This window comes from Hylemonella sp. W303a (genome assembly GCF_046452315.1).
Lineage (GTDB): Bacteria > Pseudomonadota > Gammaproteobacteria > Burkholderiales > Burkholderiaceae_C > Hylemonella.
In genome coordinates, this window is the sequence record NZ_JBKFDG010000004.1 from 1 (window position 1) to 227,028 (window position 227,028).

Genomic DNA, 227,028 nt, shown 5'->3' on the forward strand with positions numbered 1-227,028 from the left:
CTTTCAATTCTCCAGAAAAGGAAAAGCAACGCGACTCAAAACACCAAGACGCGACGGATGGCACAGCCAGCACCAACCGCGCACCTGTAGATGGTGCCCATGGCGGGAATCGGACCCGCGACCTCTCCCTTACCAAGGGAGTGCTCTACCACTGAGCCACATGGGCGAAATTCAGCCTCAACACCGACCGGGTTGCATACCCAGCGCACACGCATTCACCAATGAACCGCTGGAGCGGGAGACGGGAATCGAACCCGCGTCATCAGCTTGGAAGGCTGGGGTTCTACCATTGAACTACTCCCGCCTCGCGCCACCAGTCCAGCGCATGACACGCCCGAACCAGCAACGACTCTGCCGTTCATCGCAAACACTTGGTGGAGAGGGCTGGATTCGAACCAGCGTACTCGTAAGAGGGCAGATTTACAGTCTGCTGCCATTAACCACTCGGCCACCTCTCCACGGTGAGCCAGCGATTATGCCATGATTTCTTGACACTGAAAGCCCTGATGCGAGGCCCGGGCCCGTCAGCCCCGCGCAACCGACACCGGTCGGCGCGATCGAAGCGCTATCAGGACATGGGTCACCAGGCCACCGCGCCTTGTCCGTGCGCGAGAAGGAAATCATTGGCCAGGCTGAAATGGCCACAACCCAGAAAAGGCTGAGGCCCGCGCAGGGCTGACAGCGGCGAGGGGTGGTTGGCCGTCAACACCAGATGGCGGCCGCCGACTCCGACGCGCCCCTCCTGCAAACCCTGCCCGCCGCAGGCCTGTGCCAGCACTTTTTGAGCGTGGGCGCCCCACAACATGAAAACCATCGGAGATTCTTGCTCAATCACCGCATGGATGATCTGCTGGGTAAGCACCTCCCATCCCCACCCCGCATGGCAGGCCGGCGCACCGTCTTCCACGGTCAGGCAGGTGTTGAGCAGGAGCACACCTTGATCAGCCCAGCCCTGCAGCGAACCGTCCGTCGGGGTGGAGCGGGGCGCCAGTTGCGGGTCTCGCACCAGTTCCTTGTAGATGTTGCGCAAGGAAGGCGGTGGCTTGACGCCAGGCGCAACGGAAAACGCCAGCCCTTCGGCCTGCCCTGGGCCATGGTACGGGTCCTGCCCCAAGATGAGTGCGCGCACCGCGGTCAGGGGGGTGAGCTCCAGCGCGCGCAAGGGGCGCGGCGGGTAGATCACCGCGCCAGCATCCAGCCGCGACTGGATTTGCTGCCCCAGCGTCCGCCCGACCTCGCTGTCGAAAAAAGTCTGCGCCAGAGCCCTCCAATCTGGCGCCAATGGCGCCAGCCAATCCGCAGGCACCCAGGTTCGCAGGCGCTCCACCGCGAACAGGCCCTCCGGCTGTGCCAAGTCCCCGCGATCACCCATGTCGCTCGCGCCCGGACACGGTCAGGCAAACAGCTCAGCCAAGGCCAGCCCTGGTTCGGGCGCGCGCATGAAGGCCTCGCCGACCAGGAAGGCGTGCACACCCGCGTCGCGCATGCGCGCAACGTCGGCGCGCTGCAGGATGCCAGACTCGGTGACCAGCAACCGCTCGGCAGGCACCCGCCCCTGCAAGGCCAGGGTCGTGTCGAGGGAGACCTCGAAGGTACGCAGATTGCGGTTATTGACGCCTATCAGCGGAGTACTGAGCTTGAGCGCGCGGTCTAGCTCGGCGCCGTCGTGCACTTCCACCAGCACGGCCATGCCCAACCCCATGGCGATGGCCTCGAAGTCACGCATTTGCGCATCGTCCAGGCAGGCCGCGATCAGCAGCACGCAGTCCGCCCCCATCGCTCGGGATTCGTAGACCTGGTAAGGATCGATCAAGAAGTCCTTGCGCAACACGGGCAGATCGCAGGAAGCCCGGGCTTGCTTCAGATAGTCAGGCTGGCCCTGAAAGAATTGCCGGTCGGTCAACACCGACAAGCAAGCGGCACAGACCTTGCCCCCGCTGCCCGTGTTGCCTTCGGCGTAACTCTGCGCGATGTCCGCGGGAATGAAATCAGCGCGCAGCACCCCCTTGCTCGGACTGGCTTTTTTGACTTCGGCGATCACTGCAGCCTGACCTGCCGCGATCTTGCCGCGCAATGCGCCCACGAAGTCGCGCGTGAGCACACGGCTCTCGGCGTCGGCGCGCATGGCCGCCAAGGAGACTTTCCTGGCCGCAGCGGCAACTTCCTCGCGTTTGACGGCAACGATTTTTTCCAGGATATCGCTCATGCAGGTTCGCTCCCTTCTTTCATGCCAGCCGGCTGGCCACGGCCACCAGTTGGGTCAGCTTGGCCTTGGCCGCACCACTGGCGATGGCGCCCTGTGCCTTCAACACGCCCTGGGCCATCGAGGGCACCACGTTGGCGGCGTACAGCGCCGCGCCCGCGTTCAAAGCCACCAGATCACTCGCCACACCGGGCTGACCGTCCAGCACGCCCAGCAGCATCGCCCGAGAAGCTTCGGGGGTTTCGACCCGCACCTGTCGCATGCTGGCCATGGCAAACCCGAAATCCTCGGGGTGAATTTCATACTCGCGAATCTCCCCGTCTTTCAGCTCGCCCACCAAGGTGGCCGCACCCAGGCTGATTTCGTCGAGGCCGTCCTTGCCATGCACCACCACGGCGTGCGTTGCCCCCAGTCGCTGCAAGGCGCGCACCTGGATGCCCACCAAATCGGGGTGGAATACGCCCATCAGGATATTGGGCGCGCTCGCCGGGTTGGTCAGCGGACCCAGAATATTGAAGATGGTTTTGACACCCAATTCCTTGCGCACCGGCGCGACATTCTTCATGGCCGGGTGGTGGTTGGGAGCAAACATGAAGCCCACGCCGGTCTCGGCAATGCAGCGCGCGATGGCCTCGGGCTTGAGTTGGATGTTGACGCCCAGCGCCTCCATCACGTCGGCGCTTCCGCTCTTGCTCGACACGCTGCGTCCGCCATGCTTGCTGACCTTGGCGCCGGCTGCCGCGGCCACGAACATGGCGCAGGTGGAAATGTTGAAGGTGTGGGCTCCGTCGCCACCCGTGCCCACGATGTCCACGAGGTGCGTGGCATCGGCCACCTCGACCTTGGTCGAGAACTCGCGCATCACCTGCGCGGCGGCGGTGATTTCGCCGATGGTTTCCTTCTTCACTCGCAGGCCGGTGATCAACGCAGCCATCATCACCGGCGACATTTCGCCGCTCATGATGAGCCGCATGATGTGCAGCATCTCATCGTGAAAAATCTCGCGGTGCTCGATGACTCGCTGCAAAGCTTGTTGGGGAGTAATGGGCATGACGTTGTCTCCTGAGAGCGGCGTTCAATCCGACGGTTGTTCAGTAAAAGCCAGCTTGAGCCCAAAGGCGATGAACATGGTGCCCGCCGCGCGGTCGAGCCAATGCATGCCACGGCGGATGACCGTCGCACGACGTGCCAACCATGACGCGGCCAGCGCCCAACCCACGTTGACGGGGATCGCGTTCACATTGAACAGCACGCCCAGCAACACAAAGGCCAGCGCCTTGTTGTCGGTGCCCGGTGCAATGAACTGCGGCACAAAGGCCAGAAAGAAAATGGCGACCTTGGGATTGAGCACGTTGGTCCAAAAGCCGCCCAAGAACACTGTGCGCAGCGGTGTGTGCGACTCCGGGACCGCTCGCGCGACCGACAACGCCACAGTGTCGCTACCCTCGGCACCCGGCTTGGACAGCAGCATGCGCACACCCATCCACATCAAGTAAGCAGCACCGATCCACTTGAGCAAGGTGAAGGCCGTGGAAGATGCAGCCAACAGCGCGCCGACGCCCACCGCGGCCGCGAAGATGTGCACGAAACAACCGGTCGTGATCCCCAGCCCCGCCACGATGCCAGCCCGCGTGCCTGAGCGCAGCGAGTGGGTCACCACATAAAGCACGTCCGGACCAGGGGTCAGGTTGAGCAGCCAGCCTGCGGCGATGAACAAGAGGAGTTGATGACTGTCGATGATCATGCGCGCTGCTCCAGAAAGTTCTTCAGCATCGCGTGCCCATGCTCCGTGAGGATGGACTCGGGATGGAACTGCACGCCCTCCACAGCCAAGGTCTTGTGCCGCAGCCCCATGATTTCACCGTCGTCGGTCCAGGCGGTCACCTCCAGATCAGGCGGGCAGCTGGCGCGCTCGACGGCCAAAGAGTGGTAGCGATTGACCGTGAATTTTTCCGGCAGGCCCGCAAACACACCATGGCGGGTCGTGGTGATTTCGCTCGTCTTGCCATGCATCAACTCGCGCGCGCGGACCACCTTGCCGCCGAAGGCCGCGCCGATGCTCTGGTGCCCGAGACACACCCCGAGAATCGGCAGCTTGCCCGCGAAGTGCTGGATGGCCGCGATCGAGATGCCCGCCTCCGCCGGCGAACACGGTCCGGGCGAGACAACCAGCCGATCGGGCTGGCGCTGCGCCAAGCCTTCTACCGTGATCTCGTCGTTGCGGAACACCTCGACCTCGGCGCCCAGCTCGCCGAAATACTGGACCAGGTTGTAGGTGAAGCTGTCGTAGTTGTCGATGATCAAGAGTTTCATGGTGCAGCTCCTTTCACTCCAGACCTTCTTCAACCAGCTCGGCGGCACGCAGCAGGGCCCTGGCCTTGGCCTCGGTTTCCTTCCACTCGAGCTCGGGCACGGAGTCGGCCACCACGCCTGCGGCGGCCTGGACATAGAGCCGCCCGCCCTTGACCACGCCGGTGCGGATGGCGATGGCCAAGTCCATGTCGCCCGCGTAGCTCAGGTAGCCGCAAGCACCGCCGTAGAGACCGCGCTTGCTCGGCTCCAGTTGATCGATGAGTTCCATCGCGTGCACCTTCGGCGCACCGGTCAGGGTGCCAGCGGGGAAAGTGGCCTTCAACACGTCCATGCTGCCCATGCCGTCCTTGAGCAGGCCCTCGACGTTGCTGACGATGTGCATGACGTGGCTGTAGCGCTCCACCGCGAAGGCCTCGGTCACCTTGACGCTGCCGATGCGCGCAATGCGGCCGATGTCGTTGCGCGCCAGGTCAATCAGCATGACGTGCTCCGCGCGCTCCTTGGGGTCGCTGACCAACTCCCGCTCGGCCGCCAGGTCGGCCTCGGGCGTGGCGCCACGCGGACGCGTGCCCGCCAATGGACGGATCGTGATTTTCTGGCCTCCGTCCACCTTTTCCTGCCGCACCAGGATTTCGGGCGAAGCGCCCACGACCTGGCTATCGCCGAAGTCGTAGTAGTACATATAAGGGGAGGGATTGAGCGTGCGCAACGCGCGGTAAAGCGACAGCGGGTGCGACTCGAATTTCTTGCTGATGCGCTGGCCGACCTGCACCTGCATGAAGTCGCCTGCGGCGATCAACTCCTTGGCGCGCTCCACGGCCTTCAGGTAGTCCGCCTTCGCGAATTCGCGCTCGGCCGGATGGTGAGCGCTGGGCGCGAGCGCCGTGATGGGCGGTGCACTGGCGGGCTCGCGCAAACGATCGCGCAGCTCGCGCAGGCGGCGCTTGGCCGCCGTGTACGCCTCAGGCTGGGCCGGATCCACGTACACGATGAGGTAGAGCTTGCCTGACAGGTTGTCGATGACGGCCAGTTCCTCGCACTGCAACAACAGGATATCGGGCATGCCCAGCGTGTCGGGTGGGCAGGTATCCTTGAGCTTCTTCTCGATGTGGCGCACGGCGTCGTAAGCAAAGTAGCCCGCAAGACCACCGCAGAAACGAGGCAGGCCTGGCGTCAGCGCGACCTTGAAACGCTGCTGGTACGCCGTGACGAAGTCCAGTGGATTGCCGTGATCGGTTTCGATCACGTTCCCATCGCGCAAGACCTCGGTGCGCGCTTGCGCCCCAAAGCCGCTGCTGCGCAACCAGACCCGCGCGGGCAAACCAATGAAGCTGTAGCGGCCAAAGCGCTCACCGCCAACGACGGACTCCAGCAAAAAGCTGTTGCGGCCCCCATCCTGCACGTGGGCCAGCTTGAGGTAGAGCGAGAGCGGTGTTTCGAGATCGGCAAACGCCTCGGCGATGAGGGGGATGCGGTTGTAGCCAGCCTGAACCAGGCTTTTGAATTCAAGTTCGGTGATCAAGGGAGAGCCTCCGGCTCGTGCGGACCGCCCCGCCAAAGGGCGGTCACGCGTTCATTCGGGCAGGCCTTGCGCTGCAAGACCCAGGGGCGCGCGGCGCGCGCCGCGCATCAGCTGAACGAGCAAGCAGGCCGACGCCAGGGCCAGGCTCCCCGGTCGCTGCAACCTTTGCTGATGAGGCGATGAATGAACATAGGCTGCTTTATAGCACCTTCGGCAAACGCCAGGCATTGGACTTGGCCGGATGACTCGACGCGGTCAGCCCGCATGCGCGGCCTGCTTTCCCGCCCATGCCTCCAGCTCTGCCGCGTTCAGCGGATGGCTATAGAGGTAGCCCTGACCTTTGTTGATGCCCAAGTACTGCATCAGCGCGGCCTGCTCCAGGGTCTCGATGCCTTCGGCGACGGTCTGCAGGTGCAAGGCCTTGGCCATGCGGATGGTGGCCTCGATCATCACGCGGTGGTAATTGCTGTCCAACGCCTCGCTCACGAAGGAACGATCCACCTTCACCTGGTTCACCGGCAGCGCGTGCAGGCAGGACAAGGACGAATACCCCGTGCCGAAATCGTCCAGCGACAGCGCCACGCCCAGCGCGCTCACCTCGCGCAACACGCTCTGCACACCCTCGTCCTGCGCGGCCAGGCTCTCGGTCACCTCCAACATCAGGGCCTCGGGGCCGATGCCCGTGCTGCTGAGCAAGTCGGACAAGCGCGCGACGAAGTCCGTCTGCCGCAATTGCGCGCGCGACACATTCACCGACACGGTCTGCGGCGCGCGGTCACCCAGCATTTGGCGCAGGCGCACCAGCTCATGGCAAGCCGTGCGCAACACGCGCTCGCCCAGAGGACCAATCAGACCCGACCCCTCGGCCACTGGGATGAAGGCCAGGGGCGAGATCAAACCACGCTTGGGGTGATGCCAGCGCGCCAGCGCCTCCACGCTCGCGAGCCGCCCCGTGGCAAGGTCGATCAAGGGCTGGTAGACCACGCGGATCTCGTCCCGGGCCAGGGCTTGGCGCAGGTCGTTCTCCAGTTCCGCGTCGTCATGCACGCGCTTGCGCAGCGAGGGCTCGAACAGCTCGTAACGCCCGCGACCCTGGCGCTTGGCTTCATACATCGCAATGTCGGCGTCACGCAGCACGCTGTCCGGATCGTCGGCCATGTGCGTGGGCGTGACGATGCCAATGCTGGCCGTGGAACTGACGCGGTGCCCGCCGATCTCGTACGGCTCGGCCAAAGTCTGCAGCAAGCGCGTGGCGACGACCTGCGCATCCTGGTCACTGCGGATGTTGTCGAGCAGCACCACGAATTCGTCTCCGCCAATGCGTGCCGCCAATTGCTGCGCGGGTTGCCCGGTCAGCACGTCGATGTCACTGGCCTTTACAAACGCATCTCCCGCGCGCAAGCTGTCCTGCAGCCGTCCCGCGATTTGGCGCAACAACTCGTCACCCGCCGAATGGCCCAGCGTGTCATTGACCTGCTTGAAGCGGTCGAAGTCCATGAACAGCACGGCGAAGCCATAGCCCGGTTCGCGACGGGCGCGATCCAAAGCAGCGCGAATCCGACGCAGTAGCTCAGCGCGGTTGGGCAAGTGGGTCAGGCTGTCGATGCGCGCGCTCTGACGCAACTGCTCTTCCAGCTCCTTCTGCGCGCTGACGTCGTAGCAAACGCCCGCCATGCGCGCCGCGCGACCTCGGCCATCACGGGACACCACCGTGCCGGAAAACAGCATCCAGCGCCATCGGCCATCCTCGTGACGCAAGCGCATTTGCACGTGCACGGGTCGTCGTGAATCGCGCAGGTTCGCGCGCAGGGCCCGCGACATCGCATCGAGATCTTCGGGATGGATCAGGTCGACCAGGGTGCGCGCCGTCAACTCCAAGGAGCCACTGGCGTAACCCAGCAAGGCGTAGAAGCGCTCGTTCACCTCCAGGCGGCCGCTGGCGAAATCCCACTGCCAGACTCCGAGCGCGGCGCTCTCCACCGCGATCGACAGCAACTGCTGCTGATCACGCTGTTCGGTCACGTCGATGACGCTGGACGCCACGCCCGTCATGTGTCCCGCCGCATCGCGCAACGGCTGGGTGTTCGTCAGCAGCCATCGCACCGGCGCGCCAGGCAGCACGATACCGATGGATTCCGCGCGCAACGGCAGGCCGGTGCGCAGCGTGCGTTGCGTCGGACGCTCGTCCTCCGGATATGGCGTCAAGTCGGCACGCACGGTGGTGACTCCTGGCGCCGACAACCCCAAGCGCCCCACCAGGGCGTCCACGGGCAAGCCCAGCATCTGGGCGGCCAGCACATTGCAATCGAGCACCCGACCTTCCAAGTCCTGAAGCACCACGCCCACCGGGACGGCATCGATCAATGCGCGCAATCGCAGACGCTGGCTTTTGGCCTCGGTGATGTCGGTGGCGACCAAGGTGCACCCTTGATGCTCCCCTTGCGCCCCGCGGATCGGTTGGTAGTCCACGTCCAGCCAAACCTCGCGACCGTCGGCGGTTCGATGCAACACCTCGGCGCGCACGGGCCGACCTTGGCGCAACGCTTCCAGCAAGGCCTGCTCGCTGGCTTCGTCGTCATCCGCTGGCCCCAGCAGCGCGCCCTGAGCCCCCATGACCTGTTCGCGAGACAAGGCCTTGCCGCGCAGGAACGCGTCGTTGCACCAAAGCACCCGACCGACGTCATCCAGCATGGCCACCCAGTTGGCCGTGCGCTCGGCGACCAGCGCCAACTGACGGCGCTGCTGCGTCTGCTGGCGCAGATTGGCGTTCTGCTCACGCACGAAACGCACCAACGGTTCCGCCACGCCCAGCATCAGCAGGAACAGAAGCACCAGGGTGACGAGGAAAGAAACCCGGATGCCTCGCAGCGTCTCGGAAGCGCGCCACTGCGCGGCCTCCTGCAAGTCACGCCCCAGGCGCTGGAGAGTGGCCGTGAAAGCATCCAGCTCGGCATGCACGCGCGCGATCGCGCGTTCACGCGCAGCAGGATCGGCCCCCTCCACTTGCCAGAGCAAGGATTGCGTGTGGTACCAAATCCGTTCACGCTGTTCTTGCCAGCGGGTGATGGTCTGCTTCAGATCGCCGGTCGGCTCAGACTCGGCCGCGGGGAGCTCGCTCTGCCCACCGAGCAGCGTGTCCAGCGCCTCGGCCTGGGTCTGCATGAGATGCACGGTCTCGTTCAACGCATCAATGCTGCGTTCCCCTGAGTCCATGCTGGCCTGCAAGCGTGTGAGCTGAAGCCGCAGGCGCTGCGCGAGCGTCTCCTGCAGCGCGGCAACCCGGATGACCTCGGCATCCGCTTGTCGCACCGCCTCGAGACGCATTTGCTGACGGCTCTGGAGCCACGCCACCACACCGACCGCCACGAGCACGAAGTAGAGCGCCAGTCTCACTCGGTGATGGGTCCGCGCGCCACGCAACGCCTTGGACGACGCGATCTGTGGCGCGGCATCCGTTTGGGGCGGGGCGGATTCCGAGGCTGAAGCAGTTGATGCAACGGCCACCGGCTCGGCCTCGGTCATGGCAGACCCGCCACGCGCACTCCCGCTATCAGGCGCCGCGTGCAACGGCGCAGCGGCCCAGGCGCCAGCGTTCGGGACCGCCCGCTCACCTGCCTCTTGTCGGGCGCCCCGTCTTATCCACCACCTTTGCGCCATGTCCGCATACCCCTATGGTTTTCCTAGAGTAGCAGGACACAGCGCGGGATAAAGCCCATGGATGATGGGCTTCGGCCTCGCTTTTCGGGCTAAGCCAGCGCCCGGCGCATGGCATCCACCACGGCCTTGTAGTCCGGTTTGCCGAAGATGGCGCTGCCCGCCACGAAGGTGTCCGCCCCGGCGTCCGCCACGCGGCGGATGTTGTCGACCTTGATGCCACCGTCCACTTCCAGCCGGATGTCCTTGCCGCTGGCTTCGATGCGCTTGCGCGCGGCCTCGATCTTGCGCAATGCCGAGTCAATGAAGCTCTGCCCCCCGAACCCCGGGTTAACGCTCATGATGAGGATCAGATCGATGTCTTCAATCACCCAATCCAGCACGTCCAGGGGAGCCGCCGGGTTGAAGGTCAGGCCCGCCTTGACGCCCTTGGCCTTGATGGCCTGGATGCTGCGGTGCACGTGCGGCGAAGCGTCGGGATGGAAACTGATCAAGTCCGCGCCAGCCTCGGCGAAAGCCGCCGCCAGCGCGTCGACCGGCTGCACCATCATGTGCACGTCCAAGGGCACGGGCGTGCCGTCGGCGCGTTTGGCGTGGGGCTTGAGCGCCTGACAAATCATGGGACCGAAGGTCAGGTTGGGCACGTAGTGGTTGTCCATCACGTCGAAATGGATCCAGTCCGCGCCGGCGGCGATGACGTTCTTCAGCTCTTCACCCAGGCGGGCGAAGTCGGCGGACAGGATGGACGGGGCAATGCGGTGGTGAGTGGGGGCGGAATGGCTCATGGCGGGGGCCCGATGGCGGGCCAAAGTCAGGGGAAGTCAAAAGGTATTTTCGCAGGTAGGATCACAGCTTGCCGGCCTTCCTCGTTCACGTGTTCCAGCCTTTGCGCCAACCGCCATGTCCGACCCCACCGACATCCTGATCGAAACCCAGCCGCGCCACCTGCCCGAGCAGTCCGATCCGGCGCGCGGTATCTATGCCTTCGCTTACACGATCACCATCACCAACCGGGGCGACGTGGCGGCGCAGCTCATTTCGCGCAGTTGGAATGTGAACGACGCCAATGGCCACACCGAGAAGGTGCGCGGCCTGGGCGTGGTGGGCCAGCAGCCCCTGCTCAAGCCTGGCATGCGTTTCGAGTACACCAGCGGCGCTCGCTTGCGCACGCCCACCGGCACCATGCACGGTAGCTATTTTTTCGTGACGGAAGAAGGCGAACGCTTCGACGTGGACATCCCCCTGTTCGTGCTCGACGCCTTGAGCACCGGCGGCGGCCAGCGGACCCTGCACTGAGCGGTCGCCCAGCAGCATGGCTCTCGGTGAGTTCGAGCTGATCGCGCGCTACTTTCAGCGCAACGCCGTGCCGCGCAACCCAGCCGTGGCCCTGGGCATCGGCGACGATTGCGCCTTGTTGCAGCCCACCCCTGGCCTGCCGACCGCGCTGCCTTCGGACGCCCAGTTGGCCATCAGCACCGACATGCTGGTCGAGGGCCAACACTTCTTCCCTGACGTCGCCCCAGAGGCTCTCGGCCACAAGGCCTTGGCCGTGAACCTCAGTGATCTGGCCGCTTGCGGCGCCCAGCCCCTGGCCTTCACGCTCGCGCTGGCCTTGCCCGACAGCAATGCCGCGCGCGAAACCTGGATCGACGCCTTCACGCGCGGGCTGTTCTCCCTGGCCGACGCCCATGGCTGCACGCTGATGGGCGGTGACACCACGCGCGGCCCACTCACAATTTGCATCACGGTCTTCGGTGCGGTGCCGACCGCGCAGGGCCACAGCCAGGCATTGCTGCGCTCGGGCGCGCGGCCGGGCGATGACATCTGGGTCAGCGGCACCTTGGGCGATGCGCGACTCGCGCTGCTGGCGCTCAAGGCGCAACGGGGTGAGCGCAGTCCGAATGCGCCGCGCTGGCTTCAGTTGCCACCCGAGGTGCTGAAGCTGGCACGCGCCCGACTGGAGCGTCCGACCCCGCGCGTGGCCCTGGGCCTCGCGCTACGCGGCATCGCCAACGCCTGCATGGACTTGAGCGACGGCTTGGTCGGCGACCTTCAGCACATCTTGGAAGCCTCGCGTTGCGGCGCGCGACTGCTCGGACCGGTGTTGAGCGAACTGCTGGCTTCTCACCGCCTCGACAGCACCGCGCTCACTTCACCCGAGCGCCTGAGCCTGGTCCTGTCAGGGGGCGATGACTACGAGCTGCTGTTCACCGCCCCGGCCAACCGCCGCGAGGCCGTGGCGACCGCGGCCACGGTGGCGAACACCCCGGTCACCCGCATCGGCCAGATCGAGGCACAGGAAGGACTGCGCGTGGTGGATGCCCAGGGCCAGCGACTGGCGGGCCGGTTCGCGTCCTTCGACCATTTCGCCTGAGCCCCCGAAAACCGGGAGAAGCGCGAAACCGCCGGTCCTGGTGGACTGCGTCAGTGGGCGGTGACTGCTGCTTCCAGGGCGTCGACGAAGCGCTTTGCCACGTCATACCCGCTCTGGTCGCTGATCTCCTGGAAGCACGTTGGGCTGGTGACGTTGATCTCGGTGAGCTGCTCACCGATCACATCCAACCCCACGAGCAGGAGTCCCCGCGCCGCGAGCAAGGGCCCCAGGCTTTCGGCGATTTCACGGTCTCGCGCGGTCAGCGGCTGGGCCACACCCTTGCCGCCAGCGGCCAGGTTGCCCCGCACTTCGCCGCCCTGCGGAATGCGCGCCAATGCGTAAGGCACGGGTTGACCGCCAATGACGAGGATGCGCTTGTCGCCCTGGGCGATGGCGGGGATGAACTTCTGCACCATCAAGGTTTGCGCGCCGTCCTGATTCAAGGTTTCGATGATGCTGCCCAGATTCAGGCCGTCGTCCTTGACACGGAAGATGCCCATGCCGCCCATGCCATCGAGCGGCTTGAGAATGATGTCTCGGTGTTCAGCGTGGAAGGCCCGCACCGCTTGCGCTTCGCGCGTGACCAGGGTGGGCGCGATGAAATGCGGAAATTCCAGGATGGCGAGCTTTTCCGGGTGGTCACGCAGCGCACGCGCCTTGTTGTAGACCCGCGCGCCCTCGCGCTCGGCTTGCTCCAGCAAATGGGTGGCGTAGAAATACTCGCTGTCGAAAGGCGGGTCCTTGCGCATCAGGACGGCGTCAAAGTCACGCAAGACGGCGTCGCGCAGGGCCGACTCGCGAAACCACGCATCGGCCTGCCCGGTGAGCACGATGTCTCGCACCTGCGCCCGCACCGGGCCACCCGCCCGCCCGTCCGACGCCCAGCGCAATTGACTGGGTTCGCAAGCCGCCAGCTCGTGACCTCGACGCGCTGCCTCACGCATCATGGCGTAGGTACTGTCTTTGGTGATCTTGAAGGATTCCAGCGGGTCGGCGATGAACAGAAACTTCATGCGCGGAAGTCTCGCACGAATTGCGAATCACAAGGACCGCTGCCCGGCAAAGGCCGCAAACACCGGGTGCCCAAGGGACCTGACCCGGGCTTACTGCAGTCAGGGACAAGCAAAACCCGAGCCAGTTTTCCGTGGTGTTTAAAATGGCCCTCCCTTTCCGCTTGCCCCTTCGGCTGGCCCCACCCGCACCGCCCCCAGCGGTTCTGTCCAGGTTTTAAAACGGCACACCGCCCATCCGTCCCGCGATGCCTTCCCGCTGCCCTCCGCTCCGCCCGTTTCTGTCTCGCTGGGGTCTCGCCTGGGGCGGCTTCATGCTCTTTCTGATGGCGGCCTGCCTGCCGGCGGGCGCCCAGACCAAGGCCGCGGGCGCATCCCCCAGCGCTGCGGCGACGCCTGCAGCGGCGGCACCGGTGACGCAGGCCATGCACATCGAGGCCGACGCGCTGCGCTACGACGACCAGCGCCAGATCAGTGTGTTCAGTGGCAATGTCGTGCTCACGCGTGGCGGCATCCGGATTGAAGGGCAGCGCATCGAAGTTCGGCAGGACGCGCTGGGCTATCAGTACGGCAATATCACCGCTGCCTTGGGCCAGCGAGCCCGGTTCACGCAATTGCGCGAGGGCATGGATGAAACCGTGGTCGCGGAAAGCAACACCATCGAATACGACGGCCGCACCGATGTGTTCAAGCTGCTGGGCGATGCCGTGTTGCGCCGCCTGCGCAGCGGCGCCGAAGCCGACATCATGACCGGCCAGGTGGTCGTCTACGACAACTTGAAGGACATCTTCACCATCGACGGCGCGCGCGCCACGGGCGGCGTGCCCCCCCGAACGGGGTCCGACACCCGGGTGCGCGCCACCCTGTCCCCGCGCGCCGCCACGCCTGCGACGCCGCCGGGGACTGCGGGAACGCCAGCGGCCGCGGGCAAGGCGCCGACCACGAACGGGGTGAAACAAGACTTGAATCTGCGCGACGACGCGCGCCTTGCCCCGACGCCCGCGCGCGGCGCTCGTTAACGCGCCCGCGCCCAAACCGGCCATCGACACACGCATGAGCGAACAGCACACGACCCCGGCGCCCGCCAGCGCCCCCGCCTCCACGAACCCAGCCACCCCCGCCGAGTTCGACCCCGCGCAAGCCAGCCGCCTGGAGGCGCTCAACCTCAAGAAGTTCTATGGCAGCCGCGAAGCCGTGAAGGACGTGTCACTCGCCGTGCGACGCGGGGAGGTGGTGGGTTTGCTCGGCCCGAATGGCGCGGGCAAGACCACCAGCTTCTACATGATCGTGGGCTTGGTGCGCGCCAGCGCGGGCGCCATTGAAATCGATGGCCAGCGCGTGGAACACATGCCCATCCACCAGCGCGCGCGCATGGGCCTGTCTTATCTGCCCCAGGAAGCCTCGATCTTTCGCAAGCTCAATGTCGAGGACAACGTGCGCGCCGTGCTGGAACTGCAGCACGACGAGCAGGGCAAGCGATTGAAGCGCGCCGAGATCGAACACCGCCTCACCAGCCTGCTGCAGGACCTGCGCGTGGAAAAGCTGCGCCTGTCGCCCTCGCTGGCGCTTTCGGGTGGTGAACGGCGCCGCGTGGAAATCGCGCGCGCTTTGGCCACGCAGCCGCGCTTCATCCTGCTGGACGAGCCCTTCGCGGGCATCGACCCCATCGCGGTGATCGAGATCCAGCGCATCATCAGCTTCCTGAAGTCGCGCGGACTGGGCGTGCTGATCACCGACCACAACGTGCGCGAGACACTGGGCATCTGCGACCACGCCTACATCATCAGCGAGGGCCGCGTGCTGGCCGAAGGCACGCCCGCCGACATCGTCAACAACGCCGACGTACGCCGCGTGTACCTTGGCGAGAACTTCAAGATGTGAGTATGTGGGCCCCCATGCTTGTCACTCCCTGCACTGCGCTGCCCCCTGGGGGGCCTTCGCGCCTTGGGGCGGCCCGGCGGCGCGCGCGGGCGCACGCTTGAGAACGGTTTAGCGCATGAAGCAAAGCCTCTCGCTGCGCATCTCCCAGCATCTGGCGCTCACGCCCCAGCTACAGCAGTCCATCCGCCTGCTGCAGCTGTCCACGCTGGAGCTGAACCAGGAGGTGGAGCAACTGCTGGACGAAAACCCGTTCCTGGAACGCGCCGACGAGAGCGCCGAGCGTGAGGCATTTGGTCTGGAGCAAGCTGACACACCGCCGGTGAACGACGACGATCACGGCGACACGGTCAGCAACGGCCCCCTGGAAGGCCCCTCCGAGCACATCCATGAGACGAGCGTCGAAGCCGCCAGCGACGAGGCGACGACCGTGGATCTGGCCAGCGACGGCGACTGGGAAGGGGACGGCAGCGTCGATCTGGCCCCGGACGACAGCGAGTGGGGCGGCGACGCTCCCCCGCGCAACGGCAAGCAGGACGACGACGACGCAGCCGACGCCACCGAACTGGCACGCGCGCACGAAACCCTGCAAGACCACCTGCGTCAGCAAGCCTTGGCCTTGCGGTTGACGCCTGCCGACCGCGCCGCGCTGCTCTTCCTGATCGAGTCGCTCAACGACGACGGCTACTTGGAGGACTCGCTGGAGACGTTGGCGGCCAGTCTGGCGGGCGACGACGCCGAGCAACTGGAAGGTCTGCTGGAACACTTTCAGATCGCGCTGCGCCTGCTGCACCAAATGGAACCTTCGGGTGTCGGCGCGCGCTCGTTGAGCGAATGCCTGCGCCTGCAGTTGCAGCAGCAGATGCAGCACCTCGCGCCGCCCCCCCTTTCGACCTCGAGCGCACAACAGGCGAAACAAGACGCCAGCGGCACGCTACGGCAAACGCTGACTCAGGCGCTGCGCTTGATTGAACAAGCTCCCGAATTGCTGGCGCGGCGCGATCTGCGTCGACTGACCCAGCTGACCGGGGGCTCGGGTGCGGCGGGCGAGGCGCTGACGCGCGAGGCTCTGGCCTTGATTGCGCGGCTGGAGCCCAAGCCGGGTCGCCGTTTCGTGGACGTCGAGCGCCACATCATCACGCCCGATGTGCTGGTGCAGCGCGTGGGGGGCACGGCCAGCAACGCGCGCTTTCGCGTCATGCTCAACCCCGACGTGATGCCCCGCCTGCGCGTGCACGACATCTACGCCAACGCGCTCAAGGGGCAGCGCGGGTCGGGCGGCGGCACGCGCGACGCCAGCAGCCATGCCGCGCTGCAGCAGCGCCTGCAGGAAGCGCGCTGGTTCATCAAGAACATCCAACAGCGCTTTGACACCATCCTGCGCGTGGCCAATGCCATCGTGGACCGGCAAAAGAATTTCTTCGTTCATGGTGAATTGGCGATGCGCCCGCTGGTGCTGCGCGAAATCGCCGACGAGCTGGGTCTGCACGAATCCACCATCAGCCGGGTGACCACGGCCAAGTACATGTCCACGCCTTTCGGCACCTACGAACTCAAGTACTTCTTCGGCTCGGGCCTCGGCACTGAATCGGGCAGCAGCGCCTCCAGCACCGCCGTGCGCGCGCTGATCAAGCAGTTCGTCGGCGCGGAGAACGCCAAGAAGCCGCTGTCCGACAGCCAGCTGTCGGAGATGCTCAAGGAACAAGGCATCGAATGCGCGCGCCGCACCGTGGCCAAGTACCGCGAGACGCTGAAGATCGCCCCGGCGAATTTACGCAAGACGCTCTGAGCGCCCTGCCTCCCCTCTCATGAATGATCTACAGCTTTTCCTGCCCTGCGCTGCTGGCGTGGAGGATTTCCTCGCAACCGAGGTCCAGGCCATCACGGGCGCGCCCAGCGAGGCCCTGCGCAAGGGCCGTGGCGGTGTCGGGGTGCGGGCCAGCTGGCATGACGCGCTCAAGCTCAACCTGCACAGCCGCTTGAGCCAGCGGGTACTGGTCCAACTGGCTCACCGCCCCTACCGCGACGAACAAGACATCTACGAAGCGGCCAGCAGCGTCGCTTGGGAGCTGTGGTTCACCGCCCAGCAGAGTTTCAAGATCGAGCTGACCGCGCAGCACAGCCCGCTCAAGAGCCTGAACTTCGCCACGCTTCGCATCAAGGACGCCGTGGCCGACCGCTTCCGCGCCAAGGGCGGTGCGCGCCCGGACGTGGACACGCAATGGCCGGACGCGCGCATCCATGCCCACCTGACGCGCGAGCAAGTGACGCTCTACATCGACACCTCGGGGGAACCGCTGTTCAAGCGTGGCTGGCGCGAAGACAAGGGCGAAGCACCGCTGAAAGAAACGCTGGCTGCGGCAATGCTGGCGGCCTCCGGCTGGGGTGGCGTTTGGAACCCCGGCGCCGGGCCACTGCCGCTGTACGACCCCTGCTGCGGCAGCGGCACCATCGCCATCGAGGCCGCGCAGATCGCCTGTCGCATGGCCCCTGGGCGACAGCGCCGCTTTGGCTTCGAGCGGCTGCTGCCCTTCCAGGCCGCGGCCTGGCAGCGCATCAAGGCCGAGGCGGAAGCGGCCATCACGCCCTTGCGCGAGCCGCTGGTGTTCGGCAGCGACGTGGCCCACCGCATGGTGGACTTCGCCCAGCGCAACGCCGAGCGCGCGGGCGTGGCCAGCGCCATCGAGTTCCGGGGTGGTGACGCGCTGCAGCGCATGCCCCCCAGCACCCAGCCGGGTGTGCTGCTGCTCAATCCGCCCTACAACGAGCGCATCGCCGTGGCCGGCATTGCACGCGGTGGCCGCGCTGGCGGGCCGATGCGAGGCGGCGCGGACCACGGCGCGCGCGCGGTGCGTGAAACGGCGCAGACCGAGGACGGCGGTGAATTTTTCTCTCGCCTGGCCACGCACTGGAAGAAGAACTACGCGGGCTGGACGGCCTGGGTGCTCACGCCCGACCTCAAGCTGCCAGGCCGGATGCGCTTGAAGGAAACCCGGCGCGTGCCGCTGTGGAACGGGCCCATCGAATGCCGGCTGTTCCGCTTCGACCTCGTGGCGGGAAAAATGGAGGCGAGCACCCATGTCACCGAACGTTGAAACACGCACCCAGCGGCTGGCCACGCTGCTGGGCACCGAACTGCCCATCATTCAGGCCCCCATGGCGGGCTCCCAAGGCAGCGCCTTGGCGCTGGCCGTGTGCGCGGCCGGTGGCCTGGGCTCTCTGCCCGCCGCCGCGCTCATGCCCGAGGCCCTGCGCGCCGAGCTGACCGTGCTGCGCGCACAGAGTGAAGGCCGCCCTTGGAACCTGAACTTCTTCGCCCACCAGCCCCCCGCGCCGGACGTCGCGCGCGAAGCCGCCTGGCGCCAGAGCCTCGCGCCCTACTACGCCGCATACGGCATCGATCCAACCCAGGTTCCCGCAGGCGCGGGCCGCAGCCCCTTCAGCGCGGCGCTGGCCGACTTGGTGGAGGAATTCCGCCCCCCCGTGGTGAGTTTCCACTTCGGTTTGCCCGCGCCCGAACTGCTGGCGCGCGTGCGTGGCTGGGGTTCGAAGGTCCTGTCCAGCGCGACCTCGGTGGAAGAAGCGTTGTGGCTGGAACGGCAGGGCGTGGATGCCGTCATCGCCCAGGGCTTGGAAGCGGGCGGACACCGAGGCCATTTCCTGTGGCGCGATGTCAGCACGCAAATGGGGACCTTCGCCCTGCTGCCCCAGATCGCAGGTGCGGTGCGCATCCCCGTGATCGCGGCCGGCGGGATTGTTGACGCGCAAGGCGTGGCGGCAGCTCTCGCTTTGGGTGCGTCTGGGGTGCAAGCAGGCACGGCTTACCTCCTCTGCTCGGAGGCGAGCCCCAGTCCCGTGCACCGCGCCGCGCTGATCGCCGAAGCGACACGGATCAGGACGGGTCAACCCGCCAGCGGCACCACCTTGACCACGCTCTTCACGGGTGGCGCGGCACGGGGCCTGGTGAACCGCGCCATGCGCGAACTCGGTCCGCTCGACAACGCAGCGCCCGCCTTCCCCCTGGCGACAGCCGCCATCGCCCCCCTGCGTGCCGCAGCCGAGAAGGTGGGCTTGGGCGATTTTTCGCCGCTCTGGTGCGGCCAGAACCTCAGCGCCTTGCCAGTGAACGGCAGTATCAGCGCGGCGGAGGTGACGCGCGCCCTCGCCCAAGGCCTGGCCGCCGGGTGATCGACCTCCTGTCATGAATGCGCCCGGCCTGCACGCCCTGGTCCTCGACACCAACGTCGTGCTCGATTTGCTGCTCTTCGCGGACCCGGCGACGCCCGCCCTGCGCGAGGCCCTGGACGCGCAACGGCTGCACTGGGTGACCACCCCCGTTATGCGCGAGGAACTGGCCCGCGTGCTGGCCTACCCCCACATCGTTGAACGCATGCGGTTTTACCAGCGCAGCGCGGCCGATCTGCTGGTCGACTACGACGCGCGAGCGCGGCTGGTCGATGTGGCGCCCAAGGCACCTTACGTTTGCAAGGACCCCGACGACCAGAAGTTCATCGACCTGGCCTTTCATCTGATGCGCGATCCAGGGCAGCTCCAGGGCGCCATCCTGCTCAGCAAGGACAAGGCCGTCCTCAAACTGAAGAAGCGGCTGGCTGCCCACGGCGTGCTCGTGTCCCCGCGCCTGGATTCCCCTGCGTCAGCACCGGCCTGAATCGATGTGTCTGGGCCGCAGCGGGTGCCGCGCGGTGCATGCAGGTCGACATTTCAAACGCAAGGTTTAACGCAGTCACTCGACCAGCCGCTGGGCTATGCTGCGCCGACGTTCTTATTCCGCATTACACCTTGCACCATGAGCCAAGACACCCCGCCCTCCACCCCTCACGCCGTCCTGCGCCAACGCCAGGACTTCCAGTTCGAGATCGATTTCGGCGCGCCCCGCCCCACGCTGTTGGCCGATGAAAATCCGCCGCTGGGCCAGGGCGCGGGCCCCTCGCCGGTTCAACTGCTCTGCGCGGCCGTGGGCAACTGCATGGCCGACTCGCTGCTGTTCGCGCTGCGCAAGTTCAAGCAGCAACCCGAACCCATCACCTGCGAGGTGCGCGCCGAGGTCGGCCGCAACGCGCAAAACCGCCTGCGCGTGCTGAGCCTGGACGTGGCGCTGACGCTGGGCGTGCCTGCAGCCCAGCTGGAACACCTGGACCGTGTGCTCGCCCAGTTCGAGGACTTCTGCACCGTGGGCATGAGCGTTGCGCAGGGCATTCCGCTTCGCCTCAGCGTGAAGGATGCGACGGGCGCTCAACTCAAGTGAAAGGAGTGGCTGTGCCGGCGCGCGTCATCACCGCAGGTCAAATCAGCAGCGGCAGTTCGGCAGCAAGAAAATCGTAGACCGCTCGTATCCGTGGGCTGCTGCGGATCTCCCGGTGCACGACCAGCCACATGGGCAGGGGCGGGACCTTGAGCACACCGCCCAGCACCTGCACCACCTCGGGCGTTGAGCGAGCCACATAACCAGGCGCGAACCCGATGCCCACGCCGGCGGCGACTGCCCGCCACTGAACGATCATGTCGTCGCAGCGCAGCACGAAAGCCTCGGGGCCGACCGGATAGCCCAGACGATTGAAGCCCTGCAGGACCGTGGTGTCTGTATCGCCAGCAATCAGGTCGTGACGCAGCAGATCGGCTATTTGGCGCGGTGTGCCACGCCGCGCCAAATAGCTGCGATGCGCATACGCCCCGATACGCAGCTCGCCCAGCTTGCGAGCGATCAGCGTGTTCTGTTGCGGCCGCACCATGCGGACCGCAATGTCGGCCTCGCGCCGCAGGAGATTGCTGACGGCATTGCTGGCGACGAGTTCGATCCGGATGTCGGGCAAACTCACACGCATGCGCGCCAGTAGGGTAGGCATCAGATAGATTGCCACGGGCGTGCTGGCCGTCAGGCGCACGGTGCCGGTCTCGCGCGCCAACTCGCCCTGCAACACCCGAGCCAACTGCAGGGCGCCACTTTCCATGGTGCGCGCCGCGTCAGCCAGCAGCAGGGCTGTCGCCGTGGGCGCGAGGCCTCGACCGGTACGCTCGAACAGCAAGGCCCCCAATTGTCGCTCCAGCTCCGCCACCTGACGACTCACCGTGGGTTGGCTCAGCCGCAGCACGCGCGCGGCACCCAGCAGGCTCCCCTGTTCCAGCGTGACAAGCAGGGTACGGATCAGGTTCCAGTCAAAGCTATTCATTGATGCAAGTGATCTATAGAAACTCATGCAATTGTGTTGGTGGTAGAGCGATTCCACAATCGTGCCATTGATCGCTTTTCTGGAGACTTGTCATGCAACGCCGTTCCTTTCTTCGCGTCGCCAGCGGCGGTTTCATCGCCGCAGCCGTCGCCACACCCCTGACCCTGAGCGGCTGCTCGAGCGAGTTACCTCCCGAGGCCCTGCAGGCCTGGCAGGGACCTGGGGAGGAGCCCGATGTGCGCCGCTGGATCCTGGCCCATGCCATCTTGGCGCCGCATTCGCACAACTTGCAGTCTTGGTTGGTGGATCTGCGCACACCGGATGAGATCACGCTTTACCTGGACCGTGGCCCCGGTCGCCTGCTGCCCGAGACCGACCCCTGGCATCGACAGATGATGCTCAGTCAGGGAACTTTTCTGGAACTGCTGGACTTGGCTGCGCGACAGCGCGGCTTGCGCGCGGACGTCATACTGTTCCCGCAAGGCGAGTTCGAAACCCGCACGGTGGACTCGCGGCCCACGGCACACATCCGGCTGGTCGCGGACTCCACGGTGAAGCCCGATCCCCTCTTCGCGCAGGTCTTCCGGCGGCGCACCAACCGCGAAGCTTACGAAGTACGCGAGCCCGCACCCAACGCCTTGCAGGCCATCGCGGCGGCGGTGCACGACCCCTTGCTGCGCGCTGGCTTCGTTGGGGGCGCGGAACCGCAACGACTCCAGGAACACCGCGACATCGCCATGGAAGCTTGGCGCATCGAGCTGCAGACCCCGCGCACGATCTTGGAGTCCTATCGCGTGCTGCGGGTGGGGCCCCAGGAGATCGCCGCGCACCGCGACGGCCTATCGCTCAATACGCCGCTGATGCGCGCCCTGGTGACGCTGGGTCTGTTCGACCGTGGCCATCCGCCCGAGCCGGGAGACCTGGGCATTGCGAGTCAGATCGAGGACTTCAACGCCAAGGTCGGCACGACCCCGGCCTTCTTCTGGCTGGTCAGTGAAGGCCAGGGACGGACAGTGCAAATCAAGGCCGGTCGGGCCTATCTGCGCGCCCAGCTGGCAGCCACAGCCCAGGGCTTGTCCATGCATCCGGTCTCGCAAGCTCTGCAGGAATACCCGGAGCAAGCCGAACCCTATGCCCGCATCCACCGACTGCTGGACGCGCCACCGACCCGGCAGACGGTGCAAATGTGGACCCGTCTGGGCTACGCCCCGGCCATCCCCCCTTCGCCGCGGCGCGGACTGGACGCCCATATCTTGCGAGTCTGAAATACTGCCTGAGTACCTAACTACAGAGAGCAGAGAGCCGTCAGTCATCCCCCTGCGGACCGCGCCCAGGCGCCATTGACGGCCACCCGCTCCACCACCCGCTCGTCGCCCAGCACGATGAGCGCGAACAGCAACTCCTCGAGATTGCGCGCCTGCGCGGTCTTGCGAGCCAGCAGGGGCGTGGCAGCGGGGTTGAGGACGAGGAAGTCGGCCTCGTGGCCGGGCTGCAGATTGCCGATCACGCCTTCCAGACCCAGGGCTTTGGCGGCGCCAGCGGTGTGCAACCACCAGAGTCGCTGCGGGCTCAAGGAAAGACCCGGCTTGGCTGCGCCCTCGCGCCCCACGTAATAGGCCGCCAGCATGGTGCGGAAGGGACTGAAGCTGGTGCCACCGCCCACGTCGCTGGCCAGGCCGTATGCATGACCCACGCGGTCCGCGGCGGCGTAGTCGAAGAAGCCACTGCCCAAGAACAGGTTGCTCGTCGGACAGACCGCGGCCACCGCGCCGCGATCGCGCAGGAGGGCGCGGTCATCGTCGTCGAGATGGATGCAGTGGGCGTAGACGGCGCGCTCGCGCAACAAGCCAAAGTCTTCATAAACGGACAGGTAGCTGCGTGACTGGGGGAACAGCTCACGCACCCAGGCGATCTCGTCACGGTTCTCGGCCACGTGAGACTGAATCCACACGGCCTTGTACTTCGAAGCCAACTCACCCGCGCCACGCAACTGGCTTGCGCTCGACGTCGGCGCGAAACGCGGGGTGATCGCATAGCCCAGACGGTCCACGTCGTGCCACTTGCGGATCAAGGTTTCGGTGTCGATCAGGCTCTGCTCCGTTTCATCGCGCACGCCGTCCGGCGAATGGCGGTCCTGCAAGACCTTGCCCGCGATCAAGCGCAGGCCTCGCATCCGAGCCTCGGCCATCAAGGCATCCACAGACTGGGGATGGGACGTCGCGAAGGTCAGCGCCGTCGTGACACCATGGCGCTGCAACTCATCGAGAAAGAAGCGCGCCACGTCAGTGGCGTAAGCCAGATCGCCAAAGCGGCTCTCGTGCGGGAAGGTGTAGTTTTCCAGCCAAGGCAGTAGCCCCTCGGCGGGCGAGCCGATCACATCGGTCTGCGGGTAATGGATGTGCAGATCGATGAATCCCGGCGCCAGGATGCGGCCTGGCCAATGCGTGACCGCGAGCCCAGGAAAGTCTCTGGCCAACTCGGATGTCAGGGCGCGGAAATCCCCCGCAAGCTGCACCACCTGACGCCCCGTCGCATCCGGGCCAACGACAAGCAAGCCGTCCTCATCGTAAAGAACTTGGCCTTGTTGATTGAAACGCAACAGCGCGGCTCGATAGGCATGCATCATGCCGACGAGCTTACCCTTTTCGGACCGTTTCGGCCCGAAACCCATTAGCATCTTGGCTCATGCACGCCAAGCCCACCGCCGCCGCCCGCACGTCGAGGAACGTCGCGCTGGAGCTTGGTTTCAGGCGCTGCGCCCAGGATCTGCGCATGCTGCTCCTGACCACGCCCTTGGGTTGGCTGCTGGTGGCCTGGATCTGCTGGGACCGCGTGCCCATGGAACATCTGGGCTGGTGGCTGGGCGGATTTGCGGTCAGTTGGATCATCGCGCTGCTCCTGCTCACCCTGCTACTGCGCCTGCCATCCCCACAACGTCGCCGCCACGGCTGGCTGCTCCATGCAGCGGCGGCGTTGGATGGCATGGCCTGGGCAGCCATGGTGCCCCTGCTGATGCCCGACACGGGCGCCAAGGCACTCCTGCCCTGGCTGATCGTGCTGTTGTGCGGCGGCGCGGCCGTGACGGCACCGATCTACGCGTCTTATGTCCGAGCCCATTTTTCCTACCTCGCGGGTTTGTTTGGCGTCTTGCTCGGACATACCCTGTGGCGGTTCCCGGACGTAGAGCATCTGAGCATCACCCTGGGACTGACCGTCTTCCTCGTGCTGCTGACCTGGCACATCCGCCGCATCGGCCATTCGGCGGAGGAAGCCGTGCGCCAGCAGCTGAAAAACACCGCCAAGAGCGAGCGCCTGGCGGGTCTGCTGCGCGTGGCGCGGCGCGATGCCGAGACCGACGCGCTGACCGGACTGGCCAACCGACGCCTGCTCGACAGCACGCTGTCGAGCCGCTGGCAAGCCGGTGGACTCAATGATCGACGAGAACGTCCCCTCTCGGTGCTGATGCTGGACCTGGACCATTTCAAGCGCGTGAACGACACGCACGGACATGACGTGGGCGACCAGATCCTCAAGGCGTTTGCGGTCCGCACCAGCAAGCAGCTGCGCAAACCCGATTTGTTCGCGCGCTACGGCGGCGAAGAGTTCACCGTGCTGCTGCCTGGCACGGACGCCGCGAAGGCCATGCTGATCGCGGAGCGCGTGCGCGCCTCGATCGCGGGCATGCCCTTGATCGCCGAGCCGCCGGTGCCGATCACGGTGTCGATTGGCGTCGCGCAGCGCAAGCCGAACGAAAGCACGGAGTCCCTGCTAGCGCGCGCGGACGCCGCGCTCTACGCCGCCAAGCAGGGCGGGCGCAACCGCGTGATGCTGGCGGAGTAAGAGACGGGACGGCATCACCGCGCAGCCTCAATCCGAGTTCAGCGGCCCGTCACGGGGAGGGCGCGTGTCCTGCCCCACAGCACGAAAGCAATCAACACGATCAGCACCGCATTCATCGGCAGCACCATCGTCTCGCCCCGCACGGCGTGAAAGCCCAACGCGAGCACCTGAAGCACCAGCAAGCCGATGGCGGCCAGCGCAGTCAGTCGAGGCCGGATGCGGGTGAGGGAGGGCAGAAGAATGCCCAAGCCGCCGAGCAGATCGGCGATGGCCGTCACCGGCACCAGGAACGGCAACTGCGCCGTCCACGGCATCATCTTGGCGAGCTCCTCGGCTGGCGTCGCGAGCTTGGTGACGCCCGCGTAAATGAAGAAGAGGGCCAGCAAGCCCTGAGTCAGCCACAGGGCGATGCTGAGGACAGTTCTGGGTCGGCCGTTGGCCTTGGCGTTGGACATCATGAAAAACTCCTTGGTGGGTTGGTGGCCCCCGACTGCCAGGGGCGCTGCCACGAAGTTAAGGCCGCTGAAGCATTTACGGAAGCGATAAAAAATCGATCAAAATCATCTCCAAAGGAGATGGATCATGATCGGCACGCTCACCTTGGACCAGCTGCGCGTGCTGGTGGCGATTGAAGAGACCGGCAGCTTCTCCGCGGCGGGCCGGCGGCTGCGACGGGTGCAGTCCGCCATCAGCCACACCGTGCAAGCGCTCGAAACGGCGCAGGGCATCGCGTTGTTCGATCGCAGCGGCCGGGTGCCGCGCTTCACCGAAGCGGGCAGGGTCCTGGCGGCACAAGCGCGCCAAGTGCTGCGCCAAGCCGAGGCGTTCGAGCGCACGGCCCAATCGATGGCGGCCGGGTTGGAGCCGGAGCTGAGCCTGGCGGTGGACAGCTTCGTGCCGACGCCACCTTTGATCCGCAGCTTGGCTGGGCTGCGGACGCAGCACCCCGAACTCGCCGTGACGCTGTTCACCGAAGGCATGGGCGCGGCCGAACGCAGGGTGCATGAGGGTTCCGCCACCCTCGGGCTGTGCGCGCTGCTGCCCTCCATGCATCAAGACCTGCAGGCCAGCGCGTTGACCGAGGTCACCCTGGTGCCCGTGGTGGCAACGACCCACGCCTTGGCGCGCGAAACCAGGGTGCTGACGCGCGACATCCTGGCGGAACATGTGCAGCTGATCCTGACCGATCCACTGCAACGACCGGGACCGAGCTTCAGCGTGGTGAGCCCCCGGGTCTGGCGCTTCGTCGAGATCGCCCGCCGATTGGAATTCCTGCTCGCCGGTTTCGGCTGGGGCACGATGCCGCTGCACTTGGTGCAGCCGCATCTGGAGGCAGGACGGCTGGCGCGGCTGCCCATCGACGACCCCGGGCTGCTGCCCCGATCCGTCGGCCTGTTTGCCATCCACCACCGCCAGCGGCCTCTGGGCTTGGGCGCGCGCTGGCTGCTGGCCGAATTGCAGCGGCAAAGCTGGTTCGATTAGCGTCTGCCAGAGGACGGCAGCGAGGGTATGAACCGGCTCATTTCGGCAAGCGGGTCACCACCCCTTCAACCAGCCAGTTCATGCTCAGAATCTGCGCATCGCTCAAGGTTTGGCCACGCGCGATGACCACCTGGCCTTCGTTGTCGCGCACCTCGGCCATGGCATGGAAGGGATGGAGACGGCCTGCGGCAACGTCACGCTGACGGGCGAGCACTTCCTCGCGCACCGCAGCGGGCACCTTGGGCCCAAAGCCCTCGACACGGATCATGCCCTCCTTCACACCACCCCAGACACTGCCGCTCTTCCAGCTGCCATCCAACACGGCACGCACGCGGCGGGTGTAGTAGTCACCCCATTGGTGGGTCACGGCGACGATCTGCGCATCGGGCGCGATCTTGCGCATGTCGGAGTGGTAGGCCACGGCCAAGGCGCCGCGCTCTTGGGCGGCGGTCATCACCGCCGGACTGCCCGTGTGGAAGGCCAACACCTGCGCGCCCTGGTTGAGCAGGCTCAGCGCCGCCTCGCGCTCCTTGGGCGGGTTGAACCATTCGCTGATGAAGAGCACACGCACCGTGGCCTGCGGATTGACCGAGCGCATGCCCAGGGTGAAGGCGTTGATGCCCTGTAGCACCTCGGGGATGGGAAAGCCCGCCACGTAACCGGCCTGGGTGGCCAGGCGACCGGCGGCCACGCCCGCGAGGTAACGGCCTTCGTAATAACGCGCGTTGGCGGCAGCCACGTTGGGGGCGGTTTTGTAGCCCGTGATCGACTCGAACCTCACGTCTGGGAATTCCGCCGCCACACGCAGCGTCGGCTCCATGTAGCCGAAGCTCGGCGTGAAGATGATCTTGTTGCCTTGCAGCGCCAGATCGCGGATCACGCGCTCGGCATCCGCGCCTTCGGGCACGTTCTCCACATAGCGGGTGCTGACCTTGCCGCTGGCCTTGAAGGCCGCCTCGACGGCCAAGCGACCTTCCTCATGCTGCCGCACCCAACCCGCGTCGGTGAGCGGGGCGACATACACAAAGGCCGCCTTGAGCGGCCCCGGGGTGGCCGCCGGTGCCGACGCAAGGTCGGGCGCTGGCCCCGAAGGTCGGGCGGACTGTGAAAAAACGGGGGGGCAAAACAAGGCAGCCGCAAGCGCCAGGCATGGCGCGGCCACGAGGTTTTTGTACATGGTGTTCCTCTACATGGTCCCGAAATGAAAAATGCGCGCGGCCTGGGACTCAGCCGTGCGCGGACCGATTTTCCCACGAAGTTCCAGGGTGCCATGACGCGATGCTCGAGCCCGCCCTCATCCAACTTCGTTTTGTTGCAAGTGCTTATCAATTGCAGGCGAAGCAAGCCAGGGTAAGAACCCTGGAAAAATGAAAAAGTCCTCCTAGAATCCGCCCCACGCTTGAGGCAATGCCGTCGCCAGGCTGGTGCGCCGCCTCTTCCTTTCAACGCGAAAAGAAGGTGCCCCCATGGTGCAGCTCTCCAGACGCCAGTTCATGAAAGTGACTGGCACCACACTGGCGGGTTCGAGCCTGGCGCTGATGGGCTTCTCGCCCGCCACCGCCCTGGCCGACGTCCGACAGTACAAACTCTCCGCCGCCACGGTGACCCGCCAGACCTGCACCTACTGCTCGGTCGGTTGCGGCATCCTGATGTACTCGCACGGCGACGGCGCGAAGAACGTGCGTTCCACCGTGTTCCACGTCGAGGGTGACCCGGACCACCCGGTCAACCGCGGCACGCTCTGCCCCAAGGGCGCGGGCCTGCTGGACATCATCAACAGCCCCAGCCGCCTGACGTATCCCGAGTACCGCGCGCCGGGCTCCAACGAGTGGAAGCGCCTGTCCTGGGACGAGGCGCTGGACCGCATCGCCAAGCTGCTCAAGGCCGACCGCGACGCCAACTTCGTCGAGAAGACGGCGGATGGCCTGACGGTCAACCGCTGGCTCACCACCGGCATGCTGGCGGCCTCGGCCTCCAGCAACGAGGCCGGCTACATCACCCACAAGGTCGCCCGTTCCTGGGGCCTGCTCGCATTCGACAACCAAGCCCGTGTCTGACACGGCCCGACGGTGGCAGGTCTTGCCCCGACGTTTGGCCGTGGAGCGATGACGAACCATTGGGTCGACATCAAGAACGCGGATGTGATTCTGATCATGGGCGGCAATGCCGCCGAGGCGCACCCCTGCGGATTCAAGTGGGTGACGGAAGCGAAGGCGCACAACAAGGCGCACTTCATGGTGGTGGACCCGCGCTTCAACCGCTCGGCGTCCGTGGCCGACTTCTACGCGCCGATCCGTTCCGGCAGTGACATCGCCTTCCTGGGCGGCATCATCAATTACCTGCTGACGAACGACAAGATCCACCACGAGTACGTGAAGGCCTACACGGACTTCACCTTCATCGTGCGCGAGGACTTCAAGTTCGACGAGGGCATTTTCTCGGGCTACAACCCCGAGAAACGCACCTACGACAAGTCCAGCTGGGACTACGAGCTGGGTGCGGACGGCTACGTCAAGACGGACCCCACGCTCAAGCACCCGCGCAGCGTCTACCAGCTGATGAAGCAGCACTACGCGCGCTACACGCCCGAGATGGTCGAGCGCGTCTGCGGCACGCCCAAGGAGAAGTTCCTGCACGTGTGCGAGCAGTTCGCGTCCACGGCCGTGCCGGGCCGCGCGGCCACCATCATGTACGCGCTGGGCTGGACGCAGCACAGCACGGGCGCGCAGATGCTGCGCACCGGCGCCATGGTGCAACTGCTGTGCGGCAACATCGGCGTGGCGGGCGGTGGCATGAACGCGCTGCGCGGCCACAGCAACATCCAGGGCCTGACGGACCTGGGCCTGCTGTCGGGCAGTTTGCCGGGCTACCTCACCCTGCCGGGACAAGCCGAACAGGACTACGCCAAGTACATCGAAGCGCGCGCGCAGAAACCCCTGCGCGCCAACCAGATGAGCTATTGGCAGAACTACGGCAAGTTCCACGTCAGCCTGATGAAGGCCTGGTACGGCCCCGCCGCGACCAAGGAGAACAACTGGGCCTTCAACTACCTGCCCAAGCTCGACAAGCAGTACGACATGCTGCAGGTCTTCGAGCTGATGCACCAGGGCAAGGTCAACGGCTACATCGCCCAGGGCTTCAACCCCATCGCCTCGCTGTCCAACAAGGACCGCGTGCGCGATGGGCTGTCCAAGCTCAAGTTCCTGGTCGTGATGGACCCCCTGGCGACGGAAACGGCTGAGTTCTGGAAAAACCACGGCGAGTACAACGACGTGGACACGGCCTCGATCCAGACCGAGGTGTTCCGCCTGCCGACCACCTGCTTCGCCGAGGAAGATGGCGCGGTCGTCAGTTCCTCGCGCGTGCTGCAGTGGCACTGGAAGGCGGCCCAGCCCCCGGGCGAGGCGCGCACGGACATCCACATCATGTCCTCGCTGCACCAGCGCATGAAGACGCTGTACGCCAAGGAAGGCGGCAAGTTCCCCGACCCCATCCAGAACCTCTGGTGGCCATACGCGAAGGCCGAGGAACCGACCCCCGAGGAAGTGGCCAAGGAGTACAACGGTCGCGCCCTGGTCGATTTGATCGACCCCAAGGACAAGACCACGGTGCTGCGCAAGGCGGGCGAACAGGTCTCCGGCTTTGGTGAACTGCGCGACGACGGCACGACGATCGGCGGCTGCTGGATCTACGCGGGCGCCTGGACCACCGCGGGCAACCAAATGGCGCGGCGCGACAACAGCGACCCCACGGGCATCGGCAACACGCTGAACTGGGCCTGGGCTTGGCCGGCCAACCGCCGCGTGCTCTACAACCGCGCGTCCTGCGACCCGAGCGGCAAGCCCTTCAACCCCAAGCGCAAGCTGGTGGCCTGGAACCCCGCCGCCAACGGTGGCGCGGGCGGCTGGGGCGGCGCGGATGTGCCGGACTTCGGCGGCACCCTCGCGCCCGAGACCGGTGCCGGCCCCTTCATCATGAACCCTGAAGGCGTGGCCCGCTTCTTCTCGCGCAAGGGCTTGAACGAAGGCCCCTTCCCCGAGCACTACGAACCCTTCGACACGCCGCTGGGCTACAACCCGCTGAACCCGAAGAACGCCAAGGCGACCAGCAACCCGGCCGCGCGCGTGTTCCCGGAGATCTGGAAGACCTTCGGCGAAGCCAAGGAGTTCCCACACGTGGGCACTACCTACCGGCTGACCGAGCACTTCCACTACTGGACCAAGCACGCGGTGCTGAATGCCATCACCCAGCCCGAGCAGTTCGTCGAGATCGGCGAGGCCCTGGCCAAGGAAGTGGGCGTGAAGACCGGCGAGCGCATCCGCGTCTCGTCCAAGCGAGGTCACATCGTGGCGGTCGCGCTGGTCACCAAGCGCATCAAGCCCATGCAGGTGGATGGCAAGCCGCTGCACCACGTGGGCATCCCAATCCACTGGGGCTTCACCGGCGTGACCAAGAAGGGCTATCTGGCGAACACGCTGACGCCTTTCGTCGGCGATGGCAACACCAACACGCCCGAGTTCAAGACCTTCCTGGTCAAGGTTGAGAAAGCGTAAGGAAATGAACATGACCCCCAAGCTCATTTCATTCGCGGCCCCCCAAGGGGGCGCAGCCTCCTTCGGGGCGGCCCGTCAGGAGGCATGACCATGTCATCACTGCAATCTCTCGACATCGTGCGGCGTTCCGCCACCACCACGCCCTCGCCGAGCATCCGCGAGGCGCATTCCGGCGAGGTCGCCAAGCTCATCGACGTGTCCAAGTGCATCGGCTGCAAGGCCTGCCAGACCGCCTGCATGGAGTGGAACGACCTGCGCGAGGACGTCGGCTCCAACCACGGCGTCTATGACAACCCGATGGACCTGACCGAACACTCGTGGACCGTCATGCGGTTCACCGAGTACGACAACACGGCCACGGGCAACCTGGAATGGCTGATCCGCAAGGACGGCTGCATGCACTGCGCGGACCCTGGCTGCCTCAAGGCCTGCCCCTCGCCCGGCGCGATCGTGCAGTACGCGAACGGCATCGTGGACTTTCAGGAAGAGCACTGCGTCGGCTGCGGCTACTGCGTCACCGGCTGTCCCTTCGACGTGCCCCGCATCTCGAAGAAGGACAAGAAAGCCTACAAGTGCACGCTGTGCTCCGACCGCGTGGCCGTGGGCCAGGAGCCGGCCTGCGTCAAGACCTGCCCCACTGGCGCCATCATGTTCGGCACCAAGGACGCGATGAAGGACCAGGCGGCCGAGCGCATCGCCGACCTGAAGGAACGCGGCTTCGAGAAGGCCGGCTTGTACGACCCGGCTGGCGTGGGCGGCACGCACGTCATGTACGTGCTGCACCACGCGGACCAGCCCTCGCTGTACGCGGGCCTGCCCAACGAGCCGAAGATCAGCCCCATGGTCAGTCTCTGGAAGGGCGTGGCCAAACCGCTGGCGATGTTCGCGCTGGGCGCAGCCGCGCTGGGGGGCTTGTTCCACTTCATCACCAAGGGTCCCAACGAAGTCTCCAAGGAACTGGAAGACGAGATGGAACGCGAAGACAAGAAAGCCAAGGAGGCCTGACCATGCAACGCAACCCCCGCGATTTGCAACGCTACACGGCGTCCGAGCGCGCCAACCACTGGGCCGTGGGCATCTGCTTCATCCTGCTGGCGCTGTCGGGTCTGGCCTTCTTCCACCCCGCCTTCTTCCCGCTCACCCAACTCTTCGGTGGCGGGCCCTGGACGCGCATCCTGCACCCCTACATTGGCCTGGTGATGGCCGCGGGCTTCGTGATGATGTTCCTGCGCTTCTGGCGCCTCAACGTCATCGAAGCGCGCGACAAGGAATGGCTGAGGAACGTGCGCAAGATGGTGGACGGCAACGACCACGACATGCCTGAGCAGGGCAAGTACAACGGTGGCCAGAAGGTGCTGTTCTGGGGTCTGGTGGTCTGCATGGCCCTGCTGCTGGTGAGCGGCGTGCTGATGTGGCGGGCCTGGTTCAACCTGCCGGTGACGCTGGTGCGCCTGGCCTCGGTGCTGCATGCCGTCGCGGCGGTGGGCATGATCGGCCTGATCATCCTGCACGTCTACGCGGCGATCTGGACCCGTGGCACCATCCGCGCCATGCTCTACGGCACGGTCACCCGCGCCTGGGCCAAGCAGCATCACCGCGGCTGGTACCGCGAGCAGACCGGCGACAATCGCTGACAACACGCCACCGCGGTTGCCGCGCCACGCCGCCGGAGGACCCGGCGGCGTTTTCATTTTTCAGGACCTCCATGCAACGCATCCTTCAGCCCGGCGACATCGAAGCGCTTGACCACACCGCCTTCACCCGCGTGCGCCTGCCCGAGCCCGGTAGCCTCTACACCGACCGTGCCGCGCGCCTGGCGCAACTGGCCGAAGGCAACCCCATCGCCGACTACCTGCGCTTCGCCGCGCGCCTGGTGCGTGCGCAAGCCCGAGTCGCGGCCCAGTTGGCGCCCTTGTCCTTCAGCGAGGCCGAGGTGCAGCAAGTGGCGCGCGCGCAAGAACATTCCATGCCGCTGTTCCCCGCCGCCGAACACATCGCCCCGGACTGGCGCGCGGTGTTGACTCAGGTGCTGGACGCGCTGGAACATGGCGAGCAGTCCTCCACGAAACCCGTCGAACCGCTGCCCACGGCCATCGCGGGCCTGATCACGCGCCTGCGTGGCATGAAGGGCGAAGACCTCGACGCGCTGGCCCACCGCATGGTGACGCGCCTGGCCCTGCTGCAGACGCCCGGCAAGTCGACCGAGGCCGATGAACTGGCCCTGCAACCCCTGGTGCTGGCCGCGCTGCAAGTCACCTACACCCACCGCGCCAGCCACCTGCGCGTCGCCGACGTCCCCTACACCGACCCCGCCAGCATCTGCCCCGTCTGCGCCGCCCCACCCGTGGTCAGCGTGTTGCGCATCGGTGGCCAATCTGCCGGTCACCGCTACTTGCATTGCGGCCTGTGCAGCACGGAGTGGCACATGGTGCGCGTCAAATGCAGCCACTGCGAATCCACGGAGGGCATCCGCTACCAGGGCGTCGAAAGCCAGGTGCAGGACGGTGAAACGCAGACCGAGACCGCGGACAAGAGCGCAGGGGGCAAGAAAGACCAGCAGGTCGTGCTGGCCGAGACTTGCGATCACTGCCACGGCTACCGCAAGATCGTGAACCAGGAAAAAGACCCGCTGGCCGAGCCGCTGGCCGACGACCTGGCCACGCTGACGCTCGACTTGCTGATGAGCGAAACCCCCTACGCCCGCGCCGGTGCCAACCCGCTGCTGGCCTTCGCCGCTGAATGAGCTGTTCGAGTGCAGACCAACGTGATAGCCTGAGGCTCCGCCACCTTCTTTCGCGAGTGATGAGTTCATCCTCCCTAGAACCCGCCCGTCGCGGCCCCGGCCTGCTGGCCAAACTGCCCTCCGTCGATCGCGTGCTCGTCCAACCGGCGCTACGCGCCCTGGCCGCGCAGTACGGCCACGGTCAAGTCACGGACGCACTGCGCGACGCGCTCGACCGCTTGCGCGCGCAGGCTCAGTCCGGCGCCCTCACGGCCGAGCAACTGGACGCCCAAGCCACGACCGAAGCCTTGGCTGGCACCGTCACGCAGCGCCTGGAGGCCAAGTTCGCCCCGCGCCTGCGCGCCGTGTTCAACCTCAGCGGCACGGTGTTGCACACCAACCTCGGCCGCGCCCTGCTGCCTGACGAGGCCGTTCAGGCCGTGGTGCGTGCGCTGACCACGCCCGCGAATCTGGAGTTCGATCTGGCGACCGGCGGACGCGGCGACCGCGACGACCTGGTGGACGAACTGCTGCGCGAACTCACCGGCGCCGAAGCCGCGACGGTGGTCAACAACAACGCCGCCGCCGTGCTGCTCACGCTGAGTGCACTGGCCGCGAAGAAGGAAGTCATCGTCTCGCGCGGTGAACTGGTGGAGATCGGCGGCGCCTTCCGCATCCCGGACATCATGAAGCGCGCGGGCGCGACGCTGGTCGAGGTCGGCACCACCAACCGCACCCACGCCAAGGACTATGCCGAAGCCATCACGCCGCGCACCGCCTTGCTGATGAAGGTTCACACCAGCAACTACGCGGTCACCGGCTTCACCAAGAGCGTGCCCGAAAGCGAGGTCGCGCAGATCGCGCACGCGGCCAGCGCGGCGCACCCGCATGGCGTGCCGTTGGTGGTGGACTTGGGCAGCGGCACCTTGGTGGATCTGTCACGCTGGGGCCTGCCGCACGAACCCACGGTGCGCGAGACCATCGCCGCGGGCGCCGACCTCGTCACCTTCAGCGGCGACAAGCTGCTGGGCGGCCCGCAAGCGGGGTTGATCGTGGGCCGCAAGGACCTGATCGCCAAGATCAAGAAGAACCCGCTCAAGCGCGCGCTGCGCGTCGGCAAGCTGACCCTGGCCGCGCTCGAGCCCGTGCTGCGCCTCTACCTCACGCCCGAACGCCTGGCCGAGCGGCTCACCACGCTGCGCCTCTTCACCCGCCCGCAGGCGCAGATGCACGCGCAGGCCGAAGCCTTGAAACCTCTGTTGCAGGGGGCGTTGGGCTCAGCGTACACGGTAGAGACTGCACCCATGTTCAGCCAGATCGGCAGCGGCGCCCTGCCCTCGGACACTTTGCCCAGCCATGGTCTGCGCGTGCGGCCGGTGGACGCCAAACGCGCGGGTCGTGCGATCACCCGACTCGAAACCAGTCTGCGCCAGTTGCCGCGCCCGGTAATTGGCCGCGTTGCCGACGACAGCCTCTGGTTCGACCTGCGCTGCCTGGAAGCCCAGGACGCGGCGGACTTCGTCGCGCAACTCGCCTTGCTGCAAACAGCATTGGAAGCATGAAATTGCAAACCTCCAGTGGCCGCGGAGCAGGCCAAACGCGGGCTCCCGCGGAACCGGCTTTGCCGGGCCGCTGGGAGCGCCCCCGTGAGGGGCTGAGAGGCCGCGGCTCCAAGCCTGCCTGCGCAGGCTTGGACGGCCCGAAGAGCCCCGGCCTCTGGCCGTGGCACAGATGCCGACCCACACGAAGTGGGGGAGCAACGGGGGAGGGCCTGTTTTGATCATCGGCACCGCCGGTCACATCGACCACGGCAAAACCACGCTGGTGCGCGCGCTCACCGGCGTGGACACCGACCGCCTCAAGGAAGAGAAGGCGCGGGGCATCTCCATCGAGTTGGGGTATGCCTACACGCCCTTGCCGCAGACCTCGGGCGAGGACGCCCGCCAGGTGCTGGGCTTCATCGACGTGCCGGGCCACGAGAAATTTGTCCACACCATGGCAGCGGGCGTGGCCGGCATCGACCATGCCCTGCTGGTGGTCGCAGCCGACGACGGCGTGATGCCACAGACACGGGAGCACCTCGCCATCGCCCTGCTGCTGGGCGTGCGCGAGGGCAGCATTGCGCTGACCAAGACCGACCGCGTCGACACCCAGCGCATCCATGCCGTGCGCGAGGAGTTGCGTGCCCTGCTGGTCGGCACGCCGCTGGCGGATGCGGTGCTGTTCGAGACCACGGCCACGCGCGACGACGATCCCGGCGTGGCCGCGCTGCGCACCCACCTCTTTGAGCGCGCGCGTGCGCATGCGACGCGACCCGACAGCGGCCTGTTCCGCCTCGCCGTGGATCGGGTCTTCACGCTCGCGGGCCAGGGCACGGTGGTCACGGGCACGGTGTTCGGTGGCACGGCTCGGATCGGCGACAACCTGCGCCATTCGGCCAGCGGTCAGATGGTGAGGGTGCGCAGCATCCACGCACAGAACCGCGCCAGCGCGAGCGGCCATGCCGGTCAACGGGTTGCACTGGCCCTCGTGGGCATCGAGAAAGAGGCCATTCAACGCGGCGATTGGATCGCCGACGCACGCGCGCTGCGGGCCAGTCGCCGCATGGACGTGCGCCTGCACCTGCTGCCCGATGCGGAGATTCGCGCCTGGACGCCGGTGCATGTGCACCTGGGCGCGGCCCACCATCTGGCGCACGCGGTACCGCTGGAAGGCGACACGGTTCGCCATGGGGACCCCCAACGCCCCCACTCGGGGTCCACTGACCCCGAGGACGGCGCGGATCGGGGAGCGCGTGTTCAACTGGTCTTCGACACCGATGTGCACGCCACGGCAGGCGATCGCTACATCCTGCGCAACGCGCAGGCCAGCCGCACCCTCGGTGGAGGGCAAGTGCTCGACCCCTACGCCCCCGAACGCAAGCGCCGCAGTCCCGAACGCTTGGCCTGGCTGGATGCGTTGCAACAGGTCTTAGCCGAGGGGACACTCGCACCTTTGCTGAACCACGCGCCGCAAGGGCTCACGCGGGCGCACCTGGCCCTGCTGCTGGGGCGTCCCCCCGAGTCGCTGTCCCTGCCCGCCGACACGCGGGCATTGACGCTCGCCGAGGACGACGCCCTGCTCATCACCCCCGCGCACTGGCAAGCCCTGCGCGCCCAGGTGCTGGACGCCCTGACCCGCGTGCACACGCAATCGCCCGACGAGCCCGGCGTCAACGCCGCGCGCCTGCGCCGCATGGCCTTGCCCACCCTGAACTCGGCCACGCTGTCACAGGGCGATGCGCTCTGGCAAGGATTGCTCACGGCCTTGTTGGCCGAGGGCGCGCTCGCCCAGAGCGGAGCGTGGCTGCACCTGCCCACTCACCGCGTGGAGCTGAGCGCCAGCGAGGAGGCCTTGGCCGAGCGGCTCCTGCCCGCGCTGCGGGGCATGACGCCCGCCGAAGGTTACGACCCACCCTGGGTGCGCGATCTGGCGAAAGACTTCCACGTGGGGGAAGAGGTGGTGCGTCAGCTGCTGCGCAAGCTGGCCCGCCAAGGGGCGCTGCACCAGGTGGTCAAGGATTTGTTCTACAGCGCCGAGCGCATGGACGAACTCGCTGCGCTGATCGCGCGCCTGGCGGCCGAGGCGGCGCCTCCGGCGGCCCATGACGGCGCGCGTGCCGCGCCCGTCCTGAGCGGCGCCGTCGAAGCCGCGCACTTTCGCGACGCGACGGGCCTGGGCCGCAAGCGTGCCATCCAGGTGCTGGAGTACTTCGACCGCGTGGGCTACACGCGCCGCGTGCGCGACGCGCACCTGCTGCGGCCGGGCGTGAGCTGGCAAGGCGCAAGCTAGGGCCTGTTCACACTCATTTCCCGAGTGCGAACAGGCCCTAAGCTCTTCTAGAATCATCCACCGCTCACGGGCCGCTGTTCGTGACCGAAGGAAGGCATACGCACCCGGTGGTGCGCCCGGGCTTCAAACCCGGTAGGGGGCGTCAGTCGCTTCCTGGTAGGTTCGACTCCTGCTGCTTTCCGCCCTGGCCACTATGAAGGTCGGCGTGAAGGACTCACTGGAACGCCGCGAAGTAGGCATCCAGCCGCGCAATCTCACGCTGCTTGTCGGCCTCGTCCATGAAGCTGGCCTCGAAGCTGTTGCGCGCCAGGGTGTAGGCATGACCCGCGTTGAGTGCGGGCAAGGCCGCGAAGGTCTGCAGGTAGTTCTCGTTGACGTAGCCGCCGAAATAGGCTGGGTCGTCGGAATTGACCGTCGCGCACAGGCCCGCGTCCAGCAGAGCGCCGAGGTTGTGCTGCGCCAGCGTGGGGAAGACGCAGAGCTTGAGGTTGGACAGCGGACACACGGTGAGCGGCACGCGCTCTTGGGCCAGACGGGCCATCAGCGCCGGGTCCTTGACCGATTGCACGCCATGGTCGATGCGCTCGGCGCCCAGCAGATCGAGCGCGCCCCAGACATAGGCTGGCGGGCCTTCCTCGCCCGCGTGGGCCACGATGCGCAGGCCCAGCTCACGGCAACGCGTGAACAGGCGGGTGAATTTCTCGGGCGGATGACCGACTTCGCTGCTGTCCAGCCCCACGCCGATGAACTTGTCGCGGTAAGGCAGGGCGGCCTCCAGCGTGGCCAGGCCGTCTTCCTCGCTGAGGTGGCGCAGGAAGCAAAGGATCAGCGCTGCGCTGATGCCCAGCTTGTGTTGCGCGTCCATGCAGGCGCGGTGCAGGCCGTTGACGACGGTGGCCATGGCCACGCCGCGCGCGGTGTGGGTCTGCGGGTCAAAGAACAATTCGGCGCGGCTCACATGGTCGGCCGCGGCGCGCTCGAAGTAGGCCCAGGCCATGTCGTAGAAGTCCTGCTCCTGCAGCAGTACGCTGGCGCCCGCGTAATAGATGTCGAGGAAACTCTGCAAGTCAGTGAAGGCGTAAGCGCGACGCAGTTCCTCCACGCTGGCATAGGGAATCGACACGCCGTTGCGTTGGGCCAGCTGGAAGATCAGCTCGGGCTCCAGCGAACCTTCAATGTGCATGTGGAGCTCGGCCTTGGGCATGCCACGCAGCAAATCAGGCAGGCGCGCGGAGGTCACGGCGGGGAAATGGGGGGTCTTCATCATCGGGTCCCGATCGTTTGTGGGGTCATGGACGGGCAGTAGCCGGTGTCGCGGGCGCTTTCAGCAGGTCCCGAAGCGCACCCCCAGTTCGCGCAGATAGCGGCGGTAATGGGATGAGGCCAAGTCCGCCGCGCTGTGCGCTTCCTTGACGGGCGCTTGGTCGGTGATGGGCAGCAGCTTGGGGCGCTGAGATTCCAGCACCGGCTGGTCTTGCCCGAAGATGGTGTTCTGAAAGTCGATCAGCGTTTGGTCTGGGTCTTCGCTGTGGTTCATCGCCATGCGGATCCACACGCGACTGCGCTCGGGATCGACCGGGCACACAAAGAGCGCGATGGATTCGCGGAAGTTGGCGAGCTTCACCGAACCGGCCTCGGGGGCCTTGGTCAGCACGCAGTGGTAAGGCCCCGCGACTTCGTAGGTGTACTCGACCATGGCGCCACCTTGGGCATGGATGCTCGATTGCGGCTGCCAAGCGAAGCACTCCGACACGAAGATGCCCGTGGGCGTCTTGTCCACCTTGTAAGGCGGCTGCGTCACATGATCGCGGGACCCCAGCCAACCCGTGTGCACGAAACCGAAGTGCGACATGTCCAGGAAGTTTTCGACAATGCGCGGCGCGCTGGTCTGCACCTCGTAGGGACCGGATGTCACCTTGCGCAGGTTCACGTCCTCCTCCGCGGCGAAGGCCGGCAGCGGCACCGACACTTGGGCCTGGGTGGCCGCGTCCGCCGGGCTCAGGCAGACCCAGACCAGGCCGTAAGCCTCGCGCACCTGGTGCGCGCAGGCCCGGTGGCCTTCGGGCGGCGTGAACCCCGGCACTGCGGGAATCGCGACGCAGCGCCCTTGCGGTTCGAAACGCCAACCGTGGTAGGGGCATTCAAGCTCGCCCTCCACCACCCGCCCCATGGACAACGCCGCGCCACGGTGCGGACAGCGATCGGTGAAGGCGCGAGCCTGCCCGGCCGCGTCACGCCAGAGCACCAGGTCCTCGCCCAGCACGCGCACGGGCACCGGCTGCTCACGCACGTCACGGCACAAAGCGACGGGATGGAAAAAAGCGCGTTCGATCATGTTCAAAGAAAAACGGGCAACCAGACTCACTGGCTGCCCGAGAGAAGTTCAAAGAAAACGGAAGGTCGAGACGGACCGCCCGGTTATTTGCCCGAGGGGATCTTGCCTTCAACGCCCTTGACGTAGAAGTTCACGCTGTCCTTCCAAGCCTGGTCGGCACTCTTGCCCTTGGCCAACACTTCCTTGCCTTCGTTGGTCACGATGGGGCCGGTGAAGACTTCGAACTTGCCAGCCTTCATCGCGCTCTTGATCTTGTCCACCTGGGCCTTGGTGGCGGCAGGCACTTCGGGCGAAATCTTGATCAGGTCGTTCACGCCATCGGGCACGCCGAGGATGGTACGACCCGTCTTCCAGGTGCCTTTCAGCACCTCGTCAATGGCGCGCTCGTAGTAGGGACCCCAGTTCGCGATGGCCGAACCCAGGTGGGCCTTCTTGGCGAAAGCGCTCATGTCGCTGTCCCAGCCGAAGGCGTACTTGCCATTCTTCTCGGCGGTTTGCAGCACGGCAGAGGAGTCGGTGTTTTGCAGCAGCACGTCGGCGCCGCCGTTGATCAGGCTTTGTGCGGCTTCGCTTTCCTTCGGCGGATCGAACCAGGTGTTGATCCAGACCACCTTGACTTTGATGTTGGGGTTGACCGACTGCGCGCCCAGCGTGAAGCCGTTGATGTTGCGCAGCACTTCAGGAATCGGGAAGGAGCCGACGAAACCCAGCGTGCCGGTCTTGCTCATCTTGCCCGCGATGATGCCGGCCAGGTACGTGTCTTGGTAGAAGGACGCGTCGTAGATGCGCATGTTGGCGGCAGTCTTGTAGCCCGTGGCGTGCTCGAACTTCACGTCCGGGAATTCCTGAGCGACGCGCAGCATGGGCTCCATGAAGCCGAAGGACGTCGCGAAGATGATCTTGTTGCCCTGGGCGGCCAGGTCACGGATCACACGCTCGGCATCGGCGCCTTCGGGCACGTTCTCGACGTAAGTGGTCTTGACCTTGGCGCCGAATTTCTTCTCGACCGCCTTGCGGCCGAGGTCGTGCGCGTAGGTCCAGCCGGCATCGCCCACCGGGCCCACATAGACCCAGGCCGCCTTGAGCGGCTCGGCGGCGAAGGCCGACAGGCTGGATGCGGCCAGCACGGCCGCGGCCAGACCCGCCTTGAAGAGAGAACGTTTGTTCATGGTGCTTCCTTCTGAGGAGAAAAAAATGATGAGGGAATCAAGCAAAAACCACGCCGGGATTATGGCGCGACTGGCCACCAAACAGAAGTGCCCAGAAGGATCGTCACCAAGGGCGGTTCGCGCGCAAACCTCAAGGACTGTCAGAGGGACGGTCTTCGCGGCACCGCTCGGGTACCGCGAGACTACCCGCCTGGATGGAACGGTTTGCCCAGCGAGGCGGGCATGTTGACGCGGATCCAGACCGGATTGCGCGAGATCAGCACCAGCACCACGATGGTGGCCAGATAGGGCAGCATGGCCAGCAACTGGCTGGGAATCTGCACGCCCGCGCTCTGCAGCGCGAACTGCAACATGGTCACGCCACCGAACAGGTAGGCGCCCAGCAGCACGCGGGCGGGTCGCCAGGTGGCGAAGGCCGTCAGGGCCAAGGCAATCCAGCCCCGCCCGGCCACCAGGCCCTGCACCCAGAGGGGCGCATAAACGACCGACAGAAAGGCACCAGCCACACCGCACAAAGCGCCTCCGACCAGCACCGCCATGAAACGGATGCGCCGGACCGGGTACCCCAGGGCGTGCGCGGCCGCAGGCGATTCACCCACCGCGCGCAACACCAGCCCAGCGCGGCTGCGGTAGAGGAACCAAGCCATCAGCGCCGCCACCGCCATGGCCGCATAGACCATGGGGTGCAACTGGAAGAGCGCCGGGCCGACGAAGGGGATGTCGGCCAGCAGTGGCACGGCGTTCGGGGTTTGGTCCTCCAACTTCTTGCCAACCATGGCCACCCCGACGAAGGCGGAAAAGCCGGTGCCAAAGAGACTGAGCGCCAAGCCCGTGGCGTACTGGTTGGTGTTGAGCCAGATCACCAGCAGACCAAAAACGGCCGCCATGCCCGCACCGGCCGCCGCGCCCGCGACGAAACCCACGGCGGTCTCGCCCGTGTGAAAGGCGGCGGCGAAACCGGCAATGGCAGCCACCAGCATCATGCCCTCGGCCCCCAGGTTGAGTACGCCCGCCTTTTCGTTGAGCAGCAAGCCCAGACCGGCCAGCACGAGGGGCGTGCCCGAGGCCAGGGCGGCTGCGATCAGCAATGCGACTTCGTTCATGCCTGTGCTCCGCGCGTTTCGTGAGCCGTCTCTTTTTTCTGTGTCCCCAGGCGTGCGGACCAGCGCACGCGGTAGTGGATCAAGGTGTCACAGGCCAGCAGCAGGAAGAGCAGCGCGCCCTGGAACACGCTGGTCAGCGCATTGGGCAGCCCCAGGCGCGACTGCGACAGCTCGCCGCCAATCAGCAGCATGGACAGCAGCAGGCTGGAGAACACGATGCCCACGGGGTGCAGACGCCCCACGAAGCAGCCGATGATGGCCGCGAAACCGTAGCCCGTGGACAGGTGCGGCGTCAGTTGCCGCACCGGCCCCGCCACCTCCATGGCGCCCGCCAACCCCGCCATGGCCCCCGACAGCAACAAGGCCGTCCACAGGGTGCCCCGGCTGGAGAAGCCCGCGTAGCGCGCCGCGGCCGGCGCCAAGCCGCCGACCTGCAGTTGGTAACCACGCCAGGACTTGGAGAGGAACAGCCAGAAGGCGATCACCGCGACCAAGGCCACGACAAATCCCCAATGCAAGCGCGTGGGCGGCAGCAGCACGGGCAACCAAGTCGAGACGTCGAAGGTTTTGGTCTGCGGGAAGTTGTACCCCTGCGGGTCCTTCCAGGGTCCAAAGACGAGGAAATTCAGCAACTGCTGCGCCACGTAGACCAGCATCAGGCTGACCAGGATTTCATTGGCGTTGAACTGGTCGCGCAACCACGCAACGATGGCCGCCCACAAGGCTCCACCAAGAGCCCCCGCCAGCAGCACCACCGGCGTGTAGAGGCCACGCGGCCCCAGGGGCTCGGGCGACTGGAAGGGCATCAGGGTCTGGCTGTCCAGGTTGACCATGGTCAGCCACAGCGCCACGCCGCCGCCCGTGATGGCGCCGAGCAAGAACTGTCCCTCGGCCCCAATGTTCCAGATGTTGGCCCGGTAGCAGGCCGCCAAACCCAGGGCGCAGAGCATCAGCGGCGTGGCCTTGAGCAGCAACTCAGAAATCGGCCGCAAGCCGCGCAGCGGTTCAACGAAGAACACGGCCAGGCCCGCGAGCGGGTCCTTGTCGAGCGCGACGAACAACAGGCTGGCCAACAGCACCGTCAGCACCAAGGCCAACAAGGGCGAAATCCAGGCCATCCACTGGGAAGGCTGGGGACGGGGTTCGAGCCTCAGCATGCGCCGACCTCGCGATAGGTTTCAAGTTGCAGCATGCGGTCCGTCCTCCAGCGCGGTCGCCGTCTTGAGCGTCGCCGGGCCGTTCCCAGGCGCGAACGTCCCCTCCGGGGGCAGCACACCTCGCGCGGGGGATGGTGTGGGCGCTCTGTTCTCAGGCCAGAGCCCCGACATCCACTCACCAATTTGCTCTGGCGTGGCCTGCGCGGTCGGCAGGCTGGGGCTCAGACGGCCTTGCGCGATGACGATCAGGCGGTCGCAGATCTCGAACAGCTCGTCCAATTCCTCGCTGACCACCAGCACCGCGCAGCCCGCGTCGCGCAAGGCCAGCAGCTCGGCACGGATCTGGGCCGCCGCGCCCACGTCCACGCCCCAGGTCGGTTGCGAGACGATGAGCAGCTTCGGGGCCGCGTCGATCTCGCGCCCGACGATGAATTTCTGCAAATTGCCGCCCGACAACGACTTGGCGGCCGCCCCTGCGCCGCCATGAGGCCCCCCCGCCTTCACCTTGAAGCGCGCAATCACCGAGGCGGCCTGGGCGCGCAGCGCGCCGTGACGCAACCAGCCGCCTCTGACGTGCTCGCGGCGGGTCAGCGGCAGGTTGTCCGCGAGGCTGAGCACGGGCACTGCGCCGCGCCCCAAGCGTTCTTCGGGCACGAAATGCAGGCCCAGCCCCCGCCGCTTGTCTGGCCCCAAGGCCCCGGCGGCGCGGCCGAAGATTTGAATGGCATCCGGCACGGCGCGGCGGTCTTCGCCTGACAGCGCGTACAGCAGCTCCTTCTGGCCATTGCCCGACACCCCCGCGATGCCCAGCACTTCGCCCGCGCGCAGCTCGAAGCCCACGCCGTCCAGGTCCACGCCGAACTGGTCCTCGCGCGGCAGGCTCAGGCCCTGCACACGCAGCACCACATCGCCCGCGGCACGCGCTGTGTGTTCGAGCGCGGGCGGTTCGGCGCCGATCATCAAACGGCTCAGGGAGGCATTGCTTTCCTGGCGCGGGTCGCATACCCCCGTGACCTTGCCGCCGCGCAGCACCGTGCAGGCGGTGCACAGGGCGCGGATTTCATGCAGCTTGTGGCTGATGTAGAGGATGCTGCAGCCCTGCGCCGACAGCTGGCGCAGCACGACGAAGAGGCGCTCCACGGCCTGGGGGGTGAGCACCGAGGTCGGCTCGTCCAGGATCAGCAGCTGCGGTTCGCCCAGCAGCGCGCGGATGATTTCCACCCGCTGCATCTCGCCCACCGAGAGCGTGTGCACCGGGCGCTGAGGGTCGATCTCGAGCCCATATTCGGCTGCCTTCTCGCGGATGCGCGCCGTCACCTCGGCCAAGGTCTGGTGCTTGTCCAAGCCGATCCACACGTTTTCAGCCACGCTCAGCGTGTCGAACAAGCTGAAATGCTGGAACACCATGCTGATGCCCAGGGCGCGCGCCTCCTGAGGATTGCGGATGCGCGCTGGCTGGCCGTTGTAGCGAACCTCGCCCTCGTCGGCCTGCACCGCGCCGTAGACGATCTTCATCAGCGTGGACTTGCCCGCGCCGTTCTCGCCCAGCAAGGCGTGGATTTCGCCGGGCTGCACGGTGAGAGAAACACCGTCGTTGGCCACCACGGCCGGGTAGCGCTTGGTGATGCCTAGGAGTTCAAGGCGGGGGGGCGGAGGCAGCGGCATGGCGTCGTTGAGAAGAGGCCTTAGCTTAAGCGATATCTGTGCCAATTCAGGCATGGGCGCAGGGTCACAGACGGGCTGCGCCAGGCCCGGGAAGGCTGGTATGGTACGAGGCTTGCATCCTGCTCATGCCATGAAACATCCCGTCCTGCAGTTCGTCCATCGTGGCGACATCGTCCACCTCAGCGACGTGCCTCCGAGCCGCACCTTGCTGGAAGTCCTGCGCGAAGACCTGCAGTGCACGGCTGTCAAGGAGGGCTGCGGCGAGGGTGATTGCGGCGCCTGCACGGTGGTGCTGGGTGAAGCCGAGGCAGGCCAGCTGCGCTACCGCGCCATCAACAGTTGCATCCGCCTGGCGCATTCGGTGCAGGGTCAGGCGATCTGGACCGCCGACGATTTGACGACCGGCATGGTGCCGGTGGCGCCCCCGAACCCATCCCATGTCGCAAAGGCTCCGGCAACTGGACAGGAACGCTCCAACTTGCACCCTTGCCAGCAGGCCATGGTGGACTGTCACGGCAGCCAGTGCGGTTTTTGCACGCCGGGTTTCGTGATGAGCCTGTTCGGCATGTACCAAGGCAAGGTGCTTCAGGGCGAGGCGATGGATCGGGCGACCGCCCAAGCCGATCTGTCGGGCAACCTCTGCCGCTGCACCGGCTACCGCCCCATCCTCGACGCGGCCGAGCACATGGCCGACTTGCCGCGCGTGCAGGTGGACGAAGCGGCGGTGTTGCGGCAGTTGCGCGCGATCCCGTCAGGCCACACAGAACCGGCGTCGAGCCCGAGCTACCTGGCCCCGACGACGATGGCCGAACTGCTGGCCGCGCGCGCCGCGTACCCCCAGGCGCAGATCGTCGCGGGCACGACGGACGTGGGCCTCTGGGTGACCAAGCAACACCGGCAGTTCGACCGGGTTCTGGACGTGACCCGCGCCGCCGAGCTGCGCCGCGTCGAACGCTATCCCCACCACATCGCCATCGGCGCGGCCGTGCCGCTGCAAGATGCCTACGCCGCGCTGGTGGCTGACCGGCCTCAACTGCGCAAGTTCGCCGAGCGCTTCGCGGGCCTGCCCGTGCGCAACTCGGGCACCCTGGGCGGCAACGTCGCCAACGGCTCGCCCATCGGCGACTCCATGCCCCTGCTGATCGCGCTCGGCGCCAGCCTCGTGTTGATGAGCGCGCGCAAGGGCCGCATCGTGTCGCGCGAACTGCCGCTGGAAAGTTTCTATACCGGCTACCGCAAGAACCAACTCGCAGCGGACGAGCTGCTGGCTTGGATCAAAGTGCCTTTGCCCCTCAGCACCGAGAAGCTCAGTGTCTACAAAGTTTCTAAGCGCCAGGACGACGACATTTCCGCCGTCTGCCTGGCCCTGAACCTGCAAGTGCAAGACGGCCTCATCACGCAAGCCCGCATCGGCGCGGGCGGCGTGGCGGCCACCCCCGCGCGCGCTTTCCGCACGGAGGCCGCTCTCGCAGGCCAGCCCTGGGCCCGCGCCAGCCTGGAACAGGCCGCCACCGTGCTGGCCCAGGAGTTCGCCCCCATCACCGACATGCGCGCCAGCGCCGAGTACCGGCGCGGCCTGCTGGCGCAACTGCCCCTGCGCTACTGGGCAGAGTTCGAGGGCAAGGAGCCCGTGCGCCTGGAGGACCTGTCATGAGCGCCAACGACACCGCGAAACTTCCACTCAGGGCCAAGGCCAGCGGCCAATCGCTGGCCCACGAGAGCGCGCGCCTGCAAGTGCAGGGCCTGGCACCCTACATTGACGACCTGCCCGAGCTGCGCGGCACGCTGCACGCAGCGCCCATCCTCTCCCCCATCGCGCACGGGCGTCTGCGCGGCATCGACGCCCAAGCCGCGCTGACCATGCCCGGCGTGGTCGACGTGGTGCTGGCGGCGGACATCCCTGGCGACCGGTACCTGGCAACCCCCGCGCATGACGAGCCCATCTTCGCCATCGACACCGTGCAGCATGTCGGCCAGGTCGTGGGCCTGGTGGTCGCCCGCACCGTGATGCAGGCGCGCCGCGCGGCGCGCGCCCTGCAGCAGCAGCTGAGCACGCGCATCGACGCACTGCCCGCCGTGCTGGACGCGCGCGCGGCGCATGCCGCACAAAGTTATGTGCTGCCCCCGGTGACCGTGCAGCGCGGCGCACCCGACGAAGCCCTGCCCCAGGCCGAACACCGCCTCAGCGGCAGCTTCGAAGTCGGTGGGCAAGAACATTTCTACCTCGAAGGCCAGATCGCCTACGCCCAGCCGCAAGAAGGCGAGCGCGGCCACCGGCAATGGCTGATCCACAGCAGCAGCCAGCACCCGGGCGAGGTGCAGCATTGGGTGGCGCATGCGCTCGGCCTGGACGGGCACGATGTGCAGGTGGTCTGCCGTCGCATGGGGGGTGGGTTCGGCGGCAAGGAAACCCAAGCCGGGCATCTCGCGGTCTGGGCCGCGCTGGCGGCTCGCAAGACGGGCGCACCCGTCAAGCTGCGCCTGGATCGCGACGACGACTTCATGGTCACCGGCAAGCGCCATCCCTTCGCCTACGACTACGAAGCGGGCTTCGACGGCACGGGCCGCTTGACGGCGCTCAAACTCACCATGCTGGTGAACTGCGGCTTCTCTGCCGACCTGTCCGGCCCCGTGGCCGACCGCGCCATCTTCCACAGCGACAACGCTTATTACCTGAGCGATGTGTGCATCCGCAGCTACCGCTGCAAGACGAACACGCAGAGCCACACGGCCTTCCGCGGTTTCGGCGGGCCGCAAGGCGTGATCGCCATCGAAACCATCCTGGGCGACATTGCGCGCCATTTGGGGCTGGACGCGCTGGACGTGCGGCTGCGCAATCTGTACAGCGACGAAGTCATCCCGCCGCGCAACGCGGCTGCGCCCGTGCAGCGCCGCGACACCACGCACTACCAAATGCGCGTGGAAGACAACATCTTGCAGCCTCTGATGGGTGAGCTGGAAAAGACCGCCCGCTACCGCGAGCGCCGCGCTGAAGTCGCCGCGTGGAACCGAACGCATGCGGTGATCAAGAAAGGGCTGGCCCTCACGCCGGTCAAGTTCGGCATCAGCTTCACCGCCACGCTCTTCAACCAAGCGGGCGCGCTGGTGCATGTCTACGCCGATGGCAGCGTGCTGGTCAACCACGGTGGCACCGAGATGGGCCAAGGCCTGCACACCAAGGTCGGGCAGATCGTGGCCGATGAACTGGGCGTGCCGAGCGACTGGGTTCGACTTTCCGCCAGCGACACAGCGCGCGTTCCCAACGCCAGCGCCACGGCGGCGTCCAGCGGCACCGACCTCAACGGCCGCGCCGCGCAGTTCGCGGCGCGCAGCGTGCGTGACAACCTGGCGGCCTTCGTCGCTGGCCTGGACCACTGCGGCGCGGGCGAGATCCGCTTCGCCCACGGTCAAGTCTTCGGGCCGGGACGGGACGGCCAACCCTCCACGCGCGATTTCCGCGACGTGGTCAAGGCCGCTTACGCCAACCGCATCCAGCTCTGGAGCGATGGTTTCTACCGCACGCCCAAGATCCATTACGACAAGACCACGCTGACGGGGCGCCCCTTTTATTACTTCGCCTACGGCGCGGCGTGCTGCGAGGTCGCCATCGACACGCACACCGGAGAGACGCGGGTGATGGCCGTGGACATCCTGCACGACGTGGGCCGCAGCATCAACCCGGCCATTGATCTGGGACAGGTGGAAGGGGGCTTCATCCAGGGCATGGGCTGGCTGACCAGCGAAGAGCTGGTATGGGACGGCCAAGGAAAACTCGCCACCCATGCCCCCAGCACCTACAAGATTCCGGCCACGGGTGACCTGCCGCCGCGCTGGCGGGTGGACTTCTGGCCCGAGGCCAACCGCGAGGACAACGTGCATGGCAGCAAGGCCGTGGGCGAACCACCCTTCATGCTGGCCATCAGCGTGTGGGAAGCGATCCGCGATGCGATCGCGGCGGCGCGGAATGCGTCAGATGGCGCCCCCATGGCCCAGTCGAACAGCGGCGCGATGCCTGCAAGCACAAACGCGCAAGTGCCCATCGACGCCCCCGCGACGCCCGAGCGCGTGTTCAGGGCACTGCGTGCCTGAGCGGCCTTTCTCGTCCCACCTCATCCCAGGGCTAACGCGAACGGGCACGAGGCGGACCTGGGACAAACACCCGATGGCACTCGTCAACTGCGCGACATCCAACGGTCAAATGCGGCGCGTACCATCGCGGACCCGCCTCGTTACCAGGAGCGTCCCATGCTATTCACACGCCATGCCGCGACCGCCGCGGCCCTCATGCTGGCCACGGCCCTGAGCCTGCTGGCTGGCTGCGCCATGCCGAGCGCCTCCTCTTCCATGACCGATTCCTCCGCGACCTACCCACCCATCGTCTTCGTGCCAGGCAACGGCGACAGCGCCGCGCTGTGGCTGACCACGCTCTGGCGCTTTGAATCCAATGGCTGGCCGCGCGAGCGCCTGCATGTCATCGAACTGCCCTACCCCCAGGCACGCGACAACGACGGCAAGGCGCAGCCAGGCCGCAGCGGCACCGCGGAACACATGGCCTACCTGAAGGGCGAGGTCGAACGGGTGCTGCGCGCCACGGGCGCCTCGCAGGTGGTGCTGATGGGCAATTCACGCGGCGGCTACGCGATCCGCAACTACATTCAGAACGGCGGCGGCGCGTCCACCGTCTCGCACGCCATCCTGGGCGGCACGCCCAACCACGGCGTGTGGGCCATCAAAGGTTACAACGAAGGCAGCGAGTTCTCGGGCACGGGCCCCTTTCTGAGCGGACTGAACACACCCAAGAACGCCAACGGTGACGAGGTCACGGGCCCGGTGCGCTGGATGACCGTGCGCAGCGACAACAACGACAAGTACGCGCAACCGGACGGGCTATGGATCGGCGCCAAGGGCACGCCGACGAACGTGGGCTACGACGGCCCCGAGCTCAAGGGCGCGCGCAACGTGGTCATCGCGGGCCTGGACCATCGCGAAACCTCGTTCGCGCCCACGGCGTTCGCGGCCGCCTTCCAGTTCTTGACCGGCAGGGCCCCCTCCGTGGACATCGTGCCCGAGGCGCGGGTGGTATTGGGCGGTACCGTCTCCGGTCTGGGCCTGAACCCCAACGATCCCGCCAGTGGTGACTTTGTGAACAACCTGCCGCTCGCGGGCGCCGAGCTCACCATCTACGAAACCGATGCAACCACGGGCCATCGTCTGGGCGCGCCGGTGTACTCGCGCAAGACCGGAGTCGACGGACGCTGGGGGCCATTCAGCCCCCGCGCAGGCGTGGCCCATGAGTTCGAACTCAAGGCCACGGGATACGCCACCACCCACTTCTACCGCAGCCCCTTCCCGCGCTCCAGCGGCATCGTCAACCTGCGCCCCGAACGCGTGACAGCCGCCGCCGACAAAGAGGCCCAGGCCCTGGTGATCTTCACGCGGCCGCGGGGTTACTTCGATGCCAAGCGCGACAGCGTGCGCTTCGATGGGCGGACGCCGCCGCCAGGCGTGCCGCCCGCGGGCGCGGGCGTGTCGAGCTCCCGCTTGCGCCTGGACAGCGCGGCCGACCGCGCGATCACGGCCGAGTTCAACGGTGAACGGCTGGCAGGCCGCGTCTGGCCCGCGGCAGCGGGCCATGTTTCGGTGCTGGAACTGACGTACTGAGACAGGGGCGTGCGCGGGTCAGGTCTCCAGGGTGGCGGGGACACCCGCTCACATGGCCTTGAACAAATGCGCGTAGAGCCGACTGACGGGCAGTTTTTCCGGCCGTGTCTTCAAAGCCAGGTACAGCTTGCCGGCCTCGTCACGCAGCACGCTCTCGATCGCGGTGGCGCGCACCACGGTGCCTCGGTGCACTTGCCAGAAAACAGCGGGGTCTAGCTGGGCAAGCAACTCCTTGAGCGGCGTGCGGATCAGCACCTCATTCGCCTCGGTCACGACGCGCAGGTACTTGTCGGCAGCCTCGAAATAGACCACGTCCTCCACCGGGACCAGGCGCAGGGTGTTGCCCACGCTGGCCTGGATCACCTTCAGCGGTGGCGGGGCCATGGAAGCCACCTCAGACGCGGCAACGTTCAGGGCAAGCAGGCTGCGCAGCTGCGCCAGCGTGCTGTCCATCGCGGGGGCGGCGCGGCGCGTCAGTAGCTCGCGCAGCTTCTCCACGGTTTTTTGCAGGCGCTCGGTCTGCACTGGCTTGAGGATGTAATCCACGGCCTGCGCCTCGAAGGCCTGCACGGCGTACTGGTCATACGCGGTGACGAACACCAGAGCGGGAAATGGCCGCTCGCGCGGCCAGGCGTCCGCCAAGTCGGCCGCGGCCTCCAAGCCGCTCAGTCCCGGCATGCGGATGTCGAAGAACAGCACATCGGGACGGTGCAACAGCGCCGCCTGAACAGCCGCCGCGCCATCCCCCACGGTGCTCACAATGGACAGCTCGGGCCAGGCTCGCGCCAGTTCGGCTTGGAGTGCTTGGGCCAGCAGGGGCTCGTCTTCGGCGATCAAGGCGGTCGGCGTGCTCATGGGTTCTCGTGCGGGTTCATGCACTCAGCGGCAAGGTGATGCGGGTGCGCGCGCCCGCGCCGGGTTCGCTCTCAAATTGATAGCTGGCTGCGTCACCGTACAGGGTGGCCAAGCGCTGGCGCACTTGCACGAGGCCAAAACCACCCGCGCCAGGGACGACGCCACCCGACCCAGTCACCGCCTGACCCACGCCACTGTCCGTGACTTCCAGCACCAGCAGGGCCCCCTCGTGACGCGCACGCACATCGATTCGGCCACCCTGCACCTGCGGCTCCAAGCCATGACGGATGCTGTTTTCCACGATGGGCTGCAGCAACAAGGGCGGCACGGGCTGCGTTGCAAGCTCAGGGGGCAGGACCAATTCGTAGGCCAGGCGCGGCCCCATGCGGATCGCCATCAGCGCCAGGTAGTCGCGCAGCCGGTCAAATTCGGTTTGCAGTGGGTGCGTGGTGGCACGTGATGCGTCCAGCGTCGCGCGCAGGTAGGCGATCATGTGGTCCAGCATCTGCTGCGCGCGAGGCGGGTCCAGCGCGATCAACGCGCGCAGATTGGCCAGGGTATTGAACAGCATGTGCGGCTCGAGTTGCGTTTCCAGCAGCTTCAAGCGCGCCTCGTCAGCGTGGCGCTGCGCCTCGTTCATCTTGCGCTCGAGGTGGCTGCGCCGCGCCGCGCTCAGGAAATAGTAGCTGCCGGCGATGCCCGCCAGCGCAGTGATCAGCACCGATTGACGCGCCTGCGCCACCGGGTCCGGCCGCGGTCCGACATGCAGCCCCAGCGTCCTGCAGAGCGTGTCACCCAGCGCCGTGCCGACGAAATAACCGATCGCGATGCCTGCCCCCATCAGCATCACGCCCTCCAGCCCCCGAGGCCAGCCTGTCTCCGCCGCCGAGGGCATCAGATGGCGCGGGAAATCGATGCAGGCCCAGGTGATGAGCCCGATGCACAAAGAGTAGACCAGCTGCACGCCATAGCCACGCTCGGGCAAAAAAGCGTATTGGATGGTCGCGATCGCCAGGCAGAAAGCCAGCACCTGCAACAGGTGCCGCAGTTTCGCGACAGGATCGATCCTCCTCATCGACCGGTACGCCGCAAGCGTTCGCGCTCACGCTCGATCAAACGCTCGCGCACTCCGCTGCCACCGCCCAGGACAAAAACCGCAATGCCATGCAGCACCACGCCCAGGCCCCACCCCAGCACCGGGTAGAGGCTCCAAGACCGGTGGCCCAGGCCCAAGGCTGAGAAGACAAAAAGAGCTCCGTTGAACAGCAGGTACACGCCCGCATGGACATACCAGCCCAGCTTGGCGCCCGCGCGGCGGCGGGCGAGTCGTTCGATTTGTTCGGGACTGAGAGGGGTGGACATCGGGGAGATTCTAGGTTTGAGGCACCAGGTTCTAGGGGAGCAGGTGCTGAGTCATGTAGTGAATGATGCGTTCATGCGCCAGGGGCACTTGGGCGCGGTCGAAGCCGGGCGGGTCAGCGAGCAGTCGCGCCACCTGTCCACTCAGGTCTGGGACTTGCGGGGAAATGAGGGAGCCATGCCCGGCCGTTGGCAAGTCCAGCACCAGGGTGCAAGAGGTGCAGGCTTGGCGTACCGGGTCCACGTGGTAGGCCGGCTTGAGCCAGGCGTCCTGGCCATTGCGCACCAGCCCCAGCGGCACGACGGGACGGGCCAGCGACGCCATGTCAAAGTCCGCGGCGAAGGGCACTTCGGCCACGATGGCCGCGATGCGCGGGTCGGTGTGCCCGTACCACTGTGTGTCGTCCAGCAAGAAGCCGATGAAGAAGCGCGCCACCGATTTCTTCATGCCGTCGGCCCAGTTGCCTTTCAACTCCAGTGTGAGTCCCACGCAGGCGGTGAAGTCATCGTCGATGTGGGCCTCGCAGTGCGCGCGCAATGCGGAAGGCGACCAACGCCCGCCTGCCAGCGCCAGCGCGGTGTGCCCGCCCGCGGACATGCCCCACATGCCGACACGATCCAGCCGCAGCTGTGGTGCGAGCTGCGGGTCGGCTCCCACCACGTCGATGGCGCGGGACACTTCGTGCGGACGCCGTTTCCAGGACGGGGGGCCAATCATGTGGTGGTCATGCCAGTTGTCGCCTTTGTGCTCGGGCAGCGCGACGACAAAACCCGCCCGGACCAGTCGGATCGCGAAGTCGCTGTAGATCCAGGGCGAACCGCCCGAGCCATGCGAGAGCACCACCAGCCGACCGTTGCCGCGCACCGGCGCAGCATCGGGAGCGACTTGCAAGGTGAATGACCCGCGCACTGTGGGCTGGGCCAGTGCATCGCTCGGGTAGAAGATCGTCACCGGACCATCGCCGGACAGACCGGGCAACTCACGCAGGCCCACTTGGGCTTGCGCCGCGATGGCCGTGAAGACGGCCAGGCAGGGCAGGAGACCTCGCACTCGGCGCCAGGATGAAAAACTCATGACGGTGTGCCTCCGCTTTGCTCCTGCAGCCGGCGGCGCTCGCGCTGCACCAGGCGCTCATGCACGCCGCTGGTGAGCACGAACACCACCAGGCCGTGGATCACGAGGCCCATGCCCCAGCCCACCGCCGGATAGATGGCCCATCCGCGCGGGCTCTGCGCCGACAAGATCATCAGCAGCAGGTTGACGGCGACATACACCGTGGCGTGGATGATCCAGCCCAGCTTGGCGCCAGCGCGGCGGCGGGCGCGGCGCTCAAGGTCGTTCGTTTCGGTGTCATGGGTTCGCATGGTGCGGCTCCTGGATGCGGGGAACTGTGGGGGTAGACGGTCGAATTCAGACGGTCATACGGCCAGACGTCATACGGCGAACGCACGACGGTTCGGCAGAGCGAGCTTCCAGAGCCGGGCGGCGCGGCCAAGGAAAAGACCGGTGAAAGCGCCGTACACGCCTGCGACGGTAAATGCGTAGGAGGATTCGTGCATCAATTGCGGGGCCATGACGAGGTCCACGCCAACGACATACTTCACCAGGAAAATCCCCAGCATGAGCAGCAAGGGAACCACGCTGCCAGGAATGGCGTAACTGCGGGTGGTCGCGTCGTAACGGGCCCGCGTTGGCAAACGCGCGACCCCGGCGAAAACGGCCAGAGTCACCACCATCCAGACAGCGAGGGCCTGGGTCAGCCAGCTTGAGGCGCGGAAGGCGGATACCGTGCCCCAGATGGAAAACGCCGTCATGGCCAAAGGCGTCAAGGAGACGCGGGTCAGGCTGGCCTGGCGGTCCTTCAGTTGGCTGACGCCCAGCACGGTCAGACCAGCGGCGACGCCCCAGACCCACGCTGGCGTGCCGTGGACAACGGATGGCAGGGCTTCGGGATGTTGAGCGATCAGTTGAATCAGCATGGTGTACTCCTGGGGTCGATGGCCGCACTGTGCAGCGCCCGTCCGAGGATGACCAGCGGTGTGTGACGAAACGCGGATTGCCCGGCGTGAAATGCCGTCCGCGCGGCGCGAAATGCTGCGCCTTTGATATTGCACAATGGTGCACATGCAAGAAAAAAGCATTCAGGGATGTGATTCAGGTTCAGGGGGGGAGACACCGGCCACTCGCCGGCACCGGTTGGTCCTTCCCGTCGTGCTACTGGCCACGTTGCTGGCCGGCTGCGCGGGCAGTTCCGTCTTCATCCCCTACCCCGCCACGGCCCAAACCTACCGGCAGGCCCTGGATACGGGTAAACCCGATAGCGCCGTCAAAGCCATCGGCAGCAAGACCCAAAGTGCCGACGGCATGCTCTATCTGCTGGAGCGTGCGCGCATTCAACAGCTTGAAGGCCGCACCGACGGCAGCAAGGCCGATTTCGACGCCGCGATCACGCGTTTCCAAGCCCAGGACGAGCGGGCCACCATTTCTGCCTCGGCCTTGGCCGCTTCTGGCCTGAGCCTCTACAGCAACGACAACGCAAGGCCTTACCAGGGCCGCACCTATGAGCGGGTGTTTGTCCACCAGTACCAAGCCCTGAATTACTTGGCCAAGGGCGATGTGCAAGGTGCGTTGGTGGAAGTGCGTCGGGCCAACCTGGTGCAGGTGGAAGCGCTGTCCAAGAAGGCAGATGCAGTGGACGAAGCGCGGGAAAAATCCGAACGCGACGCCCGGTCCAAGGGGCTGAACCCCGACAGCTACGACAAGTTCTTCAACGAGATGGACCTCGCGGCGGGCCGCGTCAAGTCCGGTTTCCAAAACGCGGCCACCTTCTACCTGTCAGCCCTGATCTACGAGGCCACGGGCCAAAACAACGACGCCTACATCGACTACCGCAAGGCCCTTGAGATCGCGCCCGACAACACCTACCTGCAAAAGGACGTGGTGCGCACGGGCCTGCGGTCCGGCATGGACGATGCGAAGAAGCTGGCTCAGCAACTGAAGCTGCCGACCACCTTGTCGGCGATCGCTCCGGCCGAGGGCGAAGGGGAATTGGTGGTTTACCTGGAAGAAGGGCTCGCGCCCGTCAAGCAGGCCATCAACATCCCGGTCTACACCATGACCACGACCAATTACGTGAGCTTTCCGGTGTACCGCTCGGTCCCCGCGCCGCAAGCCTACTCGTTGGCCGTGAACGGCGTCACGCATCCAACCACGCTGTTGACCGACACGCGTGCGCTGGCCGTGCGCACGCTCAAGGATGAGGTCTGGGATCTGCTGGTGCACTCTTTCCTGCGCCTGATCGCCAAGCAGGAATTGCAGCGCAACGTGACGCGCAACAGCCAGAAAAGCGACGAAGCGCTGCTGCTGGGCCTCGCCACGATGATCTTCACCGTCGCGACGGACCAAGCTGACCTGCGCTCTTGGCTCACCCTGCCCGGTAGCGCGCAGGTCATGCGTTTATCCCTCGCCGAGGGCGAGCACCAAATTGCCCTGCCTAACCGGCCGGGGCAGCCGCCGATCACGGTACAGATCCGCAAGGGCAAGCCCACCTTGCTGCACCTGACCGTTTTGCCGGGTAGTATCTACAGCCGGGTTTATCCTCTGTGATGGAGTTCCTCATGAAACAAGTACTGTCCTATCTGACCCCCAAGGGCGCGGCGCGCCTTGGCCTGCCCGTGCTGCTGAGCCTGGTGCTCGCTGCCTGCAGCTCGTCCTCCCTGATTGACTTCCGCGGTGGCGCGTTCGAGGACGACATCGAAGTCGAAAAGACCTCGCTCTCGCTGGTGGAAGGCGGTTTGCCGCAAGCCCGTGCCGTTCTCAAGAACGACACCAGCAAGGAACTCAAGTTCGAATACAAGTTTGTCTGGCTGGACACCGAAGGCGTGCCGCTGGACGAGACCGACCGTCCCTGGCGCCCCGCCAAGCTGGCTGGCAAGGACCGCATGACGGTCACCGGCACAGCCCCCTTTGACCGCGCCCGCCGTTTCCAGATCCAGATCCGTGAATCGCAGGAAATCAAGAAGTGAGACTTCCCATGAAACACAGCTTTAGCAACAGCTTCAAAACCTCGGCGTCCACGGCCCTGCTGGCCGCTGCCGCGCTGGGACTGCTCGGCCTGTCCGGCTGCGCCTCCAAGGTTCAGTACGGCGACGCCACCGGCGTGGAAACCGTGAACACCGAATTCGGCTCCAGCGATCTGCAAATGATCGCCGAGAAGATGGTGGACGATCTGCTCTCCTCGCCCGCGATGCGCGACATCGCGCCCAACGGTGAGCGTCCCATCCTCTTCATCGAGAGCATCAAGAACAAGACCGTCGAGCACATCGACACCGAGTCGATCACCGACACCATCTCGACCAAGCTGCTCAATTCCCGCCGCTTCCGCTTCGTGGACATGACACGCATGGACGCGGTGCAAAAGCAACTGGACTACCAGAAGAACAGTGGCTTGGTGGACGAGACCAAGGCCGCGCAGATGGGCCGCCAGCTGGGCGCGAAGTTCATGCTCTACGGCAACCTCGCTTCGATCACGAAGTCGGCCGGTTCGACCAAGGACGTCTACTACAAGTTCACGCTCAAGCTGTCCAACATCGAGAGCGGCATCGTGGAGTTCCAGAGCGAGAAGGAAATCCGCAAGACCCGCACGAAGAGCCTGTTCGGCGGTTGATCCGCTCCTGAGCGCGCGCCCGATCGCGGGGCGCGCTCAGCGCCTCCCTGGTCCTGGCAGCTGCAACAGCTGCGCGGCGACCGCGACCGCGATCACCTGAGGCTGCTTGCGGAATTCTCCCGCGATGCCGGGCACCCCAATCGGGCAAGTGACACGCGCGAAATCCTCCTCATCAAAGCCCCTGCCCGCCAGCCGGTGGCGAAAGGTGGCCCATTTGGTCTTGCTGCCAATCAACCCGATGTAGGGCAAATCGTCGTGCTGCCGAGCGCGCGTCAGGCAAGCAGCGAGGATGTCCAGGTCTTCCGCGTGGCTGAAGCTCATGATCAGCACGGCACTGCCTGGCGTCAGGTCTCGCACGGCGGCATGCACCGGTTCCGAATGCTCACAACGCAGGCGCTCGGCACGCGAGGTGATGTCGGCGGGAAAAATACCTTCCCGGCTGTCGATCCAGTGCAGGGCGAAAGGCAAGTCCGCGAGCAATCGGGCCAAAGCCTGGCCCACATGCCCCCCACCGAACAGCGCCACGGGCAAGGCGGACACGGCATCGGTGCGCGGCTCAGCGGCCAGCGCCTGCGCTGCGCTGGTGTCGAGCACCTCGTAGCGTAGCCAGACCACGCCACCACAGCACTGGCCCAGGCTGGGGCCCAGCGCCTTGCGCTGGTCCAGTTCGGAAGGCGGAACCTGGCCGTGCAGCAAGGCCTGGGCGTGGGCGATGGCCTCGAACTCCAGGTGCCCCCCGCCGATGGTGCCTGTCACTTGGGTGTTCATCGGCAAACCGTTTGCCACAGCCGCCGCGGACTCGCGCGCAGAGGCCACGACAGAGACAGGGACAGGCTCAACCAGCATCCAGGCGCCCACTTCGCGCGGCGCCGAACCCTCGGTGCGCACGATGCGCACCCGCACCGCGGCGCCCTTCAGAACGGCATCCATGGGTGGTGCCCGGTAGTCAGAGGCTTGGGCCTGCCTGAAGGACTGCAGCGCCCGTGGTCAAGCAGCAGGGACGGCATGACGATGGCATCCAGGCGCCCCGCCCAGGGCTCAGGGCGCGTCAGCGGCCCTTCTTGACTTCGCCCACCAGGTAATCGACCACCTGGAGCGAGCGTTCCATGCTGCGGGTCAGCGAGGCATCGGTGTAATAACGGCCGGCAACGCCCAGCGCGGGCACGCCATCCACCTGGTAGGCCGTGACCAGTTGATTGGCCCGCCCGACCTTGGCCGCGACACTGAAAGAGTTGTAGGCGTCGGTGAATTGCTTCTTGTCCACGCCTTGCGTCGCAAGCCAGTCGGCCATGCCGGCGGGGTCTTCCAGACGCTGGCGGTCGACATGCACGGCGCGGAACACCTTGGCATGCAGCTGGTTCAACTGGCCCAGGGCCTCCAGGGCGTAAAACAGCCGCTGACGGGTTTCCGGACGCGGGCCCACGAAGGCGACGGGCACGCGGCGCAGCACCACATCCTTGGGCAGGCGACGGCTCCACGCCTCCAGCGTGGGCTCGAAGGCATTGCAATGCGGGCAGTAATACGAGAAGAACTCAACCACCTCCACCTGACCCGCAGGCGTTTCCACCGGGGCGGGCTGCTTGAGCGGCAGGTAGTCACGGCCACTCTCGAAACCCGGGCCCTGGGCCGCGGCATTCAGTGGGAAAGCAGCGGGCAAGAGGGCGGCACTGCCCAGGCCGGCGGCGGTCAAGGCACGGTTGAATTCACGGCGTTGCATGGTGATCGGGACTCCTGGTCGCAGGGGGGTTGGCGGGATTGGGGCGCGTGGGCTGAGCGCGTGGATTGAGCGCGAGCCGGGCTCAGCGCTGGCCGCGCACCTGGGCGGTCTGCTGACCCGCCGCCTTGAGCTGGCTTTCGGCGCGGTCGGCATCTTCCTTGCGCTCGTAGGGACCGACACGCACGCGGTAAATCAGTCGACCCGAGGCATCCTCGGCGCGCAGGACACGCGCCTGCACACCCGACAAGGAGAGGCGTGCGCGCTGAGCTTCCGCGTCCTCGGGCTTGTAATAGGCGCCGACCTGAATGAAATAGGCCAGCGTGTTGGGGTTGGCCGCCTTGTTGTCTTCGCTGATCTTGGCTCGGGCCAAATCACCCAGCGGATCGGCCGACTTGGCGGGAGCCGTCACCGGCGCAGGCACGGGAGCCTCGGGTTCGGCGGGCGGCGGCGCGGGCCGGGTCTTGGTCGCCAGGGGCGCGTTGGGCTTCCAATCCTTGTTGCGCTCTTGCTCAGCCGCGTCTTGTTCCGGCGTGCGGTTCTGCCCCTTGTTCATGAAGGGCACGGGCGTCTTGGTCACGTAGAGCGCCACCAGCAGCGCCACGGCGAGGCCGACGACGACGCCGATGATGAAACCGAGGAGCGTGCTGCCGCGTTGCTTGTTCATATCGCAGGAATGGTTCGCAGAAAATTCAAAGAGGCATCGGAAGTGATGGGGGTGGGCCCTCCCATCGGGCCGCGCCGGCACTCACATCTTTTCGGGGGCACTCACGCCCAGCACGGCCAAGCCGTTGCGCAGCACTTGCGCGGTGGCGGCCACCAGGGCCAGGCGGGCGCGCTTGACGGCCTCGTCCTCCACCAGAATGCGCTCGGCATCATAGTAGCTGTGGTAACTGGCGGCGAGATCACGCAGGTAAAAAGCCACATCGTGCGGGGCGAAATCCTTGGCCGCCCCAGTCAGCATCTCCGGGTACTGAGCCAGCTTGAGCATCAGCGTGTGCGCGGCCGGCGTGTCCAGCGCGGCCAAATCGGCGTCGCGCAGGGTCACCGGATCGCCCCCGTCCTTCTCGCGCCAGGTCGCCAGCACGGAGCAGATGCGCGCGTGCGCGTACTGCACGTAATAGACGGGGTTGTCGTTGTTCTTCTGCACGGCGAGGTCGACATCGAAGGTGTACTCGGTGTCGGGCTTGCGACTGAGCAGGAAGAAGCGCACCGCATCCTTGCTGGTCCATTCGATCAGGTCGCGCAGCGTCACGTAGCTGCCCGCGCGCTTGCTGATCTTCACCTCTTCGCCACCACGCACCACGCGCACCATGGTGTGCAACACGTAGTCGGGGTAGCCCTGAGGAATGCCGACACCCGCCGCTTGCAAGCCCGCGCGCACGCGCGCGATGGTGCCGTGATGGTCCGTGCCCTGGATGTTGACGACCTTCTGGAAGCCTCGCTCCCACTTGCTGATGTGGTAGGCCACGTCCGGCACGAAGTAGGTGTAGCTGCCGTCGCCCTTGCGCATGACGCGGTCCTTGTCGTCGCCGTAGTCGGTGCTGCGCAGCCAGAGCGCGCCGTCTTGCTCGTAGGTCTTGCCCGCGGCGCGCAACTTCTCGACCGCCGCGTCGACGCGGCCACTGGTGTAGAGGCTGGACTCCAGGTAGTAGTTGTCGAAACGCAGGTTGAAGGCCTGCAAATCCAAGTCCTGCTCGTGGCGCAGGTAGGCCACCGCGAAGAGGCGCATGCCGTCCAGGTCGTCCACCTTGCCGCTCGCGGTGTAGCTGCGGTCATCGGCCTGCACGGTCTTGCCCGCCATGAAATCGGCCGCGATGTCGGCGATGTAGTCGCCGTTGTAGGCACTCTCGGGCCAACCCGCGTCGCCCGGCTTGAGGCCACGCGCGCGCGCCTGCACGCTCACCGCCAGAGTCTGGATCTGTACCCCCGCGTCGTTGTAATAGAACTCGCGGTAGACCTCCCAGCCCTGGGTGGCGTAGAGGTTGGAGATGGCGTCGCCCAGCGCGGCCTGGCGCCCGTGGCCCACGTGCAGCGGGCCCGTCGGGTTGGCGGAGACGAACTCCACCATCATGCGTTGGCCCTTTTCCAGGTGCGGCGTCTGGTAGCCGTAGCGCTCCCCCGCGCCCAGCACCTCGCGCACGATTTCCTGCTTGGCGGCGGGCTTGAGGCGGATGTTGATGAAACCCGGCCCGGCGATTTCCAAGGCCTCGACCCAGATCGAGAAGGCGGGCATGGCCAGCAGCGCGCGGCGCAGCTCCTCGGCGACCTGGCGCGGGGGCTGCTTGAGCGGCTTGGCGATCTGCATGGCCGCGGTGGTGGCGAGATCGCCGTGCTCGGCCAGCTTGGGGGATTCGAACGCGGCGCGGGCACCCGCGCCGGGCAGCAGCTGTTCCAGCACGATGGACAGGGTCTGGAGCAGCTCGTTTTTGACGGACAACATAGGGGGGTGATTCTACTGACCGGGCCCCACGCGACCAGGCCGCGCGCCACGCCTGTGCCCAACGCACACCCAACTTACGCTTTGACGCACAAGGGCACCAGGATCACGAAAGGGCACAAAATCAAAATCCGCCAACTCTTACGCCCAGGCACCAATTGCCTATGCTGCACAGCGGTTCTGAGCCCGTTCCCTCCCTGAGCGAGGTTCGAACCGCTTCTGTCCTTGACCTCCCCGCCGCGGCACTCCTCCCATTCCTCCTCCGGCCCGGCGGGGATTTTTTTGGGAGGCTTTTCCCGCTCAAACCAGCTTGCGCGCCGCTTGCTTGACGGCGGCGGTCAGCATCTGCGCCGAGGGCGACTCACGCGCCCAGTGCTGCCAGTACAGCGCCACGTCCACGGTCGCGTCGGGCAGCAGCTCCTCGAAGGCACCCTCCGCTTTGCCGCGCCGCGCCGCCAGGGTGTGCGCTGGCACCATGCCCCAGCCCAAACCCAGGGCAATGGCCGTGTCAAAGGCCTCCACCGACGGCGCGTAGTGGCGCGGGTAAGGGGGTTGGCGCAAGCCGAAATGCTGCTCCAGGTAGGTGTCTTGCAACGCGTCCTTGCGGTTGAAGATGATGGCGGGCTGGGCCAGCAGCTGGTGGATGGACAAGCGCCCCTGCCCGTCACGGCACTCGCGCGCCAGCGCCGGTGCGGCCACGCCGTGGTAGCGCAACACGCCCAATGGTTCGGACAGGCAACCGCGCAGGGGCTCAGCCAGGGTGGTGACGCAGCCGAGCACGTCCCCGCTCTTGAGGGCGTCGTGGGTGTGGTCCTGGTCGTCGATCACGATGTCGAGCAGCAGGCGCTGGCGCGCCAGCACCGGTGCCACCCCGGGCAGGAACCAGCTCGCCACCGAATCGGCGTTGATGGCCACCCCCAAGGTCTGCCAGGCGCGGCTGCCTGCGCCGCCATCCACGCTGCCCGCGCCCTGCAGATTGGCCAGCAGGTCCGCTTCCATGGCCCGCACCTGCTTCACATGGGCCAGCAAAGCCTGCCCAGCCGCCGTGGCGCGCACCGTCTTGCCGCGCACCAGCAGGCGGCGGCCCAGCTCGGCCTCCAGCGACTTGATGCGCAGGGAAATGGCCGCCAGGGTCAGGTGCAGGGCCTGGGCGGCAGGACCGAACCCACCGTGCTCGACCACGGCGGCGAGGGCATCCAGTTGTTTGGCGTCCAGCATGGCAATTCGGGGTGGAAGCAGCCCTCAGAAGCCGCATGAGGGACCGCTTCCATGGCGATGGTGTTCAGTGGATCGTGGCCTTAGATCGTGGGCAGTGCGAGAGGCAGCGCGGTCACAGCGTCCAGGTTCTCAAGACCTGGGGGCTGGGGGCTGGGGGCGGGCACGCTGCACGCTGCACGCTGCACGCTGCACGCTAAGCCACAATCGACAACGCTCAATTAATTCTTGAGTTTATCTAATTTAAGTTAAAAGGATTAAACAAAACAAGCGGCAGCGCCATACTGCAACCCTCGTGTCGTCGCTGGAGCCTGGTGCTTTGACTTAGCTTGGGTGCCAGCTTGTCCTTTTCAGGTGCTGTCATGTCTTTCGCCCTGCCTATTTCCCCTGCCTTCCTGTCTGGCATGGTGTTGAGCCTGTCTCTCATCATGGCCATCGGTCCGCAAAACGCGCACGTGCTGCGCATGGGTCTGCAGCGTCAGCATTTGGCGCTCACCGTCGCCGTCTGCGTGCTGGCTGACGTGGTGCTGATCGCGCTGGGCGTGGCAGGCCTGGCCCAGCTCGGCGGTTTGTCTGACAAGCTGCATGGCGCGCTGATCGGCGCGGGCGTGCTCTTCCTCGCGGTTTATGGCTGGCAAGCCCTGCGGCGGTTCCTGCGTCCGGCCCCGGTGAATCTGGAGGCGGCCGCCCTCCAGCCCCCCACCATGACGCGCCGCCAGGCGGTGCTGTCCGCGCTGGCTTTCTCGTGGCTCAACCCCCATGCCTGGCTGGACACTGCGGTGCTGATCGGCACCGCCTCGTTGGCCTACGGCCTGGACGGCGGCCCCGGCCGCGCCGTCTTCGGCCTGGGTGCCGCCACCGGCTCGCTGCTCTGGTTCGCTGGCCTGGGCCTGGCCCTGTTCTGGCTTGGCCGCCGGCTCAACTCGGTCGCGGTCTGGCGCGCCCTGGACGGCCTGGTCGCGCTGATGATGTGGGGCACGGCGCTCTGGCTGGTGACCAGCCTGTTCTGATGGCCTGAACTCTGACCGACCCGCACCCCAGCGGCAACGCGCCACCGCGCAAAGCTCCGGCCAGCTGCGCTGGGGCCGCGTTCGCGGCTTGAGCCCGACGCTCTCAAGGGCTTAGCGCCCCACGGGAAAAGCCGCATGCGCACAATGCCGCGCATGCGCCGCCGACTCCTCATCAGCTCCGCCTTGACCGCCGCTGCCAGCGTGGCCGTGCCCGCGCTGGCCTCCCCCGCGCGCACGCGCTTGCCCCGCATGACGGAAGGCCCGTTCTATCCGCCGCGCAGCTGGCGCGCCGACAGCACCCTCTGGCCAGACCAAGACGCCGACCTGACCACCGTGCGCCGCAAGGAGGGTGTGCTGCGTGCGCAAGGGGCCTGGCTGGGATTGGAAGCCCAGGTGCTGGACAGCGCGGGCCGCGCCATCGATGGCGCCGAGGTCGAGATCTGGCAGTGCGACGCTCAGGCCGCGTACCGCCACCCCAGCGTGCCCGCGACCGCGGGCCGCTTTGACCCCGGCTTCCAGGGCTATGGCGCCGCCGTCAGTGGCACGGGCGGCGAACTGCGCTTTCGCACCATCCGCCCCGTGGCCTACCCGGGCCGCACGCCCCACATTCACCTGAAGATCAGCCACGCCAGCTTCGGCACGTTGACGACCCAGCTTTTCGTCGCGGGCGATCCCGGCAACGCGGAAGACTTCCTCTGGCGCCAGCTTGACTCGGCCACCCAGCAGGCCGCGGCGCTGCGCTTGACGCCCGCACCGGCGCAGACCGATCTGCGCTGGATGGCGCGCCACGCGCTGGTGGTGCCCTCCTGAGCCGGTCAAAAACTTGGTGGAGGCCCGCCTCCATCGCGCGGCCTCGGATGGACGCAGCGCACAGGCTGGCGTCGCGGATCGCCAGGAACCGTGAGACCTCTCCCACAGCATCGCGCGCGGCGCCCCTTTGCGCTCTGGCGCCCCGTCATCTCAAAGCGCTAGACTCCCGCCCCGGGTATCCATCCCGGATGCCCCCAGCATCCATTCCTTGAGACAACAGACATCATGAAAAAACTGCTCTCCCTGCTCGCCCTCGGCCTGGCCCTGAGCTTGGGCACTGCCGCCCACGCCCAAGATGCCGCCGCCACTTGCGCGGCCCAGTCCGCTGAGAAGAAGCTGGCTGGCGCCGCCAAGACCAGCTTCGAGAAGAAGTGCGTGGCCGACCAGCAAGCCGCTGCGGAAGCCAATGCCAACGCGGTTTGCGAGAAGTCCGCCGCTGACAAGAAGCTGGCCGGCGCCGCCAAGACCAGCCACATCAAGAAGTGCGTGGCCGATCAACAAGCTGCCCCCGCCAAGAAGTAAGCACTCCGCTGCCTACCTCGACACAAGCCCCGGACGCGCAAGCGCCCGGGGCTTGTTTTTTTGCGCGCCATTCGCGCGGTCTGGATCAGCGGCGGGATTGCCAGAACGCAGGCTGGCCGTAGTGGTGCTTGAGAAAGTCCAGCCACAAGCGCAGGCGCAGCGGCAGGTGCTTGCGCTGCGGAAAGACGACGTAAATGCCATTGGGCGGCGCGGCGTAGTCCTCCAGCACGGGCACCAGGCGGCCCGCGCTCACGTCCTCCTCCACTTCCCAGGTGCTGCGCCAGGCGATGCCGTAACCGGCCAGGCACCAGTCGTGCAGCACCTGCCCGTCGGAGCAATCCAGCGGGCCTTGAGGGCGGTAATGGAAGAGTTCGCCATCGGCCAGGCCTGGCACCTCCGCGCTGGCAATTTCCTGTTCTAGCCCCTGGGCTGAAGGAGGAATGCCCGATCCCTCACCCGTTCCTTCTGTTTGCAGCCCTTGGGCTTTGCGTGGCATGCGGAAAGCCCAGCCCCGCGTCTGCGACGCCTCGCTGGACAGCACCAGGCAATCGAAACGCGCCAGATCCTGCGGGGTCTGCGGTGAGCCGTGACGCTTCAGGTACTCGGGCGTGGCCACACAGAGGCGCCGGTTGTCGGCCAGGCGCACGCTGACCAGGGACGAATCCGGCAGGTCCCCCACGCGCACCGCGCAGTCGTAACCCTCGCGCGCCATGTCCACCACGCGGTCGCTGAGGTTGAGCGAGATCGTCACGTCGTTGTGCAGCGCGCGAAAGCGCGGCACCAGGGGCGCCACGTGGCGGCGCCCGAACCCCGCGGGTGCCGTGACGCGCAAATGGCCGCTGGCTTTGACCCCGCCCGCCGAAACTCCGGCCTCGGCATTGGCGATGTCGGCCAGCAAGCGTTGGCAATCCTCCAGAAATGCGCTGCCCTCGTGCGTGAGCGACAAGCGCCGCGTGGTGCGCAGCAGCAGCTTGACGCCCAGGCGTTCTTCCAGCGCGTCCAAGCGCCGCCCCATGATGGCCGGGGCCACGCCCTCGGCCCGCGCCGCCGCCGTCAGGCTGCCGCGCGTGGCCACCGCGACGAAAGATTCCATCTGTTTGAGTTTGTCCATGTCGCCTCGCCTTTGCCGGGGTTTCGCCTTGATTCAATACTTTTTGTTCCGAATATCGAGATTATTTATTGATTAATGGATTACCAAGTATCAAATACAGTTCGTCATCCACAAAAACAGGCGCACCTCCCGCGCTGCGCCCTGTTCAACCCTTCCTGTCTTTGCCCCCTGGAGGTCCGCCATGACGACGCCTGCCACCGAATTCACCCGTGTCCACAGCCTGCAGGTCGCGACCGCGCTGCACCGTTTTGTTGAACAAAAAGTGCTGCCCGGCACGGGCGTGGACAGCGCCAAGTTCTGGGCGGGCCTCGACGCCATCGCCCGCGACCTCGGCCCCAAGAACGCGGCCCTGCTCAAGAAGCGTGACAAGCTGCAGGAAGAGCTGGACGCCTGGCACAAGGCCAACCCTGGCCCTATCACGGCCGGGAAAAACATGAAGGCTTACCAAGCCTTCCTGGAAAAAATCGGCTACCTGGTGCCCGCGCCGAAGGACGTGCACTGCGACACGAGCAATGTGGACGCCGAACTGGCCGTGCAGGCCGGCCCACAGCTGGTGGTGCCCATCCTGAACGCGCGCTACGCGCTCAATGCGGCCAATGCGCGCTGGGGCTCGCTCTACGACGCGCTCTACGGGACCGATGCCTTGCCTGAGGATGGACCGGGCTACAAAGGCGCCACCAAGACCGGCCCGGACGGCAAGGGCTACAACCCCGTGCGCGGCGCCAAGGTCATCGAGTACGCGCGCCATGTGCTGGACCGCGTGGCCCCGCTGGCCCCCGCGCAAGGCAAGCCGGCTTCACACGTCGGCTCCAAGGCTTACGCCGTGCTGGGCGGCAAGCTGCTCGTGACACTGAAGGACGGACGTCAGGCCACGCTGGCTGAAGCCGGCAAGTTCATTGGCTACCAGGGCAGCGCCGCCGCGCCCAGCGCCATCCTGCTGCGCAACAACGGCATCCACATCGAAATCCAGATCGACCGCAGCACGCCCATCGGCCAGACCGACCCCGCGGGTGTGAGCGACTTGCTGGTCGAAGCCGCGCTCTCGACCATCCTGGACCTGGAAGATTCCGTGGCCGTGGTGGACGCCGAAGACAAGGTGCTGGCCTACGACAACTGGCTGGGCATCCTCAAGGGCACGCTGACCGAGACCGTCAGCAAAGGCGGCAAGACCTTCACGCGCCGCCTCAACCCCGACCGCGTCTACCAGGGCGCGAACGGCGAAGAGATCAAGCTGCACGGCCGCAGCCTGCTCTTCGTGCGCAACGTGGGCCACCTGATGACGCACCCGGCCATCCGCTACGCCGACGGCAGCGACATGCACGAAGGCATCATGGACGCGGTCATCACCACGACCATCGCGCTGCACGACCTGCAAGGCCTCACGAAGAACGGCATCCGCAATTCACGCACCGGCAGCATCTACATCGTCAAACCCAAGATGCACGGCCCCGAGGAAGCGGCCTTCGCCTCCGAATTGTTCGCCCGCGTCGAAGCCCTGCTGGGCCTGCCCGAGAACACGGTGAAGCTGGGCATCATGGACGAGGAACGCCGCACCAGCGTCAACCTCAAGGCCTGCATCGCCGCCGCCAAGAGCCGCGTGGCCTTCATCAACACCGGCTTCCTGGACCGCACGGGCGACGAGATGCACACCGCCATGCACGCTGGCCCCATGATCCGCAAGGCCGCCATGAAGGGCACCGCCTGGATCGACGCCTACGAAAAACTCAACGTGTTGGTCGGCCTGGCCACCGGCCTCAAGGGCCGCGCGCAAATCGGCAAGGGCATGTGGGCCATGCCCGACCTGATGGCCGCCATGCTGAAGCAGAAGATCGTGCACCCGCTGGCCGGCGCCAACACCGCCTGGGTGCCCAGCCCCACGGCCGCCACCCTGCACGCGCTGCACTACCACCAGATCAACGTGGCCGCGCTGCAAGACCAACTCGAAAAACAAGCCCAGGCCAAGAACTTCAAGCAGATCGAAGAGAAAGAACTGGCCCGCCTGCTGACCGTGCCCGTGGCCGGCAAGCCCGGCATGAAAGCGCCCTGGACCGCCGCCGAGATCCAGCAGGAAATCGACAACAACTGCCAAGGCATCCTGGGCTATGTGGTGCGCTGGATCGACCAGGGCGTGGGCTGCTCCAAGGTGCCCGACATCCACAACATCGGCCTGATGGAAGACCGCGCCACCCTGCGCATCAGCAGCCAGCACATCGCCAACTGGCTGCTGCACGGCGTGGTGACCGAGAGCCAAGTGCGCGCCGCCTTCGAGCGCATGGCCGCCGTGGTGGACGAACAGAACAAAGGCGACCCGCTGTACAAGCCCATGGCCGGTAACTTTGAAACGTCCATGGCCTACAAGGCAGCGACCGACCTGGTGTTCAAGGGCCTGGAACAGCCCAATGGCTACACCGAGCCGCTGCTGCATGCCTGGCGCTTGAAGGTGAAGGCCGCGGCCTGATCAACGATCGCACGATCACACCCAAGGCCGAGGAGGCACAGAGACCCACGGCGCCTGCGGGCGCCGTTTGTTTCCTGCATGGCCAGCGTGAAGCCTCGTCACGCTCCGGGTCCAGCGTGTGCGTGCCCCTGGGCCATACTCCCCGCTGGCGCCCCTTCGAGCGCCGCGACCACAAGGAACAAGCGTGCAATCTGCCCATGAAGCATGGTTCGACGAGGCGTATTACCAGCGCTACTACTTCGACAAGAAGACGCGCGTGGTGGACCCCGGCCATTTCGAGCGGCTGGGCACCTTTGTGTGCAGCTACCTCCAGTACCTGCGCGTGCCGGTGCGGCGTGTGCTGGACGTGGGCTGTGGCATCGGCCTGTGGCGCGAGGTGGTGGCCCGGCACTTTCCCGAGGCGCAGTACCACGGCGTGGAGTACAGCGAGTACCTGTGCGCGCGCTACGGCTGGGAGCGCGGCTCCGTCGTCGACTACCGCAGCACCGAGCCGTTTGACCTGGTGATCTGCCAGGGCGTGCTGCCCTACCTGAGCGCCGCCGACCTCAAGCGGGCGCTGCACAACCTCGCCACGCTGAGCCGCGGCGCCTTGTACTTGGAGGCCGCGACCCGCGAGGACTACGAGCGCGACATCATCGACGACACGCTGACCGACCCGCGCCTCTTTCGCCACCGTGCCCAGCTGTACCGGCGTGGCCTGCAAGAAGGCTTCACCGAACTGGGCGGCGGCGTTTGGCTCAGTCGACAGACCACGACGCCCCTGTTTGAACTGGAGAGCGCGGGCGAGCGCTGAGCGCCGCGTTTGAACGTGAGGGCCGCACGCTACAGTGCGCGCATGAAGCCCGCACGTTCTTCCGCTCGCACCTCTTCGCGCACCGCGTCTTCTCCCCAATCCCCCGTCCGCCTGCCCCGTCTGGACGCCCTGCGCGGCGCGGCCTTGGTGTGGATGGCGGGCTTTCACGCCTGCTTTGACCTGGCTTACTTCGGCTGGCTAAAGGCGGACTTCTACCGAGACCCGTTCTGGACCACGCAGCGCACGCTGATCGTCAGCCTCTTCCTGCTCTGCGCCGGGCTGGGGCAGGCCCTGGCCCACGCACAGCACATCGGCTGGCCGCGCTTCTGGAAACGCTGGGCGCAAATCGCGGGCTGCGCGCTGCTCGTGTCCCTCGGCTCGTGGTTCATGTTCCCCAGCAGCTACATCAGCTTTGGCGTGCTGCACGGCATGGCCGTGATGCTGCTGCTCTTGCGCTGGGCCGGGCCGCGACTGCAGCCCTGGCACTGCGCCGTGCTCGGCCTGCTGGCCGTGCTGCTGCCGCAGTTCATCCAGCATCCCTTCTTTGACACGCGCTGGACCAACTGGCTGGGCCTGGTGACGCACAAGCCCATCACTGAAGACTACGTGCCACTCCTGCCCTGGCTGGGCGTGATGCTCTGGGGTTACGGTATCGGTCGCTGGTTGCTGGCGCGCACATCAGGCCAACGCGCCGCACCCATGCTGGGCGGCGCGCTGCCCAAGGTGCTGGCGCCACTGGCGTTGCTGGGGCGTTGGTCCTTGAGTTTTTACATGCTGCACCAGCCTGTGTTGATGGGGGTGATGCTGGGTGTGGGGGCGGTGTTGGGCGCCTGACGACCTGCATCGCCCGCTTATGATTTTGATCGGCGTGGCCATCGCCCTGTGATCCGTGCCCGCCATACCCCGCACGCACCCCACCCGAGTCACCCAGAAAAAACGACGGCCCATGCCCATCAAGAAGTCAGATCTCTATTCCAAACTGTGGGCTTCCTGCGATGAACTGCGCGGCGGCATGGACGCCAGCCAGTACAAGGACTATGTGCTGGTGTTGCTGTTCATCAAGTACATCAGTGACAAGTACGCGGGCCAGCCCTTTGCACCCATTCAGATCCCACCGGGCGCCAGCTTTGCCGACATGGTGGCGCTCAAGGGCAAGAGCGACATCGGCGACCAGATCAACAAGAAGATCGTCCGCCCGCTGGAGGACGCCAACCGCCTGCGCATCAAGGCCGACTTCAACGACGACGCGCTGCTCGGGCAGGGCAAGGAGAAGGTCGACAAACTGACCAACCTGATTGGCATCTTCGAATCCAAGGACCTGGATTTCTCGAAGCACCGCGCCGATGGCGACGACATCCTGGGCGATGCCTACGAGTACCTGATGCGCCACTTCGCCACCGAGAGTGGCAAGAGCAAGGGCCAGTTCTACACCCCGGCCGAGGTCAGCCGCGTGATGGCCCAGGTGCTGGGCATTGCGCAGGCCAACACGACGCCCAACACCACCGTGTACGACCCAACCTGCGGCTCCGGCTCACTGCTGCTGAAGGTGGCGGAGGCCGCGCCCACGCCGGTCAGCGTCTACGGCCAGGAAAAGGAAGAAGTCACCAGCGGCCTGGCCCGCATGAACATGATCCTGCACCACAACCCCGGTGCGGTGATCGAGCAGGGCAACACCCTGGCCGACCCCAAGTTCCTCGATGGCGACCAGCTCAAGACCTTTGACTACGTGGTGGCCAACCCACCGTTCTCCGACAAACGCTGGAGCAATGGCGACGTGGTGGCGGTCGATAAGAAAAAGTACAAGCGCTTCGAGGGCTTCGGCACCCCACCCGACAAGCAAGGTGACTACGCCTACCTGCTGCACATCATCCGCTCGCTCAAGAGTACTGGCCGGGCCGCCTGCATCCTGCCGCACGGCGTGCTGTTCCGCGGCAATGCCGAGGCCGAGATTCGCAAGAATCTGGTGCGGCGCGGCCTCATCCAGGCCATCATCGGCCTGCCGGCCAACCTCTTCTACGGCACCGGCATCCCGGCCTGCATCCTCGTCATCGACAAGGCAGGTGCCGCCGCCCGAGTCAATTCGCGCCAAGGCATCTTCATGATCGACGCCGCACAGGGTTACATGAAGGACGGCCCCAAGAACCGCCTGCGCGAGCGTGACATCCACCGCATCGTCGACACCTTCACCACACTGGACGAGAGCGACCCCCGCTACGCCCGCCTGGTCGGCCTGGATGAAATCGAGAAGAACGACTTCAACCTCAACCTGCCGCGCTACATCGACAGCAGCACACCCGAGGACCAGCAGGACATCGACGCCCACCTGAATGGCGGCATCCCCGAGGCCGACGTGTTGGCCCCCGACACGCTGGGCCGCTACTGGGCAGTCTGCCCCCAGCTGCGCGCCGCCCTGTTCAAGCCGAGGCGGCCGGGCTACCTGGATCTGGCCGTGGCGCCCGCCGCCATCAAACCCACCATCCACCAGCACCCGGAGTTCCAGGCCCTCACCACGGCGATGAACCGGCACTTCGACAGCTGGCGCGCTGCGGCGGCCAACAGCCTCAGGGCGTTGGAGAAAGGCGCTTTCCACCCCAAACACCTGATTCGCGGTGCAGAAGGTCTGCTGGCCCACTACGAACACCAACCCACCGCCGTGAAGCTGATCGACCCCTACGCCGTCTACCAGCACCTGATGGACTATTGGGCCGAGACCATGCAAGACGACGCCTACCTGATCGCCGAAGACGGCTGGAAGGCCACGCCCTACCGGGTGCTGGAGACCAAGAAGAACAAAGACGGCTCACCGGGCAAGACGGTGGACAAAGGCTGGGCCTGCGACTTGGTGCCCAAGGCCTTGCTGGTGCAGCACCACTTCGCCGCCGAGCAGGCGGAGCTGGACCGGCTGAACGCCGAGCTGGAAAGCACGCTGGCCGCGCAGACCGAGCTGGAAGAAGAGCACAGCGGTGACGAGGATGTGTTCGGCAGCTTCGACAAGATCAACGACGCGTCAGTGAAGGCACGCGTCAAGGAGATTGGGCGCGATGCGGGTGCAAATGCGGACGCTGGCGACACGGCGGATGAACTCGCCGTGTTGAAGCAATGGCTGGCCCTGTCGGAGCAGGCCAGCGGCCTGAAAAAGCGCATCAAGACCCTGGACGTCGAGCTGGACACCAAAGCCCTGGCCCGCTACGCCACGCTGTCAACTGAAGAGGTGAAGGCGCTCGTGGTGGACCACAAGTGGATGGCCGCGCTGAGCGCCGCCGTGCACGGCGAGCTGGACCGCGTGAGCCAGGCGTTGACCGGGCGGTTGAAGGAGCTGGCCGAGCGTTATGGGCGGACGATGCCGGAACTGGCGCAGCAGGTGGACGAGCTGGAGGCGCGGGTGGCGGGGCATCTGGCGAAGATGGGGTTCGCAATCCTATGACGACCCTTAGCTATAGCGAACTGGCGAATGCTCACCTCAAAAAGACAGAGCTTGGCGACATACCCCAGGACTGGGACGCCATGACACTAGGAGATCTCTGTGAATTTGAGAATGGGGATCGAAGCAGCAACTACCCTTCCGGGCGAGACTTTTCGCACAGTGGCATTCCGTTTGTAAATGCAGGACATGTAGCTGATGGAAAGATCAATCTCGGCCGAATGGACTTCATTACTAGCGAGAGCTATTTCCGCTTAACGCGAGGGAAAGTGCGCTCCGGCGATATCTTGTACTGCCTACGCGGGTCGGTGGGGAAATTCGGACTAGTTCCTGAGGGCTTCGGACAAGGAGCTATCGCTAGCTCCCTTGTCATCGTGCGCCCTAAGCCCACAAGGCTTTCACGCGAGTATTTGGCTTGCTACTTTGGATCCAGCTTGTGCTCTCAAATGATCGAGAGCTGGGCTAGCGGCGCTGCTCAACCGAATCTCGGGGTGCAAGATCTCGCAAGATTCCGGATACCACTTCCTTCATCACCCTATGAACAGCAAACCATTGCAACAGCCCTCACCGATGCCGACGGCCTGATCAACTCGCTGGAGCAACTGCTGACCAAGAAGCGCCAGATCAAGCAAGGCGCCATGCAGGAACTGCTCACCGGCAGGCGGCGGTTGCCGGGGTTCCAAGGAAATTGGGGCGAGGCGACATTTGCCGACGTGGCCTTCATCGATCCAGAGAATCTCAGCAGTGGCACGCCTGCCGGCTTCTCTTTCAACTACATCGCGCTAGAAGGCGTGAATCAAGGACGGCTGGACTCATTCGCCGAACTCCAATTCGACAGCGCGCCATCAAGGGCCAGGAGAGTGCTGAGGGACGGCGACGTTCTGGTGTCGACTGTCCGACCAAACCTTAAGTCCCACCTGCTGCTTGATACGCTCCTCGGAAACTGGATTGCGTCAACCGGCTTCTCTGTTGTTCGCTGCAAACCAAAAATCGCTTGCCCGGGCTTTCTGTTCGCACTACTCTTTTCGGAGGTCGTCGAACAGCAGATTGATGCGTTGTTGACAGGATCAAACTACCCAGCAATCAACGGCCGGGATGTTGCCAACCTCGCCTTTACCTGCCCGCCCTTCGATGAGCAGGTCGCAATAGCACGAGCACTGTCTGACATGGATGAGGAAATTTCTGCCCTCGAATCCCGCCTCACCAAGGTCCGCGCCCTCAAGCAAGCCATGGCCCAAGCCCTGCTGACCGGCCGCATCCGTCTCGTGCAGCCCAACTTATGAGCAAGCCCTCCCAAAGCTACTTACCGCGTGATGCTCGGCCGCCAGAGCGTCCACGCCGCCGCGTGCCTGGCCGGCAGCTTCATCGGCGCCGACTACGAGATCAATCAGGACCTCAGCGCTCATTTGCCCGAGGCCTGGCGGCAGTTCAACTCCGCCTTCATCCCCGTCTACCTGGCCAGCCACCCCGACAAGAGCCGCATCGCGGCGGGCCTGGCCTGCGGCGCGCTGTGGACGGTGGCCAAGGGCATCCGGCCCGGGGACGTGGTGCTGAGCCCGGACGGCACGGGCGTGTACCACGTGGGCGTGGTCGAAGGCGAGTACCACCACGCGCCCGGCCAGGTGCTGCCGCACCGTCGCCCGGTGAAGTGGCTCCCGCTGACCATCGCCCGCGCCGCCATGAGCGAGGCGCTGCGCAATTCCACCGGCTCCATCGGCACGGTGAGCACCATCACCGACCACCACCAGGAGATCGAGCAGTTCCTGGCCGCCTATCGCGGCTCCATGTTTACGGGCCAGGCCGCGCCCAGCATCGTGGCCACCGACCCGGTGGTGGAAGACCCGGTGGCCTTTGCAATGGAGAAGCACCTGGAGGACTTTCTGGTGAAGAACTGGGCGCAGACCGAACTGGCCCAACACTTCAAGATCTACGAAGACGAGGGCGAACTGGTGGGCCAGCAGTACGGCACCGATGCCGGGCCCATCGACATCCTGGCCATCAGCAAGGACGGCCAGCGCCTGCTGGTGGTGGAACTCAAGCGCGGCCGCGCCTCGGACGTGGTGGTGGGCCAGATCCTGCGCTACATGGGGTATGTCAAAGAGCAGATCGCCGAACCGCACCAGACCGTGGAAGGCGCCATCATCGCGCTGGACGATGACCAGAGGCTGCGCTGGGCCCTGGCTGCGGTGCCCAGCGTCAGCTTCTACCGCTACCAGGTGAGCTTCAAGCTCATCCGGCACTGAGCGGTCGGGGCCTGCACGCGTCGAGCAGGTTTGGCTGCAATTATCCAGATTTATCTTTAAAAAGATAAACTACCCATACTCTGGATAAAAAGAGGTAATCGCATGATCGCGTACCACCGTACCGCGCTGGCGCAAGAACTGGTGCAGGCCTTGCAGGGGAAACCTTTGCTGGGCGACGCGCACAACGGCCTGTTCCTGGCGGCGCCGCGCCGAACCGGCAAAAGCACGTTTTTGCAGGGCGATTTGACGCCCGCCTTGCAACAGGCCGGCGTCGAGGTGGTGTACGTGGATCTGTGGGCGGACACCCGCCGCGATCCCGGCACCCTGATTGCCGAGGCCATCGCCCACGCCTTGCAAGCCCACCTGGGCCCGGTGGCGCGCACGGCCAAGAAGGCCGGCTTGAAGAGCGTCAAGCTGGCGGGCGCGCTTGAGATCGACACTAGCAAGATCGGCCAGATCGACGGCCTGAGTCTGGTGGACGCGCTGCGCAGCCTGCATGAGGCGGCGGGCCGACCGGTGGCGCTGATCATTGACGAGGCCCAGCATGCACTGACCAGCGAGGCGGGTGAGGTGGCGATGACGGCGCTGAAATCGGCGCGGGACCAGATGAATCAGCCCGGCCGGGTGAACCTGATGCTGGTGATGTCGGGCTCCGACCGCGACAAGCTGTTGCGCCTGGTCGTCAGCGCGGGGGCACCGTTTTACGGATCGCAGATCCAGGCACTGCCAGCGCTGGACACGGATTTCATTGCCCATGTGGCCGAGTTGGTGGAGGCACAGCGGCCTGACCTGGTGCCGGTAGACCGTGCCGCACTGCAAGCGGCGTTTGCCGCCTTCGGCCATCGGCCGCAGTTCTTCATGGCGGCCATGGGGGCGGTGCTCAGCCCGCTGTCGGGCCATAGCGGGCGCTTTGAACCGGCGTTGCAACAAGCGGCGCAAGACCAACAAGCGCAGGACGAAGCGCAGATGGACTCCGACTACCTGGGCCTCAAGCCCACCGATCAAGTGGTGCTTTGGCGCATGCTGGACCAGGGTCCGCGTTTCCGCCCGTATGACGCCGAGGCCTTGCGCTTTTATCGCGACAAGTTGGGGCGCCCGGTCAGCCCGCAACAAGCGCAGAAGGCGTTGGAGTCTCTGCGGCAGCGCACGCCGGCCTTGGTGTGGAAGTCGGCACGCGGTGAGTACGCCGTGGAGGACGCCGCCATGCACCGCTGGTTTCAGGCACGCCTGGACGCTGGGAGCTGGCCACCCTCGCCAGCACAAGGTAGCCTTGCTCTGGAAGATGACTGAAGGAACGCGCCATGGGCCGTGCATGCCATCGGACAAATGCTTTCGTATCGCAGATAAGCAGTCGATAGAACCCGGACGATAGAGCGCGACACTCCGATAAATCAAAGACTTATATCGACCACATGTCCACAGGGAGGGCCTGATGTCTGACGAGATTGGCAAACCAGAGCGGGTGACCCAGCAACGGGTGATCAGGCTCTTCACGCAGAAGTTGGGCTACCGCTACCTGGGCGACTGGAGTGAGCGCGCTGGCAACCATTGCATCGAAGAAGGTCTGCTGACCGCCCACTTGGAAAAACAGGGCTACAGCCCCGCCCACATCAGCGCGGCCCTGCACCAGTTGCGCACGGAAGCATCGGTGCACGGACGTACGCTGTACGCAGCCAACCAGGCGGTGTACCGGTTGCTGCGCTACGGGGTGTCAGTGAAGGTGGCGGCCGGCGAGGTGAGCGAGACGGTTCATCTCGTGAACTGGAAGCAAGCGGCCAACAACGATTTCGCCATCGCGGAGGAAGTGACGCTCAAAGGCGGCGGAATGTCGGGCCATGAGCGCCGGCCCGACCTCGTGCTGTACCTGAACGGCATCGCCGTGGGCGTGCTGGAACTGAAGAACAGCCGCGTGGGCCTGGCCGAAGGCATACGCCAGTGCCTGTCGAACCAGAAACCGGAGTTCAACGACTGGTTCTTCAGCACCATCCAGATTGTGATGGCGGGCAACGACTCGGAGGGCTTGCGCTACGGCAGCATCGAGACGCAAGAGAAGTACTTTCTGAGCTGGAAGGAAGACGAGACCGACAACAGCGGCTACAAGCTCGACAAGTACCTCGCCAAGCTGTGCAGCAAGGACAGGCTGCTGGAGCTGGTGCACGATTTCGTGCTGTTCGACGGGGGCATCAAGAAGCTGCCCCGTGTGCACCAGTATTTCGGCATCAAGGCCGCGCAGACGCATGTGAACCAGCGGCGCGGCGGGATCATCTGGCACACCCAGGGCGCGGGCAAGAGCATCCTGATGGTGTTGCTGGCCCGCTGGATTCTGGAAAACCAACCGGCCGCCCGCGTGGCCATCATCACCGACCGGGACGAACTGGACCGGCAGATCGAGCGCGTGTTCAAGGACGCGGGCGAGACCATCCACCGCAGCCAAAGCGGCCGCGACCTGATGGCCCAACTCGCGCAGCCCAACCCGCGCCTGCTGTGCTCGCTGGTGCACAAATTTGGCCGGCGGGGTGCGGAGGCGGGGGCAGACGACTTCGAGGCCTTCTTGCGCGACCTGGCCGCGCAGCCCAGCCAGACCCAGGGCGAGGTTTATGTTTTCGTGGACGAGTGCCACCGTACCCAAGGCGGCAAGCTGCACCGCCTGATGAAGGCCATGATGCCCAAGGCGGTGTTCATCGGCTTCACGGGTACGCCACTGCTCAAGAGCGACGCGCAGACCAGCCTGGAGGTGTTTGGAGGCTATATCCACACCTACAAGTTCGCCGAAGCGGTGGAAGACAAGGTGGTGCTGGACCTGGTCTATGAGGCCCGAGACATCGACCAGAAGCTGGGCAACACCGACCAGATCGACCAGTGGTTCGAGGCCAAGACCAAAGCCTTGAATAACTGGCAGAAGGACGAGCTAAAGAAGCAATGGGGCACGATGCAAAACGTGCTCAGCTCGCGCGCCCGCATGGACCGTGTGGTGGCCGACATCGTGTTTGACTTTGCAGTCAAGCCGCGGCTGTCGGACGAGCGCGGCAACGCCATTCTGGTGGCGTCCAGCATCTACGAGGCATGCAAGTATTTCGTGCTGTTCGGCAAGACGGTGTTCAAGGGCCGCTGCGCGGTCGTCACCTCCTACAACCCCCTGGCTTCCGATGTGAGCAAGGAAGAGACCGGCGCCAACACCGAAAGCGACAAGCAGTTCATCTACAACACCTACACCGAACTGCTGAAGGACGTGGTGACCGAGCCCGGCAAAACCAAGACCGAGACCTACGAGCAGCAGGTGAAGGAGCGGTTCATCAAGGCGCCCGCCCAGATGAAGCTGCTGATTGTGGTGGACAAGTTGCTGACAGGATTCGACGCACCGCCCTGCACCTACCTCTACATCGACAAGTCCATGCAGGACCATGGACTTTTCCAGGCCATCTGTCGCACCAACCGGTTGGATGGCGAGGACAAGGACTTCGGCTACATCGTCGACTACAAGGACCTGTTCAAGAAGGTGGAGAAGGCCATCGCGGTCTACACCGCCGAGCTGGACCACAGTGCGGGCGGCAGCGACCCGGAGATCTTGGTCAAAGATCGGTTGGAAATCGGGCGCGAACGTTTAGAAGACGCCATCGAGGCCCTGGCCTTGCTGTGCGAGCCGGTGGAGCCCCCCAAGGGCGACCTGGAGCACATCCACTATTTTTGCGGCAATACCGAGATTGCTGAGGATCTGAAGCTGCGCGAGCCCTACCGCGTGGCGCTCTACAAGGCCGTGGTGGCGCTGGTGCGCGCCTATGCGAATCTGGCCGACGAGCTGGAGGCGGCGGGCTACACGCCCGTACAGATCGACAATCTCAAGTCACTGCTGAAGCATTACCTGAACCTGCGCGAAATCATTCGCAAGGCAGCCGGCGAGACGCTGGACCTGAAGCCCTACGAGGCGGACATGCGCCACCTCATCGACACCTACATCGAGGCCCAGGCACCGCGGAAGATTTCGCCGTTCGACGGCATCGGCCTGCTGGACTTGATCGTCAAGACCGGCATCGCAGACGCGATTGCCGAGCGCTTGGGCGACATGAAGGGCAACAAAGAATCCATCGCAGAGACGATCGAGAACAACGTCCGCAGCAAGATCCTGAAGGAGCAGCTGACCGACCCGGCTTACTTCGCCAAGATGTCGGCGTTGCTGGACGAGATCATTCGACTGCGCAAGGAAAAGGCCATCGAATACGAGGACTATCTCGCCCGCATCGCCGACGTCGCCAGAAAGGTGAGCGCTGGCAAAGCCGACGACACACCCGTGCAATTGAAGACGCAAGGCCAACTCGCTCTGTACAACAACCTGAAGGACCACGTGGCCGTCAACGCCACCCTGGAAGCTGAGACGCAACCCTATGCCGGGAAGACGGCGGCGCTGGACAGGGCGCTGAAGCTGGACGCCGCCATCAAGACCAAACGACCCGACGGCTGGCGCGGCGTGGTAGCCAAGGAACAGATGGTGAAGCAGGCGATGTTCGAGGTGTTGCAGGACATCCAGGAAGTGAACCGCCTGTTTCCCATCGTTTTTGCCCAGAAGGAGTATTGACCCGTGCGGGATGTGCTCGACTTGGGCGAGTTGCGTGCCGAAGTCACTCGCAAGGCGATCAAGCATGTGCACCTGAGTGTGCTGCCACCAGCAGGCAAGGTGCGCGTCGCGGCGCCGCAGGCCATGCCGCTGGACACGATCCGACTCTTCGTGGTCTCGAAACTGTCTTGGATACGCGCGCAGCAGCGCAAGCTGCGATCCCAGGAACGCGAGACGCCTCGCGTATTCCTCAACAAAGAGAGCCACTATCTGTGGGGCAAGCGCTACTTGCTGGAACTCAGCCACGCAGATGCCGCGCCCACCGTGAGCCTCAGCCCGCGCAAGTTGTTCCTGCAGGTTCGCCCCGGTGCGGATGCGGCGCGCTGCGAAGCGGTGTTGGATTCCTGGTACCGACAACAGCTGAGGGATGCATTACCAGCGCTGCTGGCAAAGTGGGAGCCTTTGCTGGGCGTGAAGGCCCGCCGCGTCTTCGTCCAGCGCATGAAGACCAAGTGGGGCAGCTGCACGCCGGATTCAGGCTACATCCGACTCAATACCGACCTGGCCAAGAAGCCACCTGAATGCCTGGAGTACATCGTGGTTCATGAGCTGATCCATCTGCTTGAGCCGACCCATAACGAGAGGTTTGTCGCGCTGTTGGATTTGAACCTCCCGCACTGGCAGCATTGGCGCAGGCGCCTCAACAGCTTGCCCGTGAGGCATGAGGACTGGGACTATTGAGTCAGTCGCCGCCTCCGAACAAGTCCCCAAACTTCCGAACAGCCTTCGAATCCCCGCCGCTCCCACCCTGGCCAGCCCCCTTCCCCATCGCCACCCCCTTCGGATACTCCTCCGCAATCCGATCCTCCCAATACGTGGTCGGATTGGGCGCGCTGCACAGGCGGCGAAACACTTCCATCGGCACCTGTTTGTAGGCCAGCACCGTCTTGTCGTCGCGGTGCAGGTCCAGCTGCTGGGTGGTGTCGTCGTAGTCGGCGCGGCGGATGCGGCCGGTGGTGAAGGTGCGGGTGTGCAGGGTCATGGGGAGGGCTGCGTGGGGGGGTCTGTCGCCGTCGGGCACAAGCAGGGCGGCGCTGAAACTGCGGTGGTCGCCATTCTCCGCCGCCATGGCAAACTCTCGCCCCACCATGGCCCGCCGCGACGAGGAACCGCACCGCCCCCTGCGGGCGCGGATCGACCTCGACATCGACGGCGGCCGCGCAACCGAGGCTTGTCCATGAGCACCACCCCATCGACCCCACGCCCGGCCACCTTGGCCGAGATGCAAGCCCATTACGGCGAGAACTACCGCTGGCGCTTGCTGCTGGCGGTGATGATCGGGACGATGGCGTCCATCATGTCGTCCACCATCGTGAACGTGGCGATACCTGACTTGAGCCACCACTTTCACCTGGGGCAGGAGCGCGCGCAATGGGCCAGTTCGGGCTTCATGATCGCGACCACGGTGTCCATGCTGTGCACGCCTTGGCTGCTGTCGGCTTTTGGCTATCGCCGCACCTACGTGGTCGCCACGTTGATGTTGTTGGGCGGCGGCGTGGTGGGCGGCCTGTCGAACTCGTTTGAATTGGTGCTGGCCTCGCGGGTGGTGGAAGGCATCGCGGCGGGCGTGGTGCAGCCGATTCCACCCATCATCATCATGCGTGCCTTCGCGCCGCACGAGCGCGGTCGCGCGGGCGGCATCTTCGGCATGGGCGTGGTGCTGGCGCCCGCCATTGGCCCCAGCATCGGCGGGCTGCTGGTCAGCGCGTTTGGCTGGCGTTCCATCTTCTTCATGATCGTGCCCTTCTGCATCGCGGCGCTGTGGCTGGCCTACCGCTACGTGCCGGTCTCGGCGCCGGGCGGCGTGGCGCCAGACCGGCAGGGCAATCGGCTGGACTGGCCGGGCCTGCTCTTGTCCGGCGTGGGCACGGTGGCCTTGATCAATGGCATGGTCGCGCTACATGGCACGGACCACACCCAGGCTTGGACGCTGCTGGGCCTGTCCGCCATCAGCTTGAGCGCTTTTTGGTTTTGGCAGCACCGGCAGGTGCGCGGCGCGAACCCGAGCGGTCAGCCCCTGATGCACCCGGCGCTGTTCAACTCGCGCTCTTTCGCGGCGGGCAGCCTGGTGGCTTTCATCTACGGCACGGCGCTGTTTGGCTCCACTTACTTGTTGCCGCTGTACATCCAGATGGCGCAGGGTTTGTCCGCCGCTTACGTGGGCACCATCATGCTGCCTGCGGGCCTGGTGCTGGCGGTGACCATCCCGCTGGCGGGCCGCTTGTCGGACCGGGTGCCCATCCGCGTGTTGATCTGCGCGGGCCTGGGCCTGCTGGCCGCGTCCTTCGCGCTGATGTTGACGCTGGGCCTGGGCGCGGCCATTTTCTGGTTGGTGACTTGGGCGGTGCTGGGGCGCATTGGTCTGGGTTTCATCTTGCCGTCGTTGAACAACGGCGCCATGTCGGGGCTGGAGCCCAAGCTGATTTCGCAGGCGTCGAGCGCCATCAACTTCATCCGCATGCTGGGCGGCTCCATCGGCGTGAGCCTGTGCGGCATCGTGCTGGAGTGGCGCATCGCGGTGCACGGCGACAGCCTCAAGCAGGCGGGCAGCAGCCCGGCGCGGCTGGCCGCTTTCGATGAAGCCTTCCTGATGCTGGCCGTGCTCTGCGCGGTGGCCATGGTGGCGGCCTGGCGCATGAAGAGCACCCCGCGCCCGACGGCGCCCACGCCCACACCGACCTCGCCCGCGGGCACGAACTGAAGCAAAGAAGACCGACCCGCCATGTGCCAGTTACTAGGGATGAATTGCATCGCGCCGACGGACGTGATGTTCAGCTTCAGCGGTTTCGCGGAGCGCGGCGGGCGCACCGACCACCACAAGGACGGCTGGGGCATCGCCTTCTTTGAAGACAAGGGCGTGCGGCATTTCGTCGACCACCAGGCCGCGGCCGAATCGCCCGTGGCGGAGTTGATCCGTCGTTACCCCATCAAGAGCCGCAACGTCATCGCCCACATCCGCAAGGCCACCCAGGGCGCGGTGACGCTGCAGAACTGCCACCCCTTCGTGCGCGAACTCTGGGGCCGCTACTGGGTGTTTGCCCACAACGGAGACCTCAAGGACTACGCGCCGCGCCTGCACGGCGGCTTTCGCCCCGTGGGCGAGACCGACAGCGAGCGCGCCTTCTGCTGGCTGATGCAGGAACTGGCCAAGGCGCATGCCACCGTGCCCAGCGTGGCCGATCTCACCCTGACCCTGGGCGAGCTGGTGCCGCGCATCGCCCGCCATGGCGTCTTCAACTTCCTGTTCAGCAACGGCGAGGCGCTGTGGGCGCATGCCTCCACCAAGCTCTGCTACGCGCAACGCCAACACCCTTTCGGCCGGGTGACGCTGCGCGACGAGGACTTGAGCCTGAACCTGGCCGAGCTGACCACGCCCGCCGACCGGGTGGCCGTGGTGGCCACCACGCCGCTGACCCAGGACGAAACCTGGATACCCCTGGCCCCAGGCGAATTGAAAGTATTCGTGGACGGCGCACCGGTGTGAAGACGGCCGTTTTCGCTTTCATAATCCATCCCCATGGCAAAACCGCAAGAATCCGTGCCGGATTCCGACTTCCAAGACTCCCTGCCCACGCTGCCGAACTGGCATGAAGGCGCGCAACTGCGCGCGGTGCGTGCCAACGGGCGCTTTCTGCTGACCCACCCGGCCCACCTGCTGGCGCTGGGCCTGGGCTCGGGCCTGTCGCCCAAGGCGCCCGGCACGGTGGGCACGCTCTGGGCCTGGGCGGCCTTTCTGGTGCTGCAGCCCTGGATGAACGACGCGCGCTGGGCGCTGCTGCTGGCCATCGCCTTGCCGGTGGCCTGGTGGGCGGGCGCGCTCACGGCCAAGCACCTGCACAACAGCGACCCGCGCTGCGTGGTCATCGACGAAATCGTGGCCTTCTGGCTGGTGCTGTGGCTGCTGATGCCGGCCAACATCTGGGAGCAGTTGGCGGCCTTCGCGCTGTTCCGCTACTTCGATGCCGTCAAGCCCGGCCCCGTGGGCTGGGCCGACCGCCTGTACGAACACCTCAAGCCCGCGCGCGCGCGCTGGGGCTGGACCAAGGTGGGCTGGGGCATTCTGCTCGACGACCTGGTCGCGGCCTTCTGCACACTGATGCTGATGGCCCTGTGGCGTTACTTCTTCTGAGCCTCTGAACGCATGAGCCTGCCGCCCACCTTGGTCGAACAAGTCGCGGCGCAATTGCAGGCGCAGGGCTGGATGCTGACCACGGCGGAGAGTTGCACCGGGGGCCTGGTGGCCGCGGCCTGCACGGACCTGGCGGGGTCGAGCGCTTGGTTTGAGCGCGGTTTCGTCACCTACTCCAACGCGGCCAAGACCGAACTGCTGGGCGTGGACGCGGCCCTGATCGAGGCGCATGGCGCTGTCAGCGAGCCGGTGGCGCGGGCCATGGCGGCCGGTGCCCTGGCGCGTTCGGGCGCGCAACTGTCCATCGCCATCACAGGCATTGCCGGCCCCACGGGCGGCAGCGCCGACAAGCCAGTGGGCACGGTGTGGTTTGGTTGGGGCGCGCAGGTCCGCGCGGGCGAACCCCGGCTGCACACCGAGCGCTTGCGTCTGCCGGGCAGCCGCGCCGCCGTGCGCGCCGCCGCCACCGAACACGCCTTGCGTGGCCTGCTCGCCACCCTGGCCGGACTTGCCTGAACACCCCCACCGCGCGAGGAGACGGCCATGCGCCACGCGATCAACGAGCACATCCGCCTGCTGCTGCGCCATGCCACACTGGCCTTTAGCTTGCTGGCCCTGCTGATCGGCCTGGGGCTATGTGCCCGGGACTGGGCGGCTTTCATGGAATTCAGCGCCGAGGCCCCTGGCAACGCGGGCCTGGGCAGCGCACCGGTGGCGCTGGGCTGGCTGCAGGTGCTGGCGCTGTTGGGCTGGCCGCTGTGGCTGGCCCTGCTCGGCGGGGTGCTGTCGGCCATCGGCCTCTATGACCTGCTGCAGACCCGGCACGCGGTGCTGCGCAACTACCCGCTGCTGGGCCATCTGCGTTTTCTGCTGGAGTTCATCCGGCCCGAGATCCGCCAGTACTTCATCGAGGGCGAGAACGAGGCCGCGCCTTTTTCGCGCGCCCAGCGTTCCCTGGTCTACCAACGCGCCAAGGGCGTGCCGGACAACCGGCCCTTCGGCACGCTGCTCGACGTGTCGCGCAACGGGCACGAGTGGATCAACCACTCCATGGCGCCCACGCACATCGAGGGCCAAGACTTTCGCGTGCTGATTGGCGAGGGCCGCAAGCGCCCCTACAACGCCAGCGTCTACAACATCTCGGCCATGAGCTTCGGTTCGCTCTCGGCCAACGCCATCCTCGCGCTCAACGCGGGCGCCAAGCGCGGCGGCTTCGCGCACGACACGGGGGAAGGTTCCATCTCGGCCCACCACCGCGTGCATGGCGGTGACTTGATCTGGCAGATCGCTTCGGGTTACTTTGGCTGCCGGCATCCGGATGGCACCTTCGATCCTCAAAGCTTCGCGGCCCAGGCGCGCGATCCGCAGGTCAAGCTGATCGAAGTCAAGCTCAGCCAGGGCGCCAAGCCCGGCCATGGTGGCATCTTGCCGGCGGCCAAGGTCACGGCGGAAATCGCCGCCGCGCGCGGCGTGCCCCAGGGCCAGGCCTGCATTTCACCGCCCTCGCACAGCGCGTTTTCCTCGCCGCTGGGCTTGCTGCAGTTCATTGAGCAACTGCGTGAGCTGTCGGGCGGCAAGCCGGTGGGCTTCAAGTTCTGCGTGGGCCACCCCTGGGAGTGGTTCGGCATCGTCAAGGCCATGCTGGAGTCGGGCATCGTGCCGGACTTCATCGTCGTCGATGGCGCCGAAGGCGGCACGGGTGCCTCGCCGCTGGAGTTTTCCGATCACGTGGGCGCGCCGCTGCAAGAGGGCCTGCTGCTGGTGCACAACACGCTCAAGGGCGCGGGCCTGCGCGGGCGCATCCGCATCGGGGCAGCGGGCAAGGTGGTCAGCGCCTTCGACATCGCGCGCACCCTGGCCATGGGCGCGGACTGGTGCAACGCGGCGCGCGGCTTCATGTTCGCGCTGGGTTGCATCCAGGCCCAGGCCTGCCATACCGGCCACTGCCCCACGGGCGTGACCACGCAAGACCCGCTGCGCCAACGCGCCCTGGTGGTGCCCGACAAGGCCGAGCGGGTCTACCGCTTCCACCACAACACGATGCACGCGCTCAAGGAACTGGTGCAGGCCGCCGGGCTGCGGCACCCGAACGAAATCACGGCCCACCACATCGTGCGCCGCGTGGACGAAAACGACGTGCGCCTGCTCTCCAACCTGGTCACGCAACTGGAGGAGGGCGCACTGCTGGATGCGGCGAAGCTCGACAAGTTGCACAACGTCTATCGCTACTACTGGCCCCGGGCCCGGTCGGACCGGTTCACGCTCTGACCCCGCTTTTGGGCGGATCGCGGCAAGCGGCCCACGTTGATTGATGGCGACGTTCACGGGCTGGGAGTGTTCCGTGCATGGCGCTGGACACGGCCACGCCGGACGCTTGCGCGACCGCCACGGTGCACGGCGAGCGCCGCTTCGCATGGGGCGATTTCGGTGTCTAATTTCGTCCGTGCCCGCCCTGCGACCCAGAACGGGCGCTCCGTTGTCCGACCTTGCGGCCCACCCGGCCGCACCTTGTTGCCTATCCCGCAGCTGCCTCAGGCTCACGTACCCGCCATGAAAATCGACCCCGCGTCCCCTGCCTCCCCCGGCACGCCATCCAACCCAGCGCCCAGCCCTCTACCCGCCGTGCCCCACACCTGGCTGGAAGATGCCATCGCCCTGACCACGGGCGTGCTCTTTGTCGCCCTCGGCCTGGTGATGTTCAAGCACGCGGGCATCCTGATCGGCGGCGTGGCGGGTCTGGCCTTCCTGGCCAGCTACGGTTTTGGCTGGAATCTCGGCCTGTGCTTCTTCCTCTTCAGCCTGCCTTTCTTCTGGCTGTCCTGGAAGCAACTGGGCACCGAGTTCACGCTCAAGAGCCTGGGTTCGGTGGCGGCGGTGTCCATCTTCACGGCGCTGGCACCCAAGGTGCTGCAGTTCGACCAGGTCAACCCCTGGTTGGCCGCCGTGCTGGGCGGCTTGCTGATCGGCTTCGGCCTGCTGGCCCTGCTGCGCCACCACGCCAGCGTGGGCGGCGTCAACATCCTGGCTCAGTGGGCGCAGCAAAAGCACGGGTTCTCGGCGGGCAAGGTCCAGCTCGCCGTGGATCTGCCCGTCGTGCTGATGGCCTTCTTCGTCGTGACGCCCGAGCGCGTGGTTCAGTCCGTGCTGGGCGCGCTGGCGCTGGGGGCGTTTCTGGCGCTGAACCACAAGCCTGGGCGGTATCTGGGGGTTTGAAGGCCCTGCGTCGCCGCCGCGCCAGCGACGCTGTCCGTCCGTTCCGATCGGGGGAACCGGCGAAGTCCGCTTGAAAAAGATGCTGCGGACAACCATGTTCAAAGGCTGCCGCAGACCACCAACCGGAGTCCATGATGACCTACACCAAGTCGCCCGAAGCCATCGCCCGTCTGACCCCCGAGCAATTCCGGGTGACCCAGCGCAACGGAACGGAATACCCCGGCACCGGTGAATACCTGCACAACCACGAGCCGGGCATCTATGTCGACATCGTCTCGGGCGAACCCTTGTTCGCGTCCTCGGACAAATTCGAGTCGGGTTGCGGCTGGCCGAGCTTCACCCAGCCCATCGTGCCAGCGCACGTGAACGAGCTGCGCGACGTCAGCCACGGCATGGTGCGCACCGAGGTGCGCTCGGCGCATGGCGACAGCCATCTCGGACATGTCTTCCCCGATGGCCCGCCGGACCGGGGCGGGCTGCGATACTGCATCAATTCGGCCTCCTTGCGTTTCGTCCACCGCGACGACATGCAAGCCCAGGGCTATGGGGACTACCTGAACCAAGTCAAGGAGATCTGAGATGGCGACTGAACGCGCGGTACTGGCAGGCGGCTGCTTTTGGGGCATGCAGGACCTGATCCGCAAGATGCCCGGTGTGGTGTCGACCCGGGTGGGTTATTCGGGTGGCGACGTGCCGAACGCGACCTACCGCAACCACGGCACCCATGCCGAGGCGATCGAGATCGTCTTTGATCCCGCCGTGATGAGCTACCGGCGGCTGCTGGAGTTCTTCTTCCAGATCCACGACCCCACCACGCCCAACCGGCAAGGCAATGACCGCGGCACGTCCTACCGCTCGGCGATCTATTTCACCTCGGAAGCGCAGCGGCTCGAAGCGATCAACACCATCCAGGACGTGGAGGCCTCTGGCCTGTGGCCAGGCAAGGTGGTGACGGAAGTGGAGGCCGTGGGCGACTTCTGGGAAGCGGAGCCGGAGCATCAGGACTACCTGGAAAAGCACCCCGGCGGCTACACCTGCCACTACGCGCGGCCGAACTGGGTGTTGCCGCGGCGCGCAGCAGGCTGAGAGGCGCCTGGACGGGCCTGCGTTGGCGGCGCGCAGGTGCAGCGATCCGAACTTGCTCAGTAGCCGCGCTGACGGTCCACGGTGTGCAGCGGCGCTTGACCCGCCAACACCCGCGCCGTGTTGACCACGATTTGCCTGGCGATCACTTCGTCGGAGGCCGCCGAGCCCATGTGCGGCGTCACCACGACCCCAGGCGTGGTCCACAGGGGGCTGTCTTCGGGCAAGGGTTCGTGCGCGAAGACATCCAGCACGGCGGCTCGCAAGTGGCCGCGACTCAACGCATCGATCAGGTCCGCGACCACCACCTGCTCCCCACGTCCGCAGTTCACCAGCACGGCACCGGGCTTGAGCCGGGCAAGCCAGTCTGCGTTGCACAGATTGCGGGTCTGCTCGGTCAGTGGCAGCAATGACACCACGACATCCAGCGGGGCCAAGAAGTCAGCCATGCGGTCATCCCCTGACCAGACGGTGACGCCTTCGAGAACACGTGGGCCGCGCGACCAGCCACTGACCGTGAACCCATGGGCCGCCAGCGTCGTGGCCACGACAGCCCCCATGGCACCGAGACCCATGATTCCCACCCGCGTCTGCGAGGCTGGGCGCTGCGGTGGCATGCGCCACACGCGCCGCGCCTGCTGTTGCTGCACCTGGTCCAGCCCGCGGTGGTAGTGCAATACCGCCCACAACACAAACTCGGCCATGCCACGGGCTTGCTCGGGGTCCACGATGCGTGTGACTGGCAGTGACTCGGGCAGAGCCGTGTCACGCAATACATGCTCCACCCCGGCGCCGATGGAGGCTACGAGCTTGAGTGCGGGCAGGCGGGCCGGCAGGCCTTGAGGGGCGAACCAGGCCGCCAGGGCCACCACGCTGGCGGGATCCACCATGCCTAAGCCCTCATGCGGCGCCCACAGGGCCACGCGCAGGCCGGGGCAGTCGATCGCTGCGGCGCGACGCAGGGATTCGCACAAGCCACGCAGGTCATCGGTCTCGCTGCACACGAGCAGCGTGGGGGGTTGGGATGCCGTCAATTTTGATAGTCGGGTTCGGTGCGATCGAGCTCCCTGAGCCAGGCGGCCCAGACCAGCTGACGCTCATGCTCGACCCCACGGAACTGCTTGCGCACATGGGCACTGATCGCCGGTGGCATGCGCGTGACCGGCCCGGCGATGGAAGCCAACTGCGCGGCGGCGAGCTGGATCTCACAGGCCTTGTTGAGGTAGTACATGATGCAAAACGCGTCGGCCACCGTGGGCCCCACGCTGAGCAGGCCGTGGTGGCGCAGGATCAGCGCCATGTTCTCGCCCAAGGCGGCCTGGATGCGGGAACGCTCTTCCAGGTTGAAGGCCACGCCCTCGTAGGCATGGAATCCCACCGACTGGTAGAACTCGGCCGAGATCTGGTTGAGCTGGAGCAGACCCTGCTCACAAGCCGCGACGGCCATGCCGGGCAGGGTGTGGGTGTGAATCACACAGTGCGCGTCGTCACGCGCGGTGTGCACCGCGCTGTGGATGGTGAAGCCCGCCGGGTTCAACGCGGCATGGCCCTGCACCACCTGCCCATCCAGGTCAACCACGATCAGATCACTGGCGCGCACTTCCTTGAACATCAAACCAAAGGGGTTGAGCAGAAACCGCTGCTGTCCTTTTTTCCCGCCCGACAAGCGCGCCGAGAAGTGGGTGTAGAGCGTATCGTCCCAACCGAAGCGGGCCGCGAGCCGGTAGGCCGCGGCAAGGTTTCGACGCAGTTTTGTTTCGTCGGTGGCACGTGATGCGGCAGAGGGCATGAGGTCTCCAGGGTTCGGGGCTCAGTGGCTGAGTTGCATGAAGCGACGCACACGTTCAATCGGATCGTCGGCGCCCGCGCCAGAGCGGGCCTGGCGTAGCTGTTCAGGGCGCACGTCCACCTGCAAGAGGCCGTTCTCCATGAAAACGATGCGGTCGGAAATTTGCAGCGCGAACTCCATCTCGTGCGTGACGATGAGCATCGTCATGCCTTCGGACGCCAAGTCCTGGATGACCTTGAGCACGTCACCCACCAGTTCGGGGTCCAGCGCCGAGGTGGGCTCGTCGAACAGCATCACCTCGGGGCGCAGCGCCAGCGCGCGTGCGATGGCGACGCGCTGCTGCTGCCCTCCCGAGAGTTGGTGCGGGTATTTGTGCAAGTGGGCCAACAGACCCACCTTGTCCAGCAGGCGCAGGGCCCTCTCCCGCTGTTCGGTGGCACTGCCCTGCCCGTGCAGGCCCGGCGCCAGCAGAATGTTCTGCAGCACGGTCAGATGCGGAAACAGATTGAAGCCCTGGAAAACCATGCCAATGCGGCGTATGCCTCGGCGCACGCGCGCTGCATCCATCGGCGCGCCGCCTTGGAGATGACTTTCTCCAAACAACACGATTTCTCCGCGATCCAAGGACTCCAGCGCGTTGACGGTGCGGATGAGCGAGGTCTTTCCCGAGCCTGAAGGTCCGATGATGCTGATGACTTCGCCCGCTTCCACCACGAGATTCACGCCTTTGAGCACGGCATGGGCGCCATAGGCTTTGTGGATGCCCATGAGCTCCAGCGCGGGTGGAGCCCCAGGGCCCCGATCGGGCCGGGGCATCAGCGGCCCGTCACCCAGGCCATGGCGCAAACGCTCGAGCGCTGGTCCGGCCAGCGCGTCGGGCTGGCGACGGACCACGTCCAGCCGACGCTCCAACGCGCCCAACAGCGCGCCGAACACGGTCACGATGGCCACGTAGTACACCGCGACCGCCAGCAAGGTTTCAAGGATGAGGAAGTTCTGGGTGTAGAGACGCTGCCCCGTGAGCAGCAGTTCGGGCAAGGAAATCACCGACACCAACGACGTGAGCTTGATGATGGTCACGAATTCATTGGTCAACGTGGGCAAGGCAATTCGAAACGCCTGTGGCAGCACGATGCGCAGCTGGGTCGACCACCAGCCCAGGCCCAGCGCTTGTGCTGCTTCACGCTGACCTTTGACCACCGAGAGCAGACCGCCACGATGAATTTCGGCCATGTAGGCCGCCTCGGTCATGACCAGTCCGACCAGCCCCGCCCCAAAGGGAACACCCAGGACCGCCCCTGTCGCCGGAAATATTTGCGGCAGGTTGTAAACGAACACCAGCAACACCAGCAGCGGCACGCTGCGGAAAAACCAGATGTACGCCTTGGCTGGCCAGCGCAGCCAGGGCAGACGCGAGCCTTCTGCCTGCGCCAGGCCAAAGCCCAGCACCAGGCCCAGGGACCAGGCCAGCGAGCCCAGCGTGATCACCGTCACGCTCGCCCGGTAGAAAGCTCCCATGGAAAAGAGGGAGAAAAAATAGGTCCAGTCCAGTTCCATGGTGAGCTTCCTGAAGTAAGGCAGGAGAGGGGCTTACTTGACGGGGGTGAGCTCGTACTTCTTGATCAGCGCGTCGTACTCGCCCGTCTTGCGGATCGCGGCCATGGCGGACTCGAAGGACTGCTTGAGCGCGGTGTTGCCCTTTTTGACGTAGATGCCCAGGGTTTGCGGATAGACCAGATCGGGCGAGCTCACCACCACGCGGCCCTTGGTTTTTTCCACGATCATCTTGGCGGCGCCGGCAATCTCCAACTGCGCATCCACGTTGCGCGACATCATGGCTTGCGAGACCTCGGGGGCCGTGGGGAACTCCATCACGGTGATGGCTCCCTTGTTGGCGCTCTTGCAGTAGTCGTCCGAGAGTGTCTTGAGTAGCTTGACCCAGGAGGTACCGGCTTGCAGGCCGACTTTCAAGCCGCACAGGTCTTTCTCGGTCTTGGGCCGTGCCTTGCTCTCTTTCGCCACCATGATCAGGGCGCCCGAGCTGGCGTAGGGAATGGCATCGGCCTGAGCCAGCCGCTCGGCAGTGATGTAGAGGCCCGACACCACGGCATCGTGCTGGCCAGCGGCCAGGCCGGGGATCAAGCTGACGAACTTGGTGTCGATCAGGGTGGCCTTGAGCTTCATTTCGCGGCTCAGCAGCGCGGTGAGGTCAGGGTCAAAACCCACGATCTTGTCACCGTCATACGACTCAAAGGGAGGATAAGTGGCCTCCAAGGCCACCTTGAGCACGCCGGGGGCCAGCGTCTGCGCCTGGGCGCAAGCAAGGCAGCCCAGACCCACGAGGATGGCCACAGCGGTACGGGTGAGGGAACGGGTCAACATGGACATGGCAGAAACTCCTGAAGAGTGGGAAGAAACAAGGGAATGAACAAGGAAAGGCAAGGCACGACAACAAAACATGACCTGGTTCAGGGCACCAGCGGGGGCGCAGCCGCTTCCTGCGCAGGCACACCGGCCAGCGCCTTGAACTGACCGAAACTGGTGGTGCTGCGGGCATGGGGAGGCAACTGCAGTTCACCCCGCGCCACTTTCTCGCGCAGGTAGCGGTAGGTCTGCAGGGCCATGCTCCACATGTGCTCGCCGATGGTGATGGGGGCGTACTGCGCCGCCTTGCTGCCATCCGGATCAAACGCCGGCAGCGGCTGGATGCGGGTGGCGTAGTCGCAGGCAAAAAACAGGGGGAAGGAGTAGCGTTCGTGCCGCACCTTGCGCACCCGGTGGGTGGTGGCGACAAAGGCACCGGCAGTCATGACTTCGAGCATGTCGCCCACATTGATGACATAGAGCTCCTCACCGTCCACCACCAATGGGGGCGCGTCAACCCAGGTGCCCTGGTCATTGAGCACTTCCAATCCGGGTTGGTCGGCCAGCAACAGGGTGAAGCATTCGTAGTCCGTGTGGGCGCCGATGCCGGGGGTGTCCTCGGCGGTCGGATCCACCGGGTAATGGATCAAGCGCAACTTGGACGGAGGACAACTCACCAGGGCATCAAAGGCATCTTCAGGTAGACCCAGCGCCAGCGCGAAGCCTCGCATGAGTCGGCGGCCCAGCGCAAAGATGCTGGCGTAATAGGTGGACACATCGTCACGAAAACCCGGCAGCGTCGGCCACTTGTTGCCGCCAATCAGCGGTTGGCCGGCTTGCACGAAGGGGTGATCGTCGGCGGCTTCAAAGCCGATGTCATAGGCCTCCTTGTGGTCGGGTTTGCCGCTGCCGTAGATCTCCTCTCCCTCGGGCACAAAACCCTTGTGCCCTCGACCCAATCCGATGTGGTGGCCCATCTTCCAGGCCAGATCCTGTGCGAACAGTTGTCGGGCCGCGCGGCGCAAGCCAGCGATATGGGATGCCGCAATGCCATGCCCGCGGACATAAAAAAAGCCCACCTGCCGCGCGGCATGACCGAGCTGATCGGCAACGGCCTGGCGTTGCGCCAGTTGCTCGCTGAACAGGCCACGAATGTCGATGATGGGCAGGGACTCAAAGTTGGGCGTGGACGTCATGGCAACAACCGGTCAGGAAGCAACAAGGGCCGTCCCCGCGACAGCAGATGCCTGCCATTGCGCAAAGTGCGCGACCTCAGCGCGGGCCATCCATTGGTTGAGCGACCACACATCAGCGACCGGAGCCTGGGTGAACGGCAACTGGTGGGTGTAGCCATCCGGGCCGAATTCGGGGGTGAGCGTGGTCACCGCCTGGCCGCTCGCTTGCTGCGCGGCCCAGATGTGTTCCCACACCCCTTGGTGAAACGCCAGGGCGCGCGCGTACTCGGGCGCTGCGGGGTGCGGTACCTGAGGTCCCTGCTCGTAGCCCACGCGGGCCTGCACGTGATGCACGCGCTCAATGAAGGGCGCGAGGTCGTCCAGCGGGTCGTCCAGCAGGCGCTCGCACACCACCACCCAGTGGCTGATGTCCGAGGTAAAACGCAGCTGGGGTAGTTGGGCAATCAGGTCCAGCGTGACCCATGGGCTGTAAAGCGACGTGGCACGGTGAATCTCGAAGCTGCAAACCACGCCTTGCGCGTCAGCCAGCGCCTGCGCATGGCCAAAAAACTCGACTTGCTGTGACAGCGGCCAACGGTCGTTGCCAGGCAGCACGTTCAAGAAGCGGGCTCCCACCTCTTGCGCACCGGCCATGGAGCGCTCCAAACGATCCCAATGTTGGGCCAGGGTCCAACCCTGGTGCGGCACCACGTCACCGCCGGTAAAGACCACCGCGATGTAGGCCAGACCTTCCTGCCGCAGGTTCTGGCGCAATGTGCGCTGGGCATGGGGCTCGGTGGGCAAGCGGGCCTCCACCCCCACACATCCAAGCTGTCGAAGCTGCGCCGCGCACTCGGCCCAGTCACCCTGCCAGCCCCAAAGGGAACGGAACAGGTCCAGCCTCATGCCGCACTCCGCGCCACGGACAGGCGGCCCAGGCGCGCATGCGTATCCGCGAGCAGACACAACAATTCAAAGGCCATGGTGGCGCCCACCAGGGAGGTCATGCCACCCACATCAAAGGGCGGGCTGACCTCCACCACATCGGCTCCCACCAGGCGCAAGCCTTGCAGGCCCCGCACCAAATGCTGAGCTTGCAGGGTGGTCATGCCGCCAATTTCGGGGGTCCCGGTACCCGGGGCATAGCAGGGGTCCAGACAGTCCACGTCGAAACTGATGTAGGTGGATGCGTCGCCCACGATGGCACGCACCTCGGCCAACAAGTCCTCATCCGTGCGAGCCGCCACCTCTTCCATATGGATGACACGGATGCCCACGGCCTTGGCAAAGTCGAGGTCCGCGGGGTCGTACACGGAACCGCGAATGCCGATCTGCACCGTGCGCTTGGGGTCGAGCAAGTTCTCTTCCACGGCACGGCGAAACGGTGTGCCATGGGTGTAGCGTTGGCCGCCAAAATAGCTGTCGTTGGTATCGGAGTGCGCGTCGAAATGCACCATGCCCAGTGGCGCGCCACGGGCAATGCCGCGAAACACCGGCAAGGTGACCAAGTGGTCGCCTCCCACCGACAGCGGACGCACGCCCGCCGCGTGTACGCGGGCCAAAAAATCCTCAATCGCGTCCAGCCCCACCATCAAGTCCATGGGCGGCAGGGCCACGTCCCCCAGGTCGGCCACTCGAGCCAAGTCATAGGGGGCGATGCGGCTGACGTGGTGCACCTTGCGCATCAGCGAGGACTGGTTGCGCACCTCACGCGGTCCATGGCGAGCGCCGGCGCGGTTGGTGGTGCCGGCATCCCAGGGGATGCCAATCAGGCCGATGTCGATATCGCCCACCCGCTCCAATTCCACCAGGGGCAGTCGCATGAAGGTGGACAGGCCAGCATAGCGTGGTACCTGGGAGGCATCTTGGGGCTGAAAGTAGGCGTTGCCGGAGGTCATGTCAGTGCGTGCAAGAGGGTGGCGGAAGATCAGCGGTAATGCACACCAGGCAGCACGCACAGCATTTCGTAAAGCAAATTGGCTGCCAGTTGCGCGGTGTTGCCGCTCTGGTCGTAGGGGGGCGACACTTCGACGAGATCGCCACCAATGAGGGGCAAGCCGCGGCAGCCGCGCACGATCTCCAGCGCCTGGATGCTGGTGAGGCCACCCACCTCGGGTGTGCCAGTGCCAGGTGCCCAAGCCGGGTCGACGCCGTCGATATCAAAGCTCAGGTAGACCGGTCCGCCAGCCACGATCTGACACACCTGTTCCATCAGGGGAGACAGAGACCGGTGCCAGCATTGCTCGGCCGTGAACAGGCGAAAGCCCTGGTCCACGCCCCACTGGAAATCGCCACTGGTGTAGCCCTGGGCGCGCTGGCCAATTTGCACCACGCGCTGGCAGTCAAGCAAGCCCTCCTCGACCGCGCGGCGGAAGGTGGTGCCATGGGCGATCTTTTCGCCGAACATGTCGTCGTTGGTGTCCGTGTGGGCGTCCACGTGGATGAGCCCCACCGGACCATGTTTTTTCACCAAGGCCCGCAAGATGGGCAGCGTGATGGTGTGGTCGCCCCCCAGAGTGAGCGGCACCACGCGGTGCGGCAACAGGCGCTCGTAATACGCCTGGATGATGTCCACCGAAGCCAGCAGGTTGTAGGTGTTGATGGGCACGTCGCCCAAGTCGCCGACCTGCAAGGCATCAAAGGGGGCCGCGCCCGTGGCCATGTTGTACGGGCGGATCATCACCGACTCGTTGCGAATGCTGCGCGGGCCAAAGCGGGTACCGGCACGCAAGGAGGTGCCTATGTCCAGTGGCACGCCGACGAAGGCGACATCCAGGCCTGCCGGGCTGTCCGCGGGGGGCAGGCGCAGCATGGTGCCTCGCCCCGCAAAACGCGGCATCTCATTGCCGCCCTGAGGCTGGTTGAAAGTGCGCGGCGTGTCGTTGGCGGGCATGGCGTGCGAAGAAGGATGCTGCGGTGTTGCAGGTCATTCTGGAACGCACCCGTGGCACAACAAATGCTTGAAACCAAATATTCAGTTCAGAAAAAACATAACTATCGCCATGTCCTCCGCCCCCGATCTCAAACTGCTGCGGATCTTTGCGAGCGTGGTCCGCAATCAAGGCTTTGCCAAGGCCCAGCAGGAGCTGAACCTCAACACGTCGGCCATCAGCACCTACATCGCCCAACTGGAATCGCAACTGGGCTTCAAACTGTGTGAGCGCGGACGTGCCGGCTTTTCTCTGACGGAAAAAGGGGAGTTGATGCTGGCCGAAACCCTGCGCATCCTCGGAGAGATGGAGGGTTTTGGCGCCTATGCTGCATCCCTCAAGGGCGACCTCACTGGCAACCTGAAGTTTGGCGTGATTGACTCAACGGTCACCGACCCCACCCTGCCACTGCCCGACGCAATAGGCCAGTTCACCCAGCGCTACCCGGCCGTGCGCCTGAGCCTGTTGGTGAAGAGCCCCTACGAATTGCAGGAAGGTGTGCTCAATGGCGAGCTCGACCTCGGCCTGGGATTCTTCCCCACGCGCCCACCGGGGCTGGTGTTCCAACCGCTCTACCGCGAGCAGCAATGGCTGTTTTGCAGCGACCGGCACCCCCTCTTTCATGAGCGCCAGGTGTCGGAGGCCGTGGTGTCGGACTTGAGCGTGGTGCGCCGCAGTTACTGGAGCCAAACCGAACTGGGGCGCCACGGCTTCAAGCGCAGCGTTGCCACGGTGGACAGCATGGAGGCGCAGTTGATCCTCATCCTCTCGGGAGGCTATGTGGGCTACCTGCCCGAACACTATGCCCAGTCGTGGATGGACCGGGGCCGCCTGCGGGTGCTGCTGCCCGCTGCATTTGGCTACCAGTCGCCCTTCGCCCTGGTGACCAAACGGGGGCGCGGACGCGAAGCACCTATCCAGGTGATGAAAGAACTCCTGCTGCGCAAGGTACGCGGCTAAGGATGTCCTGAGCCACTCGAATTCGAAACAGAAGTGGCGATGCCTGCGCGGGACTGTCACCTATCCAGGGACGGCGCGCGGGCACCTGGCGTGACCGTCGGCGTCAGAAGGGGATGTCGTCATCCATGTCGTCAAAGCCCGAACCCGCGGCCGGTGCGGGCTTGGCCGCAGGGGCCGAACGCTGGGGCGCGGCGGCCGGGCGAGCGTAACCGCCGCCTTGCCCACCACCCGAGGGCGCCGCGCTGCGCGCGGGTCGGCCGCCGCCGTACCCGCCACCGCCTTCTTCATCGGGGCCACCCATGCCTTCACGGCCACCGAGCAATTGCATTTCGGTGGCGATGATGTCCACGGTGTTCTTTTCGATACCATCCTTGTCGGTGTACTTGCCGTACTTCAGGCGGCCTTCCACGTACAGCGGGCGACCTTTCTTGACGTATTCGCCCGCGATCTCGGCCAAGCGGTCGTAGAACGTGACGCGGTGCCATTGCGTGTCTTCGATGGTTTCGCCGGAGTTTTTGTCCTTGCGGCGGCTCGAGGTGGCGATGCTGATGTTGGCCACGGCCTGGCCGGAGGGCAGGTAGCGGATTTCGGGGTCGCGGCCGCAATTGCCGACCAGGATGACTTTGTTGACGGATGCCATGGCTAACTCCTGATTCCTAAATTCCTGAATGCGCGGGTCGCCGCGCACGATGGGGACCGATTATCCCGCCAACGGCCCCATGCCCCGGCGGTCTGATGTTTCACACTCGGCGCACTTTGAGTCCGCGCCTCCGGCCTCAGCGGGCCGCCGCGTCGCTGCGCCCCGGCGCCGTCATGGGCCAGGCCACCCAGAGCCACAAGGCCATGGCGACGGCGCAGGCGATGAAGACGGCCGACGCGCCGCCGTCACGCGCCAGCCAGCCCCCGACCGCGCCCCCCACGAACAACCCCAGGGACTGCACGGCGTTGTAGACCCCCAGCGCCGTGCCCCGCGCGTGGGCTGGCGCGATGCGCGAGACCAGGCTGGGTTGGGTGGCTTCCAGCACGTTGAAACCGCAAAAAAAGACGAAGAGCAGCAAACCCAGCAAGACCACGCCCAGCACTTCGCGCCAGACTCCAGCCGTCGCCACCGAGGCGGCCTGGGGCAGCACCGCGACGGCCGCCAGCAAACCCAGTTGGGCCAGGCCGATCAGGCCGATGGCGGCCAGGAACACCGCGCGCAGGTAGCCGCGCCTTTCGAGCGGGAAGAGGGTGGCAATCATCACGAAGAAGGAGGCCAGCACCGCGGGCAGATAGACCCACCAGTGGTGCGCGGCCACCAAACCGGCGCTCACCAGCAGGGCAGGCACGGCCATCCACATCGCGAGTTGCACGGCGTGCAGCAGGAAAACACCCGCGTCCAAGCGCAGCAGGCCCGGGTGGCTCAACACCTCGCGCAGGCCCGCGCGCAGCGAGCCGGTTGCAGGCTCGCTCGCGGGCGCCTGTGCCCCCGACACTGCAACCGGAACCTCAGGCGGCACGACCCAGATCACCACGGCCACGCCACCCAGGGCCAACAGGGCGGTGAACCAGAACAAGCCGCTGAGGCCGATCCAGGCGGTCAGCACCGGCGCCAGCAGCAAGGAGAGCGCAAACATCAAGCCGATGCTGGCGCCGACCAAAGCCATGGCCTTGGTGCGCACCGCGTCGCGGGTTTGGTCGGCCAGCAAAGCAGAAACCGCCGCCGACACCGCACCCGCGCCTTGCAGCGCGCGGCCAATCAACAGCCCCATCAGATGATCGGCCAGCGCGGCGACCACACTGCCCAGCGTGAAGACCAGCAGGCCCAGCACAATGACGCGCTTGCGGCCGTACCGGTCCGAAGCCAGCCCATAAGGCAATTGCAGCAGGGCTTGGGTAAGGCCGTACATGCCCATGGCCAGACCGACCAGGGCGACATCGTCGCCACCCGGATAACGCCGAGCCTCCAGCGCGAAGACGGGCAACACCAGGAACAGGCCCAGCATGCGCAGCGCGAAGATGCCCGCCAGCGAGAAGCTGGCGCGCCGTTCCGTGGCCGTCATGGCGGCGGGTCGCGCGCCAGGCACCGCCTCACCCGCCAGCACGGACGTGGCGGACGTTGAAGCGGAAGGCTCGGGAGGCAAGGAAGAAGTCGACACGGACAGACGGTGAACAGCGGGCGCGCGGGGGCTGCGACGAAGGCGCAGCCCGCCATTGTCCATGATCTCGCCTGTCACAATGGTCCGGCGCAGGGGTCAAGCGCGCCAGCTTGATGCTGACGCACCGCCGCCCCCTCATCCATCCGATGTCGCCTGTTCGCCCCCGATCCCGATGCATGACGCCCAGCCCCCCGGCCTGAATCCAAGCCCAGGCCCCAACCCAGGCTCGCACCCAGGCCAGCCCCCGAGCGGCGGGCACGACACGCCGCACCACGACCCACAGACCGACTTCCTGCAAAACTTCCAGAACGAGCTGTCCAATGGCCGGCAATGGGTGGAGCGCGCCATCGTGCTGGCCCACGCGGTAGTCGCCGGGCTGGCCGTGGTGGGCTTCACGCTGTTGTCGGATGGTGCCTTCAGTCTCTTTCAGGCGCTGTACGCGGCCTGGCCTTGGGCCGTGCTGCTCTGGATGCCACTGCTGACCGGCGCCATCGTCTGGCTGACCCGGCGCTACGCGCCAGGCGCGGCAGGCTCGGGCATTCCGCAGGTGATGGCGGCACTGGACCCGATGCTGCCGCCAGGCGCGCATCGCCGTTTTGTCTCGCTGCGCCTGGCACTCGCCAAGATGGGCTTGGGCGCGGCGGGTCTGCTGGCGGGCCTGTCGCTGGGCCGCGAAGGCCCCTCGGTGCAGGTGGCGGCAGGCGTGATGCAGAACGCGCAACGCTGGCTGCGCCCCGGCTCGGGCATCGACCGCCAGGCCTTGCTGGTGGCTGGCGGGGCGGCCGGCATCGCGGCGGCCTTCAATGCGCCGCTGGCCGGCGTGGTGTTCGCCATCGAAGAGTTGTCGCGCAAGCTGGAGTCGCGCAGCAGCGGCTTGGTGCTGGCCGCCATCGTGCTGGCGGGGCTGATGAGCGTGTCGGCCTTCGGCAACCTGAGCTACTTCGGCGTGATCCGCGTGCCGCGCCAGGGGTGGGACATGCTGCTGCCTGGCCTGCTGGTGACGGTGTCCTGCGGCCTGCTGGGCGGCCTGTTCGCCCGCCTGCTGATCGCCTCACTCACGGGTGCGCCCAGCCGCTTCAACCGCTGGCGCGCGCGCTGGCCGGTGCGTTTCGGCATGGCGCTGGGCTTGGTGCTGGCGATCATCGGCCTGGTCACGGGGGGCGCCACCTTCGGTGCGGGCTCGGAGACCGTGCGTCACATGCTGGCCGGGGAGGAGCAGTCCGTGTCCGCGCCTTTCTACGTGACGCTGAAGTTCGTGGCCACCTGGCTGACGTCCTGGGCGGGTGTGCCCGGCGGCATCTTCGCCCCGGCCCTGTCCATCGGCGCGGGCGTGGGCCACAACGTGGCGCAGTTCCCGCTGGACGGCGCCGCCGAACTCGCCCCGGCCTTGATCGCCATGGGCATGGCGGCTTTTCTCGCCGCAGTGACCCAGGCGCCGTTGACGGCCTTCATCATCGTGATGGAGATGGTGGACGGCCACGCCATGGTGCTGAGCCTGATGGCCGCGGCCATGTTGGCCAGTCTGATCTCGCGCCTGATCAGCCGCTCGCTCTACCTGGCCTTGGCGGAGACCATGGTGAAGACGGTGCTGGGGCCACCGCCGACCGCCCCAGCCCCGTCTCATCCCTGACACAGTCGCCCACCGACTCTTGGCGCGGCTGAACGCGGCGCGTGCCGCTGGGCGGGGATTTCTCTATCATGGTGGGTTTCGCCTTCCCCACTCGTGAGCTGGCCCTCGACGCGAACTGCGCGAGTGGGCAATAGACCACGAGCCCACGCGCCCACGGTCCACGCCCCATGAATCAGCCTGTCACGCCCGACGAAGGGCGCTACCTCGCCAGCGCCTTGCAGCAGCAGGCCATCCACATCCGCGGGGCGCGCACGCACAACCTCAAGAACATCGACCTCGACATCCCGCGCAACCAGCTGGTGGTGATCACCGGCCTGTCGGGTTCGGGCAAATCCAGCCTGGCCTTTGACACGCTGTATGCCGAGGGCCAGCGTCGTTATGTCGAAAGCTTGTCGACTTATGCGCGGCAGTTCCTGCAGATGATGGACAAGCCCGAGGTGGACCTGATCGAAGGTCTGTCGCCCGCCATCGCCATCGAGCAAAAGGCCACCAGCCACAACCCGCGCTCCACCGTGGGCACGGTGACGGAAATCCACGACTACCTGCGCCTGCTTTACGCCCGCGCCGGCACGCCCCACTGCCCCGAGCACAACCTGCCGCTGCAGTCCCAGACCGTGAGCCAGATGGTGGATGCGGTACTCGCACTCGCACCGGACTTGAGGATCATGCTGGTCGCGCCCGTGGCACGGCAAAAAAAGGGCGAGTTCACCGAACTGTTCACCGACATGCAGGCTCGGGGTTACGTGCGCTTTCGCGTCGATGGCCAGGTGCACGACTTCAACGACCTGCCCACGCTCAAGAAAACCGAGAAGCACGACATCGATGTGGTGATCGACCGGCTGCGCGTGCGTTTGGCGGCCGAGGGCGATGACGCTGAACAAGCCCGCGAAGCGGCGGCCCTGCGCCAGCGCCTGGCCGAAAGCTTCGAGGCCGCGCTCAACCTGGCCGAGGGCCGCGCCATCGTCGTGGAGATGGACGGCGCGCAGAAAGAACACCTCTTCAACGCGCGCTACGCCTGCCCGCTGTGCAACTACTCCATCGGCGAGTTGGAGCCGCGTCTGTTCTCGTTCAACTCGCCGCAGGGCGCCTGCCCCGAATGCGATGGCATCGGCCAGCAGGAGTTCTTCGACCCGGCACGCGTGGTCGCCTTCCCGTCGCTGAGCCTCGCAAGCGGTGCCATCAAGGGTTGGGACCGGCGCAACAACGTGGCCTTCGCGATGGTGGAAAGCCTGGCCAAGCACTACAAGTTCAACGTCGAGACGCCTTTCGAGGAACTGCCCGAACACGTCCAACATGTGCTGTTGCACGGCTCGGGCGAGGAAGAAATCAAATTCAGCTACACCATGGGCTCGGGCAGCTTCGCGGGCAAGAAGGTCAGCAAGACCCACGCCTTCGAAGGCATCCTGCCCAATATGCTGCGGCGCTGGCGCGAGACCGATTCGGCCCTGGTGCGCGAGGACCTGGGCCGACTGCGCAGCATGCAGCCCTGCCCGGCCTGCGCGGGCACGCGGCTGCACACCGAGGCACGCTTCGTGCGCATCGGCGAGGGCGAGCAATCCCGCGCCATCTATGAAGTCAGCCGCGCGACGCTGCGCGAGGCCCAGACGTATTTCGAATCCTTGCAGATGCACGGCGCCAAGGCCGAGATTGCCGCCAAGGTGGTGCGCGAAATTCGCCTGCGCCTGCAGTTCCTCAACGACGTGGGCCTGTCCTACCTCAGCCTGGACCGCAGCGCGGACACGCTCTCGGGCGGCGAGTCTCAGCGCATCCGCCTGGCCAGCCAGATTGGCAGTGGCCTGACCGGCGTGATGTACGTGTTGGACGAGCCCAGCATCGGCCTGCACCAGCGCGACAACGACCGCCTGATCGCCACGCTGCAGCACTTGCGCAACCTAGGCAACAGCGTACTGGTGGTCGAACATGACGAAGACATGATCCGCGCGGCCGACCACGTGGTCGACCTCGGCCCGGGCGCGGGCGTGCACGGTGGTCGCATCCTGGCCCAGGGCACGCCGGGCGAGGTGGAGGCCAACCCGGCCTCGTTGACGGGCCAGTACCTCAGCGGCGCGCGCGGCATCGCGGTGCCCACCGAACGCCACAAGGCGACGAAGGAAGTGCTGCGCATCGTGAACGCCACGGGCAACAACCTCAAGGGGGTCACCGTGGAGATTCCCGTCGGCCTGCTGACCTGCGTGACGGGTGTCAGCGGCTCGGGCAAAAGCACCTTGGTCAACGACACGCTGTACGCGGCGGCGGCCAAGCACATCCACCGCGCTCATGAAGAGCCTGCCGCGCACGAAACCATCGATGGACTCGACGAGTTCGACAAAGTCATCAACGTCGACCAGTCGCCCATCGGCCGCACGCCACGCAGCAACCCGGCCACCTACACCGGCCTCTTCACTGCGATACGCGACCTGATGGCCGAGACGCCGACCGCGCGGGAGCGCGGTTATGGGCCGGGACGTTTCTCCTTCAACGTCGCGGGCGGGCGCTGCGAGGCCTGCCAGGGCGATGGCGTGGTGAAGGTGGAGATGCACTTCCTGCCCGACGTCTACGTGCCTTGTGATGTCTGCCACGGCCAGCGCTACAACCGCGAGACGCTGGAAGTGCAATGGAAGGGCCTGAACATCGCCCAGGTGCTCAACCTGACGGTGGAGCAAGCCCACGCCTTCTTCAAGGACGTGCCCACCATCGCGCGCAAGTTGCAGACCTTGCTGGACGTGGGCTTGAGCTACGTTCAGCTCGGCCAAAGCGCCACCACTTTGTCCGGCGGCGAGGCGCAGCGCGTCAAGCTCGCGCTGGAACTGTCCAAGCGCGACACCGGCCGCACGCTTTACATCCTGGACGAACCCACCACCGGCTTGCACTTCGCCGACATCGAATTGCTGCTCAAAGTGCTGCACCAGCTGCGCGACGCGGGCAACACCATCGTCATCATCGAACACAACCTGGACGTCATCAAGACGGCGGACTGGCTGATCGACATGGGGCCGGAAGGTGGTTCAGGCGGGGGAACGGTGGTGGGAGCGGGGACGCCGGAGGAACTGGCGCGCAACCCGGCCAGCCACACTGGGCGCTACCTGCAGCGCTTGCTTGAATGAAACCCATGACCCAACAACAACACTCGCTTTTCACCGACCGCAAGGTCGTCTTCCTGCTCGCCACGCTCTGCTGCCTGCTCTGGGGCAGCGCCTACCCGGCCATCAAGAACGGCTACGCGCTGTTCCAGATCGCGCCCAACGACATCCCTTCCAAGCTGGTGTTCGCGGGCTGGCGCTTTGTCTTCGCGGGCTTGGTGCTGCTGGTCGTGGCCATGGCCACGCGCAAGCCGGTGTTCGCACTGGATCGGCGCGGCGTGGCCCAGGTGACCCTGGTGGGCCTGGCGCAGACGACCGCGCAGTACGTGTTCTTCTACATCGGCCTGGCCTACGCCACGGGCGTGAAGAGTTCCATCATGAACGCCACGGGAACCTTCTTCAGCGTGCTGCTGGCCCACTTCATCTACCGCAACGACCGTCTGAGCTACAACAAGGCGCTGGGGTGTGGGGTGGGATTTCTGGGGGTGATGGTCGTGAACTTCCACGACAGCCTGTTCAGCCTGGACTTCACCCTGCTGGGCGAAGGCTTCGTGGTGATTGCGGCCTTTGTGCTCTCGGCCGCCAGCATCTACGGCAAGAAGGTCTCGCAGCGCATCGACTCGGTGGTGCTGACGGGCTGGCAACTCGGCATCGGCGGCGTCGGTCTGCTGGTGCTGGGTTTCGCCTTTGGCGGGCACCTGAGCCTGCCCAGCGCGGCGGCGTTCGGCATCCTGGCTTACCTGGTGGCGCTGTCGGCGATCGCCTTCTCGCTCTGGACCATCCTGCTCAAGCACAACCGCGTGAGCATGATCACGGTCTTCAACTTCATGATCCCGATCTTCGGCACCCTGCTCTCGGCACTGTTTCTCAATGAGTCTTTCCTAGAGTGGAAGAACGGCCTGGCCCTGCTGCTGGTCTGCGTCGGCATCTGGCTCGTCACCAAGGAAGAAAAAACGCCCGGCCGTGCGTGACGGTCGGGCGTCTGGGGTCAGCGCGACAGCGCTGGAAGCGCTGAAGGCTCAGCGGACCTCGGTCACGAATTCCTGGCGGCTGCGGCGCACCTTCTTCTGGTTCACCAGCCAGTCGCCTTCGTCGGCGCGGTAGCCCAGGGGCAGGATCACCACGCTGCGCAGGCCGCGTGCCTTCAGGCCGAGGATTTCATCCAAGGCCGCGGGATCGAAGCCTTCCATGGGCGTGCTGTCGACCTTTTCCGCGGCCGCGGCGATCAGGGCCGTGCCCACGCCGATGTAGGCCTGGCGCGCCGCGTGCGCGTAGTTCTCTTCGGCGGGACGCGGCGGGTACAAGCTCAACAGCTTCTGACGGTAGGCCTCGAAACCTTCGTTGGTGGAACCGCGTTCGTGATTGGTGAGGTCGAACATGGCGTTGATGCGCTCGGCCGTGTAGTTGTCCCACGCGGCGAAGACCAGGAGGTGCGAGCCGTCAGTGATCTGGGCCTGGTTCCAGGCGATGGCTTTGATCTTCTCGCGCATCTCTTTGTTGGTGACGACGATCACCTCATAAGGCTGCAGGCCGCTGGAGCTGGCCGTCAAGCGCACGGCTTCCAGGATGCGATCGACCTTGTCCTGGGGCACCGCCTTGGCGGGGTTCATTTTCTTGGTGGCGTAGCGCCACTGCAGTTGCTCAATCAGCTGGGACATGGAATTCACGCGAAAAAAGTTGGCGGTTTACGCATCTGGTACCGAGCTTGGTTTTTGCAAGCCCCCTGCAAGTCCTTTTGCATGTCGCCCTTGTAAAGTTGGCGGGCCGCGATAATCCGCCCCCATGTCTGCTTCCCATTCCCTGGCCGCCCTGCCGGCGCGCACCGTGCGCTTGATTGGCGCACCCACCGACATCGGCGCGGGCGCGCGTGGCGCCTCCATGGGGCCCGAAGCCCTGCGGGTGGCGGGCATCGCCGAAATGTTCGCCCGACGCGGCATGACCGTGAATGACACGGGCAACCTGCACGGACCGAACAACCCCTGCCTGCCGCCGCAGGCCGGTTACCGCCATCTGGACGAGGTGGTCGCCTGGAACCAGGCGGTGCACGACGCCGTGCACGCCGCGCTGGCCGCTGGCGAGCTGCCGGTGCTGCTGGGCGGCGACCACAGTCTGGGCATCGGTTCCATCAGCGCGGTGGCGCGCCACTGCCAGGCTACAGGCCGCCAGCTGCGCGTGCTCTGGCTGGACGCGCACGCCGACTTCAACACCCACGACATCACGCCCTCGGGCAACCTGCACGGCATGCCCGTGGCCTGCTTGTGCGGTGACGGCCCCACCTCCCTGGTGTCGATGGCCGGCCACGTGCCCGCGATTGCCCCATCCAGCCTGCGGCAGATCGGCATCCGCAGCGTGGACGAGGGCGAGCGCCATCGCGTGCGCGAGGCCGGGCTGGAGGTGTATGACATGCGCTACATCGACGAAGTGGGCATGCGGGCTGCGATGGACAAGGCGCTGGCCGGACTGAACGACAACACCCACCTGCACGTGAGCTTCGACGTGGACTTTCTGGACCCGGACATCGCCCCGGGCGTGGGCACCACGGTGCCCGGTGGGCCGACTTACCGCGAAGCGCAGTTGTGCATGGAAATGATCGCCGACACCGGTCGCGTGGCCTCGCTGGACATCGTGGAACTCAACCCCGCGCTGGACGTGCGCAACCGCACGGCGCAGGTGGCGGTGGAGTTGGTGGAAAGCCTGTTCGGCAAGTCGACGCTGATGCGCGACCGCGGTTAGCGCGTCGCGCGCAAGCACGGCTGGCCCGCTTTTTGCGCCGTTTCGCACGCACCTGCGCGACGACGCTCCGCCTCCAAGTTCGACCCACTGCAACCGTCACCTCTGAATCGTCTCAACCCACGGCACCGCGCACGACTTCCGTCTTCTCTTTCAAGGAAACCCATGTCCACCATCACGCTCCGCTTCCTCGCCGAACCCAGCACCGTCAACTACGGCGGCAAGGTGCACGGCGGCACCGTCATGAAATGGATCGACGAGGCCGGCTACGCCTGCGCCACCAGCTGGGCCAAGCGCTACTGTGTCACGGTCTACGTGGGCGGCATCCGCTTCCACCGCCCGATCATGATTGGCGACTTGGTGGAAGTGGAAGCCAAGCTGGCCTACACCGGCAGCACCAGCATGAACATCTCGGTCGAGGTGCGCAGCGGTGACATGAAGGGCGGAAAGCTGGAAACCACGACCGAATGCCTGATCGTTTTCGTCTCGGTGGACTCGCACGGCAAGCCGATGGCGGTCCCTGCCTGGACACCCGACACACCCGAGGCGATCGCCCTGGCCAAGCGGGCCAAGGCGCAGCTGGACGCCTCGCGGTCGGCGGGATAAGTTGAGTTTCGGTTCCCGCGCAGATCAGCCGCGCGCAGCCTGCAGCAGATCGCGGGTCTTGATGGCCTCGCGCCGCGCGGCCTGGGCGTAATCCGCGCCGCTGGAGGCATAGAGGATGGCGCGCGAGGAGTTCACCGCGATCAGACCGTCCTTGGTCCAGCCCGCCTTGACCGTCGCCACTGCGTCGCCACCTTGCGCCCCCACGCCGGGGATCAGCAGAGGCAGGGTGGGCGCAAGCGCGCGCACGCGAGCGATTTCTTCCGGATAGGTGGCGCCCACCACCAGGCCGAGTTGGCCATTCAGGTTCCAGGGGCCCTGGGCCAGTGCCGCCACGTGCTCGTACAGGCGCGGCTGCCCCGGCAAGTCGGCCAGCCGCTGGTTCTGCAAATCATCCCCACCCGGATTGGAGGTACGGCACAGCAGGAAGGCGCCCTTGCCTTCGTACTTCAGGTAGGGCTGCACCGAATCCCAACCCATGAAGGGCGAGAGGGTCACGGCATCGGCGTCGTAACGCTCGAAGGCTTCGCGGGCGTACTGCTCAGCCGTGGCGCCAATGTCGCCGCGTTTGGCATCGAGGATCACGGGCACCTGCGGCGCGTTGGCCCGCATGTGGGCCATCAGCTTTTCAAGCTGGTCCTCGGCGCGGTGCGCGGCAAAGTAGGCGATCTGCGGTTTGAAGGCGATGGCCAGGTCGGCCGTGGCATCGACGATGGCGGCGCAGAAGTCGTAGATCTTGCGAGGGTCACCCTGGTAGGCGCCGGGAAAGCGTGAGGGCTCCGGGTCCAGCCCCACGCAGAGCATGGACTGGTTGCGGGCTTCGGCCCCGCGCAGCATGTCGATGAAAGTCATGCCGCGATTGTATGAAGCGGCACCCAGATGCCGCGGCACCGCACGCGCCGCCCGTGGGCGGGGTGGTCCAGGGCCTGTTCGCACTCAGGAAATGAGTGTGAACAGGCCCTAGAGACTGCGACGCCTGGACACTGGCGATGGCGTCCGAGCCCAGGTGTCGATCAGGACATCAAGCGGCCAGCGGGGTGGCCACGGTCGACGTGGCCTGGCCCGCGCGCTCGGCCGCGATGATGCGGTCGATGATCTTGCGCGACTGCACGCCACCGGCGTCGATGTTGAGCATCAGCAATTGACGCTCGGGCCACGCCAGCAGGTTCTTCTGCTGGCGCTCCAGCATCTCCAGGTCTTCAGCGAAGATCTTGCCCTGGCCTTGGCGGATGGTGTCCGTCAGCTCGGCGTCCTGAGGCTTGAACTTGCGCGCCATGCCCCAGAAGTAGTGGATGGAGGTCTCCGTCTCGGGCGTGATGAAGTCCACCACCACGCTGTAGGCCTTCTTGTCGTTGGGTGCGTCGTAGCCACCGTGGCCTTGCAAGGCCACGCCCACCTCGATCATCACGTGGCTGGGCGGGGAGAAGCGGCAGATCTGCCAGCGGTCCACGGGCTGGTCATCGGGCAGGCCGTTGGCGCGCAAAGCCATCTTCCAGAAAGGAGGGGCCTCGATGCCGCTCATGTAGCGGCTGGTGACGACGGTGTCGTCCTCGACCGTGGTCTTGCAGGGCGTTTCGTCGATTTCCTTCTGCCCGATGGAGGTGGCGTGCACATAGGTCTCGTGCGTCAGGTCCATCAGGTTGTCGATCATCAGGCGGTAGTCACAGGCGATGTGGTACAGGCCACCGCCATAGGCCCACTCGGGGTTGTCGAAGAACGGCAGGACGGGCAGCTTGGCCTCATCCGCCAACGCGGCCTCGCCTGTCCAGACCCAGACAAAACCGTAGCGTTCGGTCACGGGAAAGCTCTTGATGGCGGGAAAGCCGCGCACGCGCTGGCCCGGCATGGAAACGGTCTTGCCATCACAGCCCATCACCAGGCCGTGGTAGCCGCAGGTCAGCTGGCCTTCGCAGACGTACCCCAACGAGAGCGGCGCGCCACGGTGTGGGCAGAAGTCCTGCACCGCGTTGATCTTGCCCGCCGCGTCGCGGTAGAAGGCGATACGTTCACCGCAGACCGTGCGGCCCAGGGGCTTGTCGGCGCCAATCTCTTGGCTGGAAGCGGCGACGTACCAGGTGTTCTTGGGAAAGGTGCTCACAGTGGAAGTGGACATGGCGTACTCCTAGGTCGGGCTCAAGCTGAACAGGGCACGGTGGGTGGCGCTACGAAGCGGCGCCACATCGTGAATCCGTATACTGAATGAAAGAGATTTTAGGACGTCAGGTGGCACATGACCAGCCACTGCGGCCTTTCGCCCCCTGGGGTTTACCCTGGAGACCAGGCCACGCGAATCAACAGTGAGTCGTCACTCTTCGGAGTCGCGCTGGTCGTGCAGGTCGACGAATTTGCGCAGCAGGCGGGTGAATTCGCGCTGCTCGTCGTGGGACAGCGCACTCATGAGGCTGTTCCAATGGGCGCTGGTGCCCGTGAGCAATTCGGACAACACGCTCTCGCCCTCGGGCGTGAGCACCAGGCTGCGCTGGCGCCGGGGCAGCACTTCGCGTGAGATCCACCCCTTGGTTTCGAGGCGCGCGGCGATGTCGGCGGTGGTCGAGGTGTCCAGCGCCACCTTGTCGGCCAGCGTCACTTGGTCGATGCCGGGCGTTTCTTGCAAAGTGCGCAGGATGGCGTACTGCACCGGGGTGACATGCCGTCCATGCACTTCGTGGAAACGCGCCACGGCGATCTGCTGAGCGCGGCGAATCAGGTGCCCGGGTTCGTCATGGAGGCGCAACTCGGTGGTCGACATGGTGTTCTCGGTGGTCATCATCGCCCTCTCCCCGCTTCCTGAGTCGTTGGTGTTGCTCGTCATGCGGACCATTATCCGGCGCGTGCGTCTTACATCAAAGACTGTGCCAAACATAAATCCTCCCAGGCTTTGGCCTTGTCCTGGGGGGTGCGCAAGAGGTAAGCCGGGTGGTAGCTGACGACCACGGGCACCCCTTCGTACCGATGCACCTGCCCACGCAAGCGACCCAACGGCAGGGTGGCTACATCCGGCACGCTGTGCTGCAGCAGGGATTGGACAGCGAAACGGCCCATCGCCAGGATGATGCGCGGTTGCAGCAGCGCAACTTGGCGGCGCAGGTAGGGCTCGCACTGCAGCACCTCCTCGGGCGCCGGGTTGCGGTTGCCCGGTGGCCGACACTTGAGCACATTGGCGATGTAGACCGATTGCGCCTCGTCGTCCGAAGTGCGCGAACGACCGAGGACTTTGAGCATGTTGTCGAGCAACTTGCCCGCCTGGCCCACGAAAGGCTCACCCTGCAGGTCTTCGTTCTCGCCCGGTGCTTCACCCACGATCAGCCAGCGCGCCTGCCGATGGCCAACGCCGAAGACGGTGTTCTTGCGGCTCTTGCACAAGCCGCAGGCTTGGCAGCCGGCGACGGCGGTTTCGAGATCATCCCAACCCATGGCGGCGATGTCCGCAGGCAGGGCACGCGACGCAGGCTCGGCGTAAACCGACGACTTCGCTTCGGCTGGAACTGGGGTAGGGACTGAACGCGTCTGCGTGGGCAGCGTCGGCCCCCCCGACCCCAGGCGCGTGTCGGACCCCAGCGGCCCAGGCACCGGTACCGGCGCCGACTCCGCGAAGGCAAGGGCGTCCTCTGACATGGATTCAATGGGCGTCCAGACGCGGATTCCCATCTCTTCCAGCATGGCCCGCTGACGTGCATCCAATTCCATGGTCCGCATCCTACAGAGGTGCTTGGGCGGGGTTGCGCGGCGTGGACACGTCGGAGACCAAGGACAGGCTCATCACGACGGCATCCTCGCGGCGGCCGTGCCCATCCGGGTAATAGTCCTTGCGCAGGCCCACGCGACGGTAGCCCTGCGCCTCGTACACATGAATGGCGCGTTGATTGCTCGCACGCACTTCGAGCCAGAGTGTCGCCAGGGGTGGCTGCACGGGCACGCCACGCGCCCAGAGCGCCAGGGCGTCGAGCATCAGACGGGCCCAGCCCTGGCCCTGGTAGAGCGGTGCGACGGTGAGGTTCAGCAGGTGCGCCTCGGCGACGCCTTGCATGGCGACGTAGTAGCCCAGCACGGTTTCATCGGCCGCTGCGCCCGCCACCAGCACTCGCATGTGGTAGCCGGCGCGCACACCGTCCAGGAAATTCCCGCGCGTCCAGGGATGGGAATACGCTCGTTGTTCGATGTGCAGCACGGCGTCCAGCCGAGCCGCGTCCAGGGGCTCAAGGCGGACCTCGGTGGTCGGGTCCAAGAACGGGGGTGGCGAACCGACGCGCATGCAGGCTCCCTCAACGCGTCGACGGCTGCTGCGCCATGCGCTCCTGCAAGCGCTCCTCGGTGGTCTTCGCCACCTTGTCGCGCACATACTGGGGCAAGGCATCCTCGGCGCGCACTGCGCCGCCCTGGGCCAGCAGCGCCGGAGCAAGGCGCAACATGGCCGTGGCCAGGGGCAGGGCGGACCAACGGTGAACAGCGGCAGGCCAAGGCAGGCGGTCGCCGTATGCCGCGAACACATTGCCCGCCAAAGCGTCACCCTGCCACGCGGGCAGTGCCTCGGGGGCATGCAAGCCAAACGGGGCCTGCTGCTGCCACCGGCCTTCGGCGTACTGATAAGGGGCGGCGTACAACTCATCCATGCGGGCGTCGAGCAAGGCCAAGACACGCAGGGTTTGCGCTTCGGGCGCATGGCGCGCCCGGGCTTCTTCCGCCAGCGTCAGCAGGCTGTCGACCGGAAGCACGGGAACGCTGGCCCCGTAGGCCAGGCCCTGAGCCACTGCACAGGCGGTGCGCAGGCCGGTGAAGGCCCCTGGGCCGCTGCCAAAAGCGATGGCATCCAGTTCGGCATACCGCAGACCGGCCTCGGCCATCAAGCGTTGGATGGCCGGGATCAGCGCCACCGACGCCTGGGCCGCGCCCGCGCCCTGGTGCTGCCAAACCTGGCCGTCGCGCGTGAGGGCCACGGAGAGCTGGTCGGTGGTGGTGTCGAGCGCGAGGAGTTTCATCAGACAGCGTTTCTTCGGGGCACCGATTATCGGCGCTGGCTACCGACACCGTGCCTTGCCCTAAACTTTCCCGCATGCTGTGTCTTCCCCGTTTGCTTTCACTGTCGGCCCTGACCCTGGCCGCCGCCCTCACGCACGGCATCGCCGCCGCTGAATTGCCCACTCCCGTCACGCAGGCGCTGGCGCGCGCCAAGATTCCCGCCAGCGCGCTGGGCATCGTGGTCGAAGAAGCAGGCGCCTCACCCCGCGCCAAGTCTCTGCTGCGCCACCGGGCTGAAGCGCCAATGAACCCCGCCAGCGTGATGAAGCTGGTCACCACCATCGCGGCGCTGGAACTGCTGGGACCGAACTGGAAGTGGCGCACCCCGGTCTACCTGGATGGCGCGATCCGCGAGGGCACGTTGCGCGGCAACCTCTACATCGAGGGCCGGGGCGACCCCAAGCTGGTCGCCGAACGCTTGTGGCTGCTGCTGCGCCGGGTGCAGGGCCTGGGCATTTCGACCATTGAAGGCGACATCGTGCTGGACGATGGCCTGTTCGAGGCCGTGCCCCACGACCCGGGCGAATTCGATGGCGAACCCCTGAGGCCTTACAACGCCGCTCCGAACGCGCTGTTGCTGAACTTCAAGTCCGTGCTGATGACCTTCACGCCCGACCGTGCCGCAGGCGTAGCGCGCCTGCACGTGGAGCCGCCGCTGGCCGGCGTGGCTTGGCCCGCCAGCGTGCCCCTGTCGCAGGAGCGCTGTGGCGACTGGCGCGGCGGGCTGCAAGCCAATTTCGCTCGAGCAGGCTTTGGAAAAACCGAGGGCAACGCCCCGGTCCAGCCCCGCTTCGCGGGCCCCTATCCCGCCGCCTGCGAAGAGAAAGTCTGGCCCCTGGCCTGGCCCGACCCTGAGGGCTACAACGCCCGCGCCATCGCCGGCATGTGGCAGGCCATCGGCGGCACGCTGCGCGGCCAGGTCCGCGCGGGCCGCGTGCCCGAGGCCTTGCGTGACAGCGCGCAGGGCCGGGGACCGGTGTTCGCGCTCGAGTCTCCGCCCCTGGCCGAAGTGGTGCGCGACATCAACAAGTACAGCAACAACGTGATGACGCAGCAGCTCTTCCTCACCTTGAGCCTGGAGCAAGCGGCCACGCCCGAGACCGGCGCACCGAATCCGCCGCCCGCGCAAGGCACCCTGTCTGCCTCGCGCGCCCTGCTGCAAGACTGGTGGCGCGAACACCTGGCGGTGAAAGGACAGATGGACGAAGGCGCGCCGCGCATCAGCAATGGCTCCGGCCTGTCGCGCGAGGACCGCGTCAGCCCTGCGGCGCTGGCGCGCTTGCTGCAATACGCCTGGGACGGGCCGCTGATGCCGGAACTGCTGACCTCGCTGCCCATCAGCGGGCAGGATGGCACGCTGCGCCCGGAACGCTGGCGGGCCCGAGGATCGGCCCACCTCAAGACGGGCAGCCTGCGCGATGTCAACTCGCTCGCGGGGGTGGTGGATGCGCAGAGCGGACGGCGTTATGTGCTGGTGGCCATCGTGAACCACCCGAACGCCGCTGCGGCCCGGCCGGCCTTGGAAGCCTTGGTGGACTGGGTGGCGCGACAGTGAGGTGGAGCCAGGCGGGGACGCTGGCCTCCTCAACCGAAACACGGAACGAAGCGACGTCAGAGAATCCAAAGCCGTTGCCCTCCGCTTCGCGCACCGCAATGGGCGCAATGGGCGCAATGGGCGCAATGGGCGCGATTCTCAAACCGTTCGCACCCGCGCAATGGGTGTGAACGCGCCCGCGGCATCGGCGCCCGACAGACACCCTCAGCAGCGTCCGTGCTCAGCCCGCCAGCGCGCCGGGTGCTGCGCGGGCTGGCCCTCTTCGGTCCCTGCCCACAGGCCCAGGCCTGCTGCGCGCGCCTCGCTCTGCGCACGGGCATAGGCCTGCCGCTCGGAGGCCGAGGCGTGGTGCCGGTCCAGACTCCAGGCCCAACCTTCGGCCACCAGGTCGCGATTGACCTCCCGCCCGGCCACCAGCACGTAGGCCACCACCCGGTCATAACTGCGGGTGCCATCGGTGCGCAGTTGCACCCATCGCCCCTGCACCTTGCCGGCCAGAGCACGGCGGGCCGAATCGGCATGCGGCTGGGCCTGGGTGCGGCAGGTGCGTCCCGATTGCCGCCGCGTCTGCGCCAACTCCGGCGCGTCGATGCCTTGCAGGCGTATGCGCCAGCGACGCTGGTGGCGGTCCTCCACGTCCAGCGTGTCGCCGTCCAGCACGGCCAGCACACGCACTGGCGCCGCCTGAAGTGCCAGCACTGCCTCGCGGTCGGGCGGCGGGGCGGCTTGGGCTGCACCACACACAACCCCAACCAAAACCCACACCACGCCCCCCAAGCCCAGCGCTCGAAGGCCTCGCCAAACCGCGAGCTTCATCCCACGCGAGGGTCTGCCGATGGCGCGACAGCCGGGTCGGCCAGCTTGGTCGGGCGTGCACCGAACAAGGCGGAGCCGATGCGCACCAGGGTGCTGCCCGCGGCAATGGCGGCTTCCAAGTCGGCGCTCATGCCCATGGAGAGCGTGTCTGGCATGGGGTCTGGGCCATCCCAATCCGCGCGCAGGGCATCGAACAAAGTGCGTGCGCGCGCGAATATCGCTTGCATCGCCGCCGCATCGGGCAGCGGGTCGGGAATGCACATGAGGCCCCGCAGGCGCAAGCGCGGCAGCCGCCGCACCGCTCGCGCCAGCTCGGGCAATTCGTCCGGCGCGATGCCTGCCTTGGTCGGGCCGCCATCGACGTTGACCTGAAGGCAGATCTGCAGGGGTGACAGATCGGAGGGTCGCTGTTCGGACAAGCGTTGCGCGATCTTCAAGCGATCCACCGTCTGCGCCCAGGCGAAATGCTCCGCCACCAGCCGGGTTTTGTTGCTCTGGATGGGACCGATGCAATGCCATTCCAAGGGCAGATCGGCCAGGGCCGTTGACTTGGCGACCGCTTCTTGGATGTAGTTCTCGCCGAACGCGGTCAACCCCGCCTGGTGCGCGGCGCGAACGGCCTCGGGGCCAAAGGTCTTGGAAACCGCCAGCAAGCGCACGCTCGCGGGATCACGGCCCGCTGACACGCACGCCGCATGGATGCGCGCCTGAACGGCCCGCAAGGCAGCACTGAAAACTGAATTGTCGAACGATGAATCGGACATGGAACACCGCTTACTCCGGCCCACAATTGTCCCGCATCGCGGTCGAGCGCGGGCACTCCGCCCCAGGATGGCTCGCGCGGCCCCACGTCGCCGCGACGCCCCCTACGCATGGACCTCACCACCCTGTTGCGCTTGTGCCTGGACCAGGACGCGTCCGACCTGCACCTCTCGGCTGGCTTGCCCCCGATGCTGCGAGTGCACGGGGACATGCGCCGCATCGAGTTGATGGGCAGCTTGAGCCATCAGGACATCTCCGCCATGCTGAGCACCGTGATGAGCAAGACCCAATCTCAACGCTACGCGCAGACCCTGGAATGCGACTTTGCCTGCACCCTCCAAGAACTAGGTCGCTTTCGCGTCAACGCCTTCCAGACCCAGCGCGGCGGCGCCGCGGTGTTCCGCGCCATTCCCGCGCAGGTTCGAACTTTGGCGCAGCTGGGTGCGCCGCCCCTGTTCGCCGAATTGACGCAGCGATCGCGGGGCTTGGTGCTGGTGACCGGCCCCACGGGCTCGGGCAAATCCACCACCTTGGCCGCGATGGTCCGGCACATCAACGAAACACAAGCCCGTCACATCCTGACCGTGGAAGACCCGATCGAGTTCGTGCATGCGCCTGCGTGCAGTCTGATCAACCAGCGCGAGGTGGGCGCGCACACGCAGTCCTTCGCCAACGCCTTGCGCTCGGCACTGCGTGAAGACCCCGACGTGATGCTGGTGGGCGAAATGCGTGACCTGGAAACCATCCGGCTGGCACTCACGGCGGCCGAGACCGGGCACCTCGTGCTGGGCACCCTGCACACCAGCAGCGCGCCCAAGGCCATCGACCGCATCATCGATGTGTTTCCCTCGGGGGAGAAAGACCTGGCACGCGCCATGCTGTCGGAATCCTTGCAAGCGGTGATCGCCCAGGTGCTGTGCCCGACGGCACGGACCCACCCGCCAGGCAGGGTGGCCGCCTATGAAATCATGACGGGCACACCAGCGATCCGTCATTTGATCCGTGAAGGCAAGGTGGCCCAAATGCATGCCAGCCTGCAAACGGGCGCGGCCGCGGGCATGCGGACGCTGGATCAGCATTTGGCTGAACTCGTGCGGCGCGGCCTCATTGACGAGGCGCAAGCCCGCCGTCACGCACGGCCATCGGAGGGTTGGAGCACGTGAAGCCCGGTGGGGAAGCAAGCTCACAACGCGCCACGGGGACACATCCACAAAGGCGCAGGCCCAAAGGGCTGGAGGGCTGGAGGGCTGAAGGCCTGAGAAGGCCTGAATCTCGTGGCGCCAGCTGCATGCAGCCCGCCCGGTGGGCAGGTCAGGGAGCAGCGGACCTTCTGCGGCCCGGGTTCTCCAGGGCCAGGCGCTCTTCCTCGCTGATGATCTCGAACAGGCGGACCACCTTCTGCACCCCCGACGTGCGGCGCGCGATGTCGGTGGCACGGCCGGCCTCGCGCTCCGTCACGCGCCCCATGAGGTAGACAATCCCGCGTTCGGTCACGACCTTGACGACATGGGCGTTCAAATCAGGGGAATCCACCATCGTGGCCTTGACGCGCATCGTCACGCCCACGTCCGAGGACTGTTGCGTCAACGTGGAATGGCCGAGCACAGCCAATTCATTGATGATGTTGCGCACGTTGTCGAGGCCAGCAATCACCTGCTGGGCGATTTGGCGGTCCTGTTCACTCAAGACCTCGCCCGTCAACAGCACCTGGCGGTTGTAGCTGACGATGTTGATGTGGGCCCGGTCACCCAACCGTTGCTTGAGTCGTGACATGCCTTCGGTCTCGATGCTTTCGTCGTCGAGTTGCGTGCCGGTGGTGCGACGGTCCAGCACGGACAGACCCGTGGCCACCACGATGCCCCCCACGACCATCGGCGCGCATCCACTCAAAGCCAAGAGGCCCAGACTGCAGGCCAGGCCCAGGCAGAGGGCTCGCAGGCCAGCGAAACGAGAGATAAAACGGTGCTTGCTCACGCCTTGTTTTCCTGTTCGCCCAACAATTGATGATCCACGCAATCACAAAGGCAATGCAGTGTCAGCAAATGCACTTCTTGAATGCGTGCGGTGCGCTCGTGCGGAACGCAGATGTGCACATCGGTTTCACGCAGCAAAGCGTTGATTTTTCCGCCCCCCTTGCCGGTCAGGGCGACCACGGTCATGTCCCGTTCGTGCGCGGCCTCGATGGCAGCCATCACATTGGGCGAATTGCCGCTGGTTGAAATGGCCAGCAGCACATCCCCCGCTTGACCCAGGGCCCGCACTTGCTTGGCGAAGACGACCTTGTAGTCGTAGTCGTTGGCAATGGCGGTCAGGATGGACGTGTCCGTGGTCAAGGCAATCGCGCCCAACTCAGGGCGCTCACGCTCGAAACGGCCCACGAACTCCGACGCGAAATGTTGCGCGTAGGCCGCGGAACCGCCATTGCCACAGGCCAGCACCTTGCCACCGTTGGTCACGCAGTCCAACATCGCCTGGGCCGCGGCCGAAATGGGCTTGCTCAGTGGCTGCGCGGCCTGGTATTTCAGGTCCGCGCTGTCAATGAAGTGTTGCTCGATGCGCTGCTCAAACATGGTGGGCCGAATGATACCGGGCTTGCACAGGCCCAAAGGCGCAAGCGGCCATCCACCCGCGCGGGCCGAGGCCAAGCGACGCTGGTCTCGGCGCGGCTGCCCCGGCCCATTCCCGCTCGAACAGCCAACCCATGCTTGCCGCCCCAAGCGGGAAGCCGTCTGCGAAATGAACGCATCAAAAGCCTCTGCCGCCATCACCGAGATCGAAGGCCGCTTGCAGCCAAACCAGTTGCTCGTCACCGTCGCCAGGCCCGCCCTCGATCGCCACGACGTCAAACCGACAAGGCGGCGGCGATGGCCAGCGCAGCAGGTAGTGACGCGCCGCCAGGATGATGCGTTTGCGCTTCACCCAGCCCACGCTGGCGGCCGCGCCACCGTGACGGGCATTGGCGCGGCGGCGGACTTCCACGAACACCAGGGTGCCGTCGGCGGTCCGCATCACGAGGTCCACCTCGCCACCGCCTCGTCCAGGCGTCCGATAATTGCGCGTCAACAGTTTCAATCCCCGCGCTTGCAAATGCTGCAGGGCTTGCTCCTCCGCCACGTCGCCCGCTTGTTTGGTCGAATTCCGGGCACGGGTCGGGAGAGCAGGTTTGTGCATGGGCTTAACTCACCACGTTCGTGAATTCCTCTTCTTATGCCTCAGCCCTGCTCGCCGCGCAAGACGCTGCGGGCACTCAGCATTTGCCAACTGGCACGCTGTACGTGGTGGCCACGCCCATCGGTAACTTGGCCGACATCACCCTGCGCGCCCTGCATGTGCTGCGTTTCGCCGACGTGCTGGCGTGCGAGGACACGCGCCACACGCAGAGTCTGCTGCGCGCCTACGGCATCGAAAAAAGCGGCGCCAGCCTGATGGCCGTGCATCAGCACAACGAACAGGAAGCCGCCCAGCAAGTCATCGCGCGACTGCGCGAGGGCCTGCGCGTGGCCTATGTCAGCGACGCAGGCACGCCCGCCGTCAGCGACCCTGGTGCGCGCCTGGTCGCGGCCGTGCGCGCCGCCGGTCTGCCCGTGATGCCATTGCCGGGCGCCAGCAGCGTCACCGCGGCATTGAGCGCGGCCGGCGCGGTGGATGAGTCCGGCGGCTTCGTCTTCGCCGGCTTTCTGCCCGCCAAAACCTCCGAGCGCGCCCAGGCGGTGCAGTCACTGGCGGGAGAACCGCGTGCCGTGGTGCTGCTGGAGGCGCCGCACCGCATCACTGCACTGGCGGACGCCCTGCTGGTCTTGGGAGACCGCGCCCTGACCGTGGCCCGGGAAATCAGCAAGCAGTTCGAACAGATCGTCACCTTGCCCGCCGCGCAATTTGCGGATTGGCTCGCGGCGGACGCGCAACGCTCGCGTGGGGAATTCGTGCTGGTGCTCCACCCTGCGCCGCGTGCCGCTCAGGACAACGCGTTGGACCCGTCGGCGCTGCGCACCCTGGATCTGCTGCTGGCTGAACTGCCCTTGAAAACCGCCGTCAAGCTGGCGGCGGACATCACCGGGACACCGCGCAACGCGCTGTATGAAAAGGCGCTGGAGCGTAAACAGCAGGAATGAAGAAACGCCGGATCAAGCGTGCCGAGCGCCAGAGTTCGTCCCGACGAATTTGATTTGCGCAGCAAATCTCATGAGGAGGTTGGCGTCTGGTGTTCGGCTCGCGCCGCCACGCCATCAGCGCGCGAACTTGCTGGGTCCGCAAGCTCGCATCGAACTCAGTGCGAGCGCATCTTCGCGCGCAAGCGCGCGATCGACTGGCTGTGCAACTGGCAAACGCGGGACTCGGTGACACCCAGCACGGCAGCGATTTCCTTGAGGTTCATGTCCTGCTCGTAGTACATGCTCATCACGTACTGCTCGCGCTCGGGCAAGGCCTTGATGGCTTCCACCAGCGAGGCACGCAGACGCTGGTTGCGCAGCAAGGCCATGGGGTCGGACTCGCCATCGACCATGTGCCGGTCGAGAAAGCCTTCCTCGTCATCGCCACCGCTCATGTCCTCAAGGTAAACCAGCTGGGTCCCCTTGACCTTGTAAAGCAAGGCCTGGTACTCCGCGAGTTCCATGCCCAGTTCCTCGGCGATCTCGGACTCGCTGGGTGAGCGACCCAGCTGGTGCTCCAGCCGCGTCAGCGCGGACTCGATTTCCTTCTGGCTCTTGCGTGAGCCGCGGCTCATCCAGTCGTTTTCTCGCAGCTCATCGATCATCGCGCCGCGGATGCGTTGCGTGGCGAAAGTCTCGAACTGCACCCCCTGGGTCGCTTCGTACCGGGTCAGCGCTTCCGACAGACCGATCAGCCCGACTTGGATCAGGTCGTCCACCTGGATCGACGGCGGCAACTTGGCCATCATGTGGTGAGCCAAGCGGCGCACGAGCGGCACGTACTGCCGAATCAGGGCATCGCGATCCAGCTGGCCTTGTGCGGTGTACGTCACGGGCGAAGCTCCCTCGATCACGGTCAGCGCCCCTGCCCTGTGGCCGTCGACGCGCCACCTCGCGCGGCCGACGTGCTGGCGTAAGCCGGCGCGAGCACGGAGGAGAAATCCCAGCCCTGGGGTTGCAAACCCGCCTCCAGGGAACGCAGGGCCAATCGTTGCATTTCCTCCGGTCGGTCCGGACACACCGTGAGCGCGGGCGTCTCGCACGCGAGGAAATCACGCGCGCACTCCTGCAGATTGCGGCTGATGTTGTGGCCGGACATGCGGGTGGTCAAGGCAGCGTCTTGCATCACGGTGACGATGGTAGGCCGCAATTTGCCCAAACTCAACATCTGCTTGAGCGCCTGGTAAGCCGACAGCAAGGCCGATTCCTGCACGGAGACGGGCAGCAGAGGCGACAGGCCGCTGCCCTGCCAGACCCGAGCCAGCACGGCGGCAGGCGCGTACACCAGGATCAATTCATACCCCGGGAAAAGAGCCGCCAGTTGCCGGGCACGGTCTTGCCCCGCGTCAGGTGTCTTCGCGGCGGTTTTCCCCGTCTTCTTGGGCGCGGCGGCCACGCCGTCGAGCATTTGCTCAAAACCCAGTGCGGCCGGAACGATGGGCCAGGTGGTGGCACTGTTCGACAGCACGGCGGCGGAGAAATCTTCGTCACCGCGCAGCAGTTGCGACAGCCCGGGCACCTGGTCCGTCTCACGCACGTGGGCATCGAGCACGACCAGCGGATAGTCCAGGTTGGTCCACGCCGCGCACAACTGCATCAACAAGGGCAATTCGCTGCGTGCGTCCTCATGGCCCGCCAGGGCCACGATGCGCGGCGACGATTCCACCGCGAGCGCCGCCAGGCCTGCGGCCTGGTTTTCAACTTCAAGCATGGAGGTTTCCTCCGTGCGCGGGACCCGGACGACGCACCGCCGGAGGCACCGGTTGCTGCACCGTCGCCAATCCCTGCACGCTTTGAGCGCGGCCTTCCATTTGCGTGAAATACAGATCGAGATCGCCGAGTTGCGGATCGTGCGCCGAGCGGCCCGTGGAACGCATCGACAGCTTGACCAATTGCTCCGCATCAGCGCGCGCCCAATCCTCGGGCACGCGTTGGCCGCAGCTCACGCCGCGCAGCACCAGGCGATGGCGGATGGCCGCGTCCAGAGTCGGGCCCAGCTTGACGGCTTCGTCCGTCTTGGTCAGCACGGCATGTTGGGCGCCGCTGCTGCGGAACGAAGCAACGGCCTCGTCTTGGGCATCGCCATGGTTGGCGGCGTTGAGCACCATGAGGCGCTGCACGCCCGGCAGATCCAGCATGTCCAGCACTTCGCGCTTGCGCGGATCGCGCGGCGCCACGCCCGTGGTGTCGATGATGACCATCTTGCGGTTGGACAGCAAGCCCAGCAGGTCCTGCAGGGCGCTTTGATCGTGCGCCATGTGCGCGACCACACCCAGCATGCGGCCGTAGGTGCGCAGTTGTTCATGCGCGCCAATGCGGTAGCTGTCGAGGGTGATCAGGCCGACGCTGGCGGGGCCGAAGTCACGCGCGCACTGGGCTGCGAGCTTGGCGGCGGTGGTGGTCTTGCCCACGCCGGTGGCACCGACCAGGGCATAAATGCCGCCGGCCTCATGCAGCGCGGGTTCGTTCTTGTCGGTCTTGAGATTGCGCTCCAGCACCGCGAGCATCCAGCGCATGGCTTCGGCGGGTGTGGTGTCGTTGGGCATCTTCTCGAGCGCGGCGCGCGCGAGGTTGGGCGAATAACCCGCCCGGATCAGCTTGAGCGTCAGATTGGCACGCACCGGGTTTTGCTTGGCCTGACCGAGCCAGGCCAAGGTGCTGAAGCGTTCCTCGATGAGGTCCTTCATCGCGTTGAGTTCATGCATCAACCCTTCGGGCACCGTGGTCGCAGGCGCGACTTCCGGCACGGCGACACGGCGCGGCGCTTGCACGGGCTGATCCGGCGGGACCACGGCATAGGTGCGCGGAGCGGCGCCCCCCACATTGATCGCGGTTCCACCCTGGGCGGTTTGCGCGGCCTGACGTGCTTCGTGTTGACGCACTTCATGACGGCGCTGCAGCACGCGCTCACGCACGTAGTCCTGGAAAGACAGGGTGCTCATCGCCAGTTGATCGGCGTCTTCTTCGACGGTGCTCCGAGGAGAAGCACGCAGCGCGGCACGGGCAGCGCGTTCCGCGCGTTCGGCCGGCTCTGGCACGTCGCCTTCGGGCTCTTCACGCATGCCGCGCGCAGCACGGGCGGCTTCCTTGGCGGCTTTTTCCGCGTTCGCCTTGCGGCGCGAGAGGAAACCAAAGGTGGAGCTTTCAACGCTGTCTTCCGCGGTCATGGCGTTGTCGGCGGCTTTGTCGAGCGCGGCTAAGGTGGTGGGGTTCGTGGCGACCACTTCCACCCCGCCCTGCGCCGTCGGTTTGTTCGACAGGATGATGGCTTCCTCGCCAAAAGCCGCGCGTGCCTTGGCCAGCGCCTCGCGGGCGGTTGGGGCATGGAATCGTTGAATGCTCATGATGCGGCGCCTCTCAGGATCGGTCCGATGCGAATGGAATGGGTTTCAGGAATTTCGCTGTGCGACAGCACTTGCATCCGGGGCGCGGCGCGGCGCACCAGACGGGCGATGGAATTGCGTATGGGGTCGGGCACCAGCAGGCAAGCTGGCACGCCGGTTTCTTCTTGCTTCATCGCCACGTCGGCCGCGTTGCGGGCGAACATATCGGCCACGCCCGGATCGAGCGACGGGCCGTTCGCTCCGCCCAGTGCCTGCACCAACAGGCGTTCCAGCGGCGGATCGATGGCGATGACGTTGAGTTCTTTTTGCGGTCCGTAAATCTGCTGCACGATGGCCGGCGACAGGGCAACCCGCACGCGGCGCGCCAGCTCGGCCGGATCGGTCGTCGACGGGGCATGCTCGGCGATGGTTTCGACGATGGTGCGCATGTCGCGGATGTGCACCGCCTCTTCCAGCAACAGCTGGAGGACTCGCTGGAACGCGGCGATGGACACCATTTTGGGCACGACTTCTTCGATGAGCTTCGGAAATTGCCGCGACACGTGCTCCACCAGATTCTGGGTTTCAGTACGGCTGAGCAGGCGCGCGGCGTGAACCTGCATCAAGTGTGAAAGATGCGTGGCCATCACGGTCTCGGAATCAACCACGGTAAAGCCGGCCATTTGCGCGGCTTCTTTCTGGCGTTCGTCGATCCACGTCGCGGGCAGGCCGAAGGCCGGATCGGTGGCGGGCGTTCCGATCAGCGGCGTGCTGATGCCACCCGGATTGATGGCCAGGTACATGCCAGGGAAGGCCTCGCCTTCGCCCACCACCACGCCACGCAGGTTGATGCGGTAGCCGCTGGGCTTGAGCTCCAGGTTGTCGCGCACGTGGACCGGCGGCGGCAGGAAGCCCACTTCCTGCGCGAACTTGCGACGCACGCCCTTGATGCGGGTGAGCAAGTCGCCCTGGCGGTTTTTGTCCACCAGCGTGATGAGCCGGTAACCCAGTTCCAAGCCGAGCTGATCCACCGGTTGCAGATCGTCCCAGCTGGCTTCGCCATCGCCGGGGGCTGCCGCCGCGGCGGCAGCGGCTGCCGCGGCAGTCGCCTCGGCTTGAGCCTTCTGCGGCTGCTTGGCCAGAACCCAGGCGGCATAACCGAGCAGGCTGGCCACGCCCAGGAACACCAAGTTGGGCATGCCAGGGATCAGGCCCAGCAGGCCCAGCACCCCGGCGGTGATGCCGATGGCGCGCGGGGACACGAGCATCTGGCTGCCAATCTGCTTGCCCAAATCCTGGTCCTTGCCCACGCGAGACACCACCATGGCGGCGGCCACGGAGATCAGCAAGCCCGGAATCTGCGCGACCAAGGCGTCACCAATGGCCAGCAGGATGTAGCTGTTGGCCGCCTGACTGGCGCTCAAGCCGTGCTGGGCCATGCCGATCGCGAAGCCACCGATGATGTTGATCAGCAAGATCAAAATGCCCGCCATGGCGTCCCCACGCACGAACTTCGAGGCACCGTCCATGGAACCGAAGAAGTCCGCTTCCTCGCTGACTTCCAAGCGACGGCGCTTGGCTTCTTTCTCGTCGATGAGGCCGGCACCCAAGTCGGCGTCGATGGCCATCTGCTTGCCGGGCATGGCGTCCAGAGCGAAACGCGCCGACACTTCAGCAATACGCTCGGCACCTTTGGTCACCACCACGAAGTTGATGACCACCAGGATCGCGAACACGATCAAACCGACCGCGAAGTTTCCGCCAATCAGGAAGTGCCCGAAGGCCTCGATCACCGCGCCAGCGGCGCCGGTGCCGGTATGCCCCTCGAGCAGCACCACCCGGGTGGACGCCACGTTCAGCGACAAGCGCAGCAAAGTGGTCAGCAACAGCACGACGGGGAAAGCCGCGAAATCCAGCGGCTTGGTCATGTAGGCGGCGACCATCATCACCATCAGCGCGATGGCGATGTTGAAGGTGAACAGGATGTCCAGCAACCAGGGCGGCAGCGGCAACACCATCATCGCCAGCACGGCGACGACAAAAAGCGGCGCCGCCACGCCCTGAATCATCGCGGCGTGACGCCCAAAACGCTGCTGCAGTTGTTGGATCAGCGGGTTCATGTGGCTCTAACAGAGGAAATGGGTTCGGTACGGGCGACGCCGGCTGCTTCTGCGGCGGCGGCGGCTTTCGCTGCCTTGGCCTTGGCCGCGACGCTGGCGGCATAGGCGGCCTGGGCGGCGCGGGAATCTTGCGGGTCCATGCCGGGTGGCACGACCGGTTGTGGCATCTCGCCAGGCATGGGACCTCGGCCTTGCAAGGCGGCCTTCAAACGGTAGACGTAGGCCAGCACTTGGGCCACCGCCGTGTAGAGCGTGGAAGGAATGTCCTGATCCAACTCGGCATGCGCGTACAAGGCTCGCGCGAGCACGGGGGATTGCAAGACGGGCACCTGATGGGCCTTGGCCAGATCGCGGATCTTCATGGCGAGCAAGTCCGCTCCCTTGGACACCACCCGAGGCGCCGCCATGGACTTTTCCTCGTACTTCACCGCGACGGCGTAGTGGGTGGGGTTCATCAGCACGAAATCGGCCTGCGGCACCTTGGGCAGACTCTGGCGTTGCGCCAGTTCACGCTGCTTCTGACGACGACGGCTCTTCATCTGAGGATTACCCTCGATGTCCTTGTGTTCGTCCTTCATTTCCTGCAAGGACATCTTGAGCTCGGACTTGTGCAGGAAGATTTGCAGCGGCAGGTCAATCAACGCCACCAGCAACACCACACCCAGCAGCAATGCGCACCCCATGACCAGCCAGTTGAGCATGCGCTCGATGCCTGCGGTGGAAGGTTGCAACACCAGCGTCGCGACCGAGGGCAGCGTGTAATAAATGAAGACTGCGGCCAAGGCCAGCACGAAGAAAGCGATGAACGCGAGCTTGACCACCTCGGCCAGCTTCTTCTTCGTGAACATGCCCTGCAAACCCTTGATCGGGTTGATGCGGCTGAAATCCGGGGCCAGCGGCGTGGTGGTCCAGACCCAACCACCGCCCGCGAGCGTGGCGACCACGGCGATCGCCACGATGATGACGGCGATGCCCAGGCTGATGCCCGCGCCGGTCAGCGTCATGGTGTGCAGGTGATCCAACATGAACTTGGGATCACGGACGTCGGCGGCGCTGAATGACAAATGTCGGGCCAGCGACTCCCTCAATGCGCTGTAAATCCAGGGGGCTGTGAGGACCAAGGTGACGGCACCGCCACCCAACACGGCCAAATGGCTGAAATCTCGGGAACGGGGGACCTGGCCATCGTCCCGCGCGCGTTGCAGCTTGCGCTGTGACGCGGGTAAATTGCGGTCCTGACTGCTGGATTCCATGGTGGCCTGGGCTTAAAAGTCCACGCCATTGTCGGCCGGGGCCTTGCCACCTAAAACAAGAAAAGCCGGGTGTTTCCGGCTTTTTCTCCCCTTGATCCGGTGAATCCGGACGAGCGCGAGGCGCCGCTCAGAACCCCAGGCTGGCCAGCAGATCGTCCACTTGAGACTGGTCGGTGACCACTTCGCTGGCCATTTTTTCCGGGTCGACCACGGGACCGCCGAGCTTGACGGTTTCGGGCGTCAGAGGCGCCTTGGCGGCGGCCTCTTTTTCGGCTTCCATCTGCTCGGTCTGCTGCTTGAGGCGTTCCTGAACATCCGCAGGCGCGGTCTGGATCAGCAAGGCAACCAGCTGATCCTCGATGTTGGACGCCAGATTGAGCACGCGGGCGATGACCTGACCCGTGAGGTCATGGAAATCCTGCGCCATCATGATTTCCGTGAGATGTTGGTCCAGATCGGTATTGGTCTTTTCCAAGTCAGTCAGGAAATTCATGACGTGGCCCTTGGCCACGGCAGACACCGGATCGGAGGCCAGCAGGGCGATCATGTGTTTGGTCTGCGCCACCACATGGTCATTTTGGCTTTTGGCCTGATCCACGCGGTTGAGCACCTTTTCCGCCGCTTCGCCGGTGAGTTTGGCGATGTAGGTCAGGCGCGAACGGGCGTCCGGCAATTCGATCGCCGAACCATGCAGTTTTTCCGCCAGACCCAGCCCCTGCAGCGCATCGTGCAACTGGCGCGTCAACAGCCCCAGCTTGTGATGGACGACCTCCAGGGCCTCGAAGGTCATGTCCCCCGAGTCGGGTGCGGCGGAATGGGTGTTCATGGTTATTGCAACCCCGATTTTTTGAGGATGTGGTGCAGCTTTTCCTCGAGCACAGCCTTGGTGAAAGGCTTGACGATGTAACCCGCCGCGCCTTGCTGGGCAGCGAGCACGATGTCTTCCTTGCGGGCCTCCGCGGTCACCATGAGCACCGGGATGTGCTTCAACTTCTCGTCCCGCTTGATTTCGGCGAGCAATTGGAAGCCGTTCATGTTCGGCATGTTGATGTCGCTGACCACGAAATCAAAAGGAAGGGCGCGCAATTTCTGCAGCGCCACCACACCGTCTTCCGCCTCATCGGCCTCGGAAAAGCCGCTTTCCTTGAGCAGGTTGCGAACGATACGGCGCATGGTCGAAAAATCGTCAACCACTAGGAATCGCAATGGGTTGTTGGCCATACGTTGAGCCTTTCTATGCCTTTCAGTCTTGCTTTCGGTTCTTATTGCGGCAGATTATCGCCAAGTTCCATGCCCGGCCCAAGCCCACGCATCTCTTCGCCCCGCCCGCGGGTCACCGCGAGCCTCCCGGAGCCACCAACGCAGGGGCAGCGACCAGGGCCGGGTCCACCGCCTGTCCGGACGCGGCACCCCGTTCCCCCGGCTCGACCGCTTCACGGTTGATGCCCAACTGGCGCTCCTCCGCCTCCTTGGTCAGGACCATGATACTGATGCGCCGATTAGCGGGAGCCGTCGGGTTGTCCGGCACCAGCAAGTTGCTGGCAGCCAGGCCCGTCACGCGCAACAACTTGTCCTCGGGCATGCCAGCAGCAACCAGTTCGCGCCGAGCCGCGTTGGCCCGATCCGCCGAGAGTTCCCAATTGCTGTAGCTGCGACCCTGGTTGCCATACTGCGTCACATCGGTATGGCCGTCCAGACTGATCTTGTTTTCTACGCCATTGAGCGCCGCGCCAATCTCACGCAGGATGTCACGCATATACGGCTGCACGGCGGCGTTGCCCGTGGTGAACATGGGGCGCCCCTGCTCATCCACGATCTGAATCTTGAGGCCGTCGGGCGTGCTCTCCAGCTGAATCTGCCGGCTGAACCGGCGCAACTGCGCATTATTGGAAATGGCGGCGCTGATCTTGGCGCTGAGCGCGGCGAGCCGCTGCGCGTCACGGCGGGCAGTTTCGGCACGCCGGCGGCGGTCTGCGGCTGACGCATCCTCAGGATGCTGACCGGCGGTCAGCGTGAGATCCGCGCCACCACCCGGCAAGATCGAAGAACTGGCCCCCGAGCCATTGCCGCCGACCATGGACACCTTGAGCGGAGCACGGAAATAATCCGCCAGGCCCTTGAGGTCGCCCTTGGAGGTGGAACCCAACAGCCACATCAACAGGAAAAAGGCCATCATCGCCGTCACGAAGTCGGCGTAGGCAATCTTCCAAGCACCGCCATGGACACCATGGCCGCCCTTTTTCACCCGCTTGATGATGATGGGCTGAAGTTTCTTGGCATCCGTGGCCATGATTTCCCCTTAGCCTTTCATCCTGGTCACCCGCATGCCCCGTTCCGCGCTTGCGCCGGTTCGCGGATCACTTCTTGCGGACATGCGCTTCCAGCTCCAGGAAGCCGGGGCGCTCGGTTGAGAACAGCACCTTGCGACCGAACTCGATGGCGGTCGCGGGGTTGTAACCCTGCATGCTGGCCAATAAGGTGGACTTGATGCACTGCAATTCCTTGGTGCCATCCGCCGCCTTCTGCTCCAGCAAAGTACCCAAAGGCTCGAAGATGGCGTACGCCAACATGATGCCCAGGAAGGTTCCGACCAGAGCGGAAGCGATCATGCCGCCCAGGATGGCCGGCGGCTGTCCCACCGAGCCCATGGTGTTCACCACGCCAAGCACGGCGGCCACGATACCGAAGGCTGGCAGGGCGCCTGCCAGGCGCAGGACAGCGGTCGCAGGTGCATGCGCTTCCTGGTGATGGGTATCGATTTCGCTGTCCATCAGCGTCTCGATCTCATGGGCGTTCAGGTTGCCCGAAACCATCATGCGCAGATAGTCGGTGGTGAATTCGACGACATGGTGGTCGTTGCCGACCACGGGGTGCGCCTGGAACAGCGGTGACTCATGGGGCTCTTCCACATCCTTTTCAATCGCCATCAGACCTTCCTTGCGGGCCTTCTGGAGGATGTCGTAGAGCAGCGCCATCAAGTCCATGTAGCGCTCCTTGGTGTACTTCGACCCCTTGAGCACCGTGGGAACCTGCGCGATGGTGGCCTTGAGCACCTTGGGTTGGTTGCCCGCCACGAAGGCGCCAAGGGCACCGCCGAAAATGGTGGTCAGTTCGAAGGGCAGGGCTTTCAGCAGGACGTCGGTATTGCCACCATGCAGGGCATAGGTCCCGAAGATGGCAAGCATGGCAGCGGCATAACCGATGATGACGAGCATGGGTGGGCGGCTAAGGTAAAAAGGGGCAGGGAAAATGTAACTCGGGCCATTCTAGGGGATAGCGCCCATGTCAGCACACGCAAAAGCGTGGAAAACTGCCCCTAGTCTCGACTCTTTTGCAAACTTCTGTTGCAAAACCGGCGTGTCCGATTTACCAAATCGGCGTCTCGAACGGTGGTGGCGCATGAGGCTTCAATGCGGTGAAACGCTGAGTTTCAGCAGGGCGTCAAGCCCCGCGCACCCAAAGCTCAGTGCAACTGAATGCCCGTCGTGCTTCCCTTGCCAGCGCGCGCAGGGGGCTCACACAGGCCACAAACATAGTTGCGCGCATTCTCATGGGCTTCGGAGACGAAATGCCCCCCGCACTTGGAGCAGCGTGTCATCGCCAGCATGTTGTTGTCGATGAATTTCACCAGCCGCCAGGCGCGGGTGATGGACAGCAGGGGTTCCATCTCCAAAGCCTTCATTTGTTCTTCATACAGGCGGTAGGCCTTCATCACCGCATCGATGTCTTCGATGCTGCTGGCCTTGCTCAGGTACTCATAGATATTGAGGAAGAGCGAAGAGTGAATGTTGGGCTGCCAGGTCAGGAACCAATCGGTCGAGAACGGCAACTGTCCTTTGCTGGGCGACTTGCCGGCCACCTCCTTGTAGAGGCGAAGCAGGCGCTCGTAGGACAAATCTGTCTCGCTTTCCAGAACCTGCAAGCGCGCGCCCAACTTGATCAGGGCGACGGCACGTTCGATCTGGCGCGATTCGTTCAGGACGCTTTTGACGGTGCTCATGAGGTATTCCCGGCTTGGTTGATGAGAAGACGCTCAGGCGCCGGTCGCTTCCGCATGCCGGCCCGCCATCAGAATGCTGGCATGCAGGCGCGTGGTGGCCGGGTTGTCCACCTTGCTGGTGTTGTGGTTGGTCAACAGACTCCACACGACTTCGTCGTCCATGCGGAAGCGGCACAGCAGCATCGGGCTGGAGGCAATCTTGGAGATCTGCGCGGGCGACATCATGGCGAGCAGGTTGGCCGATTCCTCGGACAGCCCCAGGCGGAATTGAGCATCCGCGATGTCACGCCGGATCAGGCTCTGGGCCAACATGAGGTAGGTCAGGTTGGACTCGCGGATTTCGGCGTTCAGTTGTTCTTCAGTCATTTGGGGCTCCTTTACAGCGCATTTCTTGCGTTTGGCGTTGGGCCTGATTCTGATCTGCGGCCAGGAAACTTGAATCAGCCACCTTCTGCACTTGCTGCGAGAAAGACCGGCAGCGACGTGTCAGGCAAAATCCTACAAGTCCGTCAAGCGCATGAAAAAAGGAATTGAGGGCTCAAAGCACCTCAATTCCTTTTCATTGATCCTGAACTGCCAGCTGCCGCCCCATAGCGCGGCAGACGCCGAGGCCAGGCAGGCTCAGCCGCCGAAACCGCGGTGTGTCGACGTCGCGCGGCCCAGCGGCTCGTAGCTGACGTTTTTCTGCTCAGCCATGCCGGGGAGCAGCGTATGCAGGCTGCGCTCGGCCTGTGCGGCCAAGCGCAAGAGGCTTTCGCGCTGCAGATGGATCAGCGTCACGATGCGCTTCATGCGGGCACGCAACTCCGTGCCTCCGTGCACCAGCACTTTGTGCTTTTCAGTGAAGGCGGCAAAGGCAACTGACGCCTCGCGCAGGGAGGCACTGGCGCTCTCCAGTTGCTCCAAGCTGGCGCCGCCCAGCAGGGCTTGGGACACCGCCTCGCAGAGCATTTCGATCTCGGCGAGAGGTTTTTCGTAATCCGCGTAGGAAATCATGGAACAGGCTCCTTTTGAATCAAGGATGCCGGACGCTTGACACAAGGTCAGACGGACGGCACTACAGGCATTTGCAAAAAAACTCCGGGACCGGGATCACGAAGTCGAAGGCTTGAAGGACTTTTTCTCTTTTGGGGGCGTCCACCCGGCTACGGTGGCTGGTTTTTCAACCTCGGCACGCACCCCCGCGCGCCTGGAAACTCAAGTCAGGGAATCAATGCACGCGGCGCGGCGCGAGGAACTCCTCGGCGCCTGCCAACAGCTTGTCGGCGATGGCCTCGGCATTCACCACGTAAGTGCCGTTTTCAATCGCTTCGCGGATCGCGCGGACCTTGTCCGTGTCGATGTCCGCGGCTTCACCCGTGCCACGCAACTGTTCCAGGGCACGCACCGACGACGAAACCGTCACCGAGACACTGCCTTGGGCTGCGGAAGTCGCACCTTGGGTCGACACGCTCACAGCTTCCTTAGCCGCCGCTTCTTTTTTGGCGGGCTGGGTCGCCTGAGGCGTCACCTTGAGCAGCGGATCTGCTGCGCCTTGACCGACTTTCATCATCTACTCCAATAAGCCTTTTTTGCCTGTAGTCCTGTTCGGGGCTGGGAAGTAGCCGTTCCGCCCCGTGCCAATCTTATCGGCGTGGACCGGCGCAACTTTAGCCCCTTCAGACAAGCAACAAGGCGGTTTTCAGCTCGCTTTTCCGATGCGCTGAGCGCATTTCTCGTTTTTCCCGTGGCCACCAAGGCCCTGACAAAGCTTTTGCACCGATTTGGTGCAGCGTCGACACCTCGACGACTTTAGATTTCGACTCGAACCGTGCGAGCGTCCACGACCGTGGCATTCATGACGCGCCCGTTTTCCATGCGCACCTGGGCCGGCTGGCCCACCACGCCGACCGACAACGCGCGCCCCGGGGCGCTGATCTGAAACCCACTGCCCTGAACCAGCACGCGCACCTGCGCGCCGCTCGTAAAGACTTTGGCGGCCCGGAACAGGTTCTGGCGCAGGGTCTGGCCTGCGCGCAGGCTGCGCGCGGCGACCTGACCCTCCCAGGCATCGGCGGTCAGCACCGGACTGCTGTCCTCCGCCAAGTCCACTTCACGTCGCTCAAGGTCTTGGTCGGTCACGGCCTGTCCGGCCAGAACATTCGCCCGCAGCACCCAGGCCGAGCCCATGGCCTGAATCTGAACCGGCAAGGTCACGCTCCAACGCATGGCCCCTTGAATGCAGCGCATGCCCAGCTGGCTATTGCCCCACAGACGCGTCGGAGTGAAAACCTCGACTTCCGCGCAGGGAGCGAGACGCAAACGCCCGTCCAGACGGCCCAATTGGGCCTGCAAACGAACACGAGGACCGCGCTCCGATTCGCGCGCCGACAACACCGGCAGATTGCGCTCCAGCCAGTGCTGGGCCACGTAGGGCAAGTCCGCCTCGCTGTTGACGCGGTACGTCGGATTCACCAACGTTTGCTGCGAAGCATGCCCCGGGACGGACCATCCCATCACCAACATGGCCACGCCCAGCGACAGCCAAGACAGCCATGCCACCGCCGCAGGGCCGCGGCGCGCAAGCACGCGCGTCAGTCCGCCCGCCTTGAAGGCAAACGCCACAGCCTGCGACGACCAACGCCGCAGGGCCTCCATCGCATACCTGAGTGAATTCATGATGGGCACTTCATATCGTCCTGAATGCGGATGACTATAGGGATGGCCGCCCAAGACAAAGCCGCCAAATGAGCCGCTTTCACCCGCTTATTCCCGTCAACCGCGCCATCAAGTTTCACCACAATTTGTCGCACCCGGTGGCTCAGGCGCTCGCAATGGAGAGCCTGACACCGTTCTCGCAAGGCTGAACTGAATGAAAGGGCGCACGCCATGCTCGACAAACTGACCGGCACGCTGGACTTCCATGGGAAGGCCCTGATGCTGCGCTCCGAACGTCAGCGCACCATCGCCAGCAACATCGCCAATGGCGACACCCCCGGCTACCAGGCGCGTGACTTCGACTTCAAGGCCGCGATGCAGGATGCCCTGGGGCAGACGGATGCCAAGCTGACTCAGCCCTCGACGCTCAACATCTCGGGCACCACGGCAGGTACCTATGCCCCGGGAAACACCCCAGCCGTGGCCGGTGCCACCGATCCCCGTCACATTCCGCTGCCCAGAAACACCGGGCAAGGCGGCTTGGGCGAAAACGGCATGGGCTACCGCGACCAAATTCAACCTGCCATGGACAACAACTCTGTTGACATGGACCGCGAACGCAGCAATTTCGTGGACAACTCGATCCGCTACGAATCCACCCTGCGCTTCATCAATGGGTATTCCAAGACCATCCTGAGCGCCATCCAGGGTCAGTAACGGAACCCTCACCCACTCAACTGAACGACTAGGAAGATCGCCATGTCCATGTTTTCCATCTTCGGCGTTTCCGGCAGCGCCATCAGTGCCCAGGCCCAGCGCCTGAACGTGGTCGCCTCCAATCTGGCCAACGCGGATGCCGTTGCCGGTCCGGATGGCGATTTCTACAAGGCTCGGCAGGTCGTCTTCGAGACCCTGCCTTTCGACGAAGCCACGCCCGGTGCGGCTGGCGTGAAGATCAACGCGGTGACGGAGAGTCAAGCGCCCGCGCGCCGGACCTATGAGCCCACGCACCCTTCCGCCGACGCGAACGGCTACATCAATCACTCCAACGTCAACGCTGTGGAGGAGATGGTCAACATGATCTCGGCCTCGCGCTCGTACCAGAACAACGTCGAGGTGATGAACACCGCCAAGACGCTGCTGCTGAAGACATTGCAAATGGGCCAGTGACCCGCGCACACCCTCTGGACCTGACTCCCCCGCGAAGGAACACCCATGGCTTCCGTAGACAGCACCAACTACATCAATAGCTTGGTCAACAAAGGCAGCACCAGCACCAGCAGTTCCAGCACGGACTCTGCGGAGATGCAAGAACGATTCCTGAAATTGTTGATCGCCCAGATCAACAACCAGGACCCGCTGAACCCGATGGACAACGCGCAAATGACCAGTCAGATGGCGCAGATCAACACCGTCACGGGGATCGAGAATCTGAACCAAACGGTCAAGGACCTGGGCAGTCAATTCACGTCCTTGCAAATGCTGCAGGGCACATCACTGGTAGGCCGCGAGGTGCTGGTCAGCGACACCACGCTCTCAATCAACGAAGGCACCCGGGACAGCACTGCAGAGGATGCAAAAGAAGGCGACAAGGAAACGATTCGCTATGCCAACGGCGCCATCGACCTCAGCGGCACGGCCGACAAGGTCAAGGTGGAGATTCTGAGCCCCTCGGGTGAAGTCATTGACACCATCGACGCGGGCGCTCTGCCGGAAGGCCGCCACTATTTCACCTGGGATGCGACCGATTACACCGGCTCCGGCGCACCCAGCTTCCGTGTTGTTGCCGAAAACGGCGGCAAGACGGTCGAAGCCACCGGTTATGCACGTCACTACGTGCAATCGGTCGGCATGTCCAACGGCGCGCTGAAGATTGATCTGATTGGCGCAGCAAGCATCAATTACAGCGACATCCTAGCTGTCCTGTAAGCGCCTTTCATCCACTCACCCTTTCCCACCCCCCACGAAGGAAACACACCATGGGCTTCCAACAAGGTCTCTCCGGCCTGAACGCCTCCAGCCGCAGCCTGGACGTGATCGGCAACAACATCGCCAACGCGAACACCACGGGCTTCAAGTCGGCCCGAGCAGAGTTTGGGGATGTGTTCGCGTCCTCCATCGGCGCTTCGGGCGCGGGCACCATCGGCATTGGCGTGGAGGTTTCCACCGTCAGCCAACAGTTCACCCAGGGCAACATCGCCATCACCAACAACGACCTGGACGTGGCCATCAACGGCAGCGGCTTCTTCGCTCTGCAGCTGCAAGATGGCTCCCGGGCCTACTCCCGCGCGGGCGAATTCAAGTTGGACCCGCAGGGCTACGTGATCACCAACACCGGCGCGCAGGTCATGGGCTTCCCCACGGACCCGGCGGGCAACCGCACCAGCGTCACGCTCCAAGCCATGCGCCTGCCCACGAGCCAAGGCATCGCCGCCAACCAGACCACGTCCATCACGGCGTCGAAGTTCACCCTGGACTCCGCCGCCACGGTCTGGAACCAATCCACCCCCAGCACCTCGCTGGCGCGCTTCGGCACGGCCATCACCAACTACGACTCTCAGGGCAATGAGGTGCCGGTGGAACTCTATTTCCGCAAGGTCGCACCCAACGTGTGGCAGGTCTACACCGACGCGGACAACGGCGACGCTGGCGCGAACCAAAGTCAGCTCGGTCTGCTGGAATTCAACACCGATGGCTCGCTGCGCAGGAGCTACGTCACCAGCACGGCGTCCGCGGCACTGCCCGCTACGGGCCCTCAAGCCGACATCACCGTCAACAACTGGAACAAGCTCAACGATGGGACGGGTAACACGACTACCGCCATCACGATTGCCGCCGTCACTTATCCTGTAGGTACGGCCATCGCCACGCTGCCCACCACATTCGCGGCCATCGACCTGACCAACGCCAATAACAACACCGCCTTGGCTTTTGCCGACTACTCGGTTGACGTGGGCACCATCGACCCCGATGGAGCGGTCGGCGGTACGACCACCGCCTCGACCAACGCCTCGATGGTCATCAATGTCACGCTGCCGCCCTCACCCAATGTCACCACCATCGGTCTGAACGGCACCGGCAATATCACAATCGATCTGTCGGGCATCGTCCAGCACAACACGCGCTTCACGGCGGGTGATCTGTCGCAGGATGGCTACCCGCCGGGCGACATGGTGGGCGTGAAGATCGAAGACAACGGCGTCATCACCGCCCGCTTCTCGAACGGCGAAACCCAGGCTTACGGTCAATTGGCGCTGGCCAACTTCCGCAACGTGCAAGGCCTGTCCCCCACCGGCAACGGCGAATGGGTCGAGACCCAAGCCAGCGGCCAGCCCATCTTCGGCGGTCCGACCGAAGGCAATCTGGGTGAGCTGCGCTCCGGCGCCTTGGAAGAGTCCAACGTCGATCTGACCAAGGAACTCGTGAACATGATGACGGCCCAGCGCACCTACCAGGCCAACGCCCAGACCATCAAGACCCAGGATCAGGTCATGCAGACCCTGGTCAACATGCGGTAAGGAATCCTGCGGTTTTACCGCGTGGTTTCTTTCCAATTCCGTGAGCCGCCGGGTGATGGCGTCGCTTGGCGGCACGCGGCCCATACTAAGAAAAAGCAGATCTCCTTTCCCCACCGCTGGCCCTGCCAGCGGTTTTTTTTTGCTCAAACGGGCACTCGCCCACCAGGTTCGGCGCCGGCATCTCCGTAGATCAACACCCCCGTCCTGGCAAGCCCCAAAGCACCCAATTACCGCGCCTTTTACCCTCTTATTCCCTCGCCCCGGACCTCAAGTTTTTCCACAATCCCCTGCACGAGGCAAAAAAGGATGGCTTTTGGATTCCATTGATCTGGCTTCCTTCCCTCGCCCATATTTGAAAGGCTTGAACCTATGGACCGCATCATTTACACAGCCATGACCGGGGCCAATGCCGCGCAGCATCGGCAATCGGTGCTGTCCAACAACCTCGCCAACATCTCAACCAACGGCTTCCGGGCTGAGCTCTCCACCTACCGTGCGGTGCCTCTGCGCGGCGAGGGCGCCACCACCCGGGTGTTCGCCTTGGAGGCAACGGCTGGCCAACGCGACGCGCCCGGCCCCTCGTTGCGCACGGGCCGCGACCTGGACGCCATGCCTCAACAAGGCAGCTGGTTCGCGGTGCAGGGCCTGGACGGCCGCGAGGCCTACACCCGCAACGGCAGTTTCGAGGTGTCCCCCCAAGGCGTTCTGCAGACCAGCAACGGCTTGCCACTGCTGTCCGACGGAGGCAGTCCGATCACCATCCCGGAAAACTCCCTCGTCAACCTGGGTTCGGACGGCACGGTCAGCGCGAAGAGCGCAGGCCAGCCTCCAGCCACCTTGGGTCGCATCAAGCTGGCCACGTCGAACGAGGAAGACCGCCTCAAGCGCGGAGACGATGGGCTGTTTAGACCAACCTCCGGTGCACAACTGCCCAGCGACACGAACGCGCGGATGGACATCGGCGTGCTTGAAAGTTCGAACGTGAATCCCGTCGAAACCATGGTCGGGATGATCCAGACCGCCCGCCAGTTCGAGCAGCAGATGCGCATGCTGCAGACCGCCGAATCCGATGACCGCAGCGCCGCCAAGCTGCTGAGCCTGGAAGGCTGACGCAGGCCCTGGTTCCTGCGTGCCCCCAAGACGCTCACCCCTCAACCGAATCTAGAAGGAACACGCCATGTTCAACGCACTGTGGATCGCCAAGACCGGCATGGAAGCCCAGCAACGCCAGCTGGACACCATCTCCAACAACCTGGCCAACTCGTCCACCAATGGCTTCAAACGCTCCAGCGTCGTGTTCGAGGATCTGATGTATCAGAACCTGCGCAGCGCGGGCTCGCCCAGCAGCGAACAAACCAACCTGCCCACGGGCTTGCAGGTCGGTCTGGGCGCGCGCGCGGTGGCGACCAGCCGCAACTACACCCAGGGCAACCTGGTGCAGGGACGGCCTCTGGACGTGGCGGTCAACGGCAATGGCTTCTTCCAAATCTCCATGCCCGACGGCACCACCCAGTACACGCGCGACGGTGCGCTGGAGATCAGCGCCACCGGGGCCCTGGTGACTTCGAACGGCCTGCCGCTGGCCGACGGCATCGTGATCCCGCCGAACGCCAGCGACGTCTCCATCTCCGAAGATGGCACGGTCACGGCGAAGCTGCCTGGACAGGTGGTGGCGCAGACCATCGGCAACATCACCCTGGCCACCTTCATCAACCCGGCAGGTTTGGAAGCCAAGGGGCAAAACCTGTTTGCCGAGACCGCCGCGAGCGGCACGCCCAGCACGGGCGCCCCCAACGCCAACGGCATCGGCAAGCTGATGCAGGGTTACCTGGAGTCCTCCAACGTCAATGTGGTGCAAGAGCTGGTGACCATGATCCAGACGCAACGCGCCTATGAAATGAACTCCAAGGCCATCCAGACCTCGGACCAGATGCTGCAGAAACTGGGACAGCTGTGATGAAACAAACCCTTTCCTACCTGATCTCACACGCCGCGCGTCTCGGCGCGCTGTCGTTCGCGCTCGGCGCGGTGCTGCTCGCGGGCTGCACGGTCACGGCGCCACAAGCCGCGAAAGTGGATTTCGCCACGCCGACCATGGCGGCCTATCCGTCTCAGACCATCCCCGCAGGTCCGGCCAGCGGCAGCCTGTTCCAGTCCGCAACCTACCGGGTGGGTTTCGAAGACCGTCGCGCTCGCCAGGTGGGCGACACGGTGACGATCCGCATCGTCGAGAACGTATCGGCCAGCCAGCAGTCCAGTTCGACAGCCAACCGCAGTGGCAGCATCAGCGGCGGGATCACGGCTGTGCCGGGTCTGTCGGGCGGCACGCTGGGCAAGTTCGACATCGGCGCGGAAAACAAGTCCGATTTCTCGGGCAAGGGCGGCACCTCGGCGACCAACACGTTCTCGGGTTCGATCACCACCATCGTCTCCGAAGTCCTGCCCAACGGCCACTTGGTTGTCGTGGGCGAGAAGCAGATTGGCTTGAACCAAAACGTGGACGTGTTGCGCTTCACGGGCACCGTCGATCCCCTGGCGATCCAACCCGGCAGCATTGTTCTTTCCACCAATGTGGCGAACGTCCGCGTCGAATCCAGAGGCCGTGGTCCGCAATACGAGGCACAGACCGTCGGCTGGCTGACGCGCTTCTTCCATACCTTGTCGCCGTTCTGATGTTGTCGAGAACCTCGAGGCCCGCGCCATGAACACCTTGTCCCGTCTCCTCCGTCCCGCCGCGTTGCTGCTCGGCGCCGCCGCGCTTGTCGGTCTGTATTCCACCGCCCATGCGGCTCGCATCAAGGAAGTCGCTTCCATCGAAGGCGTGCGCAGCAACCAACTCACAGGCTACGGCCTGGTGATTGGTTTGGACGGCACGGGCGATCAGACGACGCAGATGCCCTACACGTCGCAAACACTGGCGAACTACCTTCAGCAACTGGGCATCTCGCTGGACCCCACCCTGGCCTCGCGGCTGCAACTCAAGAACGTGGCGGCGGTGCTGGTCACGGCCGAGCTGCCCGCCTTCGCGCGCCCTGGCCAACGCATCGACATCACCGTCTCGTCTTTGGGCAACGCCAAGTCACTCAAGGGTGGAACGCTGGTGGCGACACCGCTGCGCGGCGCCGATGGCCAGATCTACGCCCTGGGCCAAGGTAGCCTGGTGGTGGCTGGGGCCGGCGCGTCCGCCGCGGGCAGCAGCGTGCAGATCAATCACCTCAGCGCCGGCCGCGTTCCGGGCGGCGCGCTGGTGGAACGTTCCGTGCCCACGCCCCTGATGGAAGGGGGCAGTGTGCGCCTGGCGCTCAATTCGGACGATTTCCTGACCGCCTCGCGCGTCGCCGACGCGATCAACCAACGCTTTGGCACCGGCGTGGCCAACGCCATGGACGGTCGCTCGATCGAAGTTCGCGCTCCGACCGCGCCCAATGACCGCATCGCCTTCCTGGCTCAAATGGAAGAGCTGAACGTTCAGGACACGACGCCCGCCGCCAAGGTCATCATCAACTCTCGCACGGGCTCCATCGTGCTCAATCAGGCCGTGACGCTGGGGCCCTGCGCCATCGCGCATGGCAATTTGTCGGTCAGCATCAACAGCACGCCGGTGATCAGCCAACCCGCGCCCTTGTCGCAAGGCCAGACCGTGGTGACGGAGCAAGCCAGCATCCAGGTGACGCAAGAACCCGGCAACCTGATCACGGTGCCTGGCTCACCGACTTTGCAGGAAGTGGTGCGCGCGCTCAACGCCCTGGGCGCGACCCCGCAAGACCTGCTGGCAATTTTGCAAGCCATCAAGGCGGCGGGCGCATTGAACGCCGAGCTTGAGGTGATCTGAAAGGCCTTCGACATGAGTGCCGACCTGGTTTCCAATTCGCAAGCGCTGGCCGTTGACGGCTCCAGCCTGGATCGCCTGAAGTACCAGGCCGGCCAGGCGAACACGCCCCAAACCATCCGCGAAGCTGCCAAGCAGTTCGAGGCCCTCTTCATGCGCGAGCTGATGAAGAGCATGCGCGAGACCACCATGAGCAGCGGCATGTTCGACAGTCCCATGGGAGACATGGGCACGAGCATGCTGGACGAGCAGTACGCATTGCAGATGAGTGGCATGCCTGGCGGCTTGAGCGAGATGATCGCCAAGCAACTCATGCGTCAGATGAACATGACGGATGCCAGTGCTTCGGCCTCGGTCGATGCCGCGCCCCTTGCCGCGAACTCGAATCCCGCCCGCAGCGCTCAGGCGGCGGCGCTCGCGACCCCATCCGCCGCGTCGACCGCAGCGACCGACAGCACGACCACCGAGCCGCTCATTCCCGCCGCGAGCATTCCATCCGCCGCGCGCGACTTCGTGATGCAGCACGCCGAGATGGCCAAGCAGGTCGAGCGCAGCAGCGGCTTGCCCGCCAGCTACCTGCTGGGCCAAGCCGGTCACGAAACCGGCTGGGGTCGCCGCGAAATCCGCATGGCCGACGGCAGCAACTCGCACAACTTGTTCGGCATCAAGGCCGGTGCGGGTTGGACGGGCAAGGTCGCCGAGGTCACCACCACGGAGTACGTGGACGGCTCGGCACGCAAAGTCACCGCCAAGTTCCGCGCCTACGACTCCTACGCCGATTCCTACCGCGACTTCGCCCGCCTCATCGGCAACAGCCCGCGCTATGCCGATGCGCGTGACCAGGTCTTGCAAGCCGATGCGCCGAACGGCTCGGAGTCCGTTCAGAGCTGGACCCAAGGTCTCCAGGACGCGGGTTACGCGACCGATCCGCAATACGCTGAAAAGCTCAGCCGCGCCATCAACACCACCCTGCTCCTGCAGCGCCGCATGTGATTCACGCAGCGCGAAACAGGAAAACAGCCTAAGATTTTTCACTGAGAAACCAGGAACCCGCCATGAGCAGCCTCCTCAGCATCAGCGCCAGCGCCTTGACCGCCAACCAAAACGTCTTGAACGTGATTGGCAACAACATTGCCAACGTCAACACGGAAGGCTACTCGCGCCAGCAGGCGATCCTCCAGTCCATTCCGGGCCAGTACGCGGGCACTGGTTACTACGGCAAGGGCGTCGAGATCACGACGGTCACCCGGATTTACGACGCCTTCTTGACGCGCCAGGCCGCCACCACCAAGTCGGTCGCCGCCGGTGACAGCGTGCGCTCCACCTACATGCAGCAGCTCGAAAGCCTGTTCCCCGGCGGCGAAAGCGGCCTGGGTGCTTCGGTGAGCGATTTGCTCAACTCCTTCTCCGACATCGCCAACGCGCCGACCGACCTGACGGCTCGGGGCGTCACGCTGGCACGCGCCGAGGAACTGGCCAACCGCTTCCAGTCCACGGCCGAGTCCATCAATGAGCTGCGCATCGGCGTCAACCAGCAGTTGGACGTGGACATCGCCGCGATCAACAACTTGGCCAAGCAGATCGGCGCCGTCAACAAGCAGATCACCCAGGCCCTCGGCAGTGGTCACACGCCGAATGACCTCATGGACAAGCGCGATCAGCTGGTGCGCGACTTGAACAAGTACATTCAGACCTCCAGCGTCACAACCGACGATGGCTCGCTGACCCTGTTTGTCGGCGGCAGCCAGCCCCTGGTGATGGGGGACACGGCGTCCACGGTCGCCCTGGTGAGCGACGATTTCAACAATCCGAACCAGCGCAAGTTCGCGATCACCTTCAATGGCAAGGAACGCGTCCTGGACACGGGTCTACTGGGTGGCGGTGAAGTCACGGGCTTGCTGCGCTTTTCCAACGAAGATCTGGTGCAAGCTGAGAACCTGCTGGGCCGCATGGCTTTGTCCATCGGCACCGTGATGAACAACCAACAGGCCCTGGGGCTGGACCTGAACGGCAATCAGGGCAACCCGCTCTTCAATCTGGCCAACCTGCCCGCAGCCTACTCCGCGAAGCAGAACACCGGCACACTGAACAATTTGTCGGTGGGCATTTCCCTGAACGACACCACGGGCGTGCCGGACGGCATGCAGGACTTTCTCGCCAGCAACTACGAAATCACCTTCACCAGCACGGGCGCGGCGCCGTTCACGGCCGTGGTCACTCGCCTGTCCGACGGGGTGCAGCAGACGGTCAGCTTCGCCGACAACCTGGCCAACGCCTCGACCAATCTGGAAGGTGAATTCGACGGTCTGCGGCTGTCCTTCGCCGCCGCAGACGTCCCCGCCGTGGGCGACCGTTTCGTGATTGCACCCTACTCCGCTGCGTCGCGCAGCTTGACCGTGGCTTTCACCTCGCCCAAGGAACTGGCCATGGCCCGTCCCATCACGGCGGAGGCCGCTACCGGCAACAAGGGGGCGCTGACGCTTTCGAGCCTGTACACGCGCAGCGTGCCCACGACGCCAGGGCCAGACGTGAGCCTGGTTTTTCTGACGTCCACCCAATACATCCGCACGGACGACGCCTACTACACCGGCTCGCCACTTGAAGCGGCGATCACCGCAGGCCTCAAGCCCGGTGACCCGGTCTACGACGCGGCGGTGTTGGACTACCAGACCAATGCCCCAACCCAGCTTTACAACTACACGCCGGGTAATGCCATCGAAGCGGACGGCCGCACCAGCCTCCCGGCTTTCGACCCTACGACGGAATGGGGCTGGTCGCTCACGCTCAAGGGCGTGCCGCAACCGGGCGACAGCTTCACGGTCAAGACCAACCCTTACACCCAGCTGGACGCGGCCAATGCGCAGGCCATGATGGACCTGCGGGACATGAAGTTGTTCGACAAGGCGCCGCTGACGGACGGGTACGCGAGCTTGATTGCCGACATCGGCACCAAAACCTTGGGCGCCAAGCAAACCGCCGCAGTGTCAGAACAAATTGCCGTCAGCATCGAGCAAGACCGCACCGCCGTCAGCGGGGTGAACCTGGATGAGGAAGCAGCGCGTCTGCTGCAGTTCCAACAGGCCTACCAGGCTGCGGGCAAGGCAATGCAAGTCGCCCAGACCCTGTTTGACACCTTGATTGCTTCCGTGCGCGCTTGATGAGCCCCTCAGCTTGCCCCCGGAACTGATAACGGCACGACATACTCCAAACTGAACCTCGGCGTCACCCGCCACTGGAAAGGACACCACCATGGCCATGCGCATCAGCACCGCCAACTCCTACGACCGCACGCTCAGCATCCTGACGCAGCGTCAGGCTGAACTGTCTGAGCAGCAGGAAAAACTGGCTGCGGGCAAGAAAGTATTGCGCGGCAGCGATGACCCCACGGGCGCCGCCCAGGCTGAGCGTGCGATGACGCGCTCGACCCGCGTGGACGTGGAAGTGCGCGCGCTCAACCTGCAGCGCAACACCGTGGCCCTGACCGAGGGCACGCTGGGCAACAGCATGGATCTGTTGCAGGACATTCGACGGTTGATAGTGAACGCAGGCGACGGCGCCTTGACGCCCGATGACCGCTCGGCCCTGGCGCTGGAAATCAAGGGCATGCGTGACCAGTTGTTCGGCTACGCCATCAAGCAAGACAGCAACGGCATTCCGCTCTTCGGCGGTCTGGGCAGCGCGCCCCAAGCCTTCACCGACGAAGTGGGCGGCGTGACCTTCAACGGCACCACCGGCAACCGCGCCAGCACCTTGGTCAGCGTGCCCGGAACCATGGACGGTCAGGCCGTCTGGATGAACGTACCCACGGGCAACGGCATCTTCACCACCGACCTGGGCATGGGCACGATCCCGGCCTCGCCGACGGCCCTGATCGGCACCTTCACCACCGGCGTGCCCGCCAGCCCCGCCGACCCGGACTGGCCCTATGACAAGACCATGAACACGGTCAATGAGGGCGAAGTCTGGGCTGGCGTCGGCCAAGTGGTGGACCCGTCGGCCTTGACCGGCAACAACTACATTGTCCGCTTCAACGTCACGCCTCAGTTGGCCGAACCTGCACCCGTCTCCACCAATCCGGACAACTGGACACTGCCCGCAGTCGTCACGTATGACGTCTACCGCTACGACCCGATCGCCGATCCCACCGGCGCGGCGGCCGTCGCCGTGGCGTCCGACCAGCCTTACACCGAGGGTCAAGACATCATCTTCGACGGCATGTCCATCACGCCGAACGGCAAGCCCGCTGACGGTGACACCTTGAGCATCCAGGCCAGCAAACGCACGGACCTCTTCGCCGTGCTGGACGATGCGATCGCCGCGATCGACGGCGCAGCCAACGGCTACCAACTGTCGCAGGATTTGGCCGTCGCGCTCACGCAACTCGACAGTGGCAAGGAGCGTATTTCCACGGCACGCAGCGAGGCGGGCGTGCTGCTCAACCGCACCGACATCATCGAAACCACGCAGGGCGACAAGACCCTGCAGCTCGCCGCCGACCGTTCACGCGCCGAGGACATGGACATGATCAAGGGCATTTCGGACATGCAGAACATGCAGGTCGGCTACCAGGCCGCGCTGCAAACGTACGCGCAAGTCCAGCGGCTCTCGCTGTTCAATTTCATCAGCTGACCCCGCGGTCCGCCCCACTTCAACCCAACAGGTGCTGTCCGACCTACATCCTCCGGTCGGGCAGCGACTGTTTCAACGCGCCACCGCCGACACCTCACCATGAGCGCGTCTCCCCTGGCCTCTCTGACTCTGAGCCATCGACTGCTCTGGGACCGCCAGCGCGCGCTGGCCGGCGCCCAGTTGCTGATCGACACCCTGCCCGACGCGGACATCTCCGGTGCCGGATATGCCCGTTACCTCTTCGCCACCTTGGCCGATTTGTGGCCGCCGCATGCGCCACCGCTGCTGCTGACCCTGCGTGACCCGGCGCTGCTGCTGGACATGCTGACCCAGGCTCAACCCTCGGAAAAGAGCGAGGCAAGGCGCGGCGCGTCGAAGGAGGGTGATGCGCCGCAAGGTCTGTGGATCGCCCTCGGCCCGGAAGCGCAGCGCGATCCGGTGCTGGGCCCGCGGGCACGTCAGGCGGCCGCGCGTGGATTGCCCGTGCTGTGGACCACCCGCCAGGAAACGGGCGCGCCCTTCATCCTACAAGCGCCCGAACGACGCCTGCTGGCCGCGCAAGCCCTGGACATGAACGACAAGAGCGCTCAGACCTGGGCTGTCGCCGGCTGGCCGGTGGAAGACACGCTCCGTGATCTGCCCGACGCGGCACGCGCGCCGGCGCGTGCCTCCATACTCGGCGTGCTTCAGGCCATCGAGGACGACGCGTCGGACGACGACATCGAAGCCCTGCTCTGCGCCGATCCCGTGTTGTGCCATCGCTTCCTGCAACGCGTGAACAAGGCCGCGCCCAGGGAACGCGGCTCCATCGACACCGTGCGCCGAGGCCTTCAGGTCTGGGGCCTTAAACACGTCTATGCCTGGCTCCACGCGCAACAGGCCAACTCGGATGATCTGCCGGACTTGCGCCCCGTGCGCATGGGCATGGCCGTGCACGCGCACCTGGTCGAACATCTGCTGGACCCGGGCGACGAAGAAGACCTGCGCCGCGAGATCTACCTCTGTGGCTTGTATGCGCAAATGGAACGTTTGGTCGGCGAATCGCTACCCAGCTTGCTGCGCGGCCTGCCGCTGTCTCAGCGCATCCAGCAGGCTTTGCTGGAAAGCAGCGGGCCCTACTATCCGGCGCTGCAACTGGCGCAGGCGATCGAGGCAGGCGATGCCCGAGGGCAACGCCTATTGGCCGAGAGCTACGGTTATGCCAACGAAGACCTCTGCCGCGCCGTGCTGCGCACGCTGGCTCAGGCGCTGACGCGCCCGCACAGCCTGGGCTTGATCCCAGGTGCCGCCGCCTTGAACTGACACGCGCGCGACAAAGAGCAAGGCAGGCGGCGGCCTGCGCGGGCATACTGACCCGCATGCCCACCCTCTACCTCGTGCGCCATGCGCAAGCCTCGTTCGGTGCCTCCGACTACGACCAGCTCAGCGAGCTCGGTGAACGTCAGAGCGAGCGACTGGGCCAGTACTGGCGAGCGCGCGACCGGGGTGATCAACCGCGTTTCGAAGTGGTGGTGACTGGCACGCTGCGGCGCCATGCCCAGACTTGGGCGGGCATCGCCCGGGGACTCGGTCTGGCATCGACTCGCGAAGATGACCCAGCAACTCCCTTGCGCTTACCCGGGCTCGACGAGTACGACAGCGGCGCGCTGATCGAAGCCTTGGGGGCCACACCGCCGCAACCCGGGGCGGCAGATACGGTGGACACACGCCGAGCCCATTTCCGTTTGCTGCGCAGCGCATTGCAACAATGGGCGGAGGGCGCCATCGCGCCGCGTGGCATGCCCTCCTACGCCGAGTTCTCCGCGGGCGTGCGCGGGGCGCTGGACCATGTGCGCAACCACTGCACGGGGGATGTCTTGATGATCTCCAGTGGAGGACCCATCTCGACCGCCGTCGCTCAGGTGCTGGGCGCCCCGGCGCATGCCGGCATTGAGCTGAATCTGCGCCTGCGCAACAGCGCCATCACCGAGTTCAATTACACGCCGCGACGGTTCAGCCTGGTGAGCTTCAACGCGGTTCCGCACCTGGAAGAACCCGGCCTCGGCGACTGGGTGACCTACGCCTGAGGGCGCGGAGCTCAGGCGTCGGGGGAATAGCCAATCAGCACGGCCAGCTCGCGCCCGAGCAGGGCCGGGTCTTGCATATTGCGTTCGATGAGTTGCCGAAGATGCGTCACGCTGTCCAGGTCAATGTGCGCGCATTGCAAACCCACCTGCCAGACCGTGCCAAAGCCTTCCGCGGCCGGTCCGACCTGCTGCACGCGAGCCACGGCCACGTCCATCGCGATGTAGTCGGTGGCCGACAGGGACAAGCGCAGTCGTCCTCGTCCGCCTTGTGTCGGCAGAGCCGTGCCCGCGCCGACCCGCAGCTCGGCGAGAACGCCCTTGAGCGAGATGTCCACCACCTGCACGTCGAGCACGCCACTGCTCAAGGTCAGGCGGGCTGGTGCCTGGAAGACCGAACGCAGGAAGCGCCGGTAAGCGAGTTGTTGGGTCAGTGCCATGGGCCTTAGCTCAATCAGATCGGTCTTCCCCAATGAGGGGGTGAAGGGTGCGGAAAAGATTTTCTTCAGGACACGCAACATGGGGGCCTATTGTCAGGCCAAAGGCCCTTCTGCCAAAGTGTCCGCGGGCAGGCGATCCATTTCGTCCAGCACGGCGGCCAAGGCCCGCCCTTGGGCCTCGAGGACCGCGCGCCCCTGCTCGGCCGTGGCCGCCGCGGCATCGCCCACGGCGCCCGCAGGGTTGTAATCCTGCATCTGCCAGGCGAGCTTGGCGCTGCGACCGTTGCCCAAAATGGGAAAGCGCGCCGCGCGCTTTTGCGACGCGGAATCGAAATGCCGAGCCTGCTCCATGCGCACGCGCCGCGGTGTCAGGGCCAGCATCATGGCTGTCTCGATCTGCCCCGCGTGGATGCCATAGCGGTGTTCTTGCGCGCTGAAGAGCCCGTCCACTTCCGGCGGCAGGGGCAGATTGAAGGTGTTGACGCTGTAGACCAGCAAGCCCAGCCGAGCGCGCAGATCGCGCGCGACCACGTCGAGCAGGCCGACCTGCCCGCCATGCGCGTTGAGCAGCACCAGCTTGCGCACCCCCGCGCGCGCGACCGACTCACCCAGGGCCGTCCACAGCCCGATCACCACCGGCGCGGGCAAGGTGAGGGTGCCAGGATAAGCCTGGTGCTCGGGACTGAAGCCCACATCCTGCGTGGGCAGGAACAACACGGGCAAGTCACCCAGGTGCGGCAGGCTGGCCGCCACCACGCCATTGACCAGGTCGTGGTCCACGCTCAGGGGCAAATGCGGGCCATGCTGCTCGGTCGCGCCCAGCGGCAACACAGCGATGACGCGCGCGCGTTGAGCTGCGTCCATCTGGACGAAATCCTGAGTCGTGAGGTCGGCCCAGGCATGGCTGGGGGCAAAAGGGTTCATCGTGGGTACATCCAGCGCCGAGACCAGGGCAGGTGGCTTGCAAGTCGACCCGACTTCCCGCACAAGACCTGGTAGAGCGAAATCTCGTCATTGTCGAACGCCCACTGGCAACCCGCAAGGTAGATGCGCCAGATGCGCCAGGTTTTCTCTGGCACCATGCCGCGCAAGCGCTCGGTGCCGGCCTCGAAGGCCTGGCTCCAGAGCCTTGTGGTGTGCATGTAGTGGCGGCGCAGGCTTTCCACGTCCAGGGCCTCTAGCCCGCCCAGTTGCATGGTGCGCAGCACGGTGCTGATGTGCGGCAGCTCTCCCTGCGGAAACACATAACGGTCCACGAAGCGACCGCCGCCATGCGAGGTTTCGCCGTTGTTGGGGTCGGTCGAGGTGATGCCGTGGTTGAGCACCCAGCCATCGTCCGTCAACAACTTGCGAATCTGGGCAAAGTAGGCTTCCAAATAGTCCAGGCCCACATGCTCGAACATGCCGACGCTGGTGATGCGGTCAAACTGCCCCTCGACATCGCGGTAATCCTGCAGACGGATTTCGATCTGGTCCTGCAAACCGGCCGCCTTGACGCGCTCGGTGGCCAGGTCGAACTGGTTCTTCGACAGCGTCACCCCCACGCACCGCGCGCCGTACTTTTGCGCGGCGCGAATCACCAGGGCGCCCCAGCCACAGCCGATGTCCAGCAGACGGTGCCCAGGACGCACTTGGACTTTGTTCAAGATGTGGTCGATCTTCTTGAGCTGCGCCTCTTCCAAGGTTTCGTCGCCGTTTTCGAAGTAGGCGCAGGAATAGACCATGCGCGGATCCAGCCAGGTTTGGTAGAAGGCATTGGACACGTCGTAGTGGTATTGGATGGCTTCCCTGTCGCTCTTCTTCGTGTGCTTGAATCGCCGCACGATGCGCGTCAGCCGCCCCTCGGTCCGGCTGCCGGCCTCGGCCATTCGGTGCCCCAGCGCCAAGATGTCGTCGACTCGGCCCTCGACGTCCAGCAGGCCCTCCACATACGCTTGCCCCAGGCTGTCCAGGCTAGGGCTGAGCAGGTGCTTCACAGCGCTGGGCTTGAGCAGGCGAATGGTCACCAGAGGGGTTTCAAAGTCACCCAGTTTGAAGCCGGCGCCTTCTCCGTGCTTGTCACCGAACTGCACCAGAACCGGCAAATTGACTTTCTTCTTGAACTGGGTCACCCAGGGGTTCAACGCGGCTTCCATCTTGCTGGCTGCAACCATCACTACAACTCTCCACGAACGCGGGTTTTGTTACAGGATTGGGACCGAGGAAAGATTATGACCACCGGGCACCGCTGACCGTGATCCGAGGATGTAACCGAGGTTTGCAGACCGCTTATTCCTTCACAGGTTTGTGAGATTGCTGACGCCCCAGTGGGCTCGCTTAACATCGCGCGCACCATGCTGCGTCACTCGCGTCTTTCGCTTTTCTCCCGCTCCTCCATCGCTGGCCTGTTGGGCCCCATGGCTCTGCTGACGACGCTGACTTTGCACAGCGCAGTGCAGGCCCAGACCTATCTGGCCAGCACCCCCTCGGGAACTGGCGCCGTGGTGCAAACAGGCCAGGCGCGCACTGAGCTCGTCGCCCATGCACCCAAGGGCATTGCCCCGGGGCAGACGTTCTGGGCCGGACTGCGCATCACACACGCCAAGGACTGGCACACCTATTGGAAGAATCCAGGCGACTCGGGGCTGCCCACGGAGCTGCGCTGGACCTTGCCGCCCGGCATCCAGGCCGGTGACATCGAGTGGCCTGCGCCCAAGAAATTTGCCATCGGCACGAGCGATCCGCTGATCAACTACGGCTACGAAGACACCGTGCTGCTGCCCGTGCCGCTGACGGTCAGCCCGGACTTCCAAGCGCCGCCGGGACAGAATGAACTGACGATTCAGTTGCACGCCAGCTGGCTGATCTGTCGCAGCGAGTGCATTCCCGAAGAAGGGCGCTACGCCCTGCGCATTCCGCTGCGCGGCGCGACCAGCCTGAACGCCCAGGCCTTCGAGTCGGCTCGACGGGCGCACCCGCGTGACCTGGACCTGGGCGCAAGCCACATCCAGATCGAGGGCGATCAACTGAAGCTGTCCGTGACCGGCCTGCCGCTTCAGCTGCAGGGGAAGAAACTGGATGCTTTTGCGGAAACCGCCGATGTGCTGAATCCTTCCGCCCCGTGGACACAGGCCTGGCAAGGCCCGCTCTGGACGGCTGCCTTGCCTCTGTCGGCCCAGCGCAGCGCGAGCCCTGCTGTGTTGCCCGTGGTGCTGACCTTGGCGCAGGATCCAGACGCCGCCCACCGCAACGCCAGCGAAGGTTGGCGCGTGGCGCTGCCCGTGCGCGGCGCCTGGCCTGTGGCCGCTGCACCAGCGGCCCTCTCTCCTGCACTGCAGGCGGCGCTGGACGCCAAGGCCGCCAGCACCCCCAGCCGAACCAGCGTGACATCCCTCACGTTTGGTGCCGCCATGGCGCTGGCGTTGCTGGGCGGGCTCATCCTCAACCTCATGCCTTGCGTGCTGCCCATCCTCGCGATCAAGGTGCTGGGGTTCGCTCACCACGCTCAGGACAAGCGCGTCCTGCGTCTGAGTGGTCTGGCTTACACCACCGGCGTGCTGCTGAGTGTCCTCGCCCTGGGCCTGGCCTTGCTGGGCCTGCGGGGCGCGGGCGAGAGCCTGGGCTGGGGTTTCCAATTGCAAAGCCCCTGGATGGTGGCGGTGTTGGCCGCGCTCTTCACCGTGATCGCGCTGAATCTCCTGGGACTGTTTGAATTCGGGCAACTTGCGCCGGGCCAACTCGCCGCCTTGCAGGCTCGCCATCCGGCGCTGAACGCTCTGCTGACCGGTGTGCTGGCGGTGGTCGTCGCCTCGCCCTGCACCGCCCCCTTCATGGGCGCCGCGCTGGGCCTGGCCGCGACCTTGCCCGCGGGTCAGGCTTTGGCCATCTTCGCCGCTCTGGGCCTGGGCCTGGCGTTGCCTTACCTGGCGGCCAGCTTCATTCCAGCCGTGGCGCGTCTGCTGCCCCGGCCCGGCCCGTGGATGCTGACGCTGCGCCGCGTGCTCGCTTTTCCCATGCTGCTCACCGTGGTCTGGCTGGTCTGGGTGCTGGGTCACCAAAGTGGCGTGGATGGCGCGGCGACCTTGCTGGTGCTGTTGGTGCTGCTCGCGGCCCTGGTGTGGGTGCTGACGCTGAAAGGCCGCGCACGCGTCCTGCTGGGTGCCGTGCTGCTCGCCGTGGGCGGCTGGTTCAGCGCCACTTTCGGCCCATCCATGTTCGCCGACGCTGCGCCCGCGACTCAGGCCCAGACCGGCGACGAGGTCTGGCAAACCTGGAGCCCCGCGCGTGAGCAAGCCCTGCTTGCCCAGGGGCGGGCCGTCTTCGTCGACTACACGGCCGCCTGGTGCGTGACCTGCCAAGTCAACAAGCGCACCACCTTGAATGACGCGCAGGTGCTGAAGGCCTTCGCCGAGCGCAACGTCGCGCTGCTGCGCGCCGACTGGACGCGGCGCGACCCGGCCATCGGCGCGGCATTGACAGCGCTGGGCCGCAGCGGCGTGCCGGTCTACGTGCTGCACCGGCCAGCGCAGCCCGACCTCCGCCCCCCCGTGGTGCTGTCCGAATTGTTGAGTCCGGGCGAAGTGCAGCGCGCCCTGGACACCTTGTGAACTGCTGCGCCCAGGAGCACACCATGTTGAACACAACGCTACGTCGCTTCTCACGTCTGCTCGCCGTGTTGGCCTGCGTCGCGATGCCGTTGGCCGCGAAGGCCACCACCGTCCCGTCCGTCGGGCAAAGCGCGCCCGACTTCACCTTGCAGGACGTCGGTGGCAAGACCGTGCGTCTTTCCGATTTCCGGGGGCGTTATGTGGTGCTGGAGTGGAACAACCCGAGTTGCCCCTTCGTGCAGAAGCATTACGGCAGCGGCAACATGCAGCAGTTGCAGAAGGAAGCCGGCGCCAAGAATGTCGCCTGGCTCACCATCAACTCGACCGAGGCCGGTCATGCCGACTACCTCGCCCCAGCCCAGCTGGCGCGCTGGATGCGCGAACAGGGCGGCGCTTCCACGGCCACCCTGATGGACACGAACGGCGTGGTGGGCCGCGCCTACGCTGCGCGGGTCACACCGCACATGTACATCGTTGATCCGCAAGGCCGCTTGATCTACGCGGGCGGCATCGACGACAAACCTTCAGCGCGCGCCAGCGACATCCCCGGCGCGACCAACCACATCCGCGTGGGACTGGCCCAGGCTTTGGCGGGCCAGCCCCTGAGCCAAAGCACGACCCGCGCCTACGGCTGCAGCATCAAGTACCAGTGACAGGCCACGGGCCTGGGGCAAAATCCACCCATGAGCGAGACAACAGCGGCCCCAGAGCCCATTTACGTACCCCACGAAGAGTTCCGCACGGGTCTGCCAGCCGGGCACTTCAGGCTGATCGTCAACCCCGAGCGCGCCAGCAAGTACGTCAAGCACCGCTTGATGCTGACGGCGCTGATCCTGCCCGTCGTCGGCGCCGGCATCGGCATGGCTTGGTACGGCTACCCCTGGATCGGCCTGGTGATGGTGTTGCTGGGCGTGGTGGCCCACCGCATCGTGGCGCGGCAAGCGCCCAAGATCCTGCTGCACATGGCCGTGCGCGACGCCAAGATTTACCACGAAGCCATCGACTTCGAGATTCTGGAAGTCCGCCGGGCCCGCTGAAGCCCAGCGTCTCGGAGGGAGGACAGACCTGCCTGCGACAATCGCGGCATGACCCGCTTCGCCGACCTGAAAAACGACCGCTTCCTGCGTGCCTGCCTGCGCCAGGCCACCGACTACACCCCTGTGTGGCTGATGCGCCAGGCCGGGCGCTACCTGCCCGAGTACCGCGCCACCCGCGAACGCGCGGGCAGCTTCATGGGCCTGGCGACGAACGTGGACTACGCCACCGAAGTCACCTTGCAGCCGCTGGACCGCTACGCACTGGACGCGGCCATCCTGTTCTCCGACATCCTCACCGTGCCGGATGCCATGGGTCTGGGCTTGTCCTTCGCGCAGGGCGAGGGACCCAAGTTCGCCTCGCCCGTGCGTGACGAAGCCGCCGTGGCCCAGCTGGCCGCGCCGGATTTGGACAAGCTGCGCTACGTCTTCGACGCGGTGACGTCCATCCGCAAGGCGCTGGACGGGCGCGTGCCCTTGATCGGCTTCTCGGGCAGCCCCTGGACCTTGGCCTGCTACATGGTCGAAGGCTCGGGCTCGGACGACTACCGCCTGGTCAAGAGCATGCTCTACGCGCGCCCCGACCTGATGCACCGCATCTTGCAAGTGAACGCGGACGCCGTGGCGGCTTACCTCAACGCGCAGATCGACGCAGGCGCGCAAGCCGTGATGGTGTTCGACAGCTGGGGCGGCGTGCTGGCCGATGGCGTGTTCCAGTCCTTCAGCCTGGCCTACACGGCGCGCGTGCTGACCCAGCTGAAACGCACGGGCGTGGATGGCAAGGTGGTGCCACGCATCGTCTTCACCAAGGGCGGTGGCCTGTGGCTGCGCGACATGGAGTCGCTGGATTGCGAGGTGCTGGGCTTGGACTGGACCGTCAACCTCGGCACAGCCCGCGCCCTGGTGGGCGAGGGCCCCCGGGGCAAGGCGCTGCAAGGCAATCTGGACCCGAACGTGCTGTTCGCCCCCCCCGCGGCCATCGAATCGGAAGTGGCCAAGGTGCTGGCCAGCTTTGGCACGCCCCATACCGACCCCACGCGCCCCGGACCGACCCACATCTTCAACCTGGGCCACGGCATCAGCCAGCACACCCCGCCCGAGCATGTGACCGCATTGGTGGAAGCCGTGCACGCGCAATCCCGTGCGCTGCGGCGCGCCTGAGGCCTGACCGGCGCGCGGACGAATTCGAAAACACCTGTGAACGGGCTTTGTCAAGAGGGCGCAGGCTTACTTATGCACAAAATCCGTAAGCACTGTGACCTGGCTCAGTCCTTCTCTACCCCCTACGCTACAAAAGCCATAGCAGCTCTAAGTTGTTGATTTTTATGGCATTCCTAAATTGCTTTTTTCAAAGGCAATCTGTTGGAAGCCTTGATTTACAAGGCTCTCGCGCGTTTGTCAGGGCAGCTTTCAACAAAGTTATCCACAGAAGCTCTGGATTAGTTTCGCAACCCTTGCAGATCAAGCACTTAGCCGTGCTTTCGCCAAACCAAGCCAAGATCACGGCCTAAGTTTCATCACCCCAGCTCACGCATGGCGCACCTGCTTCCCATCCTGGTTCCCACGCCAGCGCACAGCAAGATTCACCTGGCCGGGGGCATGCTGAGCTGGCTGAGTGAGCAGGCACTTCCGCCAGGAACATTGGTGCGGGTGCCACTGGGCAAGCGCGAGGTGCTGGGCATCGTGTGGGACCGCTCGGCCGAGGCCCTCGACACGCCTGCCGTGGACGCGGACAAGCTGCGCCCCGTCACCGAAGCACTCACGGCGCTGGCGCCGCTGACGGAGAGCTGGCGGCAGCTGGTCGATTTCACCGCGCGTTACTACCAGCGCTCGGCGGGGGAGGTGGCCCTGGCCGCCTTGCCACCCGCGCTGCGCGAGTTGAGCGGCGAGCAATTGGCGCGTCGGATCAAAAAAACGCTCCGTGCTGGCACCCGCCCCAGCGCAGCCGACCCACCCGCCCAGCCGCTGCCCACGCTCACGGCCGAGCAAGCCGCTGCGCTCGACACCTTGGCCCAGCGCGACGCCAGCGCACCCTTCCTGCTCTTCGGCGCCACCGGCAGCGGCAAGACCGAGGTCTATCTGCGCGCCGTGCAGACCCTGCTCGCGCGTGATCCACAAGCCCAGGCCCTGGTCATGGTGCCTGAGATCAACCTCACCCCGCAGCTTGAGGCCCGGTTCGTTGAACGCTTTGGTGGCGACGCCGTGGTGTCCATGCACAGCGGCATGACCCACCCGCAGCGCCTGCAAAGCTGGCTGGCGGCGCACGGTCGGCTGTCCAACGAAGGCGAGACGGCGAACGCCATCACAAGCCCGGTGCGCATCGTGCTGGGCACGCGCATGGCCATCTTCGCCTCCTTGCCGCGCCTGCGGCTCATCGTGGTCGACGAAGAGCACGACCCCAGCTACAAGCAGCAGGAAGGCGCGCGGTACTCGGCGCGGGACCTCGCTGTTTACCGTGGCCGACTGGACAACGCCCAGGTCATCCTCGGCTCGGCCACGCCCTCACTGGAAAGCTGGCACCACAGCCGGCCCGCCGACGAGGGTGGGCGCTACATTCGCCTGGCCATGCCCAGCCGCGTGGGCGCCATCGCCCGCCCCGACGCGCCGAGCGGCGGTTTGCCGCAGGTGCGGCGCGTGGACATGCGGCATCAGCCCAAGGGCGCGGTGTTCTCGCCCCCCTTGCTGGCGGCCATGCAAGAACGCATCGCACGCGGCGAGCAATGCTTGGTCTTCCTGAACCGCCGGGGTTACGCCCCCGTGCTGCATTGCGCCGAATGCGACTGGAAAAGCGAATGCCCGCACTGCAGCGCCTACCGCGTCTTTCACAAAATCGACCGCACGCTGCGCTGCCACCACTGCGGCTACACCGAGCGCGTGCCGCGCGCCTGCCCGTCTTGCGGCAGCCCGGACATCCGCCCGATCGGGCGCGGGACTGAACAGATCGAAGAACACCTGGCCGAGCTGCTCGCGCATGTGCGGCGGCCGGACAGCTCCAGGGCGGGAACAGAAGCGGCGGCGACCGACGGCAGCCCGGTGCGCATCGCGCGCATTGACGCCGACACCACGCGGCGCAAGGGCGAGCTGGAAGCCCAGCTCGCCCAGGTGCACGGAGGCGAAGTGGACGTGCTGGTGGGCACGCAGATGATCGCCAAGGGTCATGACTTCCGGCGCATCACCCTGGTCGCGGTCATCAATCCGGACACGGCGCTGTTCTCCAGCGACTTCCGTGCGCCGGAGCGCCTGTTCTCCCTGCTGATGCAGGTCGCGGGCCGGGCCGGGCGGGACAGCGCGGCCGGGGCCAGCGAGGTCTGGGTCCAGACGGAGCAACCGACGCACCCGCTTTACGAAGCGCTGAAGCGCCACGACTACCCTGCCTTCGCGGCGCAACAGCTGCTGGAACGCGAGCAAGCGGGCCTGCCGCCTTTCAGTTTTCAGGCCCTGGTGCGAGCGGAAGCCCGCACGCAAGAAGGTGCTCAAGCCTTCCTGAACGCCGCCAGCGCCTTGGGCCAAGACATGGCAAGCCCTCTGGCCGTGATGCTTTATCCGGCCGTGCCGATGAGCGTGCAACGCGTGGCCAATGTGGAGCGCGCGCAAATGCTGGTGGAAAGTGCGTCACGCGCGGCACTGCAGCGCTTCCTGTCCCAGTGGCAGGCCAAGCTGCACGCCCTGCGTGACGCGCCCGAAGGCCAAGGCATCCTGCGCTGGGCGGTGGACGTGGACCCGCTGGCGATCTGAGCCGGGTGACCGGCGTGGTTCAGAGCGATCCTCCGATCTTGCCAGCGAGGATCACGCCCAGGGCCTCAACGACCTCAACGGCGCCACCGGTTCCCACAGTCTCGGGGCAGCGCGAGCAAGCCTAGGGGTCGGCTCGTCTTCGGTCTCGCCTCAGTCCAGCTTGACGCCCGCCGCCTCGACGATGCCCTTCCACTGCGGGTACTCGGTGCGCAGCTGGGTGGCGAAAGCCGCCGCGCTCTTGGCCTGGGGCTCGGCACCCTGGGCCTGGATGGCGGTGCGCACGGCCGTGTCGTCCAGCAGGCGGTTCACCGCAGCGTGCAGTTTGTCCACCAGGGGGGCGGGGGTGCCTGCGGGTGCGAACAGGCCGTACCAGGTGCTCACGTCGAAATCTTTCAAGCGTGCTGCCTGAGCCACGGTGGGAATGTCGGGCAGCGACGAGCTGCGCGCGGCGGAGGTCACGGCCAGGGCTCGCAGCTTGCCGGCCTTGATCTGTCCCATCGCCGAGGGCACGGACGACACCAGCAAGTCGATGTTGCCCGCCAAGGCGTCCATCAAGGCCGGGTTGGACCCCTTGTAGGGCACGTGCGTGAGCTGGATGCCTGCAGCCTTCTGGAACAGCTCCGCAGCCAGGTGGATGGACGTGCCATTGCCCGGCGAGCCGTAGCTGATCTTGCCCGGGTCCTTGCGCGCCGCGGCGATCACGTCCTCCAGGCTTTGGTATTTGGAGTTCACGCTGGTCGCGATCAGCACCGGCGTGTAAGCGATATGCGCCACGGCCACGAGGTCGCGCGTCGGGTCCCAGGGCAGGCCTTTGTAGAGCCAAGGACCGATGACGAGGTTGTCCTTCTGGCCGATCACCAGCTCATAGCCTGTAGGCGCGGCCTTGACGGCTTCGCTGATGCCAATGGTGCCGCCCGCGCCCGCCTTGTTGTCGGCCACGATCGTCCAGCCTTGCCGGGTGCCGAGTTCCGTCGCGACCAGTCGCGCCAGGATGTCCGTGCCGCCGCCGGGCGGGAAGGGCACGATGAGGCGGATGGGCTTGTCGGGGTAGCTGGTCGCCGAGCCTTGCGCTTGCGCGGTGGTGGCAAGGCCCAGGCTCATCACCAGCCCCAGCCACAATGGTTTCAGGATGCGTCGCATGAAAGTCTCCTCGGAATCTGCCGTCGTGAAGAAAAAAGCCGCCGGAGTTTAGCCCGGCGGCTTTTTTTCTCGGTCACGCCCGAGGGCGACGACTCACTGGCGCAGGTCGAAGCGGTCCAGGTTCATGACCTTGGTCCAGGCGGCCACGAAGTCCTGGGCGAACTTCTGCTTGCCATCGGCCGCGGCGTACACCTCGGCGTAGGCGCGCAGCACCGAGTTGGAGCCAAAGACGAGGTCGTTGCGGGTGGCGGTGTGCTTCACCTTGCCCGTCTTGCGGTCCTTGCCTTCGAAGACCTCGGCGCTGGCGTCGGTGGCCTTCCACTGCGTGCCCATGTCCAGCAGGTGGACAAAGAAGTCGTTCGTCAGCGCGCCCGGCTTGTCGGTGAACACGCCATGCTTGCTGCCGTCGGCATTGGTGCCCAGCACACGCAGGCCGCCGATCAGGGCCGTCAACTCGGGCGCGGTGAGCGTCAGCAGCTGGGCCTTGTCGATCAGCATGGCCTCGGTGGGCGTGCCCTCCTTGCCCCGGCCATGGTTGCGGAAACCGTCGATCACGGGCTCCAGCACGGCGAAGGATTCGACGTCCGTCTGCGCCTGAGTCGCGTCCACGCGGCCCGGCGCAAAGGGCACCTCGACCGCCACGCCACCGGCCTTGGCGGCCTGTTCCACGCCCACCACGCCGGCCAGCACGATCACGTCGGCCAGCGAGGCCTTGCCGCTGGCCTTCTGGATGTCTTCCAACTTGGCCAGGGCCTTGAGCACGGGCTTGTTGACCGCCCAGTCTTTCTGGGGCGCCAGGCGGATGCGCGCGCCATTGGCGCCGCCACGCTTGTCGCTGCCTCGGAAGGTGGACGCCGAGGCCCAGGCCACGGACACCAGCTCGCTCACCGTGAGGCCCGAGGTGGCGATCTTGGCCTTGAGGTCGGCGATGTCGGCGGCCGTCGGCTTGTGGCTGGCGGCGGGCAGCGGGTCCTGCCAGATCAGGTCTTCCTTCGGCACTTCCGGGCCGAGGTAGCGGGCCTTGGGGCCCATGTCACGGTGCGTGAGCTTGAACCAGGCGCGGGCGAAGGCATCGGCGAAGGCCTGCGGGTCTTCGAGGAAGCGCTTGGAGATCTTGCCGAACTCGGGGTCGAAGCGCATCGTCAGGTCGGTGGTCAGCATCTTGGGCTTGTGGAACTTGCCCTTGATGTGCGCGTCGGGAATGATCTCCTCGGCGTTCTTGGCCACCCACTGCTTGGCACCGGCCGGGCTCTTCTCCAGTTCCCACTCGTACTTGAAGAGGTTCTCGAAGAAGTTGTTGCTCCACAGCGCGGGCGTCTTGGTCCAAGTGACCTCGATGCCGGACGAAATCGTGTCTTTGCCGTGGCCTTGTCCGTAGTTGCTGTTCCAGCCCAGGCCCTGGGCTTCGATCGGCGCAGCCTCGGGCTCGGGGCCCTTGTGCGATTCGGGCGCCGCGCCGTGGGCCTTGCCGAAGGTGTGACCGCCGGCAATCAAGGCGACGATCTCCTCGTCGTTCATGGCCATGCGGTAGAAGGTCTGGCGGATGTCCTTGGCGGCCAGCAGGTAGTCACCGCTGGCGTTGGGACCTTCAGGGTTCACATAGATCAGGCCCATGTGGGACGCGCCGAAGGGGCCGTTGAGCTCGCGCTTGTCGCCGATGCGCTGCTTGGGGTCCACGCCCAGCCACTTCATCTCCGGGCCCCAGTTCACATCCAGATCGGGTTCCCAGACGTCTTCACGGCCGCCCGCGAAGCCGAAGGTGCGAAAGCCCATGGACTCCAGCGCGACGTTGCCCGCGAGGATGAAGAGATCGGCCCAAGAAATCTTCTGTCCGTACTTCTGCTTGATCGGCCACAGCAAGCGGCGCGACTTGTCGATGTTGACGTTGTCGGGCCAGGAGTTCAGCGGCGCGAAGCGCTGTTGCCCCCGCCCGCCGCCGCCGCGGCCGTCGGTGGTGCGGTAGGTGCCCGCCGCGTGCCAGGCCATGCGGATCATTTGCGGACCGTAGTGACCGAAATCGGCGGGCCACCAGTCTTGGCTGTCGGTCATGAGCTTGACCAAGTCGGCCTTGAGCGCCTTGTAATCCAACTTCTTGAACTCTTCGGCGTAGTCGAACTTCTCACCCAGGGGGTTGGAGCGGTCGCCGTGCTGGTTGAGCAGGTCCACGCGCAGCTGGTTGGGCCACCAATCCAGATTGCTGGTGCCGCCCCCGGCGGCGTGGTGATAAGGGCATTTGGCTTCATCGGACATGGGGACTCTCCTTGGTGAGGTGCGCGCTGGGCGCGTCGGAAAGGTGGGGAAGGACAGAACAGGCCACGATCAGGACAAGTCAATCAGTAGACCTGCGCCAGGGCAGCCAGGGTTTCCATCCAAGACTGCCGATCGATCAAAGACAGCGACATGAGAGGCTCCTGGGTGTTGACGGGCTCTCAGTCTAAAAGTCATCTATTGCAGAAGCCATTTGATTGAGTTTATCTATCAAATAGGCGGCATCTATCCATGGATGGATAGTCATAGGTGCTAACCCGGACTCAGCGCAACAGGCTGACCGCACCCGAGAAACTCAGGAAGGCCACGGCGGTGGACACCAGGATGATGCGGGCGATGCGCCCGTTGTCCGCGCCAAATCGCTCGGCCAGCAGGGACACATTGCTGGCGCTCGGCAAGGCCGCAGCCAGCACCATCACTGTGAGCGCGAAATCGGTCAGCGGCGCGCCCAGCCTCATGGCAAGCAGCCCCACACCCAGCACCAACAGCGGGTGCAACACCAGCTTGAAGACCGCCACCGGCACGTAGTCACGCAGCGGGACGGGCGATTGCTCGCGCTCGGTGGCCAGGATGTGTGAGCGTGCAAGCACGGCGCCAATGGTGAACAAGGCCACGGGCGAGGCCGCGTCGGCCAGCAGGCCTACGGTCTGGTGCACGGGCCCGGGCAGTTCGAAGCGCAGGTAGGACGCCAATCCGCCGAGCAGGATGGCCCAGGGCATGGGGTTGGTCAGCATGCCCCTGAGCGCGTTCTTCAAGGCCACCGCCATGCCGTGCTTGTCCGCGCCGTCCAGGCGGGACAGCGCGATGCACAGCGAGGTGGTGATCACCATGTCCACCAGGATGCCCACGATCACTGGCGCGGCTGCCTGGGCCCCCAGCAGGGCCACCAGCAAGGGCACGCCCATGAACCCCGTGTTCGGAAAAGCGGCGACCAGGGCACCGAAGGCCGCGTCGTTCCAGCGGATGCGCCGATTGAGCGTGACCGCGACCGTGAAGCCCACCATGAGCAAGGCGCACAACAGCCAAATCAGAAAGACCGAATAGTCCAGCAGTTGCGCGATGGGCGTGCTGGCGCCAAAGCGGTACAGCATGCAAGGCAGGGCGAAGAACAGCACAAAGCCATTGAGCCCGGGAATGGCCTCCAGCGGCAGCAGGCGGCGGCGGGCGCCGAGGTAGCCGCAGAGCACGAGGGCGAAGAAGGGGAAGGTGACGGAGAAAATCTGAAGCAGGTTCTGCATGGCCCTGATTGTGCAAGGCCGCATGCAACAGAATGTGCACGGGTATCATCGCTCGCCCTGCCACTCCCTGTGCCCTCCGCCCTCCGCATGTCCGCTGGCCTCAACCTCGCCCAACAAGACGCCGTCAACCACCTGCATGGGCCTTGCCTGGTGCTGGCGGGCGCGGGGTCCGGCAAGACCCGGGTCATCACGCACAAGATCGCGCGACTGATTCAAGCAGGGTTGGAGCCGCAACGCATCACCGCCATCACCTTCACCAACAAGGCCGCGGCCGAAATGCGCGAACGGGCCAAGGGGCTGATCGGACGCGACGCGAAGAAAGTGCGCATCTGCACCTTCCACGCCTTGGGCGTGCACCTGCTGCGCGGGGACGGCGAGGCGCTGGGCTTGAAGGCCAATTTTTCCATCCTCGACAGCGACGACGTGACCAGCATCCTCAAGGACGCAGGCGGCAGCACGGACGCGGCCACGGCTCGGCAATGGCAGTGGACCATCAGCAAGTGGAAGAACGCCGGCCTGACGGCGGCGCAGGCCGAGGCCCAGGCGGCGGACGACAACGAGCGCGTCACCGCCAAGATCATGGCGCGCTACGAAGAGCGCCTGACGGCCTACCAGAGCGTGGACTTCGACGACCTGATCGGCCTGCCGCTCAAGCTGCTGCGCGAGCACCCGCAGGTGCGCGCCAAATGGCAGCAGATGATGGGCCACATCCTGGTCGACGAGTACCAAGACACCAACGCCACGCAGTACGAGCTGCTCAAGCTGCTGACGTCCGACGACCCGCAGCGCGCGCACTTCACGGCCGTGGGCGACGACGACCAGTCGATTTACGGCTGGCGCGGCGCGACGCTGGACAACCTGAAGAAACTGCCCATCGATTTCCCCAACCTGCGCATCATCAAGCTGGAGCAGAACTACCGCTCCACCAGCGCCATCCTGCAGGCGGCGAACAATGTGATCGGCCCCAACCCCAAGCTCTTTCCCAAGACCTTGTGGAGCGAGCTGGGCGAAGGCGAGCCGGTGCGCGTGGTGGACGCGGACAACGAGGAACACGAGGCCGAGCGCATGGTCGCGCGCATCCAGAGCCTGCGCGAGAACTCGCAGCACAAGGAGTGGAAGGACTTCGCGGTGCTCTACCGCGCCAACCACCAGTCCCGCATCCTGGAGCAGGCGCTGCGCAAGGCCAACATCCCCTACAAGGTCTCGGGCGGCATCAGCTTCTTCGACCGCGCCGAGATTCGCGACCTCTGCGCCTGGCTGCGCCTGTGGGTCAACAACGACGACGACCCGGCCTTTCTGCGCGCCATCACCACGCCCAAGCGCGGCATTGGCCACCAGACACTGCAAGCCCTGGGCACCTTCGCCGGGCAATACAAGGTCAGTCTGTTCGAAGCGCTGTTCTCCAGCTCCTTGCCCTCGGTGCTGAACAGCCGCGCGCTCGATGGCCTGCATGAGTTCGGCCGCTACGTGAACGACCTGGAGTACCGCGCGCGCCACACCGAAGGCAAGGAAGCCGCGCTGGCCTTCCTGCTGGAATGGCTCAAGGACATCGGCTACGAGAAGTTTCTTTACGACAGCGAAGAGCACGAAAAAGCCGCGCAGTCGCGCTGGACCAATGTGCTCGATTTCTGCGACTGGATGGCGGGGCGCTGTGGCGGCGAGATCGAGGACGAGAACGGCGCCAGCTTCGGCGACAACTTCGCCAGCGAGAAGAAGAACCTGCTGGACGTGGCGCAGACTGTGTCGCTGATCTCGACCTTGTCCGAACGCCAGCAAGACCAAAACCTGGTCACGCTGTCCACCCTGCACGCCTCCAAGGGCTTGGAGTGGCCGCACGTGATGCTGATCGGCGTGTGCGAGGGGCTGCTGCCCTTCAAGCTGGACGACGGCGCGGACTCGGCGGGCGGCTCGCAGCGCGAACATGAGGCCGCCAATGACAGCATCGCCGAACGCCTGCAGGAAGAACGCCGCTTGATGTACGTGGGCATCACGCGCGCGCAGCGCACCCTGGCCGTGAGCTGGCCCAAACGCCGCAAGAAGGGCCGCGAAATGATCGCCGCGCAGCCCAGCCGTTTCATCGCCGAGATGGCCCTGAGCCAGGCCACGGTCAAGGAAGACCCCCGCGAGAAACTGCGCGCGCTGCGCGCCGAGTTCGCCAAGAAAGCGGAGGCCACGGCCGCCGCCGCGGCCAACCCGCAGCCCAGCGGGAGTCCCGTGTGACCCACCGACTCGCGAGAGCCGCGTTGCTGGCGCTTGGCACGAGCGGCCTGCTGGTGAGCGCCTTTGCGCAAACCCCGCAAGCGGCTTCCGCACCACCGGCTTCCGAGTCGCAAGCACCTCAAGCGCAAAGTGGCGAGCCCACCACGACAGCCGGTCTTGAAGCCACTCCCGCGCCGCCGCCCGGCGCTACGCGGAGCTGCCGTGGCAACTTGTCCTCCTTCGGACGATTTTGGGAGCTGGATTCCGACACGGACTGCGGCAACTACAACATCCGCGGCTACAAGCCCATCAGCCTGTCTTGGGTGCACGGTAGTCGCGTCAACAACGCGCCCCAATCGGACAATGACACCCGGGACGTCGCTGCCGCCAACGCCCAGGATTACGAGAACAACGAAATGCGCATCCAGCTCTCGGTGCGCAGCAAGCTCGCCACGGGCCTGCTCTTTTGGGAAGCCGGAGGACCGCGCGATTCACTCTGGTTTGCTTACACCCAGCAGAGCTACTGGCAGCTCTTCAACTCGGAGCTCTCACGCCCCTTCCGCACCACCGACCACGAGCCCGAACTGATTTACGTCGCGCCCACGCCGCTGACCCTGCCCTGGGGTTGGCAATGGATCTACACCGGCTTGGCCCTGAACCATCAGTCCAACGGCCAGACCCTGCCCCTGTCGCGCAGCTGGAACCGCGCCATCCTGATGACCGGGTTGGAAAAGAAAGATCAATTTTCAGTGGGTCTGCGTCTGTGGGAGCGCCTCGGCGATGGCGATGGCGAGAGCAGCAGCGACGTCAACGCCCAGGACGACAACCCCGGCATTGAAGAGACCTACGGACGTGCCGAGGTCATGGCCGCCTGGCATCTGGCTCGGGGACACAATCTCGTCCTCACCCTGCGTCACAACCTGCGCCCGGATTCGGAACGCAATGGCCTGACGTCCTGGCGCGCGGAGTGGTTGCGCCCCCTGGACAGCCAAGCCCCGGGGCTGCGCCTGCACCTGCAACTTTTCAGCGGTTACGGCGATTCGCTGATCGATTACAACTACCGCCGCACCGTGTTCAGCATCGGCCTGAGCCTGGTGGATTTCTGAGCCGAAGACCTCTCAAGCACTTTTTCATCATGACCGACCTCATCGGCTACCTCGCCGCTGGCCTGACGACCCTGAGCTTCTTGCCCCAAGCCTTGCACACCTTCCGCACCCGCGACGTCAGCGGCATCTCGCTGGGCATGTACGCGCTGTTCACCACGGGCGTCGCGCTGTGGGTGGCCTATGGCGCGCTGATGGCCTCCGGTCCGCTGCTGGCCGCCAACATCGTCACCCTGTCGCTGGCGCTGGCCATCCTGGTGATGAAGCTGCGCTACGGCCGGGTCGCCCGCAAGGACTGAGCCACTCGAGGCTCGGCCAAGCCGCCCGGCGATCAGGCCGCGGCGCGGCGCAAGCGGTCGGTGACGCCCTCCCAGGCAGGCGCCTCGGGCGGCGTCTCGACCCAGATTTCACGCACGCCGGTTTCGTCCAGGGCACGCAGGGCCGCGAACAGCTCGTGCGCGGCGGCATCCGCCTCGAGGGGCATCGGGCGATGCACGACGCCTTCGGGCAGCTGGAGGGACGTCCGCGCGTACACAGCGATCAAGGCGACCTGGGCCTCGCCTTCCATACCGGCCGGTCCCGGGACACTGCGCCTGGCGACCAGCGTGGATTGCAAGGCGGCTGCGTCCATCAAACGAACCTTGGCGCGGGGCGCGTAATGCGATTCGAGCATGCCCGAGGCCCGGGGCGCCGCCTGCGCGGTGTGGGCCTGGACTTCGTCCGGGCTGCGCAAGCGCATGTCGGTACCCGCCGCCCGCAGCACCTCGTCGATCCGCGCGCGGGTGATTTGCCCGGGTCGCAAGAGCACGGGGGCACCCCGCGTGCAGTCGACGATGGTGGATTCGATGCCCACCTCACACGCGCCGCCATCCAGAATGAGCAGCTCCGAGCCAAATTCACCCTGCACATGGGCGGCGGTCGTGGGGCTGACGCGGCCGAACAGGTTGGCGCTGGGCGCGGCCAGGCCCGCCACGCCCAGGGTGCGGGCGGCTTGCAGCACGGCCTGGGCGACCGGGTGCGCGGGACAGCGCAGACCGATGGAGTCCTGCCCACCCGCAGCGGCAGCGGCCACGCCCGCTCGGCGCGGCAAGATGAGGGTGAGGGGACCGGGCCAGAACGCGTCCATCAACGTTCGCGCGAAAGGGGGCACCTGCGCCGCGAAATTCGCGAGCCCCTCGCGCGCGCCCGATTCGTCGGCCAGGTGCACGATGAGCGGATGGCCCGGCGGCCGACCCTTGGCCGCGTAGATCTTCGCGACGGCGACGTCGTTGCCCGCGTCGGCCGCGAGGCCGTAGACCGTTTCGGTGGGCAAGCCCAGCAGCTCGCCCGCGCGCAAAGCCTGGGCCGCGCGCTGGACAGCAGACGGATCGCGGCCGTCGAGGACCATGTTCAAAACGGATCGATGCCCAGGAGGGCGGCGGCGGCCAGGGCCGTTTGGCGCACCTCGGCCACGCTGGCACCGGTCAAGGTCAGGTGGCCCATCTTGCGGCCCGGCTTGGCTTCGTGCTTGCCATATAAGTGCAGGTGCGCGCCGGGCAGGGCCAGCACCCGATCCCACGCAGGCGACGCACCGTCGACGCCCCACAGATCACCCAACAGGTTGAGCATGATGCTGGGGCTGTGCAGGCGCGGCTGCGTGAGCGGCAAACCCGCGAGGGTGCGCACCTGGAGGTCAAACTGCGACTGATCACAGGCGTCGATGCTGTAGTGGCCGCTGTTGTGCGGACGAGGCGCCATTTCGTTCACCACCAGTGACCCATCGGCCAGCACGAAGAACTCGACGCACAGCACGCCAACATAGCCCAGGCCTTCGGCGATGGATTTCGTCGCGGCGATAGCCTGCTTCGCCAGCGATGGATCGATGTTGCCCTCGTGCACCTCGGTCACGGCGAGGATGCCGGCGCGGTGCAGGTTGCGCTGCACGGGGAAGTTGACCATCTGCCCATCGGCACCCCGCGCCACGATGACGGACACCTCGGCCGCCAGCGGGAGCATTTTTTCCAGCACGCAGGGCACGTGTTTCAGACCGTCCCAGGCAGCCGCAAGTTCGGCCTGCGTCTTGACGCGCACCTGGCCCTTGCCGTCGTAGCCCAGGCGCGCGGTTTTCAGGATGCCGGGCAACAGACTGTTCACCCCCACACTCCCCACTGCGTGTGGTTCGCTGCCCCCAGAGGGGGTGCTCGCTTGCTTGGGGCGGCCCGGCGCTGCGCTCGGTTCCTCCAGCAAGGCCGCGAGCTGCCCCGACGTTTCAATCACGGCATTGGGCGCCACCGGCACACCACAGCGCGTGAAATGCGCTTTTTCCTGCGCGCGGTCTTGCGCAATGGCGACCGCGCTCGCGGCCGGGGCCACGAAGCGCGAGGCGGCCAGGCGCTGCAAGGCGGGCGCGGGCACGTTCTCGAATTCGGTGGTAATGGCCGCGCTGATCTGCGCGAGCTGCGCCAGGCCCGCCTCGTCGAGATACGGCGTGCGGATGTGATGGTGGCTCACCAGCCCCGCAGGGCTGGAGGCATCGGGATCAAGCACCGCCGTGAAGTACCCCATTTGCTGCGCGGCGTGGACGAACATGCGGCCCAGCTGGCCACCGCCCATGACACCCAGGGTGGCACCCGGAAGAATGGTTTTCATCGCGTGCGTGACCCTCACAGAGCAGGCGGCAGCGTCATCGCCCGCGCGTGCGCGGTTTGCTCGGCGCGGTAGGCATTCAGCTTGTCGCGCAAGCTGGTGTCTTGGTTCGCGAGCATGGCCACGGCGAACAAGGCCGCGTTGGCCGCGCCAGCCGCGCCGATGGCAAAGGTCGCGACGGGGATGCCCTTGGGCATCTGCACGATGCTGTGCAGCGAGTCCACGCCGGACAGGGCCTTGCTTTGCACCGGCACGCCCAGCACGGGCACCACGGTCTTGGCCGCCAGCATGCCCGGCAGGTGCGCCGCGCCCCCGGCACCCGCGATGATGGCTTTCAAGCCCCGGCCTTCGGCGGCTTCGGCGTAGGCGAACATGTCGTCCGGCATGCGGTGCGCGGAGACGACCTTGGCTTCGTGCGGGATGCCAAAGTGGTGGAGAATCTGGACCGCCTGCTGCATGGTGTCCCAGTCGGAACTGGAGCCCATGACCACGCCGATGAGAGTTTTCATAAGCCCCGATTATCCCCTGCCGTCCTTCCATGCTCGACATCACCGCCGACAACTTCGAGACCGAGGTCATCCTCGCTTCTCAGACCACGCCCGTGCTGCTGGACTTCTGGGCGCCCTGGTGCGGCCCCTGCAAATCCCTCAGCCCCATCTTGGAAAAACTGGAAGTCGCCTACGGCGGGCGCTTCACCCTCGCCAAGGTCAATTCCGACGAGCAACAGGAACTGGCCGGTGCCTTCGGCATCCGCAGCATCCCGACCTGCATCTTGATGATCGGCGGTCGTCCCGTGGACGGTTTCATGGGCGCCTTGCCTGAAGGCAAGCTGCGCGAGTTCCTGGACAAGCACCTGCCCGGCGAAAACGAACTCGCGGCCCAGGCGGAGGCCGAGGAAGCCCAAGAGGCACTGGAAGCCGGTGACATCGACGGTGCCTTGGCCCGCCTGAGCGAAGCCTTCCAGGCCGACCCGAACAACGACACCTTGCGCTACGACTACGCCAAGCTGCTGATCAGCGCGGGCGAGCTGGAGCAGGCGGCCGCGGTATTGGCCCCCACGCTCACGCGCATTCCCGTGCCGTTGCAGTTCGAGGCCTTGCGTCAGTGGCTGAACGCGCTGGAGTTCGTCACCCAAGACCCGCAGGCCCAGCAGCCCTTGGAAGCCTTCGACGCACGCATCGCGGCCAACAAGCGCGACTTTGATGCCCGCTTCGCCAAGGCCCGCGTCCTGGTCGCCATGCAAGAGTGGTCCGCCGCGCTGGACGAGCTGCTCGAGATCATCCTGCGCGACAAGAAATGGGCCGACGAGGCGCCGCGCAAGACCTACATCGCCATCCTTGAACTGCTCACACCACCCGCACCGAAAGACAAGGGGGCTGAGGCGGCCAGCGGCAAGAGCGCAGGCGGCATCGAACTCGCGGGCCACGCCACCGTGCAGCAGGACGAACAGGCCGCGCTGGTGTCGAGCTACCGGCGCAAGCTGAGCATGGCGCTGAACTGAGCCCGCTCAGTCTGCCCCAGCCCTGAGCATTGAAAACGGCGTCCTCGGACGCCGTTTTCAATGGACCGTCAGCAGGATGGGCTCGCCGCGCGTGACGACCAGCGTGTGCTCGAACTGGGCCGACAGATTGCCCGGCGCGCCCACCAGGGTCCAGCCGTCGGCGGCTTCCTTGACCGTGCGGCTCTTGGTCGACAGGAAAGGCTCGATGGCGATCACCATGCCCTCCTGCAGCACCCGCGTGTCCGTGCGGTCGAAATAACCCGGGATGTACTCCGGCTCCTCGTGCAGGGATCGGCCGACGCCGTGGCCGCAGAGGTTTTCGATCACGCGGAATCCATAACGCCGCGCGGTCTGCTCAATGGCCGCGCCCACATCGCGGATCGGACGCCCCGCGCGGACCACTTGCAGCGCGTTCGACAGGGCCTCGCGCGTCGCGTGGCACAGCCGGGCCTTCTGCGCGGAACCGGTCGGGATCACCGTGGTGCCGCCGGTGTCGGCGAAATACCCGCCCAACTCGGCCGACACGTCCACGTTCAGCACATCACCCGCCTGGAGCACACGATCCCCGGGCACGCCATGCGCCGCCTCTTCGTTCACGCTGATGCAGGTGGCACCCGGAAAGTCGTAGACCAGGCGCGGGGCGGAACGCACGCCCTGGCGCGCCAGCAGTTGCTCGCCGATCTCGTCCAGCTCGCGCGTCGTCATGCCAGGTTGGACACGAGACAGCATCTCGTCGCGCACGAGGGCGACCGCGCGGCCGACGCGGCGCAAGCCTTCCAGGTCTTCTTGGGTTTCGATGGTCATGCGCGCTCCTGAACTGTGTTCCTGAATCCGGTATCGGTACTCACGCCCCCGTGAGGCGGGTCAGAGCCTCCCGGTACTTGGCCGCCGTCTGGGCGATCACCTCGGCGGGCAAGGTCGGCGCGGGGGGCGTCTTGCCCCAGGGCTGGCCGTCCACCTTGGCCTGCTCCAGCCAGTCGCGCAGGAACTGCTTGTCGTAGCTGGGCGGGTTGACTCCCCGCTTGAACGCTTGTTCGTAGCCTTCGACCGGCCAGTAACGCGAGGAGTCGGGCGTCAGCACCTCGTCCATCAGCACCAGGCGACCTTGCGGGTCCAGGCCGAATTCGAATTTGGTGTCGGCAATGATGATGCCCTTCCTCAAGGCGATCTCGCTCGCGGTCTTGTAGAGCGCGATGGAAACGTCACGGATCTTGGCCGCGAGTTCGGCGCCGATCAGTTCCACGGTTTTCTCGAAACTGATGTTTTCGTCGTGCTCGCCCATCTCGGCCTTGTGCGCCGGGGTGTAGATGGGCTCGGGCAGCTTGCTGGCGTTCTTCAACCCTGCGGGCAACTTCACTCCGCAGACGGCCTGCGATTCCTGGTACTCCTTCCAGCCGCTGCCCGCGAGGTAGCCGCGCACCACCGCCTCGACCGGGATGGGCTTGAGGCGTTGGACCAGCATGGCGCGGCCGCGAACCTGTGCCACCTCATCGGGCTGAACCACGCTCTCGGGCGCGGCACCCGTGAGGTGGTTCGGCACGATGTGTCCCAGCTGGTCAAACCAGAACAGCGCCATCTTCGTCAGCAGCTCGCCCTTGCCTGGGATGGGCTCGCTCATGATGACGTCGAAGGCGCTGATGCGGTCGGACGCGAGCATGAGGATGCGGTCCTCGCCCACGGCGTAGTTGTCGCGCACCTTGCCGCGCGCGAGCAGGGGCAGGGATCGGAGGCTGGAAGTGTGCAGGGCGCTGGTCATGAACAGGTTCCCGGAAAAGAAAAAGCCCGGCGCGCTGCCGGGCTGTGGATTATCGCAAGCTGCGCGGGCTGGGGCCTGTGCTCAATGCACGAGCTGTGCCAGTTGGCCCTTGGCGTACTTCTGCGCCATGACGGCCAAGCCTTGGCTCTTGACCTTGGCGCCCTGACCTTCGCAACCGAATTCGAGGTAACGCGCCTTGCAGACCTGCTTGGCGGCTTCGCGCGCGGGCTTGAGCCATTCGCGGGCATCGAACTTGTCCGGGTTCTCGGCCAGGAACTTGCGCACCGCGCCGGTCATGGCCAGGCGGATGTCGGTGTCGATGTTGATCTTGCGCACACCGTGCTTGATGGCTTCTTGGATTTCCTTCACGGGCACGCCGTAGGTTTCCTTCATCTTGCCGCCGTACTGGTTGATGAGGGCCAGCAATTCCTGCGGCACGGAGGAGGAGCCGTGCATCACCAAATGGGTGTTGGGGATGCGGGCGTGGATTTCCTTGACGCGGCTGATGGCCAGGATGTCGCCGGTGGGCGGGCGGCTGAACTTGTAAGCGCCGTGGCTGGTGCCGATCGCGATGGCCAGGGCGTCGAGCTGGGTGGCCTTGACGAACTGGGCGGCTTCCTCGGGGTCGGTCAGCAACTGGCTGTGGTCCAGCTTGCCTTCGGCGCCGATGCCGTCTTCCTCACCGGCTTCGCCGGTTTCCAGATTGCCCAAGCAGCCGAGTTCGCCTTCGACGGTGACGCCCACCTTGTGCGCCATGTCCACGACCTTGCGGGTCACGTCCACGTTGTAGGCGAAGTCGGCCGGGGTCTTGCCGTCTTCCTTGAGCGATCCGTCCATCATCACCGAGCCAAAACCCAGGGCGATCGCGCCTTCGCAGACCTTGGGCGTGGTGCCGTGGTCCTGGTGCATGACCAGCGGGATGTGGGGGAAGGCTTCCACCGCCGCCTGGATCAGGTGCTTGATGAAGGGCTCGCCCGCGTATTTGCGCGCGCCAGCGCTGGCCTGCAGGATGACGGGAGCGCCCACTTCATCCGCGGCGGCCATCACGGCCTGCACCTGTTCCAGGTTGTTGACGTTGAAGGCCGGAATGCCATAGCCGTTTTCGGCGGCATGGTCCAGCAGTTCGCGCATGGAAACGAGCGGCATGGGGTTCCCCTGGGGAAATGGTTGACTGTTGGGACAGCCTTCGATTTTATCCGCCCTGCCCAAGCCGCCCATGGGCAAGACCCCACGCATGGGCTTGCGGGGCACGGCGCGAGCGCGCCAGCGGGTTCAAAGTGGTCGAAAGTCCTCAGTGCAACACGCGCAGCACGCCGTCGTCGGACAGTTCGTTGAGCACCAGGTGGTCCTGCGGTTCGGTGCCGAAACTCCAGTACGCCATGCGCAGGATCAGTCGCAGCATCTCGCGCGACAGGTACTCGGAGGGCAGCACCATGGCGCGGTCCACCACGACTTCACGCATGAAGGGAGGCAACAAGCCAGAGGCCTCGAGGAAACCCAGGTAACCCAGGCATTCCTCGCCCAGGTGCTCTTGCTCGCGCGGAAGGTAGGCGCGCATGCTGGCCGGATGCTGAAGCTCAGGATGCTCCAGCTGCCCCTGCACCGCGTCGTACAGGCCGTCGAGCCAGTACAAGGCACCCTCGATCTCCTCGGGCTCGAAGCCCAGGGTGCTCAGCGTGCGTTCAAGCTGAGACCACTCCGGACAAGCATCGCCCTGCCAGTAGTTTTCGTAGACGTAGACAAGCACATCGAACATGTGAGGGACTGTATTCAAGAACCTCGAACTGTGACAACCGGTAATGAGGCACTTTTCCCGTTCTTTTCCCCCATCCTTTTTCGGATTTCTTTACAGAGTTTCGGAGACAGCGGCTTGCAGGGTTTCGGGAGACAAGCTTGTCAGGTTTTTTCCTATGCAGCGATCTCGCATGGGTCAGCGCCATGAAGCCCAGCAAGGCGCCGACAAAGGGGTGAACTCACGCCCGCAGCAAGCGCTGCAACAGGCCTCCTGGCAAGCGCGCCACCTCGCCGTTCAACTCCAAGGCCATCAACTTCGCTTGCAATTGCGCGGTGGGCCAGCCTGTGCGCGCCTGCAATGCGTCCAGGCTCACCGGGTCGGCGCCCAAGGCGGCGAGCAGGCGCTCGTGGGGCTCGGACGGATCGAGCGCTTCGTCCATCGCTTCGGGGGTTTCTGTGGCTTCCGTCGTTTCGCTCGCGTCATCCCGATTCGGCATGGAGGCCGCCGCCGCCGCGACGCCCGCCCAGGCGGGTAACTCTTCCAGGACGTCTTGGGCCGACTCGACCAATTTGGCACCTTGCCGGATCAGCGCGTGACAGCCCCGGGATTGGGGGTTGTGGATGGAGCCGGGAATCGCCAGCACCTCCTTGCCCAACTCCAGCGCCAGACGTGCCGTGATCAGCGAGCCGGACTGGGGCGCCGCTTCCACCACCAAGGTGGCGCAGGACAAAGCAGCGATCAGCCGGTTGCGGCGCGGGAAGTTCTCCGACAGCGGTGGCGTGCCCAAGGGGTATTCGCTGACGATGACCCCTTGCGCGGCGATGCGCCGCGCCAGCGCCGCATGGCGTTTGGGATAGACCTGGTCCAGCCCGGTGCCCACGACGGCGACGGTTGCGGCACGCGCCGGATTTGCATGCACGTCGGACTCACTCAGTGCGCCCTCGTGAGCCGCGCCGTCCACCCCCAGGGCCAGGCCTGAGACGATGACCAAACCCGCCTCGCCCAAGCTGCGCGCAAACTGCTGGGCGTTCAGGGCGCCCTGGGGCGTGGGGTTGCGGCTGCCCACCACCGCAAGGCAGCGGCGCTCGGCCAAAGGGCCGGTCCACAACCGGCCTTCATGCAGGCCCTCCAGGCGACCCATCAGGTGCAGCATGAGGGGTGGGTCTTCCATGTGCAGCAAGGCGGCGGGATAGCCCGGCTCCCCCAGAGCCACGATGGCGCGCTGTTCCAAAGCGTCGGGTGCGTGCAACCAGTCCCAGCTCTTGACCAGCAGCTCACGCCAACCGTCGAGTGCTGCCTCATCGCCACCGTTCAACGCTTGCGCCTGCCGCGCGTTCACCACCTGGCGCAGGGCGGCGGCGCTTTGCGATAGCACGGCCTGCGGCGAGCCGAAAGCCGCGAGCAAGCGCCGGACGCTGACCGGACCCAACCCGGGCGTCAGCAGCAGGCGCAGCCAAGCACCCAGTTCATCGCGCTCCATGCTCACGCCCTCCCGGCCAGACAGCAGCCCTCGTCACACCAGCGGGCAAACGCCACGGCAAGGGGACCGGCGCATGGGTCAACAGGGCCCAGGCTGGCTTCGCCCATGAGGGCTGAGTACGGCTTCTTCATGCGCTTCAGTGTGCGCGCAAGCCCCCATGCCGACAATGCGGTGCAAAAAGCGCGGAAAATACGGCCCCCGGAGGAAACACACCATGGCTTTGCTGCCCATCCTGACTTACCCAGATCCCCGCCTGCACACCGTCGCGCAGCCCGTGCAAGCCGTGGATGCGCGCATCAAGCAGCTGATCGCCGACATGTTTGAAACCATGTACGACATGAATGGCATCGGCCTGGCCGCCACCCAGATCAATGTGCACGAGCGGCTGGTGGTCATCGATGTGTCCGAGGGACGCGACCAGCCCCAGGTCTTCATCAACCCGGAGATCGTCTGGGCCAGCCCCGAAACCAAGATCAACGAAGAAGGTTGCCTGTCGGTGCCCGGCATCTACGACGGCGTGGAGCGACACGAGCGCGTGCACGTGCGCGCGCTGGACGGCGAGGGCCAGTCCCGCGTGGTCGAGTGCGAAGGACTGCTGGCCATCTGCATCCAACACGAGATGGACCACCTGCTGGGCAAAGTGTTCGTTGAATACCTCTCACCGCTCAAGCGCAACCGCATCAAGACCAAGATGCAGAAGCTGCAACGCGAACACCAGCGCGAAGGCGCGCGGGCCTGAATGGGAATTCGATGAGAGTTGTTTACGCGGGGACACCCGAGTTCGCCCGGGTGGCCTTGCAAGCCCTGCACGCAGCAGGGCACGAAATCGTCCTGGTGTTGACGCAGCCCGACCGGCCCGCCGGTCGGGGCATGAAGCTACAGGCTTCGCCCGTCAAGCAGTTCGCGCTGGAGCACGGCATCACCGTCGCGCAACCCCGCAGCCTGCGCCTTGACGGCAAATACCCCGAAGACGCTGCGGCCGCCCAGGCCATGCTGGCAGCTGCGCAAGCCGATGTGATGGTGGTGGCGGCTTACGGCCTGATCCTGCCGCAGTGGGTCCTCGATGGCATGAGCGCTGCCGGGCCGTCCCAAGGCGCGAATGCTCAAAACGCCCCCTCGGGGGGCAGCGAAGCACTCACGGCGGCCAGCGTGGGTGCCCACAAATTCGGGTGTCTGAATATCCACGCCAGCCTGTTGCCGCGCTGGCGCGGCGCGGCACCCATCCACCGGGCCATCGAGGCTGGGGACGCAGAAACCGGCGTCACCATCATGCAGATGGACGCGGGCCTGGACACAGGTGACATGCTGCTCATGGACCGCCTGCCGATCTCCCCAGACGACAGCACGGGGACTTTGCATGACAAGTTGGCCGCGCTGGGAGGTGAGCTGATCGTGCGCAGCCTCGCGCTGGCGCAACGGGGTGAGCTGCGCGCCACGCCGCAGCCCGAGCAAGGTGTTTGTTACGCCCACAAAATTGACAAGGCCGAGGCCCAGATCGAGTGGTCGCTGCCTGCCGATCTGATTGCGCGGCGCATCCGCGCCTTCAACCCCGCGCCCGGGGCACAGACCTTGCTGGATGGCGAACACGGCGGTGAGGTGCTCAAGCTCTGGCAGGCGCATGCGACACAGACATCGCACGCGATCGATGCGCAGGGAGCGTCACCTCGCCTGGTTCCAGGGCAGATTGTTGAAGTGGGCGCCGAGGGCATCACCGTGCAGTGCGGACAAGGTCGGCTGCGGATCACCGAGTTGCAGCGCGCGGGTGGCAAGCGCCTGGGCGCGGCGGACTTTCTGCGCGGGACGGCCCTGCGCATTGGCGGCCAGCTGGGGACCACGTCGTCATGAGCGCCTCAACCCCGTCCACATCCCGTTGGCGCCGACTGCGCCATGCGGTCGCGACCAACACACGTCACCCGGCTTTCCGTGACGGCATGCGCGAGATGTTTGGCACGGCCCTGGGCGTTGGCGCCTGGGGCCTGGTCACCGGCGTGGCCATGGTCAAGAGCGGCATGGGCCTCGGGATTGCCATCTTCATGTCCTTGGTGGTGTACGCCGGCAGCGCCCAACTGGCGACGCTGCCGCTCATCATGGCGGGCGCGCCGCTGTGGGTGGTTTGGCTCACGGCCAGTTGCGTGAATTTGCGCTTCGTGATCTTCAGCAGCCTCTGGCGCACTTATTTCGGCTGGCTGCCGCGCCGCCAGCGCCTGTGGCTGGCTTACTTCAGCGGCGACGTGATCTTCGCCGCCTTCATGAAGCGCTACCCGGACCAGCGCCGTGCCCCCGACCAATTACCCTTCTTCTGCGGCGCGGCGGCCACGAACTGGTTGGCCTGGCAGGTCTTTTCCATCGCTGGCATCCTGCTGGCGAACGAAGTACCGCTGTCCTGGGGCCTGGGTTTCGCGGGCACGCTGGCCTTACTGGGCGTGCTGCTGTCCATGCTGTTCGACCGCGCCAGCTGGGTCTCGGCGGGCGTGGCCGCCACGGCCGCGGTGGCGGCCTTCGCCCTGCCGCTCAAGCTCAACATCCTGGTGGCCATCGCCGCCGCCGTGGCCGTGGGCCTCTTGATCGAGGCACTGGAGAAGCACCGGCAAGTGCCCGAGGTGGTGCTGGTGCCCGCCGACAGCCGCCTGCCGCCCGAGGAGCGCGAGCGCATCAAGTCGGGCGACGAAGTGCCACTGCGCGAGGAACGGCACCCATGAAAGGCACTGCATGAGCACGCTGGAAATCATCATCGCCGTCATCGGACTGACCGTGATCACCGTGGTCACCCGCGCCTTCTTCATGATCCCCGAGCGCGAGCTGCCCATGCCGGGTTGGCTCAAGCGCGGCCTGAAGTACGCGCCGCTGGCCGCTTTGATGGCGGTGATCGCGCCCGAGATCTTGATGACCCAGGGCGAATTCCTGCGGACCTGGCAGGACGCGCGCCTGCCCGCCGTCGTGGGCGCATCCATCTATTACTTTTGGAAGCGCGGTGTGCTGGGCACCATCGTCACCGGCATGGCCATCTACCTGCCGCTGCACATCGGGCTAGGCTGGTGAGGCCGGGCCGGAAAGACCGGCCCCTTAAAATCGTGGGCTGATCTCACACCACCCCACGCGCCGCGCCTTGCGCCCAGCGCCCATGCCGGACTCACGCCATGAACTTCATCCGCTTCTCCGACCTCTGCGCCCAAGGTAAAGCCAAGAACCAGCGCGTCTTCATCCGCGCTGACCTCAATGTCCCGCAGGATGATGCGGGCCACATCACCGAAGACACGCGCATCCGCGCGTCCATCCCCTGCATCCGCATGGCGCTGGACGCGGGCGCGGCCGTGATGGTCACGTCTCACCTGGGTCGACCCACCGAAGGTGAATTCAAGCCGGAGGATTCCCTGGCACCCGTCGCGAAACGTTTGGGTGAACTGCTGGGTCGTGAAGTTCCGCTGGTCAGCAACTGGGTGGAAGGCGTGCAGGTCGCGCCAGGCCAGCTCGTGATGCTGGAGAACGTGCGCCTGAACAAAGGCGAGAAGAAGAATGACGCCGCGCTGGCGCAGAAACTGGCCGCGCTTTGCGACATCTTCGTGCACGACGCTTTCGGCACCGCCCACCGCGCCGAGGCCTCGACCTACGGCATTGCGCAGTACGCCAAGATCGCCAGCGCGGGCCCGCTGCTGGCCGCTGAGATGGACGCCATCGGCAAGGCCCTGGCCGCGCCCAAGCGCCCACTGGCCGCCATCGTCGCGGGCAGCAAGGTCAGCACCAAGCTGACCATCCTGCAATCGCTGGCGAAGAACGTGGACCAACTCATCGTGGGCGGCGGCATCGCCAACACCTTCATGCTGGCTGCGGGGTTGAAGATCGGCAAGTCCCTGGCCGAACCCGATCTCCTGAACGACGCCAAGGCGGTGATCGAGGTCATGAAGGCGCGCGGCGCGGCGGTGCCCATCCCGGTGGACGTGGTGACGGCCAAGGAATTCAAGGCCGACGCCCAAGCCACCATCAAGAAGGCGACGGAGGTCGCCGACGACGATTTGATCCTCGACATCGGCCCCGAAACGGCGAAGCAGCTCGCAGCGCAACTCAAGGCTGCAGGCACCATTGTCTGGAACGGCCCGGTCGGTGTGTTCGAGTTCGACGCCTTTGCCCACGGCACCGAGACCATCGCACGCGCGATCGCAGAATCCAGCGCCTTCAGCATCGCGGGCGGCGGCGACACGCTGGCCGCGATCGCCAAGTACGGCATCGACAAGGATGTGGGCTACATCTCCACCGGCGGGGGCGCTTTCCTGGAAGTGCTGGAAGGCAAGACGCTGCCCGCGTTCGAAATCCTGGGCAAGCGGGCGCTGGGCTGAGCAACGGTCTGCGCTAGGTCAACGGCCCCGTGGTTTTCACGGGGCCTTTTTCCTTGTGGGGGCACACCGGATGCCGTTCCGCTCAACACCGCTTCGTGAAAGAATCGGAACGCAATTTCAAAGGAGACTCGCACCATGACACGCCGCGCGACCAAGATCGTCGCCACCCTCGGCCCCGCCTCCAGCGACCCGGCCCTGCTCGAACAGATGATCCGTGCCGGGGTCAGCGTCGTTCGCCTCAATTTCAGCCATGGCACGGCGCAAGACCACATCGCACGCGCGCGCCTGGTGCGCGAAGCCGCGGCCCGTGCCGGCTTGGAGGTGGGCATCATGGCCGACCTGCAGGGCCCCAAGATCCGCGTCGGCAAGTTCGCCGGGAACAAGGTGCAGCTCCAGAACGGGCAGAAGTTCGTGCTCGACGCCAGCCGCACCGAACCGGGCGACGTCAATGCCGTAGGCCTGGACTACAAGGAACTGCCGCAGGACGTGAAAGTGGGCGACGTGCTGCTGCTGGCCGATGGCCTGATCACCATGCAAGTCGAAGCCGTCAAAGGGCAAGCTGTGCATTGCGCGGTGGTGCAAGGCGGGGAGTTGTCCAACAACAAGGGCATCAACAAGAAGGGCGGCGGCCTGACCGCGCCCGCCCTGACGGCCAAGGACATGGAGGACATCAAGACCGCCATGAGCTTCCAGGCCGACTACGTGGCCGTGAGCTTCCCGCAGAGCGCCGCTGACATGGAGTTGGCGCGCCAACTCTGCAACGTGGCCGCGGCCGAGTACAAACACAAGCCGCATTTGATCGCCAAGATCGAGCGCGCCGAGGCGATTCCCAAGCTGGAAGAAATTCTGCGCGCCAGCGACAGCATCATGGTGGCGCGCGGTGACTTGGCCATCGAGGTGGGCAATGCGGCCGTGCCCGCCTTGCAAAAGCGCATGATCAAGCTGGCACGCGAGATGGACAAGACCGTGATCACGGCGACCCACATGATGGAGTCCATGATCAACAGCCCCATGCCCACACGCGCCGAGGTGAGTGACGTGGCCAATGCCGTGCTCGACGGCAGCGACGCGGTGATGACCTCGGCCGAAACCGCCACCGGCAAGTTCCCGCTCGAGACCGTGAGCGAGATGGCCGCCATCTGCCTGGCCGCCGAAGCGGCCGAGGAGGTCAAGCTCGATGCCGACTTCTCGGGCCAGACCTTCGGGCGCATTGATCAGTCCATTGCCATGGGGGCCTTGTTCACGGCTTACCACTTGGGTGCCAAGGCACTGGTGGCGCTGACCGACTCCGGCTCCACGGCGCTGTGGATGAGCCGCCACCACATCCATATCCCCATCTACGCGCTCACGCCCCGGGTGACGACGCAACGCAAGATGACGCTGTACCGCAACGTCACGCCCCTGCTCATGGACACCAGCGCCGACCGCGACACGGCGCTCGAACAGGCGGAAAAGCACCTCAAGGCGCGCGGCATCGTGCAAAGCGGCGACATCTACGTCATCACCTGCGGGGAACCCATGGGCGCGCCGGGTGGCACCAACATGCTGAAGATTTGTCGCGTGCCCTGAAACATTCACGCAGGGCCACCGCGCTATGGACATCCGATGCGCGGTTCATTCACGCACAGATCTCTGGCTGCACGAGTCGGGGGTAAGCCGTCCGCCTCATACGATTTGCTGCGCAAATCCAAATCGGCGGCGCGGCTTACCCCCGACTCGCTGGAACAAGCACGGTTTGCACGCCAACGAAGATTTCGCGAGCACGTTCCGAGAACGCGTGGCATCAGGTGCATCTGAACAACCACAGCACGCGGACGCTTGGGGCAGGGGAGCCCGACGATTTGGATTTGCGTAGCAAATCGTATGAAGAGCGGTCCCCTGCCCCAAGCGTCCGCGTGCTCCCCGAACTTCAGTGCACTATCTGGTCAGAAGATTTTGAAGGCCAGGTCGCCAACACCACCCCAGCCAAGGCCAGACCAAACGCCGCCGCCTGAACGCTGCTGACGTGCTCGCCCAGAAACACCACGCCCACCAGCGCCGCGCTGATCGGCAGCATCACCGTGAACACACCCGCCTGCGCGGCGGGCACGCGCTTGAGCCCCGTCATCCAGAGCCACACCGTCCACATGCTGGCGGCCAGGGCATAGAACAGCAGCAAGCCCCAGATCTCCAGCTTCACGACAGCGAAGTCGAACTGCAGCGCCTGCCAGAGGCCGAAGGGCGTGACCAGCAGCAAGCCCCAGAGATTGATGAGCGCGCTGATGCGCTTGGGTGAAACCTTGCCGCTGAGCTTCTTGCCGATCACCACATAACTTGCCTCGCAGAACACCGCGCCAATCAGCAAGGCAATGCCGAGTACCGAGTAGCTCCCGGCATTCGCTGCACCACCTTCCACCACGGCGCTCTGCTTGCTCAAGGTCACCAAGGCAATGCCGCCCACCGCGCAGGCAATGCCCGCCCAGACGCGCTTCTTGATCTGCTCCTTGAGCACGATGCGCGACAGCAGCGCCGTCACGCCAGGCAGCGCGGCCATGATCACGCCAGCAGCGAGCGCGGAACTCAGCGCCACGCCAAACAGCATGCAGATGGAAAAGAGGAAGTTGCCGAGGAAGGACTCTAGAAAGAGCAAGCCCTTGTCATGACGGGTCAACGGTGCTTCCTCGGCCCCACGATGTGTCCACGACACCATGGCCACCGCTGCGATGCCAAAGCGCAGCCAGGCCAGCAGGAACACGGGAAAGATCGTGACCAGCAGCTTGGACAGGCCCACATAGCTGCCAACCAGCGTCATGCTGGCGCTCAAGCAAAGATAGGCCAGCCAGGGCAGCCCCGCGTGCAAGGAAGACATGATGAAGACCGAAAGAGAAGTCGGAAGGAAGCGATTCAGAACAAGGCGGCGTAGCGCTGGACTTCCCAGTCGCTGACGTGGCGGGCGTAGCTGATCCACTCAGCGCGTTTAAGTTGAATGAACTGCGCGCTCAAGGTCTCGCCCAGCGCCCCGCGCAACACCGTGTCCGCTTCGAGGGCATCGACCGCCTCGCCCAAGCTTTGTGGCAAGACGCCGATGCCACGCTCGCGCAACTGCGGGAGAGACAGCTCGAACAAATCGTCGGTGCAAGCGACGCCGGGGTCGAGCTCACGATCCAAGCCGTCCAGACCCGCCGCGATCAAGCCCGCCGTGGCGAGGTAGGGATTGGCTGCCGCGTCAGGCAAGCGCCATTCAAACCGACCCGGCAAGGTGCGCACCAGCGCCGTCCGATTGTTCGGACCGTGCGCGATGTAAGCCGGTGCCCAGCTGGTGCCGGACAAGGACTCGCCCACCACCAGGCGCTTGTAGGAGTTGACCGTGGGCGCCGCCAGGGCCGCCAGCCCCGCCGAATGTGCGAGCACGCCCGCGATGAAATGCCCCATGCGCTTCTCGTCATCGAACAGGCAGCGCGCGCCTTGTCCCCCACCTTGCCACAGCGACACATGGAAGTGCATGCCACTGCCCGGCTGGTTGGCGAAGGGCTTGGGCATCATCGAGAACAGCAGTCCGTACTGCTCGGCGATGGCTTGCGCGGCCAGCTTGAAGAGCATCACGTTGTCCGCGCTGCGCAGCGCGTCCGCATGCAGGAAGTTCAGCTCGTATTGGCCGTGCGCGTCTTCGTGGTCGATCTGGAACACCTCCAGCCCGCATGCCTGTAGGCCGTAGCTCAGCTCGTTCAGAAAGTCGCGCTGACGCGGCAGGCTCTTGAGGTCGTAAGACGGTTTGTCCAAGGCGTCCTGGGTGTCCGCAGGGGCAATGCCACCCGACTCGGTCTTGCGCAAGAGAAAGAATTCGGGCTCGATGCCGGTTTGCAATTGCCAGCCCCATTCACTCAGTCGCGCCAGCTGACGGCGCAGCACCTGACGCGGGCAGGCGTCGAAGGGTTGGTTCGCCACAAAACCGTCGCAGACCACGCGGGCGTAGCCCGGCATCCAGGACATGGCGCTGGCGGTGGACAGGTCCGCACGGCCGTAGTACTCGGAACGCGGCCCGGTGCGCGGCAGGCCCGTGCCCGCGATGGACGGCCCCGCGAAACCCGCGCCGGTGTCAAGCAGGCTGGGCAGTTGCGCCAAGGGAACGAACTTGCCCTTGGCGACGCCGTGGAGGTCGGTGAATTGGGCCAGCACGGTGTGCACGCCCTCGGCGGCCAAGCGCTCCTGCAAGGCAAGGGGGTCGGCTTGCATTCAGTGAGCAGCTTTCAAGGCCACGCGCAGGATGCCCAGGGCCTCCTCGAAATGCGCTTCGGGAATGGTGAGTGGAAAAAGGAATCGGATCACGTTGCCGTCCACGCCGCAGGTGAGCAGGATCAGTCCGCGCTGCAAGGCCTCGGCCTGCACCTTCTTCGTGAAATCGGCGTTGGGTAAGCCATCGGCCTGGCGGAACTCGACGGCCACCATGGCCCCCAGACCTCGCACGTCCGCGATCTGGGGAACCTGGGCGCGCAGTTGCTCCAGCGTGGCCTTGAGGCGGTCACCGAGCATCTTGCCGCGCTGGGGCAATTGTTCCTCGCGCATCACGTCGATGACGGCATGCGCGGCGGCGATGGCCAGCGGGTTGCCCGCATAGGTGCCGCCCAAACCGCCGGGGGCTGGCGCGTCCATGATGTCAGCCTTGCCCGTCACCGCTGACAGCGGCACGCCATTGGCCAGGGACTTGGCGATGGTCATCAGGTCAGGCACCACGCCGGTCTGGGCCAGGAATTGCTCCATCGCGAACAAGGTGCCGGTGCGGCCAAAACCGCTCTGGATTTCATCGGCGATCAACACGATGCCATGTTCGTCGCAGAGCTGGCGCAGCCAGCGCACGGCCTCGGTCTGGATCACGTTAAAGCCGCCCTCGCCCTGCACTGGCTCGAAGACGATGGCTGCGACACGGCTGGGCTCGATGTCGGCCTTGAAGATGTGATGCACGGCCTTCTTCACGTCGTCCAGCGGCGTGTGGGCATCAGGGTAGGGCGCGTGGTAGATCTCGGGCGGGAAGGGTCCGAAACCCAGCTTGTAAGGCGCGACCTTGCCCGTCAAGGCGACGGCGAACAGACTGCGACCATGGAAGGCCCCACTGAAGGCAATGACGCCCGAGCGCTTGGTGTGGGCGCGCGCGATCTTGATGGCGTTTTCGATCGCCTCCGCGCCGGTGGAGAACAAGGCGGTCTTCTTGGCGTGCGTGCCAGGCGTGAGCTGGTTCAGCTTCTCGGCCAGCGCGATGTAGCTCTCATAAGGCACGACCTGGTAGCAGGTATGGGTGAAGCGTTCCAGTTGTTCCTGGATGGCTCGAACGACCTTGGGGTGTCCGTGTCCGCTGTTCATCACGGCGATACCGCCCGCGAAGTCGAGAAAGCGTCGGCCCTCCACGTCCCAGAGCTCGGCGTTGTCCGCGCGCTCGGCGAAGAAGCTGGCCATCACGCCCACGCCACGCGGCGTGGCGGCGGCCTTGCGGGCCATCAGCTGTTCGTTCTTTGAGTGGTTCATGCTTGTGACTCCTTGAAAGATTCTGACTTCCATGCGCGGCAGCCGTGGGGCCGGCTTTGCCGGATCACTGGCTGCGTCCCCTGGAGGGAAAGCGCCGCAAGGCGCTCAGGGGTGCTTGTCTATCCGTATCCAGGTGGTCTTCAACTCGGTGTACTTGTCAAAGGCGTGCAGCGATTTGTCACGGCCGTTGCCGCTTTGCTTGTAACCGCCAAAGGGCACGGTGATGTCGTCCTCGTCATACTGGTTCACGTGCACGGTGCCCGCGCGCAAGGCGCGCGCGACACGGTGGGCACGACTCAAGTTGTCGCTCCAGACGCTGGCCTGCAAGCCATAGGACGAGTCGTTGGCCAAGCGAATGGCTTCTTCTTCCGTCTTGAAGCGGATGACGGAGAGCACCGGGCCGAAGATTTCCTCGCGCGCGATTTTCATCTGGTTGGTCACGTCGATGAACACCGTCGGTTCGACGTAATAACCGCCCGTTTCCGCCAGCGCGCGCTTGCCGCCGGTCAGCAACGTCGCGCCTTCGCTGGCGCCCGCGTCGATGTAGCCCAGCACGGTCTTGAGCTGGCCTTCGTCCACCAACGCGCCCATTTCGGCATGGCCTGACAAGGGGTCTTGAGGTTGGTACTTCGGCGTTTCGCCTTTGACGCACGCCAAGAACTCGTCGGCCACCTTCTCGTGCACGAAGACACGGGACGGAGCGTTGCAGCTTTCTCCCTGGTTATAGAAGATGCTGCCCGCGACGGTTTGGGCGGCACGCTGGATGTCGGCGTAGTCATCGAACACCACGAAAGCCGATTTGCCGCCGAGTTCGTTGTACACCCGCTTGAGGTTGCTGCGGCCCGCGTAGTCCAGCATGCGCCGGCCGACGCGGGTGCTGCCCGTGAAACCAATCGCGTCCACGTCCATGTGCAGGGCCAAGGCCTCGCCCGCTTCGTGGCCATACCCGGGCACGACATTGAACACCCCCGGTGGCAAGCCCGCCTCCAGCGCCAGCTCGGCCATGCGCAAGGCGGTGAGCGGCGACTTCTCGCTGGGCTTGAGCACCACCGAATTGCCAGCAGCCAGCGCGGGGCCGAGCTTCCACGAGGCCATGAGCATGGGGTAGTTCCAGGGCACGATGGCGCCGATCACGCCCATGGGCTCGCGGGTGATGAGGGCCAAGGCGGTGGCGGGCGTGGGTGCGACTTCGTCGTAGATTTTGTCCACGGCCTCGGCGTACCAGGCGATGGTGCGCGCGCTGCTGCTCACGTCCACGGCCAGCGCCTGCTGCACGGGTTTGCCCATGTCCAGGGATTCGAGTAGCGCCAGTTCCTCACGCGCGGCCAACAGTTTGTCGGCGAAGGCGCGAAGCACTTTCTTGCGAGCGGCGGGGGCTTGCCCGGCCCAACGGCCGTCCTCGAAGGCGGCGCGGGCGCTCTTCACGGCGGCGTCGACGTCGGCTTCACGCCCCCGCGCGATCTCAGCCAAGAGGCGACCATCGATGGGCGAATGCTTGGCGAAGGTCTCGCCACTCACGGCCGCCACGCGCTGACCGTTGATCAGCGCGCGGCCGTCCCTCTTGACCACCTTGGCGGCGGCATGCCAGTCGGGTGCGGGTTTGTTCATGGCAGTGGTTCCCTAGGTGACAAAGGGAAGCCGCTGCGAACGGCTTCCCTTTCGATGGCTTGGACGCGCGGAAGGATCGCGCTCAGAAAAACACCACGAGGGCGGCACCGACGAGGTTGTTGTTCTTTTTGTACTCTTCGTTCTTCACGTCGTAGAACACGTCTTGGTCCGCGCCGTCATACCGGTACTCGAACTTCAGCCAAGCGTTGGGATTGAGCGCGTACTTGAGGCCGAGCGAGACGGCGTAGCGGTTGGCGCCCTTGCACTCTTCGCCGGCGTCACAGTCGGCGGAAGCCTTTTCATCCATGCCCAGGCCATTCACGCCATCCGCACGGACACCCGCACCGTCGTCGAACGCGGTGTAGGTGAACAAGCCGCCGCCATTCTTTTCATTGTTGATGTAGTCACCCCGCACCAGGAACTGCAGACGCGGCGTGAAGAAATACCCCACCGTGGTGGACACGCCCGCCCACTTGGCATCGCTCACACCGTCGTTGGCGGCGTCCTTCTGCGTGCCATACGAAAGCTGCCCACCGAAAGTCCAGTTGCCGCGGTTGTAGTAACCATCGACCTCGAACAATACCGCCGTGCTTTTGTCGGCCACTTCGCCATCCGCGTCCACGGTTTTGTTCCAGTTGTCGGCTTTGCCGACCACACCAGCAAAACCCACGCCCCAGAACTCTTCCGGCCAGTAGTCAAAGCGATAGACCCACGCGGGCGCGGTCTTGCCTTCCGGGGCCCTGGCGCTGTCCACGTTGGCCAGCATGGTGCGCAGCTGCCAGCTGCCGGTGGAGATGTCCAGCCCCGCGCCGGTGTAGGCGACAGGCAGCGTGAAATCGAACAGCAGGTTGTGGGTGATCAGCGAAGACTTCACCGGGTCCGCGTACTCGTACCCAGACCAATCCAGCACCTTGCCCGCGATCATCCGCGTCTGGCGGTCGGACAAAGGAATGGACACCGAAGCCGCGGTGATGGTGTGGTCACCGTTGAGCGGCTGCAACTGCAGGGTGTAAGTCGTGCCATCGTCCGTTTCCTTGGTGAAGGTGATCGTGGCATTGCCAAAGAAAGGCGTATCCGAGTAGCCGCTGAACTCGGAACTCAGGAACTGGAACCCAGCGCGATTGGCGTTCTGGTCGTAGATGTAGGTCGGGTCCATGTAACCCGTGATCTTCAAGCCCTTGAAGCCAGCGGTCTCCCAGGCATCCTCCATCGCCTCGGTCTTGATGATGGTGCGGTTGATGTCCTGCATTTGGTCAGGCGTCAGGCCCATGCGATTCTGTTGAGCGGCGGCCTGCCCCCCCGCTGCGATGCCGAGAGCGAGCGCAGCAACTTGCGCGAGGATGGTGCGGTGGTGGACTCTCATCGGCTTCTCCTTGTGTGAAGGGGTATCGGGTAGGCGGGACCTGAACAGACGGTTTGTCTTTCAACGCGAAATGGGGACCGGGAGCGAGCTCTTCCTAGGACTTTTCTTATTCGTTGCGGGCCGCCGCGCTGATTTCGGCGGCGCGGCGCCGTTCCGCACGCGCCACCAAGATGCTGGCCACGGTGACGCACACGGCCACCACGACGATGATCACCGTGGCGACCGCGTTGACCGAGGGGTTCAACCCCAGACGCGCGCGCGAGAAGATGATGAGTGGCATCGTGGTCGACCCCGGGCCGGACAAGAAGGCCGAGATCACCACGTCGTCCAGCGAGAGGCTGAAGGTCAATAGCCAGGCGGAGACCAGGGCCTGCGAAATCGAAGGCAAGGTGACCAAGGTGAAGACCTGCCAAGGCTTGGCCCCCAGATCCATGGCCGCCTCTTCGAGTTGAGGATTGATGGCCTGCAGTCGAGCGGCGATGACCACGGTGGCGTAGGCCATCCCCATCATCATGTGACCCAAGAGGATCGTGACCAAACCGCGCTCGGGGATGCCGATGGCGCGCTGCAGCGCCACCAGCAACAGCAGCAGGGACAGACCTTGGATGACCTCGGGCATGACCAGCGGTGCGTTGACCATGCCGGAGAAAAAGGTGCGACCACGGAAACGCTTGTACTTGACCAGGGCAAAGGCGGCGAGCGTGCCCAGGGTGACGGACAGGCAGGCCGACAGGAAGGCAATCTTGAGCGAGAGCCAGAGGCCGTTGAGGATTTCCCGGTCACCCGCCAGCTTGACGTACCAGTCCAGCGTGAACCCTTCCCAGCTGGTGGGCAGGGGGGATTTGTTGAAGGAAAAAATGACCAGCGCCATCATCGGCAGGTACAGGAACAGCAGGCCAGCGACCAGCCATCCCTTGCCGAACCCGGCGGCGAAGCGCGAGCTGAACAGGGCTTTGCTCATGTCGAAACACCTCCGCGCTTCGCGCTGCGTTGCGAGCTTGCTTGACGAAACATCAGGGTATGGCTCTGCGCTGCGTTCATTTCGCCTTCTCCTGGGCCTCGGCCTGGTACCTGTTGAAGATGGCCAGGGGCACGACAATCAGCAACACCAGCACCACGGCGACGGTGGAGGCCATGGGCCAATCGTTGTTGCTGAAGAATTCGTCCCACAGCACGCGGCCAATCATCAAGGTGCGCGCACCGCCCAGCATTTCGGGAATGACGAACTCGCCGATGCAGGGAATGAAAACCAGCATGGAACCCGCGATGATGCCGGCCTTGGACAGCGGCACCGTGACCTTCCAGAACGCCGTCCAGGGCGTCGCACCCAGATCCGCGGCGGCCTCCAGCAGGCGCAGATCCATCTTGGCCAGGTTCGCGTAAAGCGGCAGGATCATGAAAGGCAGGTAGGTGTAGGTCATCCCGATGACCAAGGAGAACGGCGTGTACAGGTACATGCCCGGCGCGTCGATGACGCCCATCGCCATGAGCAGATGGTCCAGCCCCAGGAAGTTCAGCGCCGACGCCCCCCAGCCTCCCTCGCTGAGCAAGCCCTTCCACGCGTAGACGCGCAACAGGAAGGACGTCCAGAAGGGCAGCATGACCAGCATCAACAGCAAGGGCTGCACCGTGGCCTTGGCCCGCGCCATGAAGTAGGCGAAGGGATAACCGATGAACAGGCAGCAGGCCGTGGTGACGGCCGCGTACTTCAGACTGGAGAGATAGGCCCTGACGTAGAGGTCGTCGCTGAACAGAAAGACGTAGTTGGCGTATTTGAAGCTCAGGTTCACCACGCCATCCTTGATGGTCATCAGCTCCTGGGCCATCACCGGTCCCATCTCGGACACCGAGTAATTGAGGACGATCAGGAAAGGCGCGAGGAAGAAGAGCAGCAACCAGACATAGGGGATGCCGATGACGGCGCTGCGGCCACGCCACCAGGCGGGGCGAAAGCGCACGTAACCCGTGCCCGAGTCAGGCGCGGCGGAAGAGGGGGAGATGACACTGCTCATGGCGGGGTCCTGCTTGCCTGTGGCACCTCGTTTTATTGCGTGAGCACGACCTGGGCCTGCGGGCTCCAATGCGCCCAGACCTCGTCGTCCCAGGTGAAGATATCGTCCGGGTGTCGCTCCGTGTTGGCCATGCTGACCTTGAGCGTCGCGCCGCTGGCCAGCTTCACACGGTAGATCGTCAGTCCGCCAAAATAAGACAGCTCCTTGACCGTGCCCTTGACCGTGTTGAAACGCGTGTCCTCGGGCGCCTGGCGCGACAGCTTGATTTTCTCGGGCCGCAGGGCGACCGTGACCGCCATGTCCTCGGTGCCGGTGATGCCGTGGCCCACGTAGTGCCGCACGTCGGCGCAGGCGATCTCGCAATGGGCCGCGTCGTCCACGTCCAGCGTGCCATCCATCAGGTTGACGTTGCCGATGAAGTCAGCCACGAAGCGCGATTGCGGGGTTTCATAGATTTCGCCCGGCGCACCGACCTGCAGGAAGCGCCCTTCGCTCATGACAGCCAGGCGCGAGGCCATGGTCATGGCCTCTTCCTGATCGTGCGTGACCATCACGCAGGTCACGCCCACCTGCTCAATGATGTTGACCAGTTCGATCTGGGTCTGCTCGCGCAACTTCTTGTCCAGCGCGCCCAGGGGCTCGTCCAGCAACAGCAACTGAGGTTGTTTGGCCAGGCTGCGCGCCAAGGCCACGCGCTGCTGCTGCCCGCCGGAGAGCTGGTGCGGCTTGCGCTGAGCGAATTTGCCCAGTTGCACCAGCTTGAGCATGGCCTCGACGCGCTCGGCCACCTCGGCCTTGGGCATGCCCTCGCGGCGTAGGCCAAAAGCGATGTTGTCCCAGACCGTCAGGTGCGGAAACAGGGCGTAGGACTGGAACATCATGTTGAGCGGCCGCTCGTAGGGCGGTAGCCCCACGAGGTCCACCCCGTCCAGCACGATGCTGCCGGCCGTCGGCGTCTCGAACCCAGCCAGCATGCGCAGCAGGGTGGTCTTGCCGCAGCCCGAGGGGCCCAGCAAGGCAAAGATCTCGCCCTTGGCGATGTCGATGTTGACGTTGTTGACCGCCTTGTACCCGCCAAATTCCTTCACCACGCTCTTGATCTGCAGGAATTTCGCGTTATGGCTGCTCTTTGGGCTGCTCATTCTTCGCCTTGAGACTAGGGTTGAAAAGGGGCGATTATCGTGATCCTGGGCGGCCTTGCCTTACATGCCGGTCTTGAAGGCGGTGTAGACCCGACTTTGGTTGCGCCGGATGTCATTGGTCAGCTGTTGTTCGGAATAGCCCACCATCTTGCCCATGTCGGCGGGGGACAGGAACACCGTGCTGTTGTTCGCCACCGATGGATTGATGAACTGCTTGGAAGCGCTGTAGGTGCCGTTCGGGTAGAACACCTTGTTGGTCAGCCCGGCGTTGACCTGGGCACGCAGGATGTAGTCGATGAACTTGTAAGCGTTCTCGATGTGCGGGGCATCCGCGGGAATGGCCATGACGTCGAAGAACAGCAAGCCGCCGGTGGAGGGCACCAGCGCCTGGATGTTCTGCCCGGTCTTGCCGTCAATGGCGCGCTGCCGGGCGATGTTGATGTCACCCGACCAGCCCAAGGCCAGGCAGATGGAGCCGCTGGCCATGTCGTTGATGTAGCCCGAGGAGCTGAACAGCGTGACGGAGGGGCGAATGCTCTTGAGCAGGGCCAAGGCCGCGTTGTAGTCCGCCGCGCTCTTGGAAACGCGGGGTTTGCCCAGGTAGTGCAGGGCGGCAGGCACGACTTCGTCGGCCGAGTCCAACACCGACACACCACAGGATTTCAGTTTGCTCACCAACTCGGGCTTGAAGAGCAAGTCCCAGACATTGGCGGGCAGTTCACCGCCGATCGCCTTCTTGACCTTGTCCACGTTGATGCCCAGGGTGGTGTAGCCCCAGAGCCAAGGCACCAGGTACTGGTTCCCGGGGTCCACTGCGGCCAGCTGGGACATGAGCGGCGCCTCAAGGTTCTTGAGGTTGGGAATCTTGCTGCGGTCCAGCGGCGTGAACAAGCCCGCGGAGAGCTGGAGCGCGGCCCAGTTCGAGGAGGGCACCACGATGTCGTAACCCGTCTTGCCCGCCACCAGCTTGGCGTGCAGGATTTCGTTGTTGTCGAAGTTGTCGTAGCGGACCTTGATGCCGGTTTCCTTCTCGAAATTGGCGATCGTTTCGTCCCCGATGTAGTCGGACCAGTTGTAGACGTTCAAGACCTTGGCTTCCTGCGCGGAAGCGCTCGCTCCCCAGAGGAGGGAGGCCGAGGACAGCAGCACCGCGGCCACCGTGGCGAGCGCGGAACAAGGGCGGAAATTCAGCTTCATGACGATGGCCTCCTAATGCCGAAGAGTGATGCAGGAACGATCAAGTCTTGAGGACGAGGGAAACTCGAATACGCGATTCTGGGCTGATTTTCAGCCAATACGGCGGGCCCAATCCACCTCGGGCGCATGGAAGTGGCGGAGGCAAAGTCCGTGCCACCCGCCAGGGCCAAGCCGCTTGGCCAGGCCCATCAGAAGGCGCCTTTCTGCCGAAGTTCCGCCACGGTGAGGTCCAGGCAGCGGCGGATCAGCGCCAGCATCTCATCGATCTGCGCGCGGGTCATCGACAGTGGCGGCGCGATGATCATGCGGTCCCCCACGGCGCGCATGATGAGGCCCTCTCGGAAGCAGTGCGCCCGGCACATCATGCCGACGGCCAATTCGCCCGGAAAGGCCGCTCCACTGGCTTTGTCGCGCACCAGCTGCAAGGCACCCATCAGGCCACAGGTCTGGGCCTCTCCCACCAGGGGATGCTCGGCCAGCTCGGCGTACCGCTCGGCCAAGTAGGGCCCCGTGTCTTGCCGCACGCGTTCAACCAGCCCCTCGCGCTGAATGAGTCGGATATTGGCCACCGCCACAGCGCAGGCCACCGGATGGCCGCTGTAGGTGTAGCCATGGGCGAACTCGCCACCGTTGGCGAGCGCCTTGGCCACGCGCTCGCCCACCATCACGCCGCCCAAGGGGATATAGCCGCTGGTCACGCCCTTGGCGAAGGTCATGAGGTCGGGTTTCGTGCCCATGGTCTCGCAGCCGAACCATTGGCCGGTGCGCCCAAAGCCGGTGATCACCTCGTCGGACACCAGCAGGATGCCGTGCTGGTCACAAATGCGCTGGATCTCGGGCCAGTAGGTGGACGGCGGCACGATCACGCCACCCGCGCCCTGCACCGGCTCGCCGATGAAGGCCGCCACGCGACCGGGGCCGATTTCCTGGATCTTTTGTTCAAGCCAGTGGGCGGCTTTGATGCCGAAGTCGTCACGACTCAGACGCTGGCCCTTCTCGTCGCGCCCCAGCGCAAACCAGAACGGCTGTTCGATGTGCACGATATCGGGAATGGGCAGACCCCCTTGTTGGTGCATCTCGGACATGCCGCCCAGCGAGGCGCCAGCCATGGTAGAGCCGTGGTAAGCGTTCTTGCGGCTGATGATGACCTTGCGCTCGGGCTGGCCCTGCAAATCCCAGTAGCGCCGCACCAGTCGCACGATGGTGTCGTTGCTCTCCGAGCCCGAACCACCAAAGAAGACATGCTGGAATTGCGGCGGCGTGATCTCCGCCAGCAACTCGGCGAGTTCGATGGCGGGCGGCGTGGCCGTGTTGAAGAAGCTGTTGTAGAAGGGCAGCGTCTGCAACTGCCGCGTCGCGGCATCGATCAGTTCCTGACGGCCATAACCCACGTTGACGCACCAGAGCCCGCTCATGGCGTCGAGGATCTTCTGCCCCTCGCTGTCCCAGATGTAGATGTCGTCGGCACGGGTGATGATGCGCGCCCCCTTGCGCGCCAGCGCCGCGGAGTCCGTGAAGGGATGCAGGTAATGCGCGGAGTCCGCGTGCTGCCATTCGGCGGTGGTGCGTTGCGCTACAGGTTTCATGCGTGCATTCATTGACCAAGCTTTCCTTCGTGGGCTCTCGTGGAACCGGCTTTACCGGGCCACTGAGTGCACCCCCTTGGGGGAGAGGCGCCGAGGGCGCCTCGGGGGGATCCATGTTCTTCAGACGTGCAATAAGAGGTGCTCGCGTTCCCAGGGTGAGATGACCTTCATGTACTCGTCGAACTCAATCTCCTTGATCTCGCTGTAGACGGTCACGAACTCGCGGCCCAGTACCTCGTGCAGATCGGTCTCCTTGCGCAGCAAGTCCAGCGCGTCACTCTGCCCGCGTGGCAGGGCAAAGGGCGTGAGGTAGGCGTCGCCCTTCATCTCGTCCTTGGGCTTGATCTTGTTCTTCAGGCCTAGGTAACCGCAGGCCAGGGTCACGGCCATGGCGATGTAGGGGTTGGCGTCCGCGCCGATCACGCGGTTTTCCAAGCGGCGCGCCTCGGGGGTGGAAATCGGCGAGCGGATGCCGACCGTGCGGTTGTCCTGCCCCCACTCGATGTTGATGGGTGCGGCCGTGAAGCGCGACAGGCGACGGTAGCTATTGACGTAAGGCGCCAACAGGGCCATCGCCGCTGGCGTGTACTTCTGCAGGCCACCGATGTAGTGGTAGAAGGCGTCCGAGGGCGCGCCATCGGGCTTGCTGAAGATGTTGCGACCCGACTTGTCCACCACGCTCTGGTGGATGTGCATGGCGCTGCCCGGCTCGCCCGCGATGGGCTTGGCCATGAAGGTCGCGTACATGTCATGGCGCATCGCGGCCTCGCGCACCGTGCGCTTGAAGAAGAACACCTCGTCGGCCAGGCCCAGAGGATGGGCGTGGAAGAAGTTGATCTCCATCTGACCCGCGCCGACCTCATGGATCAAGGTGTCCACGTTCAAGCCCATCTGCTCGCAGTAGGCGTAGATGTCCTCGAACAGCGGATCGAACTCGTTGACCGCGTCGATGCTGTAGGCCTGGCGCGAGGTCTCGGCGCGCCCGCTGCGACCAATCGGAGGACGCAGCGGCGTGTTGGCGTCGGTGTTGCGCGCGGTCAGGTAGAACTCCAACTCGGGCGCGACCACCGGGTTCCAGCCCTCCGCGGCGTAGAGGTCACAGACCTTGCGCAGCACGCTGCGCGGCGCGTAGGGAATGAGCTTGCCATCGTGATCGAAGCAATCGTGGATGACCTGGGCCGTGGGGTCGATGGCCCAGGGCACGATGCGCACCGTGCTGGGGTCGGGGCGCAACTGCATGTCGCGGTCGGTGGGGTCGATGACGTCGTAGTAGGGGCCGTCCTCCGGGAATTCACCCGTGACGCTCATGGCCACCGTCACCTGTGGCAGGCGCATGCCGCGGTCCTCGGTGAATTTCTCGCGCGGCAGGATCTTGCCGCGGGCCACGCCAGTCAAGTCCGGCACGAGGCATTCGATTTCGGTGACGCGGCGTTCATTGAGCCACTGTTCGAGTTCGGCAAAGCCGAAGTTGTTTTTTTCAACCATGGGGATCTCTCACTGTTCTGTTCGATAAGGACCGGTGCAAGCGAACCGCCAGGGCGGGCTGTTCTCGCGACCGGCCAGATTCCTCGCGATGGCCCGCGCGCACGCAGGCAGGGCAAGGGCGTCAGGCACGGAGAGCGGCTGGCTGAGGGGCGCGGTGCCGGTCACGATAGAGCACGCAGGCATCACCGAAGGCCCGGAACAGCTTTTGTGAAATGGGGTTGTGCGCGGCCAGCCACTCGGGGTGCCACTGCACGCAGAGGTTGAAGCCTTGCACGGGCCGACCCGCAATGGCTTCGGCGGAAAAGGCTTCCACCAGACCGTCCGGCGCGCGCGCTTCCACCCGCAGGCCGGGCGCCAATTGGTTCACGCCCTGACCATGCACGGAATTCACCTGAAACTCCATCTGGTCCACGATGGCGGCCAAGCGGCCACCCGACTGAACATGGACCGGATGCGCCGGGCCATACACCACTTCGGGCGGGGCCTTGGGGTCATGGGGGGCGCCTCGGTGGTCGTTCTTGCCCACGACTTCCTGCACGGCCTGGTGCAGGCTGCCGCCCAGCGCCACATTGGTTTCCTGGAAGCCACGGCAAATCGCGAAGAGCGGGATGCCCCGCTCCAACGCGGCGCGAATGAAGGGCAGGGTCCATGCGTCGCGATCCGGGTCGAGCGGCAGGCTGGGGTCGTGCACCGTTTCCTCGAAATGGCTGGGATGCACATTGGACGGGGAACCGGTCAGGAACACGCCATCGGCCAAGTCGAGCAAGGCCTGCATTTCGCGCGCGTCCACCGCGCCCGGCACGACCAAGGGCTGGCAACCGGCGAGGCGGACGGCGTCGATGTATTTCTTGCCTGCGATGTGGAAGGGATGATCCCCGACCTGCCGGTTGCAGGAGGGCACCAGAACCAGGGGTTTTCTCTCCGAAGACGCGGCCCCCGCGCTCGAAACGAGGGGCTGGACGGACAGGGGCATGGGCGCGTTCACAGCAAATCCTTGATGCGGTAGTAGGCCATGCCCAGCACCAGCGCCGGTGTTCGCAGCCAGCGTCCCCCTGGAAACGGTCGATGCTGGATGCGCGCGAAGATGTCGAATCGCTCGGCCTGGCCTGCGATGGCCTCGGCCACCAGCTTACCCGCCAAACCGGTCAACGCCAAGCCATGACCGGAAAAGCCTTGCAGATAAAAAATATTCGCGTGCCCAGGCTGGCCGGTGCGTTGGGACAGTCGACCGAAATCGGGCGCGCGGTTCATCGAGATGTCCACGAAACCGCCCCACGCGTATTCGGCCTTCACGTCCTTCAATTGCGGGAAGGACAGCAGCATGCGTCGGCGCATGCTCTCAGCGAGGTTCATCGGCGTGGCCTTGCTGTAACTGACGCGCCCACCGTAGAGCATGCGGTGGTCCTGCATGGGACGGAAGTAATCCAGCACGAAATTGGTGTCGCAGACCGCCGCGCCGCTGGGAATCAGCGAGTCGGCCAGGGCCGGGGCCATGCGTTCGGAAGCGATGATGTAGGTGCCCACTGGCATGATGCGCGCCTCCAGCGCGCGGGCGATTTCCTGCAAGTACACGTTGCCCGCCAGCAGCACATGGCGGGCGCGCACGCTGCCGTGGACAGCGCCCTGACCCGCCACCTGGGTCACGGTGCGCAGGGTGGTGAGCGCGCCATCGGCCTGGGTTTCCATCGCCGTCACGGCCGTGTCTTCATGGATGCGCACGCCGGCCTGGGCCGCCGCGGCCGCCAGCCCCTGTGTGTACTTGAGCGGATGCAGATGCCCGTTGAAGTCATCGTAGACCCCGCTGTGAAAACGCGGGCTGGCGATCCAGCGCGGCATGTCCTGCGGTTCGATCCAGCGGCTCTGGAAGTCGTAGCGCCGGAGCATGTCCTCTTGCCAGGCGCGCAAAGTGCGCGCCTTGCGCGCGTTGACCGCCAAGGTCAGGTAGCCGGACCGCCATTCGCAATCGATGGCGTGGCGCGCCCGACGCTCGTGCACCAAATTCACGGCTTCGACCGTCATGTCCCAGACACGGCGGGCCACGGTGGCGCCCAGTTGCTCCTCGATCACGGAGATATCGCTGGCCAGGCCTGCGATGACCTGCCCGCCGTTGCGGCCCGAGGCACCCCAGCCCACCTCGCGCGCTTCCAGCACGGTCACGCTGTAACCCCTGGCGCTGAGTTCCAGTGCCGCCGACAGCCCGGCCAGACCGCCGCCGACCACGGCAACGTCAGCCGCCACGTCGTCTTGCAAGGCGAGGTGATGCCGGGTACGCGGCGCGGTGGCCGCGTAATAGGAGTTGCGGGTCAGGTCCTGGTCCGTTTCGAGCAGTGTCTTGAACATCCGGCTGACCCCTTGCGTTTTAACCCTTGCGTGGCGATCAGCCCCGCTTCAGCACATCGGCCAGCGTGCCAACCAGCTGGTCAATCTGCGCCTTCGAGATGATGAGCGGCGGCGACATCGCGATGGTGTCGCCCGTGGTGCGGATCAGCACGCCGTGGTCAAAACACTCCAGGAAGATGTCGAAGGCGCGCTTGCCCGGCAAGCCCGCCAGCGGGGCCAGTTCCACCGCGCCCACGAGACCGATGTTGCGGATGTCGATCACATGCGGCAGTCCCTTGAGCGCGTGCAGGGCGTCGGCGAAGTAGCTTTCGAGTTCGGCGCCGCGCGTGAGCAAGCCTTCCTCCGCGTAGGTGTCCAGCGTGGCCAAAGCCGCCGCGCAGGCCAGTGGGTGGCCCGAGTAGGTGTAGCCATGGGCGAATTCAATGACGTGCGGCGCGCTGTCCACATGGGTCAGCGTTTCATGGATGGCCTGCTTCGCGAACACCGCGCCCATGGGCACTGTGCCGTTGCTGATGCCCTTGGCCGTGGTCATCAGGTCGGGGGTCACGCCAAAGCGCGTGGCACCAAAGGGCGCGCCGAGGCGACCGAAGCCGGTGATGACCTCGTCGAAGATCAGCAGGATGCCGTGCTTGTCGCAAATCTCGCGCAGGCGCTTCAGATAGCCCTCGGGCGGGAGCACCACGCCCGTGGAGCCGGCCACGGGCTCGACGATCACGGCGGCGATGGTGCTGGCGTCGTGCAAGGCCACGATGCGTTCCAGGTCCTCGGCCAGTTCCGGGCCGCCGTGCACGGGCACGCCGCGGCTGTAGGCGTTGCGCGCGGGGTCATGGGTGTGGCGCAGGTGGTCCACGCCAGTCAGCATGGGGCCGAAGGTTTTGCGGTTGCCCACGATGCCACCCACCGAGATGCCGCCGAAGTTGACGCCGTGGTAGCCACGCTCGCGGCCAATGAAACGGGTGCGCGTACCTTGACCTCGCGCGCGGTGGTAGGCCACGGCCATTTTGAGCGCGGTGTCCACCGATTCAGAACCCGAGTTGGTGAAGAACACCCGGTTCAGGCCCGCAGGCGTGATCTGGACCAAGCGCTCGGCCAGTTCGAAGGACTTGGGGTGCGCCATGTTGAAAGGCGGTGCGTAGTCCAGCTCGGCCACCTGCTTTTGCACCGCCTCGACGATCTTCGGACGCGCATGTCCGGCATTCACGCACCACAGGCCCGCGATGCCGTCCAGGATCTGCCGGCCCTCGGGCGTCCAGAAATGCATGTCCTTGGCCTTGGCCAGGAGGCGCGGCGCGCTCTTGAACTGGCGGCTGGCGGTGAAGGGCATCCAAAAGGCGTCCATGGCCGGTGTGTGGGCTGGGGTATGGGCGGCAGTCTGGGCCAGAAGAGAGGCGTCGATGGCTTTGTTCATGATCGATGGAAGAAAGAGAAAACCAGGCCCAAACCAGGTTGTACGGGTCCGTTTCAAGCAAGAAATCTGCCCCCGCATGCCAGAGGCAGGCCGATGCCCGCAGTCTAGAGAAAGGTGGACGCAATGTGCTTGCGCAATCGACTGGGAAGGGCCCGCAACCATGCAATAAGATTGCGTCAATTTTGTTTCTGGAAAATTTTCATGCGAATTAAGTCCGGAACGATCGCACAGGATGCCACACTCGATGCAATCGACCGCGCCATCCTGCGCGAACTCCAGGCGGACGGACGCTGCTCCAATCTGGAGCTGGCGCAGCGCGTGCACCTTTCGCCGTCGGCCTGCCTGAGGCGCGTCAAGACCCTGGAAGACGCTGGCGTGATCGCCCGCTACGTCGCCTTGCTGAACCCGCGCGCCATCGGCAAAAGTGGCTCGAGCTTCACCATCGTCAACCTGGAAAGCACCGCGCAAGCGCGGATTGAGGCCTTCGAGCGAGCGGTGCAGGACCAGCCGGAAATCCTGGACTGTCATTACGTGGCCGGAAGCAACGACTACCTCATCCGCTTCAGCTACCGCGACGCCGAGGACTTGGAGCGCGTGCATCGCGAAGTGCTGATGCAGCTGCCGGGCGTGGCCCGTGTGAACTCCATGCTGGTGCTGCGCACCGTGAAGAAGACCACGGCCCTGCCACTGGAATGAATAGCCTGGCCACTCTGGCCTAGCCTACCTCACCTAGCCATGCAAAAAAAACCCACCCATTTGGCGCTGGCCGCTGCCTGTGGCGCCGGCTTCCTCTGGGGCACCGGCGCGCTGGTCGTGCAGGTGCTGATCCAGCGTCACGGCTTCACGCCTGAGAACATCTCCTTCTGGCGCTTTGTCGTGGGCGCCCTGGTGCTACTGGTCGTGTTTGGCCGCCCCGCGCAATGGCCTGCGTTCTGGCGCGCATTGCGCCCCATGTTGGGCACCCTGCTGGCGGCGGGCGCGGCGATGGCGGGTTATGTGCTGTTGTGGTTCTACGGGATTGAGCGGATCGGAGCGGCCATTCCGACCTTGATCGCACTGTGCCTGCCGCCGGTGCTCGTCACCCTGATCGCGCTGGCACGCGGTCAAGAACGCCCCAGCTGGCTGCTGCTGGGGCTGCTGGGACTGTCCTTGCTGGGCACCTTGCTGCTGGTGCTGCCGCATGAAACCGGCTCAGGAAAGCCTGCGGCGGCGGCCGCAGACAGCTGGCAAGTGGTGTTGGGCGTGAGCTTCGCGATCGGCTCGGCCCTGCTCTACACGGGGTTCACGCTGGTCAGCGGCAAGCTTTCAAGCACGCTGGGCGCCGGCCCGGCCACCCTGGGTCTGACGGTGGTGGCCGCCGCCGTCATGGGCCTGTCCGCCCTGCACCGCCCCCTGCACTGGCCGACGGATGTGCCGCCGCAGGCCTGGTTTCTGTACCTGGGCATCATCACTGCGGCGCTGGCCCTGCTGGCCTTCAGCTGGGGCGCGGCACGCCTGTCGCCGACCCTGCTGACCATCGCCGTGCTGGTGGAGCCTCTGACCACGGTGCTGCTGGCAGCCTGGCTGCTGGGTGAGCAACTCAGCCTGGCGCAATGGCTGGGGGGCGCCTTGCTGCTGGCCAGCATCTGGGGTTTGGGCCAGCGTGAAAACCGGCATCGGGCTTGAACGCGATCCGCGCGACCCGCCGATGCGCGCGGCCGCAGTGCCGATGATGAAAAAGTAAAGGGGGCCGCTCGCCCCCTTTCGTCGCGAATATCCGTCGACCCATCCCCGCTCAGACCACCGCGCCGGAGTTCGGGTCCTTGGGGTCGTGCTTGGCTTTGTCTGGCACGGCCTTCACCAAGTCTTCGCGCTTGACCCCCAGCCACATGGCGATCGACGCGGCCACGAAGACGGACGAGTAGATGCCGAAGCAGATGCCGATGGTCAGCGCCATGGCGAAGTAATGCAGGGTGGGGCCACCGAAGATCAGCATGGACAGCACCACCAGCTGCGTGCTGCCGTGGGTGATGATGGTGCGGCTGATGGTGCTGGTGATGGCGTGGTCGATGGTGGCCTTCACGTCCATCTTGCGGTTGCGGCGGAAACTCTCGCGAATGCGATCGAAGATCACGACCGATTCGTTCACCGAGTACCCGAGCACGGCCAACACCGCGGCGAGCACCGGCAGCGAGAACTCCCACTGGAAGAAGGCGAAGAAGCCCAGGATGATCACCACGTCGTGCAGGTTGGCGATGATGCCGGCGACGCCAAACTTCCACTCGAAGCGCACGGCCAGGTAGATCACGATGCCGATCACCACGAAGGCCAGGGCCTTGAGACCATCCAGCGCCAATTCGTCCCCAACCTGCGGACCGACGAACTCGCTGCGCCGCAGCGTGGCCCCCGCGTCAGCCGCCTGCAAGACGCTCAGCACTTGAGCGCTTTGCTCGCTGGAGCTCACGCCCTTGACGGCGGGCAGGCGGATCAGCACGTCGCGCGCCGTGCCGAAGTTCTGCACCTGCACATCGGTGTAGCCCAGTTTGGCGATGCCCCCGCGTATGGCTTCCAGGTCGGCGGTCTGCGTGTAGCTCACCTCCATCAAGGTGCCGCCGGTGAACTCGACCGACAGGTGCAGCCCGCGCGTGACGAGGAAGAACACCGCCAACAGGAATGTGACAGCCGAGACGACATTCAGCACCAGCGCGTGGCGCATGAAGGGAATGTCGCGGCGAATCTTGAAAAATTCCATTTTTAGTCCGTCTAAAAATGGAATTTTCGGCGGAGGCTCACATTAGCGCGCAGCGCATGTGAGCCGTAGCCAAAAACTCCATATTTGCTTTACTGCTCCGTCTTGCCCACCGTCTGCCCCTCGGGCCGCCACACCGTTCCGATGGACACGCTCTTGAGCTTCTTGCGGCTGCCGTACCAGAGGTTGACCAGGCCGCGCGAGAAGAACACCGCAGAGAACATGCTGGTCACGATGCCCAGGCAGTGCACGACCGCGAAGCCCCGCACCGGTCCCGTGCCGAAGGCCAACAAGGCCAGGCCCGCGATCAGCGTGGTGACGTTTGAATCCAAGATGGTGGCCCAGGCACGTTCGTAGCCCGCGTGAATGGCCGCTTGCGGCGAGGCGCCATTGCGCAGTTCCTCGCGCACCCGTTCGTTGATCAGCACGTTGGCGTCGATGGCCATGCCCAGCACCAGGGCCATGGCCGCCATGCCCGGCAGGGTGAGCGTGGCCTGCAGCATGGACAGGACCGCCACCAGCAACAGCAGGTTGACGGCCAGGGCCACGGCGGAGAACACACCAAACAGCATGTAATACACGCACATGAAGGCCGCCACGGCGACGAAGCCCCAGGTCACGCTGGCAAAACCCTTGCTGATGTTGTCGGCGCCCAGGCTCGGGCCGATGGTGCGTTCCTCGATGATTTCCATCGGCGCAGCCAGCGAACCGGCGCGCAGCAGCAGGGCCGTGTCGGCGGCCTCGGTCGTGCTCATGCGGCCGGAAATCTGCACCCGCCCGCCGCCAATCTCGCCCCGGATGACCGGCGCGGTCACGACCTCGCCCTGGCCCTTCTCGAACAGGATGATGGCCATGCGCTTGCCGATGTTCTCGCGCGTCACGTCCTTGAAGATGCGTGCGCCCTTGGCGTCCAGCACCAGGTTGACGGTGGGCTCATGGGTCTGACTGTCAAAGCCCGGTTGGGCATCGGTCAGGTTCTCGCCGGTGAGCACCACCTGCTTCTTGACGATGACCGGCTGACCATTGCGCTCCAGATAGCGCTCGGACGTGAAGGGCACGGAACCGGTGCCGAGTTCCGCAGCACGGCCTTCCGTGCTCTCGTCCACCATGCGCAATTCCAGCGTGGCGGTGCGGCCCAGGATGTCCTTGGCCTTGGCCGTGTCCTGCACACCGGGCAGCTGCACGACGATGCGGTCGGCACCTTGCTGCTGGATCACCGGCTCGGCCACGCCCAGCTCGTTGATGCGGTTGTGCAGGGTGGTGATGTTCTGCTTGAGCGCCTGGTCTTGCACGAGGCGCATGGCCGCCGGCTTGAGGCTCAGGCTGAGCTTGAGGTCGCCGCCGTCATTGCTCTCGACGAGTTGCAGGTCGGCGAACTGATCCAGCAGCACGCGCCGGGTGGCTTCGGCCGTGGCGGTGGCGTCGGTGCCACGCAGGCGGATCTCGATCGTGTCGCCATTGCGCGCGATGCCACCGTGCCGGATGTTCTTTTCGCGCAGCGTGGTGCGCAGGTCACCGGCCAGCGACTCAGCCTTCTTGGTCAGAGCGGCCTGCATGTCGACCTGCAACATGAAGTGCACGCCACCGCGCAAGTCCAGGCCCAGGTACATGGGCGCGGCGCGCAGCGAGGTCAGCCAGGCCGGGGTGTTGGAAATCAGGTTGAGCGCGACGATGTAGCCCGAGGCGGCCGGGTCAGGGTTGAGCGCGTGGTTGATCGCGTCCTTGGCCCGCAGCTGCGAGTCCGTCGAATCGAAGCGCACGCGCAGCGAACCGTTGGCCACTCCCGTGTCCAGTTGCACGGCCAGCGGCGACAGCCCGGCTAGCTTGAGCGCCTCCTCGACGCGCGCCTGCACACCGAGATCCACCTTTTGGGTGGCCCGGGCCGGCGACACCTGCACCGCCGGGGCTTCGCCAAAGAAATTGGGCGCCGTGTAGATGGCGCCCACCAGCAAGGCGATCACGATGATCGCGTACTTCCACAGAGGGTAACGGTTCATGGCGGGATCGCGCCGTGCAAGGACACGAGAGGAAAAGCGGGTTCGGAGCGCCCGGACGACCAACGCGTCGGCCTGGCGCTCCCTTGGAGGCTTACTTCAGCGTGCCCTTGGGCAGCACTTGGGCCACGGCGTGGCGCTGGATCTGCACTTCGACGCCGGAGGCGATTTCCAGGCCGAGTTGGTTGTCGCCGACGCTGCTGACGCGGCCGAGGATGCCGCCGACCGTCACGACCTCGTCACCCTTGGCCAGCGCGTCGACCATGGCGCGGTGTTCCTTCTGCTTCTTCATCTGCGGACGGATCATGATGAAGTACAGCACCACGAACATCAGCACGATGGGCAGCATGCTCATCAGGGAGGATTGCAGGCCGCCTTCGGGGGCAGCGGCGGGCGCGGTCTGGGCGTAAGCGGTGGAAATGAACACAGTGGGCTCCTGGCGGTTGTAGAGAAGCGCTCGCGGTCAGAAAGAGACTCCGTCCGCGCGCAAAGCCGCTGATTGTACGGGGGCTGTCCAGCAGGTCCGCGGTGCCCCAAGCAGCCTTGGGGGATCAGCGCGCTTTTGTCGATCAGCTCGGTTAGGACCTGTTCACACTCATCTCCCGAGTGTGAACAGGCCCTAGATCACCTCGAGGCTCCACCGGGCCCTGGCCCGACCCACCTTGCCATGCCGCACCGCACCCGAAGCAAGGCGCGCAACCACGCTGGCCACGCCAGACGCACCCGCGCTGCGGGCCATACCCCCCCGTGTTCCGTAAATCCCCTACGGTCTGTATAGAATTAATGCGCACTGCTCCACCTGCAACCTGCTTACCCACCAGGCCATGCAGCGGGCGTCTCAGCTCCCCGCTTTCTGTTCAGCTCTTCCTCATTGCCGCCATCCCATGAAAAACGCCGCCCCCGCACGCCCCTTCACGCTTCTTCAACCCATGCTGCTGTGCCTGCTGGCCAGCGCAGGGGGGTCCCATGCCCCCGCCGCCCTGGCCGCTGAATGGGACGGCTACAGCTTCAGCGTCCTCGGGGGCGCTCCCCTGCAGAGCTCCAGGGTCAGCGCTGAAGCGCGCGGGCCCAGATCCACCTCCTACTTCAGCCAGGCGACCGACGTCACGCAGGTTGCAGCGGAGGGCTCGGGCCGTTCTTCCGGCGCGGACTGGGGCGGCAGCGTCAAGATGGGCTACAGCTGGCAATCCGGCAATGTGGTCACGGGCATCGACGTCAGCACCGACACCGGTGTTGACCAGTCCTTCACCAACCGCGCCGCTTTTGCATCGGACCCACTTGCCTCCCGGTTCAGCATCACCCAACGCATCAAGACCGATCCGGTGCTGGCCATCCGCCCCCGCGTCGGCTGGGCCTGGGACAACACCATGGTCTATGGGACGGTCGGCCTGGCCGCCGTGCGGGTGAGCCTGGAAACCACCTACAGCGACAACTACCCCTGGAACGGGGCGGGGAATGCATCCGGCTCCAGCTCCAGCTCCGAGACGAAGATCGGTCCCGTCATCGGCTTCGGTGCCGACTACGCCCTGAGCAAGGCCTGGTCCCTGTCCGCTCAGTACCTGTATGCCGACTTTGGCAGCGTCAGCAACTCGACCACCGTCACGCACTCCAACATAAACACTCCTGATGGGCGGGACGTCATCGACTCTTCTGCCGATTTGCGCACACAGTCCGTGATGGTCGGCCTGACCTACCGCTTCAAGGACTGAGCGCTCCAGGGCCCGTTCGCACGTGAGAAATGCGTGTGAACAGGCCAGCGGGCTCAGCCCAGGCGCGCCGGGCCGCGCGTCAGAACTTGAGCCGCCCGCCAAGCAGCCATCTGCTTGGACCAGACCGCCCGCACCGCCGCCAGATTCCGCGCCTTGACATGGCCATAGCCCCGAATCTGCTCGGGCAGGCGGGCGATCTCGGCGGCAGCGGCCAGATTCTGCGCGGACAAATTGGCCAGCAACTCCTCGATGCAGGCCCGGTATTCGCCAATCAGCGCGCGCTCGGTCTTGCGCTCTTCGGTGTGTCCAAAGGGGTCGAAAGCCGTGCCGCGCAAGCCTTTCAGGCGCGCCAGCCCCCGAAAGAGCATGAGTGTGTAGGAGCCGAAACGGCGCTTCTGCAATTCGCCCCGCGCGTTGCGCCGCGCCAGCAGGGGCGGTGCCAGGTGGTAGTGGAGCTTGAAGTCGCCCTCGAACTCCCCCGCGATGCGGGCGAGAAAGGCCGGATCGCTGTGCAGGCGCGCGACTTCGTACTCGTCCTTGTAGGCCATGAGCTTGAACAAGCCCTGGGCCACGGCCTCGCTCAATGAGGTCTTGCCGAACACCGATTCGGCCTGCCGCACCCGTTCGACAAAGGCCCGGTAGGCCTCGGCATACACGACGTTCTGGTACGCCGTCAGGAATTCGACACGGCGCGCCACGCGCTGGTCCAGCGTGGGCGGTTTGTGGAACACCAGCGCTTGCTGCGGGGAGCTGGCCGACACCAACCGCCGCGCAAAGTCATCGGGTGCATGGGCGGCGCGGCGGCCCCAGCCGAAGGCCGCCTTGTTCAGCGCCACCGCCACGCCGTTGAGTTCGATGGCGCGCAGCAGGGATTCGAGTCTCAGCGGCACCCAGCCCCGCTGCCAGGCATAGCCCAGCATCATGGGGTTGGCATAGAGGCTGTCGCCCATCAGGCGCAGGGCGGCGGTGTCGGCGTCGAAGACGCCCAGGTGCTGGTGCCTGTCGCCACCCAGATCAACGCCCCCCGCCTCGTTCACGGCCTGGGCCACCTCGCTGGCGCAGGCCGCCGCGGGGTTGCGCCAGTCGGCGTCGCGCACGAAAGCGGCCGTGGGCGCGCCATGGCTGTTGAGCGCCACGCGCGTGCGCCCGAGGCGCATGCGCAAAAGGGTGTCCTTGCCCGCCGCCACGATGGGGTCACAGGCGATGACCAGGTCCGCGGCGGCCATGCCCACGCGTGTGACGTGCACGGCGTCCTGCCGCGCGGCGATGAGCACGTGGCTCCAGGTCGCGCCGCCTTTTTGCGCCAACCCGGCCGCGTCCTGGGTGACGATGCCCTTGCCCTCCAGATGCGCGGCCATGCCCAACAACTGGCCGATGGTGATGACGCCGGTCCCGCCGACGCCCGCGACGACGATGCCCCAGACACTGTTGGCGTCGGGCGCGAGCGCTGGGAGTTCAGGCTCCGGCAGATCGTCCTGGCGGTCCAAGGCCAAGGCGGGCGTTGGGTTCTTCTTTTTCAGCGCACCCCCCTCGACCGTGACGAAGCTGGGGCAAAAACCCTTGAGGCAGCTCAGGTCCTTGTTGCAACTGCTCTGGTTGATCTGGCGCTTGCGACCGAACTCCGTTTCGAGCGGCTCCACCGCCAAGCAGTTGCTCTGCACGCCGCAGTCACCGCAGCCCTCGCAAACCGCTTCGTTGATCAGCACGCGCACGGTCGGTTCGGCCAGGGCGCCACGCTTGCGGCGGCGGCGCTTCTCGGTCGCGCAAGTCTGGTCGTAAAGGATGATGCTGGTGCCGCGGATCTCGCGGAATTCGCGCTGGATGCGGTCCAGCGCGTCGCGGTGGTGCACCCCCACGCCGGGCGCCAGCGCGACGCCGTGGTACTTCTCGGGCTGGTCGCTCACGATGACCAGCCGCGCCACGCCTTCGGACAGCAAGCTGTTCATGATCTGCAGCACGGAGTGACCTTCCGGCCGTTCCCCGATCTGCTGCCCACCCGTCATGGCCACCGCGTCGTTGTAGAGGATCTTGTAGGTGATGTTCACGCCCGCGGCGATGGCCTGGCGAATGGCGAGGATGCCGCTGTGGAAGTAGGTGCCATCGCCCAAGTTGGCGAAGATGTGCTGCTCGTTCGTGAACGGTTGCTGGCCGACCCAGGGCACGCCCTCGCCGCCCATCTGCGTGAAACCCAGGGTGGCGCGGTCCATCCACAACGCCATGTAGTGGCAGCCGATGCCCGCCATGGCCCGCGAGCCCTCCGGAACCCGGGTGCTGGTGTTGTGCGGACAGCCAGCACAAAACCAAGGCTGACGCTCGGCGGCCTTCGACCCGCTGGTGCGCAACTCCAGCCCGTGCATCGCGCGCTCCTTCGCATCGAGCACGGCCAAGTGGGCGTCCATGCGCAAAGCGGCCTCGCTGCCCTCGGGCGCGAGGCCCAGCTTCTTGAGGCGCCGCGCGATGGCGCGCGCGATCAGGGCCGGAGACAAGTCGGCGTTGGCGCGCAGCAGGGTGTGCGCCGTGGGGTTGGGCAGGGACCATTCCCCGCCGAAATGGCCGCCCTCGGCGTCATCCCCTTCGTCGAACTTGCCCAACACGTTCGGCCGCACGTCGGGCCGCCAGTTGTAGAGCTCTTCCTTGAGCTGGTATTCGATGACCTGGCGCTTTTCCTCGACCACCAAGATTTCACGCAGGCCCTGGGCGAACTCGCGCGTGAGCTGCGCCTCCAGCGGCCAGACCACGCCCACCTTGTGCAGGCGGATGCCGAGGCGGCGGCAGGCCGCTTCGTCCAAGCCCAGGTCGAGCAGGGCCTGGCGGGTGTCGTTGTAGGCCTTGCCGCTGGCAATGAGGCCGAAGACATCGGCCGGTCCCTCGATCACGTTGTGGTTCAAGCGGTTGGCGCGCACATAGGCCAAGGCCGCGTACCACTTGCAGTCGTAGAGCCGCGCCTCTTGGTCGAGCGGGGCGTCCGGCCAGCGGATGTGCACACCGCCTGGCGGCATCTGGAAATCCTCGGGCAGGACCATGCGCACGCGCCCTGGGTCAATCTGCACCGTGGCGCTGGACTCGACGATTTCCTGGATGGTCTTCATACCCGACCAGAGGCCCGCGTAGCGGCTGAGCGCCCAGGCATGGATGCCCAAGTCCAAGATCTCCTGCACGCTGGCCGGGAAGAACACCGGCAGACCGCAGGCCTTGAAGAGGTGGTCACTCTGGTGCGCGGCCGTGCTGCTCTTGGCCACATGGTCGTCACCCGCCACCGCGATCACCCCACCCAGAGGGGTGGTGCCTGCCAGGTTGGCGTGCTTGAACACGTCAGCGCAGCGGTCCGCGCCCGGCCCCTTGCCGTACCAGAGGCCAAACACACCCTCGAAACGTTGGCTGCCCGGCGGCGCGAAACCAAGCTGCTGCGTGCCCCAGACCGCCGTGGCGGCCAGCTCTTCGTTGACGCCGGGCTGGAAGACGATGTGCTGCGCCTGCAAATGCTTCTGCGCCTTCCACAGCGCCTGGTCGTAGGTGCCCAGCGGTGAGCCGCGATAGCCGCTGATGAAACCCGCTGTGTTGCGCCCCGCCGCAGCGTCGCGCTGGCGCTGCAGCATGGGCAAGCGCACGAGGGCCTGCACGCCGCTCATGAAGGCCTGCCCCGATGCGAGGGCGTACTTGTCGTCGAGGGTGACCGTGTCGAGCGCACGACGGACGTGCTCGGGCAGGGGAGCGTTCATGACGCGGGTTCTCCGGTAAGGTGTGCGCGCCTTGGGGTGGCCAAGGCGCGGCAAACATGAGCCGCCTTGTGGGCGGGCCGGAAACCACTATGTCTGAAGGCTGAGGCTTCATGCAGCCGGGTTTTCCCCGCCGCCCACGCCTCGCGGAAAACCCGGATCTATCGGGGCCAGAGCACCCACAGCCGCAGCGGCTGCTTGATCCGCCCCGCGACGGCCGAGGCCTCGGGTCCGGTACCGACGAAGTAGTCGGCGCGCACCGCGCCGGTGATGGCGCTGCCGGTGTCCTGCGCCAGCACCAGGCGCTGTAGCGGCAGGTAGCCGGTGCTGGCCAGCCAAACCGGCGCGCCGTAAGGAATGCTCTGCGGGTCCACCGCGATGGAGCGGCCCGCCGTCAGCGGCACACCCTGCGCCCCCTTGGGGCCCACGAAGGCGTCGGCCTCGGTCAGCATCTGCTCCTGGAAAAACACCACGCGCGGGTTGACCCAAAGCATCTCTTGCACGCGCGCCGGGTTCGCCGACACCCACTGGCGGATGCCTGCCCAGGACGCGTCCCTCACTTCCCCTTTTTGCAGCAGCCAGCTGCCCACGCTGCGGTAGGGCTGGTCGTTGGTGGCCGCGTAGGCGACGCGCACCATGCGTTCGCGGCCATCGGCCTCGGTGATGCGCAGGCGGCCCGAACCCTGGATCTGCAGGTTGAGCACGGACACCGGGTCTTCGAGCCAGGCGATCTCACGCCCCCGCAAAGCGGCCTGGGGCTCGGGCAAGGTGTCGATTTCCTCGCGGCTGTACCAGGGCTTGCGCGAACCCAGAGGCGCGGGCGGCCCGGGCACGCGGTAGAGCGGGGTCTTGAAACGGGCGTCGGGCAAGCGCCGTGCATCGGCCACGGGCTCGTAGTAGCCGGTGAGCATGCCCTGCGATTCGCCCTCGAGGTTTTCGATGCGGTAGGGCTGTAGACGCGACTGCATCCAGGCGCGGCGTTCATCGTCGCTGGCGCTGACCAGGCGTTTCACATCCGCGCAGAGGGACACCAGGGTGCCGGGACGTTCGCAGCTGCGCAGCCAGGCTGCCCACGCATCGCCCAGGGAATCGGCGCCGTAACCGGGCAACTCGGCCCAGTCCACCGGAATCCACCGACTGCGCGGCTGCTGCAGCATGCGACCGTTGGTGGGGTATTCGACGGAAGGCACGCCGGCCTCGGTGCCCGGCTGGACCGCGCCCTCGGCGGCCCGGGTCGAGTCAGGCCGGGACGCATCTTGCACCGGCGGCGGCGCGTGGTAGACCGACAGATCACCGCAAGCGACGAGCGCCATGGCCAGCATCGGCACCAGCATGCATCGGGTCATTCGGGCGAGAGGCAACGGCGTTTCTACAATGCGCGGGCCGTTTTTTTCTTGTTGTTTGGTCCTGGTCGGGAATCTTTTCATGTGGTTGATTTTGCTTGAAGCCCTGGGCGCCTTGTTGATCCTGCTGTTCATCATCTGGTGGACGATGTTCTCGGGCCGCAAGCGCGGGGAGTTGCACGGGGACACGCAAGAAGCGGAGGGTTCCGACGCATCGAGCCAGCGGCGACGGGACTGAGCAGGTCCCTGAATCGCGGCACAGAAGGACCCGCCTCAGGGCGTGTCGAAGGTGGAGGGGGTCGGCTCTTCCTCGCTGGCGTTGTCTTGGGATGCGTCTTTGGAGGGCGCGGTCGTCTCGTCCTGTTTTTGCCGGTCCACCTTCTCCACCTGCGGCTCAACCCAGTTCCCGGTGACGTGGTACTCCTGGGTGGCGGCTGCGATGGCGGGTCGTCGCAGCATGGCTTGAGCCAGGAAAGTGGTCAGGCCCACGGCCGGGTTGATCCAGGCCGCGATCAGCGAGGCCGTGCCCGCGTTGATCTCAGGCACGATCACCACCCGCAGGTCCTGCGTCTCTTGCCGCAGGTCGGCCTGGCCGCTCATCAGCACCGCGGCGACCACGCCCTTCATTTGCAGGTTGTTCGTGCGCGCCACGCCTTGACGCAAGCGCACATTGCCGCGCACAAAGTCGAACGAGAAGCCATCGGAGAAGAAATCACGGAAGTCGAGCATCAGGCGCCGCGGCAGGGATTGCAGACTGAGCACCCCCAGCAATCGCGCCGCACCGGGTTCGACTTTGAGGAACTGGCCCCGCTCGATGCTGATCTTGAGCGACCCATCCAGTGCGGCAAGGGACGGTCGCCACGGTACCCCGTTCCATGCGAGCTGGCCCTGCATGCGGCCCGCGCCCCCCTCGATCAGCCCCGGTTTGCCCAAACGCGCGAGCAGGCGCCCACTGTCTTTGATGGTCAGCTGAAAGTCCAAGCTGCTGCGCCGTGGCGCGATTGACGCGGTCCCAGGCCCCGCAGCCGCAGCGGGAGCAGCGGGCGCCGTCGACACGGCGGGCCATTGTCCTTGTGCCGTGAACTCGCCGTCCGGTAGCACGAGGCGCAGGCGTCGGAGTTGCCAGACCCAGGAAGGTCCCGCCTGGGTCGCAACGTTCAGCGCGGCTGGGGCGGCTCCATGGCCCGCTTCCACCTCCAGTTGGCCCAAGGACTGGTTGCCCCATTGCAGCTGCTCAATCACGATGTCCAGCGCGGGCAAGTCCAAGGCGTCAAGCGAGGGAATGTCGCGGTTTTCCTCGGTGGCTGCGCCTGGGTCGACCGTTTTAGGCGCCTCTGCCTCGGCCGACTTCGTCTTCAGAACCAGACGGGACAAACGCGCATGCAAGTATCCCGCCCGATCGGCCACGCCACCATCTTGGGCCATGCCCGAGGGCATGCGGTAGCTCAGCACACCGCTCGCCTCCTGAGACGCCAACTGCGCGCGCCACGTTCCCCCGTCACGGGTCACATCGATTTCCAAATCGCTCAGGCTTTGGCCACTGAGCTGCACCCGGTCACCCAGCATCCGCCATTGCGTGGGCAGGTAGTCCAGCCAGGCCGGGTCCGCGGCGGCGGGCGATGGCGATGGCGCTGGGTTCGCGACGCGGGGCGCCTGGGCCAGGCCCGTACGCGCGTCCACGCCTTGCCGGGCCGCGTCCAGCCAGGCATTCACGTCCAACGTGCCCAGGCGCAGCACGGCGCGCACACCCGCATCCGGCAGCAGCAGCGCGTCTCGCGAGGGCTGCAAGGGGTCCTGAGCCGTCAGGTCCAAGCGCAGCAAGCCCCGCAGCACGCGAGGTCGCTCCTGATCCGCAACCTTCACGCGTTCATAGCGCAACTGCAGCAGGCGCCCCACCTCCAGGCTGAGCCGGTCATGCCAGCCTCGCGGCCCCGCGCTGGCGAGCACCAGATTGGCCTCTTCCTGATCGCGCGGGGGTCTGCGCTCCAGCTGCAAGCGCACAGGCAGGGTCTGGTCGGCCGATTTGCGCAGTGGCGCGGGCAGACTCAGGGCCAGGCCTCTCAGATCGGTGCGCAAGAGAAATTCCGGCGCGCCCTCGTTCAGGCCGAACTCAGCTTCATATCGCGCGCCGCCCTCCATCTGCCGGGCCAAGGCGGCGAGCTTACGAAAGGCCTCGCTGCTGCTGTCTTCCTGTCCGGCCTGGCGCAAGCCCTGGGCGGTGAATTGGCCCTGCACCCGCAGACGCGGACGCTGCGTTGACAGTGGTGGGTTGGGGGTTGGCAAAAGGGCCGACTTGAATGTGGACTGCAGGGTCAAGGCGCCAGGAACAGGAATGGTGCCGCCCTCGACCTGCACCTCGCCACCCAGCCAGCGGGCCTGCACCGCGCTCAAGGCGAAGCCATGCTCGCTGAAGTGCACCAGCCCGCGCGCTTGACTCAGCGCGGGCCACCCGGGTGCGGGCCGCAACGTGTTGCCGGTCAACAGCACCTGTCCTTGGACCGTACTGGCCTGGGGAGCAGCCAGTGGCACGTCCAGCTGCAGGCGCACGGCCGTCTCACCCGTCGCGCGCGCTTGCCCTAAGGCGCTTTGGCGCAGCACCTCCAGCGGCGAGGCCCCCACCATGCGTTGCAACATCTCGTCCAGCGAACCGGTGAAGTTCAGATCGGTTTGCACATGCATGTTGGGGCCCAGCTGCGGGATCTGGACCTGGCTTTGCGCCAGCTGCATGCGGGGGGCGCCGGCGACCGCGGCGCTGAAGTTGCGCAATTGCAGACCGTCGCGTTCCATCAGGAACTCACCCTGCAGGTCCTGCAAGGCGGGCCAGGGCAGCTCACCCGGGTTTTGCAAAGACGCAGGCAAGTAGACGAAGGTCGTGTCCTGAACTTGGGCCGTGACGCGGAACTCGCCCCCGCCCTGATGGAAAGGGAACTGGTCCAGATCGCCGGCCAGCCGCACGCGCACCTGACTGGCACGGCCGCGGGGCAAGGCCTCGCGCAGGTAGTTGCGCGCCGGCTCGGAGACGGTCAAAGGCAGGTAGCGGTGCACTTTCGCCACATCCAAGCGGCTGAAACTGCCCTGCAAATCCAGGTGGCCGAGTTGACTCGGCTCCGTGGGTGAGGCGTTGCTGCCCTTGAAGGCCACCCGCGGCGCCTGCCATTCGGCCTGGAAATCGCCCTGGAGGTCGGCGTTGGCTATCCTGGCGTTGTTGATCTGGAGGCTGTCGAGCCGACCGGCCTTGAGGCGCCAGCGCAGGTCGGCGCTGAACGGGTCCAGCGCCAGGCGCGCGGGCTCGAACATCCCTGGCAAGGCGATAAAGCCTTGGCGCACCTGGGCCTTGGCCGTGCCGCCATCCTGGTTCATCTCGAAATCGAGGGTGATGCCAGCAAGGCCGGGCGTAGTCAGTCCAGGCGCGGTCTTGTCCGCACGCTCCAGGTTGGCCTGCGCCGCGAGCTCCAGCCCCGCCACGCGACCTTCCAATTCATAGCGTTCGGGCATGCCACCGGACGGCCCCTGCCAATTCGCCTGCAAACGTTCGACACGACCTCGCGGCGCGTAGCGCGACAAATTCTGCTGGATTTGAGCGGTCAACGGCAGGTGGCGGGCCAGCCCCGCCAGCACGGCGAGATCGATGTCCTGCAAGTGCAGGGCCGCCAGTGTCTGGCCGGGTTGGTACCCAGCCACGCTGAAGCGGGCGTCACCACTGGACCAGACCAGGCCATCGCGGGTGTCAAAACGCAAGCCCTGGGTGGACACTTCGTAGCTGCCGTCCTGCAAGGACCCGCCCAGGCTGGTGCCCCAACGAGCACCCAAACGTCCAGCCAAACGGTTCAAGTCCAGCGCGGGCAAATCAGGACCGGGTTTGAGCTGCAAGCGACCCAGCGCCACATCCGCCGTGACGGAGCTGATGTGCCCCTCCTCGACATCCACCCAGGCGCGCAGGGCGGCGCTGCCGCCTTCCGACTGGATGTGGGCCAGCGCGGCGGGCCAAGCCATGCGTTGTCTGAGCGCGTCCAGGTCAACGCGTTCCAATTCAGCGTACAGCTCGCCATCCCACAGCTGCCACTCACTCGGACGGGCGAAGAACAGGGGCTCGCGCAGCTGTCCGCGCAGGCTGACCCGGCCGCCCAGTTCGTCAGGGGCCTGGACATCCAGCCGCCACTCGTGCGTGCGCGCGCCGTTGCGCAAGCGAAACTCCAGCCCCTGCAAGGCCACGGGAGGAACCGGACGCGTTTCGTCGATCCAGTGCACGCTTCCGCCCGTGATGCGCCATTCGGTCTGCGACAGCACCCAATCCGCCAGGCGGCCGTCCCCTTCGGACTGCTGAGGCACTTCGATGCCAGCGATGTAGATCCGGCCGTCGGCGGCGCGGCGCACGGTCAGGTCTGGCTGATCAATCACCAGCTGGTCAAACCCCAAGCGCAGCAGGGCATGCAGGGACAGTTGCACGCGCACGCGCGGCAGGCGCAGAACGGGCACGGCACTGGCATCGCCGCGCTCCCCGACCTCGACGGAGGCTCCGGACGCGGGTGTTTCCACCCGCTCGTACAGCATGACCTCCCGCAACTCGAAGGACGGCAAGAGCCGACCCTCGGTTTCGGCGCGTATGGACCCGATGCGCAAGGGTCGCCCGAGCATCTGGGTGGCCTGCAATTCCAGCATCGGACGCAGGCTGTCGATTCGGGGCACAATGAAGAAATTCAGCCCCGCCCAGACGGCGCAAACCAGCAGACCGAGCAGCAAGACCAGCCACCAGACCACGCGCGTCAGCCAAACCCATGCCTGGAGCGAGAGAGTTGAACGCAGATTCAGGCGTTGCGGCAGGGCATTCATTGTGCAGATGGAAACTTCCCGAGAATTATGACCCGCAACGTGGCCTCGCCTTGCCAACCGGACGATGCATGTGGCGTTTCAGTCAGCAATGAAACCGACGCCAAGGCCGACCATTCCCGCTATGTCCAGCGGGTCCGACGCCGCTACGCGGACCTGCTGAACCTGCTGCCGCCCTTGCCGGCCTCGTCCAGCGAGCGCGTGAGCGCTCCGGATTTCACGGCGTTGAAGCACGCCTACGAACGCCTGCGCGACCCCGAGCATGGCGGTCATGACACCGGCGCCGCGTTGCGCGTCCTGCGTCAGCTCGTGCTGGAGCGCATGGCTGTGTTGGACGTGGAGCACCAGGCGCCGTTGCAGACGATCTGCCAGGGCATGACGACGCTGGCCGAATTCGCCCTCGAGACCGCTTGCTCGGACGCCCTGGCCACGCTCGACGCCATCCACGGTCCGGCCAACAAGGCCGACGGGACACGCTGCAAATTCTGGGTGCTGGGCATGGGCAAACTGGGAGCCCGCGAACTGAACGTCTCCAGCGACATCGACCTGATCTACGTGTACGAGGAAGACGGAGAAACCGCGGGCGATGCCCAGGGTCGGCATCGGATTTCCAACCACGAGTATTTCGCCAAGGCCGTGCGCGCGATGGGTGGCTTGCTGGCCGACGTGACCGAGCATGGATTCGTGTTCCGCGTCGACCTGGCGCTGCGACCGAACGGAAACTCCGGCCCCACGGCCTGCTCACTGGACGCGCTCGAAGCCTATTTCCATGCCCAGGGGCGCGAATGGGAACGGCTGGCCTGGCTCAAGAGCCGCGTGGTCGCGCCGCGCGCGCGCATCGAGGACAGCTCGGGCAAACGCGATGATTCCGTCATGGCGCTGCGCGCCCTGGTGACGCCCTTCGTGTTCCGGCGCTATTTGGACTACAACGTGTTCGAGGCCTTGCGCGTGCTGCACCGGCAGATCCGCGAACACGCCAACAAGCGCAGCGCGGGCCGTCCCGAGCGCAGCAACGACGTCAAGCTCTCACGCGGTGGCATCCGCGAAATCGAATTCATCGTGCAGTTGCTGCAAGTGGTGCGCGGGGGACAGTTCCCCGAGCTGCGCACCCGCCCCACGCTGACCGCCTTGCAGCGCCTGGCAGCGGCCGGCCTGATGCCTGCGGCAACGGCTGCGGCCTTGGCCGAGGCTTATGTGTTCCTGCGCAAGGTGGAACACCGTATCCAGTACCTGGACGACCAACAAACCCATGTGCTGCCCACCCAGGACGCGGACCTGCGCTGGATAGCGCGCAGCCTCGGTTACCTCGGCAGCCGAGGTTGCGGCTCCGACATCTGCGACTTTCTCACCCAGCTCGACGCGCACCGCGAGGTAGTAGCTCAGGAGTTCGATACCTTGCTGGGCAACCGCGCTCCCGGCCCCGACAAGGATTGCCGGCGCTGCAGCAGGCCAGCCGACGCGGCGCTCAGCTTCGAAAACCTGCGCGCGCATCTGCCCGTCGACCTTCACGAGCGCTACGACCTCTGGCGTGGGCAGCCGCGGGTGCAATCCTTGAGCGAAACCGCTCAAGGGCGCTTGTTGCGCTTGCTGGAACGCAGCGCGCTCATGCTCAAGTTGGCGCCGCAGGGTGCCGACGCCGTGATCCGACCCGAACCCACCGCCACACTGGCCTACACCCGGTTGCTGGATTGGCTGGAGCCACTGCTGCGCCGGGAAAGCTACTTGGCGCTCCTGCTGGAACGCCCCGCCGTGCACGAGCGGCTGTTGCGCCTGCTTGCCGCGGCGCGCTGGCCCGCACGTTACCTGCTCCTGCACCCGGGTGTGATCGACGAACTGGCGGGCCGGGAACTGCTGACGGCGCGCTTCGACCCCATCGCCTTCGAAAACGAACTGGAGACCCGCCGCAAGGCGCTGCGCGACACCGGCGACGGCGACGAGGAAGCCCTGCTGAACTTGTTGCGACGCGCCCACCATGCCGAAGTTTTCCGTACCCTGGCGCGGGATGTGGAAGGACACCTTAGCGTGGAGCAGGTGGCCGACGACCTGAGCGCCCTCGCCGACGCGGTGCTGCGCGTCAGCACCCGCTGGTGCTGGGACGCCTTGCGCAAGAAGCACCGCACCGAGCCGGGTGACGGCCCGCAAATTGGGGTCATCGGTTACGGCAAGCTGGGCGGCAAGGAATTGGGTTATGGCAGCGACCTGGACATCGTGTTCGTCTACGAAGATGCGCACGAAGACGCCCCCGAGGTCTACGCCCTGCTGGTGCGCAAGCTCGTCAATTGGCTGACCGTGAAAACGGGCGAGGGCGATCTGTACGAAATCGACACGGCCCTGCGACCCAATGGCAACTCCGGGTTGTTGATCACCAGCTTCGACGCCTACGCCAACTACCAGCAACAACGCGGCAGCAACACGGCTTGGACCTGGGAACACCAGGCCATGACCCGCGCCCGCTTCGTGTTGGGCGCCGAGGCCTTGCGGGAGCGCTTCGACGCGGTGCGGGAAACGGTGATCTGTGCCGCGCGCGATCCGCACGGCCTGCGAGATGAAATCCTGGGCATGCGCGAAAGGGTGCGACTCGCCCATGCGGTGCCAGAGGGCCAGTTCGACGTGAAGCAAAGCGCGGGCGGCATGATGGACGTGGAGTTCGCGGTTCAGTTTTTGGTGCTCTCGCAATCGGCACACCATCACGAACTGCGCCGCAACAGCGGCAACATTGCCTTGCTGCACGCTGCGGAGGCTGCGGGACTTGTGCCGACCAAGGTGGGTGCGGCAGCGGCGAACGCTTACCGGGAGTTGCGCCGCATCCAACACCAGGCGCGTTTGGACGAGGTCACCCCGCAAGTGCCACTGGCCCAGGTTCAAAGCGAGCGCGCCGCCGTGCTGGCACTGTGGGCGGCGGTGTTCGAGAGCGACAAGGGGCTCTGAGACGCACGGTCTGCGCGAGCGTGCACGCAACCCGTGCCCAACACAATCCGAGTGTTGAACGCGCTGCGTCACCCCCGGATTTTTCTCACCAAGGCGGTGGTCGAGTAACCCGCAACAAAAGGCAAGGCCAGGGCACGGCCGCCCCAACGCTCGACCAGGGCGGTCTCGGGCAACTGGCCCATGTCGTAGTCACCGCCCTTGACCAAGATGTCGGGGCGAACCTCGGCAATCAACGACTGGGGCGTGTCCTCGTCGAACCAGGTAACCACATCGACCGCACCCAGCGCCGCGATCAGGGCGGCGCGATCGCGCTCACGGTTGAGCGGGCGTTCCGGGCCCTTGCCCAGACGGCGCGCCGACGCATCCGTGTTCAAGGCCACCACCAAGCTGGCGCCCAGCGCACGTGCCTGGCCTAAATACATGGCGTGGCCCAAGTGCAACAGGTCAAAGACGCCGTTGGTGAACACCAGCGGGCGTGGCAACTCAGCCAGGCGGGCTCGCAGGTCGGCGCGGGCGCAGAGTTTGTCCAGAAAGTCTGGCTCGGAGACAGGGGCGGCGGGGATATGCGGCATGAAGGACTGTTCGCTGACGGTTCGGAACAGGTTGCGAAATCTTAGTGGGAAGGCAGGCACAATGGGGCCGCGCCTGCGCCAGCCGGGGTCTGGCATGTCCCGTGCATGTTCTTGACAAGCGGTCCAGGACTTGCCGATCACGCCGTTGGCCACCAGTCCCCGAGGTCGCTGGGAGGCAATTTCCAGCTTTGTGGCGCTCCTATATGCCTGCATAATCGAGAATCTATGGCAACTGGCAAACTCGTCCCCATCAGCATCGACTCCATACGCATCGGGCATCCTCTGGCATTCCCCTTGATGGACTCCGAAGGTACGGTGATCGCCAACAAGGGCTACTCGATTCCCGACCGCGCCACGATCCAACGCCTGGTTGGGCGTGGTCTGTCCCTGTGCATCGACCAAGCAGACGCCGAGGCGCACAACCGCGCCTACCGCGCCATGCTCAACGACATGGTGCAGCGGGACCGCTCCATCGGCCGCATTGCCGATGCCCACGTCACCGACGCCAGCGCGGCCCTCGTGCGCGATGAAGAAGACGTGCCCATCGGCCCGCCCGACTGGCTGGACTACCAATCGGAAGCCAACACGATCTTGCGTGATGGCGGAGGCCCCACCTTCCTGGGACGTCTTACCCACCTGCACAAGCGTCTGCGCCAGCACGCCATCCGCAACCCCGATGCCGCCCTGCTCGCGCTTTTCCATCTGTCGACCAACGAGGTGCGCATGTACAGCGCCACCCACGCCATGCTGGTCAGCGTGATGTGCGGCTTGGCTGCGCGCGATGTGCTGGGCTGGCCGGAAGCCGACGAAATGACGGTCAGTCTCGCGGCGCTCTCCATGAACGTCGGCATGACGGACCTGCAAGACAAGCTGACCCAGCAGCAGGGCCCGCTCACGCCTGAGCAGCGCCTGCTGGTCAACAACCACCCCCTGCGTTCCGTCGAGCTGCTGACCCAGGCCGGCGTGCGCGACAAGACCTGGCTGGAAGCGGTGCGTGGCCACCACGCGGCGGCGTCGGGCAACCTGACCGACCGCAACAGCATGGGCGACCGCATGGCTCGCCTGATCCAGCGCGCCGACTCTTTCGGCGCTCGCCGCTCGCCGCGCGCCACGCGCACGCCATCGTCGGCGGCGATGGCTATGAAGGCCACCTATTTCGACGAGAACCAGCAGGTTGACCAAGCCGGGGCGGCACTGATCAAGGCGGTCGGTATCCACTCGCCAGGTTCTTTCGTCAAGCTGATCACCGATGAAATCGCGATCGTGGTCAAGCGCGGCGCCAACACCACCACACCCAAGGTCGCCGTGCTGACGAATCGTGACGGCGTGGCGATCGTGGACCCGGTCCTGCGCGACACCGCCATGAGCGATTACCGCATCGCTGCGGGCATCGAGTCGCGGGAGGTGAAGGTGAAGATCAACCTGCAGCGCATCCTGTCCATGACGGTCTGAGCTCGGTATAGGCGAGACGCCTACTCGCTCACAAAGACAAACACAAACGCCGCTGACCCTTGCAGGTCTGCGGCGTTTTGCATGGGTGATTAAGGACAGCTCTGGGCTTCAGCGCGGCACGGTGTCCGCGAAACTGGGCCGTTGCATCAGTTTGTCATGCAACTGCACCAGGTTGGAGTACTGCGCACGCCAGGGGATTTGGGGGAAACGCAAATCCATGTAGCCCAGCGCACAGCCCACGGCCACATCGGCCAGGCCAAACTGCGCGCCTGCGCAGTAAGGTTGTTGTCCCAGCCCCTTGCTCATTGCCGCCAAGGCCGCCGTGATCTTGCCGAGCTGGCGCTCGATCCAGGCTTGGCTGCGCTCGGCTTCGGTGCGGTGCGGCCAGGTGGCCTCCATGCGAGCCAGCAGTCCAGCGTCCATCACGCCATCGGCCAGTGCTTCCCAGGTGCGGACCTCAGCGCGCGCACGTCCTGCGGGGGGTATCAAGCGGCCCACGGGTGAGAGGGTATCCACATACTCCACGATGACGCGGGAATCGAACAGCGCCTCGCCCCCATCCAGAATCAGGCAGGGCACCTTGCCCAGGGGATTGGACTCAGGGGCCCGCGCCTCGGCGGACCACACATCGTCCAGCACAAAGTCGTACTCCAGCTTTTTTTCGGCCAGCACGACCCGCACCTTGCGTACATAAGGGCTGGTGTAGGACCCGATCAGTTTCAAACTCATGCGGGCGATTCTAGCCAGGGGACCAGGCCGAGGCAGGTGTGAGCCAATTTCTCAACGGCACCCGGACTTTTGATCGCGAATACCACAGGCCACGGCAGCCACGGACGGGCGCCCTCTACAATTCCACCCATGACGTTTTCCTCGATTTCGGCCCTCTCCCCGCTGGACGGACGCTACGCATCGCGTCTGGCACCTCTGCGACCCTTGATGAGCGAGCAGGGTTACATGCATCGCCGGGTGCAGGTGGAAGTGGCCTGGTTCATCGCGCTGAGCGATGCTGGCCTGAAAGAGTTTCCTCCACTGTCGCCTGGCGCGCGCACCTACCTGCTCAACCTGGTGAAGAATTTCTCCGAAGCGGATGGAGAGGCCATCAAGGAAATCGAGAAGACCACCAACCACGATGTCAAGGCAGTCGAGTACTGGATCAAGTCCCGTTTCGAGGCCCGCCCTGAACTGCAAAAAGCCAGCGAGTTCGTGCATTTCGCCTGCACCAGCGAAGACATCAACAACACCAGCCACGCCCTGCAGCTGCGCAGCGCGCGCGACACCGTGCTGCTGCCGGCGTTGGACAAGCTGCTGCTGAAACTGCGCGACATGGCCCACGCCTACGCCGAGGTCCCCATGCTCAGCCGCACCCATGGTCAGAGCGCCAGCCCGACCACGGTGGGCAAGGAACTGGCCAACGTGGTCGTGCGCTTGCAAGCCGCCTGCGACCGCATCGCGGGGGTCAAGATTCTGGGCAAGATGAACGGCGCCGTCGGCAACTACAACGCGCACCTGGCAGCCTGGCCAGAGTTCGACTGGGAAGCCTTCGCGAAAAAAGTGGTGGAGACACCGGAGCCTCTGGGCCTGGGCCTCAAGTTCCAGCCCTACAGCATCCAGATCGAGCCGCATGACTACATGGCCGAGCTGTTCGACGCCGTGGCGCGGGCCAACACCATCCTGGTTGATTTTTCGCGCGACGTATGGGGCTATGTGTCACTGGGCTACTTCAAGCAGCGGCTCAAGGCGGGCGAAGTTGGCTCCTCGACCATGCCGCACAAGGTCAATCCCATCGACTTCGAGAACGCCGAGGGTAATTTGGGGCTGTCGAATGCCTTGCTTCGGCACCTGAGCGAAAAACTGCCCGTCAGCCGCTGGCAGCGTGATCTGACTGACAGCACGGTGCTGCGCAACATGGGGGTGGCCATCGGTTACGCGGTGTTGGCCTATCACTCTCTGGCCGTGGGTCTGGGTAAATTGGAATTGAACCGTGAAGCTCTTGCTGCGGACTTGGACGCCGCATGGGAAGTGCTGGCGGAGCCCATTCAGACCGTGATGCGGCGCTATGGCGTGCAAGGCGCGTACGAAAAACTCAAGGCCGCCACACGAGGTCAAACCGTGACGTCGGCCGATCTGCATGCCCTGATTCAGAGCCTGGAGATCCCCGAGGCTGACAAGCAGCGCCTCATGGCTCTGACGCCAGGTGCCTACACCGGCAAGGCGGCGGAGTTGGCCAAACGAGCCTAGCTCGCTTGGCCCTGAGTCGTCACCGGGCGCCCTTCACCGAAGTCCCCAGCCCCTGTCGTGCGTTGCGCGCGCACAGGGGCCTGGCCTGGCCCGTTTTGCGAGGGCTACCGAAAATCCATCCGCACACCCCGACTCATGGCGCTGAAATCCACCATCTACAAGGCGAGTCTGCAGATCGCCGACATCGACCATGCTTACTACGCGGACCATGCACTGACGTTGGCGCGCCATCCCAGCGAGACCGATGAACGCATGATGGCGCGCCTGGTCGCGCTTGCGCTGCAGGCCCACCGCCTGCAGACGGACTGCCAAGGAGATGGCACGCTGTCTTTCGGTGCAGGCCTGTCCGATCCCGATGAACCGGACGTCTGGCTGCGGGACTACACCCAACGGACACGGCTTTGGGTCGAGGTCGGCCAACCCGAGGACAAGCCGCTCGCCAAGGCCTGCAGCCGGGCCGATGCGGTGCTGGTCTATGCCCACGGCCATGCGGCCGAGGTCTGGTGGCGCAGCATCGAGAGCAAACTCACGCGCCTGGACAAACTGCAGGTCTGGCGCATCCCGACCGCTGCCGCTCAGGAACTGGCGTCCTTGGCTGAACGCAGCATGCAGCTGCAAGCGACACTGCAGGAAGGCCTGCTGATGCTGGGCAACAGCGCGCGACAGGTCGAAGTGGAGCCAGTGCGCTGGAAGTAACGTCAGCCAACAAGCACGCGCTGTTGGGAGGCAGTGTCTCAGCCCCCGGAGGCTGTGTCGGCATCATCGAACAGGCGCGCTTGAACTTGTTCACCCCGCGCTCTTTCCGCATAGCGGTTGAAGCGCCATGCTTCGCCCAATTGCGTGATGCGTCGCCAGGTTTCCCGTTTCTGCGCAGGGCGCAGGTGTGTCCAGTGCTGCACCTCGTCGAAAGTACGGCCGCAGCCCTTGCAAACGGAATCCCCCTGACTGGTGGAACAGATGGCGATGCAGGGGGTGTCCGGCGTGCTTTCATACCAAGCCAACCAAGCTTCCATCGCGGGTCCTGGCATGCTGAACTCATCGGCTTCCTGCTCATGAAAAAACACCATGAGCGCATACACCTCGGCCAAGGCACGCAGGGGAGGGGATAGAGTCACGCCATCGGACGCGGGTTCGCGCTCGCGCCAGTAGTTAATGGCCGCCTCAATGTCGGTAACGTGGATGCCAGCCATGGGGCGTAGCCTGGTAAAGGGAACGGAGCGCTAGAAAAGCAGAGTTTTCCATCATACCGGGGCCGCTTGTGGGGCCGCGTCAATCCGTGGTGTAATGCGTCCACGAAGGGGAGTAGCTCCCATCAGCCCTGGCACAGGGAGGCGCCAAAAACGGCGTCGTCGCGGCTGATATCAACAAGTCGTCATTACGAAGCATGACTTCCGGCTTGTTGGGCACATTCTTCATGACTCCACGCCGAGCAAGACCTTCGATTGGAACCTGAGTCAGGTTTCGTCGAAGCGTGCGCGTTCTCGGCACTATCCGGTCCACCGGGTAGGGCGGGTCCTTCCTCCATCGACGGAACCGCCCAGGTTGTAAATCGAACTACAACACGGAGTCCCTCATGGAGTTTCTGTCATCACCCGCATTCTGGGTCGCACTGGGCCAGATCATCATCATTGACATCCTGCTCGGCGGAGATAACGCCGTCGTCATCGCTTTGGCCTGCCGTCGGCTGCCGCCCGCCCAGCGCACCAAGGGCATCATCTGGGGCACCGCGGGCGCCATCATCCTGCGGGTCATCTTGATCGCTTTCGCGATGACCTTGCTGAACCTGCCTTTCCTCAAGCTCGTCGGCGCTCTGCTGCTGGTCTGGATCGGCGTCAAGCTGCTGGCCCCGGATGAAGAAGGCCATGGCGACATCGCCGCCAGCGACAGATTGTTCGCTGCCATCAAGACCATCGTCGTCGCGGACTTGGTGATGAGCGTGGACAACGTGATCGCCATCGCGGGCGCGGCGCAGAACGCGGGCGACCACTCCCTGCTGCTGGTCGTCCTCGGCTTGCTGATTTCGATCCCCATCATCGTCTGGGGCAGCCAACTCGTCATCAAGTTGATGGAGCGTTTCCCCGCCATCATCACAGCCGGCGGCATGCTGCTTGGCTGGATCGCGGGCGGGATGCTGGTGACCGACCCCGCGTTCGCCAACCCCGACAAATGGCAGTGGGTGTTCAAGCTGCCGCAGTCGGATGTTCTGAAATATGGCGCGAGCGTTGCTGGCGCGCTGCTGGTGCTGCTGATCGGCAAGTACGTCGCAGCTCGCCGTGGCGGGCCGGTCACGCACACCGCGTCCGGCAAGCCGAGTAGCCACACCGCCTGACTCACGCATGTCGTGAATCACGCGATCAAGAATCACCCAGGTAGTTTCCCCCGTCCCTCGTCAACACAAGGAGCAAATCATGGACAACATCATTGCGTACGTGGACGATGCTGAATACGCGCTGCATCAACTGGCGCCGATGCTGAACGAGGCATCCAGTGCCCGCCAGCCGGCTCAGTGGATCCTGGTGGCCTGCCCGCCACGCATGTCGCGTCACATCAATAAGTGGGTGAACCACACAGCGCGTGAGAACTGGCGCAATAAATGGGCTGACAAGCTGTTCAAGCTGATCACTCCCCGGCTGCATGTCCGTGGCGACAAGGTCATCACCTTGCTGTCCAGCGGGCCGCTGTTGGAGATGACGCAAGAACTGCAGCTGAAGTACGGAACCGCCCGTGTACTGGACGCACGCCGTCCCAAGTTCGGTCAGGATTTGCAGCCTGTCACGCCAGACCAGCCCCCGGGACAGGACTCCCGCTGGTCTGTGCCAGGCGCGGTCGCAGGCATGGCAGCTTTCCTGGTACTTGCAAGCGAGTAAAGGTCAGCCCAGTTCGCTCAGGCGACGTATGGGCCTTGGAGGCATGGGTTTGGAATCCATGCCTCCTACTTTTTTACCGCTCGCGCATTTGTTCTCGCAGCAAGGCCTCGACTTGCTTGCCGCGTGTCTCGATGATCGATGCTTCGATGTATTCGTTTCCAGCCGTTCCGCGCTTGATCAGATCCTGCGCGGCGGCATACCGGTCGCGTGCAGCGGCGTAGTCAAAACGCGCGGCGTACGCCTCCGCGTCTGCGCGAATCGCGCGCAAAGTTTGTCCTTGCGCCGCAGAAGCAGCTGACAGCAGCTGCCACGCCTGGGCGTCGCGAGGATGTTCAGCCAACCACACCTGAAGGGTTTGCGCAGCACGCGTGGCGCCATCCCTGCCCGCCATCGTGAGTGCGCGTGCGCGCAACAAGCTGAGTGCACGTGGTTTTTTCTCCCTGCCGCCATCTGTCCCGGGAGCATTTGATGCGGCAGTCGGCTGATCAAGCACGTCCAGGGCGCGACTCGCCTCTCCCGCGGACAGCGCCAGTTCCGCACCCAGCAGGCGCACTTGGTAAGCGCTCTGTGGCTGGTCGGAAGCCAAGGTGCGCAGGCGCGTCCACATTTTTTGCGCTGTCTGCGGATCGCGCAGCTCTGCGGCAGCCCACGCAGCCGCATAAAGCACCCCCGCGAGCCTCACAGTGGACTGCGAGGGTGTTGTGGCGGCTCCCAAGAGCTGTGTCTCGACTTGCGCTATTGCCGCGCGCAACGAATCGACCGAAGTATCGGCCAACACGCGCGCCCGCGCTGCCAGCATGGCATGAGCGACCGCCGTGTCGACGCCGTCCCGGGCCTGGACGGAACGCTCCTGTAGCTGTTGCCGAGCCTGCATGTCGGCGATCCGTTCGGTCGTGAGGGGGTGGCTGCGCAGGTACGGAAAAGCACCCGTGTCGTTGTGCCGATTCGCTTGCAGCAGTTTCTGGAACATGCTGGCGAAACCCTGACCGTTGAACCCCGCCTGAGTCATCACGCCATACCCGACGCGATCCGCCTCACGCTCCATGTCGCGCGAGAAATTCAGCTGCCCCTGCACGCTGGCGGCCTGTCCGCCCACGATCAGCGCCCCAGCCGCATCCGGACTCGACGCCGCGGCCAGAATGCCCAGGATCATTGCGGCAATCATCCAGGGAGCCTGCTGCCCTTGCCGGCTGATCATGCGTGCGATGTGACGCTGGGTGATGTGACTGAGTTCGTGCGCCAGCACCGAAGCCAACTCGTCGGCATCGTCCACCGAAGCGATCAGCCCCAGATGGACACCCATGTAACCGCCCGGCAGAGCAAAAGCGTTGACGCTGCGGTCGCGCCCCAGCATGATCGTCCAGGCATACTGCTCGTCCATCTCGGGCGTCAGCTCCCCTCGGGCTCGCGCAGCGGCCATGAGGCGCAACCAGAGGCCTTCCACATAGTCGCCCAGAATCGCGTCGTCCACGTAAGCGGTGCTGCGGTACAACTCACGGGCAATGCGATCCCCTAGCTGCCGTTCGGCGCCGGTGCTCATCTCCAAGCCATCACCCAACGCTGGCAAGGCATTCGGACCGCCTTGCGCCATCGCAGCCAGGCTGAACACCAGTGTCAAACAAAGCAGTTTGCGCTTCAATCCGGCAAATCTCATGGCCCGTATGATGCGCGATCCACGTAACGTTTTCATAAAGCCGCTTCCATGAATGGTTTGACGCATTTCGACGCCAGCGGACAGGCGCACATGGTGGATGTCGGGGACAAGGCCGCTACGCGGCGCTTGGCTGTGGCCACCGGCCGCATCGACATGCAGCCCAGCACACTGACATTGATTGAATCAGGGAACGCGAAAAAAGGCGACGTGCTGGGGGTGGCACGCATCGCTGGCATCATGGCCGCCAAGAAAACCAGCGAATTGATCCCTCTGTGTCATCCGCTCGCATTGACGCGGGTCGCAGTGGAGTTTGAGCTGGCGCCCGGCAGTCCGCTTTCTTCGGTGCGATGCACGGTCAGCGCTGAAACCCTGGGTCCCACCGGTGTGGAAATGGAAGCATTGACTGCGACCCAGATTGCACTGCTCACGATCTATGACATGTGCAAGGCCGTGGATCGGGGAATGCAGATCCACGATGTGCGCCTGCTCGAAAAGCACGGGGGAAAGTCTGGCAGCTACGTGGCTGCCTGATCCCCGCGATGTCAAACTCAGCCCCGCCTCATGGCAACCGTGAGAGGCGAGGTCGTTGACGGGGCGTCAGGCGCTCAGTTGTCCGTCAACTGCGGGGCGAGCGTGCCCACCTTCAAGCCAGTTTCCCGGCATGCACCGGGCAGGTATTTCGGGTCAACCGTGCCCGGGCCGCACTTCCAGCCCACGATCTTGCCATCGTTCACCTCTGGTACGAACAGCACCGTCTTGTCTTCCACTGCGGTAGAGATGTTGTGAACGGTGACTTGGACGGCGCCTTT

Annotated in this window: 199 protein-coding genes and 4 tRNA genes (1 of these 203 only partly in view); 93 read left to right on the forward strand and 110 right to left on the reverse strand. The window is 65.4% G+C overall.

The window, feature by feature from the left end; all coding sequences use genetic code 11:
- Window positions 1-91: 91 nt before the first annotated feature.
- The 11 genes from ACLBKS_RS08470 to rpe form a co-directional block, all read right to left on the reverse strand.
- Window positions 92-166, reverse strand: a tRNA-Thr gene (locus tag ACLBKS_RS08470).
- A gap of 64 nt (window positions 167-230) precedes the next feature.
- Window positions 231-304: transfer RNA gene (locus tag ACLBKS_RS08475), tRNA-Gly, on the reverse strand.
- Between the two features lie 68 nt (window positions 305-372).
- A tRNA-Tyr gene (locus tag ACLBKS_RS08480) sits at window positions 373-458 on the reverse strand.
- A 122-nt stretch (window positions 459-580) separates the two neighbouring features.
- Window positions 581-1,372 carry a uracil-DNA glycosylase gene (locus tag ACLBKS_RS08485; RefSeq protein WP_410192372.1) on the reverse strand — a complete coding sequence of 264 codons (792 nt, stop codon included), beginning with the start codon at window positions 1,370-1,372 and terminating at the stop codon, window positions 581-583.
- Window positions 1,373-1,393: 21 nt separating this feature from the next.
- Complete coding sequence (gene trpC, locus ACLBKS_RS08490) at window positions 1,394-2,206, reverse strand: indole-3-glycerol phosphate synthase TrpC (protein ID WP_410192373.1); 813 nt, start codon at window positions 2,204-2,206, stop codon at window positions 1,394-1,396.
- A 19-nt stretch (window positions 2,207-2,225) separates the two neighbouring features.
- Window positions 2,226-3,254: an anthranilate phosphoribosyltransferase gene (gene trpD, locus ACLBKS_RS08495; RefSeq protein ID WP_410192374.1), complete on the reverse strand. Its 1,029-nt coding sequence runs from the start codon at window positions 3,252-3,254 to the stop codon at window positions 2,226-2,228.
- Between the two features lie 24 nt (window positions 3,255-3,278).
- A complete protein-coding gene (locus ACLBKS_RS08500) occupies window positions 3,279-3,947 on the reverse strand; it encodes a LysE family translocator (RefSeq protein ID WP_410192375.1) in 669 nt (222 codons plus the stop codon).
- The gene (locus ACLBKS_RS08505) at window positions 3,944-4,516 is read right to left on the reverse strand and encodes an aminodeoxychorismate/anthranilate synthase component II (RefSeq protein ID WP_410192376.1); all 573 of its coding nucleotides are present in this window, start codon (window positions 4,514-4,516) and stop codon (window positions 3,944-3,946) included. Before ACLBKS_RS08505 ends, ACLBKS_RS08500 begins: the two co-directional genes overlap by 4 nt.
- A gap of 13 nt (window positions 4,517-4,529) precedes the next feature.
- Entirely contained in the window at window positions 4,530-6,038 is a 1,509-nt protein-coding gene (gene trpE, locus ACLBKS_RS08510) for an anthranilate synthase component I (RefSeq protein WP_410192377.1), read from the reverse strand.
- 255 nt (window positions 6,039-6,293) lie between these two features.
- A complete protein-coding gene (locus ACLBKS_RS08515) occupies window positions 6,294-9,560 on the reverse strand; it encodes an EAL domain-containing protein (RefSeq protein ID WP_410192378.1) in 3,267 nt (1,088 codons plus the stop codon).
- 224 nt (window positions 9,561-9,784) lie between these two features.
- Window positions 9,785-10,477: a ribulose-phosphate 3-epimerase gene (gene rpe, locus ACLBKS_RS08520; RefSeq protein ID WP_410192379.1), complete on the reverse strand. Its 693-nt coding sequence runs from the start codon at window positions 10,475-10,477 to the stop codon at window positions 9,785-9,787.
- 115 nt (window positions 10,478-10,592) lie between these two features.
- On the opposite strand from rpe, the gene apaG reads away from it, so the two are divergent.
- Both apaG and thiL read left to right on the forward strand, forming a co-directional pair.
- A complete protein-coding gene (apaG, locus tag ACLBKS_RS08525) occupies window positions 10,593-10,988 on the forward strand; it encodes a Co2+/Mg2+ efflux protein ApaG (RefSeq protein ID WP_410192380.1) in 396 nt (131 codons plus the stop codon).
- A gap of 16 nt (window positions 10,989-11,004) precedes the next feature.
- The gene (gene thiL, locus ACLBKS_RS08530) at window positions 11,005-12,066 is read left to right on the forward strand and encodes a thiamine-phosphate kinase (protein WP_410192381.1); all 1,062 of its coding nucleotides are present in this window, start codon (window positions 11,005-11,007) and stop codon (window positions 12,064-12,066) included.
- Between the two features lie 50 nt (window positions 12,067-12,116).
- On the opposite strand, the gene gshB is transcribed toward thiL, so the two are convergent.
- A complete protein-coding gene (gene gshB / locus ACLBKS_RS08535) occupies window positions 12,117-13,079 on the reverse strand; it encodes a glutathione synthase (protein ID WP_410192382.1) in 963 nt (320 codons plus the stop codon).
- 311 nt (window positions 13,080-13,390) lie between these two features.
- Between gshB and lptA the strand changes: the two genes are divergently transcribed.
- The 7 genes from lptA to ACLBKS_RS08570 all read left to right on the forward strand — a co-directional run bounded on the left by lptA (window position 13,391) and on the right by ACLBKS_RS08570 (window position 20,220).
- Window positions 13,391-14,095, forward strand: a complete 705-nt coding sequence (gene lptA, locus ACLBKS_RS08540) for a lipopolysaccharide transport periplasmic protein LptA (RefSeq protein WP_410192383.1) — start codon at window positions 13,391-13,393, stop codon at window positions 14,093-14,095.
- 34 nt (window positions 14,096-14,129) lie between these two features.
- The gene (lptB, locus tag ACLBKS_RS08545; protein ID WP_410192384.1) at window positions 14,130-14,957 is read left to right on the forward strand and encodes an LPS export ABC transporter ATP-binding protein; all 828 of its coding nucleotides are present in this window, start codon (window positions 14,130-14,132) and stop codon (window positions 14,955-14,957) included.
- Window positions 14,958-15,072: 115 nt separating this feature from the next.
- Window positions 15,073-16,743, forward strand: coding sequence for an RNA polymerase factor sigma-54 (rpoN, locus tag ACLBKS_RS08550; protein ID WP_410192385.1), 1,671 nt, complete (start codon window positions 15,073-15,075; stop codon window positions 16,741-16,743).
- Window positions 16,744-16,762: 19 nt separating this feature from the next.
- A complete protein-coding gene (locus ACLBKS_RS08555) occupies window positions 16,763-18,049 on the forward strand; it encodes a class I SAM-dependent RNA methyltransferase (protein WP_410192386.1) in 1,287 nt (428 codons plus the stop codon).
- Window positions 18,033-19,142: an NAD(P)H-dependent flavin oxidoreductase gene (locus tag ACLBKS_RS08560; RefSeq protein WP_410192387.1), complete on the forward strand. Its 1,110-nt coding sequence runs from the start codon at window positions 18,033-18,035 to the stop codon at window positions 19,140-19,142. The genes ACLBKS_RS08555 and ACLBKS_RS08560 overlap by 17 nt, the downstream gene beginning before the upstream one ends.
- Before the next feature lie 13 nt (window positions 19,143-19,155).
- Window positions 19,156-19,623 (forward strand): putative toxin-antitoxin system toxin component, PIN family, encoded by a 468-nt coding sequence (locus ACLBKS_RS08565; RefSeq protein WP_410192388.1) that lies wholly within the window; start codon window positions 19,156-19,158, stop codon window positions 19,621-19,623.
- Between the two features lie 138 nt (window positions 19,624-19,761).
- A complete protein-coding gene (locus ACLBKS_RS08570; RefSeq protein ID WP_410192389.1) occupies window positions 19,762-20,220 on the forward strand; it encodes an OsmC family protein in 459 nt (152 codons plus the stop codon).
- Between the two features lie 37 nt (window positions 20,221-20,257).
- On the opposite strand, the gene ACLBKS_RS08575 is transcribed toward ACLBKS_RS08570, so the two are convergent.
- The gene (locus tag ACLBKS_RS08575; protein WP_410192390.1) at window positions 20,258-21,142 is read right to left on the reverse strand and encodes a LysR family transcriptional regulator; all 885 of its coding nucleotides are present in this window, start codon (window positions 21,140-21,142) and stop codon (window positions 20,258-20,260) included.
- A gap of 92 nt (window positions 21,143-21,234) precedes the next feature.
- Here ACLBKS_RS08575 and ACLBKS_RS08580 point away from each other — a divergent pair, with 92 nt between their 5' ends.
- The gene (locus ACLBKS_RS08580) at window positions 21,235-22,407 is read left to right on the forward strand and encodes an Acg family FMN-binding oxidoreductase (RefSeq protein WP_410192391.1); all 1,173 of its coding nucleotides are present in this window, start codon (window positions 21,235-21,237) and stop codon (window positions 22,405-22,407) included.
- 44 nt (window positions 22,408-22,451) lie between these two features.
- Here the strand turns inward: ACLBKS_RS08580 and guaD are convergent, their stop codons facing one another.
- Window positions 22,452-23,765 (reverse strand): guanine deaminase, encoded by a 1,314-nt coding sequence (gene guaD / locus ACLBKS_RS08585; protein WP_410192392.1) that lies wholly within the window; start codon window positions 23,763-23,765, stop codon window positions 22,452-22,454.
- Window positions 23,766-23,827: 62 nt separating this feature from the next.
- On the opposite strand from guaD, the gene ACLBKS_RS08590 reads away from it, so the two are divergent.
- Window positions 23,828-24,982 carry a diguanylate cyclase gene (locus tag ACLBKS_RS08590; RefSeq protein WP_410192393.1) on the forward strand — a complete coding sequence of 385 codons (1,155 nt, stop codon included), beginning with the start codon at window positions 23,828-23,830 and terminating at the stop codon, window positions 24,980-24,982.
- Between the two features lie 38 nt (window positions 24,983-25,020).
- On the opposite strand, the gene ACLBKS_RS08595 is transcribed toward ACLBKS_RS08590, so the two are convergent.
- The gene (locus ACLBKS_RS08595; protein ID WP_410192394.1) at window positions 25,021-25,440 is read right to left on the reverse strand and encodes a DoxX family protein; all 420 of its coding nucleotides are present in this window, start codon (window positions 25,438-25,440) and stop codon (window positions 25,021-25,023) included.
- A 124-nt stretch (window positions 25,441-25,564) separates the two neighbouring features.
- Here ACLBKS_RS08595 and ACLBKS_RS08600 point away from each other — a divergent pair, with 124 nt between their 5' ends.
- Window positions 25,565-26,464 (forward strand): LysR family transcriptional regulator, encoded by a 900-nt coding sequence (locus ACLBKS_RS08600; RefSeq protein ID WP_410192395.1) that lies wholly within the window; start codon window positions 25,565-25,567, stop codon window positions 26,462-26,464.
- Window positions 26,465-26,501: 37 nt separating this feature from the next.
- Here the strand turns inward: ACLBKS_RS08600 and ACLBKS_RS08605 are convergent, their stop codons facing one another.
- Entirely contained in the window at window positions 26,502-27,641 is a 1,140-nt protein-coding gene (locus ACLBKS_RS08605; RefSeq protein ID WP_410192396.1) for a BMP family ABC transporter substrate-binding protein, read from the reverse strand.
- Between the two features lie 289 nt (window positions 27,642-27,930).
- Between ACLBKS_RS08605 and fdnG the strand changes: the two genes are divergently transcribed.
- The 7 genes from fdnG to ACLBKS_RS08640 all read left to right on the forward strand — a co-directional run bounded on the left by fdnG (window position 27,931) and on the right by ACLBKS_RS08640 (window position 37,752).
- A complete protein-coding gene (gene fdnG / locus ACLBKS_RS08610; protein WP_410192397.1) occupies window positions 27,931-31,017 on the forward strand; it encodes a formate dehydrogenase-N subunit alpha in 3,087 nt (1,028 codons plus the stop codon).
- Between the two features lie 90 nt (window positions 31,018-31,107).
- Complete coding sequence (gene fdxH, locus ACLBKS_RS08615; RefSeq protein ID WP_410192398.1) at window positions 31,108-32,022, forward strand: formate dehydrogenase subunit beta; 915 nt, start codon at window positions 31,108-31,110, stop codon at window positions 32,020-32,022.
- Between the two features lie 2 nt (window positions 32,023-32,024).
- Complete coding sequence (locus tag ACLBKS_RS08620) at window positions 32,025-32,651, forward strand: formate dehydrogenase subunit gamma (RefSeq protein ID WP_410192399.1); 627 nt, start codon at window positions 32,025-32,027, stop codon at window positions 32,649-32,651.
- Window positions 32,652-32,722: 71 nt separating this feature from the next.
- Window positions 32,723-33,760: a formate dehydrogenase accessory protein FdhE gene (gene fdhE / locus ACLBKS_RS08625; protein ID WP_410192400.1), complete on the forward strand. Its 1,038-nt coding sequence runs from the start codon at window positions 32,723-32,725 to the stop codon at window positions 33,758-33,760.
- A gap of 59 nt (window positions 33,761-33,819) precedes the next feature.
- Entirely contained in the window at window positions 33,820-35,301 is a 1,482-nt protein-coding gene (gene selA, locus ACLBKS_RS08630) for an L-seryl-tRNA(Sec) selenium transferase (protein WP_410192401.1), read from the forward strand.
- A gap of 214 nt (window positions 35,302-35,515) precedes the next feature.
- On the forward strand, window positions 35,516-37,570 hold the full coding sequence (selB, locus tag ACLBKS_RS08635; protein ID WP_410192402.1) for a selenocysteine-specific translation elongation factor: 2,055 nt from the start codon (window positions 35,516-35,518) through the stop codon (window positions 37,568-37,570).
- 89 nt (window positions 37,571-37,659) lie between these two features.
- Window positions 37,660-37,752: transfer RNA gene (locus ACLBKS_RS08640), tRNA-Sec, on the forward strand.
- A 32-nt stretch (window positions 37,753-37,784) separates the two neighbouring features.
- Here the strand turns inward: ACLBKS_RS08640 and ACLBKS_RS08645 are convergent.
- The 6 genes from ACLBKS_RS08645 to ACLBKS_RS08670 form a co-directional block, all read right to left on the reverse strand.
- Window positions 37,785-38,837, reverse strand: coding sequence for an adenosine deaminase (locus ACLBKS_RS08645; RefSeq protein WP_410192403.1), 1,053 nt, complete (start codon window positions 38,835-38,837; stop codon window positions 37,785-37,787).
- A 57-nt stretch (window positions 38,838-38,894) separates the two neighbouring features.
- Window positions 38,895-39,905, reverse strand: coding sequence for a Rieske 2Fe-2S domain-containing protein (locus tag ACLBKS_RS08650; RefSeq protein WP_410192404.1), 1,011 nt, complete (start codon window positions 39,903-39,905; stop codon window positions 38,895-38,897).
- A gap of 83 nt (window positions 39,906-39,988) precedes the next feature.
- The gene (locus ACLBKS_RS08655; protein WP_410192405.1) at window positions 39,989-41,074 is read right to left on the reverse strand and encodes a BMP family ABC transporter substrate-binding protein; all 1,086 of its coding nucleotides are present in this window, start codon (window positions 41,072-41,074) and stop codon (window positions 39,989-39,991) included.
- 182 nt (window positions 41,075-41,256) lie between these two features.
- On the reverse strand, window positions 41,257-42,177 hold the full coding sequence (locus ACLBKS_RS08660; protein WP_410192406.1) for an ABC transporter permease: 921 nt from the start codon (window positions 42,175-42,177) through the stop codon (window positions 41,257-41,259).
- Window positions 42,174-43,334 (reverse strand): ABC transporter permease, encoded by a 1,161-nt coding sequence (locus tag ACLBKS_RS08665; protein WP_410192407.1) that lies wholly within the window; start codon window positions 43,332-43,334, stop codon window positions 42,174-42,176. Before ACLBKS_RS08665 ends, ACLBKS_RS08660 begins: the two co-directional genes overlap by 4 nt.
- A gap of 21 nt (window positions 43,335-43,355) precedes the next feature.
- Complete coding sequence (locus ACLBKS_RS08670; RefSeq protein WP_410192408.1) at window positions 43,356-44,999, reverse strand: ABC transporter ATP-binding protein; 1,644 nt, start codon at window positions 44,997-44,999, stop codon at window positions 43,356-43,358.
- A 130-nt stretch (window positions 45,000-45,129) separates the two neighbouring features.
- On the opposite strand from ACLBKS_RS08670, the gene xdhA reads away from it, so the two are divergent.
- The 3 genes from xdhA (at window position 45,130) to ACLBKS_RS08685 (ending at window position 50,660) form a co-directional block, all read left to right on the forward strand.
- Window positions 45,130-46,653, forward strand: a complete 1,524-nt coding sequence (gene xdhA, locus ACLBKS_RS08675; RefSeq protein WP_410192409.1) for a xanthine dehydrogenase small subunit — start codon at window positions 45,130-45,132, stop codon at window positions 46,651-46,653.
- Window positions 46,650-49,088, forward strand: a complete 2,439-nt coding sequence (gene xdhB, locus ACLBKS_RS08680) for a xanthine dehydrogenase molybdopterin binding subunit (protein ID WP_410192410.1) — start codon at window positions 46,650-46,652, stop codon at window positions 49,086-49,088. Before xdhA ends, xdhB begins: the two co-directional genes overlap by 4 nt.
- Window positions 49,089-49,244: 156 nt before the next feature.
- Entirely contained in the window at window positions 49,245-50,660 is a 1,416-nt protein-coding gene (locus tag ACLBKS_RS08685; RefSeq protein ID WP_410192411.1) for a twin-arginine translocation pathway signal, read from the forward strand.
- 48 nt (window positions 50,661-50,708) lie between these two features.
- Here ACLBKS_RS08685 and ACLBKS_RS08690 read toward each other — a convergent pair whose 3' ends face one another.
- The 6 genes from ACLBKS_RS08690 to ACLBKS_RS08715 form a co-directional block, all read right to left on the reverse strand.
- A complete protein-coding gene (locus ACLBKS_RS08690; RefSeq protein WP_410192412.1) occupies window positions 50,709-51,515 on the reverse strand; it encodes a LytR/AlgR family response regulator transcription factor in 807 nt (268 codons plus the stop codon).
- A gap of 16 nt (window positions 51,516-51,531) precedes the next feature.
- Window positions 51,532-52,590, reverse strand: a complete 1,059-nt coding sequence (locus ACLBKS_RS08695; protein ID WP_410192413.1) for a sensor histidine kinase — start codon at window positions 52,588-52,590, stop codon at window positions 51,532-51,534.
- The gene (locus ACLBKS_RS08700) at window positions 52,587-52,877 is read right to left on the reverse strand and encodes a 2TM domain-containing protein (RefSeq protein WP_410192414.1); all 291 of its coding nucleotides are present in this window, start codon (window positions 52,875-52,877) and stop codon (window positions 52,587-52,589) included. Before ACLBKS_RS08700 ends, ACLBKS_RS08695 begins: the two co-directional genes overlap by 4 nt.
- Before the next feature lie 31 nt (window positions 52,878-52,908).
- The gene (locus ACLBKS_RS08705; protein WP_410192415.1) at window positions 52,909-53,949 is read right to left on the reverse strand and encodes an alpha/beta hydrolase family protein; all 1,041 of its coding nucleotides are present in this window, start codon (window positions 53,947-53,949) and stop codon (window positions 52,909-52,911) included.
- Window positions 53,946-54,239: a 2TM domain-containing protein gene (locus ACLBKS_RS08710; protein WP_410192416.1), complete on the reverse strand. Its 294-nt coding sequence runs from the start codon at window positions 54,237-54,239 to the stop codon at window positions 53,946-53,948. Before ACLBKS_RS08710 ends, ACLBKS_RS08705 begins: the two co-directional genes overlap by 4 nt.
- A 69-nt stretch (window positions 54,240-54,308) precedes the next feature.
- Window positions 54,309-54,854, reverse strand: a complete 546-nt coding sequence (locus ACLBKS_RS08715; RefSeq protein WP_410192417.1) for a DUF6622 family protein — start codon at window positions 54,852-54,854, stop codon at window positions 54,309-54,311.
- A 232-nt stretch (window positions 54,855-55,086) separates the two neighbouring features.
- On the opposite strand from ACLBKS_RS08715, the gene ACLBKS_RS08720 reads away from it, so the two are divergent.
- The 3 genes from ACLBKS_RS08720 to lpoB are packed head-to-tail and all read left to right on the forward strand — an operon-like array spanning window position 55,087 to window position 57,541.
- Window positions 55,087-56,481 (forward strand): COG3014 family protein, encoded by a 1,395-nt coding sequence (locus tag ACLBKS_RS08720; RefSeq protein WP_410192418.1) that lies wholly within the window; start codon window positions 55,087-55,089, stop codon window positions 56,479-56,481.
- Between the two features lie 11 nt (window positions 56,482-56,492).
- Window positions 56,493-56,900 carry a DUF1425 domain-containing protein gene (locus ACLBKS_RS08725; protein ID WP_410192419.1) on the forward strand — a complete coding sequence of 136 codons (408 nt, stop codon included), beginning with the start codon at window positions 56,493-56,495 and terminating at the stop codon, window positions 56,898-56,900.
- An 8-nt stretch (window positions 56,901-56,908) separates the two neighbouring features.
- Window positions 56,909-57,541 carry a penicillin-binding protein activator LpoB gene (gene lpoB, locus ACLBKS_RS08730; RefSeq protein ID WP_410192420.1) on the forward strand — a complete coding sequence of 211 codons (633 nt, stop codon included), beginning with the start codon at window positions 56,909-56,911 and terminating at the stop codon, window positions 57,539-57,541.
- 36 nt (window positions 57,542-57,577) lie between these two features.
- Here lpoB and xdhC read toward each other — a convergent pair whose 3' ends face one another.
- The 5 genes from xdhC to argP form a co-directional block, all read right to left on the reverse strand.
- Window positions 57,578-58,471, reverse strand: coding sequence for a xanthine dehydrogenase accessory protein XdhC (gene xdhC / locus ACLBKS_RS08735; protein WP_410192421.1), 894 nt, complete (start codon window positions 58,469-58,471; stop codon window positions 57,578-57,580).
- A gap of 118 nt (window positions 58,472-58,589) precedes the next feature.
- Entirely contained in the window at window positions 58,590-59,258 is a 669-nt protein-coding gene (locus ACLBKS_RS08740; RefSeq protein ID WP_410192422.1) for a thiol:disulfide interchange protein DsbA/DsbL, read from the reverse strand.
- Between the two features lie 82 nt (window positions 59,259-59,340).
- On the reverse strand, window positions 59,341-59,922 hold the full coding sequence (locus ACLBKS_RS08745) for an SPOR domain-containing protein (protein WP_410192423.1): 582 nt from the start codon (window positions 59,920-59,922) through the stop codon (window positions 59,341-59,343).
- Between the two features lie 81 nt (window positions 59,923-60,003).
- Window positions 60,004-61,698, reverse strand: coding sequence for an arginine--tRNA ligase (argS, locus tag ACLBKS_RS08750; RefSeq protein ID WP_410192424.1), 1,695 nt, complete (start codon window positions 61,696-61,698; stop codon window positions 60,004-60,006).
- 297 nt (window positions 61,699-61,995) lie between these two features.
- Entirely contained in the window at window positions 61,996-62,913 is a 918-nt protein-coding gene (gene argP / locus ACLBKS_RS08755; RefSeq protein ID WP_410192425.1) for an HTH-type transcriptional regulator ArgP, read from the reverse strand.
- A 359-nt stretch (window positions 62,914-63,272) separates the two neighbouring features.
- Here argP and ACLBKS_RS08760 point away from each other — a divergent pair, with 359 nt between their 5' ends.
- The 3 genes from ACLBKS_RS08760 (at window position 63,273) to ACLBKS_RS08770 (ending at window position 65,252) form a co-directional block, all read left to right on the forward strand.
- A complete protein-coding gene (locus ACLBKS_RS08760) occupies window positions 63,273-63,920 on the forward strand; it encodes a LysE/ArgO family amino acid transporter (protein WP_410192426.1) in 648 nt (215 codons plus the stop codon).
- Between the two features lie 153 nt (window positions 63,921-64,073).
- Window positions 64,074-64,730, forward strand: coding sequence for an intradiol ring-cleavage dioxygenase (locus ACLBKS_RS08765; RefSeq protein ID WP_410192427.1), 657 nt, complete (start codon window positions 64,074-64,076; stop codon window positions 64,728-64,730).
- A 225-nt stretch (window positions 64,731-64,955) separates the two neighbouring features.
- Complete coding sequence (locus ACLBKS_RS08770) at window positions 64,956-65,252, forward strand: hypothetical protein (RefSeq protein ID WP_410192428.1); 297 nt, start codon at window positions 64,956-64,958, stop codon at window positions 65,250-65,252.
- Between the two features lie 85 nt (window positions 65,253-65,337).
- Here ACLBKS_RS08770 and ACLBKS_RS08775 read toward each other — a convergent pair whose 3' ends face one another.
- On the reverse strand, window positions 65,338-66,363 hold the full coding sequence (locus ACLBKS_RS08775) for a LysR family transcriptional regulator (RefSeq protein ID WP_410192429.1): 1,026 nt from the start codon (window positions 66,361-66,363) through the stop codon (window positions 65,338-65,340).
- 181 nt (window positions 66,364-66,544) lie between these two features.
- Here ACLBKS_RS08775 and ACLBKS_RS08780 point away from each other — a divergent pair, with 181 nt between their 5' ends.
- The 9 genes from ACLBKS_RS08780 (at window position 66,545) to ACLBKS_RS08820 (ending at window position 80,568) form a co-directional block, all read left to right on the forward strand.
- Complete coding sequence (locus ACLBKS_RS08780) at window positions 66,545-68,821, forward strand: malate synthase G (RefSeq protein ID WP_410192430.1); 2,277 nt, start codon at window positions 66,545-66,547, stop codon at window positions 68,819-68,821.
- Window positions 68,822-69,005: 184 nt separating this feature from the next.
- Window positions 69,006-69,614, forward strand: a complete 609-nt coding sequence (locus ACLBKS_RS08785; RefSeq protein WP_410192431.1) for a class I SAM-dependent methyltransferase — start codon at window positions 69,006-69,008, stop codon at window positions 69,612-69,614.
- 42 nt (window positions 69,615-69,656) lie between these two features.
- Entirely contained in the window at window positions 69,657-70,448 is a 792-nt protein-coding gene (locus ACLBKS_RS08790; protein WP_410192432.1) for a DUF1624 domain-containing protein, read from the forward strand.
- Between the two features lie 112 nt (window positions 70,449-70,560).
- Window positions 70,561-73,038 carry an N-6 DNA methylase gene (locus tag ACLBKS_RS08795; protein WP_410192433.1) on the forward strand — a complete coding sequence of 826 codons (2,478 nt, stop codon included), beginning with the start codon at window positions 70,561-70,563 and terminating at the stop codon, window positions 73,036-73,038.
- Between the two features lie 80 nt (window positions 73,039-73,118).
- Window positions 73,119-74,318 carry a restriction endonuclease subunit S gene (locus ACLBKS_RS08800; RefSeq protein ID WP_410192741.1) on the forward strand — a complete coding sequence of 400 codons (1,200 nt, stop codon included), beginning with the start codon at window positions 73,119-73,121 and terminating at the stop codon, window positions 74,316-74,318.
- Between the two features lie 30 nt (window positions 74,319-74,348).
- Window positions 74,349-75,278: an endonuclease NucS domain-containing protein gene (locus ACLBKS_RS08805; protein ID WP_410192742.1), complete on the forward strand. Its 930-nt coding sequence runs from the start codon at window positions 74,349-74,351 to the stop codon at window positions 75,276-75,278.
- Window positions 75,279-75,380: 102 nt separating this feature from the next.
- Entirely contained in the window at window positions 75,381-76,568 is a 1,188-nt protein-coding gene (locus ACLBKS_RS08810; protein WP_410192434.1) for an AAA family ATPase, read from the forward strand.
- 142 nt (window positions 76,569-76,710) lie between these two features.
- A complete protein-coding gene (locus tag ACLBKS_RS08815) occupies window positions 76,711-79,848 on the forward strand; it encodes a type I restriction endonuclease subunit R (RefSeq protein WP_410192435.1) in 3,138 nt (1,045 codons plus the stop codon).
- 3 nt (window positions 79,849-79,851) lie between these two features.
- On the forward strand, window positions 79,852-80,568 hold the full coding sequence (locus tag ACLBKS_RS08820) for a M48 family metallopeptidase (protein ID WP_410192436.1): 717 nt from the start codon (window positions 79,852-79,854) through the stop codon (window positions 80,566-80,568).
- Between the two features lies 1 nt (window position 80,569).
- Here the strand turns inward: ACLBKS_RS08820 and ACLBKS_RS08825 are convergent, their stop codons facing one another.
- Window positions 80,570-80,869 (reverse strand): KTSC domain-containing protein, encoded by a 300-nt coding sequence (locus ACLBKS_RS08825; RefSeq protein WP_410192437.1) that lies wholly within the window; start codon window positions 80,867-80,869, stop codon window positions 80,570-80,572.
- A 195-nt stretch (window positions 80,870-81,064) separates the two neighbouring features.
- Between ACLBKS_RS08825 and ACLBKS_RS08830 the strand changes: the two genes are divergently transcribed.
- From ACLBKS_RS08830 to msrA, 8 genes are all read left to right on the forward strand, one after another.
- Window positions 81,065-82,588, forward strand: a complete 1,524-nt coding sequence (locus ACLBKS_RS08830) for a DHA2 family efflux MFS transporter permease subunit (RefSeq protein ID WP_410192438.1) — start codon at window positions 81,065-81,067, stop codon at window positions 82,586-82,588.
- 21 nt (window positions 82,589-82,609) lie between these two features.
- Window positions 82,610-83,371 (forward strand): class II glutamine amidotransferase, encoded by a 762-nt coding sequence (locus ACLBKS_RS08835; protein WP_410192439.1) that lies wholly within the window; start codon window positions 82,610-82,612, stop codon window positions 83,369-83,371.
- Between the two features lie 33 nt (window positions 83,372-83,404).
- Entirely contained in the window at window positions 83,405-84,016 is a 612-nt protein-coding gene (locus ACLBKS_RS08840) for a phosphatidylglycerophosphatase A (protein WP_410192440.1), read from the forward strand.
- A 12-nt stretch (window positions 84,017-84,028) separates the two neighbouring features.
- A complete protein-coding gene (locus ACLBKS_RS08845; protein WP_410192441.1) occupies window positions 84,029-84,532 on the forward strand; it encodes a CinA family protein in 504 nt (167 codons plus the stop codon).
- Window positions 84,533-84,559: 27 nt separating this feature from the next.
- The gene (locus ACLBKS_RS08850) at window positions 84,560-86,284 is read left to right on the forward strand and encodes an FMN-binding glutamate synthase family protein (RefSeq protein WP_410192442.1); all 1,725 of its coding nucleotides are present in this window, start codon (window positions 84,560-84,562) and stop codon (window positions 86,282-86,284) included.
- A gap of 282 nt (window positions 86,285-86,566) precedes the next feature.
- A complete protein-coding gene (locus ACLBKS_RS08855) occupies window positions 86,567-87,229 on the forward strand; it encodes a YitT family protein (RefSeq protein WP_410192443.1) in 663 nt (220 codons plus the stop codon).
- A gap of 134 nt (window positions 87,230-87,363) precedes the next feature.
- Window positions 87,364-87,807 (forward strand): peptide-methionine (R)-S-oxide reductase MsrB, encoded by a 444-nt coding sequence (gene msrB, locus ACLBKS_RS08860; RefSeq protein ID WP_410192444.1) that lies wholly within the window; start codon window positions 87,364-87,366, stop codon window positions 87,805-87,807.
- A 1-nt stretch (window position 87,808) separates the two neighbouring features.
- A complete protein-coding gene (gene msrA / locus ACLBKS_RS08865; protein WP_410192445.1) occupies window positions 87,809-88,315 on the forward strand; it encodes a peptide-methionine (S)-S-oxide reductase MsrA in 507 nt (168 codons plus the stop codon).
- Window positions 88,316-88,371: 56 nt separating this feature from the next.
- On the opposite strand, the gene ACLBKS_RS08870 is transcribed toward msrA, so the two are convergent.
- From ACLBKS_RS08870 to speB (ACLBKS_RS08905), 8 genes are all read right to left on the reverse strand, one after another.
- Window positions 88,372-89,346 carry a 2-hydroxyacid dehydrogenase gene (locus tag ACLBKS_RS08870; protein WP_410192446.1) on the reverse strand — a complete coding sequence of 325 codons (975 nt, stop codon included), beginning with the start codon at window positions 89,344-89,346 and terminating at the stop codon, window positions 88,372-88,374.
- The gene (locus ACLBKS_RS08875; protein ID WP_410192447.1) at window positions 89,343-90,101 is read right to left on the reverse strand and encodes a class II aldolase/adducin family protein; all 759 of its coding nucleotides are present in this window, start codon (window positions 90,099-90,101) and stop codon (window positions 89,343-89,345) included. The genes ACLBKS_RS08870 and ACLBKS_RS08875 overlap by 4 nt, the downstream gene beginning before the upstream one ends.
- 21 nt (window positions 90,102-90,122) lie before the next feature.
- A complete protein-coding gene (locus tag ACLBKS_RS08880) occupies window positions 90,123-91,658 on the reverse strand; it encodes an amino acid ABC transporter permease/ATP-binding protein (protein WP_410192448.1) in 1,536 nt (511 codons plus the stop codon).
- Between the two features lie 33 nt (window positions 91,659-91,691).
- Window positions 91,692-92,489 (reverse strand): transporter substrate-binding domain-containing protein, encoded by a 798-nt coding sequence (locus ACLBKS_RS08885; RefSeq protein ID WP_410192449.1) that lies wholly within the window; start codon window positions 92,487-92,489, stop codon window positions 91,692-91,694.
- Between the two features lie 80 nt (window positions 92,490-92,569).
- Entirely contained in the window at window positions 92,570-93,661 is a 1,092-nt protein-coding gene (locus ACLBKS_RS08890; protein ID WP_410192450.1) for an isopenicillin N synthase family dioxygenase, read from the reverse strand.
- Between the two features lie 12 nt (window positions 93,662-93,673).
- A complete protein-coding gene (locus ACLBKS_RS08895) occupies window positions 93,674-94,546 on the reverse strand; it encodes a sugar phosphate isomerase/epimerase family protein (RefSeq protein ID WP_410192451.1) in 873 nt (290 codons plus the stop codon).
- A complete protein-coding gene (gene speB, locus ACLBKS_RS08900; protein WP_410192452.1) occupies window positions 94,543-95,538 on the reverse strand; it encodes an agmatinase in 996 nt (331 codons plus the stop codon). Before speB (ACLBKS_RS08900) ends, ACLBKS_RS08895 begins: the two co-directional genes overlap by 4 nt.
- Before the next feature lie 29 nt (window positions 95,539-95,567).
- On the reverse strand, window positions 95,568-96,533 hold the full coding sequence (speB, locus tag ACLBKS_RS08905; protein WP_410192453.1) for an agmatinase: 966 nt from the start codon (window positions 96,531-96,533) through the stop codon (window positions 95,568-95,570).
- A gap of 109 nt (window positions 96,534-96,642) precedes the next feature.
- On the opposite strand from speB (ACLBKS_RS08905), the gene ACLBKS_RS08910 reads away from it, so the two are divergent.
- Window positions 96,643-97,530: a LysR family transcriptional regulator gene (locus ACLBKS_RS08910; RefSeq protein WP_410192454.1), complete on the forward strand. Its 888-nt coding sequence runs from the start codon at window positions 96,643-96,645 to the stop codon at window positions 97,528-97,530.
- 103 nt (window positions 97,531-97,633) lie between these two features.
- Here ACLBKS_RS08910 and ssb read toward each other — a convergent pair whose 3' ends face one another.
- Entirely contained in the window at window positions 97,634-98,170 is a 537-nt protein-coding gene (ssb, locus tag ACLBKS_RS08915; RefSeq protein ID WP_410192455.1) for a single-stranded DNA-binding protein, read from the reverse strand.
- 136 nt (window positions 98,171-98,306) lie between these two features.
- Entirely contained in the window at window positions 98,307-99,572 is a 1,266-nt protein-coding gene (locus ACLBKS_RS08920; RefSeq protein WP_410192743.1) for an MFS transporter, read from the reverse strand.
- Window positions 99,573-99,840: 268 nt separating this feature from the next.
- On the opposite strand from ACLBKS_RS08920, the gene ACLBKS_RS08925 reads away from it, so the two are divergent.
- From ACLBKS_RS08925 to ACLBKS_RS08935, 3 genes are all read left to right on the forward strand, one after another.
- A complete protein-coding gene (locus ACLBKS_RS08925; protein WP_410192456.1) occupies window positions 99,841-101,298 on the forward strand; it encodes a chloride channel protein in 1,458 nt (485 codons plus the stop codon).
- A 167-nt stretch (window positions 101,299-101,465) separates the two neighbouring features.
- Entirely contained in the window at window positions 101,466-104,402 is a 2,937-nt protein-coding gene (gene uvrA / locus ACLBKS_RS08930; protein WP_410192457.1) for an excinuclease ABC subunit UvrA, read from the forward strand.
- A gap of 5 nt (window positions 104,403-104,407) precedes the next feature.
- Entirely contained in the window at window positions 104,408-105,349 is a 942-nt protein-coding gene (locus ACLBKS_RS08935; protein WP_410192458.1) for a DMT family transporter, read from the forward strand.
- 48 nt (window positions 105,350-105,397) lie between these two features.
- Here ACLBKS_RS08935 and ACLBKS_RS08940 read toward each other — a convergent pair whose 3' ends face one another.
- Window positions 105,398-106,036 carry an NAD(P)H-dependent oxidoreductase gene (locus ACLBKS_RS08940; RefSeq protein WP_410192459.1) on the reverse strand — a complete coding sequence of 213 codons (639 nt, stop codon included), beginning with the start codon at window positions 106,034-106,036 and terminating at the stop codon, window positions 105,398-105,400.
- A gap of 124 nt (window positions 106,037-106,160) precedes the next feature.
- Here ACLBKS_RS08940 and rocF point away from each other — a divergent pair, with 124 nt between their 5' ends.
- Window positions 106,161-107,111: an arginase gene (gene rocF / locus ACLBKS_RS08945; RefSeq protein WP_410192460.1), complete on the forward strand. Its 951-nt coding sequence runs from the start codon at window positions 106,161-106,163 to the stop codon at window positions 107,109-107,111.
- A 162-nt stretch (window positions 107,112-107,273) separates the two neighbouring features.
- Window positions 107,274-107,714, forward strand: coding sequence for an acyl-CoA thioesterase (locus ACLBKS_RS08950; RefSeq protein ID WP_410192461.1), 441 nt, complete (start codon window positions 107,274-107,276; stop codon window positions 107,712-107,714).
- 24 nt (window positions 107,715-107,738) lie between these two features.
- On the opposite strand, the gene pyrF is transcribed toward ACLBKS_RS08950, so the two are convergent.
- The 6 genes from pyrF to tsaB form a co-directional block, all read right to left on the reverse strand.
- The gene (gene pyrF / locus ACLBKS_RS08955) at window positions 107,739-108,563 is read right to left on the reverse strand and encodes an orotidine-5'-phosphate decarboxylase (RefSeq protein ID WP_410192462.1); all 825 of its coding nucleotides are present in this window, start codon (window positions 108,561-108,563) and stop codon (window positions 107,739-107,741) included.
- Between the two features lie 169 nt (window positions 108,564-108,732).
- Window positions 108,733-109,824, reverse strand: coding sequence for a Rieske 2Fe-2S domain-containing protein (locus ACLBKS_RS08960; protein ID WP_410192463.1), 1,092 nt, complete (start codon window positions 109,822-109,824; stop codon window positions 108,733-108,735).
- A 192-nt stretch (window positions 109,825-110,016) separates the two neighbouring features.
- Window positions 110,017-110,523, reverse strand: a complete 507-nt coding sequence (locus tag ACLBKS_RS08965; RefSeq protein ID WP_410192464.1) for a MarR family winged helix-turn-helix transcriptional regulator — start codon at window positions 110,521-110,523, stop codon at window positions 110,017-110,019.
- Window positions 110,524-110,549: 26 nt separating this feature from the next.
- On the reverse strand, window positions 110,550-111,398 hold the full coding sequence (locus ACLBKS_RS08970; RefSeq protein ID WP_410192465.1) for a uracil-DNA glycosylase family protein: 849 nt from the start codon (window positions 111,396-111,398) through the stop codon (window positions 110,550-110,552).
- Between the two features lie 10 nt (window positions 111,399-111,408).
- Window positions 111,409-111,963 (reverse strand): ribosomal protein S18-alanine N-acetyltransferase, encoded by a 555-nt coding sequence (gene rimI / locus ACLBKS_RS08975; protein ID WP_410192466.1) that lies wholly within the window; start codon window positions 111,961-111,963, stop codon window positions 111,409-111,411.
- A gap of 10 nt (window positions 111,964-111,973) precedes the next feature.
- On the reverse strand, window positions 111,974-112,687 hold the full coding sequence (gene tsaB, locus ACLBKS_RS08980; RefSeq protein ID WP_410192467.1) for a tRNA (adenosine(37)-N6)-threonylcarbamoyltransferase complex dimerization subunit type 1 TsaB: 714 nt from the start codon (window positions 112,685-112,687) through the stop codon (window positions 111,974-111,976).
- 74 nt (window positions 112,688-112,761) lie between these two features.
- On the opposite strand from tsaB, the gene dacB reads away from it, so the two are divergent.
- Window positions 112,762-114,282 (forward strand): D-alanyl-D-alanine carboxypeptidase/D-alanyl-D-alanine-endopeptidase, encoded by a 1,521-nt coding sequence (gene dacB, locus ACLBKS_RS08985; protein ID WP_410192468.1) that lies wholly within the window; start codon window positions 112,762-112,764, stop codon window positions 114,280-114,282.
- 204 nt (window positions 114,283-114,486) lie between these two features.
- On the opposite strand, the gene ACLBKS_RS08990 is transcribed toward dacB, so the two are convergent.
- Complete coding sequence (locus ACLBKS_RS08990) at window positions 114,487-115,098, reverse strand: thermonuclease family protein (RefSeq protein WP_410192469.1); 612 nt, start codon at window positions 115,096-115,098, stop codon at window positions 114,487-114,489.
- Complete coding sequence (locus tag ACLBKS_RS08995; protein ID WP_410192470.1) at window positions 115,095-115,862, reverse strand: YggS family pyridoxal phosphate-dependent enzyme; 768 nt, start codon at window positions 115,860-115,862, stop codon at window positions 115,095-115,097. Before ACLBKS_RS08995 ends, ACLBKS_RS08990 begins: the two co-directional genes overlap by 4 nt.
- Window positions 115,863-115,970: 108 nt before the next feature.
- Here ACLBKS_RS08995 and ACLBKS_RS09000 point away from each other — a divergent pair, with 108 nt between their 5' ends.
- Complete coding sequence (locus ACLBKS_RS09000) at window positions 115,971-117,023, forward strand: type IV pilus twitching motility protein PilT (protein WP_410192471.1); 1,053 nt, start codon at window positions 115,971-115,973, stop codon at window positions 117,021-117,023.
- A 148-nt stretch (window positions 117,024-117,171) separates the two neighbouring features.
- Here the strand turns inward: ACLBKS_RS09000 and ACLBKS_RS09005 are convergent, their stop codons facing one another.
- The 3 genes from ACLBKS_RS09005 to ACLBKS_RS09015 form a co-directional block, all read right to left on the reverse strand.
- Window positions 117,172-117,834 carry a BON domain-containing protein gene (locus ACLBKS_RS09005; protein WP_410192472.1) on the reverse strand — a complete coding sequence of 221 codons (663 nt, stop codon included), beginning with the start codon at window positions 117,832-117,834 and terminating at the stop codon, window positions 117,172-117,174.
- Window positions 117,831-118,430, reverse strand: coding sequence for a phosphoheptose isomerase (locus ACLBKS_RS09010; RefSeq protein WP_410192473.1), 600 nt, complete (start codon window positions 118,428-118,430; stop codon window positions 117,831-117,833). The genes ACLBKS_RS09005 and ACLBKS_RS09010 overlap by 4 nt, the downstream gene beginning before the upstream one ends.
- A 175-nt stretch (window positions 118,431-118,605) precedes the next feature.
- Window positions 118,606-119,031 carry a YraN family protein gene (locus ACLBKS_RS09015; RefSeq protein WP_410192474.1) on the reverse strand — a complete coding sequence of 142 codons (426 nt, stop codon included), beginning with the start codon at window positions 119,029-119,031 and terminating at the stop codon, window positions 118,606-118,608.
- 20 nt (window positions 119,032-119,051) lie between these two features.
- Between ACLBKS_RS09015 and rsmI the strand changes: the two genes are divergently transcribed.
- Complete coding sequence (gene rsmI / locus ACLBKS_RS09020) at window positions 119,052-119,972, forward strand: 16S rRNA (cytidine(1402)-2'-O)-methyltransferase (protein WP_410192475.1); 921 nt, start codon at window positions 119,052-119,054, stop codon at window positions 119,970-119,972.
- Window positions 119,973-120,127: 155 nt separating this feature from the next.
- Here rsmI and ACLBKS_RS09025 read toward each other — a convergent pair whose 3' ends face one another.
- From ACLBKS_RS09025 to flgA, 14 genes are all read right to left on the reverse strand, one after another.
- Window positions 120,128-120,844 carry an RNA polymerase sigma factor FliA gene (locus ACLBKS_RS09025; RefSeq protein ID WP_410192476.1) on the reverse strand — a complete coding sequence of 239 codons (717 nt, stop codon included), beginning with the start codon at window positions 120,842-120,844 and terminating at the stop codon, window positions 120,128-120,130.
- 23 nt (window positions 120,845-120,867) lie between these two features.
- Window positions 120,868-121,722, reverse strand: coding sequence for a hypothetical protein (locus tag ACLBKS_RS09030; RefSeq protein WP_410192477.1), 855 nt, complete (start codon window positions 121,720-121,722; stop codon window positions 120,868-120,870).
- A complete protein-coding gene (flhF, locus tag ACLBKS_RS09035) occupies window positions 121,715-123,355 on the reverse strand; it encodes a flagellar biosynthesis protein FlhF (protein ID WP_410192478.1) in 1,641 nt (546 codons plus the stop codon). Before flhF ends, ACLBKS_RS09030 begins: the two co-directional genes overlap by 8 nt.
- The gene (gene flhA / locus ACLBKS_RS09040) at window positions 123,352-125,454 is read right to left on the reverse strand and encodes a flagellar biosynthesis protein FlhA (RefSeq protein ID WP_410192479.1); all 2,103 of its coding nucleotides are present in this window, start codon (window positions 125,452-125,454) and stop codon (window positions 123,352-123,354) included. Before flhA ends, flhF begins: the two co-directional genes overlap by 4 nt.
- On the reverse strand, window positions 125,451-126,707 hold the full coding sequence (locus tag ACLBKS_RS09045; RefSeq protein WP_410192480.1) for a flagellar biosynthesis protein FlhB: 1,257 nt from the start codon (window positions 126,705-126,707) through the stop codon (window positions 125,451-125,453). The genes flhA and ACLBKS_RS09045 overlap by 4 nt, the downstream gene beginning before the upstream one ends.
- 127 nt (window positions 126,708-126,834) lie before the next feature.
- Window positions 126,835-127,533: a protein phosphatase CheZ gene (locus ACLBKS_RS09050; RefSeq protein ID WP_410192481.1), complete on the reverse strand. Its 699-nt coding sequence runs from the start codon at window positions 127,531-127,533 to the stop codon at window positions 126,835-126,837.
- Window positions 127,534-127,535: 2 nt separating this feature from the next.
- A complete protein-coding gene (gene cheY / locus ACLBKS_RS09055; protein ID WP_006299482.1) occupies window positions 127,536-127,928 on the reverse strand; it encodes a chemotaxis response regulator CheY in 393 nt (130 codons plus the stop codon).
- A gap of 112 nt (window positions 127,929-128,040) precedes the next feature.
- On the reverse strand, window positions 128,041-128,997 hold the full coding sequence (gene motB, locus ACLBKS_RS09060) for a flagellar motor protein MotB (protein ID WP_410192482.1): 957 nt from the start codon (window positions 128,995-128,997) through the stop codon (window positions 128,041-128,043).
- A gap of 67 nt (window positions 128,998-129,064) precedes the next feature.
- Window positions 129,065-129,922, reverse strand: a complete 858-nt coding sequence (gene motA / locus ACLBKS_RS09065; RefSeq protein ID WP_410192483.1) for a flagellar motor stator protein MotA — start codon at window positions 129,920-129,922, stop codon at window positions 129,065-129,067.
- Between the two features lie 248 nt (window positions 129,923-130,170).
- Window positions 130,171-130,707 (reverse strand): flagellar transcriptional regulator FlhC, encoded by a 537-nt coding sequence (gene flhC / locus ACLBKS_RS09070; RefSeq protein ID WP_035604307.1) that lies wholly within the window; start codon window positions 130,705-130,707, stop codon window positions 130,171-130,173.
- 33 nt (window positions 130,708-130,740) lie between these two features.
- Window positions 130,741-131,073: a flagellar transcriptional regulator FlhD gene (gene flhD, locus ACLBKS_RS09075; RefSeq protein WP_410192484.1), complete on the reverse strand. Its 333-nt coding sequence runs from the start codon at window positions 131,071-131,073 to the stop codon at window positions 130,741-130,743.
- Between the two features lie 255 nt (window positions 131,074-131,328).
- The gene (locus ACLBKS_RS09080) at window positions 131,329-131,703 is read right to left on the reverse strand and encodes a hypothetical protein (protein ID WP_410192485.1); all 375 of its coding nucleotides are present in this window, start codon (window positions 131,701-131,703) and stop codon (window positions 131,329-131,331) included.
- Window positions 131,704-131,917: 214 nt separating this feature from the next.
- On the reverse strand, window positions 131,918-132,256 hold the full coding sequence (gene flgM, locus ACLBKS_RS09085) for a flagellar biosynthesis anti-sigma factor FlgM (protein WP_410192486.1): 339 nt from the start codon (window positions 132,254-132,256) through the stop codon (window positions 131,918-131,920).
- A gap of 242 nt (window positions 132,257-132,498) precedes the next feature.
- Complete coding sequence (flgA, locus tag ACLBKS_RS09090; RefSeq protein WP_410192487.1) at window positions 132,499-133,365, reverse strand: flagellar basal body P-ring formation chaperone FlgA; 867 nt, start codon at window positions 133,363-133,365, stop codon at window positions 132,499-132,501.
- A gap of 210 nt (window positions 133,366-133,575) precedes the next feature.
- Between flgA and ACLBKS_RS09095 the strand changes: the two genes are divergently transcribed.
- The 13 genes from ACLBKS_RS09095 (at window position 133,576) to ACLBKS_RS09155 (ending at window position 147,386) form a co-directional block, all read left to right on the forward strand.
- A complete protein-coding gene (locus ACLBKS_RS09095; RefSeq protein WP_410192488.1) occupies window positions 133,576-134,061 on the forward strand; it encodes a flagellar basal body rod protein FlgB in 486 nt (161 codons plus the stop codon).
- 42 nt (window positions 134,062-134,103) lie between these two features.
- Entirely contained in the window at window positions 134,104-134,514 is a 411-nt protein-coding gene (gene flgC, locus ACLBKS_RS09100) for a flagellar basal body rod protein FlgC (protein ID WP_410192489.1), read from the forward strand.
- A 45-nt stretch (window positions 134,515-134,559) separates the two neighbouring features.
- On the forward strand, window positions 134,560-135,273 hold the full coding sequence (locus ACLBKS_RS09105) for a flagellar hook assembly protein FlgD (protein WP_410192490.1): 714 nt from the start codon (window positions 134,560-134,562) through the stop codon (window positions 135,271-135,273).
- A gap of 50 nt (window positions 135,274-135,323) precedes the next feature.
- Window positions 135,324-136,862: a flagellar hook protein FlgE gene (locus ACLBKS_RS09110; protein WP_410192491.1), complete on the forward strand. Its 1,539-nt coding sequence runs from the start codon at window positions 135,324-135,326 to the stop codon at window positions 136,860-136,862.
- A gap of 369 nt (window positions 136,863-137,231) precedes the next feature.
- Window positions 137,232-137,972, forward strand: a complete 741-nt coding sequence (locus tag ACLBKS_RS09115) for a flagellar basal body rod protein FlgF (RefSeq protein ID WP_410192492.1) — start codon at window positions 137,232-137,234, stop codon at window positions 137,970-137,972.
- 67 nt (window positions 137,973-138,039) lie between these two features.
- Window positions 138,040-138,819: a flagellar basal-body rod protein FlgG gene (gene flgG / locus ACLBKS_RS09120; RefSeq protein WP_410192493.1), complete on the forward strand. Its 780-nt coding sequence runs from the start codon at window positions 138,040-138,042 to the stop codon at window positions 138,817-138,819.
- Window positions 138,819-139,535, forward strand: a complete 717-nt coding sequence (locus tag ACLBKS_RS09125) for a flagellar basal body L-ring protein FlgH (protein WP_410192494.1) — start codon at window positions 138,819-138,821, stop codon at window positions 139,533-139,535. Before flgG ends, ACLBKS_RS09125 begins: the two co-directional genes overlap by 1 nt.
- Window positions 139,536-139,563: 28 nt before the next feature.
- Window positions 139,564-140,694, forward strand: coding sequence for a flagellar basal body P-ring protein FlgI (locus tag ACLBKS_RS09130; RefSeq protein ID WP_410192495.1), 1,131 nt, complete (start codon window positions 139,564-139,566; stop codon window positions 140,692-140,694).
- 12 nt (window positions 140,695-140,706) lie between these two features.
- Complete coding sequence (flgJ, locus tag ACLBKS_RS09135; protein WP_410192496.1) at window positions 140,707-141,684, forward strand: flagellar assembly peptidoglycan hydrolase FlgJ; 978 nt, start codon at window positions 140,707-140,709, stop codon at window positions 141,682-141,684.
- Window positions 141,685-141,746: 62 nt separating this feature from the next.
- Window positions 141,747-143,849, forward strand: a complete 2,103-nt coding sequence (gene flgK, locus ACLBKS_RS09140) for a flagellar hook-associated protein FlgK (RefSeq protein WP_410192497.1) — start codon at window positions 141,747-141,749, stop codon at window positions 143,847-143,849.
- 91 nt (window positions 143,850-143,940) lie between these two features.
- On the forward strand, window positions 143,941-145,320 hold the full coding sequence (gene flgL / locus ACLBKS_RS09145; protein ID WP_410192498.1) for a flagellar hook-associated protein FlgL: 1,380 nt from the start codon (window positions 143,941-143,943) through the stop codon (window positions 145,318-145,320).
- A gap of 99 nt (window positions 145,321-145,419) precedes the next feature.
- Window positions 145,420-146,622 (forward strand): hypothetical protein, encoded by a 1,203-nt coding sequence (locus tag ACLBKS_RS09150; RefSeq protein WP_410192499.1) that lies wholly within the window; start codon window positions 145,420-145,422, stop codon window positions 146,620-146,622.
- A gap of 56 nt (window positions 146,623-146,678) precedes the next feature.
- The gene (locus tag ACLBKS_RS09155; RefSeq protein ID WP_410192500.1) at window positions 146,679-147,386 is read left to right on the forward strand and encodes a histidine phosphatase family protein; all 708 of its coding nucleotides are present in this window, start codon (window positions 146,679-146,681) and stop codon (window positions 147,384-147,386) included.
- Between the two features lie 11 nt (window positions 147,387-147,397).
- Here the strand turns inward: ACLBKS_RS09155 and ACLBKS_RS09160 are convergent, their stop codons facing one another.
- The 3 genes from ACLBKS_RS09160 to ACLBKS_RS09170 all read right to left on the reverse strand — a co-directional run bounded on the left by ACLBKS_RS09160 (window position 147,398) and on the right by ACLBKS_RS09170 (window position 149,976).
- On the reverse strand, window positions 147,398-147,823 hold the full coding sequence (locus ACLBKS_RS09160) for a PilZ domain-containing protein (RefSeq protein WP_410192501.1): 426 nt from the start codon (window positions 147,821-147,823) through the stop codon (window positions 147,398-147,400).
- Between the two features lie 93 nt (window positions 147,824-147,916).
- Complete coding sequence (locus ACLBKS_RS09165) at window positions 147,917-148,747, reverse strand: creatininase family protein (RefSeq protein WP_410192502.1); 831 nt, start codon at window positions 148,745-148,747, stop codon at window positions 147,917-147,919.
- Window positions 148,744-149,976, reverse strand: a complete 1,233-nt coding sequence (locus ACLBKS_RS09170; protein WP_410192503.1) for a class I SAM-dependent methyltransferase — start codon at window positions 149,974-149,976, stop codon at window positions 148,744-148,746. Before ACLBKS_RS09170 ends, ACLBKS_RS09165 begins: the two co-directional genes overlap by 4 nt.
- A gap of 180 nt (window positions 149,977-150,156) precedes the next feature.
- Between ACLBKS_RS09170 and ACLBKS_RS09175 the strand changes: the two genes are divergently transcribed.
- The 5 genes from ACLBKS_RS09175 to priA all read left to right on the forward strand — a co-directional run bounded on the left by ACLBKS_RS09175 (window position 150,157) and on the right by priA (window position 157,178).
- The gene (locus ACLBKS_RS09175) at window positions 150,157-152,409 is read left to right on the forward strand and encodes a protein-disulfide reductase DsbD family protein (RefSeq protein ID WP_410192504.1); all 2,253 of its coding nucleotides are present in this window, start codon (window positions 150,157-150,159) and stop codon (window positions 152,407-152,409) included.
- A gap of 23 nt (window positions 152,410-152,432) precedes the next feature.
- A complete protein-coding gene (locus ACLBKS_RS09180; protein WP_410192505.1) occupies window positions 152,433-153,062 on the forward strand; it encodes a thioredoxin family protein in 630 nt (209 codons plus the stop codon).
- Between the two features lie 30 nt (window positions 153,063-153,092).
- Entirely contained in the window at window positions 153,093-153,446 is a 354-nt protein-coding gene (locus ACLBKS_RS09185; RefSeq protein WP_410192506.1) for a hypothetical protein, read from the forward strand.
- 48 nt (window positions 153,447-153,494) lie between these two features.
- Window positions 153,495-154,604, forward strand: a complete 1,110-nt coding sequence (gene hemE, locus ACLBKS_RS09190) for a uroporphyrinogen decarboxylase (protein WP_410192507.1) — start codon at window positions 153,495-153,497, stop codon at window positions 154,602-154,604.
- 372 nt (window positions 154,605-154,976) lie between these two features.
- The gene (gene priA / locus ACLBKS_RS09195) at window positions 154,977-157,178 is read left to right on the forward strand and encodes a primosomal protein N' (RefSeq protein ID WP_410192508.1); all 2,202 of its coding nucleotides are present in this window, start codon (window positions 154,977-154,979) and stop codon (window positions 157,176-157,178) included.
- 150 nt (window positions 157,179-157,328) lie between these two features.
- Here the strand turns inward: priA and ACLBKS_RS09200 are convergent, their stop codons facing one another.
- From ACLBKS_RS09200 to ACLBKS_RS09210, 3 genes are all read right to left on the reverse strand, one after another.
- Entirely contained in the window at window positions 157,329-158,318 is a 990-nt protein-coding gene (locus tag ACLBKS_RS09200) for a Bug family tripartite tricarboxylate transporter substrate binding protein (RefSeq protein ID WP_410192509.1), read from the reverse strand.
- 93 nt (window positions 158,319-158,411) lie between these two features.
- A complete protein-coding gene (katG, locus tag ACLBKS_RS09205) occupies window positions 158,412-160,568 on the reverse strand; it encodes a catalase/peroxidase HPI (protein ID WP_410192510.1) in 2,157 nt (718 codons plus the stop codon).
- Window positions 160,569-160,849: 281 nt separating this feature from the next.
- Window positions 160,850-161,824, reverse strand: a complete 975-nt coding sequence (locus ACLBKS_RS09210) for an AEC family transporter (RefSeq protein ID WP_410192511.1) — start codon at window positions 161,822-161,824, stop codon at window positions 160,850-160,852.
- Between the two features lie 87 nt (window positions 161,825-161,911).
- Between ACLBKS_RS09210 and ACLBKS_RS09215 the strand changes: the two genes are divergently transcribed.
- From ACLBKS_RS09215 to ACLBKS_RS09225, 3 genes are read left to right on the forward strand one after another with little or no spacing between them, the layout of a single operon-like run.
- The gene (locus ACLBKS_RS09215) at window positions 161,912-164,044 is read left to right on the forward strand and encodes an ATP-dependent helicase (RefSeq protein ID WP_410192744.1); all 2,133 of its coding nucleotides are present in this window, start codon (window positions 161,912-161,914) and stop codon (window positions 164,042-164,044) included.
- Window positions 164,041-165,129 (forward strand): phospholipase A, encoded by a 1,089-nt coding sequence (locus ACLBKS_RS09220; protein WP_410192512.1) that lies wholly within the window; start codon window positions 164,041-164,043, stop codon window positions 165,127-165,129. The genes ACLBKS_RS09215 and ACLBKS_RS09220 overlap by 4 nt, the downstream gene beginning before the upstream one ends.
- Before the next feature lie 29 nt (window positions 165,130-165,158).
- On the forward strand, window positions 165,159-165,425 hold the full coding sequence (locus ACLBKS_RS09225) for a SemiSWEET transporter (protein ID WP_410192513.1): 267 nt from the start codon (window positions 165,159-165,161) through the stop codon (window positions 165,423-165,425).
- Window positions 165,426-165,457: 32 nt separating this feature from the next.
- Here ACLBKS_RS09225 and ACLBKS_RS09230 read toward each other — a convergent pair whose 3' ends face one another.
- From ACLBKS_RS09230 to purE, 3 genes are read right to left on the reverse strand one after another with little or no spacing between them, the layout of a single operon-like run.
- Window positions 165,458-166,513 carry an L-threonylcarbamoyladenylate synthase gene (locus ACLBKS_RS09230; RefSeq protein WP_410192514.1) on the reverse strand — a complete coding sequence of 352 codons (1,056 nt, stop codon included), beginning with the start codon at window positions 166,511-166,513 and terminating at the stop codon, window positions 165,458-165,460.
- A gap of 2 nt (window positions 166,514-166,515) precedes the next feature.
- Window positions 166,516-167,754 carry a 5-(carboxyamino)imidazole ribonucleotide synthase gene (locus tag ACLBKS_RS09235; RefSeq protein WP_410192515.1) on the reverse strand — a complete coding sequence of 413 codons (1,239 nt, stop codon included), beginning with the start codon at window positions 167,752-167,754 and terminating at the stop codon, window positions 166,516-166,518.
- Window positions 167,755-167,768: 14 nt separating this feature from the next.
- Window positions 167,769-168,260, reverse strand: a complete 492-nt coding sequence (purE, locus tag ACLBKS_RS09240; RefSeq protein WP_410192516.1) for a 5-(carboxyamino)imidazole ribonucleotide mutase — start codon at window positions 168,258-168,260, stop codon at window positions 167,769-167,771.
- 29 nt (window positions 168,261-168,289) lie between these two features.
- On the opposite strand from purE, the gene trxA reads away from it, so the two are divergent.
- Complete coding sequence (trxA, locus tag ACLBKS_RS09245) at window positions 168,290-169,252, forward strand: thioredoxin (protein WP_410192517.1); 963 nt, start codon at window positions 168,290-168,292, stop codon at window positions 169,250-169,252.
- A gap of 57 nt (window positions 169,253-169,309) precedes the next feature.
- On the opposite strand, the gene map is transcribed toward trxA, so the two are convergent.
- The 5 genes from map to dprA form a co-directional block, all read right to left on the reverse strand.
- A complete protein-coding gene (map, locus tag ACLBKS_RS09250; protein ID WP_410192518.1) occupies window positions 169,310-170,056 on the reverse strand; it encodes a type I methionyl aminopeptidase in 747 nt (248 codons plus the stop codon).
- A 40-nt stretch (window positions 170,057-170,096) separates the two neighbouring features.
- Window positions 170,097-171,008: a phosphoribosylaminoimidazolesuccinocarboxamide synthase gene (locus ACLBKS_RS09255; RefSeq protein ID WP_410192519.1), complete on the reverse strand. Its 912-nt coding sequence runs from the start codon at window positions 171,006-171,008 to the stop codon at window positions 170,097-170,099.
- A gap of 81 nt (window positions 171,009-171,089) precedes the next feature.
- Window positions 171,090-172,154, reverse strand: coding sequence for a class II fructose-bisphosphate aldolase (gene fba, locus ACLBKS_RS09260; RefSeq protein WP_410192520.1), 1,065 nt, complete (start codon window positions 172,152-172,154; stop codon window positions 171,090-171,092).
- Between the two features lie 145 nt (window positions 172,155-172,299).
- The gene (locus tag ACLBKS_RS09265; RefSeq protein WP_410192521.1) at window positions 172,300-172,764 is read right to left on the reverse strand and encodes a DUF494 domain-containing protein; all 465 of its coding nucleotides are present in this window, start codon (window positions 172,762-172,764) and stop codon (window positions 172,300-172,302) included.
- A 217-nt stretch (window positions 172,765-172,981) separates the two neighbouring features.
- Window positions 172,982-174,223 carry a DNA-processing protein DprA gene (dprA, locus tag ACLBKS_RS09270; RefSeq protein ID WP_410192522.1) on the reverse strand — a complete coding sequence of 414 codons (1,242 nt, stop codon included), beginning with the start codon at window positions 174,221-174,223 and terminating at the stop codon, window positions 172,982-172,984.
- 214 nt (window positions 174,224-174,437) lie between these two features.
- Here dprA and def point away from each other — a divergent pair, with 214 nt between their 5' ends.
- From def to pyk, 6 genes are all read left to right on the forward strand, one after another.
- Window positions 174,438-174,962, forward strand: a complete 525-nt coding sequence (gene def / locus ACLBKS_RS09275; RefSeq protein WP_410192523.1) for a peptide deformylase — start codon at window positions 174,438-174,440, stop codon at window positions 174,960-174,962.
- An 11-nt stretch (window positions 174,963-174,973) separates the two neighbouring features.
- Window positions 174,974-176,068, forward strand: coding sequence for a methionyl-tRNA formyltransferase (locus ACLBKS_RS09280; protein WP_410192524.1), 1,095 nt, complete (start codon window positions 174,974-174,976; stop codon window positions 176,066-176,068).
- Window positions 176,069-176,154: 86 nt separating this feature from the next.
- Entirely contained in the window at window positions 176,155-176,922 is a 768-nt protein-coding gene (locus ACLBKS_RS09285) for an AzlC family ABC transporter permease (protein WP_410192745.1), read from the forward strand.
- Window positions 176,923-176,932: 10 nt separating this feature from the next.
- Window positions 176,933-177,262 carry an AzlD domain-containing protein gene (locus tag ACLBKS_RS09290; protein ID WP_410192525.1) on the forward strand — a complete coding sequence of 110 codons (330 nt, stop codon included), beginning with the start codon at window positions 176,933-176,935 and terminating at the stop codon, window positions 177,260-177,262.
- 98 nt (window positions 177,263-177,360) lie between these two features.
- On the forward strand, window positions 177,361-178,554 hold the full coding sequence (locus ACLBKS_RS09295) for a phosphoglycerate kinase (protein ID WP_410192526.1): 1,194 nt from the start codon (window positions 177,361-177,363) through the stop codon (window positions 178,552-178,554).
- A 135-nt stretch (window positions 178,555-178,689) separates the two neighbouring features.
- A complete protein-coding gene (gene pyk, locus ACLBKS_RS09300) occupies window positions 178,690-180,123 on the forward strand; it encodes a pyruvate kinase (RefSeq protein ID WP_410192527.1) in 1,434 nt (477 codons plus the stop codon).
- Window positions 180,124-180,463: 340 nt separating this feature from the next.
- Here the strand turns inward: pyk and ACLBKS_RS09305 are convergent, their stop codons facing one another.
- From ACLBKS_RS09305 to ACLBKS_RS09370, 14 genes are all read right to left on the reverse strand, one after another.
- Window positions 180,464-181,402 carry a DMT family transporter gene (locus tag ACLBKS_RS09305; RefSeq protein ID WP_410192528.1) on the reverse strand — a complete coding sequence of 313 codons (939 nt, stop codon included), beginning with the start codon at window positions 181,400-181,402 and terminating at the stop codon, window positions 180,464-180,466.
- 35 nt (window positions 181,403-181,437) lie between these two features.
- On the reverse strand, window positions 181,438-182,766 hold the full coding sequence (glnT, locus tag ACLBKS_RS09310) for a type III glutamate--ammonia ligase (RefSeq protein ID WP_410192529.1): 1,329 nt from the start codon (window positions 182,764-182,766) through the stop codon (window positions 181,438-181,440).
- On the reverse strand, window positions 182,767-184,050 hold the full coding sequence (gene gabT / locus ACLBKS_RS09315; protein ID WP_410192530.1) for a 4-aminobutyrate--2-oxoglutarate transaminase: 1,284 nt from the start codon (window positions 184,048-184,050) through the stop codon (window positions 182,767-182,769).
- Between the two features lie 105 nt (window positions 184,051-184,155).
- Window positions 184,156-185,658, reverse strand: a complete 1,503-nt coding sequence (locus ACLBKS_RS09320; RefSeq protein WP_410192531.1) for an aldehyde dehydrogenase — start codon at window positions 185,656-185,658, stop codon at window positions 184,156-184,158.
- Between the two features lie 82 nt (window positions 185,659-185,740).
- Window positions 185,741-187,021 carry a DUF3138 family protein gene (locus tag ACLBKS_RS09325; protein WP_410192532.1) on the reverse strand — a complete coding sequence of 427 codons (1,281 nt, stop codon included), beginning with the start codon at window positions 187,019-187,021 and terminating at the stop codon, window positions 185,741-185,743.
- A gap of 106 nt (window positions 187,022-187,127) precedes the next feature.
- Window positions 187,128-187,982, reverse strand: coding sequence for an ABC transporter permease (locus ACLBKS_RS09330; protein WP_410192533.1), 855 nt, complete (start codon window positions 187,980-187,982; stop codon window positions 187,128-187,130).
- 76 nt (window positions 187,983-188,058) lie between these two features.
- Window positions 188,059-189,033 carry an ABC transporter permease gene (locus ACLBKS_RS09335; RefSeq protein WP_410192534.1) on the reverse strand — a complete coding sequence of 325 codons (975 nt, stop codon included), beginning with the start codon at window positions 189,031-189,033 and terminating at the stop codon, window positions 188,059-188,061.
- A gap of 32 nt (window positions 189,034-189,065) precedes the next feature.
- Window positions 189,066-190,175 (reverse strand): ABC transporter ATP-binding protein, encoded by a 1,110-nt coding sequence (locus ACLBKS_RS09340; protein ID WP_410192535.1) that lies wholly within the window; start codon window positions 190,173-190,175, stop codon window positions 189,066-189,068.
- 60 nt (window positions 190,176-190,235) lie between these two features.
- Window positions 190,236-191,372, reverse strand: coding sequence for a polyamine ABC transporter substrate-binding protein (locus tag ACLBKS_RS09345; RefSeq protein ID WP_410192536.1), 1,137 nt, complete (start codon window positions 191,370-191,372; stop codon window positions 190,236-190,238).
- Between the two features lie 188 nt (window positions 191,373-191,560).
- Entirely contained in the window at window positions 191,561-192,958 is a 1,398-nt protein-coding gene (locus ACLBKS_RS09350; protein ID WP_410192537.1) for an aspartate aminotransferase family protein, read from the reverse strand.
- A gap of 120 nt (window positions 192,959-193,078) precedes the next feature.
- Window positions 193,079-194,443, reverse strand: coding sequence for a glutamine synthetase family protein (locus tag ACLBKS_RS09355; protein ID WP_410192538.1), 1,365 nt, complete (start codon window positions 194,441-194,443; stop codon window positions 193,079-193,081).
- A 121-nt stretch (window positions 194,444-194,564) separates the two neighbouring features.
- A complete protein-coding gene (locus ACLBKS_RS09360) occupies window positions 194,565-195,416 on the reverse strand; it encodes a gamma-glutamyl-gamma-aminobutyrate hydrolase family protein (RefSeq protein ID WP_410192539.1) in 852 nt (283 codons plus the stop codon).
- Between the two features lie 8 nt (window positions 195,417-195,424).
- Window positions 195,425-196,783 carry an NAD(P)/FAD-dependent oxidoreductase gene (locus ACLBKS_RS09365; protein ID WP_410192540.1) on the reverse strand — a complete coding sequence of 453 codons (1,359 nt, stop codon included), beginning with the start codon at window positions 196,781-196,783 and terminating at the stop codon, window positions 195,425-195,427.
- A 37-nt stretch (window positions 196,784-196,820) separates the two neighbouring features.
- Complete coding sequence (locus ACLBKS_RS09370) at window positions 196,821-198,191, reverse strand: aspartate aminotransferase family protein (protein WP_410192541.1); 1,371 nt, start codon at window positions 198,189-198,191, stop codon at window positions 196,821-196,823.
- 201 nt (window positions 198,192-198,392) lie between these two features.
- Here ACLBKS_RS09370 and ACLBKS_RS09375 point away from each other — a divergent pair, with 201 nt between their 5' ends.
- Together ACLBKS_RS09375 and ACLBKS_RS09380 are read left to right on the forward strand one after the other, a co-directional pair.
- The gene (locus ACLBKS_RS09375; RefSeq protein WP_410192542.1) at window positions 198,393-198,887 is read left to right on the forward strand and encodes an Lrp/AsnC family transcriptional regulator; all 495 of its coding nucleotides are present in this window, start codon (window positions 198,393-198,395) and stop codon (window positions 198,885-198,887) included.
- A gap of 39 nt (window positions 198,888-198,926) precedes the next feature.
- A complete protein-coding gene (locus ACLBKS_RS09380) occupies window positions 198,927-199,856 on the forward strand; it encodes a DMT family transporter (protein ID WP_410192543.1) in 930 nt (309 codons plus the stop codon).
- Window positions 199,857-199,965: 109 nt separating this feature from the next.
- Here ACLBKS_RS09380 and secF read toward each other — a convergent pair whose 3' ends face one another.
- From secF to yajC, 3 genes are all read right to left on the reverse strand, one after another.
- Window positions 199,966-200,922, reverse strand: coding sequence for a protein translocase subunit SecF (gene secF / locus ACLBKS_RS09385; RefSeq protein WP_410192544.1), 957 nt, complete (start codon window positions 200,920-200,922; stop codon window positions 199,966-199,968).
- 89 nt (window positions 200,923-201,011) lie between these two features.
- Window positions 201,012-202,916: a protein translocase subunit SecD gene (gene secD, locus ACLBKS_RS09390; protein WP_410192545.1), complete on the reverse strand. Its 1,905-nt coding sequence runs from the start codon at window positions 202,914-202,916 to the stop codon at window positions 201,012-201,014.
- Window positions 202,917-203,007: 91 nt separating this feature from the next.
- On the reverse strand, window positions 203,008-203,340 hold the full coding sequence (yajC, locus tag ACLBKS_RS09395) for a preprotein translocase subunit YajC (protein ID WP_410192546.1): 333 nt from the start codon (window positions 203,338-203,340) through the stop codon (window positions 203,008-203,010).
- Between the two features lie 457 nt (window positions 203,341-203,797).
- On the opposite strand from yajC, the gene ACLBKS_RS09400 reads away from it, so the two are divergent.
- Window positions 203,798-204,622 carry an outer membrane protein gene (locus tag ACLBKS_RS09400; protein WP_410192547.1) on the forward strand — a complete coding sequence of 275 codons (825 nt, stop codon included), beginning with the start codon at window positions 203,798-203,800 and terminating at the stop codon, window positions 204,620-204,622.
- 53 nt (window positions 204,623-204,675) lie between these two features.
- Here ACLBKS_RS09400 and ACLBKS_RS09405 read toward each other — a convergent pair whose 3' ends face one another.
- The gene (locus ACLBKS_RS09405; RefSeq protein WP_410192548.1) at window positions 204,676-208,341 is read right to left on the reverse strand and encodes an indolepyruvate ferredoxin oxidoreductase family protein; all 3,666 of its coding nucleotides are present in this window, start codon (window positions 208,339-208,341) and stop codon (window positions 204,676-204,678) included.
- Between the two features lie 158 nt (window positions 208,342-208,499).
- Window positions 208,500-209,831 carry a murein transglycosylase A gene (locus ACLBKS_RS09410; protein WP_410192746.1) on the reverse strand — a complete coding sequence of 444 codons (1,332 nt, stop codon included), beginning with the start codon at window positions 209,829-209,831 and terminating at the stop codon, window positions 208,500-208,502.
- On the opposite strand from ACLBKS_RS09410, the gene ACLBKS_RS09415 reads away from it, so the two are divergent.
- Window positions 209,764-209,919 carry a hypothetical protein gene (locus ACLBKS_RS09415; protein ID WP_410192549.1) on the forward strand — a complete coding sequence of 52 codons (156 nt, stop codon included), beginning with the start codon at window positions 209,764-209,766 and terminating at the stop codon, window positions 209,917-209,919. The genes ACLBKS_RS09410 and ACLBKS_RS09415 overlap by 68 nt on opposite strands.
- A 35-nt stretch (window positions 209,920-209,954) precedes the next feature.
- Here ACLBKS_RS09415 and ACLBKS_RS09420 read toward each other — a convergent pair whose 3' ends face one another.
- Window positions 209,955-214,511: a YhdP family protein gene (locus tag ACLBKS_RS09420; protein WP_410192550.1), complete on the reverse strand. Its 4,557-nt coding sequence runs from the start codon at window positions 214,509-214,511 to the stop codon at window positions 209,955-209,957.
- Between the two features lie 27 nt (window positions 214,512-214,538).
- On the opposite strand from ACLBKS_RS09420, the gene glnE reads away from it, so the two are divergent.
- A complete protein-coding gene (gene glnE, locus ACLBKS_RS09425; protein WP_410192551.1) occupies window positions 214,539-217,436 on the forward strand; it encodes a bifunctional [glutamate--ammonia ligase]-adenylyl-L-tyrosine phosphorylase/[glutamate--ammonia-ligase] adenylyltransferase in 2,898 nt (965 codons plus the stop codon).
- A 68-nt stretch (window positions 217,437-217,504) separates the two neighbouring features.
- On the opposite strand, the gene rfaE2 is transcribed toward glnE, so the two are convergent.
- Window positions 217,505-218,008, reverse strand: a complete 504-nt coding sequence (gene rfaE2 / locus ACLBKS_RS09430) for a D-glycero-beta-D-manno-heptose 1-phosphate adenylyltransferase (RefSeq protein WP_410192552.1) — start codon at window positions 218,006-218,008, stop codon at window positions 217,505-217,507.
- 225 nt (window positions 218,009-218,233) lie between these two features.
- On the opposite strand from rfaE2, the gene ACLBKS_RS09435 reads away from it, so the two are divergent.
- Entirely contained in the window at window positions 218,234-219,460 is a 1,227-nt protein-coding gene (locus tag ACLBKS_RS09435) for an HD-GYP domain-containing protein (protein WP_410192553.1), read from the forward strand.
- A gap of 108 nt (window positions 219,461-219,568) precedes the next feature.
- On the opposite strand, the gene ACLBKS_RS09440 is transcribed toward ACLBKS_RS09435, so the two are convergent.
- Window positions 219,569-220,183, reverse strand: a complete 615-nt coding sequence (locus tag ACLBKS_RS09440; protein ID WP_410192747.1) for a glutathione S-transferase C-terminal domain-containing protein — start codon at window positions 220,181-220,183, stop codon at window positions 219,569-219,571.
- Between the two features lie 135 nt (window positions 220,184-220,318).
- Here ACLBKS_RS09440 and purB point away from each other — a divergent pair, with 135 nt between their 5' ends.
- Together purB and ACLBKS_RS09450 are read left to right on the forward strand one after the other, a co-directional pair.
- Entirely contained in the window at window positions 220,319-221,698 is a 1,380-nt protein-coding gene (gene purB, locus ACLBKS_RS09445; RefSeq protein WP_410192554.1) for an adenylosuccinate lyase, read from the forward strand.
- 135 nt (window positions 221,699-221,833) lie between these two features.
- Window positions 221,834-222,394, forward strand: coding sequence for a YaeQ family protein (locus ACLBKS_RS09450; protein ID WP_410192555.1), 561 nt, complete (start codon window positions 221,834-221,836; stop codon window positions 222,392-222,394).
- Between the two features lie 38 nt (window positions 222,395-222,432).
- On the opposite strand, the gene ACLBKS_RS09455 is transcribed toward ACLBKS_RS09450, so the two are convergent.
- Window positions 222,433-222,888, reverse strand: a complete 456-nt coding sequence (locus ACLBKS_RS09455; protein WP_410192556.1) for a DUF3717 domain-containing protein — start codon at window positions 222,886-222,888, stop codon at window positions 222,433-222,435.
- Window positions 222,889-223,271: 383 nt separating this feature from the next.
- Here ACLBKS_RS09455 and ACLBKS_RS09460 point away from each other — a divergent pair, with 383 nt between their 5' ends.
- On the forward strand, window positions 223,272-224,027 hold the full coding sequence (locus ACLBKS_RS09460) for a TerC family protein (protein ID WP_410192557.1): 756 nt from the start codon (window positions 223,272-223,274) through the stop codon (window positions 224,025-224,027).
- A 79-nt stretch (window positions 224,028-224,106) separates the two neighbouring features.
- A complete protein-coding gene (locus ACLBKS_RS09465) occupies window positions 224,107-224,565 on the forward strand; it encodes a hypothetical protein (protein WP_410192558.1) in 459 nt (152 codons plus the stop codon).
- Between the two features lie 73 nt (window positions 224,566-224,638).
- Here the strand turns inward: ACLBKS_RS09465 and ACLBKS_RS09470 are convergent, their stop codons facing one another.
- Complete coding sequence (locus ACLBKS_RS09470) at window positions 224,639-226,219, reverse strand: M48 family metalloprotease (protein ID WP_410192559.1); 1,581 nt, start codon at window positions 226,217-226,219, stop codon at window positions 224,639-224,641.
- A 48-nt stretch (window positions 226,220-226,267) separates the two neighbouring features.
- Between ACLBKS_RS09470 and moaC the strand changes: the two genes are divergently transcribed.
- Window positions 226,268-226,750 carry a cyclic pyranopterin monophosphate synthase MoaC gene (gene moaC / locus ACLBKS_RS09475; RefSeq protein WP_410192560.1) on the forward strand — a complete coding sequence of 161 codons (483 nt, stop codon included), beginning with the start codon at window positions 226,268-226,270 and terminating at the stop codon, window positions 226,748-226,750.
- A 74-nt stretch (window positions 226,751-226,824) separates the two neighbouring features.
- On the opposite strand, the gene ACLBKS_RS09480 is transcribed toward moaC, so the two are convergent.
- Window positions 226,825-227,028 carry the end of a pilin gene (locus ACLBKS_RS09480; RefSeq protein WP_410192561.1) on the reverse strand. Its footprint extends 276 nt past the window's final position, so only the last 204 of its 480 coding nucleotides appear in the window; its start codon lies off the right edge, out of view; its stop codon occupies window positions 226,825-226,827.

What these genes read in the sequence shown, in the direction of transcription:
- flgJ (WP_410192496.1), top strand. Translation starts at nt 140,707, where the DNA reads ATGAGTGCCGACCTGGTTTCCAATTCGCAAGCGCTGGCCGTTGACGGC.
- ACLBKS_RS08595 (WP_410192394.1), bottom strand. Translation starts at nt 25,440, where the DNA reads ATGATGTCCAACGCCAAGGCCAACGGCCGACCCAGAACTGTCCTCAGC.
- ACLBKS_RS08620 (WP_410192399.1), top strand. Translation starts at nt 32,025, where the DNA reads ATGCAACGCAACCCCCGCGATTTGCAACGCTACACGGCGTCCGAGCGC.
- ACLBKS_RS08710 (WP_410192416.1), bottom strand. Translation starts at nt 54,239, where the DNA reads ATGCGAACCCATGACACCGAAACGAACGACCTTGAGCGCCGCGCCCGC.
- ACLBKS_RS08745 (WP_410192423.1), bottom strand. Translation starts at nt 59,922, where the DNA reads ATGAACAAGCAACGCGGCAGCACGCTCCTCGGTTTCATCATCGGCGTC.
- ACLBKS_RS09180 (WP_410192505.1), top strand. Translation starts at nt 152,433, where the DNA reads ATGTTGAACACAACGCTACGTCGCTTCTCACGTCTGCTCGCCGTGTTG.
- ACLBKS_RS08850 (WP_410192442.1), top strand. Translation starts at nt 84,560, where the DNA reads ATGCGCCACGCGATCAACGAGCACATCCGCCTGCTGCTGCGCCATGCC.
- rpoN (WP_410192385.1), top strand. Translation starts at nt 15,073, where the DNA reads ATGAAGCAAAGCCTCTCGCTGCGCATCTCCCAGCATCTGGCGCTCACG.
- ACLBKS_RS09290 (WP_410192525.1), top strand. Translation starts at nt 176,933, where the DNA reads ATGAGCACGCTGGAAATCATCATCGCCGTCATCGGACTGACCGTGATC.
- ACLBKS_RS09340 (WP_410192535.1), bottom strand. Translation starts at nt 190,175, where the DNA reads ATGAGCAGCCCAAAGAGCAGCCATAACGCGAAATTCCTGCAGATCAAG.
- ACLBKS_RS08765 (WP_410192427.1), top strand. Translation starts at nt 64,074, where the DNA reads ATGCGCCGCCGACTCCTCATCAGCTCCGCCTTGACCGCCGCTGCCAGC.
- hemE (WP_410192507.1), top strand. Translation starts at nt 153,495, where the DNA reads ATGACCCGCTTCGCCGACCTGAAAAACGACCGCTTCCTGCGTGCCTGC.
- ACLBKS_RS09470 (WP_410192559.1), bottom strand. Translation starts at nt 226,219, where the DNA reads ATGAGATTTGCCGGATTGAAGCGCAAACTGCTTTGTTTGACACTGGTG.
- ACLBKS_RS09200 (WP_410192509.1), bottom strand. Translation starts at nt 158,318, where the DNA reads ATGCGACGCATCCTGAAACCATTGTGGCTGGGGCTGGTGATGAGCCTG.
- rimI (WP_410192466.1), bottom strand. Translation starts at nt 111,963, where the DNA reads ATGCGCGTCGGTTCGCCACCCCCGTTCTTGGACCCGACCACCGAGGTC.
- ACLBKS_RS08485 (WP_410192372.1), bottom strand. Translation starts at nt 1,372, where the DNA reads ATGGGTGATCGCGGGGACTTGGCACAGCCGGAGGGCCTGTTCGCGGTG.
- ACLBKS_RS08830 (WP_410192438.1), top strand. Translation starts at nt 81,065, where the DNA reads ATGAGCACCACCCCATCGACCCCACGCCCGGCCACCTTGGCCGAGATG.
- ACLBKS_RS09400 (WP_410192547.1), top strand. Translation starts at nt 203,798, where the DNA reads ATGAAAAACGCCGCCCCCGCACGCCCCTTCACGCTTCTTCAACCCATG.
- ACLBKS_RS09285 (WP_410192745.1), top strand. Translation starts at nt 176,155, where the DNA reads ATGCGCGAGATGTTTGGCACGGCCCTGGGCGTTGGCGCCTGGGGCCTG.
- ACLBKS_RS08645 (WP_410192403.1), bottom strand. Translation starts at nt 38,837, where the DNA reads ATGATGAAGACCCCCCATTTCCCCGCCGTGACCTCCGCGCGCCTGCCT.
- ACLBKS_RS09255 (WP_410192519.1), bottom strand. Translation starts at nt 171,008, where the DNA reads ATGACCAGCGCCCTGCACACTTCCAGCCTCCGATCCCTGCCCCTGCTC.
- rfaE2 (WP_410192552.1), bottom strand. Translation starts at nt 218,008, where the DNA reads ATGCCGCATATCCCCGCCGCCCCTGTCTCCGAGCCAGACTTTCTGGAC.
- ACLBKS_RS09105 (WP_410192490.1), top strand. Translation starts at nt 134,560, where the DNA reads ATGGCTTCCGTAGACAGCACCAACTACATCAATAGCTTGGTCAACAAA.
- fba (WP_410192520.1), bottom strand. Translation starts at nt 172,154, where the DNA reads ATGCCGCTCGTTTCCATGCGCGAACTGCTGGACCATGCCGCCGAAAAC.
- ACLBKS_RS08965 (WP_410192464.1), bottom strand. Translation starts at nt 110,523, where the DNA reads ATGACGAGCAACACCAACGACTCAGGAAGCGGGGAGAGGGCGATGATG.
- ACLBKS_RS08910 (WP_410192454.1), top strand. Translation starts at nt 96,643, where the DNA reads ATGTCCTCCGCCCCCGATCTCAAACTGCTGCGGATCTTTGCGAGCGTG.
- ACLBKS_RS09130 (WP_410192495.1), top strand. Translation starts at nt 139,564, where the DNA reads ATGAACACCTTGTCCCGTCTCCTCCGTCCCGCCGCGTTGCTGCTCGGC.
- ACLBKS_RS08670 (WP_410192408.1), bottom strand. Translation starts at nt 44,999, where the DNA reads ATGCCGCTGCCTCCGCCCCCCCGCCTTGAACTCCTAGGCATCACCAAG.
- ACLBKS_RS09465 (WP_410192558.1), top strand. Translation starts at nt 224,107, where the DNA reads ATGGACAACATCATTGCGTACGTGGACGATGCTGAATACGCGCTGCAT.
- flhF (WP_410192478.1), bottom strand. Translation starts at nt 123,355, where the DNA reads ATGAGCATTCAACGATTCCATGCCCCAACCGCCCGCGAGGCGCTGGCC.
- msrB (WP_410192444.1), top strand. Translation starts at nt 87,364, where the DNA reads ATGACCTACACCAAGTCGCCCGAAGCCATCGCCCGTCTGACCCCCGAG.
- ACLBKS_RS09045 (WP_410192480.1), bottom strand. Translation starts at nt 126,707, where the DNA reads ATGGAATCCAGCAGTCAGGACCGCAATTTACCCGCGTCACAGCGCAAG.
- ACLBKS_RS09150 (WP_410192499.1), top strand. Translation starts at nt 145,420, where the DNA reads ATGAGCGCGTCTCCCCTGGCCTCTCTGACTCTGAGCCATCGACTGCTC.
- pyk (WP_410192527.1), top strand. Translation starts at nt 178,690, where the DNA reads ATGACACGCCGCGCGACCAAGATCGTCGCCACCCTCGGCCCCGCCTCC.
- trpD (WP_410192374.1), bottom strand. Translation starts at nt 3,254, where the DNA reads ATGCCCATTACTCCCCAACAAGCTTTGCAGCGAGTCATCGAGCACCGC.
- ACLBKS_RS09170 (WP_410192503.1), bottom strand. Translation starts at nt 149,976, where the DNA reads ATGGTTGCAGCCAGCAAGATGGAAGCCGCGTTGAACCCCTGGGTGACC.
- ACLBKS_RS08665 (WP_410192407.1), bottom strand. Translation starts at nt 43,334, where the DNA reads ATGCTGAGGCTCGAACCCCGTCCCCAGCCTTCCCAGTGGATGGCCTGG.
- ACLBKS_RS08950 (WP_410192461.1), top strand. Translation starts at nt 107,274, where the DNA reads ATGTCCACCATCACGCTCCGCTTCCTCGCCGAACCCAGCACCGTCAAC.
- ACLBKS_RS09305 (WP_410192528.1), bottom strand. Translation starts at nt 181,402, where the DNA reads ATGTCTTCCTTGCACGCGGGGCTGCCCTGGCTGGCCTATCTTTGCTTG.
- trpC (WP_410192373.1), bottom strand. Translation starts at nt 2,206, where the DNA reads ATGAGCGATATCCTGGAAAAAATCGTTGCCGTCAAACGCGAGGAAGTT.
- flgC (WP_410192489.1), top strand. Translation starts at nt 134,104, where the DNA reads ATGTCCATGTTTTCCATCTTCGGCGTTTCCGGCAGCGCCATCAGTGCC.
- ACLBKS_RS09235 (WP_410192515.1), bottom strand. Translation starts at nt 167,754, where the DNA reads ATGAAAACCATTCTTCCGGGTGCCACCCTGGGTGTCATGGGCGGTGGC.
- ACLBKS_RS08705 (WP_410192415.1), bottom strand. Translation starts at nt 53,949, where the DNA reads ATGAGTTTTTCATCCTGGCGCCGAGTGCGAGGTCTCCTGCCCTGCCTG.
- motA (WP_410192483.1), bottom strand. Translation starts at nt 129,922, where the DNA reads ATGCTCGTCATCATCGGTTATGCCGCTGCCATGCTTGCCATCTTCGGG.
- guaD (WP_410192392.1), bottom strand. Translation starts at nt 23,765, where the DNA reads ATGCATGCCTATCGAGCCGCGCTGTTGCGTTTCAATCAACAAGGCCAA.
- ACLBKS_RS08795 (WP_410192433.1), top strand. Translation starts at nt 70,561, where the DNA reads ATGCCCATCAAGAAGTCAGATCTCTATTCCAAACTGTGGGCTTCCTGC.
- ACLBKS_RS09455 (WP_410192556.1), bottom strand. Translation starts at nt 222,888, where the DNA reads ATGGCTGGCATCCACGTTACCGACATTGAGGCGGCCATTAACTACTGG.
- ssb (WP_410192455.1), bottom strand. Translation starts at nt 98,170, where the DNA reads ATGGCATCCGTCAACAAAGTCATCCTGGTCGGCAATTGCGGCCGCGAC.
- rocF (WP_410192460.1), top strand. Translation starts at nt 106,161, where the DNA reads ATGTCTGCTTCCCATTCCCTGGCCGCCCTGCCGGCGCGCACCGTGCGC.
- ACLBKS_RS09360 (WP_410192539.1), bottom strand. Translation starts at nt 195,416, where the DNA reads ATGCCCCTGTCCGTCCAGCCCCTCGTTTCGAGCGCGGGGGCCGCGTCT.
- purE (WP_410192516.1), bottom strand. Translation starts at nt 168,260, where the DNA reads ATGAAAACTCTCATCGGCGTGGTCATGGGCTCCAGTTCCGACTGGGAC.
- flhD (WP_410192484.1), bottom strand. Translation starts at nt 131,073, where the DNA reads ATGACTGAAGAACAACTGAACGCCGAAATCCGCGAGTCCAACCTGACC.
- ACLBKS_RS09265 (WP_410192521.1), bottom strand. Translation starts at nt 172,764, where the DNA reads ATGTTCGATGTGCTTGTCTACGTCTACGAAAACTACTGGCAGGGCGAT.
- argP (WP_410192425.1), bottom strand. Translation starts at nt 62,913, where the DNA reads ATGCTGGACGCCAAACAACTGGATGCCCTCGCCGCCGTGGTCGAGCAC.
- dprA (WP_410192522.1), bottom strand. Translation starts at nt 174,223, where the DNA reads ATGGAGCGCGATGAACTGGGTGCTTGGCTGCGCCTGCTGCTGACGCCC.
- def (WP_410192523.1), top strand. Translation starts at nt 174,438, where the DNA reads ATGGCTTTGCTGCCCATCCTGACTTACCCAGATCCCCGCCTGCACACC.
- speB (WP_410192452.1), bottom strand. Translation starts at nt 95,538, where the DNA reads ATGACCTCCGGCAACGCCTACTTTCAGCCCCAAGATGCCTCCCAGGTA.
- flhA (WP_410192479.1), bottom strand. Translation starts at nt 125,454, where the DNA reads ATGAACCCGCTGATCCAACAACTGCAGCAGCGTTTTGGGCGTCACGCC.
- flhC (WP_035604307.1), bottom strand. Translation starts at nt 130,707, where the DNA reads ATGAGCACCGTCAAAAGCGTCCTGAACGAATCGCGCCAGATCGAACGT.
- ACLBKS_RS09350 (WP_410192537.1), bottom strand. Translation starts at nt 192,958, where the DNA reads ATGAAACCTGTAGCGCAACGCACCACCGCCGAATGGCAGCACGCGGAC.
- ACLBKS_RS09160 (WP_410192501.1), bottom strand. Translation starts at nt 147,823, where the DNA reads ATGGCACTGACCCAACAACTCGCTTACCGGCGCTTCCTGCGTTCGGTC.
- selA (WP_410192401.1), top strand. Translation starts at nt 33,820, where the DNA reads ATGAGTTCATCCTCCCTAGAACCCGCCCGTCGCGGCCCCGGCCTGCTG.
- ACLBKS_RS08925 (WP_410192456.1), top strand. Translation starts at nt 99,841, where the DNA reads ATGCATGACGCCCAGCCCCCCGGCCTGAATCCAAGCCCAGGCCCCAAC.
- ACLBKS_RS08935 (WP_410192458.1), top strand. Translation starts at nt 104,408, where the DNA reads ATGACCCAACAACAACACTCGCTTTTCACCGACCGCAAGGTCGTCTTC.
- ACLBKS_RS08800 (WP_410192741.1), top strand. Translation starts at nt 73,119, where the DNA reads ATGACACTAGGAGATCTCTGTGAATTTGAGAATGGGGATCGAAGCAGC.
- ACLBKS_RS09335 (WP_410192534.1), bottom strand. Translation starts at nt 189,033, where the DNA reads ATGAGCAGTGTCATCTCCCCCTCTTCCGCCGCGCCTGACTCGGGCACG.
- ACLBKS_RS09010 (WP_410192473.1), bottom strand. Translation starts at nt 118,430, where the DNA reads ATGTTTGAGCAGCGCATCGAGCAACACTTCATTGACAGCGCGGACCTG.
- ACLBKS_RS08695 (WP_410192413.1), bottom strand. Translation starts at nt 52,590, where the DNA reads ATGAGGAGGATCGATCCTGTCGCGAAACTGCGGCACCTGTTGCAGGTG.
- ACLBKS_RS08970 (WP_410192465.1), bottom strand. Translation starts at nt 111,398, where the DNA reads ATGGAATTGGATGCACGTCAGCGGGCCATGCTGGAAGAGATGGGAATC.
- ACLBKS_RS09230 (WP_410192514.1), bottom strand. Translation starts at nt 166,513, where the DNA reads ATGGTCCTCGACGGCCGCGATCCGTCTGCTGTCCAGCGCGCGGCCCAG.
- ACLBKS_RS09460 (WP_410192557.1), top strand. Translation starts at nt 223,272, where the DNA reads ATGGAGTTTCTGTCATCACCCGCATTCTGGGTCGCACTGGGCCAGATC.
- tsaB (WP_410192467.1), bottom strand. Translation starts at nt 112,687, where the DNA reads ATGAAACTCCTCGCGCTCGACACCACCACCGACCAGCTCTCCGTGGCC.
- xdhA (WP_410192409.1), top strand. Translation starts at nt 45,130, where the DNA reads ATGAAACATCCCGTCCTGCAGTTCGTCCATCGTGGCGACATCGTCCAC.
- ACLBKS_RS08690 (WP_410192412.1), bottom strand. Translation starts at nt 51,515, where the DNA reads ATGAGCACGCCGACCGCCTTGATCGCCGAAGACGAGCCCCTGCTGGCC.
- ACLBKS_RS09000 (WP_410192471.1), top strand. Translation starts at nt 115,971, where the DNA reads ATGGACCTCACCACCCTGTTGCGCTTGTGCCTGGACCAGGACGCGTCC.
- ACLBKS_RS09015 (WP_410192474.1), bottom strand. Translation starts at nt 119,031, where the DNA reads ATGCACAAACCTGCTCTCCCGACCCGTGCCCGGAATTCGACCAAACAA.
- ACLBKS_RS08890 (WP_410192450.1), bottom strand. Translation starts at nt 93,661, where the DNA reads ATGACGTCCACGCCCAACTTTGAGTCCCTGCCCATCATCGACATTCGT.
- secD (WP_410192545.1), bottom strand. Translation starts at nt 202,916, where the DNA reads ATGAACCGTTACCCTCTGTGGAAGTACGCGATCATCGTGATCGCCTTG.
- ACLBKS_RS09295 (WP_410192526.1), top strand. Translation starts at nt 177,361, where the DNA reads ATGAACTTCATCCGCTTCTCCGACCTCTGCGCCCAAGGTAAAGCCAAG.
- fdhE (WP_410192400.1), top strand. Translation starts at nt 32,723, where the DNA reads ATGCAACGCATCCTTCAGCCCGGCGACATCGAAGCGCTTGACCACACC.
- ACLBKS_RS08825 (WP_410192437.1), bottom strand. Translation starts at nt 80,869, where the DNA reads ATGACCCTGCACACCCGCACCTTCACCACCGGCCGCATCCGCCGCGCC.
- ACLBKS_RS08940 (WP_410192459.1), bottom strand. Translation starts at nt 106,036, where the DNA reads ATGTCCCAGCTGATTGAGCAACTGCAGTGGCGCTACGCCACCAAGAAA.
- lptB (WP_410192384.1), top strand. Translation starts at nt 14,130, where the DNA reads ATGAGCGAACAGCACACGACCCCGGCGCCCGCCAGCGCCCCCGCCTCC.
- ACLBKS_RS08960 (WP_410192463.1), bottom strand. Translation starts at nt 109,824, where the DNA reads ATGTCCACTTCCACTGTGAGCACCTTTCCCAAGAACACCTGGTACGTC.
- ACLBKS_RS09095 (WP_410192488.1), top strand. Translation starts at nt 133,576, where the DNA reads ATGCTCGACAAACTGACCGGCACGCTGGACTTCCATGGGAAGGCCCTG.
- ACLBKS_RS09405 (WP_410192548.1), bottom strand. Translation starts at nt 208,341, where the DNA reads ATGAACGCTCCCCTGCCCGAGCACGTCCGTCGTGCGCTCGACACGGTC.
- ACLBKS_RS09030 (WP_410192477.1), bottom strand. Translation starts at nt 121,722, where the DNA reads ATGCTTGAAGTTGAAAACCAGGCCGCAGGCCTGGCGGCGCTCGCGGTG.
- ACLBKS_RS09165 (WP_410192502.1), bottom strand. Translation starts at nt 148,747, where the DNA reads ATGAACCCTTTTGCCCCCAGCCATGCCTGGGCCGACCTCACGACTCAG.
- xdhB (WP_410192410.1), top strand. Translation starts at nt 46,650, where the DNA reads ATGAGCGCCAACGACACCGCGAAACTTCCACTCAGGGCCAAGGCCAGC.
- ACLBKS_RS09225 (WP_410192513.1), top strand. Translation starts at nt 165,159, where the DNA reads ATGACCGACCTCATCGGCTACCTCGCCGCTGGCCTGACGACCCTGAGC.
- flgA (WP_410192487.1), bottom strand. Translation starts at nt 133,365, where the DNA reads ATGAATTCACTCAGGTATGCGATGGAGGCCCTGCGGCGTTGGTCGTCG.
- flgG (WP_410192493.1), top strand. Translation starts at nt 138,040, where the DNA reads ATGTTCAACGCACTGTGGATCGCCAAGACCGGCATGGAAGCCCAGCAA.
- gshB (WP_410192382.1), bottom strand. Translation starts at nt 13,079, where the DNA reads ATGAAGTTTCTGTTCATCGCCGACCCGCTGGAATCCTTCAAGATCACC.
- ACLBKS_RS08775 (WP_410192429.1), bottom strand. Translation starts at nt 66,363, where the DNA reads ATGGACAAACTCAAACAGATGGAATCTTTCGTCGCGGTGGCCACGCGC.
- ACLBKS_RS09215 (WP_410192744.1), top strand. Translation starts at nt 161,912, where the DNA reads ATGTCCGCTGGCCTCAACCTCGCCCAACAAGACGCCGTCAACCACCTG.
- ACLBKS_RS08840 (WP_410192440.1), top strand. Translation starts at nt 83,405, where the DNA reads ATGGCAAAACCGCAAGAATCCGTGCCGGATTCCGACTTCCAAGACTCC.
- ACLBKS_RS09450 (WP_410192555.1), top strand. Translation starts at nt 221,834, where the DNA reads ATGGCGCTGAAATCCACCATCTACAAGGCGAGTCTGCAGATCGCCGAC.
- argS (WP_410192424.1), bottom strand. Translation starts at nt 61,698, where the DNA reads ATGTTGTCCGTCAAAAACGAGCTGCTCCAGACCCTGTCCATCGTGCTG.
- glnT (WP_410192529.1), bottom strand. Translation starts at nt 182,766, where the DNA reads ATGCAAGCCGACCCCCTTGCCTTGCAGGAGCGCTTGGCCGCCGAGGGC.
- ACLBKS_RS08805 (WP_410192742.1), top strand. Translation starts at nt 74,349, where the DNA reads ATGCTCGGCCGCCAGAGCGTCCACGCCGCCGCGTGCCTGGCCGGCAGC.
- ACLBKS_RS08560 (WP_410192387.1), top strand. Translation starts at nt 18,033, where the DNA reads ATGTCACCGAACGTTGAAACACGCACCCAGCGGCTGGCCACGCTGCTG.
- lptA (WP_410192383.1), top strand. Translation starts at nt 13,391, where the DNA reads ATGCTCTTTCTGATGGCGGCCTGCCTGCCGGCGGGCGCCCAGACCAAG.
- rpe (WP_410192379.1), bottom strand. Translation starts at nt 10,477, where the DNA reads ATGAGCCATTCCGCCCCCACTCACCACCGCATTGCCCCGTCCATCCTG.
- cheY (WP_006299482.1), bottom strand. Translation starts at nt 127,928, where the DNA reads ATGGCCAACAACCCATTGCGATTCCTAGTGGTTGACGATTTTTCGACC.
- ACLBKS_RS09365 (WP_410192540.1), bottom strand. Translation starts at nt 196,783, where the DNA reads ATGTTCAAGACACTGCTCGAAACGGACCAGGACCTGACCCGCAACTCC.
- ACLBKS_RS08920 (WP_410192743.1), bottom strand. Translation starts at nt 99,572, where the DNA reads ATGACGGCCACGGAACGGCGCGCCAGCTTCTCGCTGGCGGGCATCTTC.
- ACLBKS_RS08875 (WP_410192447.1), bottom strand. Translation starts at nt 90,101, where the DNA reads ATGCCCTCTGCCGCATCACGTGCCACCGACGAAACAAAACTGCGTCGA.
- gabT (WP_410192530.1), bottom strand. Translation starts at nt 184,050, where the DNA reads ATGAACCACTCAAAGAACGAACAGCTGATGGCCCGCAAGGCCGCCGCC.
- ACLBKS_RS08650 (WP_410192404.1), bottom strand. Translation starts at nt 39,905, where the DNA reads ATGATCGAACGCGCTTTTTTCCATCCCGTCGCTTTGTGCCGTGACGTG.
- ACLBKS_RS08760 (WP_410192426.1), top strand. Translation starts at nt 63,273, where the DNA reads ATGTCTTTCGCCCTGCCTATTTCCCCTGCCTTCCTGTCTGGCATGGTG.
- ACLBKS_RS08855 (WP_410192443.1), top strand. Translation starts at nt 86,567, where the DNA reads ATGAAAATCGACCCCGCGTCCCCTGCCTCCCCCGGCACGCCATCCAAC.
- ACLBKS_RS08725 (WP_410192419.1), top strand. Translation starts at nt 56,493, where the DNA reads ATGAAACAAGTACTGTCCTATCTGACCCCCAAGGGCGCGGCGCGCCTT.
- ACLBKS_RS08555 (WP_410192386.1), top strand. Translation starts at nt 16,763, where the DNA reads ATGAATGATCTACAGCTTTTCCTGCCCTGCGCTGCTGGCGTGGAGGAT.
- priA (WP_410192508.1), top strand. Translation starts at nt 154,977, where the DNA reads ATGGCGCACCTGCTTCCCATCCTGGTTCCCACGCCAGCGCACAGCAAG.
- fdxH (WP_410192398.1), top strand. Translation starts at nt 31,108, where the DNA reads ATGTCATCACTGCAATCTCTCGACATCGTGCGGCGTTCCGCCACCACC.
- ACLBKS_RS08575 (WP_410192390.1), bottom strand. Translation starts at nt 21,142, where the DNA reads ATGAATAGCTTTGACTGGAACCTGATCCGTACCCTGCTTGTCACGCTG.
- lpoB (WP_410192420.1), top strand. Translation starts at nt 56,909, where the DNA reads ATGAAACACAGCTTTAGCAACAGCTTCAAAACCTCGGCGTCCACGGCC.
- ACLBKS_RS08580 (WP_410192391.1), top strand. Translation starts at nt 21,235, where the DNA reads ATGCAACGCCGTTCCTTTCTTCGCGTCGCCAGCGGCGGTTTCATCGCC.
- ACLBKS_RS09155 (WP_410192500.1), top strand. Translation starts at nt 146,679, where the DNA reads ATGCCCACCCTCTACCTCGTGCGCCATGCGCAAGCCTCGTTCGGTGCC.
- ACLBKS_RS08660 (WP_410192406.1), bottom strand. Translation starts at nt 42,177, where the DNA reads ATGAACGAAGTCGCATTGCTGATCGCAGCCGCCCTGGCCTCGGGCACG.
- ACLBKS_RS09110 (WP_410192491.1), top strand. Translation starts at nt 135,324, where the DNA reads ATGGGCTTCCAACAAGGTCTCTCCGGCCTGAACGCCTCCAGCCGCAGC.
- thiL (WP_410192381.1), top strand. Translation starts at nt 11,005, where the DNA reads ATGGCTCTCGGTGAGTTCGAGCTGATCGCGCGCTACTTTCAGCGCAAC.
- ACLBKS_RS09185 (WP_410192506.1), top strand. Translation starts at nt 153,093, where the DNA reads ATGAGCGAGACAACAGCGGCCCCAGAGCCCATTTACGTACCCCACGAA.
- ACLBKS_RS08740 (WP_410192422.1), bottom strand. Translation starts at nt 59,258, where the DNA reads ATGCAACGCCGTGAATTCAACCGTGCCTTGACCGCCGCCGGCCTGGGC.
- ACLBKS_RS09370 (WP_410192541.1), bottom strand. Translation starts at nt 198,191, where the DNA reads ATGAACAAAGCCATCGACGCCTCTCTTCTGGCCCAGACTGCCGCCCAT.
- ACLBKS_RS08845 (WP_410192441.1), top strand. Translation starts at nt 84,029, where the DNA reads ATGAGCCTGCCGCCCACCTTGGTCGAACAAGTCGCGGCGCAATTGCAG.
- ACLBKS_RS09050 (WP_410192481.1), bottom strand. Translation starts at nt 127,533, where the DNA reads ATGAACACCCATTCCGCCGCACCCGACTCGGGGGACATGACCTTCGAG.
- motB (WP_410192482.1), bottom strand. Translation starts at nt 128,997, where the DNA reads ATGGCCACGGATGCCAAGAAACTTCAGCCCATCATCATCAAGCGGGTG.
- purB (WP_410192554.1), top strand. Translation starts at nt 220,319, where the DNA reads ATGACGTTTTCCTCGATTTCGGCCCTCTCCCCGCTGGACGGACGCTAC.
- ACLBKS_RS09115 (WP_410192492.1), top strand. Translation starts at nt 137,232, where the DNA reads ATGGACCGCATCATTTACACAGCCATGACCGGGGCCAATGCCGCGCAG.
- ACLBKS_RS09380 (WP_410192543.1), top strand. Translation starts at nt 198,927, where the DNA reads ATGCAAAAAAAACCCACCCATTTGGCGCTGGCCGCTGCCTGTGGCGCC.
- ACLBKS_RS09355 (WP_410192538.1), bottom strand. Translation starts at nt 194,443, where the DNA reads ATGGTTGAAAAAAACAACTTCGGCTTTGCCGAACTCGAACAGTGGCTC.
- ACLBKS_RS09125 (WP_410192494.1), top strand. Translation starts at nt 138,819, where the DNA reads ATGAAACAAACCCTTTCCTACCTGATCTCACACGCCGCGCGTCTCGGC.
- ACLBKS_RS08770 (WP_410192428.1), top strand. Translation starts at nt 64,956, where the DNA reads ATGAAAAAACTGCTCTCCCTGCTCGCCCTCGGCCTGGCCCTGAGCTTG.
- ACLBKS_RS08590 (WP_410192393.1), top strand. Translation starts at nt 23,828, where the DNA reads ATGCACGCCAAGCCCACCGCCGCCGCCCGCACGTCGAGGAACGTCGCG.
- ACLBKS_RS09175 (WP_410192504.1), top strand. Translation starts at nt 150,157, where the DNA reads ATGCTGCGTCACTCGCGTCTTTCGCTTTTCTCCCGCTCCTCCATCGCT.
- ACLBKS_RS08815 (WP_410192435.1), top strand. Translation starts at nt 76,711, where the DNA reads ATGTCTGACGAGATTGGCAAACCAGAGCGGGTGACCCAGCAACGGGTG.
- katG (WP_410192510.1), bottom strand. Translation starts at nt 160,568, where the DNA reads ATGTCCGATGAAGCCAAATGCCCTTATCACCACGCCGCCGGGGGCGGC.
- ACLBKS_RS08565 (WP_410192388.1), top strand. Translation starts at nt 19,156, where the DNA reads ATGAATGCGCCCGGCCTGCACGCCCTGGTCCTCGACACCAACGTCGTG.
- ACLBKS_RS08780 (WP_410192430.1), top strand. Translation starts at nt 66,545, where the DNA reads ATGACGACGCCTGCCACCGAATTCACCCGTGTCCACAGCCTGCAGGTC.
- ACLBKS_RS08835 (WP_410192439.1), top strand. Translation starts at nt 82,610, where the DNA reads ATGTGCCAGTTACTAGGGATGAATTGCATCGCGCCGACGGACGTGATG.
- ACLBKS_RS09210 (WP_410192511.1), bottom strand. Translation starts at nt 161,824, where the DNA reads ATGCAGAACCTGCTTCAGATTTTCTCCGTCACCTTCCCCTTCTTCGCC.
- msrA (WP_410192445.1), top strand. Translation starts at nt 87,809, where the DNA reads ATGGCGACTGAACGCGCGGTACTGGCAGGCGGCTGCTTTTGGGGCATG.
- flgM (WP_410192486.1), bottom strand. Translation starts at nt 132,256, where the DNA reads ATGAAAGTCGGTCAAGGCGCAGCAGATCCGCTGCTCAAGGTGACGCCT.
- ACLBKS_RS09325 (WP_410192532.1), bottom strand. Translation starts at nt 187,021, where the DNA reads ATGAGAGTCCACCACCGCACCATCCTCGCGCAAGTTGCTGCGCTCGCT.
- ACLBKS_RS09415 (WP_410192549.1), top strand. Translation starts at nt 209,764, where the DNA reads ATGTGGTTGATTTTGCTTGAAGCCCTGGGCGCCTTGTTGATCCTGCTG.
- apaG (WP_410192380.1), top strand. Translation starts at nt 10,593, where the DNA reads ATGTCCGACCCCACCGACATCCTGATCGAAACCCAGCCGCGCCACCTG.
- ACLBKS_RS08895 (WP_410192451.1), bottom strand. Translation starts at nt 94,546, where the DNA reads ATGAGGCTGGACCTGTTCCGTTCCCTTTGGGGCTGGCAGGGTGACTGG.
- map (WP_410192518.1), bottom strand. Translation starts at nt 170,056, where the DNA reads ATGACCATCGAAACCCAAGAAGACCTGGAAGGCTTGCGCCGCGTCGGC.
- ACLBKS_RS09435 (WP_410192553.1), top strand. Translation starts at nt 218,234, where the DNA reads ATGGCAACTGGCAAACTCGTCCCCATCAGCATCGACTCCATACGCATC.
- ACLBKS_RS09280 (WP_410192524.1), top strand. Translation starts at nt 174,974, where the DNA reads ATGAGAGTTGTTTACGCGGGGACACCCGAGTTCGCCCGGGTGGCCTTG.
- ACLBKS_RS08715 (WP_410192417.1), bottom strand. Translation starts at nt 54,854, where the DNA reads ATGCTGATTCAACTGATCGCTCAACATCCCGAAGCCCTGCCATCCGTT.
- glnE (WP_410192551.1), top strand. Translation starts at nt 214,539, where the DNA reads ATGACCCGCAACGTGGCCTCGCCTTGCCAACCGGACGATGCATGTGGC.
- pyrF (WP_410192462.1), bottom strand. Translation starts at nt 108,563, where the DNA reads ATGACTTTCATCGACATGCTGCGCGGGGCCGAAGCCCGCAACCAGTCC.
- ACLBKS_RS08810 (WP_410192434.1), top strand. Translation starts at nt 75,381, where the DNA reads ATGATCGCGTACCACCGTACCGCGCTGGCGCAAGAACTGGTGCAGGCC.
- xdhC (WP_410192421.1), bottom strand. Translation starts at nt 58,471, where the DNA reads ATGGATGCCGTTCTGAAGGGCGCCGCGGTGCGGGTGCGCATCGTGCGC.
- ACLBKS_RS09345 (WP_410192536.1), bottom strand. Translation starts at nt 191,372, where the DNA reads ATGAAGCTGAATTTCCGCCCTTGTTCCGCGCTCGCCACGGTGGCCGCG.
- ACLBKS_RS08790 (WP_410192432.1), top strand. Translation starts at nt 69,657, where the DNA reads ATGAAGCCCGCACGTTCTTCCGCTCGCACCTCTTCGCGCACCGCGTCT.
- ACLBKS_RS08880 (WP_410192448.1), bottom strand. Translation starts at nt 91,658, where the DNA reads ATGGAACTGGACTGGACCTATTTTTTCTCCCTCTTTTCCATGGGAGCT.
- uvrA (WP_410192457.1), top strand. Translation starts at nt 101,466, where the DNA reads ATGAATCAGCCTGTCACGCCCGACGAAGGGCGCTACCTCGCCAGCGCC.
- ACLBKS_RS08685 (WP_410192411.1), top strand. Translation starts at nt 49,245, where the DNA reads ATGCTATTCACACGCCATGCCGCGACCGCCGCGGCCCTCATGCTGGCC.
- ACLBKS_RS08885 (WP_410192449.1), bottom strand. Translation starts at nt 92,489, where the DNA reads ATGTCCATGTTGACCCGTTCCCTCACCCGTACCGCTGTGGCCATCCTC.
- ACLBKS_RS08505 (WP_410192376.1), bottom strand. Translation starts at nt 4,516, where the DNA reads ATGAAACTCTTGATCATCGACAACTACGACAGCTTCACCTACAACCTG.
- ACLBKS_RS08990 (WP_410192469.1), bottom strand. Translation starts at nt 115,098, where the DNA reads ATGAAGCTCGCGGTTTGGCGAGGCCTTCGAGCGCTGGGCTTGGGGGGC.
- flgL (WP_410192498.1), top strand. Translation starts at nt 143,941, where the DNA reads ATGGCCATGCGCATCAGCACCGCCAACTCCTACGACCGCACGCTCAGC.
- ACLBKS_RS09375 (WP_410192542.1), top strand. Translation starts at nt 198,393, where the DNA reads ATGCGAATTAAGTCCGGAACGATCGCACAGGATGCCACACTCGATGCA.
- ACLBKS_RS08600 (WP_410192395.1), top strand. Translation starts at nt 25,565, where the DNA reads ATGATCGGCACGCTCACCTTGGACCAGCTGCGCGTGCTGGTGGCGATT.
- ACLBKS_RS08570 (WP_410192389.1), top strand. Translation starts at nt 19,762, where the DNA reads ATGAGCCAAGACACCCCGCCCTCCACCCCTCACGCCGTCCTGCGCCAA.
- secF (WP_410192544.1), bottom strand. Translation starts at nt 200,922, where the DNA reads ATGGAATTTTTCAAGATTCGCCGCGACATTCCCTTCATGCGCCACGCG.
- flgK (WP_410192497.1), top strand. Translation starts at nt 141,747, where the DNA reads ATGAGCAGCCTCCTCAGCATCAGCGCCAGCGCCTTGACCGCCAACCAA.
- ACLBKS_RS08700 (WP_410192414.1), bottom strand. Translation starts at nt 52,877, where the DNA reads ATGTCCACCCCTCTCAGTCCCGAACAAATCGAACGACTCGCCCGCCGC.
- speB (WP_410192453.1), bottom strand. Translation starts at nt 96,533, where the DNA reads ATGCCCGCCAACGACACGCCGCGCACTTTCAACCAGCCTCAGGGCGGC.
- moaC (WP_410192560.1), top strand. Translation starts at nt 226,268, where the DNA reads ATGAATGGTTTGACGCATTTCGACGCCAGCGGACAGGCGCACATGGTG.
- ACLBKS_RS09320 (WP_410192531.1), bottom strand. Translation starts at nt 185,658, where the DNA reads ATGAACAAACCCGCACCCGACTGGCATGCCGCCGCCAAGGTGGTCAAG.
- dacB (WP_410192468.1), top strand. Translation starts at nt 112,762, where the DNA reads ATGCTGTGTCTTCCCCGTTTGCTTTCACTGTCGGCCCTGACCCTGGCC.
- ACLBKS_RS08655 (WP_410192405.1), bottom strand. Translation starts at nt 41,074, where the DNA reads ATGAACAAACGTTCTCTCTTCAAGGCGGGTCTGGCCGCGGCCGTGCTG.
- ACLBKS_RS08500 (WP_410192375.1), bottom strand. Translation starts at nt 3,947, where the DNA reads ATGATCATCGACAGTCATCAACTCCTCTTGTTCATCGCCGCAGGCTGG.
- ACLBKS_RS09080 (WP_410192485.1), bottom strand. Translation starts at nt 131,703, where the DNA reads ATGATTTCCTACGCGGATTACGAAAAACCTCTCGCCGAGATCGAAATG.
- ACLBKS_RS08515 (WP_410192378.1), bottom strand. Translation starts at nt 9,560, where the DNA reads ATGACCGAGGCCGAGCCGGTGGCCGTTGCATCAACTGCTTCAGCCTCG.
- trxA (WP_410192517.1), top strand. Translation starts at nt 168,290, where the DNA reads ATGCTCGACATCACCGCCGACAACTTCGAGACCGAGGTCATCCTCGCT.
- ACLBKS_RS08605 (WP_410192396.1), bottom strand. Translation starts at nt 27,641, where the DNA reads ATGTACAAAAACCTCGTGGCCGCGCCATGCCTGGCGCTTGCGGCTGCC.
- ACLBKS_RS08995 (WP_410192470.1), bottom strand. Translation starts at nt 115,862, where the DNA reads ATGTCCGATTCATCGTTCGACAATTCAGTTTTCAGTGCTGCCTTGCGG.
- ACLBKS_RS09330 (WP_410192533.1), bottom strand. Translation starts at nt 187,982, where the DNA reads ATGAGCAAAGCCCTGTTCAGCTCGCGCTTCGCCGCCGGGTTCGGCAAG.
- ACLBKS_RS09420 (WP_410192550.1), bottom strand. Translation starts at nt 214,511, where the DNA reads ATGAATGCCCTGCCGCAACGCCTGAATCTGCGTTCAACTCTCTCGCTC.